The sequence below is a fragment of the Rufibacter sp. DG15C genome (assembly GCF_001577755.1).
Classification (GTDB): Bacteria; Bacteroidota; Bacteroidia; order Cytophagales; family Hymenobacteraceae; genus Nibribacter.
This window is the reverse complement of the sequence record NZ_CP010776.1, coordinates 3052445-3283130: the sequence shown is the minus strand read 5'-3', so window position 1 is coordinate 3283130 and position 230686 is coordinate 3052445. Positions and strand designations below refer to the sequence as shown.

The window sequence follows — 230686 nt, the reverse complement described above, 5'->3', positions numbered from 1 at the left end:
GGAGTACGCACTGCCCGTAGAAGCCCTGCAACAAGCCATCACGCCCAAGACCAGGCTTGTTATCCTCTCCAACCCCGGCAACCCGACGGGCAAAGTCTACTCTCCTGAGGAGCTGCGCGTGGTAGCAGACCTAATTGAAGCGCACCCAAACATTCATGTGCTGTCAGATGAGATTTACGACGGCCTGCAGTATGAAAGGGCGCCTTACAGTTTTCTGCGGTTTGAGCATTTGCGCGGCCGCGTGGCCGTAGTGAACGGGTTCTCTAAATCATTTGCCATGTCGGGCTGGCGCGTGGGGTATTTGATTGCTCCTTTTGAAATTTTAGAGAAAGCAGGTGATTTGCAGCTCAAGACCATTTCGGGCGTGTCTCCCTTGAACCAAGCCGCGACTACCCAAGCCATGACCCACCGCCAGGAAATTTGGAAATCATTTAAGGAAGAATTGAAGCCTAAAAAAGCACGCGTGCAGGAGGTCCTTGAAACTATAACTGGCCTTCAGTATTTTGTGCCAGAGGCGAGCTATTACTATACCCTGGATGTACACAATTACCTGCGCGCCGCCAACCCGGCCGCTTCTTACCAAACCGCCGAAGCCTGGGCTGCCGCCATGAAGGAGCAGGTTGGTCTGGAGGTTTTGCCGGGCACCAACATGGGCATGCCTACCGCCGTACGCATGTCCTTCGCCTTGCCGGATCACATCTTAGAAAGTGCCCTGCTTCGTCTTAAGGCCTTTCTGGAGCAATAAGTCGCCCTCGTTTTTGGCCTGCTTTCTGGGAATCTGGCCAAAAACGGCACTCACTCACTCACTCACTCACTCACTCACTCACTCACTCACTCACTCAAGATAATTGGCTGCGGTTGCTTCCTGAAATAGCTGTAGTTTTGCAGTCTATTCAGTTTACAGCCATCGTGATTTTTTCTCCTGTTTATAGGCAACATTACAAAGCCACATTTTTATTAGCGTTTCCGGTAGTTCTTAGCCAACTGGGCCACATCATGGTGACGGTGGTGGACAGCATCATGGCCGGCCGCATCGGCACGAAACAATTGGCCGCTGCCTCTTTGGGCAACAGCATTTTCACCATTGTGCTGGTGTTTGGCCTGGGTATCTCGTACAGCATCACGCCTTTGATTGCCCGCGCCAATGGGCGTAAAAATCATTTGCGAATTGCTTTAATCTTGTTGAACGGACTGGTGTTGAACACCTTGATTGGCGTGTTCCTGTTCCTCATCTTTTACGGCCTCTCCCCGCTCATCCATTACCTGCAGCAGCCTTTGGACGTGGTGCGCTTGACCATTCCGTACGTCAATATCCTGTTTCTGTCCATGGTGCCGTTGATGGTGTTTCAGGGGTTCAAGCAGTTTGCCGAAGGACTTTCGCTCACCCGGCAGTCCATGTACATCTCTATCTTCGCGAATGTGTTGAACGTGGTCCTAAACTACATTCTGATCTATGGAAAGCTGGGAATGCCAGTCTTGGGTTTGAACGGGGCGGCCTGGGCCACGCTTATCTCCAGGGTGGTGATGGCGGTGATGATGGGTGGCTACGTGATGCTTTTCCCTAGGTTTGAGATTTACCGGAAGTACTTGAAAAGACAGCACCTCTCTTGGGCGCACATGCTCACCATGCTCAAGATTGGATTTCCTATCTCTTTGCAGATGATTTTTGAAATGGGAGCATTTAGTTTCTCGGCGGTCATGATTGGCTGGGTAGGTGCCACGCAGTTGGCCGCGCATCAGATTGCCTTAAACGTGGCTTCGGTGACGTACATGATGGCCAGCGGCATCTCGGCGGCGGCTACCATCCGGGTGGGAAATCTGCGCGGGTACGGGGACGGGCATGGGGTGCACACGGCGGGCTACAGCAGCATGGTCATGGGCGCCTTGTTCATGGCGGGCACCGGTTTGTTGATCATCTTCGCCAAAGAATTGATTCCAGCTTTCTATGTGAAGGACGTGGCCGTGCAGGCCTTGGCCTCTAAGCTGTTGATTGTGGCGGCGCTGTTCCAGATTTCGGATGGGGTACAGGTGGTGGCCTTGGGCGCCTTGCGCGGGCTGGAGGATGTGAAAGTGCCTAGCATGATCTCTCTTTTCTCGTATTGGCTAATTGCCCTACCAGTAGGCTACACGTTAAGTTTTGTGTTTGAGATGGGGGCCATGGGCGTCTGGACCGGGTTGTTGACAGGTTTGTCTATTGCCGCGGTACTTTTGTTCTTTAGATTCCGTAAATTCAGTCCGGCGTAAGTTTCTTCTCCAAAATTGAAACTTGCGGCGGTACGGTTCTTGTTACGGTCTCATCTATGCCAATATCTATACTATCGCTGTGGTTAAGCGCCCTGTTTTTAGGTCCTTCCGCAGATACTAAACCCAAAGTAATTAAAACCGACTCAGACATTCCATGGGCGATGCAAAAGCGCCTTTCCTGGGATGATTTTGCCGGTGAACCCGCGCCCAACAACAGCCACCACGCCCTCACCTCTACCAACATGGAGATGAAGGTGAAGTGCGAGAACAACCAGCTTAAGTTTAAGGTAGACGCCGTTTTCAACCCGAAGGAGTCCTGGACCCGCAACCGCGAGTCGCATGCCCTGTTGGCCCATGAGCAGCTGCATTTTGACATCACCGAGCTGCACGCCCGCCAATTGCGCAAACGCCTGGCCTCTCTGCCCAACCCCTGCACCAGAGGCGCCGCCGACCTGAACAAGTACGCCAACCTGGCCTTTGAGGCCTGGCACAAGGAAGAAGACCAGTATGACAAGGAAAGCCGCCATGGTTTGGACAAAGCCCAACAACAGGCCTGGCAAGACTCTGTAGAAGAACGATTGAAGGCCCTGGAAGCCTACAAATAAAAAAAGCCTGCTACGTGTGTAGCAGGCTTTTTTTATCATATTTGATCAGCCTATGGCTTATCTAAGTCTCTCACGGCTGGTCCGGCAATCACTTTACCATGCGGGTCAAATCTGGAGCCGTGGCAAGGGCAGTCCCAGGACATTTCTGAATGGTTCCAATCCACAATACAGCCCAAGTGGGTGCAGACTGCTGAACATTCGGTGCGGTGACCGTTCTCGTCACAATACACGGCTACTTTGCTTACGCCGCGCTGCACCACTTTGCCGGTGCCTGGGGCAATCTCCTCCTCGTCTTTGGCGCCGGGCTTCACCCAGTCAACGTATTGGGCCGCCACGTTCAAGTTCTCCTTCAAGAACTCCTTGGCGGTTTCCATAGATAAGGTCACGCGGCTTGGGTCGTAGAGTTTCTCCCATGGGTTGGCCTTGCCCTGGATTAAGTCTGAAATGAGCATACCTGCAATGGTGCCGTGCGTCATGCCGTGGCCCGAGTCGCCGGTGGCAATATACACATTCTTGGTATCGCCGGGATTGCGGCCGATAAAGGCCATGAAGTCTACCGGTTCCATCACCTGGCCAGACCATCTGAACACCGTGTCCGTCACCATCGGGAATTTTTTGCGGGTCCAGTCTTCCAGGCAGGCAAAGCGTTCGTTTTCATCGGTGTTGGATTGTCCGGTTTTATGGTCTTCGCCGCCTACAATCAAGACGTCATGCGCTTCTTTTTCTTCGCCGGCCACAGAACCCAGGCGCACATAGTGGTAAGGGTCTGAATCGTCCCAGTATAGGGCCAGGGGCACGCTGTTTTTAGGTACGCGCATGCCCACTACGTAGGTACGGTATGGTGCCTGCTTGGTGTGCATGGTTACAAAGTCATTGACCGGGGTATTGGTGCAGACTACCAGGTGATTCGCCGCTACAGAATAACCTGCGTCTGTAGTGACTCTGGTGACGTTGCCGCTTTCAAACTGCTTGACGTGGCTGTGCGTGAAAATGAGGCCGTCATGGTCAATGATGAACTGCGCCAGCTTCCAGAGATATTTGATGGGGTGGAACTGCCCTTGGTTGGGGAACTCCAGACACGGGCCCTCGCTCACGCTTTGCACCGGGCAGCGCTTGAGCTTGACCACTTCTTTGATGCCCAATTGGTGACAGGCTTGCAGTTCCTCGTCCAGCTGGTCTTCGGTGTCTTTAGCGCCCAAAAACAGATAGCCAGGTAAGCGGGTGAAGTCGCAGTCTATTTTTTCGTCTTTGATGATCTGTTCAATCTTGTTGATGGCGTCGCGATGGCTTTCATAGGCCAGTTTGGCGTTGGCATCACCCAAAACGCTTTTGATTTTACTAAAGCGGTCGTCCAAGGCCCAGGACAAATGCGCCGTGGTACGGCTGGTCTCGCCGCCGCAGATGTCGCCAGCGTCCAGCACGATTACTTTTTTACCGGCCTTGGCCAGCAGGTAGGCAGTGGTGAGGCCAGCAATACCGGCTCCTACTACACAGACATCGGTGGTGAGGTTTTCAGAAAGGGATGAGGTGGCCGGCATGGTGACGCCCGGTTGCCAAACAGACAAAGTGGTACCCGTATTATTTTTCATAGTTGCAGGAATGGAGTGAATACGCTAAGGCCTTCTGGCAAAGCTTTTTTAACGTACGAAGTCCATACAAAGAGAGTTCTTACCCCTTTGCCTACTTGCCCAGAGCCCTTATCTTGCAAGAAAAAAATACAGCGATGGATCAACACATCACCTGGGATCAATTCATGGCCGTGGACCTGCGAGTGGGAACGATCATTCAGGCAGAGCCTTTCCCCGAAGCCCGCAAACCCGCTTACCGCCTTTGGGTAGACCTAGGCGACCTGGGCATCAAAAAATCAAGCGCGCAGATTACGCACCATTACTCATTAGAAGAGCTGGTAGGAAGACAGGTGTTGTGCGTGACCAATTTCCCGCCTAAGCAGATTGGCCCCTGGATGTCTGAGGTGCTGGTGACCGGTTTTGAAGATGCTAACAAGCACATAGTACTGGCCCAACCGCAGCAGCCGGTGCCCAACGGCAAGAGGTTGTTGTAACCGTTTTTAGCTTATTTTCCGGAAATCAGGCTAAAAACGGAGGAAAGCTATTCTACCTCTACGGGGGCAGGTTTTCCGCTATCTGCTGGTATTGGCACAACGGGAGGAGTTGCCTCTTTGACCACTTGGCCGGGTTTTGGGGTTAATTTGGCTTCGCGCAAGCTTAGGCTGTCCAGGATTTTCTCATAGATCTTGTCCAACAGTGCAGGGTTCTGCAGGTAATAATCATAGCTATGCCGGAAGGAGCTGTCTGTAAGCGAATGCTTTTTGAGGATGTCCTTTTGCACGTTCTTAAATACCATGCGCGAGGTGTCATATTGCATGATGGTTCTGCCAATGCGGGCCTCGGCTAGGTGAATGTCCAACAGTACGCTGGTCATCTTGTCTTCAGAAACCAAGTCTACAGGCGCGTTGGTTTTGGGTTCACAGGCCAGCATTCCCAGGCAGAGCATAAAGAGGTACAGACGTTTTTTCACGCGGTTGTCGGTAAGATTCGGTAAATTTAGGACGCTGCACAAACCTTCTTAGGCATGAAAGACTTGGTCAGGAAGCTACGAAAGTACGAGATACAGATAAGAAAGGCAATTGACGCTCAACTCCAGGGCGACTTCAAATCTGTGTTCAAAAGTTCTGGGCTCGAATTTGACGACGTGCGGGCCTACCAGTACGGCGATGACGTGCGCTCCATAGACTGGAACGTAAGCGCCAAGGGCCATGGTACGTTTGTGAAGACTTACCGCGAAGAAAAAGAGCAGAACGTGTTCATTCTCCTGGATGTGTCTGGGTCGCAATCGCTGGGCGTGCCCGGCCTGCAGAAAATGGACATCGGGAAGGAGATTAGCGGCATTTTGGCTCTGGCCGCCATCAAACAGGGAAGCCAGCTGGGCATGATCTGCTTTAGTGACACCAAGGAAAAATACCTGAAGCCCGGCAAAGGTACCGAGCACGCTTACTCCCTCATCAAGACCCTGGTGCAGCTGCAGCCCTCCTCCAAAAAGACCAACATAGGTGAAGGCATACGGCTGGCCTTGAACGTGGTCAAGCGCAAGAGCATCATCATCCTTATCTCAGATTTCATTGACCTGAGTTACGAGCGCGAGCTAATCATGCTGGCCAAAAAACATGACTTGGTGGTGTTGCAGCTCATGGACAAGCGCGAGACCGCCTTCCCCAGTTTGGGCATTGTCCCACTCCTGGACAAGGAGTCCGGTAAAACCATCTGGATCAACACTTCTTCCAAGGCCTTTAAGGAACGGTACCTACTCCCCTACGCCGAAAACCAAGAGAAACTCACCAAGATCTGCCGCAAGTACCAAGCCGATTTCCTGCCCATCTACGTGGACCAAGACTACGCACCCCAACTGGTCAACCTCTTCAGGGCCCGCAACAAAATCATGAAAAGAAGTTCTTAAGGTAACGGTGTGCTGGCTTCAGCTTAAATAAGAATAGCGAAATACTACACGCAAGCACTGGCCGTTTTTAGGCTGTTTTCTGGAAAGTAGGCCAAAAACGGTTAAAAAAGGCGGCGGTCTTGTATCTTGCGTTCTGTGTCTAAAAATCATCATGAGTAAAAAAGGCTGGTGGGTGTTGTTTTGGTTGCTTCCCTTCACGGGGTTAGCCCAGATTCCTACTGTCCAGCTCAAGGGTTATTTTCTTAAAGACACTGTTGAAGTAGGCCAAACCGTGCGGTATGTGCTGCTCTCTGTACATGCCCCAGAAGCCGAGCTGGTCTTCCCGGACAGCTCCTTTAAATTCGCGCCATTTGAGTTGGTCAGGAAGGAGTTCTACCCTACCCGCACTCAAGTCTCCAAAAGCGTGGACAGCACCATTTACCTGCTGCGCACCTTCAGCCTGAGCCCGGTACAGAAACTACAGGTGCACGCGCAGCTCTTCCTGCAAGGAGACACCCTACAGTTGAATACCCTGCCAGACTCGCTGTTTTTAAGACAGCTGGTCACTACCGTAGAGGACCCTCTGCCCTTGCGGTCTACCACCCAGCTGCAACCCGTGCCCGAGATGTTCAACTATTTGTACTGGGGTTTGGGGGGCATTGCCGGCTTGGTCTTGATTGGCGGCATCTGGGGGTTGTTTGGCAAGCGCATCATCAATAGGTACAAGCTGTATGTGCTTCAGAAATACCAAAACCAGTTCCAGAGTCGGTTTCAAAGCACGACGGAGCGCTTTAAACGCACCCGAACCCTGGAGCAGTTGGAGCGCGGCATTACCCTCTGGAAAAACTACCTTACAAAGCTGGAAGAGAAAGAGATTAGCTCCTTTACCACCAAGGAAATCACCAACTTTTATGAGGAGGATGAGCAGGTGGGCAACGCCTTGAAAGTATGCGACCGGGCCATTTACGGCAACATCATCTCTGATGACATCTCTGAAGTGACCGACGCCCTCACCCAGCTTTCCCAGTTTGCCGCGCTGCGGTTTGTAATCATTAGAGACTCTCTGCGCAATGTGGCAAACACCCTCTGATTATACCTGGCTCAACGTGCACTGGTTTAGCTGGCGCACCTGGCAGTCCTTTGACTGGGAGAACCCGGGCTTTCTGTACGCTTTGCTGGCGGTGCCGCTGCTGTTTCTGCTGCGCTGGCTCTTGCACCTCAGGTTCCGGAAGAAGCTGGACGTGGCCTTGTTTGAAGGCAAAGCCAAGTGGCATTGGACCAGCACCCTGCGCTACGTGCCAGACTTGGTGTTCGGGCTGTTTTTGATGCTGGTCTTGGTGGCATTGGCCCGTCCCCAGAAAACCGACGAGACCATTGAGCAATTTGCCGAAGGCATTGACATTGTGCTGGTCATGGACGTGTCTGGCTCCATGGAACTCACCGACTTTAAACCCAACCGTTTGGAGGCCGCTAAAAAAGTAGCCTTGCAGTTTGTGAACGGCCGCGTGCAGGACCGCATTGGCGTAGTAGTCTTTGCTGGTCAGGCTTTCTCTTTGGTCCCGCTCACCACTGACTATTCTTTGGTACGCGAAAGCATTGAAGGCATAGAGCTTAACATGATCCCTGAAGACGGAACGGCCATTGGCAGCGCCCTGGCCGTGGCCCTCAACCGCCTGCGGGAATCCACTGCCAAGTCTAAAGTATGCATTTTGATTAGTGACGGCGAGAATACTGCCGGTAGCCTGGACCCAGAGCTGGCGGCCCAATTGGCCCACGCCTTCCAGGTGAAGCTCTACACGGTGGGCATCGGGAAAGACGGCACGGTCCAACTTCCGGCAGACTCTACGGGTCAAGTAGTCACGGTGCAGACTGGCCTGGAAGAAAAGACTCTGCGGCAGCTGGCCTCTCTAGCTGAGGGCCAATTCTACCGCGCCCAGGATGCCAATACACTCATAAGCATCTTCAAGAAAATCAACGCCCTAGAGAAAACCGAGGTAAAAGAAACCCGCTACCGCGACACCAAAGACTACTACCAGGTATATTTGCGCTGGGCCATTCTTCTCTTTCTGTTCTGGCTCCTGCTCAAAAACACCTTTTTCACCAACGCGTTAGAAGATTAGAATAATAGACACAAGACGTAAGACATAAGATTCAAGACTCCTTCAGTCATATATAATTGGTGATTTAAAAAGAAATCTTGTGTCTTATATCTTGCGTCTTAAATCCCAAAGAAATGTCCATCCAAGAAAGCATACAGGAGTTTAACAAAAGGCTGCAAGGCTCCAACTGCCAGTTGATAGCGGTTTCTAAAACCCACCCCGTGGAGCTGATCAGGGAAGCCTATGCCGCCGGCCAACGGGCTTTCGGGGAGAATAAGGTACAGGAGATGATGGAGAAGCAACCTTCGCTCCCCGAGGATGTACAATGGCACATGATTGGCCACTTGCAGACCAACAAGGTAAAGTACATAGCGCCCTATGTGCATTTGATTCAGTCCGTGGATAGTTTAAAGCTGCTCCAGGAAATCAACAAACAGGCGCTTAAGTATGACCGCGTGATTGATGTTTTGCTGCAGTTTTACATTGCCGAGGAGGAAACCAAATACGGTCTGTCCCTGGAAGAAGCCCAACAGCTGCTTCGGTCTGAGGCGTTTAAAGAATTGCAGAATGTGCGCATTTGCGGCGTGATGGGCGTGGCCACCAACACCGAGTCTGACGAAGAACTGCAAAAGGAATTCAGGGCCCTCCGCGCTATCTTTGACACTCTAAAACAAGAGTTTTTCGCGGGTGCCGAATCCTTCAAGGAAATCTCCATGGGCATGAGCTCAGACTACCAATTAGCCATCGCCGAAGGCAGCACCATGATCCGGGTGGGCAGCGCCATCTTCGGGCATAGAAACTACAACCTTCCTTCAAACCAATAAACGCATGTCACCTAAAACGATTTTGATACTCGGCGCTTTGATCAGTGGCCTGGGCGTGATGATTGGCGCCTTCGGGGCACACGGCCTTAAAGACATCCTAGCGGTCACCAACCGCACTGAGACCTTTGAAACCGCCGTCAAATACCAGATGTACCATGCCCTAGGCCTTCTGCTAGTGGGCATTCTCATCACCCATTTCCCTGCTATTACGGGCATGAAAATTACGGGTATCTGCTTCTTGATCGGGATTCTGATTTTCTCGGGCAGCCTATACATTCTGAGCGTGACCGGCATTACCTGGCTGGGTGCCATCACGCCCATTGGCGGCCTGTTCCTGATTGCCGGATGGTTGAATTTGGTCTGGGTACTGGCAAAGAATCTGTAATAGATTGTTTATTGTCAATTGTTGGTTGTTGTGCTTAGAAAGAAATTCATTTTTGGCTTGTTTTCCAGAAAACAAGCCAAAAATGAATTTCTTTCTCCTAACGAATCTTATGTAACAATACCTTAACCCTAGATTCTCCTAAACTTTAAAAAGCTGGATATCATGGCGCAAGTCTCCGCTTGTGTTCTTACGCTTTTTATTCTGACATACATTGGGACGCTTGCTGCATAAAGAATGAATACACTAAATAGATTCAATTGACAATCAGCAACGCAAAAACGCCTCTCTAGCTTAAAAGCTAGAGAGGCGTTTTTGCGTTGCTTTCTGGAAAATAGGCCAAAAACAGATTATTGAGCAGCCACTATGGTAGTAGCAATCATTACCTGGGTGGTGCCTTGTAGGGCGTTGGAGTCTATGGTAATGACTTTGTTCTGCTTTCCTAGTTTGCCAGCGCTGTTAAAATGGGCCGTGATGTCCGCTGATTGTCCGGGCTGAATGGGCGTCTTCGGCCAGGTGGGCACGGTACAACCGCAGGTGGTGCGTACGTTGGAAATCACCAAAGGCTTAGACCCGTTGTTGGTGAATTTAAAGGTGTATTCCACCACTTCGCCCTGCTTGATGGTGCCAAAGTCATGCTTGGGCTCCTCAAACACAATGGACGGTCCGGCTGGTACTGGCGGAGCCACTACCGGTACCACGGCCGTTAACGTACTGTCTTGCGTGGTTTGGGCCATGGCCGCGGTGCTTCCCAAAAACAGGAACAGCCCCCAAAGTAAAATCTTCTTCATATTGTTAGGTTTCAAACTAGTAACTATCTTCTCAATACCTATATTATTCTTCTATCTCAATAGGCGCACCTTCCAGCAATTTAGAGTTAAAGTTGACCAGAAACAACTGCTCTGAGGCCCGCGTGGTGGCCGTGTATAGCCAACGTGCGAATTCCTGGTTCACCAAGTCCTCCTTCAGGTACCCATAGTCCACAAACACCGCCTGCCATTGGCCACCCTGCGCCTTGTGGCAGGTTAAGGCGTAGGCAAACTTCACTTGCAGGGCATTCAAGTACTTGTCTTGCTTCATCTCTAGGGTCCGTTGTCGCTTGCTTTTGAGGTGCTGGTAGTCTTGCAGGACCTCGGCGTAGAGTTGCTTGTTTTTGTCAGCGGGCAGGGCGGGCGTCTCTGAATGCAGCGTGTCCAGCATGATCTTGATTTCCAGCTCCTCTTCCTGTGGATAGTCCACAAACTTTATCTGCACATCCGCGAAGCGCATGTTATACATCTCCTCATAGCGGATGATTTTGGTGATTTCCACGAAGTCACCGTTGGCCATGAAGCCTATGCTGGAGTCTTTGGGCAGCCAACCGTAGTTGTTGCGCACAATCATGAGGTAATCGCCGGCGCTTATCTCGTCTTCATGGAAGAAAATCTGGCGCCTGATGTGCTGGTTGTAGAGGTTGGCGGTTTTGTTGGAACGGCAGATAACGGTGGTGTTGTCAATCCCGAACTTCTCATAGGCGTAGCGCAAGCCATCCTCCAGTTTCTCACCAGTCATGGCAAAAATATCGTGGTAGCCTTTGGTCCTAAAGCTGAGTTCGGGCTGTTCTTTGATGAGCTCGTTCCGCATGCGAGTGGCGTTCATCAAGATGCCGGATTCCTCGGCCTGGCGCATCACTTGCCGCATTTCCATCTGGTGCACGTGTACCTGGAAATTGTTCTGCAAGTACGCAGGGTCTAGTGACGGGCTGATGGTCTGGTTCACCGGTGGCAGCTGGGCGGTGTCTCCTATCAAGAGCAGCTTGTTGTTGGTGTGCTCAAAGATGTAGGCCATCAAGTCCTGCAGAAGACCGTTATCCCCAAAGGCTTTCTCATCTGAGATCATGGAGGCCTCATCCACTATGTAGAGCACATGCTCCTGCTTGTTGGGCTGGCGCGTGAAGGCCAACCCATCTGAGTAGGCGTTGGCCGTCTGCTTGTAGATTTTCTTATGAATGGTAGAGGCCTGCTTGCCCGTGTAGGTGGCCATCACTTTGGCGGCCCTACCGGTGGGCGCCAACAGCACGTACTTGTAGCCAAACTTGTTCAGGATTTTGACCAGGGCGCTTACCACCGTGGTTTTACCGGTACCCGCAAACCCTTTGAGCATGAACACTTCCTTTAGGCCGGTTTTGCGCAGAATGAACTGCTCCAGCTTCTGGAAAAGGGCCGCCTGGTCAGCGGTGGGTTCAAAAGGAAAGCTCTTGCGTAAGGCCTCTGCGGGGGTCATGCGGGGTTTTGTGGTTTGGTATCTTCGGGGTGCAAGGTAGCCATGGTGGCCGACGCTTTGGCAATTAAAACCTGCTGGCCCTGTTCCCCTTCTGAAAAGATTTCGGCCTCACAAAAGTTCAATTTACGACCTTGTTTAATCACCCATCCCTTGGCTATTAATTTGGTACCCAAACCCGGGTTTAAATAAGATACGCGCAGGTCAACGGTCACCACATGGTGGTCTGCGGGTACCAGTGTCACCGCAGCAAAACCCATGACAATATCTGCCAGCGTGGCCGTGACGCCGCCGTGGGCATAGCCCTTGTGCTGCTTGTGTTTCTCCTCCAGGGCCAGGGTGCCCTCTACTCTTCCTATTTCTATGGTATCTATTTCAAAACCCAACAAATGCATGTAAAATTGCCGCTGAAGTTTTTCTTTTACCGTATCTCTGTACTGAGGATTATACGTCTGCATCATTTGGCAAAAGTACGGCCTAAGGATCTGCCCTACAACCTATGGAGAATATTCATCCGCTTGCGGAACCATATAGCTTTAAAACTCGCGTGAGAGTCTGCGGACTATTAATACATAACAACACGTTACTGCTGGCCCGCCACAAGGCCGCCTTTACTGACGGCTCCTTCTGGATTCCGCCGGGCGGTGGCTTGGAGTACGGCGAAAAAGTAAAAGACTGCCTTAAACGGGAGTTCCAGGAAGAGACCGGCCTCACGGTGGAAGTGGGCAGGTTTCTGTACCTGCATGAATTCTTGCGCCCACCGCTTCACGCCATTGAGTTGTTCTTTGAAGTAAAGCTGGTGTCTGGCGAGTTGCAGATGGGCTCTGATCCTGAGCATAGCCTGGAGGCCCAGTTGCTGGAGGAGGTTCGTTTTTTAAGCGTCAAGGATATGTTTGCCCTGCACCGCGAAGAGCTGCACCCCGTCCTGCACGGCCTGGTGAACATGGATGATCTTTTCATCCCTCGGTTTGAATTTGCCAGTTAGCTTCACTTTTCAATTTCTTGCTGTTTTTCAACTGATTAGGGTTTTATAGCTATTGATAATTCTGCGGGCATGATCAGGGGAGCGTGCACGGTTGCGGTAAAATCTGTATAATTGTAGCTCTTGGGCAGCCAGTGGTTGTTGCCTTGCATGTATTACCTCTACACCCTTTCTTTTGGATAGCTTCACCGCAGCTTTTAAGCAATCGCAACGCGTGGTAGATGACGCCTTTGACGTGTCTGCCTCTGCCAACGCTCATCTTTATTTTTGCTTTGGCGCGCACAGACTGCGTTTAGGCGTCCTGGACACAGAGCGCAATAAGTTTGTGGCCATGGAAGACTATGAGTCCAACAGACCTGTGAGCGTAGACGGTGCCATATCCTATCTAGAGTCTTTGACCACCACCAGCCCCATCTTGCAGCAGAAGCGCTGGAAAACGGTGCGCATCGCCATTAAAAGCCAGCAGTTCACGCTCATTCCGGCCACTTTGTTTGATGTGAACGCCCGCGAAGAATACCTGCAGTTGAATGCAGAATTAGACGGTGCATCAGAACTGGTTCATGACTACGCGCATCCCCGCCTGGAACTCATCAACGTGTTCACCGTGCCCACCAAACTACAGGCCTGGGCCGAAGGGCATTTTGAGACCCCAGAACTGGAGTTTGTGCACCAGACCTCCAGCCTCATGGAAGGTTTCCTGCACGCTGCTGAGCGCAGTGCCCGTCCGCAGTTGTATGTGTACGTGGACAAGAACTACGTCACGCTGGTAGTGTTGCATGAAACCCGATTGGAGTTTTGCAATTCCTTCTACTTCTCCTCCCAAGAGGATTTCATCTACTTTATCTTGTTTGTGTTGCAGGAGAAGAAGATGAACCCAGACCAGGATCAGGTCCACGTGTGGGGTGAGCTGATGGTGCACTCAGAACTATTTGAAGTGTTGCGCAAGTACATTCGGAATGTACAGTTCGGGAAGAAACCAACAGGCGTGGGTTACAGCTACCGTTTTGACGCCCTCTTTGAGCATCGCAACTTTGACATGTACAGCCTGCATTTTTGTGAATAGGTTCACCCTCCGTTTTTAGCCTATTTTCTGGAAAATAAGCAAAAAATGGCTTTTATGTTTTTATTAAGCCGTTCTTAAATCGTCAATAGTACAACCAGCCATCCTCTATGAAACGCATTGCCCTCTTCCCTGGCTCATTTGACCCTTTCACCAACGGACATTATGATGTAGTGCAGCGGGGTTGTGAGTTGTTTGACAACATCATCATCTCCATTGGCAACAATAGCAGCAAGAGCCGCTATTTTCCGGTAGAAGACATGGTGCAGATCATTGAGGACGTCTTCAAAGACAACCCGAAGGTGTGGGTACAAGCCTACAAAGGTTTGACGGCAGATTTCGCCAAAGAGGTAGGTGCCAAATTCCTGCTAAGGGGACTAAGAAATACGACGGACTTTGAATATGAAAACACCATTGCGCAGGCCAACCGGCACGTAAACCCAGAACTGGAGACGGTGTTTTTAATCACCTCGCCTAGCCTGGCGGCCATCAATTCTTCTATCATTAGAGAGATTCACCGGTTTGGCGGCAACGTACAGGACTTTATTCCTTTCCAGCTTTCTTCATTGAAGCCAAATAATGCCTGATTACAAACTCTACAGAGGTATAAGCTTCTGGCAGTAAGGCCACCACTTCCTCTGGGCTCATAAAACGCACTTCTTCTATGGACTCCTCGGCTTGTGGGCGCATAAGCGTGTCGTCCAGGCACTGCATGGTAAACCAGCTGGTCTTCTTCAGGATTTTCTTGCCTTTGAAGGCATAGGAGTGCCAGGTGTTGGGCAATTCACCGGTGATGGCTACCTTGATGTTGCACTCCTCCTCCACTTCGCGCAGGGCGCCCAGCTGTACCTCTTCGCCTTTGTCCAGCTTGCCCTTTGGCAGATCCCACACGCCCAGGCGGTGGATCATGAGGATTTTGCCGTCCTTCACCACCAGGCCACCTGCGGCTTTGATGATTTTGAACTGATCCTTGAGGTGCTCAATCAGCTTCTTCTTTTTATCCGTCACTAGGGTGATGGAGTCCAGCTTCTTGAGCTTCTTTACCTCCATGAGGCGCACCAGGCGGTCAATGAGCACGGCGTCCACTTCTCTAAAGAGCACGTCACCCACCAGGTCCTTGGAGGTAAATTGATCGTCCTTATCTAACACCAAGTCATACTGGTGCTTAAAGATCTTTTCACTGGTCTTTTTAATAATCAGTGGGATGTCGTTGATAAAGACATTCATGTAAGTTCGCTTATAGACAGAGCGTGATAGCTCACAAAATAAGAAAGAAAATTTGCATTGTACAAGGCACATTCGCGCGGAAAAGCTGAAGCCTTTTGCTTATTTTCGCCCATGCCACAACATACCGACACCGCCGCCCAGATAGCTGCCTATCTCTTAGAAACCCAAGCCGTTCGCCTGCGCCCCGAGCAACCGTTCCAATGGAGCTCCGGGTGGAACTCGCCAATTTACTGCGACAATCGCGTCACGCTCTCCTTTCCGCATATACGCAGCTATATAAAAAATGCCTTGGCGCAAGCCATTCAGCAGCGTTTCCCAGAAGTACAGGCCATTGCCGGCGTTGCTACGGCAGGCATTGCGCAGGGCGCTCTGGTGGCAGACCTTCTGGAGTTGCCGTACTTATACGTACGCCCCGAGCCAAAAAGCCATGGCATGGGCAATCAAATTGAAGGAAAATTAGAGCCCGGCCAAAAAATAGTGCTCATTGAAGACTTGATTTCTACCGGCGGAAGCTCCCTGAAAGCCGCCAAAGCCGTTCAGGCCGCCGGTGGCGAGGTGATTGGCATGGCTGCCATCTTCACCTACGGTTTCCCGCAAGCCGAACAGAATTTTACACAAGCCAACATCCCTACCCTCTGCCTGAGCGACTATAATACCTTGGTGAAAATTGCCGCCGAGCATGACTACATCTCCTCAGATTCCATTGAAGCCCTCTCTAAATGGCGCCAGGCCCCAGAGGTTTGGGGGAAGTAAATGATGGATGGAGAGATAGACTGAATGAGAGAAAGATGAATATTAAAGTGGCGTTTTTGGGCTGTTTCTTAGAAATTGGCCCAAAAACGCCATTTTAATATTCATACTATTCGTACTGAGGTTTAATTTAAAATTCAATCATTCACTCAATCACTCATTCAATCAATGAAAATAGGCCTGCTTTCAGACACGCACAGTTACCTGGATGACCGCATCCTGGCCTTGCTGGACGGTTGTGATGAAATTTGGCACGCTGGCGATTTTGGAAGTGTCGAGGTTTCGGAGCGGTTGGCCCAGGTAGCGCCCTTGCGCGGCGTCTACGGGAACATTGATGATGCAAACATCAGGCACCTGCATCCCAAGAACTTACGCTTTGACTGTAATGGAATAGACGTGCTCATGACCCATATTGGCGGCTATCCGGGAAGGTACGCGCCAGAGGTCAGGGCCATGATCCAAACTGATCCGCCGGGATTGTTTATCTGCGGCCATTCGCACATTCTTAAAGTCATGCATGACCCCAAGCACGGCAACCTGTTGCATTTGAATCCTGGCGCGGCAGGCAAACATGGCTTTCATAAGATCAGGACCATGCTTCGGTTTGAGGTGGAAGGCAGCAAGGTGCAGAAGTTGCAGGCCATTGAGTTGGGCAAGCGGGCATAAAAAAAGTGTAACCGGGTAGGTTACACTTTATATCTCTTGAATAGAGAAATCGCGTTGTTTATGGTGTTTGCCGAAAGGCAGCAGGCGAACGAAAAAACGCGAAATTACTCAGCAGCAGCCGTTTGGGCTGGAGCGTTGGTAAAGCGAGACTTCAGCTCCTCAATATCAACATTCTTAATTACAGGGACCATCAACAACTGCTTGATCACGCGTTGCTTGTTGTTTTGTCTTGCCTTATTCTTACGGTCTTTTCTTTTTAATCTAGTAACTGCCATCGGTCAATATTTAAAATTGAATCGCAAAAGTAAGTCATTAATTTTACATTCTCAATACTTACTTGAATAAAAACACATGAACCCCATAGACCTAAGAAGCGACACGGTCACCAAGCCTTCTTCCGGCATGTTACAAGCCATGTTCAGCGCCCCCGTAGGCGATGACGTGTACAATGAAGACCCTACCGTCAACGAACTGCAGGACTACTGCGCCAGCCTGTTTGGCATGGAGGCGGGCCTCTTCTGCCCCACTGGTACCATGACCAACCAGATTGCCATCAAGATGCATACCCAGCCTTTGTCTGAGGTCATCTGCGAGAAAACCAGCCACATCTACCTCTATGAAGTGGGCGGCATTGCCTTTCACTCGGCAGCCTCGGTGCATCTGGTGGACGGCGTACGCGGCAAAATTACACCCCAGCAAATAGCAGCCGGCATTAACCCAGACAACGTGCACTATCCGGTCACTAGTCTGGTTTCTTTAGAGAATACCTGCAACAAAGGCGGCGGTTCTTATTATACACTGGCAGAGATTGCGGCCATTGCTGAGGTTTGTCAGCAAAACGGGATTCCCCTGCACCTAGACGGAGCCCGCGTATTCAATGCCCTTGCCGCTTCTGGTGACAGCGCCTTGGAGTACGGCAAGTACTTTGACTCCATCTCGGTTTGTCTGTCTAAGGGATTAGGCGCGCCAGTCGGGTCAGTGTTGTTGGGCAAAAGAAACTTTATTGAAAAGGCCAAACGCGTGCGAAAGGCTTTAGGTGGCGGCTGGCGCCAGGCGGGGTATGTGGCTGCCGCCGGATTGTATGCCCTACAGAACAACCTTGAGCGCTTACAGGAAGATCATGACCGCGCCAGACAGATAGCCCAGGAACTAGCCCTCTCTAGCTACGTGGCCGAAGTGATTCCCGTGGAGACCAACATCGTCATCTTCCGGCTGATTGATGAGGTAGACATGGACGGGTACCTAACTTACTTGAAAGACAATGGCGTGCTGGCCACCTCCTTTGGGCCGCAGTTGATTCGTTTTGTGACCCACTTGGACATCACCGAGGACATGATGCAGACGCTATTTGAGGTGTTAGACGGTTTTCAGGCCTAGAAACTAACTTTCCGTTTTCGGCCTCTTTTCCAGAAAAGACGCCGAAAATGGATAAGAACAGCCTGTTTATAGACCTAGTTATATTTCCTTTTGCCGTTACAGGCGCCTTCTAAAACTACTACATGACTTTTTTAAAAGTAACCGGCATAGGCAAACTGGATGCGCGGGGTACGGTGTTGCAGGACATCAGCTTTTCTCAACAGCCCAAGCAGAAGATAGCAATTGCCGGCGAGACGGGTGCGGGCAAGAGCACGCTGCTCAAAATCATAGCAGGGCTCATCCAACCAGACGCTGGCACGGTCCATTTTGAAGGGGACCGTGTGCTGGGCCCTCATGAGAAACTGGTGCCGGGGCATGAGGGTATTGCGTACCTGTCGCAGCAATATGAGTTACCAGCTTTTCTAAGGGTGGAACAAGTACTCAAGTATGCGAATGTGATTGGTGACGAGGAGGCCCGCACGCTGTATGAAATCTGCCAGATTGAGCATTTGCTTGCCCGCCGCACAGATGAGCTCTCGGGTGGGGAGCGTCAACGCATTGCCCTGGCCCGTTTGCTAACCTCCTCTCCTAGCCTGCTGTTACTGGATGAGCCCTTTTCTAACCTGGATAAAATCCACAAGCACACCCTCAAGACCGTCATTCAGGACATAAGCCAGGAACTGGACATTACCTGCATCTTGGTTTCGCATGACCCGCTGGACACGCTTTCTTGGGCTGAACAAATTCTAGTTTTGAAGGATGGTCAATTGGTGCAGACCGGGACGCCAGAGCAAATCTACCAGCAACCGGTAAATGAATACGTGGCTGGCTTATTCGGGGAGTATAACCTGTTGTCAGCCAATCAACTTTTGGAACTGAACCAGGGCAAAACTCAAGGTTCGTCGGACCTTCCATCTATTGTGAGGCCAGAGCAGTTAGTGCTTGCTGCCCCCTCCAAGCAAGGGTTAAACGGCACTGTAAAAGAGGTGGTGTATTACGGCAGCTTCTATGAAATCCTAGTGCATACTGAAGGTGGAACCCTCCTCGTTAAAAATCCAGAAGTGCCTTTTCTATCAGGCGATGCCGTCACCATCCTATCCCTTTGAAAAAAGAACTACTCCTCTTGTCAATGTTAGCTGCCGCTCAATTGGGATTTGCCCAGAAGAATGAAAAAGTACCTACGCTGGTGCAGGCAGAACGCGCGTTTGCGGCCTCAGCGGTGAACGGTACCAAGGCGGCCTTCTTAGCCGTGCTGGATGAAAAGAGCATCTTGTTCAGGCCCTTGCCCGTGCCCGGCATTGCCGCTACAGAAAAAGGTCCGGACGGGGGTTTGCTGTCTTGGCATCCAGAATATGCCTTAACCGCCACCTCAGGCGACATGGGTTTTACCACCGGGCCTTTTGAGTTTAGGAAGAACCCCGAAGACGCAAAGCCCATCTCTACCGGTCATTTTGTGTCTGTCTGGAAGAAGAACCCGCAAGGCACTTGGAAACTGATGCTGGATATAGGCACGCAACACGCACCTGTATCGCCGGCACCTTTGTTTGACTTCACCAGAGCAAAGGACTTACCTCCTTCCAAAACCAAAGCAATTCAACCAAACGCACTGGATTTGTTAGCCAGAGAGAAGGCCTTTGGGCAATTTGTACGTCAGCATTCCTTACAAAAGGCTTTGGAGGCATTTATGGCGCCCGAGGCTAGGTACTATCTGCCGGGAGTAGCTCCCATCCAAGGCAAGGATGCCATTCTTAAACATGTAAAGAAGTCTGAAGAGTTGGAGGTTTCCCCTATGGCTGCAGAGGTGGTCGCCAGCCAGGATTTCGGGTATACGTATGGCACGCAAAACCTCCAGGTAGAAGGCCAGCCGGTAAGAAAATTCAGCTATGCCCGCATTTGGCAAAAAGACAAAGCCGGCACCTGGCAAATCATCCTGGATATTACCAACGAAGTACCCAGCACCTAAAACTTTACCAGTCCTTCGTTTTTGGCCTGTTTTCCAGAAATAAGGCCAAAAACGAAGGACTGCTCCGTATTTCTACGGCCAATCTCAACATTTATCAGGTGGGTCTTAGAATTTCAAGTAACTTTGCAGTCCATAAGACAACCACTACTTATGGCTTCTGCGAAATACGTTTTTGTTACCGGGGGTGTCACCTCCTCTCTTGGAAAAGGCATCATCTCTGCTTCACTGGCTAAGCTCTTACAGGCCAGAGGATTTAGGGTAACAATCCAAAAATTTGACCCCTACATCAATATTGACCCCGGTACGCTCAACCCCTATGAGCACGGTGAATGCTTTGTCACCGAAGACGGCGCCGAAACCGACTTGGACCTGGGCCACTACGAGCGTTTCTTAGACACGCCCACCTCGCAAGCCAACAACGTTACCACGGGCCGCATCTACAACCACGTCATCACGCAAGAGCGCCAAGGTGCTTATTTAGGCAAGACGGTGCAAGTAGTACCCCATATCACAGATGAAATCAAGCGCCGCATGATGCTGTTAGGGCAGTCTGGGGAATTTGACGTGGTCATTACGGAGATTGGTGGTTGCGTAGGTGATATTGAGTCTTTGCCCTTCATTGAGGCCGTGCGCCAGTTGCGCTGGGACTTGAACCCGAATGACTCAGTTGTGATTCATTTGACTTTGTTGCCATATTTGAAAGCAGCTGGTGAGTTGAAGACAAAGCCTACCCAGCACTCAGTAAAGGCCCTTTCTGAGGCTGGCGTACAGCCAGACATCTTGGTGTGTCGCTCTGAGTACCCTATCCCGGCAGAGATGCGCAAGAAGATTGCCCTTTTCTGTAACGTGGCCACCAATTCAGTCATTGAGTCTCTAGATGCTGAAACCATCTATGATGTGCCTTTGCACATGAAAAAGGAGAAGCTGGATGAGCGCGTGATGAAGAAACTTCGTCTTTCTGGCGGTCATGAGCCCAACCTGGACTCTTGGAAAGAATTCCTGGGCCGACTTAAAAACCCTACTGAAGAAGTGACCATTGCCTTGGTTGGTAAATACGTGGAGTTGCCGGATGCTTACAAATCCATCATTGAGTCGTTCATCCATGCGGGTGCGTTCAATGAATGTAAGGTGCATTTGAAAACCATCCAGTCTGAATTTATCTCTTTTGAGAATGTAGACCATCATTTGCACGGCGTTGACGGCGTGTTGGTGGCCCCCGGCTTTGGCGAACGTGGTTTTGAAGGAAAGATTGAGGCTATTAGATACGTGCGGGAGAACAATATTCCTTTCTTCGGGATTTGTTTGGGCATGCAATGTGCGTCTGTAGAGTTTGCCCGCAACGTGCTTAACCTGCCAGGCGCCAACTCCACAGAAATGGACTTGGCCACGCCGCATCCCATCATTGACATGATGGAAGAGCAGAAAAAAATAACCCAGAAAGGCGGCACCATGCGCCTGGGTTCTTACGCCTGTGACCTCAAGAAAGGCTCTAAAGCGTTCCAAGCCTACGGCCGTGCGCACATTCAAGAGCGTCATAGACATCGTTATGAGTTCAATAATCAGTATCTTGCCGCGTTTGAAGAGGCGGGCATGTCTGCTTCGGGCATAAACCCAGATACAGGATTAGTGGAAGTCATTGAATTACAGAACCATCCGTGGTTTGTGGGTGCCCAGTACCACCCAGAACTGAAAAGCACGGTGCTTACCCCGCATCCTTTGTTTGTGCGCTTTATCAAAGCCGCTATCACCTACACAAAAAACAAAAACAAATAACCCACTTTTAAATTCTTATGGATAGAAATCAAGCAATAGGCTTGGGCCTGATTGCCGTGTTGATGCTGGTGTACAGTATCTTCTTCATGCAGGAGCCGAAGCCGGCCACCCCTGCCCCAAAAAAGACTGAAACATCGGCGGCAGCCGCTCCTTCTACTGCACCTCAAGTAAATGACTCTCTGGTGGCGGCGCAGCGCGTGGCACAGCTAGGCGAATTTAGCGCCTTGGCCACCGGTCAAAACCAAGCCATTACTTTAGAGAACCAGGTGCTACGCCTTACTTTGGGCAGCCAGGGTGGTACAGTGGAGCAGGTGGAGTTAAAAGACTACAAAACCTGGAATCAGAAAGCGTTGTTGCTGTTTGACAAAGAAAGCAGTGAGCAGGTATTTGCTTTCCAGACCGCTACGGGCCGCACCATTCGGTTGAACGACTTGTTCTTCCAGCCTTCTGCCGTTAAAACCACTACCGTCAACAATTTGCCCGCCAAGGTGATTACGTTTACGGCACAGGTAGCGCCGGGCCAGACCATTGAGCAAGTATATACCTTGGTGGACCAGTCATATGAAGTTGGTTACCAGTTGAACTTTAGAGGCATGGAGCAAATGGTGGCCCAAAAACCCATCATGCTCACCTGGACCGACAATCTAAAGCGCCTGGAGAAAGACGTAAAACAGAACCGCGCCCACTCTACTGTTAACTACTACACCACTGAGGGTGACTTTGACAAGATTTCTGCCAGCGCCACTGAGAATGAGACGGTAAAACTTGAGGAGCCTGTGAAATGGGTGGCCAACAAGCAGAACTTCTTCACGGCCGGTATCATTGCCCAGAATTCCTTTGAAAGCGCCGAGATGCGCGTAGAAGTGCTCCCAGAGACTGATACCGTGGGCATTAAGACCCTGCGTTCTACCTTGGGCATTCCAGTGCAAGATGCCTTGTCCAACAAAGCACACTTCACCTACTACTTCGGGCCGAATGACCATGACATCTTAGAGAACACCACTGAGGGCTTTGATGAGAACATTGAGCTAGGCTGGGGTATTTTCAAGTATGTCAACAAATTCCTGATTTTGCCGGCCTTTGACTTCTTAGAGGACTTTATTGGCAACTATGGTATCATCATCATCTTGCTGGTGTTGTACATCAAGCTGATCTTGAGCCCGCTTACTTACAAGTCCTACATCTCTATGGCCAAAATGAAGGTGTTAAAGCCTGAGGTGGACGCCATCAAAGAAAAGCACGAAGGTGATATGCAGAAGACGCAGGCTGAGACCATGCAGCTTTACTCTAAGATGGGTGTGAACCCTATGAGTGGTTGTATTCCCATGCTCTTGCAGATTCCTATCCTGTTTGCCATGTACAATTTCTTCCCTAACTCAATTGAGTTGCGCCAGGAGCCGTTTTTGTGGGCACATGATTTGAGTACGTATGACGTGTTCGCCAAACTACCGTTCACCATCCCGTTCTATGGCAACCACGTGAGTATGTTCACCTTGTTGATGACTGCTTCTACCATTTTGTATACGTGGTCCAACAACCAGGTAAGCTCAGTGCAAGGACCCATGAAGTTCTACTCTTACTTGATGCCAGTTATCTTCATGTTTGTGTTGAACAGCTTCCCAGCTGGTTTGAGCTTCTATTACTTCGTGTCTAACATTGTAACCTTCGGGCAGCAGGCCTTGATCAGACGCTTTGTAGATGATGCCAAGATCCGTCAAAACCTGGAAGATTACCAAGCCAAGAACAAAGGTAAAGAGCCGAAAGGCGGTTTCCAGAAGAAGATCCAAGACGCCATGAAAGCGGCCGCAGAGAAAGAAGCTCAGCGTAAAAAGACTAAATAAGCCATACGGCTTCCATTTTCGCTAAAAGAGCCCGGCCCCAATGGTTGGGCTCTTTTTTTGTTAAACATTAGGTCTATCATTTGATTTGCCATTTTTGGCCTGTTTTCTAGAAAAGAAGCCAAAAACCGAGGATTCTAAAAGCCCACCTTGCTACTTGAAGTGCAATTAGAAGGCGACGGTCATGTGCTAAAAACACTAATCCTCGCATAGAATCAGTTAGAGAATAGTACAAGAACAGCCCGTCTTTAACCCAGCCGTTACTCAAGGGATACTTTCACTGGCCATTCAAGGCAATTCCACTCTTTACCTTCTAACGGTCAATCCTTTACCAAATCCTATAAGAGGTTCAGCTTCAAGTGGACGCTTGTTGAAAATGGGGATAAATACCCGCTAAGTGTTAATAAGTTGCGGTAAAAAGTATCTTTTATTTCCCGTATCTTTGTGAAAGCTTGAAATGTTTAGTATAGCACGAGATTAGAATTCCATCGCTTATGAACATCACCTACTACGGCCAATCCTGTTTCTTGCTAGAGGTAGGCGGCACCAAAGTACTATTTGATCCCTTTATCTCGGGCAATCCGTTGGCTTCTGAGGTTAAGCTGGACCAGATTGAGTGTGATTACATTTTGCTGTCTCATGGGCACGCAGACCATGTGGCAGACGCCGAGTACCTGCTTAAGAAAACAGATGCCACCTTGGTGGCCATCTATGAGATAGTGAGCTGGTACCAGAACAAAGGCATTGAGAAGGTACACCCCATGAACATTGGCGGCAAGGTGCATTTACCGTTTGGCACGGTGAAAATGGTGAACGCCATTCACTCCAGCTCTTTGCCAGATGGGACCTACGCCGGTACCGCCGCAGGTTTTGTTGTAGAAGGCGCTGAGAAGACGTTCTACTTTGCCGGGGACACTGCGCTTACCTTAGACATGAAATTGATTGGCGAGCGCTATAAAGTAGATTTTGCCATGCTGCCAATTGGGGACAACTTCACCATGGACGTGGAAGACGCTCTGGTAGCTGCCAATTACGTGAACACTAAAAAAATAATAGGGATGCATTATGACACCTTCCCTTACATAGAAATTGATCATGTGGCTTCACTGGAACTAGCCAGACGCCAGCAGAAGGAGTTGATATTGATGGAGATTGGTCAAACCATAGAACTGTAATCTTTAGAATGGGAAAAATAATTGCCGTTGCCAACCAGAAAGGCGGAGTAGGAAAAACCACTTCGGCCATTAACCTGGCAGCAAGCTTAGCCGCTTTAGAATTTAAGACCTTGCTGGTAGATGCAGACCCGCAGGCAAATGCCACCTCAGGGATCGGTTTCGACCCGAAGGACATTGAGAACAGCATCTATGAGTGCATGGTAGATGGCATTGACGCCAGCAGCATCATCATGACCTCGCCAATAGATTTCTTGGATTTGATTCCATCACATATAGATCTAGTAGGCGCTGAGGTTGAGATGATTAACCTGCCTAACCGCGAGGAAAAGATGAAGGAAGTGCTGGTGCCGTTCAAGGACAAGTATGACTTCATCATCATTGACTGCTCCCCTTCTCTGGGTCTCATCACGGTGAACTCTTTGACGGCCGCAGATTCAGTGATTATTCCGGTGCAGTGCGAGTACTTCGCATTGGAAGGTCTTGGTAAATTGCTCAACACCATCAAGATCATCCAGTCGCGCCTGAACCCAGACTTGGAGATTGAAGGCTTGTTGTTGACCATGTATGACGTTCGTCTGCGTTTGTCTAACCAAGTGGTAGAAGAAGTAAAGATGCACTTCCAGCAGATGGTGTTTGACACCATCATCCCTAGAAACGTGAAATTGAGTGAATCCCCTTCTTTTGGGGTGCCAGCCATTTTGCATGACGCAGAAAGCAAAGGCGCCATCAGTTACCTGAACCTGGCCAAAGAGATTGTGGAGAAAAACGGCGTGGCCGTGGCCCAATAATTTTAGAAGAGAACTTACATGACTGATAATTCAGCCAAGAAAAAACCAGGAGGCCTTGGAAGAGGCCTAAATGCCCTAATATCGGGGAGTTATGACCGCAAGGAAAGTGCTCCCTCCACCCTTAACGCCGTCAATACCATCGCGGATATAGCTTTAACCCAGATTGAAACCAACCCGTTTCAGCCCCGCACGCATTTTGACCAAGCCGCGTTAGAGGAATTGGCAGAGTCTATTAGAGTACAAGGCATCATCCAGCCTATCACCGTCCGTCAGTTGAGCGCAGAGGCGTATCAGTTGATATCGGGGGAGCGTCGTTTTCAGGCTGCTAAACTGGCGGGTCTGGAGGCAATTCCGGCGTACATCAGAAAGGCAGATGACCAGCAGATGCTGGAGATGGCCCTGATTGAGAACATCCAACGTGAAAACCTCAACGCCATAGAAATTGCCCTCAGCTACCAACGCCTCTTGACGGAGTGTAGCTTAAAGCAAGAAGAGCTAGGCGACCGCGTAGGCAAGAAGCGCACCACGGTGACCAATTACCTGCGTTTGTTAAAGCTTCCGCCAGACATCCAGATTGGCATCAGGGACAACCTCATCTCCATGGGCCACGCCCGTGCCATCATCAACATGGAAGACGTGGAGATGCAATTGGAGGTGTACCGCAAGATTGTGAACGAGGAGCTTTCTGTCCGGAAGGTAGAAGAGCTGGTGCGCAAGATCAACCAGGAAAACAAAAAGCCAGATCCGCAGACCAAACTCAATTTGCATCCGTTAGAAAATGAAGTAAAGCGGGTAGAATCCAGATTGTCAACCTATTTTGGTACCCGCATTCAGGTAAAGTCAACGGCAGAAGGCAAAGGAGAGATCAAAATCCCGTTTGTGTCTGTAGATGATCTAAACCGCATTTTAGAAATCTTAAACTACGCCTAATATGCGGTCTAGTATAGCCGTATTCATCTTATTCTGTGCCTTTGCTTTTGGGAATCTACCAGAGGCAAAGGCACAAGTCATTACAGCAACCCCTGACTCTGTAGTGGTGCCCACCACCCCTGCTGTGGACACGACTGCGGCTAAGAAACGGTTCTTGGTAGACTGGAGCAAACCCGCCAAGGCCGCCTTCTATTCTGCCGTGCTACCTGGTTTGGGACAGGCGTACAACAAAAGCTACTGGAAGATTCCGTTGGTATATGCCACCGGCGCGGTGATCGGGTATTTTATTTACGACAACAACCGCAAGTACCAGGATTTTGCCACGGCCTACCGGATTCGGTTGGATAATGACCCAACCACAGAAGATGCGTATGTAAATGTATACAACTACAGCCCCACCCTCCCTAACAATCAAGGCACCAACAACTTACGCAGGTCCAGAGACTTTTTCAGGAAATATAGAGATTTAGATATTATCTTGGCAGTGGTAGCGTATGGTTTGAATGTAATGGAAGCCCACGTAGATGCCCATTTAAAAGGATTTGATGTAAGCGATGATTTGTCATTGCAGCTTACGCCGGGTCTGCAAAGAGTGGCCAACACGCAATATGCTCCCATGTTCACCTTACAACTCAATCTTAAAAAGTAACAAATGCGCATTCTGCTTATTGGCTACGGAAAAATGGGTCACACCATTGAACGCCTTGCCCTAGCCAAAGGACATCAAATTGTAGGCGCCCTGACGGTAGAGGATGCTCATAAACTCTCTTCTTACTCAACCCAAGAGGTAGATGTGGCTATTGAATTCACCAGCCCAGACGCGGCAGTAAATAACATCATTACCTGTTTTGAGAAAGGCATTCCGGTTATCTGTGGTACCACCGGCTGGTTACAACACCTGCCCCAGGTAGAGGTCAAATGCCAGGAATTGAACGGCGCTTTGCTATATGCTTCTAACTTTAGCGTGGGCGTGAACCTGTTCTTCCATTTTAATGAGTACGTGGCCAAAAAGATGCAGCAATACCCAGAGTACGCTGTGCAGGTAAAGGAAATCCACCACGTACACAAACTAGACCAGCCCAGCGGCACGGCCCTTTCCATTGCCGAAGGCATCCTAAACCAGTATCCAGGCAAGCAAGGATGGGTCAATGACAAAACCGCTTCACAAGACTTGCTAGGGATAGAGTCTGAGCGCGAAGGAGAAGTAGTGGGGACGCATATTGTGCAGTACACTTCTAGCAATGATACCCTAGAATTACACCATATTGCGCACAGCAGAGAAGGCTTTGCCTCTGGGGCTATTTTGGCCGCTGAATGGTTGCCAGGCAAGCAAGGCGTATTTGGCATGAATGATTTGTTGCAACTTTAAATAAGAATACATGAGCACCCGTTTCTGGACTAAGAAAGAATCAAAGCCAAAGCAACGCAAAGGATTTTTGCGCGAATGGGGAGATGCTATTCTCTTTGCCGTGGTTGCAGCCACCCTCATCAGATGGGCCACTTTTGAGGCCTACACCATCCCAACCCCTTCTATGGAGAAGTCTTTGCTGGTGGGGGATTACCTGTTTGTGAGCAAATTGCATTACGGTCCGCGTACCCCCATGACGCCCTTGCAAGTGCCGCTTACACACCAAACCATCTGGGGCACTGACATTCCCTCTTACTCCAGCGCCATCCAGTTGAATTCACACCGCTTGCCTGGCTTTACGTCTGTGAAGAACAATGATGTGGTGGTGTTTAACTATCCGCCAGAGGAGCAGCACCCAGCAGACTTGCGTACCAACTATATTAAGCGTTGTATAGCCATTGCCGGTGACAAGATTGAGATGCGCAACATGCAAGTGTACATCAACGGCAAATTGCAACCAGAACCGGCGCAAACGCAGTACTCCTACCTCTTGCTGAGCCAGAACCCCATCAACCCGAAGTTCTTCAAAGACCACAACATCACGGACATCTACCCTACCTACGGGGTGCAAGGGTATCAAATCAACACCTCGGCTGAGACGGCTAAGAAATTGGCCACCTATGATTTCATTCAGCGCATCCAGTTGCAGAGTGACACTGCCGGAATGGTAGACGCCAAGGTATTCCCCTTCAAGCCGTCCATGTACCCGTACAACAAAGACAACTTCGGACCTTTTGTAGTACCAAAGGAAGGCATGACGGTACAGATCAACGCCCAGACCATTCCATTGTATGAGATGATCATCAGAAGGTATGAAGGCAACAAGAACGTGATAGTTAATTCTGACAACATCCTGATTGACGGTAAAGACATCAAGACGTACACCTTCAAGCAGAACTACTACTGGATGATGGGCGACAACCGCCATGACTCCTTAGACTCGCGGTACTGGGGCTTTGTCCCGGAAGACCACGTGGTTGGAAAAGCGGTTCTGGTATGGATGTCAGCGGATCCCAACGAAGGGCTACTCAACAAGATACGCTGGAGCCGCATCTTCATGGGCATAGAATAAAACCCTTTCATTTTTGGCCTGATTTCCAGAATAAAGGCCAAAAACGAATTCATTTATAAAAGCGAAGGCCACCTTATCTTAAGGTGGCCTTCGCTTTTATATTCATTACCTGCATTACCAATCAATCTCAGGCAGACCGTGCGCTTTCAAATACGCGTTCGCCTTGCTGAAGTGGTGGGTGCCAAAGAAGCCTTTATCCGCAGCGAAGGGAGATGGGTGCGCGGCCTTTAAGACCAGGTGTTTTCGTTCGTCTATGATCATGCCTTTCTTCTGGGCATATGCTCCCCAGAGCATGAACACCACGTGTTCCTTTTCGTCAGAGACTTTTTTGATGACGGCATCCGTAAACTCTTCCCAGCCTTTCTTCTGATGAGAACCAGCCTCATGCGCTCTTACGGTCAGCGTGGCATTCAACAACAAAACCCCTTGCTCGGCCCAGCGCTCTAAGTTGCCAGAGTTTGGAATCGGTTTGCCTAAATCAGCCTGAATTTCTTTGAAGATGTTTTGCAGCGAGGGTGGTGTGCGCATGCCGTCTGCCACCGAGAAGGCTAATCCATTGGCTTGTCCTTTGCCATGATACGGGTCTTGCCCTAAAATCACCACGCGCACTTGGTCAAAGGGGCATTCTTCAAAGGCGTGGAAGATGAGTTTGCCCGGTGGGTATACCTCGGTGCGGGCGTATTCTTCCTTTACAAACTGCGTCACATTTTTGAAGTACGGCTTCGCAAACTCGTCCTGTAAAACTGCTTGCCAACTAGGTTCAATCTTTACCTGCATAGATTTCTATATCTTTAAAGGATTTTCACGTATTTTTAGGGTATGAATCCGGCTGGCTAAACTAATCCACCAGGATAGCTGTTTCTTTCTTACCAATCAACGGCACGCATGGATACGAAAACAAACCAAGGAGTAAACGTAGTAGTCACTACCAATTACCTGCCAGACTATTCTAGTCCGGCACAGCAGCATTTTGTTTTCGCGTACAAGATCACCATTGAGAACAACAGCGAATTTACGGTAAAGTTATTACGCCGCCACTGGCATATCTTTGATTCTAACAATGAAGTACGGGAAGTAGAGGGCGAAGGTGTGGTAGGCCAACAACCAGTCTTAGAGCCCGGCGAGACGCACCAGTATGTGTCTGGCTGCAACCTAAAGACGGGCATCGGCAAAATGGCAGGCACTTTCCTGATGGAGCGCCTGGTAGATGGAAGACAGTTCTACGCCACCATCCCAGAATTCACCTTGATTGTTCCGTATAAGCTCAACTAATCGCTCCTCTTTCTTGCAGCACGCTGGCATGGTTTTACGATACGCCGCTTTCTGGTGGCGTTCAGGGAATGCGCATGGATTGCACTCCCCGTTTGTATTCAATCTGTACTGTTTCATCATTCACCACACAGGCCACTACGCTGCGTATGACCAGGTAGAAAGCCTGCGTGATGACCTGTTGGCAAATGATACTGTTCTGAAGGTCACCGACTTTGGTGCTGGTTCGCATACCGGCAAAACCAACCAGAAACGAATCTCAGATATTGCCAGAACCGCTGCCAAACCCGCAAGGCTTGGGCAACTGTTGTTCAGGCTAGCCAACCATTTCAAACCAGATACCATTCTAGAACTAGGCACGTCTTTGGGTTTAACTACCTCCTATCTAGGGTTAGCCAGACAGTCTGCCAAATTGTATACCCTGGAAGGGTGTCCAGCCATTGCGGCGCAGGCCCGTAAAAACTTCAAGCAACTTGGTTTGCAGAATGTGCACTTGGTAGAAGGCAACATGGATATTACCCTTCCGAAGACGCTGGAAAAGATAGAAAGGCTGGACTTTGTCTTCTTTGATGGAAACCACCGCCTGGCTCCTACCCTAGCCTATTTTGAGCAGTGTCTGCAGAAAGCCCATGAAGACAGCGTCTTTATTTTTGACGACATTTATTGGTCCAGTGAAATGGCCCAAGCCTGGAAACAAATCAAAGCCCATCCGCAGGTCATGATCACGGTGGACCTCTTTTACATGGGCCTCGTCTTCTTTAGAAAAAACCAGCCCAAGCAGAATTTCACCTTACGCTTCTAATGATCAATGACCAGTGATTAATGACTAATGATTAGTCTTGGTCTTTAAAAGAGAAGTCCGTTTTTGGCCTGTTTTACATAAAACAGGCCAAAAACGGACTTCTCTTTTAAATTGGCAATTAACTTTTAAACCAATTTTGGTTTAAAAGTCATCAATCACTATTCATTGATCATTACCTCACCGCTTCTCTAATTCTCACCAGCTTCTCTAATAGCCCTTCTAGATTGGACAATTGAAGCATGTTAGCGCCGTCTGACTTTGCGGTGGCGGGTGTTGGGTGGGTTTCAATGAAGAGGCCGTCTGCGCCTACGGCAATGGCCGCCTTGGCAATGGTCTCTATTAAGGCAGGCTTGCCGCCAGTTACGCCAGAGGCTTGGTTAGGCTGTTGCAACGAGTGCGTCACGTCCATCACCACTGGCACTTGGTTGTCTTGCATGGCGGGTATGTTTCTGAAGTCCACTACCATGTCTGAGTACCCGAATGTATTGCCACGGTCCGTCAAGATGACGTTCGGGTTACCGGATTCTTTCACCTTGTCCACGGCAAAGCGCATGGACTCACCAGACAAGAATTGTCCTTTCTTGATGTTGACCACTTTCCCGGTTTGGGCAGCGGCCACCAATAAATCTGTTTGGCGGCAAAGGAACGCCGGAATCTGCAACACGTCTACGTAAGCAGCAGCCATGGCAGCCTCATGGCTTTCATGAATGTCCGTTACGGTTGGGATGCCAAAAGTCGCGCTCACCTTGGCCAGGATTTTAAGCGCTTTCTCATCACCAATCCCTGTGAAGGAGTCTAAACGAGAGCGGTTGGCTTTGCGGTAAGAGCCCTTGAAGATAAGCGGAATGCGTAAGCGGTTAGTGATGCGCACCAGCTCCTCGGCAATCTGCAGGGCCATTTCTTCGCCTTCAATGGCGCATGGACCAGCCATCAAAAAGAAGTTGTCAGAGTCTGTATGTTGTAATTTAGGAATGGAGATAGTCATGAGAAACAGTTATCAGTGAGCAGTACATCAGGAAAAAGCCACAGGTAGTCAATCTTGTAAATTTCGTCATTTTTGGCTTGTTTCCTCAAAAACAAGCCAAAAACGAAGCCTAGTCATCTAGCTGATCCAAAAGCCAAAAGTACATAATCTACGCGATAAACTGTGGTTTCTCTCTACGTTCCAGCACCATGAACCATTCTCTGCCGGCGCGTGGCGGGATGGAGTTATGACAAGGCTCAAACACCTTAAAGGTAAAATAAGGCTCAAAGTAGGCTTGGTACTCTAAGGGCGTGCCGCCAAACGGAGGGCCTTGGGACTCAAACTCTTCAGAGAATAAAACGCCCACCAGCTTACCCTTGGGTTTTAAAAGATCAAACATCTTTCTGGCGTAGGCAGGTCTTTGCTCTTTAAGAAGGGCACAGAAAAAGGTCTGTTCCAGCACTAAATCAAAGGTTTGGCCGGTTTCAGAAAAGAAGTCCTGTTGCAGCAAATGATCCTCAGGGAAATCTGGATTTCGCTTCTGGAACCGTTCCAGGGGTTCTGGCGCAAAATCCATGATGTAGACCTTTGGGAAGCCTTTCTGGTGCAGGTATTCTGCCTCGTGCCCATGGCCGCAGCCTGGTATCAATATGGAAATGTCTTTATTGGTAAGTTGGTTTATGTACGTCTCTAATGGCGTAGTGATAAACCCTGCATCCCAACCTGTCTCCTTTTGCTGGTACCGGTTAGACCAATAGTCGGCGTTCAATTCTGGTTCTGTTTGCATAGTTGTAAGGAAGTATTTTCTACCGAGATTTGCAAAGGATAGAGAGAACCGTATTTTTGTAAGGATACGACGCACCGTGCATTAGTTTTTACCAACCCATATACCCATCCTATGGCCACTGAGACCCCTGAAAAGGATAGCAACCGTAAACTGTTAGTAGTAGGCTTAATCATTGTACTCCTCAGCATCAACGGCATCTTGATTTACATGCAGCAGCAGAAGACGCAAGAGAACGAAGAGCAGAAAGAGATCATAGAGGTCAAAAGCACTGAGCTTGAAAATCAGATAAAGGTCTATGAAACCCTTAAAGCCGACTTTGAGCGCCAGAACAGCGAACTAAAAGCCATGGGCCTGACCAATGACTCACTAGAAACCCGTATTGCCGCGATCAACGCAGATTTGGCGCAGTTGCGCTCTTTTAGGAATGGCAGCTTTTCTTTGGCAGACCAGAAGCGTTTCAAAGACCGCGCGGCAGGACTAGAAACCGCACTTAAACGCAAAGACGAAGAAATTGCCAAACTGCAGGTAGCCAACGAAGAGCTGCACGTACAAAACACCGACCTTAGAACCACCCAGAATAAACTTTCTGACTCCATCACCACCCTGGCCACGGACAACCAAGCATTAGTGGATAAAGTGAACCTCGCCTCTAAACTAGAAGCCCAGAACGTACGCGTCACCATCTTAAATGACAAAGGCAAAGAGAAGGATGACGATGACATGGAGTTTAAGGCGCGCCAAGTAGACAAAATCAAAATCATGTTCAACTTGGGCAAGAACGAGGTAGCTCCTAAAGAAAGCAAAGAGATTCAGATGCGTTTGATTGAACCAGATGGTTCTCCGCTTTACAACTTGGCCATGGGATCAGGCACGTTTGAGCACGAAGGCAAAGAAGTTTTCTATACTTCTAAGAGGGACATCGTGTTTGACAATTCACAACAGCAGGTGACTTTTTTGTACTCTAAAGGAGCTGCCTACAAAACCGGCAAGCACACCATTGAATTATACTCTGGTGGCTACTTAATTGGCACGGCCAGCTTCACGTTAAAATAGGCTGCGTTTTTAGCCTGTTTCCATAAAAAGAGCCCCAAAACGATTATCGTTTTGGGGCTCTTTTTATGGATTAAACGTGAGGTATAATGCGGGGGAGGTGAACAGAAAATAGGCTGTGTGCTAGGTGATTCCAACGGCACCAGCGCTTACCTCCTTTCTGTTATGCTTCCCCTCCCTCCTGCATTAAGGTCTGCCTTTGCTAGTCTACCATCACCCTTCTATCTTGGATCGTTTTAAAGTTCTCTACCAACTTGATGGCCTCTGTTATATCTTCAGAGAAAATGGTTATGAACGAGTTGCGCTCTGCATGCTCTAGCGCGTACGCAATGGCCACCATCTCCTGCGGAATAACTTTAAACGACTTGTTAGGATCTGCTTCCAGAATCCCCTGAATGACCAATTTATTGATGTCTTCTGGGTTACGGCCTCTGGAGTCTTTGTCTTGGCGCACAATGACCTCGTCAAACATGTCGGCGGCCATTTTGCCTAATTCTACCATGTCCTCGTCACGCCTGTCTCCTACGCCGGCCAAAATACCCACGCGCTTACGGGCATCTGTGTTCTTTAAAAAGTCCGCGATGCCTTTCATTCCTGCGGGATTGTGGGCATAGTCTACCAGCACCTCAAAAGTAGGGAACTTGAACAGGTTCATGCGGCCCGGCGTCTTACTGGCAGATGGTACAAAGGTGCGCAAGGCTGTCTTTATTTCAGAGATGTCAAAGTGCGAGATATAGCCTGCCAAGGTGGCTGCCAACACGTTTTCAATGTTGAACCTCGCCCTTCCGCCAAACGTCAAGGGTATATCTGCCACACGGTCTACCCGTATTTTGTACGTGTTCTTGAAGATGGAAATGTAGCCGTTTTCAAACACCGCCGCTAACCCGCCTTGGGCCACATGCTTTAAGATTCTAGGGTTGTTCTCATCCATTGAGAAGAGCGCCACCTTGGACTCAACTTCTTGGGCCATGTTGTAGACGTGGTCATCATCTGCATTGAGGATTGAGTACCCATCTTTGCTGACGCTCTTAGGTACAACTGCTTTCACGCGGGCCATGTCCTCCAGGGTGTAGATGTCCCGTAAACCCATGTGGTCTTCGGCTACGTTGGTCACAATGCCTATGTCACACTGCTGAAAACCAAGCCCCGAACGCAGCATACCACCCCGCGCACACTCCAGCACCGCAAAGTTGATGGTAGGGTCCCGTAAAACAAACTCAGCGCTCTTAGAACCCGTCGTGTCGCCTTTCTCCAGCAGCTTGTCTTGGATGTAAATACCGTCTGTGGTGGTAAAGCCCACCTGGTAGCCAGTAGATTTCACCATGTGCGCAATCAAGCGCGTTGTGGTGGTTTTTCCGTTGGTACCGGTAATGGCAATGATAGGAATACGAGATGGACAATTGCCCGGGAACAACATCTCAATGACTGGGTCTGCCACGTTGCGCGGCAATCCGTCTGTTGGTGAGGTGTGCATTCTAAAGCCGGGGGCGGCGTTCACTTCAATCACGGCACCGCGGGCCTCTGGCAGGGGAATGGCAATGTCTGAGGTGACCACGTCAATCCCACAAATATCTAGGCCAATGGTTCCGGCTATCCGCTCGGCCATCAACACGTTATACGGGTCAATAAGGTCCGTAACGTCAGTAGCCGTTCCACCGGTAGAGAGGTTGGCCGTACTTTTCAACTGGAGCTCTTCGCCGTCAGCTATGACCGTCTCTAAAGTATAGCCTTTCTTGTGAAGGATTCCCTGGGTGTCTTTATCAATGGATATCTTGGTGAGCACTTTCTCATGGCCCACGCCGCGGCGTGGATCACTGTTCACCTGGTCAATGAGCTGTTGGATAGTGGACTGGCCATCTCCAATGACCATGGCGGGCGTACGTTTGGCGGCGGCCACAAACTTTCGGTTCACCACCAACAGCCTGAAGTCATAGCCTTCAATGAACTGCTCTACAATCACCGCCTCAGAGTACTGCTGGGCCGCTTCAAATCCACGGACGGCCTCGTCCCAGGTACGCAGGTTGATGCCCGCTCCCTTGCCGTGGTTACCGTCCAAGGGCTTGGTGACAATAGGATAGCCTACAAACTTGATGGCCTCTTTCAGTTGATTTAAATCATAGACAATCTCACCCTCAGGCACCGGCACACCTGCTTCACGCAGCATGTCTTTGGTGGCGTTTTTATCACCGGCAATCTCCACGGCAAAAGAGGCCGTGCGGCACGTCATGGTCGCCTGAATGCGCTTTTGATTAACGCCGTACCCTAATTGGATAAGAGAGTTCTTGTTTAACCTAATGTAGGGAATGCCTCTGGCTACGGCCTCTGAGACGATAGCATAGGTACTGGGCCCTATATGCTCATCTTCCCGGATCTCATGCAGTTCATGCACGTCTGGGCCAATGTCATATGACTCCTTTCTGGCCAAGGCGTTGACCACTCGTAGGGCGGCATGGGCTGCGTACTCCCCTGCTTTCTCCTCTTGGTAAGAAAAGACTACATACTCAAAGCCGGGTTGCGGGGCCGGATAGGTTCTACCAAAGCCCGAGTTCATACCGCCCATGGTTTGCAGCTCCAGGGCAACATGCTCTACAACATTGCTAAGCGGAACGCCCTCTTCATGCACTCTTCTCAGGTAGCCGCCTTCCTGGCCCTCAGTGCTACGGTGCTCTATCATGCCCGGGAACATCTGCTCTAGCCGTTGGGCAAAACCTTCAATGTGCGTAGTGAGAACTCCGTCCAAGTCCTCCATGTCCAACTTCAGTACTACAATCTTTGGGTGCTTAACAGACCAGAAATTTGGTCCACGCATAATGCGTATTTCTGCAATTTTCATTGAATCAGTCCTGTATGGATCTTATGTGTATAGGTGTTAGAAAATTTCTAAGGTGTAGGTATCACCTTTGCCCAATAAGTGAACCCTTAGGTCACGCATGGTCACTGGAGCTCCCTCTTCAATCTCATAAATATTGGTATAGGTGCTGGTGCGGCCGTCCACAATGGTGACCAAGCCGCTGCCTATCACTTCTAATTCCTGGCCCTTCTTGATGACCACGCCGGTATCTTCCTCTAAGCCAATGCCAATAAAGGTGGGATTGGTGGCAATCATCTGGACCATTCTTACAATACGGCCCCTGGCAATAAAGTGTGTGTCAATGGCGGCATCATTTAATAATTCTAACCCAGCGGTAAAGCTGGCGGCGCCTTTTATAAAACCATCACTAGGACCCTGGTAAATCATTTGCGTGGACATGGCCGCGGCCCCGGCGCTGGTTCCAGCTATCACCAATCCTTCTTTATAGTACCGGTATTTAATCAAACGCATGATCTCTGTGCCACCAAAAATGGCTGTTAGACGCAGTTGGTCACCACCGGTAAACATGATGCCCTTGGCTTTCTTAATTACCTCCAGATGATCTTCTAAACAAGATTCTTCTCTAGACGAGATGTTCAATACCTTGACATTGGTCACCTTCAGTTTCTTGAAGACGCGCACATAGACCTGGCCCGCTGCCTCTGGCATTTCTGAGGCAGTTGGAATCACTACCATCCATGGGTTGTCTCCTTTCAGTTCATCTACAAAGCGCTATAGAATCTCATACTTTACGTAGTTGTGGTTTTCTACCTCCGCGTGTTCATCTTCTGAGCCCTTGCTTTCAGCGCCGCCTATGGCTATCAAAACCCCATTGGGCACTTTATATTCTATCGGTGATTTTACCACTACCTTCCTGTCTACTGTTTTCACAGTCATAACCTTTCCTCTTTTAGCAGTTGATGACTCCGGTTTTCTTGTCTGGCAAAAACACTGAGCTTTGCGTGCATTTGTTGAGGCTTTCCCAAATACAGACGTTGGGCGTACGCAGAAAAAAACAAAAAGATTAAAGATTCTTAATATTTGCGGCTAAACACCAAAAATGCTTGCGGCAATTACTGAGACGCGTTTTTACTCCTTTAAAAAGCTTTTGTTTTTAGAAGTCTTGAGGAGAATACTTTGCCTAAAAGATAGGAAGAAGGCATCGGCAGGAAATGAGGGCTAACCTACCTAAAGGAATTGCCCTAAAAGCAAAAAACCCACCCAGAGTTGAATCTGAGCGGGTCTTTGTTTCCAGTTGAGGTAACGAGCGGATTCGAACCGCTGTACGAGCTTTTGCAGAGCTCTGCCTAGCCACTCGGCCACGTTACCGTGTTAGGGAGTGCAAATATACACCCATTTTAATATGAGGCCAATTTTATCTGCAAAAAATCATTACACGCATAAAAAAAGAGCCCCAACTGCTTGGGGCTCTTCTCAATACATTTGATATAAACTTTGAGATTACTCAGCAGACTCAGTTGCTTCAGTAGACTCAGGAGCGTCAGCTTCTGGAGCTTTTTCAGTGCGTGCTTTGGCAGCAGCAGCTAATTTCTTCTCACCAGCTTCTTTCTCAGTTGACATCATTTGGTCTTTCAAGGCAGAAAGTGCATCTAAGTCGCCCAAAGTAGCACGTACTTCTTCTTTCTTAGGAGCAGCAGGGGCAGCAGCTTTTGCTGTACCGGCGGCCGGAGCGTCTTTCTTCTCAAATTTCTTTCTCTTAGCATCTTCTGGCTGAGCCGTGTGGCTAGCAGTATGAGACAAGATGATCTTACGATCTTCTTTAGAGAACTCAGTCACTTTGAAATCCAATTGCTCACCAGCTTCAACGGCAGAACCGTCTTCTTTGGCCAAGCCTTTAGGGAACGCGAAACCTTCAATACCGTAAGGCAACTCTAGCGTAGCACCTCTGTCAGATTTCTCCAACACAGTGGCTTTGTGGCTAGAACCTACTGTAAATACAGTGGCGAACGTATCCCAAGGATTTTCTTCTAGTTGTTTGTGACCAAGGGCCAGACGTCTAGAAGTAGCGTCCAATTCAAGAACGATTACATCCAAGTTCTCACCAACTTTTACAAACTCAGAAGGGTGCTTGATTTTCTTAGTCCAAGAAAGGTCAGACACGTGTACTAGACCATCTACGCCTTCTTCTAGCTCAATGAACAAGCCGAAGTTAGTTAGGTTACGAACCACACCTGTGTGCTTAGTACCTACTGCGTATTTAGTCAATACATCTTGCTTAGTCCAAGGATCTTCAGACAATTGCTTAATGCCCAATGACATTTTGCGCTCATCTCTATCCAAGGTCAACACAACTGCTTCAATCTCATCATTTTGCTTGATGAAGTCTTGCGGGTTGCGCAGGTGCTGAGACCAAGACATTTCCGACACGTGGATCAAGCCTTCTACGCCTGGCATCAATTCTAAGAACGCACCGTAATCGGCTACGTTCACTATTCTGCCTTTCACGCGTGAGCCAACTTCTACTTCTGCCGGAAGAGCATCCCAAGGGTGAGCCGTCAATTGCTTCATGCCCAAAGAAATACGCTTCTTGTCGTCGTCGAAATCCAACACTACCACGTTTACCTTCTGGTCTAGCTCCAACACCTCTTGTGGGTGGTTGATGCGTCCCCATGAAATATCTGTGATGTGTAGTAGACCGTCTACACCACCCAAGTCGATGAACACACCGAAGTTGGTCATGTTTTTGATCACACCTTCCAGAACTTGGCCTTTTTCAAGGTTGTTCAAGATGGCGGCACGCTGCTGCTCAAGGTCTTTCTCGATCAACACTTTGTGCGATACCACTACGTTATCAAAAGCGGCGTTGATTTTCACCACTTTTACTTCCATCTTACGACCAACATAAATGTCGAAATCGCGGATTGGTTTCACGTCAATTTGTGAACCTGGCAAGAAGGCCTCTACACCGTAAAGGTCTGTGATCAAACCACCTTTGGTTCTGCGTTTCACTACACCTTCCAGTACAGTGTCGTTCTCCAAGGCGCCATAGATCATCTCCCACGCTTTCACAATTTTGGCTTTCTTACGAGACAGGATTAACTGACCGTTCGGGTCTTCCTGATCCTCAATGAATACCTCAACTTCGTCACCGATTTTCAAATCCGGCATGTCACGGAATTCAGAAACCGGAACCAGACCATCAGACTTAAAGCCGATGTTCAAGATTACGTCGCGATCTGTGATACCAACAACGGTACCTTTAATCACTTCCTCTTCCTGAACGGTGTTCAGGGTGTCGGCATACATTTGCTCCATTTCGGCTCTCTCAGATGCTGAGTAAGAACCGCCGAAGCCCTGAGAATCAAATTTTCCCCAGTCAAAATCTTCTAAATTTGCCATAGATAAGCATTGGCCCAGAATATAACGCCTGAACTATGAGCCACTTGCCCAAGCGTAGTTTCTAAAACAGACACAATCTTTACTCAAAGACTGCGGCATTCACCTTGAACGCGCCGCGAAGTTACAAAATTTCCAGAAAGAATTAGATAAGGCTCATTGATATTCTATTCTGAAGGGTTGATTTTCAAAGGGTAACCGGTTTTCTGTAAAGGTCTATAAAGCAGGACCCCGTTTTTGACCTGATTTATTAAAAACAGACTAAAAACGGGGTTCTTATGACTTTATTGAACAGCTATAGGTTTAGTCCTTTTTACTATTCAAATACATCTGCACGTCTGCTTCGCTCTCTTTCTTGATGGTAATAATGATGGCACCACCCTTAGCCTTGTCGCCATATGCCTCAAGGGCACTTTTGCCTTTTAAGACATCTACATTTTCAATCCAGGCTGGATTTAACTTGTCTGCATTTTCTTTTTCAATTGCAATAAGTCTGTCCTTTAGCTTAATCGCATAATATCGTCTCGCTTCTATGGGAACAGCCGCTTGCGACTTTTGAAGAGGATACACCAACGCATTAGTGCCATCTTGGGCTTGGGCCGTTATAGAAAGGAAAGCCAGTGCGGCACTCAAAAATAATCTCATCATTGTCATAAAGGCAATTAAGGATAGAAGGCCCAAGATACACTATTAATTTACGCCCGTACCCGCTCTCCCAGATACGGCAGCCACACATGGTCCATCTCTTGAATGCTGTCCCGCAGAAATGAAACGAGGGAAGGCTTATGAGGTTTGCTGGCGGGCTTCATGGACACTTCCTCCGGGGTTCTATCGCCTTTGTAGGAGTTGCAACGGGAGCAGGCGGTGATCAAGTTGTACCAAGAAGTCTCGCCGCCCCGGGAGCGCGGCACCAGGTGGTCAATGGTGAGGTTTCTGGTAGCGCCGCAGTACTGGCAGCAGTGCCGGTCGCGGCGCATCACGTTCTGCCGCGTAAGGGAGATGCCTTTGTACGGCACGCGCACATAGTTCTGCAACCTAATGACCTGGGGCAAGGGGTAAAACGTGCGCACGGTATGGTACCCGTTTAGCTGGTCTTGCGCAATCATTTCAGCCTTCTCCAGGCATAACAGCACAAAGGCTTTGGGGATACTGCACACGGCAATGGCTGAATAATCTTGATTCAGCAAGAGGACTTTTCCGTTCATAAGACATCCAGCTAAAAATTCTAACAGGAAGATACACAGAAACTTCCAGATTCTTAAAAACTGAATATACTTATTTAGAGTTACACATAACGGCCTGAACTTAGGAAAGAATTCGCTTGATGATGCGCAGTTTGTGGGTGTAGCGCTTGAGCTCGCGGTTATAAATGCCGTGGTGGTCTAGTTGGTCTATGCGCACCTCACCAGAGGCATGGATGATCTGCTGGTCTTCCAGCACAATGCCCACGTGCACAATGCGCCCTTCCTCGTTATCAAAGAATGCCACGTCGCCGGGGCGGGTTTGTGTGACAAAGTGCACCTCCTGGCCGTGTACCACTTGTTGGTAGGCATCGCGCAAAAGAGAATGCCCACAAAGGCCATACACCTGCTGTACAAAGCCGGAACAGTCCAGCCCGAACACCGATTTACCCCCCCAGACATAAGGTGCCTTTAAAAACAGCAGGGCCATCTTCTGCAGGAAGTTCTCGCGGTAGGGCAAAGACGGATTGGTAGCGCGGCCGTTGTAGACCATCTTCTCCTCGCCAATTCTAATATTGATGCCGTCAAAGAACGGAAGCCGGCTGCCCACCATGATAGGAATGACCACCTCGGCGCCGCTCACAGTCTGCACAATGTCCATGGACCGCGGATGCTCCACAGTGGCCCATTCCTGGTAATAGGCATCTGACACGGGCGCGTGCTGTTTAAAATCTATCCAGCCCTGGTAGTCGTCGGCCACGGTCCTAATCTGTAGCCACTTGTCCTGGGTCTGCAGCACTTCATAGCATTCCCCAAAGATAAGCTGCGTTAACTGCTCACTTCTATCGGCTGGCTCTCTTCTCACCGGCACCAAACTCAGCTTACAAATCCCGACGTTCACTTACGTTAATTAGAAATTCAAAATTAGAAATTAGAAATGGGGCTGTGCGCAGTAAGAGTTAGAACTATTAGATACATTTTCAATTTCTAATTTCTAATTCTTAATTTTTACTTGGCGCCTTTGGCGCTAAAAGCGCTCGCGGGCCATTTCGCGCTTGATGTCACGTTCTTTGATGTCATCCCGTTTGTCAAAGAGTTTCTTCCCTTTGGCCAAGGCAATCTCCACTTTGGCAAAGCCCCGCTCACTGATGAATAGGCGCAAGGGAATGATGGTAACGCCTTGCTCCTGCGCCTTCTCCTTGAGCTGTTTGATTTCGCGTTTGTTGAGGAGCAGTTTGCGGTCCCGGGTAGGCTCGTGGTTGTAATGCGTCCCTTCGGTGTATTTGGCAATGGTGACCTGGTGCAGGAAAAGCTCCGTGCCATGAAAGGTGCAGTAGCCGTCTGTCAGGTTCACGTTGCCCTCGCGTATGGATTTGATCTCAGTGCCCTTGAGCATGATGCCGGCGGTGTATTTGACTATGAAAGAATATTCATAGCTCGCCCTCCGGTTGACAATGTTCACCGTTTTCTGCAATCTGTCTTTCTCTTTTCCTTTCGCCATCTACTGGGGTTTGTTCGTCAAAAGTCGGTGTATCTTCTCTTTTTTCAAAATCTTCTGTCCTGTTTGACCGGTAGCCACTAGGCGTTCTCCTGCGTGTACGGAAATATCACAGAGCAGCGCGTTGCCGGTCAGGCTTTTATAAGTGGCCACTACGTGCAAGGTTTCGCCGGCAAAGGCCGGACCCAGATGGTCAATGTGCAGCATGGTGCCAATGCCTTCCTCGTCTGCGTCCTTCATCTCCAGCACAAACAGCCGGCTGGCCCATTCCATGGCTTGGCCCAAGGCAAACGTAGAGCAGACCGAATGCACCAAACCTGCCTCAAACTGGGCGAAATCTGCCGAAGTCACTGTTTTCTTATACGTCTTTTGGTCACCTGGCGTAAATAAGTCCTGCATGGGTCAAGGTGTTTACATCGCAAAGTACAAACAAGGCCCTTACCAAGCTACAACCGTTATAGCACGACAACTTATGGGCAGCCCCTAAAACCCAAACGCCCCGCCTGCAAAGAGCAAACGAGGCGTTTGAACAAGGGAAATCCTTCTTTAATGACCGCCGGCAGAACTACCGGAAGACTGGCCACCGTCCTCTACGCTTTTGGCACCTCTGCTGCCGCTGTCCTGGTTAGGAACGCCCGGCATGTCTTTGGTGTGCCGCTCGTCTGCAGAGGCATCTGGTGACACTACTCTATTTTTCATGGCGTCGCCCTTATTTTCTGAACTTGGGTTGCCTAGTTTATCCTTACGGTCATCGCGGTTCTTATTCAATTCATTCGCCATAATCCAATTGGTTTAAGTGAAACGATACCTGGTCATACGGAAAAGAAGGGACTTGGGTCCAGAAAACTGACTTGGCAATGAGACAAGCCAAGTATCCATGACAAAGTAAAAGCAGCTATGGATAGGATTCCGTTTTTGGCCTGTTTCCTGGAAAACGGGCCAAAAACGACGGTAGTGGACGGTTAAAACGACAGCGGCTCCCCTATCCCCAGAATGCGAAGTCTACCTTGCAAAGCACCCGCTTGTTCCATGGCTTTCAGTTTCTGGACGGGCTCACTGCTGGGCTCATCTGAGAGGTCAAAGGTGCCGTAGTGCATGGGAACTAGTTGTTTGGCGCCCAGGTCATGAAAGGCTTGTACGGCTTCCTCTGGGTTGGTGTGGCTGTCGCGCATCATAAAGTTGGGACTGTACGCGCCCACGCCCAAAATGGCGGTGTCAATGCCAGGGAACGGCTTCTGAACTTCTTTGAAATGCCGCTCATAGCCTGAATCCGCCCCGAAGTAGAGCGTATGTGAAGGCCCCTGCACCATAAAGCTTCCCCAGAGACAGGTATCCTCATCCAGCAGCCCGCGCTTGTGCCAATGAAAAGCCGACAGTAAAAATACCTTAGGCGCGACGGGTAAATCAAACTGCTGGTACCAGCCCGCTTCTTGAATCTTGGTGCCGGGCAGCCACTTCTGGACAACTTTACTCAGGTGCAAGGGGCACAACAACTCAAAGGCTGAGTGCTTCCTGAGCAGTTTCAGGCTTTTCTTATCACAGTGGTCATAGTGGCCATGGGAAAGCAGCACGTAATCTACCTTGGGCAGGGCTTCTATGGGTACGGGCAGTTCAGTTTTGCGCTTCATCATGGGTCCGCCATAGAAGACGGGGTCTGTCATGAACGTTACTCCATTCATCCTAATAAAGAACGTGGCGTGTCCCAGCCAAATTATTCCGTCTTGACTGCTTTGCAGAAAGCTTTTGGGGTCCTGCACGGCCGGCGTCCAGGTGTCCCGCTTTTTCTCTTGCTTCTGGGGGTTGGGCTGCAACATCCATTTGAACACCTTCTTCAAGGAATGGTCTCCGGGCCTGAACTCATTCAAGAACCGGCCCTTGTACAGCGCGTTGCCGGACCAATTCTCCCTAATCACTGGCAAAGAAGGGTTGAGTAGGTATTGGTCGGGGGTAGGGTTTTCTGGCTGCGCGGACATAAGATCGTTTTTGGCCTGTTTTGGCCAAATGAGGTTAAAAACAGAAATAAGCTATGTAAGGGGTGTAAATGTACTGCTTCCTTTTCTAAGTTGAATATGGTTTAAGATTGCTCTACCGTAGCGAAGTCAAGGCTCTGATAGTTAGAATGTACCCTCCATTTAATTTTCATTTTTCTTATTCGCTTTTTCTGTAGCAGAAGGTCAAATAATCCTTAAATTAAAGCCATCAACTATCTGCTTTCTGACCAATTTTATTTTCCCCTTAACCAAAAATTGCATGAAGAAAATCTACTTTTTGCTGGCTCTTCTCTGTACCCTGTTCAGAATGGAAGACTTGGCGGCACAAGACCAGAAAGTCAGCGGGCGGGTGCTCTCGGCTGCTGACGGCACCCCAGTCATTGGCGCCAGCGTGGTGGTGAAAGGCACTACCAACGGCACTAACACAGACGTAGAAGGCAACTACTCGCTGTCTATTCCCTCCCCTAACGCCACCTTGGTCATTTCCTTTATTGGTTTTACCACCCAAGAAGTGGCCGTGAATGGCAGAACCTCCATCAACGTGTCTTTGCAAGCCGATGTGCAGGCCCTGCAGGAAGTGGTGGTCACCGCCTTCGGACGGGAGCAGGAGAAACGGACTTTGGGGTACTCCGTGCAGGAGGTGGGCGCTGCCCAGATTGCCCAGACCCAGAACCCCAACGTGGTGAACTCTCTACAAGGCCGCGTGGCCGGGGTGCAGGTGTTAGGCTCAGGCGGTACGCCAGGGGCCGGTTCCAGAATCCAGATCAGGGGCATTAACTCCCTATCGCCGGGGGCCAATAACCAGCCTTTGTTCGTGATTGACGGGATTGCCATCTCCAATGAAACCATTGCCGGCAACCAACTGCCCAGCGCCGGTTCCAACGCCGTGAACAGCGCCGAGCAGTTTGCCTTCACCAACCGCGCCGCCGACATCAACCCCGAAGACGTGGAAAGCATGACCGTGCTGAAAGGAGCCGCCGCCACCGCTTTGTATGGCTTGCGCGCCGCCAACGGCGCCATCATCATCACCACCAAAAAAGGCAAAGCCGGGGCGACTACTGTGACTTTGTCTTCTAACTTTGGCATTGACAACATCAACCAAACGCCAGAGGTGCAGACCCGGTACCGCGAGGGCCTAAGCGGCAGGCTGCGCTTTACCTCTACGGGCGCGCCTAACCGTTTCCAGACCTTCGGGCCGCCCGTGGCCGGGGATGACAAGGTGTATGACAACTTCTATGACTTCTTCCAGACCGGCAAGCGTTTTGACAACAACATAAGCATATCTGGCGGCAATGAGAAAGCCACCTTCCACACGTCCCTTTCGCACTACAACCAAGAAGGCATCGCCCCTAATTCTGACTGGGCGCGTACCACGGTAAAGTTGGGCGGAAACGTTAATTTCTCAGAGAAGTTTGCCGTGAACGGAACCGTGAGCTACAGCCAGTCGGGCGGGAACAAAGCGGCCTCTGGTGACAAAGGCATCATGTCGGCACTCAACTACCACACCACCACCTTTGACGTGAACGACTACCTGAATCCAGACGGGACCATGAAGGTGTACTCGCCGGGCGTGATTGACAACCCGCGCTACCTAGCAGAGGTGAGCACCTTGAAAGACGACGTGAACCGCGTCATCGGGAATGTGGGCTTCAACTATGACTTCAAACCATGGTTGCGTTTCAACTATAAGATTGGCGCAGACGTGTACAGCGACAACCGCAACCGCCTGGTGCCGGGCCCTATCTTCCAAGGTGCGCCCACGCTGGACATTGCCGCGGGCACGGGTGGCTTCTTGGTGGAAGAACGCGTGAACTACCGCGAGCTGACCTCTAATGCTTTTTTGACCGCAGAGCATTCTTTCTCTGAGGACATTAACGCCTCCATCATGATTGGTAACTCTGTAGAAGGGCAGTTCTCAGACATCTTAAACACTCGCGGCGAGCGCTTCACGGTACCTTTGTTTTATCATTTGTCTAACACCGCTAATGTGTTCACTACTAACGCCATCAGTGACCGTCGTTTGATTGGTGCTTTCTTTGACGCCAAGGCAGACTATAAAAACTACTTGTTTTTGAACGTGACCGGCCGCAATGACTGGACCTCTACCCTGCCTAAAAAGAACCGTTCCTTCTTCTACCCATCTGTGAGCACCAGCTTTGTCTTCTCAGAGCCCCTGGCCCTAGAAAGTAACCGGTTCTTTAACTTCGGGAAGGTAAGGGCGTCCTGGGCCGAGGTAGGGAAAGACACCCAACCCTACCGCGTGGGCACGTACTTTGGCGCGGCCAGCGGTTTCCCGTTCGGGAATAGAAACGGGTTTGTAGTGAGCACCACCTTGGGAGACCCAGAATTGAAGCCAGAAACCACTACGTCCATTGAGTTTGGTTCTGAGCTGCATTTCCTGCAAAGCCGCTTGGTGGTTGACGCTACGTATTACCGCTCCAACTCCAAAGACCAGATCATCCCAGTGCCTTCCAGCGTGACATCAGGCATCACCAATTACACCACCAACGCCGGCGAGATCCAGAACACGGGCGTTGAATTATTGGTGACCGGCACGCCGGTGAAAACCGCAGACTTTAACTGGGAAGTGGTGGTAAACTGGTCTACCAACGAGAGCGAAGTAAAGTCCATTACTCCCGCCGTCCCAGAGATTATCTTCCAGGATGACCGCATCATGAATAAACTGGTGGTGGGTGGCTCAGCCGGTGACCTGTACGGCCGCGTCTTTCAGCGCGATAGCCAAGGCCGCTTAATCATTGGCGCCAACGGCTTCCCTACCTTGACGCCGGCCACGGCTCTGGTGAAAGTGGGCAACGCGCTGCCAGACTGGCAAGGCGGCATTACCAACACCATTTCTTACAAAGGCTTGAGCTTATCGGCTTTATTGGAGATTCGTCAAGGAGGTGATGTGTACGATGTGTCCATGCGGAACCGCATCAGAAACGGGATTGACATTAGAACCGAAAACCGCTATCAGCAGATTGTCTTCAATGGCGTGAATGCCGCAGGCGAGCCCAACAATATTCCCGTTATTTTGGAGGAAGGCTATTACCGCAACTCGGGTGGTTTCAATGACGCCGCAGACGTGTTGTTGCAAGACGCCTCCTGGGTGCGCCTGAGAAACGCACAACTGGCCTATACCCTGCCCAACAGCTTAATTGGTAGAACTCCGTTCAAGAGCGTGCGGTTTAGCTTAACGGGCAGCAACTTGTTCCTGATTACGCCTTTTGAAGGCTTTGACCCAGAGACGCCTACCTACGGCTCGGGCAGCAATGCCCTGGGGTACACCGGGTACGGCATTCCGGCGGTGCGCAGCTTCACATTTGGTTTGAATGTTACCCTCTAATTGTTTGACCATGCTACAGCTATCTAAGAAATATATACACCTTGGTTTGATGGCCCTGCTCCCGTTGGCGAGCTGTGACTCCTACCTGGACGTGAACGATGATCCTAACCGCGCCAAAACGGTAAGCTCAGACGCGTTGCTGTCCCCTATCATCGTCTCCACGGCCGAGGCCCATTACAGTCTGGCCATTTACACCTCTATGTTTGCCCAGCAGTTGGCGGCCTACACCTCGGGCTTTCAGCAGGCAGACCAGCACATTGACGTGCGTGCCAACATAGCCTTCAACACCATTTACCTGAACAGCCTAAACAACGCAGACGTATTGGTAAAGCAAGCCTCGGCCGAAGGTTCTTCGCATTACGTGGGCATCACCAAAGTCTTGCAGGCTTTGAACCTGGGCCTGATGACCGATACCTGGGGCGCCGTTCCTTTCTCGCAGGCGTTTCAAGGTCCTTTGGAACTGACCCCGGCTTATGATAGCCAGGAACAGATTTACACCACCATTCAGCGCTTGTTGGATGAGGCCATCGTGGAGTTGCAAAAGCCTACTTCAACCGTAAGACCTGGCGGCGATGATTTGATTTACGGAGGCAACATTTCCAGATGGATCAAGGCGGCCAATTCCTTGAAAGCCAGATACGCCATCCATTTGGTAGAAAAAGACGGCGTGGCTGCGGCCAACAATGCCCTGAACCTTCTAGCCAAGGGCATCTCTTCCAATGCCGATGACCTGCAGCTCATCTTCAACGATAAGAACCTGAACCCCTGGAACCGCAACATCGCCATTGGTACCACCACGGGCAACTTTATCACGGCCCCTTCGGCCACGCTCATTAACATGATGAACGGCGTGACCTACGCTGGTCTGGTTGATCCGCGCCTGCCGTTCATGGCAGACAAAGGAACCTCCACGGCCAACTACGCGGGCATTAGAAACGGCGCAGGCACCGGCGGAAACACCAACATCACCGCTAATACCTTTTATGCCAAACCCGCCTCACCGTTGTTGATGGTTACCTACAGTGAGATGAAGTTTATTGAAGCCGAAGCCCGTTTTATCGCCAATGGCGGCACTAGAACTTCTACCGGCAGCACCCCAGAAGCCTACGCCGCCTACCTGGCCGGCATAAATGCCCACATGGACAAGTTGGGAATTGCCACAGCCGATAAAAACGCATACCTCACCAATCCACAGGTAGCCGTGGGGCCCGAAAACCTAACGCTGTCCCTGATCATGAAGGAGAAGCTCATTGCCTTGTACTTAAACCCAGAGTCCTGGGTGGACGTGCGCCGCTATGACTATTCTTCGGCCATCTACCCGGGCATGGCCTTGCCGGCCAACCACAACCCGGCCTTGAACGGACAGTTCATCAGACGCGTGTTGTACCCAGAGTCTGAAGGCGCCAGAAACGCCGAGGAAGTGGCCAAAGTCACCAAAGGCCTAGCTGAGAAAATGTTCTGGGACTTATAATCTTAAACTAGAAGACATGAAACGAATCATAAACTACCTTTTCGTCCTGGTCTTGGGGAGCGCCTTGCTTACCTCTTGCTATGACGAGCCAGATTTCATAAAAGACAACACCACGCCCACCGGCAAGGGATCTGTTCCCGTAAGCGGCAATGACTTGATTGATTTGGCCAACGGCAGGATCGCCCTTTCTACTTCGGCCACTGCGCCCAACAGTTATGCCGCCGGCGAGAAAATCTCCTTTGAGCTAGGCTTCTTCTCAGACAGCCCCATCAAAGAGATTAACCTGTATGAGACCATCGGGACGGGCGCCAGGACCAAGGTGCAAACCTATCCGTACAAACCGGCCTTCTCGCAGACAGACCGCACCGATACGCTCATCGTCAACTACACCGTTCCGCAGGTGCCTAGCAAGTCGGTGATCAAGCTGGAAACGGAGATTTTGAACGAGAACGGCTTGAACCTGATCAGGACTTTCTATGTGCAGGTGGGAATGGCCCAGCCTACCATTTCGGTGAAAAGTATCTTGAACGTGCCGTTTAATGGGGTCACAGCCGAAGGTGATTCGGTGGTCTTTAACGTAGCCATCAATGAAAATACCGCCGAGTTGTACCGGCCCGTGGATTCCGTTAGGATTTACTACACTATTGAAGGCGAGGCCGAGCGCTTCCTGAGAAGAGAAGCGGTGACAGGCACCGGCGCGATTTCCAGAAACTTCGGGGTGAAGGTTCCGGCAGGTTCCGTAGGCAAGTCCATTACCTATCGCTTTGAAGTAGTTTCCAGACGACCTAAACTGACCGCCTCCGCCTCTGCTGCTCCCATCCAAGTGACTGCACCCTCAGCATTAACGGGTCCTGTCACCGGCATGGTGGAATTGAATGCAGCCAGCCCTGACATGGCCGCCTACGATTTATTGGCGCAGACCAACGTGGCCGCCACCGCCCCTGACGCTACCAAAGACCTAGTGGTTACTTCTGTCACGGCCAGCGCCTTCAGCCTTGCCAGCAAAAATGACACGCGCTTTGTTAAAACCACCGCCGGGGTGTTCAACGCTGCCACGCATAATTCTATCAGTTACCAATACCTGCGGGGTAGTGCCACGGCCAGCGCGACCATTTCCAACGCCGCCGTGGGTGACGTGTACATTGCCAAGCTAAGAGGCCAGAACCGCTTCGCTATTTTCACGGTGACCGGCATCACCAAAAATGCCGGAACCGGCGCCCCTGCAACTTTGACCTTCTCAGTGAAATATTTATAGAACCTACTTTCTTGGTAAAAACAGAAGAGGCTCCCAAATGGGAGCCTCTTCTGTTTTATTTCTAACCCGTTTTTGGCCTGATTCCTGGAAAACAGGCCAAAAACAACCTGTTAATGGAAGAACAAATAGGCCATCCAGATGGCAGCCACAATACCTACCAGGTCGGCAATCAAGCCGCATACTACCGCATAACGGGTTTTCTTAATACCCACAGATCCGAAGTACACCGCCAGGATATAGAACGTGGTCTCCGTTGATCCTTGGATCACTGCCGCCACGTTGCCCACAAATGAATCTACCCCGTAGGTTTTCATAGCATCCACCATCAGACCGCGGGCGCCGCTGCCGCTTAGAGGTTTCATGAGCGCTACCGGCAAAGCTGGTACAAAGTCTGTGTTGAAGCCTAACCAGCCAAATAGACTCCCGATGCCCTGCACCAAAATGTCCAAGGCGCCCGAGGCGCGGAACACGCCGATGGCCACGAGCATGGCCACCAGGTAAGGGATGATGGAAACGGCCACGCCGAACCCCTCTTTCGCGCCTTCAATAAAGGTCTCGTATACGTTCACTTTTCTAATCAAGGCCAGGGTGATAAAGGAGATGATCACGGAGAAAAGGACGATGTTGCTCACCACCGAAGAAATGGTGGCGATCTGCTCTTGAGAGATGGTGCTGAAGTAATAGATTAATCCGCCAATGGCCAATCCCATAGTGCCCAAATAAAGGGCTATCACTTTGTCAAACAGATTAATGCGCTGGTAAATAGCCACGGCTAGCAAACCGCCAAGCAAGGAGAAGAACGTGCCTAACAGAATGGGAATGAACACCGCCGAGGGATCCGTGGACCCCATCTGCGACCTGAATACCAGCACGCTAACCGGAATCAGGGTCAGACCCGCCGTGTTGAGCACCAGAAACATGATTTGGGCGTTAGAGGCCGTGTCCTCGCTGGGGTTCAGTTCCTGCAGTTCTTTCATGGCTTTTAATCCCAGAGGCGTGGCCGCGTTGTCCAGCCCCAGCATGTTAGCCGAGAAGTTCATCAAGATAGACCCAAAGACCGGGTGGTTTTTAGGCACTTCGGGAAAGAGGCGGTTAAAGAACGGTCCCACCACTTTGGCCAGGATGGCCACCACCCCGCCACGCTCCCCAATCTTCATGATGCCCAGCCAGAGCGTCATGACGCCGGTCAAGCCCAGAGACAATTCAAAGCCGGTCTTGGCGCTGTCAAAAGTACTGGTCACCAACAATTGAAAAACGGAGGTATCTTGGAAGAAGACAAGCTTGACCAGGGCAATGCAGAAAGCGATCAGAAAGAACGCCACCCACAGATAATTTAAAACCATGTAGAAAGGGTTATCAAAGAATGGAATGAAGCGGAAAGATACAAAGCTGGTACAAAAAAACCGCTAACCCCAAAAAGAAGGCTAGCGGTTTATAGGATTTCGGGGGTGGGTGTCTACCTTTTTAAGGCTTTGAAACCAGGAAGGGCATCCCATAACCTGAGTTTAAGAATAGCGTTGATTGTCGTTTTTAGCCTCTTTTCTGGAAAACAGGCCAAAAACGGAGGCTACAGCAACAAGCCATGAAACAACCTGGGGCGCTCGCCTTGCAAGTCATACACAAAGCCGTTCACTATGGCATAGCGCACGGTGCCGTCCTCCTGCTTCAGGACAAAATTCGCCATCCTGTCTAGGGCCAGTACATGGGACACTTTTCCGCTCACGTGCACCACGTTCAAAGGCAGCTGCTCTACCGGGTTAACGCTCTGGGGCAGCGTCTCCATCTTAACGGTGGTGTACCCCTCAGACAATAATTGGATGAGGCGCTCATGCGTCAGCTCTGACAAGTCCTGGATGGGGGTCTCCAGCACCTTGCCGGGCACCAGCGTTAGACCCGTGCCATCCACCTCTTGGTAGCCGTAAAAGACGCTCATGTCCCCTATCTCCTCCACGGTGCTCTTGTGGTAGAACTGCTGCGGGATGGAGGCGCTTATTTCGTCCTGGATCACCCCGAAGTCCACAATGCAGTTCTTGCCGTTTTCTTTGTAGCGCACATTGCGCACCACCACGTCATACAGGTTCTTCTGGTTCTCTGGAATCTTGTAATAGTCTACGCGGTCAAACTTGGTGTAACCGTTCTTGCCAATGAGGTGGAGCGCCGTGAGAATAGTGGCGAAGTTGAGCTGCCGGATGTACTGCTTCTCTGGATCGCCCTTCATGCCCCCCGACTCTATCAAAATAAGGCTGGTGCCCCACTTCTGGATGTTGTCACCGAAGGCGCGCGGCTCATGCTCATCTGAGTACTTAGCCACCTGCCCCGGAATAAACTGCTGCACGGCCTGGTTCAGGCCCACAATGGTGCGCATGGCACGCTCCCGCACCGAGTTGATGGTCTGCTGATGGTCAAAGGCGGGGGCCAGAAAAGAAATGGTGGCTGGTTTGGCCGTAGTGCCCACCGTGTACAACCTGCTCTGATCATGCAAGTTAAACCCGAATGCCGGCTTGATGCTGTCCCGCAGGGCCTTGAGTAAGCGAGCCTCGGGGCTTTGCAGGCGCAGGGCGTCGCGGTTCAGATCAATCTCCAGCGCATTGCGGCGCTTGTATACCTCTGCCCCGTCTGGGTTGAGCATAGGCATGATGTAGAGCGTATTCTCCTTCAGGATTTCCTCCCTGACAGGGTCCAGCTCATCTGAGGCCTGCAAAAAGTTGAAGATGTCCAGCAGCGCCATGGTGGCGGTGGGCTCGTCGCCGTGCATCTGGGACCAAAGCATAATTTTGTTCGGCCCGGTGCCTACTTTTACTAAATAGATATCCCGCTGCTCCACTGACTTGCCTACCACCTGCACTTGGAACAGAGGGTTCTGCTTTAGTTTTTCTAGAAGCGGGACAATGTCCTTGTGTTTAAAGCGGCGGTGCCGAATGGCGGCTTCCTGGTACCCGCTGTATTCTTCAAAAAGCGTTCTGGCAAGTTGCACATGATTGGTGGCAGTCTGACATTGAGCTTGAATAAGAGTCATGAACGTAAAGATGATGATGAGAACGTTTCGCATAACCACAGTCTTAGGTGGTGTGTCTGTTAAAGCTTATTAGGATTACATAAACGACAGACAATAAAGTAGGTTGAAAGTAGGAATGTTTAGGGTAGATTAAAAATTCAACCGCACGGTACTTTCCAAATAGCTGTTTTTGGCCTGATTTCTAAAAATCAGGCCAAAAACAGCTTTTCCTTTGAGGATATTAGACAGTTATTTTGAGTCTTGGGTCTGGGCTGGCATATTGCGAGGTAAAGTCGCCGGCTAGGTACTTGTAGTGCGCGGCCATGGCAATCATGGCGGCATTGTCTGTGCAGTACTCAAAGGCGGGCAGGTACACGTTCCAGCTGTAGCGCTTGGCATATTCCTGCAGCGTCTGCCGCAAGCCTGAGTTGGCAGACACGCCGCCCGCAATGGCAATCTCCTTCACGCCCAGGTCCTTGGCGGCCAACACCAGCTTCTTCATGAGCGTCAAGATGAGAGCCTTCTGGATGCTGGCACAGATGTCTGCCAAATTATTCTGTACGAAGTCTGGGTCTGCAGCCGCGTTCTTTTTGACAAAGTTGAGGATGGAGGTCTTGATGCCGCTAAAAGAGTAGTCATAGCCGTCCATGTTCACAATGGGGAACGTAAAACGATCAGGGTTGCCGGTGCTGGCCAGTTTGTCCAGCATAGGTCCGCCTGGGTAGGGCAAGCCCAAGAGCTTGGCAGATTTGTCAAAGGCCTCGCCCACGGCATCATCGGTGGTCTGGCCTAGCACTTCCATGTCCAGGTGGCTGCGCACCAATACAATCTGGGTGTGGCCACCGCTCACGGTCAAACACAGGAACGGGAAGTTGGGCTGAGGATCGTCTATGAAATGGGCCAGGATGTGCGCCTGCATGTGATTGACCTCAATTAAAGGCAGGTTCAAGCCCAATGCAAATGACTTGGCAAACGAGCAGCCCACCAATAAAGCACCTAAAAGACCGGGGCCGCGCGTAAAGGCCACCGCATGCAACTCAGATTTTTCTATATTTGCCTTTTGCAGTGCCTGGGCCACCACCGGGATGATGTTCTGTTGATGCGCCCTGGATGCCAACTCTGGAACCACCCCGCCGTATTGCTCATGGATTGCCTGAGTGGCCACAATGTTAGAGAGCACCTGGCCGTTCCGTATAACAGAAGCCGAGGTTTCATCACAAGACGATTCAATCGCTAATATCGTAGGGTTCATATTTCGTTGGAAACGCAAGACCAAGAGACGCAGAAGAGTAAAAACTACCCGCAAGTTATAGCAAAAGCCCTTCTTAAAATAATTCTGGGCCTGTTTATCTTAGTGGTGTTGCTGGTAGGCGGGCTCATGCTTGCCTTGCGTTTTCCGGCTGTCCAAACCAAAGTGGCCCAGAAAGCCGCCTCTATTCTCTCTGAAACCATCCACCACCAAGTTACCGTAGGCAGCGTAGACCTTGAATTCTTCAACAAGCTCATCCTTAAGGACGTGCGCGTCTTAGACCGGCAGAAGAAGACACTGTTCTACGTGGGCACCCTGGACGCGGACATCAGCATGTTCAGCATCCTCAATCCCCAGCGCCGCGAGATCAGGTTATGGCCCAGCCAGAAAAAGCTGGTGCTGTTCAAAGACGCCCAGCCCAACCGGCTGTACATCTCTTCGCTGACGCTCACCAACCCAGAGGCCAACCTCATTCAATACAAGGGCTCTGACTCCCTGAACATGAGTTCGTTTATCAGATCCTTGAGCAACCTCATCAAGACAGACACGGCCAAAAAGTCTGCCCCTTTTGATTTTAAGATTGACCAGATTGTCTTAAAAAACGGTCTGTTCACCTACCATGACTACAACCTGGACCGCACGGAGCATGGCTTGGACTACAAGCACATGGACCTGGAGGACATCAACGGCTCGTTTTCAGACATCCAGATCAAGGGAGACACCATCCATACCCTGGTCACCAGCCTCACCACCAAAGACCGGCGGTCGGGCACTTATCTGAAAGACCTGGACACTCGCATGACCTACGCCCCTACCTTTTGGGAATGGGACAAGCTCAATCTGCGGGTGAACGGCAGTCATTTGGCCAAGTACGTGCGGTTTGACTACCAGCGCTTCGGAAACTTCACTTCCTTCAATGACAGCGTGAAGGTAACGGCCAATTTTGACAGCACTTATGTAAACACCGATGACATAGGCTTGTTCGCGCCTGTTCTTAAAGACTGGAAAGAGGAAGTCTTGCTATCTGGCCAGGTGAAAGGCTACGTAAAGCAGTTCCAGGCCAAGAACGTGGACATCAAGTACGGCCAGAACACGCGCATTAGAGGAGACATCAGCGCAGACGGCCTACCCGACTTTAAAAATGCCTTCGTGGATTTGCACCTGGCTCCCAGCTCCATCAATGCCCGCGACTTACGCCGCTACATTCCTAAAAAGCCGTATGACATTGCTGCTAGGGCCGGGACTATTAAGCTGGCTGGAGAGATTACCGGGTTCTACAATGACTTTGTAGCCAACGGCACGTTCAATACCGCGCTGGGTAAGTTTGTCACGGACATTAACCTCAAGTTCAACAAAACCGATGCTGAGAATGCCTCCTACCGCGGGTATCTGCAGACGGGTGGTTTTGACGTGGGCGGTTTGATTGGCGACAGAAAGGTGATCAAGACCGTGGCCATGAACGGCCGCGTACAAGGCAGCGGCTTTACTCTGGAGACGGCCAAGCTGCAATTAGATGCCACCATCCGGTCCATCAACATCAACAATTACAACTACCAGAACATTGTAGTAGATGGAGCCTTGAGCAAGCAGTTGTTTAAAGGAGATTTTTCCATCAAAGACCCTAATTTGACTATTGCGGCCTCAGGCACCATTAATTTGCAGAACAACCAGCAGATTTTTGACCTGGACAGCCACATTGCCAGAATAGACTTGCGCGCGCTAGGTTTTACAAAACAAAATGTGGTCTTAACCACAGATGCAGACGTCAACTTTAACGGCCTTAAGCTAGATGAATTTAGTGGTTCTGCTGTGTTAAGAAATTCTGTGCTGCGCTACAGCGGCAAAGAAGTGAAGGTAGATTCTGTGGCTATTGTGTCCCATTTTCATGATGGCATACGGGAATTGCACATTGACTCTGAAGTCATGAAGCTGACGGCCGGCGGCAATTACAACTACACTACCCTGTTCAATGACCTAAAGACGCTTTACCGCGAGTACGAGCTCAACTTCCGGAACAACCCGGTAGAACTGGCCAACTATTACCGCCAGAAAAGAGCCGTTCCGCCCACTGCCTATGCCATTGACCTGAACGTGCAGCTCAGAAACATTAACCCGGTCTTGCATGCGTTTGCACCCAGCATTTCGCTTTCTGATTTTGCCAAGGTAGAAGGTACCTTCCGGAATGGGGCCACGGCCATCCTCTCACTAGTAGGCCAGGTAGATACGGTGCTGGTGGGTAAAAATGCTTTTTACCAGAATGACATAGAATTCACGTCTTCTAAACTCTGGAACAGTCCAGACGTGCTGGCCAATGCCGTAGTTACTTCTGAGCGCCAGAACCTGCAAGGCGCCGGAGACACAGACAACCTGTACGTAGAGGCCGTTTGGAACGAGCGCCGCATCAATTTCTCCAGCAACATTGCGCAGACCGGCACCACCAACCGCGCCAACATTAGTGGGGACGTGGCCTTTGAGCGGAACGACGTGAAGATGGTCTTTAACCGGTCTAACATCAACCTGCTCAACAAGGAATGGACCATCTCGCCGAACAACACCATTATCTTTAATAGAAACGGTATTCGGTTTGACAATGTGAATCTATCCTACGGTCCGCAAAGCGTGAACCTGTTCGGGATGATTTCCAGAAACCCGCAAGACCAACTCAACATTAAAATTGCCGAATTCAGGTTAGAGAACCTGAACCCCTTGCTCACCACTAAGATTGATGGTCGCTTGAACGGTGAATTCACCTTGCGGGACGTGTACAACCAGCCGGGCCTCTCCTCTATGGTCAAGGTGGACTCCTTCATGATGGATGACATCTACATTGGCAACATAGACGGGCTGGCCAACTGGGACAACGCCAAGAAGTATTTGGAGGTGGACGCCGGCATTAGCCGTGATGCCCAGAAAGTGCTCAACCTGACCGGTACTTACACCCCTAGTGCCGCGACCAACCAACTGGATCTTTTGGCGGTGATGGATGACGCACAACTGAAGTTGGTGGAGCCCTTGCTGAAAACCATCATGTCAGATTTGGGAGGTACCATGGACGGTAGGGTCAGGATCATGGGGAAACTGTCGGCGCCCATTCTCAAAGGTTCCGTGCTGGTCTCAGAGGGCTCGTTTGTGTTCAATTATCTTAAAACCAGGTACACCTTTGCAGACCGCGTCTTCTTCAGTGAGAACGACATCTCCTTCCGGAACATTAGGCTGCGCGATATTTACAACAACGTGGCCATCTTGAACGGCGGCATCTTCCACGATGGCTTTCAGAACATGGTCCTGGACTTGAAGGCGCGCTTTACCCGGTTCATGGTCTTGAACACTACCAAGAACGACAACCCCATGTACTATGGGACAGCCTTCGCCACGGGCACGGCCTCGGCGTTTGGCGCCCCCAGCAACCTCACCGTAGACATCACTGCCCGAAGCGAGGACAACACCAACATCTCCATCCCGCTGGACAACCAAGCCGCCCTGCAGAAACAGAATTTTATCACGTTTGTAAACCGCAACGTAACGGACAGCACGGCTACGCCCATCCCGCTGGTGCAGAAGAAAGTAGACTTGTCTGGCATACGCCTCAACTTTGACTTCGACATCACCGAGAACGCGTACTTGGAATTGATTTTTGACGAGCGTACCGGTGACATCATCCGGGGCCGCGGCCGGGGCAACATCAAAATGACCATTGACACCCGCGGCGAGTTTGCCATGTTTGGGTCCTATGAGATTGTGCAGGGCCGCTACAACTTTACCATGCTGGGCCTGGTGAACAAGGAATTTAACGTACGTCCGGGCGGTACCGTGACCTGGAACGGAGACCCGCTGGAAGGCATCCTGGATATCACCGCCACCTATACCCAACGCGTGTCCCTACAACCTATCCTGGGCCAGGAAGCCCAACAGACCGTCCGGTACCCGGTGACCGCGGTGATGGACCTGGACGGCCCGCTCACTACCCCGCAGGTCCGTCTGAACCTAGAGTTCAACAACCTGCCGGGAACACTGGAAACGCTGCTTTCGGGCTATCTAAGTGACATACGGAATGATGAGCAGGAACTCAACCGGCAGGTGTTCTCCCTGCTGGCCTTTAAGCGCCTCTCTGCCAAGGATGAATTCCAGATTGGCACCGCAGACATTGGCTCTTCTGTGGGCGAATTATTCTCTAACCAGCTAAGCTACTGGCTGTCCCAGATTGACACCAACCTGGAAGTAGACATTGGGGTGAGTGGCTCGCAGGACCAAGTGCTGGATGACGTGCAGCTGCGTTTGAGTTATACTTTGTTAGAAGGCCGTTTGAAGATTACGCGCGAAGGCAATTTCAATAATAACAACGCCAACCGCCCCGGCGGGACCCGCAGCACCGCTACTGGGGACTGGTCACTGGAATACTACCTGAGCAAAAACGGACAGCTGCGTCTGCGCGCTACTTATGAAACCACGCCACGAGATTTTGAGGCCGTTTCGGCTACCAGCCGCCAGACCGTCAGTGTATTGCACCAGGCCAACTTTGACCGCTTTGGAGAGTTGTTCCGGCGCAAACGCCTAAGCCGCCGTGCCCAACGGGCCCAAGAACGCGAAACGCCCGTCATCACAGATGATGATATCACGCCAAGACCGGTAGTGCCACCGCCCGTGAAGCAATAGGCCGTTTTTGGCCTATTTTCCAGAAAACGGTCCAAAAACGGACAGCGCTCCGGCTAAGTTTGAAATAATTGCTATTTTTGTCGGGATACTCCCTTATGGCTGCAAAACATCTTCAACATACCAAAAAGAAAAAACTGGGCGCTTACCCGCACGCCATGGTAGTCTTCAGCATCACGCTGGCGTTGTTTGTCATTGGCCTGTTTGGAGTTTTGCTCATTCACGCCAAAGAGATTTTCAACCTTGTAAAAGAGAACATGGAGGTGCAGGTGTATCTGGAGCGTGACCTTACCCCGCTTGAGATTGAAAAACTCAAAAACACCCTCAGCCGCAAAGAATTTATAGCCTTAGACAACGGTAAACCGCAGGTAACCTACATGTCTAAGGAAGATGGGGCCCGCGAATTCATTGACGAAAGCGGAGAGGATTTCCTAACCTTCCTAGGCGAAAATCCATTGAGAGATGCCTTTATCCTGCGGATCAACCCAGAATATGCCACCTCGGCTCAACTCAAGAAAATTCAAGAGGACTTGCAGAATACGGTTGGGGTGTATGAAGTGGGCTATGTAGAAAGCCTTATTAACTCCATCAATGAAAACCTACAGAAGGTGAGCATTGTCTTGCTTTCCTTTGCGGCCATTCTGGTGTTGGTGGTCATGATTTTAATTAACAATACCATCAAGTTGGCGCTCTTTTCGCAGCGTTTCCTGATAAGGAGTATGCAGTTGGTAGGCGCTACTTCCTTCTTCATTCAAAGACCTTATTTGAACCGAGCCACCATTCAAGGCTTGATTAGCGGTTTAATTGCCTCTGCCCTGCTAATGGGTTTGTTGCAATACGCCTATAGCCAAATTGCCGAGCTTTACCTACTTAGAAACGATGAGCAGATCCTCATTCTCATGGCTACCTTATTGGTGCTGGGCAGTGTGATTGGCTTTTTCAGTTCTTACCGCGCGGTGCGTAAGTACCTTCGCTCTTCCCTAGACGATCTTTATTAAAATATTCTTCCTCATGGAAAATAACACCAACAACACGTCCCCTTCTTCGGCCTTTGGGCGCCGCAATTTTATGCTCATGATCATTGGTTTAGTGATTATGTCGGTTGGTTTCATTTTGATGTCACTAGACTCAGAGCCGTATGGCTACGGTTTTCTAGGCTTGACCCTAGGCCCAATTGTGTTGGTGGCAGGCTTCCTGTTCCAGTTTTACGCTATCCTGGCCAAACCCCGCAAAGACGTCTAGATGGATATTTGGCAAGCAATCATTCTGGCCATTATTGAGGGATTAACCGAGTTTTTACCAGTGTCCTCTACCGGACACATGGTCATCGCCTCCAGCCTCATGGGCATCAGTGCCTTTGAGTTTACTAAGATGTTCACGGTAACTATACAATTTGGCGCCATCTTGTCTGTGGTGGTGTTGTATTGGAAGCGTTGGATCAACTCTTTTGACTTCTATAAAAAGCTGTTCGTGGCAGTGGTGCCCGCGCTCTTGATTGGCTTTGTCTTAAAGGACGTGGTAGACGCCATGCTGGAGCGCGTAGAGGTGGTGGCCATCAGTTTGGTGTTAGGCGGAATCATTCTGGTGTTCGTGGACAAATGGTTCAAAGACGTAGAAAATCCGGTTACTACACCAAGTTACAAGAATGCCTTTATCATAGGGTTTTTCCAGTGCATTGCCATGATTCCGGGCGTGTCAAGGTCGGCGGCTAGTATTATTGGCGGCTTGACACAGAACATGACCCGTAAAACCGCCGCTGAGTTCTCTTTTTTTATGGCAGTGCCCACCATGCTGGCGGCTGCAACCTACTCAGTTCTAACAGACTTCCTGAAGCTGGAACTCTCTGACATCGTCTCTTTTAACGTCCCTAAGTTTCAATTGGCCCTATCCGCCATCAATACCCAGGACTGGCAAGTTTTGATAATTGGCAATGTGGTTGCGTTTGTGGTGGCCATGGCGGCTATCAGGTTCTTCGTGGACTTCTTGACCAAGTACGGGTTTAAGTTGTTTGGTTATTACCGCATTTTAGTAGGCTTGATCATTTTGTTGCTCCTGGCCTTGGGCATTGACATACAGTTGGTATAATGCAAGAATCACCGTATGATTTTGAAGCGGGAGCCATCCTGCTTTTCAACAAACCGCTGACCTGGACTTCTTTTGACCTGGTCAAGAAAACCAAGTTCGCCCTCAAGATTAAAAAGATTGGCCACGCGGGAACCTTGGATCCATTGGCGACAGGCTTGCTCATCATGTGCACGGGCAAATTCACCAAGCGCATAGAAGAGATTCAGGCGCAGGAAAAGGAGTACACCGGCAAATTCATCCTAGGTCATACCACGCCTTCTTTTGACCTGGAGACCGAAGTAGACAGCACCTCTCCCATTGATCATTTAACAGAAGAAATGCTCCAAGAGGCAGCCGCCTCCTTCATGGGTGAGATTGACCAGACGCCGCCTATTTATTCGGCGGTGAAGGTGAATGGCGAGCGCGCGTACAACATTGCCCGTCGCGGCGGCGAGGCTGAAATCAAGTCCAAGCGCATCACCATTAAAGCCTTTGACTTAACTGCCATTGAGGGAAACCAAGTGTCATTTAGAGTGGTATGTTCAAAAGGCACGTACATCAGGAGCCTGGCCCGTGACTTTGGCGTAAAGCTTGGTTGCGGCGCGTATCTGTCTGAACTGGTGCGTACCCGTATTGGGGAATACCGCATAGAGGATGCCATGTCTTTAGACCAATTACAAGAACTCCGCGAGAAACAACTAGGGCCGGCATGATTGTCATTAGGGAGCTGAAAGATTTTCCAGAACTGCCGCAGGCAGTGGTGACGTCGGGTACCTTTGACGGGGTGCACGTGGGTCATCAGAAAATCTTGTCGCGTCTGACAGAAACTGCCCGCCAACACAACGGCCAAAGCGTGGTGCTCACCTACTGGCCGCACCCGCGCACGGTACTCAATCCAAATGACACTTCGCTTAGGTTACTTTCTACCATAGAGGAACGCATAGAGGCGCTGGAGAATTACGGCGTGGATTATCTCTTGATTCTGCCGTTCACCAAAGAGTTTGCGCAGCTTTCCTCAGAAGAATACATCCAGCAGATTCTGCTCAACACCCTGCACACCAAGAAACTGGTGATTGGGTATGACCACCATTTTGGTAGAAACCGCGAAGGCAACTTTGACTACCTCCAGCAAAACGCGGCGCGCTACGGCTTCGTGGTTGAGGAGATTCCTCGCCAGGACATTGAAGAAGTAGGCGTAAGCTCCAGCAAAATAAGAACCGCCCTTGAGAAAGGTGAGGTAGAAACCGCTCACAAGTACTTGGGCCGACCTTATACGATAACAGGCACCGTGGTAAAAGGCAAACAGCTAGGCCGCACTATCGGCTACCCGACTGCCAACCTGGAGGTAAAAGATGCGCTCAAGCTTATACCCGCGCAGGGCGTGTATGCCGTTTTAGTCAATACGCCGCAAGGCCAGTATAAGGGCATGCTCAACATTGGCGTGAACCCTACCGTGGATGACAGCGGTAAGCAGACCATTGAAGTGCATATCTTTGATTTCAATGGGGACTTGTACGGTCAGGACATTACGCTTCTGTTCATCGGCTACATTCGGCCAGAATTGAAGTTTGACGGATTGGAAGCGCTCACCCAGCAACTGCACCAAGACCAGGAATCTGCCTTACACCTGTTAGGATAAATCTGGCAAATCCGTAACTTCACCTCGGGCTTACACGATAAGGAAGAAGAGCAGGCAGCCCTCATTGCTGATTCACTGTCATTAAACTTCTTGGCTATGTTCAAAAGCATTTTTGCAGTCCTCACTGGAGTAGTGACCGGCTTCCTCACCATCTTTCTGGTTGAATTGGTGGCCCAACAAGTGTACCCAGTTCCTTCTGAAGTCAATCTACAAGACCCCGAGGCCATGGGAACCTACCTGGCCAGTGCGCCTATGGGCTCCCTGATGCTTGTCCTATTAGCATACGCGCTGGGTTCATTCTTAGGAGGCATGGTGGCGGCCCGCCTAGCAAAATCCAGAAAAATGATGCATGCGCTGCTCGTGGGTTTCTTGCTGCTGCTGGCCTGTGTTGCCAATTTTTATCTACTGCCTCACCCTATCTGGTTTATCATTTCGTCGGTCATCATCTATCCTTTGATGTCCTTCTTCGGCGGAGCCATGGGTTCCAGAGACATGCCGTAAGAATTCCGTTTTTGGCTTATTTTCCAGAAATCAAGCTAAAAACGACCTTGTTGCTCTATTGGCCACACGCTAACTAAAATCACGATTGCTCATCTTCATACTATATTTCTTTTTATGATTAATAAAGTAGTACAAGACGCCGCGGCCGCTTGCCAGGACATTCCAGACGGAGCCACTTTGATGCTGGGTGGTTTTGGCTTGTGCGGCATCCCAGAGAATTCGATTAAAGAGCTTCTAAACAAAGGCGTGAAAGACCTTACTTGCATCTCTAACAATGCGGGTGTAGACGACTTCGGAATTGGTCTATTATTGCAGAAACGCCAAGTCAAGAAAATGATTTCCAGCTACGTGGGTGAGAACGCCGAGTTTGAGCGTCAGCTGTTGTCTGGTGAGTTGGAAGTGGAATTGATTCCGCAGGGTACCTTGGCCGAGCGCATCAGAGCTGGAGGAGCCGGAATCCCTGCATTCTTCACCCCTGCCGGTTATGGTACTGAGGTGGGCGAAGGCAAAGAAAGTCGCGAGTTCCATGGCAAAATGTACCTGATGGAAGAATGGCTGAAGGCTGACTTTGCCATTGTGAAAGCCTGGAAAGGCGACACCGCCGGTAACCTCATCTACAAAGGCACGGCCCGCAACTTCAATCCCATGATGGCCACCGCTGGTAAAATCACCATTGCCGAGGTAGAGGAACTGTTGCCCGTAGGCGAACTGAACCCCAACATGATCCACACCCCCGGCATCTACGTGCAACGCATTTTCCAAGGCAAAGACTACGAGAAACGCATTGAGCAGAGGACGGTGCGGCAAGCGTAGCTTGCCTTCCTAATTTGAAGATGTGAAGATTTGGAAATTTGGAGATGCTGTGATTGATTAATGATTTTTCTATGGATCAGAAAGAGCCAAAGAATTTAATCTTGGAATTAACCTTAGATTTCGCGGTATCTGTCATCCTGTACACGGAAGAATTAGAGGCAAAACGAAAATTTGTGTTGGCTAATCAATTACTTAAAAGCGGAACGTCCATTGGCGCAAATGTGCGTGAAGCTCAGAATACTGAAAGCAAAGCTGACTTCATTCATAAATTTAAAATTGCCGCCAAGGAAGTGGAAGAGACCGAGTACTGGCTGTTGCTTTGCCAGAAAACTCCTTCTTATCCAGACCCAAGTCAACTCCAAAAATCACTTACTTCCATCAAAAAAATCATCTCAAAAATTATCATAAGTTCTAAATCAAAATCTAAATAAGGTGTGAACCAGAAGATCCATTTTCAAATCTCCAAATCTTCACATCTTCAAATTGACGAACAACATGAGTCTTGATAAACACGGCATAGCAAAAAGAATAGCGCAGGAAGTAGAAGACGGCTTCTACGTGAACCTGGGCATTGGCATACCCACCTTGGTAGCCAACTACATTCCAGCGGGAATGAACGTGGTCTTGCAGTCTGAGAACGGATTGCTGGGCATGGGCCCCTTCCCCACTGAGGCAGAGGTAGACCCAGACTTGATCAACGCGGGCAAGCAGACGGTGACGTATCTGCCTGGTTCTTCCCTTTTCAGTTCAGCCGAAAGCTTTGCCATGATCAGAGGCGAACATGTGCAGTTGACCATTCTGGGCGCCATGGAAGTTTCTGAGCGCGGCGACATTGCAAACTGGAAGATTCCAGGCAAGATGGTGAAAGGCATGGGCGGCGCCATGGACTTGGTGGCCTCGGCTAAAAATATCATCGTGGCTATGCAACACAATTCCCGGGACGGTCAGTCCAAGCTTTTAAAAAACTGCTCACTTCCTATCACTGGCCTGGCCTGCGTGAAGAAGATTGTAACGGACTTAGCGGTAATTGACGTAACGCCAGAGGGCTTCAGGCTATTGGAAAGGGCGCCGGGCGTGACCGTAGAAGAGATTCAGGCGGCCACCGAAGGAAAGCTGATTGTGGAAGGCGACATCCCCGAAATTAAAGTATAAAACGTTGCGTTATGCTTCAGGCGAAGGCTCTTCTATGTAAGGGCCTTTGTCGTTTTTGGCCTATTTGCCAGAAATCAGGCTAAAAACAGAAACTGAGCAAATTGCGTTACCTTTGGTAGGCCAAACGCACATTTGTCTTTTTGAGCAAAATTTACAGTTACTATGAGTGAAAATACCGAACATAAATTAATACTTCGTCCGCTTACCACCGCCGATTACAAGGAGGTGAAACAAATCATGGAGCTGGTCTACACCAACCTGGGCGGCTCCTGGACCCAGAAAGAATTCTCCTCGCTGCTAAAGCGCTTCCCAGACGGCCAGTTGTGTATTGAAGACAAGGGCCGCGTAGTGGCGGCCGCCCTGGGCCTGATTGTGCAGTATTCTGAGTTTGGAGACAAGCACAGCTACGAGCAGATTACCGGTGGCGGAAAGTTTGACACCCATGATCCCAACGGGGATACGCTGTACGGCGTGGACGTATTTGTGCACCCAGAGTACCGCAACCTACGCTTAGGCCGTCGTCTGTATGATGCCCGCAAGGAGCTATGCGAAAACCTGAACTTGCGTGGTATCATTTTGGGTGGCCGCATCCCCGGCTACAAAGAGCATTCTGATAAGATGACCCCGGGCAAGTACATTGAACAGGTCCGCAACAAGGAAATCTACGATCCTATCCTGACCTTCCAGCTGAGTAACGGTTTCCACGTAAGAAAAATCATCAAAGGCTACATGCCGCAGGACAAAGAATCCAAGGCGTATGCATCTCTACTAGAGTGGATTAACGTTTACTATGAAGAGAAGGAAAAGCTTGTGGGCGGTACCAAAAAGGTGGTGCGCATTGGCGTCATTCAGTGGCAGATGCGCCAGATGACCTCTTTGGAAGACTTTGAGCAACAGCTGGAGTTCTTCGTGGACACGGTGAGCTCGTACAAAGCCGACATGGTCATGTTCCCCGAGTTCTTCAACGCGCCGTTAATGGCCTTGACGGATGAGAAATCACCTTCGGCGGCCATCAGAAAACTAGCGGACTATACAGACGGCATCCGGGAGAAGCTGATTCACTTGGCCTTGTCTTATAACATCAACATCATTGCGGGCAGCATGCCTGAGTACATTGACAACAAGTTGCACAATGTAAGCTACTTATGCCGTCGCGATGGTACCTATGACAAGCAATACAAGCTGCACGTGACTCCAGACGAAGCCCATTATTGGGGGATGCGCGGTGGTAACAAGCTGAACGTCTTTGACACCGACTTCGGGAAGATTGGAATCCTGATCTGCTATGACGTGGAGTTCCCGGAGCTGGCGCGTATGTTGTCTGACCAAGAGATGAAAATCTTGTTCGTGCCGTACCAAACGGATACCAAGAACGCCTACCTGCGTGTGCGCCATTGCGCCCAAGCCCGCGCCATTGAGAACGAGTGCTACGTGGCCATTACAGGAAGCGTAGGTAACCTGCCCCGCGTAGAGAACATGGACATCCAATACTCCCAAAGTGCGGTATTCTCGCCTTCAGACGTCGCCTTCCCGCATGATGCCATCATCGCTGAGGCCACGCCTAACACAGAGATGACCTTGATTGCCGACCTGGACCTGGACTTGCTCAAGGACCTGAACACCACCGGCAGCGTGCGCAACCTAAGAGACCGCCGGAAGGATTTGTATAACCTAAGCTGGCTCCACCAGAAGGAAGACGATCTCACCGAGATTTAATATAGCAGCAGAGGCGCCCTAGTAGGCGCCTCTGCTGTTTAATGGGAATTCCGTTTTTGCCCTATTTACCAGAAAATAGGGCAAAAACGGATTTACTTCTGCTTTAAATCAAATCGAAGCTTCAAATACTTTTGTAAAGTATAATCATATGCATATTGCCCTAAGACCCAACCTACGGCGCCGTCCCTGAATCCTTGCTTGATCAGGTACCATTTCACCCAGGCGGCAAACGGGCTGAACAGGATTTTATTCCAACTGGCTTTTTTGCCCCTCGCGGCCATGTCTTGCGCGGCGATGGAGGTGTAGAGGTTCAGCTTTCTGTAGAGGTCTTCTACTTTGTTGAACGTGTAATGTAGCACGAATCCGTCTAAAGTAGCTTCCCGCTCGTGACCACTTGGGGTTTCATGCACCATGTTACTTCGGTCATTGAAGTTGACCACGTCTTTTCTGAACAACCTTAGCGGGAAGTCTGGGCTCTTGATAGGATAAAACGTCTGCACCTCCTGCCCCATCACCACCCATTTACGCTGAATTTTTAACGCCTGAATATTAGTAGTGCCTGCCGTTTCTTTAAAAATTCGCAAAGCATCCACTAAACTTTGGTCAGGAACCTCGTCAGAATCCAGACTCAAGACCCACGTATGCTGGCATTGCTCCAACCCGAAATTGCGCTGGTTCTTGAAGTTGTCCAACGGCCTGTACACGAACCGAGCTCCGTACTGTTCGGCTATGGCTTTGGTTCTATCGGTACTGCCCGAATCTATGAGCACCAGATCATCCACTACGTACTGCAGCGGAGCAATCACTTGCTCCAGATACTCCTGGCTGTTGTGGGTAAGAATGTAGCAAGAAAGCGAAACAGACGTCATGGCGATTCAAATTCAATTTTGGAACGTGAAGGTACTAAATCCGGCTCACTCGCAGGTAAAGCTACCCTTTCGCCTTTTTTAAAAGCAGCTTCGTTTTTGGCTTGTTTTCCGGAAAATAGGTCAAAAACGATTTCCTATTAGCTTCTCTCCTGCCCTTCCTGCCAACTCATTGGTTTTTGCTATCTTCGCGGACTTACCCATTTTACCCATGAGCAAAGACAAACCATCCATCCCCAAAGGCACCCGTGATTTCGGGCCGGCCACGGTGGTGAAACGTAATTATATCTTTTCTGTCATCAAGCGCACGTTTGAGAAATTCGGGTTCTTGCCGCTAGAGACGCCGGCCATGGAAAACCTGTCTGTCTTAACCGGCAAGTACGGCGACGAAGGCGACCAGCTTATTTTCAAGATCCTCAACTCTGGTGACTACACCAGCAAGATCACGGCGCAGGACCTGGAGAAAGGCTCCAAGCCGCTCACCCCAAAAATATCAGAGAAAGCCCTTCGCTATGACTTAACCGTGCCGTTTGCGCGCTACGTGGTCATGAACCGCAACGAGGTGGCCTTCCCGTTCAAGCGTTACCAGATCCAACCTGTTTGGCGCGCCGACCGTCCTCAGCGGGGCCGCTACCGCGAATTCTACCAGTGCGACGCAGACGTGGTAGGCACCAACTCCCTGCTCTGCGAGGCCGAAATCATCCTCATGATGGACGAGGTGTTGAGCACCCTGGGCTTGGATGACTTTACCATTAAATTCAACCACCGTGGCTTATTAGCGGGCATTGCCGAAGCCATTGGCGCCAACGGCCGCGAGGCAGATTTGTGCGTAGCTATTGACAAACTGGACAAGATTGGCCAGGAAGCGGTGAACCAGGAATTACTAGAAAAAGGATTCTCCCCAGATGCTGTCACCAAACTGCAACCTGTGTTAGGCTTGACTGGCGAGGTGGCTGATTTGCTTCCGCAGTTGGATACGCTTCTGCAGAACTCTGACGAAGGGAAACGCGGCTTGCAGGACATCAGAAGCATGTTAAGTTATTTGGAAAGCCTGGAAGTAAAACAGGCCAAATTACAGTTGGATGTGACCCTGGCGCGTGGCCTATCCTACTACACCGGCTGTATTTTTGAGGTGAAGGTTAACAACGTGCAGATGGGCTCCATCAGTGGCGGTGGCCGCTATGACAACCTCACGGGCATGTTCGGGTTGCCGGGCGTGTCAGGCGTGGGTTTCTCCTTTGGCGTGGACCGTATTTTTGACGTGCTAGAAGAATTAAACCTCTTCCCCGAAGGTAGCCAGACCATCACGCAGGTCCTTATCGCGAACTTTGACGAGGCCTCTATGCGCTACTCCTTACCCGTGTTGCAGGCACTTAGAACCATGGGTATTTCTACGGAGCTCTACCCAGATTCTACCAAGCTCAAAAAGCAAATGACGTACGCAGACCAGAAGCAGATTCCGTTTGTGCTCTTGATTGGTTCTGAGGAGATGGAAACCAGCCTGCTCAACCTGCGCAACATGCGTACCGGCGAACAGCACCGCTTAAGCCTCACTGAGATTATTGATCATCTACAAACCTACTTTTCTGCCTAATGCCTGAGCTACACCTGATTTCGGCGGCCCCGTTTTCCTTAGCACAAATAAGCCAGGTTTTGCGCGGCAACATGTCCTTGGCCCTGTCACAGGATGCGGAGCAACGCATCACGCACTGTTTTGAGTACTTGCAACAGCGGCTGGAGCGGTCGCAGGCGCCGGTGTACGGCATTAACACGGGCTTCGGGTCATTGTGCAACACCATCATTGGCCACGACAGCCTGGAAGAACTGCAGCGTAACCTCATGATGTCCCACGCCTGCGGTACCGGGGATGAGGTTCCCGCCGAGGTGGTGAAAATCATGCTCCTGCTCAAGGTACAGTCTTTGGCCTACGGGCACAGCGGCGTGCAACTGGCTACCGTGAACAGGTTGATTTCCTTTTACAATAGAGAAATTTTCCCCGTCGTCTACCAGCAGGGTTCTCTAGGCGCCAGCGGCGACTTGGCTCCTCTGGCGCATTTGTGTCTGCCTTTGCTGGGCTTGGGCGAAGTGCGGTTTCAGGACTTTAAACTGAAGGGCCATGAAATTCTGGACATCTTCAGCTGGGACCCCATTCAACTACAGGCGAAGGAAGGCTTGGCGCTGTTGAACGGCACCCAGTTCATGAATGCTTATGGCGTTTTACTGTGCCTACGCGCTCGCCAGATTGCCGCCGCCGCCGACGTTCTGGCCGCCCTGTCACTAGAGGCGTTTGACGGAAAAGCAGACCCGTTCCAACCGCATATCCATCAAGTGCGTCCGCACAATGGGCAACGACAGTCAGCGGCTACTATTCTCCACCTATTAGCCGGAAGCGAGTTGCAGCAGCAGCACAAACAGCACGTTCAGGATCCATATTCCTTTAGGTGCGTGCCGCAGGTGCACGGTGCCAGTTTAGATGCTTTGGCCTACGTGCAGCAGGTCATTACCACCGAGATGAACTCGGTGACGGACAACCCGAACATCTTCCCGGAGGATGATTTGATCTTGTCGGGTGGCAATTTCCATGGTCAGCCTTTGGCCTTGGCCTTAGACTTCTTCAGCATTGCCTTGGCAGAATGGGGAAGCATCTCGGAACGCCGCACGTACCAATTGATTTCTGGTCAGAGAGGATTACCGCATTTTCTGGTGTCCAACCCGGGCCTCAATTCGGGGTTGATGATTCCGCAATACACGGCGGCGTCCATCGTTAGTCAGACAAAGCAATTGTGCTCCCCGGCCAGCGTGGATTCCATTGTCTCCAGCAACGGACAAGAAGACCACGTGAGCATGGGCGCCAACGCCGCCACCAAAGCGTACAAAGTGCTGGAAAATGTGGAGCGCGTACTGGCCATTGAGCTGATGACGGCGGCGCAGGCCATGGAGTTCAGACGCCCGGCCCGCACCTCTCCCGCCTTAGAACGCGTCTTAGAAGCCTACAGGACGCAGGTGCCTGTGCTGGAGAAAGACCGCGTGTTGCATGATGATATTCAGCTGAGTGTGCAGTTTATTCGGAAGTTTCCGTTTCAAGAAATTATAGCGTGAGAAACCTTCTCCTGATTTTGTTCATGGTGTGTGGCTGGGCGTTCAACTCCCAGGCTCAGTGCTTTTTAGCCTACAATGAACAGAACCAGGTAGTAGAGACTTTTTGCGTAGGCCAGCGCATTACGTTTAAAGACAATACCACGGGCGGCACCGAGTACTACGATTTTGACAAGAGCAACGGCCTGGACTTCAATGCCCAGCAAACGTCTTTTACCTTCACTGCGCCCGGCATCTATACCGTCACCCAGCTCAAGAACGTCAGCAGCACGCTCTGTGAACGCACGTTTGTGGTCAAAGCTGCTGTGCCTTCTTCGCCTCCCATCGTTCAAAAGTTAACGCATCAGGCCAACGGCATTCAATTGCAAATCCAAGTCAGCGCCATTAATGATTTGATGGTTGAACAAGCCTCCTCTTCAACCGGAACCTTCTCTCCTGTTACTACTTTAGCCAATGTCCCTTTCGGGCAGAGCACCCATACTATGTCTCTACCATCTGTCTCTGGTTGTTTTAGGGTGCGTGTGATTAATGTGTGCACCGGGCAGGAGGACATTATCTCCAACATGGTCTGTGCGCAAGGATTGCAAGTCACTGCCGGAGACCGCCAAAATATAATCACCTGGTCGGCCAATCCTAGCCCTGGCAGCGTGGTTAACTACCAGTTACTGCGCGGGGGGCAACTCTATCAAAATCTTCTAGGCACTCAAACTACTTTCACAGACGCCCAGGTGGCCTGCGGAAGAACCTATACTTACCAATTGGTGGCCTTGCTGAATAATGGAAGCCAAAGCATCTCCCTGCCCGTGCAAATCGTGACAACCGGTACCACCCCACCGGCGGCGCCTTTCCTGCTGGTGAGCTTCAATCTGCAGAACCAGGTACAGGTAGAATCCTTTATCCCTGCCCAGGAAACGTTTAAGGAGCAAAGCATTTACCGAAACCTGAACAACGGTGTTTTTGGTCTACTTTCTGAAAAACAAGCCAAAAATGCGGTAGACGCCACTTTGCCAACCTTAACCGCCAGGCCCTGCTATCAAACCACCTACGCAGACTCTTGTAGCCTCACCTCTGCCAGAAGTAACACCGCATGCCCGGCCATCCTTACCGCCGAGCGGCAACAGAATGGTCAGGTAAAATTGAGTTGGTCGGCGTATGAAGGTTTTCCGGAGGGCGTTGATAGCCAGACCTTAGAACTGCTGGATGAGCAAGGCTCAGTTTACTGGAGCACGCTAGTCACCGGTCAGGGCTATGTAGATGTGCACCCCCAGGACCGTTTCCAGCGCCTTAATTACCGTATTCTTTCTAAGGCCAGAAACGCAACTTACCAAAGTTACTCTAACACGGCCAGCGTAGAACAGGCCTTTCAGTTCTACTTCCCAAATGCGTTTACGCCAAACCAGGACGGCCTCAATGACACGTTCAAGGCCATAGGCAAGTTTGCCAGTCAGTTTGAGTTGCAGGTGCTCAACCGATGGGGCCAGGTGGTCTTTGAGACCAAGGATTTTAGGCAGGGCTGGGACGGCACCTACCAAGGCAAACCAGCCCCGGCCGGCACCTACTTGTACCGGTTTGAGGCCGTAGACGTGAACGGTCAGCGGCTCAGCAAAAGCGGGCCCGTCACGCTGGTGCGTTAGTCGTTTTTGGGGTGTTTTCCGGAAATCAGGCCAAAAACGGAATTTCACTTTACGTTTGAAATTTTTGGCTTTGGCTGTACTTTTGGCAGTAGAGGCAGCGCAGGAAAATCCCTGGAAAGCTGTTTCGCGTTAATAAAATTCTAAGGTGGAGATCCTCTACCTATCCACTAAATAGAAAGGAGAAGCTATGTTTGATATGATGGGAATGATGGGCAAGGTGAAGGAGATGCAGGCCAAAATGAAAGAGGCCCAGGAAAACCTCAAGCACATCACGGTCTCAGCAGAGGCGGGCGGCGGACTGGTAAAGGCCACGGCCAGCGGCGAAAAGCGCATCTTGAAAATTGAGATTGACGAAACCCTCATGAAGCCAGAGGACCGCGAGATGCTGTCTGACCTGGTGGTGGCCGCCGTCAACAAGGCTCTGGCAGACGCTGGTGAGAAAGCGCAGGAGGAGTTGAAGAAACACACTTCGGGCATGCTGCCCAACATCCCTGGCTTAGATTTGAGCGGCTTTGGATTATAAGAAACCTACCGTGGCGGTGGTCATTCTCAATTGGAACGGCCGCCGCTGGTTAGAGCAGTTTTTGCCCATGGTCCTGGAACACAGCCAGGACGCCGAGGTCATCGTCGCGGACAATGATTCCTCAGACGACTCTGTGCCATATTTAACAGAGAACTTCCCGCAGGTACGCCAGATTCTTTTGCCAGAGAACTTCGGGTTCTGCGAGGGCTACAACCAGGCATTAAAGCAGGTGGAGGCCACTTATTATGTGCTGCTCAACTCAGATGTGGAGGTCACGCCCAATTGGTTGTCGCCGCTGGTTTCCTTGATGGAGTCCAACCCCAAGATTGCCGCCTGCCAACCCAAGATCAAGGCGTATTACCAACGCATGCACTTTGAGTACGCCGGCGCGGCCGGTGGCTTCTTAGATGCCTATGGCTATCCCTTCTGCCGCGGCCGCCTCTTTGACACGGTAGAAGAGGACCTGGGCCAATACGATGACACGCGTCCTATCTTCTGGGCCACAGGTGCCTGCATGGTGGTGCGCGCCAGCGCCTACTGGGAGGCCCAGGGATTGGAGAAAGCCTTTTTCGCGCACATGGAGGAGATTGACCTTTGCTGGCGCTTCCAGAATCTGGGCTACCAGATCTATTACCAGGGCGAGAGCCAGGTATACCACGTGGGCGGCGGCACGCTACCCAAGGCCAACCCCAGAAAGACCTTCCTCAACTTCAGGAATGGCGTGGCGCTGCTGTATAAAAATTTGGCAGACAGTGAGTTAACCCGGGTATTGTTGACCAGGTTGATATTAGACGGCGTGGCGGCGGTGCAGTTTTTGTTGAAGGGGCAGTTTAAGCAGGTGCAGGCCATCTGGGACGCGCACCAGGAGTTCTTCGCGCAGAAGAACCACTACTGGAAAGAGAAGCGAGCGGCCTTCCCCACTAAAAAAGAAACCACGCAGCTGACCGGTTGGTACGGCAAAAGCGTGGTTTGGCAATATTTTATAAAAGGCCGGAAAACGTTTACCGCCCTAGACGTCCCAGACAGTGCTGCGCTCCCGGCGTAAGTGCTTGCGCACGTTCAACCAGAAGGCCATGATCAAGTAGACGATTACCGGTGACCCGAACGTTAAAAAGGACAGGTAGATAAACGACAGCCGAATGCTGCTGGTGGCAAAGCCCAGCTTCTCCCCGAGTTTCGTACACACTCCGAAGGCCTGGCTTTCTAAGAAATACTGCACTTGTTTCATGGTAAGAGAATTAGGATGCCTAAGATACTTAATTTTAAAGCGAAACGTCAATAATCAAAACCGCAAATGGCGCTTTGGTGTATCTTTGACTGCCGCTGTAAGGCGTTTTATACGAATTTCCTTAACTTTAGATATGCCCCTTTCCGCGCTCCGCTCCTTTTCAACTGCCTTGGTACTGCTCTTATTGTGTTTGGCAAGCGCCTGTACCTTCCCAAGGTTGGTTAAAAAATTGGAGCGGCAACAGACCCTAACCGTAAAACCCAAGGTACTCATGACGCGCGGTCAAGAGGTGCCCGTAGAAGTGAAAGCCGAGGTGCCCCAGCTCCTGCTCAAGAAAGATTACCGGTACGGCATTCGGGTGTACTACAAAACCGACAAGGGCACGCAAGACCATGTGGGCTCCCTGCCCTTTGATTTTGGCGAGTATAATTTTGAGGCCGGCAAAGCCTTTCTGCAGCGCTCCTTCAGCTTTCCCTACACGCCTTCCAAGGCCCGTGGTCAGTTGATGGCCCAGGGCGTGCTCACTAACCCTAAAGGCAAGATGCGCTATACCAAGCCGGTCGCCTTGGCACCCGGTATCAGGACCACGCCCAACCTAGTCAAACACGCGTTTGGTGCAGCATACGTGCCCGGCGAGTACAAGAATGAAAGTAATGAACCGCTTACATTCACCATCTACTTTGATCAGGGCCTGGCTACGCTTAAACACGGTTTCGGAAACAACCTGCAACTGTTGGATGACTTCATCCTGTCCAATAAAAAAACCAAAGTAGTAGAGATTCTAGGCACGCATTCTCCAGACGCCGAAGAGACGACAGCCCGCAACTTGGCCTCGCGCAGGGCAGTAGCGCTGGAGCGGTACATCAAACAGAAATTTGACACAGAGTCCTATGTCAATGACACCAAAAATGTCAAGTTCAAGGTCCGGTCCCTGCAACAGAACTGGGACGCGTTTTTAGGGCGCGTGCAAACTTCTGCATTGCCCAAAGAGCAAGTCAACGAGATCCTGGAAATAGTCAACGGCGAAGGCAGTTTCTCAGAGAAAGAGGCCCTGCTTCAAAAGCTTCCCTCGTTTGAGTACCTAGAGATGTACGTGTACCCGGTGCTGCGCTACGCCGAGGTCTCCGTAGACTACATTCCCAACCCGCGCAAGGACTATGAAATCTACCTGACTGCCCGCAAGATTGTAGAAAACAAACTGGGAACGGACGCCCTCAGCCCCGAGGAAATGCAGTATGCTGCCACTCTCACCCCGCTCCTAGCCGAGAAGAAGAAAATGTATGAGGTGGCCGTGGCCACCCACATGCAGTGGCGCGCCTTGAACAACCTGGGCATGATTTACCTGGAGCAGGCCCAAAAGGAGTTGAAGCCGAAAGTCAAGAAAGGCCTGCTGGAGAACGCTATCCTCAACTTTAGGTACGCCGCGCACCGTCAGCCCACGGCCCAGCTGTTCTACAACCTGGCCATTGCCCACCACCAGCACGGCGACTACCTAGAGGCCCTGCACAGCTACAACTACAGCGTGAAGCTGGGCGGCCCGTTGCCCGTCTTGCAACAGGTTTTTACAGACAAGGCCGCCCTTGAACTAGAGGTGGGACAATATGACGATGCCGCCGGCAGCCTGGCCTACGCCGGAGACGGCTACGCCGCCCAATACAACCGCGCCCTACTCTACTTCCTGAAGGAGAATTATGAAGACGCGGCAAAGCTAGCCCAGAAAGTATTAGGCCTGCAGCCCAATGATGCCACCACCCATTATTTATTGGCGGTGATGGGAGCCAGAACTAAAAATGAGCAGCAGCTCACTGAGCACTTGAAGAAGGCGGTTCAGGCAGACGCAGAACTAGCAGGCAAAGCCATTGAGGACCTGGAGTTTATAGACTACCATAAAACACCGGCCTTCAACAGCGCTTTTCAAAAATAAAAAGGGCCGTTTTTGACTCAATTCCCAGAAAACAGGCCAAAAACAGAAGAACCTGAGATTTGAAGGCCCTAACCCGCCCCGGCGTTTTTTTATTTAGGCCGCAAGTCTTAATTTTACAACCTATACTGACGTAGAAACCACTTAACATGCGTACTATACAATTCAGAGAAGCATTGCGCGAAGCAATGTCAGAGGAAATGCGCCGCGACCCAAAGGTGTTCCTGATGGGCGAGGAAGTAGCCCAATACAACGGTGCCTATAAAGTAAGCCAAGGCATGCTGGACGAGTTCGGGCCGGAGCGCGTGATTGACACGCCTATCGCTGAGCTGGGTTTTGCCGGTATTGGCGTGGGTGCTTCTATGAATGGTCTTAGACCTATCGTGGAGTTCATGACCTTCAACTTCTCCTTGGTAGCCATTGACCAGGTGATCAACTCAGCGGCTAAGATGATGTCCATGTCGGGTGGTCAGTACTCTTGCCCTATGGTGTTCAGAGGTCCAACAGGTAGCGCGGGCATGCTGTCCAGCCAGCACTCTCAGAACTTTGAGAACTGGTACGCCAACACCCCCGGCTTGAAAGTGGTGGTTCCATCTAACCCGTATGACGCCAAAGGCCTTTTAAAGACCGCCATCCGTGACAACGACCCGGTGATCTTCATGGAGTCTGAGCAGATGTACGGTGATAAAGGCGAAGTTCCGGAAGAAGAATACCTAATTCCAATCGGCGTAGCAGATGTAAAGCGCAAAGGCAAGGACGTGACCATTGTTTCCTTCGGGAAGATGATGAAGATTGCCCTGGGAGCCGCTGAAGAGTTGGCCAAAGACGGCGTTGACGCTGAGGTGATTGACTTACGCTCCGTGCGTCCTATTGACTACAAGTGCATCATTGAGTCTGTAAAACGCACCAACCGTCTGGTGGTGGTAGAGGAAGCCTGGCCGTTGGCGTCTATCTCTTCTGAGATTGCCTTCAACATTCAGCACAATGCGTTTGACTATTTAGACGCTCCAGTAAAACGCGTAACCTGCCGCGACGTTCCGTTGCCGTATGCTCCTACGTTAATTGAAGCTTCTTTGCCAAACGTGCAGCGCGTGATTGAAGCCGTAAAATCGGTGACGTACGCCAAAGCCTAGGCAAAATCGTATACTAGTTCACAAGAGCCGGCCGTTTGTTTATGGGCGGCTCTTGTGCTTTCAGGCGTTTTTTACCTGATTCCTCCAAAAGAGGCCAAAAACGAAACCTATGAAAAGAAATCTTTTGGTATTTAGCTTGGCTCTGGGCTTGTTCGCCTTAAATGCTTGCACCGAAACTGCAGACTTGGTAGAGGTGATAAAACCGGTGCCGGCAGACAGCACTGCAAATTTTCCTACTGGACAAGTCAAAGTAGACACTACCTTATTTTTAAGGGTATATTACCAGCCAAGCAATGGCTGTGGTAGGTTTGCCATGAGAGATTCTAGCACGGTGCCGGAGCCTAACAAGCCTAACACCAACATCACCACTATCAAAATTTACGCGGCGTACCCGGAAGAAGGACAGGATGTAGTGTGCACGGCCCAAGCCCGCCGGAGCATTTACACCATCAACTTTAAGCCTACCACTGTAGGCAAACACGTCTTCAGGTTTTGGAAAAGCGATACTGAGGTTGTTGCAGATACCGTGGAAGTGATTGCTCGCAACTAAGCTTCTGTTTTCAGGATGCCGTAATTAAAGGCATAGGTTATCAAGGAGGCCGTGTTTTTAGTCTGCGTCTTCTCTAACAGGTTCTGGCGGTGGGTTTCAATGGTGCGTTTGCTGGTGAACAGCTTCTCTGCAATCGCACTGTTGGTGAGCCCGTCTGCTATGAGCTTCAGGACTTCCAGCTCCCGCTTGGAGAGTTCGTTGCCGGTTCCCAGACTTCTCGGCTCTTGAGACTTGGGAGCCTCTAAGCTGCAGTACTTATGCAGCAGGTTCAAGGCAATTTCGGTGCTGATATATGAGCCGCCATTGCCCACCATCTTAATAGCATGGGCCAGTTCCCGTTTTCCTACACTCTTTAGTAAATACCCATTGGCACCTGCTTTGAGCATTTGCATGATGTAGTGTTCATGGTCCATCATGGTCAAGGCCAAAACCTGCGTTTCAGGCATCAAGGATTTTACCTGTGAGGCCGTTTCAAATCCGTCCATGCCGGGCATCTTAATGTCTAAAACCACTACGTCTGCAGGAGTAGAAGGCAATAGAAATAATAACTCTTCGCCGCTGGAGGCCTCCCCTATTACCTGTATGTCCAAATCATCCTGCAGGAGGGCTTTTATGCCGTCCCTAATGATGGTATGATCATCGGTTAATATTACTTTATACTTAGTTTTCATTTAATATATTATAAAACTAAAGACCGCAATTGTAGGGGGCAACCGTGGTTTTAATATCTATTTAGCCCTATATTATGTATAATACTCACCATCCGCAAATAGTATATTTTAAAGAAATAGTTTTTGAAAGACTTTAACGAGAACGCTACTTTGTAGTTGTCTAATAATCAAGTCATTGCATCAAGCATACTATTAGGTAATCATATCCTACGTATTAATACTTAGCTAAAAATAAGTATTCCCTCAACTAAAATCATTCGTTTTGAGCGCTACCTTAGCCTTAAGAAAAGCCTAGCTTCTTTTAGCATCTTTGCTCTTAGATTTTGTATGATTTTAATCTTAGGCTTCTGACAGTTGACTTATGCTTGAGATTGCTTTTACGGATGAGAGGGAGGTGTACACTATTATTTTATCCGGCATCATTACTGCTAAGACGGCGCATCTCTTTGAAGAAGCATTGGAAAAAGGTGGTCTTTCCTGCAAAAAACAAGTGGTCCTTGACTGTGGGCAGCTGACTACACTATCCAGCAAAGGAATTGGTTTGCTAATGGCTTACCTGCCCTATTATGAAGACCACCGAATCTCTCTGACCCTACGCCAGCTTTGCCCTAAAATCAATGCAGTCTTGGTTATGCTAGGCATGGACCGCTACTTGAACCTACAAGTGCGTAGTACGTCCAGCCTATCTTAAAAGGGAAGGCCTATCTACCTTTAACTGGTAACAGAATTTGATTGTAGGTGCCTTTGCCAGGCTCTGACTGTACAGTCCAAGTGCCGCCCTGTGCATTTACGCGGTTCTGAATATTGACCAATCCTGCCCCTCTATTTTTTGATTTAGGCGGATGCGCATACCCTACGCCGTTGTCCTTCACGGAAACCTCCAGCAATTTGCCCGTTCTTTTTATGAGAACAAAGAGGTGTGAGGCTTGTGCGTGCTTAATGGCGTTGTTCATCAACTCTTGCACAATGCGGTACAGGCAAATTTCTAATCTGGCAATGGGCCGCTTCTCCCCTAGTTCCATCTTAATCTGTACTTGCAGGGAGGCAGGAGCAATTTTAGAAGCAAGCTCCTCTAAGGCAACAGCCAACCCAAAATCATCCAACAGCGAGGGCATTAACTCAAAGGAGATTTTCTTGGTATCTGAGATGGCCTCTGAAACCAAAGCTTCTATGCGTTGTAAAAACTCCTGATGTTTTTTGCTTAGTTTCTGGGTGGCCAAATACTGCTTCAATTGCATACCGGTCCCATAAAGCGTCTGGCCCAAGTTGTTATGGAGCAGCTCGGCCATACGCTTTTTCTCCTCTTCCTGGGTTTGCAGCACCGCGCGCATGATGGCCAATTGCTTTTCTTGGGCAGCCATCGCATTCTTTTTCTCCAGGTTAAACTGCGCCGTCACGTTCTGGATGTGCCCCACCCCTCCTTTTACGGTGCCATCTGTGGTGATCAGGGGTTTAAAATAGACGTTAAGAACGCGCTTGCCATCTTTGCTCACATGATTAAGCATTTGGAGGGTCTCCCCCAAAAATACCCTGGACAGTTGGGCAACAATGGGCGACGAGCGGTAATCTGGGTAGAACTCAAAGGCAGATTTGCCAATAATATCCTTGGCTGCAATGCCAGACAATTTTTCAATGGTAGGGTTCCAGGAAGTGATGACAAGTTCTGGGCCGGTAAAGGTAAAAATACCAACGGGACTGTTACTCAAAATAGTCTGGGCCATGGTCTGGGCCTCTTGTAATAGCTGTCCTTTGGCCTGCGCCTCTTGTTCTGCTTTGATTTGCTGGGTGACCTCATGGAGAATGCACATGGCCCCAATAATCTCCTGCGCGCTGTCTTTAATAGGGAAAAGGTAGCCGTCATGGAATTTGTCACGGTCATGGTGGGCCTGGCGGCCGGTCACCTTGAAATACTCGCCTGTGAGGGCTTCTTTAAAATAAGTGTACTCCTGTGTTTTCTCGAAATACGGGAAAACGTCTGCGACTTTCCGGCCAACCACCTGCTCCTTGGGCTTGCCGGTCAACCCTTCCATGTAGGGATTCCAGAGCGTATACCGTAGTTCCATATCAAAAGCAAACAAACCATCTATGCTATGCTTTAGAAAGGCTGAATGGTGTAGTAAGGCCTTTTGGGTTTCTTCTGACTGCATAAGCGCAGGAAAGACAGAATTCCTTTTTTGCGCTTTAACCTGGCTGTTGGCATTTTGTGACTGAAACGTCAACAAAAAGTAGAAAGGATTTTCTACAGGGTGCGCAATTATTTGAACGTCCAAGACTTGAGGGTAAGAACCCTCTGGAAGCGATATGGCAATCGTTACTTTTTCTTGGGCTGTTTGACCAGTTATGGCTGCCTGCAGTTTTTGGCTTTCTTCGGGGCTAAGAATTGCTTTCAGGGAATGCTCATGTATGGTTGCCTTATCCCATCCAAATGTATGCTGCGCAGCTTGATTGGCATACAGCATCTCCCCTGCCAGGTTCATCAAAACCGTAGGGTCTGGCAGGACTTCTAAAAATCCGGCCGGAATGGGAAAGGAAGCAGACAGCGCCATGGCAAATTCAACTCTAAAGGTGCGTTTAGAGAAGTAATACCATTAGCTTGAAAAAGGTAAGCGTTTTTGGCTTGTTTTTCTGAAAACAGGCCAAAAACGGCTATTGAAAGGTTAGCCTGGCCAAATAATGGTTGTCCTCTTCCTTCCTCACCAATTCAGCTGACAAACCAACTTCTTCTGCATACTGTTGCAACAAGCCGAAGTCCACAAAAAGCCAAGGGAAGGGTTTGGTCTGCTCTTCTTGGTACTGCATGACATAGGTGAGTTCACCGTAATAATCGCCGTTTAAATCAACAAGCACAGATCCATCCTCCTCTTCATAGAGGTAAAGGATATCAGATGACTCCAGAAGAATTTGTCCGTTGGGGGCCAACCATTTTTTACATGTTTCCAGAAAATGAGGCAGGTTGTCCAAGGTTCCTGCCAAGCCCACGCCATTCATCAATAGCAATAACGTATCAAAGGGCTTTGGCGCTAAACCGAAGAAATCGCCGCAGAGAACATGCTGAATGCCTCTGGCTTGCATTACCTCGCAGGCTTTCTCGGATAGTTCAAGAGCCGTGACAGACTCTCCTTTCTGCTGTAGCGCCAAGGCATGTGACCCCGCTCCCGCCCCTACGTCCAAAATGCGGCCTTTGCACATAGTCAAGGCCTCCTGCTCCCGCTCAGGCATCTCAGCTTTTGACCTGAACAAATAGGACACCGGTAGGACATCTGGGTCAGCCTGGTCTGAGAAAACCTGAACTTCGGCGGTCTTATTTCCCTGCCAGAAATCTAAAATGGCCGTGCCCAGCGGATCTGCGGAGTTTTGAGGAGTCATCTTGGTTCGTGAATATGTTCTGCAAAAGTACGCAATCTAAAGGCCCACTAATAAACTATTTGAAGGGATAGCTCCTTGCTGAGGCTGCCCTTTCCCTTCGGAAATCGTTTTTGGCCTAATTTCTGGAAAACAGCCTAAAAACGATCAAGCCAGCAAATAAATCAGGGCATGGATAAGAGCCTTTTTAGAAGGTATTAGGTCACTAATGAATCTCATGCCATCCTATGTCATACCCATTGTCATAAGATGAAGACTAGATTGCATAAAGGACTTTAAAGTTTGAACGTGCAAAACGCCTCATTCATCGAAATATCTTTTTTATCTTCTTGTAGAACCTTGAAATTTATATTTCCCTTATAGTGAGAAACTGCCAACAAAGCTTTCAATGCTGAAGTTATACTTTTCAGGTTTTAAGCATGTTGCACGGTGCAAGGGTTGAAGAAAATCAATCAGTTTATCTTGCGACCTACTATTTTTTTATAAAGGCTAAGTTGAGTTTCTCAAAAGCCTTCGCTGATGGGTACCCAGGTCTGATTTATTTGTTTTTTCTTTGTTTACTGAAAGACTGCTGGCACCGGTCCTATCCACAAGGCTGATTTTATATATTTGAAAAATTCCACCATACTCCACCTTCTGCGTTTTGGCAAATCGCGCATGAAACTAATCACCACCATCCACTTGGGCATCGGGTTTATCTTGCTTATGTTCTGCATAGTGACGCTGGGGTATGTGCAACAAACCAGACAGGTACGTGCAGACATTAATGAAGTGTTGTACGCCTCCAACACCATTAAGCAGTCTGAAACCGCCCAAAAGCAGTTGATTGATATGGAAACAGGCTTTAGAGGCTACCTTTTGACCGGCGAAGAAGCTTTTTTAGACCCTTATTATAGAGGCCAGAAGGATTTCTTCACGTCACTGGCCACACTAGATACCTTAACAGAAGCGCTTCCTACCCAGAACAAGATTGTTCATACCATTGGCGATGAGGCTAACGTTTGGATTACCACCTTCACTGAGCCTCTAAGAAAAGCGAGGGCTGTTTCAAGTACAAGCCCCGTTGCCAAAGCTTATTATGATTCACTGTTCAATGCCACGGCGCAGCGGGCAGTGGGTAAAAAGATTGTGGACGGCATACGAGCCAAGTTCACCATAATTGAAGAGGACGAGGAAATTGCCAAACAACTAAGGGTAAAGGAATTGAATGGTTCCTTTGCCAGAACCAATTACATTGCCATCGGGCTTACGTTGATTGCCATTCTGGCGGGCGTGTTAATCTCCTACATGATTGGCAAAAGTATTAGCCGGCGGTTTGTGAAAATGACGGCGCTGGCCAACAGCATTGCCAATGGAAACTACAACGTGGCCTTGGTGGATGACCGAAAGGATGAGATAAGCAGCCTGACCAAGTCTTTAAACAAGATGGCGGCCAAGTTGCAGGACAGTTTTGCCCACTTAACCAAAGTAAACAAGGAGCTGGACCAGTTTGCCTACGTGGTGTCTCATGACCTGAAAGCGCCTTTACGGGCCATTAATAACCTAGCTGAGTGGATATCTGAAGACCTCACAGAAAAAGATCCAGACATTCTCCAGAACCTGTCTATGATGCGGGGCCGCGTGCACCGCATGGAGAACCTCATCAACGGCATTCTGGATTACAGCCGTGTAGGTAGAAAAGAACTACCCAGCACACACTTTTCTGTGCAGGACCTTTTGAAGGAAACCATAGAGAACCTGTCCCCTCCTCCCGGGTTCAAGATTGTGGCTACTACCCCGCTTCCTACCTTGTTCACAGAGCGAACCTTATTTTATCAAGTGTTGGCGAATCTCTTAAGCAATGCCTTTAAGTACCACCACAAAACCGAGGGCCTCATCCAAGTACGCTGCGTGGAACTGTCAGACGTTTACCAGTTTGAAGTGGAAGATGACGGTCCGGGGATTCCGCAGGAGTATCACAAGAAGGTGTTTGGCATGTTCCAGACCATGGAAGCCCGCGACGTGAAAGAAAGCACGGGCGTGGGCCTGGCCATCGTGAAAAAGATTGTAGAGGAAAAGGACGGTGAAATCTGGATTGAATCAGTGAAAGGAAATGGCTCCATCTTTAAATTCACCTGGCCCAAAGAGAAAGTGGTAGATGCTTCCCAAGAGGAAGAAGAGCTTAACCAAGAAGTATAATGAACCAAGCCCCAGACACTACCTGCCAAGAGCAGCTTGCCCTCTTAAAACAAGAGTATGAAGAGTTTGCCTACATTGTCTCTCATGATTTGAAGGCTCCTTTGCGCGCCATTTGTAACCTGTCTGGCTGGATAAGTGAAGACCTAGGCGAAAACATTGACCCAGACATCGCTCATAACATCAAACTTTTGCAAAACCGGGCAGAACGCATGGAGCGCATGATCAATGCCGTGTTGTCCTTCTCGCGGGTAAACCGTCAGGAACTTGACATAGGAGAGGTAGATGTAAAAGAGTTGGTACTAGAAGTAGCGGCTCTTTTTCAGAAAAGCCATGGCCTACACTTAACGGTAGAGCCGTTGCCTACGTTTACTACTTATGCCAAGAAACTAGAGACCGTTTTTGCTAAGCTTCTAGAAAACGCCGTCACCTTTAATGAGTCAGGAAAACCAGAGGTACACATCTCTGCTGCAGAGCAGGAGTCGTTTTATACCTTTACTGTGACGGACAATGGCATAGGTATTAGTGAAGACGCCAAGGAAAAAGTATTCAAGCTGTTTTACACGGTGCAACCCAAAGACGAGGAAGAACACCTAGGCGCGGGCCTTACCATCGTGAAAAAGATAGTGCAGTTTGTAGGGGGCACCATTCAGGTGCAGCCTACCATGGACCAAGGTGCCACGTTTCAGTTTACCTGGCCTAAACATATTTTATAATAGTAATTACCTATTAGGTTATATATCATGGAAGAGAAAGTGGTAAACATATTGTTGGTGGAGGATGATGAAGTGGATATCATGAACGTGCAGCGCGCCTTCAAGAAAAACAACATCAACAACCCCTTGCATATAGCCCATAATGGCATTGAGGCTCTGGAGATGCTACGTTCTAATGCCATCCCCATGCCGCCCATCATTATCCTAGACATTAACATGCCCAAGATGAACGGCATTGAGTTCTTGCAGGAACTGCGGCAGGACCCTGTTCTCAACAGAATAAGCGTGTTTGTGATGACCACCTCTAATGAGGACAGTGACAAGATAAACGCTTACAATCTAAACGTGGCCGGCTATATCTTAAAACCTTTGTCATTTGAGAAATTCATCTCGGCGGTGGCTACTTTGGACCGGTACTGGAAGCTTTGTGAGCGTCCATAAGGAACAGCCATTTATTATCAATGTAAACTTTTGCCTTTAAAGCCACGCCATTGAATAGCAAGAACACGCCCATCCTGTTGGTAGAAGATGACCCACTGGATGTAGAAAACATACGCAGAGCTTTTAAGGCTCAGGGCATGGAGAACAAGGTATATGTGGCCAGCACCGGCACCATGGCCTTGGACATGCTTTTGGGCACCTCAGAAGAAGTCTTGTCTCCTGCACCCAAAATCATCCTGCTGGACCTAAACCTGCCAGGCATGGGCGGATTGGAAGTTTTGCAGGCTATTAGGGCTAACCACGCCTTGAGGTCTTGCAGCGTGTTTGTCATGACTTCCTCGCATGATGAGAAAGACGTACTCAATGCCTATGACCTCAATGTGGCTGGCTATATTGTAAAACCCATCCAGTACGGATCCTACACAGAGACCGTGGCTACGCTCAATTCTTTCTGGGAATTGATTGAACTGCCCAATTAATCTGCCTTACCAGCATGGAGCCCCAAGTCCGACTTTTAGTTGTAGATGACGATGAAGTAGACCGCATGATCATAAAGCGGTCTCTGCACACTGCCAACGTAGACGCCGTAGTGACCAACGCTGCCAAGGGCGAGGAAGCCTTGCAAGCCTTGGCCCAAAAGCAGTTTGACTTTATTTTCATTGACTTCATGCTCCCAGACATGAATGGGCTGGAGTTGTTACAGATCATCAGGGAACGGGGCATTACCACACCGGTACAGATTGTCACGTCCCAGGGAGATGAGCGCATAGCCGTAGAGGCCATGAAGACCGGGGCCTCAGACTACCTTCCTAAGACCCTTCTGACCCCTGAGGGCATTTCGCAAAGCATCAGAAACGCAATTAGGCTCCACCGCATTGAAGAAGAGCGCCTTAGAACGGAACAGGAGCTTCGTCATACTCAGGAACAATTAGAAACCGTTATTTCTGGGGCACCTATCATTCTTTGGGCCATTGACAATGCCGGCAGTTATACCATGTGCCGGGGAAACGGGCTATCCTTGATTGGCCTGCAGCAGGATGAATTGGTGGGCACCTCTGCGTTCGAAGTATTCAAGGAGTTTTCTAGTGTAATGGCCTGCATGCGCCGCGCCTTAAGTGGGCATTCCTGTAAGTGTACCATTCAAATGCAGGCCGTCTGGTTTGACTGTCTGTTTCTTCCCATCCGGGATAATAATGTGGTGACGGGCGTCATTGGCGTATGCTATGATATCACAGAGCGCATTGTCATTGAACAGGAACTCAAGAACGCCAAAGACGCGGCCTTGGGAGTGGCGCGCGTAAAAGAGCAGTTTCTGGCCAACATGAGTCATGAGATAAGGACGCCCATGAACGGTATTCTTGGCTTGACCGAAGTGCTCTGGAACACCAAATTGGACGACAACCAACGGGATTACCTGCAAGCCATCAATACCTCGGCCAATAACCTCATGGTCATCATCAATGACCTTCTTGACTTCTCTAAAATTGAAGCCGGTAAAATCACCTTGGAGTCCATTCCTTTTGACTTGCGGCTGCTCATCAAGCAACTGCTCGCCATCTTAGAGATTAAAGCCAAGGAACGTAACAACACCCTTAAATTCTTACTGGACAGTGACATCCCAGATTTTGTGCAGGGAGACCCGGTAAGGTTGAGCCAGATCTTGAACAACCTCATTGGCAATGCCCTAAAGTTCACAGAAAACGGTAGCATAAAACTAAGCATTGAAGTAGTAGCCCAAGAAGCTGAACGGGTGTTTCTGGAGTTTACCGTCACAGATACCGGCATTGGCATTCAAGAAGAAAAGCTGGCCAGCATCTTTGAGAAATTCACGCAGGGCAGCAGCGATACCACACGTCGGTTTGGAGGGACGGGATTAGGTCTTTCCATTGCCAAAGAATTGGTAGAAGTACAAGGTGGCAAGATTGCAGTAGAAAGCCAGATAGGCCGCGGAAGCACCTTTAGAGTAGTAATTCCTTTTTTTAAGTCAGATGCCATTCCAGAATCCGTAGGCACGCATGCACCGGAGGCTGAGGTCTCTCTTGAAGTATTACAGGGCGCCCACATCCTATTAGCAGAAGACAACCCCATTAACCAACTGCTGGTCAAAAAATTACTGGAAGACGGCCGCATGACCTACCAGATTGCCAACAACGGCAAAGAGGCAATGGATCTACTGGCCGAGTATGACTTTGACTTAGTCCTAATGGATATGCAGATGCCCGAAATGGATGGCTATGAAGCGATGCACCACATCAGGCATGATATGGGGTCAAAAAGCAGCATTCCTATTATTGCATTGACCGCACACGCCAGCCAAGGCGAGGCTACCAAATGCATCATGGCAGGCGCAAATTCTTTTGTGTCTAAACCATTCAAGGCGCAGGTTCTACTGCATGAAATGGCCACGTTCTTGAGTCACAGAGCAAGCATTCCTGCTGCTTCCCCATTTGCCTCCCAAACGAATCCAGTCGCTCCAGCCGCATCCATTGCTGACGGTTTGCCATCAAATGAAATGGAAAATTCTCAGGGAATCAACCTGTCCTACCTAGAGCAATTCGCGGATGGGAATACGCAGTTCATGCTGGAAATCATAGAAATTTTCATAAGCCAGACACCCGGCCAACTTGAAGAAATGCAGGAGGCTGCCAGTAAATCTGACTGGACAGAGGTGCGTGCCCTTGCGCACAAGATGAAGTCCTCACTGGCTTTAATTGGAGTAGAAGAAATACAGGAACTAAACAGCCAAATTGAGCATTCTGCCTTGCATCGTGTGCACACTAATGAGCTTGAAAGCCTTATTGCGGAGTTGGCTCATTTGACACACAATGTAATTCAACAGTTGCAGGTAGAAGTGCAACGCCTGAAACACAGCGCGTAACATGGCAAAAATTTTAGTCATTGAAGATGAGCAGATGATGCTCAAAGCATTGGAGTTTAGACTGAAGAAAGATGGTCACCAAGTAGAAGTAGCCAGAGACGGCAAATCTGCCTTGGAAGCCATTGAGGCCAATCAATTTGACCTCATCCTCACAGACATCATGTTACCCTTCGCCTCAGGTTTAGAGATCATCAACTACTCCAAAAACATCTTAAATCGCCCTTCGCCCATCATCATACTATCTGCAGTAGGTTTAGAGAAAACGGTTTTAGAAGCCTTTGAACTAGGCGCCGATGATTTCATTACCAAACCCTTCAGCCCAAATGAACTGTCAGTGAGAGTAAAGAAGATCTTGCTGCGGGCCAAATAGGAAAACCCTCCATTTTTGGCCTAATTCTTAGAAAACAGGCCAAAAACAACAAGTAAAATCCCTGATAGCAACACTGCAAAAGCGTATAAATGATTAAAACTTTACTGTCTAAAAAGCGATTCCTTCTCCCTTTTCTCTTGGTTCTTACCCAACCTACAAAAGGGCAGCCTGTGCTTTCTTTTCAGTCTATGGATTTCTCTGCCCAGATGGCTTCCTCAGCATTGATTTCTGAAGAAACCTTCTTGTTAGAGGTTGAGCCAACTGCTCCTGCTCCTACAGAGTCAATTGAAACTGAACTTAGTACTTTGGCACCAGAGGTAGGGATCGTATATGCTCAACCAAGCAGTGAGAGCATTTCTCCGGTTATTAAGCCGGCAGTCAAAGGGGTTGATCCTGTAAAATCCTCAACTGCGGAAGACTCACCGCGCTTCCAATTCCCAACCATAGCAGAAAAAAAGCAAAGACTGCTCTCAGGTATTGAAAAGATCAGCCCTGTAAACCCTTACCAACACTGGGAGGATATTCGCCTGAGGCACAAAATATTGATAATCTTAATCACGGTCTTTTTTGTGCTCACTGTGGCCATGCTGATTGCGGTTTTGGCCAGCCGTTTTTACAAGTTAGCAGTGCAGGCCAATGCCGAGCGTTTACGAAAGCGGTATGAGCTGTTATTGATGCACGTCCTCTTTTTTGACGAAGACAAGCCATCTTCTGATTGGGACCAGGATAAGATTGTGCAACATTTTAAAAAGCACTACCTCAAAAGCGGTTTTAAGAGAAAAATCCTCATCGATGAGATTCTGGATTTGAACAAAAACTTCACGGGGCAGTTCGCAGAGAACCTTCGTCTGCTCTTTATTTACTTGAATTTGCAGAAGGACTCCTTCGCCTTGCTTCATAACCCACGTTGGAACTTGAAAGCCCAGGGCATCTGTGAGCTGGCCCAAATGTTGGTGTTTGAGGCGGCCCCCTATATCAAAGCGCTCATTAACCACTCCAATGACCTGGTCAGGATGGAATCGCATATTGCCTTGGTGAAGTTAGAGAAGCAAAGAGGCTTGTCTTTCCTGCATCAATTGCATAGGACCTTTACAAAATGGCAGCAACTTAATTTGCAAAACGCCCTTTCTAAGCTTGACCGGGAAGATATTCCAGATTTTAGTGAGTTTCTCTTTTCTTCTAACATAGAGGTTGTGGAGTTCAGTGCCAAGATGATTGGCATTTATAATCAGGTAAACGCCTTACCGGCAATAGAGGCTTTGTTGGGACATCCGGTAGAAGCCATTAGGTTGACGGCCATTGAAACCATACGGCTGTTAGATGCTGCCCAAGCAGTACCTGTTTTGCTGGAAAGGTTTGCCACAGACACCAAAGGCAACCAAGTGGCCATTCTCTCGGCGGTGGCTAGTTTGGGCGGCGCTCCCAATGATTTTTTTGCCCAGCAGCTTTTATCTGGGCATCATGATTTACAATTGGTGGCAGCCAAGGCTTTGCATGACTTGCAGGAATTGGAAAGCTACCAAGTACTGGAACCACAAATCCAAAACGCGCAGCTTCAGCAAATCATTAAACACGCCTTAGACAGCAGAAACTAACATGGCTTTCGTTTTTGAGCTCTTTACTGATTTTTTCAGCTATGGCATTTTGGTATACGCCATCACCTTGGCCGTCTCTTACCTGTTTCTGGCGGCAGTGTCAGGTATGGAGATGGTCTATTACAAACGCAAAAACAGCTTTACAGAGTACCGCGCCATTTTAACTTCGCCGCTGGCCCCGTCTGTTAGCCTGATTGCCCCTGCCTACAATGAAGGCCTGACCATTGTAGACAACGTGCGCTCCCTCCTGTCTCTGCACTATGCCAACTTTGAGGTGATCATTGTCAATGACGGCAGCAAGGATGACACGCTCCAGAAAATGATTGACGTCTATGAACTGGAGAAGGTGGAGTTTGCCGTCAATGAACGACTGTCCACCAAACCCATCAAAGGCGTGTACAAATCAACCAACAATGCTTACAGCAAGCTGGTGGTGGTAGACAAAGTGAACGGCGGCAAAGCCGATGCCCTCAACGTAGGCATCAACGTGTCTACCCAGAAGCTTATTACTTGCATTGACGTGGACTGCGTGCTGGACCAGAACTCCATCCTTAAAATGGTGAAGCCTTTTATTGAGACAGAGCATCCTACCATTGCCACCGGCGGCGTTATTAGAATTGCCAACAGCTGTGAGATTGAGGACGGCCGTTTAGTAAAAGTACACGCCCCCGAAAGTTTCTTGGCCAGAATTCAGGTATTGGAATACACTAGGGCCTTTTTGCTGGGCCGCATGGGTTGGAGCCGCATTGACGGATTGCTGCTCATTTCTGGGGCCTTCGGGTTGTTTGACAAAGAGATAGCCATTGCCGCCGGTGGCTATAACCACAACACCGTAGGCGAGGACATGGAACTCATTGTGCGCATGCGCCGCTACATGAAGGAGCGTAGGCTAAAATACCACGTGCACTTCATCCCTGATCCCCTTTGCTGGACAGAAGCGCCGGCTTCTATTAAGATTCTGGGCCGCCAGCGCAACCGCTGGACCCGCGGCACCATTGAAACGCTTCTATACCACAAGAAAATGTTCTTCAACCCTAAATATGGCGTTCTGGGTTTGGTAAGTTACCCATATTGGTTCTTTTTTGAATGGCTGGCCCCTTTAATTGAAGCTGGCGGCTTAGTTTACCTGCTGTTGGCGGCTATCATGGGGTGGCTCAACTGGCCATTCTTTCTGTTGTTATTGGGCAGCGTGTATACGTTTGCGGTAATGGTATCCTTCATGGCCATTCTCTTTGACGAGCTTTCTTATTATCAATACTCAGACCGGAAGGACATTTTCAAGCTCATGGGCACGGCGTTGCTAGAGCCGTTTGTCTACCATCCATTGACGGTGCGCTGGGCCGTTCTGGGCAATAAAGACTTGATTACCGGTAAGAAAAGCTGGGGCGAAATGACCAGAGCCGGCTTTGCAGCCAAGAAGGCCGCCTAAGATTGAGAAGAATCCGTTTTTGGGTTGTTTTGCGGAAATCAGGCCAAAAACGTACCTTTTGCCAAATATTCAGGTACTCCTATGCAAACCGCACTTCAGGCCAAGTTTGACCGCCTAGAACAACAACGCCAAGCTTACACCTCCCAACTCAATTCCCTCACGCCAGCGCAGCAAGCAAAGAAACCCGCAGAAGACCAATGGTCGGCGGCGCAGTTGTATTACCACCTCTGGAAGGTAGAGCAGGTGGTCATCCAATCCATCAAAGATAACATGGCCTCTGACCGCAAACGCCGTCCTATTTCTTTTAACACCCGCTGGCGCTCTTTTCTCCTGAACATGTTTCTCATATTACCTACCAAGTTAAAGGTGCCCAAAGTCATTGGCGAAATGCCCGAGACGGTAAACCCTATGGAGGTGGAGAAAAATTGGCAGGACACCAGGAACACCTTGCAGCAGTTTTTAACTGATTTCCCGGCTGAGTTGCTGGACAAAGAAATATTCAAGCATCCACGCGCCGGCGTCATCTCGCTGGGTCAGACGCTGGATTTTTTGATTGAACACGCCAATCACCATAAAAGACAGATGAAGAGCCTACTGCCTTAATTTAAAGCCAGGGACATCACTGCGGCCTTTTCTTGCGTACGGTTTTGTATGAACCAGGAAGAGAACATGCCCGCAGCAGGCTTCATGCGCGAAGCCATTCAATTGTCTATTGAGAAAATGAAGGAAGGCAAAGGCGGTCCCTTTGGCGCCGTCATTGTCAAGGATGGAAAAGTCATTGCCCGAGGCTACAACAACGTCACCTCTAGCAATGACCCTACCGCCCACGCCGAGGTGGACGCCATTAGAAAAGCCTGTCAAGCCTTAGGAACCTTTCAGTTGACCGGTTGTGAACTCTACACCAGCTGCGAGCCTTGCCCCATGTGCTTGGGCGCCATCTACTGGGCCCGCCCCGACCGCGTTTTCTACGGCAACACCAAGGCAGACGCCGCCGCTATCGGGTTTGACGATGCCTTTATTTATGAGGAGCTAAAACTGCCTCTCCACCACCGTACCATTCCCATGCAACAATTCCTCCGCGAAGAAGCTCTGAAAGGCTTTCAGGAATGGGAGAAGCACGAAGGCCGAACGGATTATTGATTGTTAATTGTTGATTGTCAATTGCTTGTTTACTCAAACAGAAGATAGCAACCCGTAGCTTTCGCTCAGAATAAATCTTTTTACCAGGACCATTCCGTTTTTGGTCTTATTTCACCAAAAAAGGCCAAAAACGAAGAAGCCCGAACCTACAGGTCCGGGCTTCTTTTATATCAAGCAATTAGCAATTGGCAATCAGTAATTATCTGCGCCCCATCATGCTGCCCAGTTTGGCAAGACCGCCTTTGGTGCCGGCCATTTTGTTCATGGACTTCATCATTTTGCGCATGTCGTTGAACTGCTTCATCAGGTTGTTCACCTGCTGAATGTTGGTACCAGAACCTTTCGCGATGCGGTTACGGCGGCTACCCGAAATCATGTCTGGGTTCTGACGCTCTTCCTTGGTCATGGACTTGATGATGGCCTCAATCGGTTTGAAGGCGCTTTCGTCAATCTCCACGTCCTTCATCATCTTGCTCACGCCCGGTATCATGCCCACCAAGTCTTTGATATCACCCATCCGCTTGATTTGCTCCAACTGCGACAAGAAGTCATCAAAATTGAACTGGTTCTTGCGGATGTTCTTGTTGATACGCTTAGCTTCGTCCTCGTCAAAGGTCTGCTGGGCACGCTCTACTAAGGAGATAACGTCACCCATGCCCAAGATACGCTGGGCCATACGGTCAGGGTAGAACAGGTCAAGAGCCTCCATCTTCTCACCGGTAGAGATGAATTTAATAGGCTTCTCTACTACGGCTCTAATGGAAAGAGCCGCTCCACCGCGGGAGTCACCGTCCAACTTGGTCAAAACAACACCGTCAAAGTTGATGCGCTCGTTGAACGTCTTGGCGGTGTTCACCGCATCCTGACCGGTCATGGAGTCTACCACAAACAAGGTCTCGGTTGGCTTGATGGCCTCCTTGATGTCGTAGATTTCCTTCATCATGGCCTCATCCACGGCCAAACGCCCGGCGGTGTCAATGATGACTACTTTTTTGCCGGTTTTCTTGGCATGCTCCACGGCGTTGCGGGCAATGGAAACCGGGTCTTTGGACTCGCGCTCCGCGTAGAACTCCACGCCTACCTGCTCAGCCAAAACGCTCAACTGGTCAATAGCCGCCGGACGGTACACGTCACAGGCCGCAACCAGAACGCCTTTGCCTTGTTTTTTCAAGAAGTTAGAAAGCTTACCTGTGAAGGTAGTCTTACCAGAACCCTGAAGACCGGCGATTAATATGATAGCTGGTGAACCAGTGATGTTGATGTCCTTCTTCTCGCCGCCCATTAGTTCGGTGAGTTCTTCGTGCACAATCTTCACCATCAACTGGCCTGGTGACACAGCAATGAGAACGTCGCGGCCCATGGCCTCGTCCTTGATTTTGTCGGTCACGGTCTTGGCCACCTTGTAGTTCACGTCAGCGTCCACCAAGGCGCGACGAACTTCTTTGATGGTCTGGGCAACGTTGATTTCAGTGATGCTGCCTTGGCCCTTAAGGGTTTTAAAGGCGCGGTCTAGCTTGGTACTTAAATTCTCAAACATGTGGTTTATATGGCTGAGTTAGGTGATTATCTAGTGTCAGTAACTACAAAAATACGCAGAATTTCGGCAAGTTCACCATCTTTTCAATACAGACGCGTATATTCGGAGGTTTCTAAACGTGTAACAATAAGAAACCGTTTTTGGCCTTTTTCCCGGAAAACAATCCAAAAACGAAACCTGTTCTTCTACCAGACTAAAAGTTAAGACCATTGCCTTTGGAATCTGCTGACAAAACTGCCGCTCAAAACGTGTTGTTCATGACGTATTACTGGCCGCCCTCGGGTGGGGCTGGGGTACAGCGCTGTCTTAAGTTTGTAAAGCATTTACCAGAGTTTGGGATTACGCCTACGGTCATCACTGTAGATGAAAAACAGGCCTCCTACCCTATTTTAGACCATTCTCTGGAGGGCGAGATACCGGCCAGCGTGCAAGTGATTAAAACCGCCACGCGTGAGCCGTTTGAGTTCTATAAAAAGATTACCGGCAAAAAAGACATTCCGTTTGGCGGCTTCGCGAACACCGGCAGAGAGAACTGGAAGCAGAAGCTTTTCAAGTTCCTGCGCGGAAACTTGTTCATCCCCGACCCGCGCATTGGCTGGAACCGCTTTGCCCTAGACGCTGCCACCAAGGTCATGAAGCGCAAGGACATCAAAGCGGTGGTCACGTCCAGCCCGCCGCATTCCACCCAGTTGATTGGCCTTAAGCTCAAACAAAAGCACGGCCTGCGTTGGATTGCCGACATGCGCGACCCCTGGACCGACATTTACTATTACCAGGACCTGAACCACACCGCGCTGGCCCAAAAGCTGGACGCCAAATACGAGCGCGAGGTCTTAGAGAACGCGGATGAAGTTATTGTAGTGAGTGATGACATGAAGCGCCTGTTCCTCAAGAAATCCGCTGCGCTCAACCCCAACAAGATACACGTGATTCCCAACGGCTACGACGAGGCTGACTTTGTGCACCCTTCCACGCCTTCTTCTGAGGAGTTCATCATCACCTACACCGGCACGCTCACCGAAGCCTACAACGTGGAAGGTTTCTTCCAGGCGCTCTGCGATACCGTGACCCGCAACCCGTTCATTAGGTACAAACTGCGGTTTGTAGGCAAGGTCTCGGAGGGCATCAAAAAGCAGATTGAAGGCGCCAGCCTGCCGCTCATTACGGAGTACATTGACTTTGTGCCGCATGACGAGTCCATCAAATACCTCATGTCCAGCACCGTGCTACTAATGGCGATACCGGACGTGCCCAACAACTTTGGGATTCTGACGGGCAAGCTGTTTGAGTACCTGGCCGCCAACAAACCCATCATCTGCATCGGGCCTATCCACGGCGACGCTGATAGAATCATTGACGAATGCGGCGCGGGCCGGGTGTTCCATTACTCGGGCTATGAACTGATGACTGACCACCTCATGCAGATGAGCAAGACCTGGAAAATCAACCCGAACCTGGACCTGCCTTTCATTAATTACACCCAGTATTCGCGCCGGGCGCTCACAGAAAAATTATCCAGGCTGTTAGTGTCCTAAGCGCCGTTTTCGGGCTGTTTACCAGAAAGTAGCTCTAAAACGCATACCAATATCCAGAGGCGTATCGTTTTCTGACCGTGAATATCCTTTTTGAGTACGTCCTCTTTCATTTTAGGAAACTGTACCATCTGCCTGCTACCTTAGAGATAAGCTATGGGCATGACGGCCAGAGCCGCATCCAGATTACGCAGACCACCAGCACCTTTTTTGAGCGCCAGCAGGCCCAGCCTGTGCAAGTGGTTTGGAAGGAATGGCGCGGCACCAAACTCCCCCTTTTCTTCGACGAGGCCATTGACCAGCCTTGGTTCTTCCAGAATACGCAAGGCCAGGTGATTGTGCCGTATGACGTCATCGCCTCGGCGTTTTACCTCTTGAGCGGATGGCAGGAATACTACGGCAAGGACCGCGATCAGTTTGGAAGGTTCCCTTTCAAAGCCTCGCTCCAGGCCCGGCACCGGTTCATCACCAAGCCATTGGTTAACTATTACTTTGGCGTCCTTCGGGAAGCCTTAGAAGTAGCCTACGGCCAAAAGATAGAACCCAAGCTTTGGGACGGGAAACCGTTTGCCACCTGCCTCACGCATGACGTTGACTACTGCCAAACTGCCTGGAAGGTAGCCGGCAAACCCGCCTTGCAAAAAGGGAACATTAAGCTCTTCCTGCAACTCTACCTCAAGCATCTGAAAGGCCAAGACGCGTGGTTCAACCTGCCCCAGGTGGAAAAAGAGCTTCTGGCGCTCAACGCCAAAGGCACCTTCTTCTTCCTCCCAGAAAAATCACCTTACCAAGGCCACCCAAACGCTGATTATGACATTGCCTCTCCTAAAATTCAAAATGAAATAAAAAGACTGAAAAGCGCAGGTCATGAGATTGCCCTGCACGGTAGTCACGGAAGCAGCCATAAAGCCCGTCAACTGAAGCAAGAGCGGGAGAAAATTGGGCAATCTGTTCAAGGCAACCGGTTTCATTACCTACGCTTTGACCCTGTGAAGTCATTAGAGGTTCTAGAGGAAACTAATATACACTACGACAGCAGTCTGGGCTTTCCTGAACGGTTTGGGTTCAGGAACAGCTACTGCCATCCGTTTAGGCTGTTTGATTTTAAAAAACGGCAGATGAGCGGCGTGTGGGAACTGCCCCTCAACCTGATGGACATCACCTTAAACCATCCCAACTACTTGCAATTGAAACCAGAGGAAGTGATGCCTGCCCTTACGCCCATGCTGCAGGAGATTGAGAAGTTCCATGGGGTGTTTACCCTGCTCTGGCATAATGAGAATTTCACGCCCTACGCGCTGCCCCAAGGCTTGGAACTGTTCAGGGAAATCACGCAGTACGTGCAAAAAAGAGGCTCTCAGTTTCTCACTGCTCAGCAAGCGGTGACCCTCCACTCCTGAAATACTAGGTGTAAATCGTCTATTTTCACTGACATAGCAATTGCCCCGGCAGAAGCTGTTATTTTTGCCCCTTCTATCTGGGTCGTTTTTGGCCTAGTTTCAAGAAAATAGCCTAAAAACGATCTATTCGCCTCCATGGACACTATCCGTAAGCAGGGTTTCCTGAACTCCATCATCTCTTACGCAGGGATGATTATTGGATATGTGAACCTGGTAGTGCTTTTCCCGAACCTCATTCCAGATGACCATGAGCTGGGCCTGACGCGTTTCCTGCTATCGGTGGCGGCTATTTATGCCCAGTTTGCGGCACTGGGCTTCACCAACATCAGCGCCAAATACTTCCCCTACTTTAGAGACCGGGACAAAAAGCACAACGGCTTTCTGTTCCTGATGCTCTTAATCCCGATGGCGGGATTTGCGGTTGTGACGGTCTTGTTCTTGCTGATGAAGCCGGCAGTGGTAGACTATTTCGGAAAGAACTCGCCGCTGGCCGTTGATTATTATTATTACATCATTCCGCTCAGCTTCTTCACGCTCCTCTTCATCTTGCTGGATGCGTATTTGCGGTCTTTGTATAAGACGGTGGTACAGTCGTTTTTAAAAGATTTTTTAGAGCGGGTGTTGATGCTGGCTGCGGTGCTATGCTATGCCTGGGGCTGGGTAGATTTTCAGTGGTTTCTGGTGCTGTTCATCGGGGCGAACTCGGCAGTGACGTTTGTGAGCATTGTGTATTTGCTGTGGCTCCGGCAGTTTTTTGTACGGCCCAACCGCAATATGTTCCAAGTTGTACCCATGCGCGAAGTGGTGCAATACGGCCTCTTCTCGTTTTTAGGCAACGTCTCCTCCTCCATTATCAGCTTTATTGACACAGGCATGATAGCCCATTATCTGGGTTTGGACGGGGTAGCCTATTATACCACCGGCTACTTCATCACCTCGGCCATTATGGTGCCGTCCAGGAGCCTCAATAAGATTGTCTACCCCCAAGTAGCAGACTATTTTAAAGCTAGCAACATGACAGGGTTGAAAGGGCTTTACCGCCAGATGACCCGCGTGAACATGGTGATTGGCTTCCTGCTCTTTTTGGGCATTTGGTGCAACGTGGACAACATCTTCGCGATTATGCCCAAGGACTTCAGCCAAGGAAAGTACGTGATTCTGTTTATGGGCCTCAGCCGACTGTTTGATTTGGCTACGGGAATTAACGGTATGATTTTGCTCACAAGCAACAAGTACCGCTATGACCTGTATTTCAACATCCTCATGATGGTCTTGGTGGCCTATACCAATTACTTGTTAATCCCAGAGTATGGCATTAGTGGCGCGGCCTTCGCGTCTATGGTGGTGTTTGTAATATACAACCTTTTCCGGGTGGTGTTGGTGGCGCACTTCTTCAAGATGCAACCCTTTGGTTGGGATTCTCTGCTGATTGTGGTCATCTCCATTTTAGCCTTTGGCGCTTCCTGGTTGCTTCCACAATTGCCGATTGTGGTTTTGGATATTGCGGTGAGATCCGTATTGATTACCGCCGTATATGGAGGATTATTGGTGCTATTAAAAGTTTCGCCTGAGGTAAACAATGGCATCCGGAAAACACTAGTGCGTTTTGGATTCAGGGAATGGAAGTGGTTGTAATTCCACCTTTGCTACTAGAAATTTTGCGCTTATAACCTTTGTAACAATTGAAGTAATTCCTGCTCGCGTCTTGCTTCTGGGTATTGATTAGATATTTTTTCCCGGGCCATATTCCCTAAAGTAGAAGCATCAGAAGCCATTGCTTTCTGTAGTACTTTCACTAATAGATTGCTATCTCTTTTCTCCAGCACAAACCCAGCATCTCCCACAATTTCCGGCATAGAAGAAACATTGCTCACCACAGGCACGCAACCACAAAGCATGCTTTCGCTTAAGGCATTCGGGAAGCCTTCAGACATGGAAAGTTGCATGTAGAAGGTATGCGCACTGTACACCGCCTTTAAATCAGCCAGCGGCATTTTAGGCAATAGCTTTACGTTTGCAGGCTGGTCAGGAAAGGCAAATCCGGCTGGCGCACCCACAATGGTAAAACTGGCTTCAGGTAACTGCCGGGCCGCCTCCAAAATTAAGTCTACCCCTTTCAAGCGCTGAGTAAAGCGCATGTGCAAACCGGCGCAGACCGTCAGGAAAGAATTAGGTTGTCGCTGAACAGTAGCATCTGGTCTCCAGAAGCTGGCGTCATACCCATTGAATACTACCGTGTGCGGCGTCTTTAAACTGGGGCAATGGAACCGAAACCCTTGGTGCGGAAAATCATCAGGCTGATAGGTATAGTCCTGCCACACCAGCTTCTCATGCACCGGTGCAATGTGGCTGGCCAACTGGTACGACCACCGTGTGAATTTGCCTAAAATGGGTTTAGCGAAACAACCGTAGCCAATGCTGGGAAAGGAAACACAGTCAGTGCCGCCGGCCACTATCAAGATCGGCTTTTGGGCTATTTTCCCGAAAAGAGCCGGAAACCAGGAATGGTAACCGGCAAACATGCAGACCAGTTTCCCTGCTGTCCAGATATGCCGCAACAAAAAGAAAAACTGCCTCAAACAAACCAAAGGCGTCTGCCACTTTTTGGCCGGTAGAAATCCTATATGCCGCACCTCGTACGCCTTCTCCATGATCTGCAAGTCCTTCACCACAAACGAGGAAAGGCCAGGATAGAAATAGAGAAGAACCGGACGGCGGGCAGACATAGACAACTTAGGTGGTTACAGCCACTTTGAGGAAAGATCCTGCAACTTCAAGTCAACCTTCGACTTTGGTTCTACTTTGGCAGGTACCAAGCGTTGCTTTAACACAATCCACTGGTAATCTTCTATCTGCGAGAATAGGGAGTAGCTCTCCAGAGAATGTAAATAAAGACCAGCGGCATAGGTATTGCGCAACAACTCATCTGTGTGAATGGGCTGATCAATTACCTGTAACAACTCAGGCTGATTCTCGCGCACCCACGTCAAATACAAAGGATGGGGAATATTGATAGCTACCACAGAGCCTGCGTGTAAATGCTGAGTAATCACCTGAAACAGATGCGGATGCTGCTCCAAAGGGATATGCTCAATCACGTCTGGTAAGACCACAAAGTCAAACTTTTCGGGCCGGGCGAAGTCCGTCATGTCAGACACCACAAACTCTACGTGGTTGAATTCCTGGTTAAAGCGGCGGGCCATGTCAATGCTCTTAGGCGAGATGTCCACGGCCAGTACCTTGCCTTGCGGTGTGGCCTTAGCCAGCAAATGCGTCACGGTTCCAATCCCACAACCAATCTCTAGCACCTTGGAATTAGCCTTCAAGCCCGCCTTCTTTAGGTTATTTAAGATGGTCCGGTGCCGGATGTGGATGCCTTTCTTGAACTGTTGCTCTGTATAGTCGTCGTAGAAATTGGAAACGCTCATTATGATTAATTAGAAATTATGAATTAGAAATTAGAAATGGATGGCAATAAGTAGAAAGTGCCTCTGTAAAGATGAAAGGCATTTCTAATTTCTAATTTTTAATTGGTCTTGGCTTCGAAGGGCATAGATTCGTTCAATTATTTCTACCACTTTCAGGCCTTCCAGGGCGTTGGTGGTGGCGAAGGTCTTGCCTTTGAGCGTATCAATCACATTCTCAAAGATGAAATGGTGGTTGGCGGCGCTGCCTTTGTAATGACCGTAGTCGTTGGCGGGGCTGCTAGGTGGTAACTCAGGCATCACATAATCCTGCACGTGGCAATATTCTACCTCATTCATGTATTGGCCGCCCACTTTGATACTTCCTTTTTCGCCAATGATGGTCATGCTGCTTTCCAGGTTATTGTCCCAGACGGCCGTAGAGTAATTAAGCGTACCGGCTCCGCCGTTCATAAACTCAAATTGAATCAGGCCACTGTCTTCAAAGTCGGTGAGCTGGGCATGGTTGAAGTCCTTGAACCTTCCAGAGATGTTCTTGATGTCCCCGAACAGCCAATACATGATGTCAATGAAGTGGCTGAACTGCGTGAACAGCGTACCACCATCCAGTGCTTGGTCGCCCTTCCAGGTGCCGGGTTTGTAATAGCGGGCATCACGGTTCCAGTAGCAGTTAATCTGTACCATGAAGATTTCGCCCAGACGATTCTCCATGATCATCTCTTTCAGCCACAGGGACGGCGGGCTATACCGGTTCTGCATCACGCAGAATACCAGTTTGGATGTCTGCAAAGACTTGTAGATGATGCGTTCACAGTCGGCTTTGCTCAGGGCCATGGGTTTTTCGCAAACCACGTGGCTGCCGCTTTCCAGGGCCAGCATGGCTTGATCGGCGTGAAAACCGTTGGGTGTACAAATGCAGATGACATCGGCTTTGGGACCATGGGCCAAGAATTCTTCCATGCTCAGGAAGAAGGGCACGCCGTAGGGGTCCACCTCTGACTCGCGCGCGGGGTCCGTGTCAACCATGGCCACCAACTCGCCCTCGGGGTGGCGCTGTACCATGGTGGCATGGCGCTTGCCAATGTGCCCCGCTCCTATTACCGCAAATTTTATCTTCTCTGACATGTACTGTCGTGTTATTCGTTTTTAGCCTGCTTTCTGGAAAATAGCCCAAAACGGCATTTTAATGGATTACCTAAAGGCCCGTATTACTTATGGTACTCTACTGCTGAAAAAATCTGATTACTTTCTCTGCGATAAAAGCTTGTTGTAACTCTGTCAACTCTGTATGCATGGGCAAGGAGATCACGCACTTACAAAGAAGCTCAGACACCGGGAAGTCTCCGGCTTTGTACCCTAGATAAGCATAGGCTTCGTGCAAATGCAAGGGCACCGGATAGTACACCATGCTGGGGACACCCGCCTGTTGTAGGTAGTCTTTTAAAGCATCGCGTTTTTCTGGAACCACCTGCAAGGTATACTGATGGAATACATGCGAACTGTAAGGCGCCCGAGTTGGAATGGAGATGCCTTCTAAATCTGAGAAATAGGAATCATACGTGGCCGCAGCTTTTTGGCGGCGCAGGATAAAGTCATCTAAGTGCTGCAGTTTCACTTCCAATAAGGCGGCCTGTAGCGTATCTAACCTGGAATTGACGCCTACTCTGGAGTAATGGTATTTCTTCTGCTGCCCATGGTTGGCAATCTGCTTAATGACAGCTGCCAGTTCCTCATCTTGCGTGAAAATGGCCCCGCCGTCTCCCATGCAACCTAAGTTCTTAGACGGAAAGAAGGACGTGGTGCCTATATGGCCCATGGTGCCGGCAAAAGAAGTCCCGCCCTCGGCATCTATATACTGCGCGCCAATGGCCTGAGCGTTGTCCTCAATCACGTACAATTCCTGCGCAATTGCCAAGTCCATAAGCTCTTCCATGGGAGCACACTGGCCAAACAGATGCACGGGCATGATCGCTACGGTCTTGTCTGTAATAGCAGCACGTACCTTGGCAGGGTCAATGCACATGGTGTCTGGCAGCACGTCTACAAAGACAGGCTTTAAACCCAACAAAGCAATCACCTCGGCGGTGGCCACATAGTTAAACGCCGGCACAATCACCTCTCCGCCTACTGGCAAATCCAAGGCCATAAGAGCTATCTGTAAGGCATCTGTTCCATTAGCACAGGGTACCACATGTTGTGCGTGCAAATAATTACCTAATGATTTAGCAAAGGACTGCACCTGCGGACCGTTAATAAAAGCGGTACTGTCTACCACGGCTTGCATGGCGGCGTCTATCTCTGGTTTCAGGCGTTGGTACTGACCTTTCAGGTCTACCATCTGGAGTGGGTTCATGCTCTAAAAAATTGCAGACAAATATACAGATAGCTTTTCAGAAGCCTTGCGTCTCTATCTATCATTCTAAAAAAGATATCAGATACATAGAAGAGCGGCAATACATTTAAAGTACAAAAGCCCATTGTTCTTGAAATGGATTAGCCTTATTTGAAACAAACACGTACAAGGACCGTTCAAAGGCATGGAAGAAGATATTCTTCCGGAAACTAAACTAACCACAACTATGAAAAGCACTAATTTCTTCAAAAAACATACGCTGGTGTATGGCGCTTCTCTTCTATTGGTATCTACTCAGTTTGCCTGCAGCAAAACCGATACGAAAGAAACTGCCAGCACTACCACCACCACTACTACCAAAACCAGTGATGAAGCGTATGACGATTACAAAAACTACGTGACCCAGATGGAAACCGACGTTAATTCTGGCTGGGATTCTACCGCCACAGACTGGGATACCCGTATGGAAGCTGCCCGCACGGACTATGACACCCGCTACAATGCCGTTAACCAGTACGCTGGTGATTTTGACGACACCCGCCGCGCAGAGTATGAAGAACTACAATCACGTTGGAACACTGCCTGGACCACCCGCGAACAGCAGTACAACACTTGGAAGCAGACCAACCAAAGCGGTGGCAAAGCCATGACTAAAGTGGACATGTCTTCTATGGACGTGAAAAAAATACCTTCTTACACGGCTACCAACATTAGAACTGCTTATGAGGATTTTGTAGCCCACGTAGAGGCAAACAAAGCCAACTATACCAATGACGATTGGAAAGCAGTAGACATGTACTGGGCTCAGTTAGATGACCGTAAGAACGCCATTCAGAGCCAATTGTCTGACAAAGACAAATGGGAAATCACCAAAGCCAAAACCAAATACCAGACTATGAAAGCTGGTAGCAAAACTGGTAACGCCGCTAGCAGCGTTGGCTCAGAAGTGAAAGAAACTGGAAAAGACATTTCTAACAGCAAAGTAGGTGAAGCCACCAAAGACGCTGGTAAAGCCGTGGGTAACACTGCTAAGAAAGCCGGTCAGAAGATTGGTGATGTTGTGAAAGACAATGACTAATCCTTTGAAGCCATAAAATTCACAAGAAATATGTGAATGTGATTCCCCAGTAAGTTACCCTGTCAGGGACTTACTGGGGAATTTTGTTTTTGGACTGTTTTCTGGAAAATAGGCCAAAAACGCTTTATTTCCTTCGCATCAATTGATCCAGTAGCATTAACCGGTACACGTCAAAAAACTGCAAGGAGGGCTTTTTTGAAAATAGCTTTTCTTTTAGCAATGGCATCAACCAGCTAGAACTGGCCCTAAGCAACACCATTATTCCTATTTTTTGCAACCGTTGATGTACTTGCAGCAACTTACTTTCTTGCCCAAGCTTTCCTGCTTTTTGCAACTGCACTAGGTTTTGAAGAGCTGTCAATGTCTTCTCTAAAAACACCTCACCGGTCTCCAAGCCCAAATGCTCTACTGGGTTGTCTATGTGATGAACGGGAAGTTGATGTTGTCTTAACTGGCTGGCAAATAATGTATCTTCATGGCCATACGCAGTGACTGTGTCTCTCTGGAAATGCTTTAAAAATACTTCCTTCTCCACCACCAAATTACTCAAAAAGACACGATTATACGGCGCTTTTTGACGCTCCTGCGCGAGTGCCTGCTCCCTTGCTTTCCCATAGAGCCACCGTAAGTAAAAGGCTGATACTGGCGGTGTGTCTTGGTAGCAAACCCCTCCTACGGTAACCGCCCCTGTATGCTGGTTTATATAGCGAGCAAGGAAATCAGAAGAGACGAGGAGAACGTCATTGTCCAGAAAAAGCAGGGTCTTGTACCTGGCCTCCTGCGCCAATAAGTACCTAATCTGAGAACGTCCTATATTTGCCGGTAGCTCTTGGTAAATTACTTGAGGAATAGAAGCTAGCGAATGGTTGAGCCTTTTATACTCTAGCAGAGAGCCGTCATCATACACGCGTATCTCAACCGGAATAGAAATAGTGCTGGCTTGTTGGACCAAGTCCTGGACCAACTGAATTACAGAACGGTTATAAACCGGAATGAAAATAGATAACTCAGTTACCATCTACCAGCGAGAAATCTTCGCGGGAAGAGTCAAGCACGCGGCCCTGGTCACACTTAATGATGCGTCTTGGATAGCGTTGCAGGGTCTGGTGGTTGTGCGTGGCCATGAGAATAGCCGTGCCTGAATTGTTGATCTCCTCAAAGAGGCGCATGATGCCATCGGTCACGTCTGGGTCTAGGTTACCCGTTGGCTCATCTGCAAACAAAATCACTGGCTCGTTGAGCAAGGCACGGGCAATTACTACGCGCTGTTGCTCACCGCCAGAGAGTTGGTGCGGCATTTTGTTGGCGGCCGAGTCCAAACCCACACGCATGAGCACCTCAGAGATGCGGCCTTTGATCTTGGACTTGTCTTTCCAGCCGGTAGCTTTTAACACAAATCTAAGGTTCTCAGCTACGCTTCTGTCAAACAGCAACTGAAAGTCCTGGAAGACAATGCCAATCTTGCGGCGCAAGTAAGGGACTTGTTTCCAGGTGAGGGATTGGATGTTGAAACCGGCTACTTGGGCGCTTCCCATTTTTAGGGGAAGATCGGCATAGAGAGTCTTCAGCAAGGAGCTTTTTCCGCTTCCGGTACGGCCAACCAGGTAGACGAACTCGCCTTTGTCAATGGAAAAAGTCACATCACTCAAGATGGTGTTCACTTCTTGAAAAATTGAGACTTTCTGTAAGGTTACCACTGGGTTAGACGAAAATTCCATAGCCGTTTTTGTTAGATGCTAGACATTAAACGCTAGTATCAAGACTAGATAAAACTGATAGGTAAAGGGTAAAGCTAAGTGAAATTGACCGAGGGTCTAAATCTCCAGCTTTTGTAGTTTGCCAAACTCCAGGCTCTCAATAAGCGCGGCCAGCGGTTCTTCTTTTCCAGCCAGGCCGTAACGGTCCATGTTCTTCAACGGACGGTCTGCCCTGAAATACGCAATCAGCACGAAATTCTCATCGCGTAGCTGAATGTAATCCGGAATCTTGGCCTTGCCTTTTACCTTGATGATGTACACTTCTTTGTAATTAATAATGAATAATGACCAATGAATAATATTTGATGATTAATCATTGGTCATTATTCAATAGTCATTAAGAATTAGCTTTCTTGTGGTCTGCCAAGAATTTAGCCAGGCCGCTGTCTGTCAATGGGTGGTTCAACAAAGCAGTGATCACGTTCAATGGGCAGGTAACCACATCGGCGCCAATCTCTGCGCACTGCACCAGGTGCATGACGTGACGCACAGAGGCCGCTAGAATCTCAGTTGGGTAGCTGTAGTTGTCGTAAATCTGTCTGATTTGCTCAATCAAAGCCAAACCGTCAGTAGCGATGTCATCTAAACGACCCACAAACGGAGAAACGTACGTAGCACCGGCTTTGGCCGCCAATAAAGCCTGACCGGCAGTAAACACCAGCGTGCAGTTGGTTTTAATGCCTTTGTCTGAGAAGTATTTGATGGCTTTCACGCCGTCCTTGATCATAGGCACCTTCACTACAATGTTAGGGTGCAGCTGGGCTAGGTCCTCGCCTTCTTTGATCATGGTCTCATAATCCGTGGCAATCACCTCGGCAGAAATGTCACCGTCTACAATCTCGCAGATGGCTTTGTAGTGCTTCATGACGTTGTCAAAGCCTACAATGCCTTCTTTGGCCATTAAAGAGGGGTTGGTGGTTACGCCATCCAACACGCCCAAGTCATGGGCTTCGCGGATTTCATCAAGGTTAGCGGTGTCAATGAAAAATTTCATAGCAGAATGAGTTAGGAAACACAAATCTACTTGAATCTAAAAGAAAACCGAACCGGGTTGTGAAGTATTTTGCCTGAGGCGGCTAGTGGGAGAACGGAGAATCCGTTGGGGTATGGGCAAAAAAAGCGGCAAATCGAGTATCGCGCCGCTCAACCACTTACCCTTGCTCCCTTCCGGGCCTGGGGGAGTTCAGTAGGAGCTGGCCGTACCGATTTGCCGTTGCAAAGATACGAACACTTTCTAGCAGAACAAGTCGTTTTTCGTCTATTTTCTGGAAACCAAGCTAAAAACGAAGATTTACAAGTCAAGTAAAAAAGTAAGCCTCAGATTTATAACAAGATAAATCTGAGGCTTACAACATTGTTCTACCTATGGAATTCCTTATTTCTTTCTTTTGATGTTTTTGAACGTGACGTTGATGTTACGGCTACTGCCGCTAGACTTATAAATGTTGCCTACTTCCCAGTTGGGGAATGAATAGGTAGGCACATAATATTCTAGGCCATATTTTAATTTTGCGATGGACCCACTGATCACATCTGTGGCCTTGTCATAGTGCAGGGAGATAGTGCCGTCTAATATCACATCACAGCCTGGTGATAAGGCACGCGAACCATCAGCAAAGCTCTGGCCGTTTTCTACGCACACTATATTGGCGTCTTTGGCGGCAAAGGTGGCGGGCAATTGGTTGACGGTTCTGTTTTTCAAAGTGAGCGCAAACCAAGCCTGCTCTTTTACTTTAGAAGTATCTTCAAAAAGAATGATTACTTCATTGCCTTCCTCCACAAAAAACACTTCGGTTTTATTTTTTGAGGTAACCTTGTAGGTCTCGCCATCCATCTCATTATATAAGTTGGCATGCGAATCTTTGTAGCGCGCATCCACTTTGATGCTGTCCACCATGGAGAATTCGGTTTCGGTAGGACCAGCCACGGCTTTTGGTTCTTCGTTCTCTTTGTCCTCGTTGCAGGATACTAGCGTGAAAGAAAGCGCCAACACGCTAAAGATTTGTTTTACAGGGTTTAGTAGAGAGTTTTTCATACTATTTGTTGACTAAAAGGAGTATCTGTTTTATTGTATATTCCCCTAAGCTAATATCTTGCCAAAAATTCACCCGCGCTGGCATAAAAGCCCAATCGGTTGTTTTTCAATCAGATACAAGCTTTCATATTTTTAGAAGGAAATTCCCAGTGCAAATAGTGTTCACTAGTAAACCACAATTGACCGGGCACCTTCTTAGACCTAAAAGCATTACCCCTCCCCTACGCCGTAAACTGCTTCTCATGAAGTATTCAATTTATTCTTTCACTTTTTAACCAGCCCGTGTACCTTTGCACATGCCAGAAAAGATTCTCATCCTTGACTTTGGGTCTCAGTATACCCAACTCATCGCCCGCCGGGTTCGCGAACTGAATGTCTACTGCGAGATCCATCCCTACAACAAGATTCCTGCCTTAAGCCCAGACTTGAAAGGCGTTATCTTATCTGGAAGCCCCTGCTCTGTGCGGGAAAAAGACTATCCTAATCCAGACCTCACCCCTTTTTTAGGCAAACTACCTGTGCTAGGCGTTTGCTACGGTGCCCAGTTAATGGCCCAGGAAGGCGGCGGCGAAGTAATTGCCTCTACCATTAGAGAGTACGGCCGCGCCAAGCTCAACCACGTGGACCAGCACAACCGCCTGCTAAAGGAAATCACCATGGACTCTCAGGTTTGGATGAGCCATGGCGATACCATCAAGCAGATTCCAGACAACTTTGAAATCATTGCCAGCACCGAGTCCGTGCAAGTGGCCGCTTATAAAGTAAAAGACCAGGAAACCTACGGCATCCAGTTCCACCCAGAGGTAACGCACTCTACAGAAGGCAAGACGCTACTGCGCAACTTTGTGGTGCACATCTGCGAGTGTTCCCAAGACTGGACCCCAGATCAATTCATTGAAACCACAGTTGCTGATTTGAAAGAGCAGATTGGCACTGACAAGGTCATATTAGGCTTATCCGGAGGGGTAGACTCCAGCGTGGCAGCCATGCTCATTCACCAGGCCATTGGCAAGAACCTCTACTGTATCTTTGTAGACAACGGTCTGTTGCGCAAAGACGAGTTTGAGGGTGTGCTGCACTCTTACAAAGACATGGGCTTGAACGTGAAAGGCGTAGATGCCAAAGACATGTTCTACACCGCCCTAGCGGGTCTCTCTGACCCAGAGGAAAAGCGCAAAGCCATTGGCAAAGTTTTCATTGACGTGTTTGACCAGGAGTCGCATTTGGTAGAGGATGCCAAGTGGCTAGGCCAGGGCACCATCTACCCAGACGTGATTGAGTCGGTATCTGTGAAGGGTCCATCTGCTACTATTAAATCCCACCACAACGTAGGAGGTTTACCCGATTTCATGAAACTGAAAGTAGTGGAGCCGCTTAAGACCTTATTTAAAGACGAGGTCAGGTTGGTAGGCAAAACCTTAGGCATTGATCCGGCTATCTTAGGCCGTCATCCTTTCCCGGGCCCCGGCTTGGCCATCAGGATTCTAGGCGATGTAACCCCAGAGAAAGTAGCCATCTTGCAAGAGGTAGACCATATTTTTATCAAGTCGCTCAAAAATTCTGGCTTGTATGACCAGGTTTGGCAGGCCGGTGCCATGCTATTGCCGGTACAGAGCGTGGGCGTGATGGGCGATGAGCGCACCTATGAGCGCGTAGTGGCTTTGCGCGCCGTGACCAGCATTGACGGAATGACCGCCGACTGGTCGCATTTGCCGTATGAGTTCTTGGCTGATGTTTCTAATGAAATCATTAACAAGGTGCGCGGGGTCAACCGCGTGGTCTATGACATCAGCTCAAAACCACCCGCTACCATTGAGTGGGAATAGCGTTTTTGGCCTAATTTCCGGAAAACAATGAAAAAACGACTTGTCTTGGCGGCCATGTTTCTCACCTTCGGGTGGCAGGTGCAGGCCCAGAACAATGCAGAACAGTCTACGCGCTTTAACAACGGCCGCTTTCTTTTAGACCAGCAGAAGTACGCACTGGCCATGGAAGAACTGTTGCCGCTCACCTCCATTTCGGCGAGTAGCCAATACGCGCCAGATGCGGCATTCTTATATAGTGTAGCCGCGGCCAAGCAGAAGAAATGGAAAGAGGCAGAGCAGATGTTGACGCAATTGCAGATGCAGTTCCCTACCTGGGGCGGTTTGTCAGATGGGCAGTATTTGTTGGCGCAGGTGCAGTTTGAGAAGAAGGAGTATCAAAAAGCGTTGCAAACTCTCAATGCGCTGCAAAACTCTGGCTTACAGGAAGAGGCAAACGCCATGAAGCGTCATTACCTGTTGCAACTGCCAGACAAGTCCACGTTCCAGTATTTGGTGCGCCAGTATCCAGACGATGCTACTTTGGGTAAGGCCTATGTTGACCGGTTGGTCAGCGGATGGTACACGACTCAAGACAGAACCCAGTTAGAGGATTTGGTTCGTAAATTCAATCTGGATAGAAGCTACCTCACGCGCACTACCTCGCTTAAAAAGAACGAGTACAACCTGGCGGTGCTTCTGCCCTTTAACGTGACAGATTCTGGCGCGCGTTTAGAGAAGAAAAACCTGTTCATCACCGATTTCTATGCGGGTATGAAAGCTGCTCAGGACTCTTTGCAACGCCAAGGCATTAAAGTGAACCTGTTCCCATATGACTCGGGCACTGATTCAGCTCAGGTTCGGCAGGTGCTTCAGTTGCCTGAGCTTTCTAGCATGGACGCCGTGGTGGGACCCATTTTCAAAAGCACCAGCGTACAGGCGGCCAAACTGGCCCAGCAACGCGGCCTCAACATGGTCAATCCATTCTCTGATGACCTAGACATGACCAAAGGCAATCCATACTTGGTTTTACTAGAGGCTTCTACAGCTACCCAAGGACAACGCGCCGCGGTGCATGCGTACCAAAACTTCTCTAAGAAAACCGCCGCGGTGATTTATGACAGTGGCAAAGAGGACACCACGTTTGCGGGGAATTTCAGGAGAACGTACATGGCTCTAGGCGGCAAGGTACAGGTCTTCCAGAAGATAAACTCTAAGACCAGCGGTTCTGTAGGGGGCGTACTTGGTTCCATTAACCTGAGAGATATAGGGGTGCTGGTAATTCAGTCCTCGGCGGCCAACGTAGCGGCAAGCGCGGTGAGTAACCTAGAGCAGAAAGCTTCTAAGGTGCCTTTGCTGGTTCCGGCCAGTTGGTTGGAGTTTTCTCAAATCACGTTCTCTCAGCTTGACTTTCTGGAAGCCTACTTTCATTCGCCTAAGTTCGTGGATCTAGACGACCCGGCGGTGCAGGCATTTAGAAGAAACTACACGCGCAAGCACAATCTGCCCCCTTCGGCGTTTACCTATAGCGGCTTTGAGTTAGTGTATTACCTTGGCCATCAGTTGAGCACGAATGGCTATGCTTCTCCCCTTCGTTTAGGCGGCATGCTACCTAGCCTTTTTTACCAGGGCCTGAGCTACCAAAACCAAAACGGGCAACCTACACAAGACAATCAATACGTGCCTATTCTCAAAATTGACAACGGCCGCTTATTAATAGTGAATCCAGTCCTTTAATGTTAGACATAAGACACAAGATATAAGATTCAAGATAAAAATCTTGTGTCTTGTGTCTTGTGTCTTGCATCCATAAAATCATAATGTCCCTAACCCATACCACCAGCCAAGAGCTATTTGCCAGAGCCCAGGATTCTATTCCAGGCGGCGTAAACTCACCAGTCAGAGCCTTTAAAGCCGTAGGCGGACAGCCTCTTTTCATGAAAGCTGCCAAAGGCGCTTATCTATTTGACGAAGACGGAAACCAGTACCTGGACCTCATCAATTCCTGGGGTCCTATGATCCTGGGTCATGCCCACGAGGTGATTGAAAAAGCCGTACGCGATGCCTTGCCCGGTTCGCTTTCCTTCGGGGCCCCTACCCGCCGCGAAGTAGAGATGGCCGAGCTCATCATCAGCATGATTCCCAGCGTGGAGAAAGTGCGCATGGTAAATTCCGGCACCGAGGCTACCATGTCGGCCATCAGAGTGGCCCGCGGCTATACCGGAAGAGACAAGATCATCAAGTTTGAAGGCTGCTACCATGGCCACGGCGATTCTTTTCTAATTGCCGCCGGCAGCGGAGCCGTGACCTTGGGCGTACCGGACAGCCCGGGCGTGACGAAAGGCGTGGCCAATGATACCTTGACTGCTCCGTACAATGACCTGGCTGCTGTCCAGACTTTGATTGATGCGAACCCAGCCCAGATTGCGGCCATTATCCTGGAACCGGTGGTAGGAAACATGGGCTTGGTGGTGCCGGCCCAGGGCTTCTTGCAAGGCCTGCGTGACTTATGTACTAAAGAAGGCATCGTGTTGATTTTCGACGAGGTGATGACCGGTTTTAGGTTGGCTAAAGGAGGTGCGCAGGAATTATATGGTGTGATGCCTGATATGACCACGTTGGGTAAGATTATCGGCGGCGGCATGCCGGTGGGTGCTTACGGCGGAAAGCGCGAAATCATGAACTCGGTGGCCCCAGCGGGACCCGTTTATCAGGCTGGAACGCTTTCGGGGAATCCCATTGCAATGTCGGCTGGCATGGCGGCCTTGACGTATTTAAATGAACACCCAGATGTCTACACCCAACTGCAAACCATCACTGACAAACTGGTGAACGGCACCAAGCAAAACATGCAGCAGCTGGGCTTGAACTATACCATCAACCAGGTAGGCTCCATGTTCAGCTTGTTCTTTACGGAGCAGCCGGTGACAGACTTCGCCTCAGCCAAAACCTCAGACCTTGGTCGCTTTGGCAGGTATTTCCATGAGATGTTGCAGCGTGGCATTTACCTGGCTCCTTCCCAGTACGAGACCCTGTTTGTATCAGCAGCAATCACGGAGGACTTGGCAGATCAATATTTAAAAGCCAACTTGGAAGCTTTGCAAGCGACTCTGTAGTCGTTCAAAACATCATTGACTAGATAAGGCACTTGGCATCTTCAGGTGCCTTTTTCTTTTTAGGCCAGTACGCTCCGTTTTCGGCCTCTATCCCAGAAAATAGGCCAAAAATGAAGTGGTTATTTTAGGTTCTTACTATCTTTCTTTCTAGCATCAAGTTCGTTATGGCGCATTCACACCAAGACAAATTCAGTTTATCCATCAGCGTAAAGCCAGAAGATATTGACGAGCTAGGCCATGTGAACAACGTAGTGTATGTACGCTGGGTACAGGAGGTTTCTGCCGCGCATTGGGCCCACGTGGCACCGCAGGAGATCAAGGAAAAATACCTGTGGGTGATCTTACGCCATGAGATTGACTTCCTAAAGCCTGCCATGCCACATGATGAGATTACGGGCTATACGTGGGTAGGAGAACACCAAGGGGCTAAGTTTGAGCGCTTCGTGAGTTTGTACAGAGGCGGAACAGAAGAGCTGCTGGCATCGGCCAATACCACCTGGTGTTTACTGGATGCCCAGACCATGCGACCCAGACGCATTGAGCAGGAATTGATTGACTTGCTGTAACCGCACCCCTTTTTTGGTCTTATTTCTAGAAAACAGGCCAAAAACGGCACTTCGCACCTTGCCCGTGGCAAAACACACAATTTCACCGTACCTTGCGGGCTAATACAACCATCCTACCCGCATGATCCTCACCGACCGTCAAATACTGGAAGAAATAGAGAAAGGCACCATCAAGATTGAGCCCTATGACCGTTCTTGCCTGGGCACCAACTCCTATGATGTGCACTTGGGCAAGTACCTGGCCTCTTACCGCGATGAGGTGCTAGATGCCCGCAAGCACAACCAGATTGACGTCTTTGAAATCCCAGAGGAAGGATATGTTTTAGAACCAGGCAAACTCTATCTAGGGGTCACTGAGGAATACACTGAAACCCACGCGCACGTGCCCTTCCTGGAAGGAAAGTCCAGTGTAGGACGTTTGGGTATTGACATCCATGCAACAGCTGGTAAAGGCGATGTGGGCTTCTGCAACCACTGGACTTTGGAGATCTCTGTGAGCCAGAAAGTGCGCGTGTACCACAACATGCCCATTGGCCAGCTCATCTACTTTGTGGTGAACGGCGGCATTGAGAACTACTACAACCAGAAGGCCAACGCCAAGTACAATGACCGCACGCCCTACCCGGTAGAGTCTATGATGTGGAAAAATAGCTTCTAATTGATTTTCAGGGAATTATTAAGTTACCTCACTGCCCCCAAAAGGCCTGTGCAATAGGTTTCTTGACCCAGTCACATAACTCTTAGGCACTAGACTCGTTTAACTTTTTAATAGATATGACAACTTTTTTTCTGCCGCCTTTGTTCTGATAAAGATGGCACGGGATTTGTGTTATTATCACTAAAACTGATTAGCTATGAGAAATTTTGTGTTTGCCTTCGCAATTGTGCTTTTATCTGGTGTAGCTTCTTTTGCCCAGAATGTGGAAGCAGAGAAAAGGGCCACCAACTTGTCTGACAAGATGATCAAGGAACTACAGTTGAATAATTTCCAGGCAAGAAAGCTACGTGCGCTTAACCTAGCAAACGCTAATAAAATGATTGCCTTTGAGCAGAAGTTTGCCGAAAACCCTGCTGAATTGGATAGATGTATCAAAGGTGTTTGTAAGGAGCGTGATACGCAGTTAGAAAGCCTGCTAAGCACCTCGCAATACTCACGCTACTATAGCTCGCGTAAAGCCTTAGTGGCCCATGACCAACAATATGCCATGCAGTTGGAGAAACAAAATGGAAGAACCGCAAAAGGCATGGTTTCTCAGACATCACAGGAATCTCAAAGAACGTTTCCTAAGCCTGATGTAGCCGTTGTAAAAGCCAACTCTTCTGTGAACAAATAGTCTCCAGATATTTCATATAAACAGAAAAGCCGCTCTAGTTGAGCGGCTTTTCTGTTTATATGAGTTTCTTGTATTACTTGGTTGGATTGTTCTGAGCGTTCAGCCTCTGCTGGTCTTCTACGTGTTTCATCAACTCCTGGCAAAGGGAGCGCATCTTCTCGGCCATTACCTTGTCATTGGTAGCGCCCTCCAGGCTTTGGGCCATGGCACCCAGGGTGTCAATGTAGAAGTACTTCATCTCATCTACGGGCATGTCCTTGGTCCATAGGTCAATCTTCATAGTACCGCTGTCATTGCGGTCCCATAGGGCAATGTTGATGGCCTTGGCGAAGTGAATGTCATCACCTGCATCGGTGGCCCGCCAGCTAATGGCCTCTGGCACGCGCTGGTCATCCAAGGCGATGCTGAAGTGTATCTCTGATTTTTTCATCTGTTTCATGGTTCTTAGCCCCCTCAGGCGCTTTGGTTCACTCCTGCAAAGGTAATAGCTTTTTCCCAGTTCTACTGCCTCCTATCCTCTGGTAAACCCGCCAATCGTTTTTGGGCTGTTTTCCGGAAATCAGGCCAAAAACGAGGTACAAAAAGAAAACCTCCCCTGTTTCCAGAGAAGGCTTTTATAGTTATAAACTTAAGTTGCTTACACGTAATTATTCAACATCACCGGCATTACCAGCATCAAAATGTTCTCCTCGTCGTCATTGTTGGCTGGCATCAAAAGACCGGCGCGGTTTGGCGTGGAAAGCTCCAGGGTGATCTCATCAGAGTCCATGTTGCTCAGCATCTCTGTCAGGAACTTGGCATTGAAACCAATCTCCATGTCCTCGCCGTCATACTGACACGTCAGACGCTCGCTGGCCTCGTTGGAGAAATCTAAATCTTCAGCAGAGATTTGCAATTCACTGCCCGTAATGCGCAGACGAACCTGGTGCGTGGTTTTGTTAGAGTAAATGGAGATACGCTTCACAGAGCTCAGGAAGTCATACCGATCAATGCTCAACTTGTTAGGGTTTTGCGCCGGAATCACGTTCTCATAATCTGGATACCGCTCATCAATCAGACGGCAGATCATCTTTAAGTTGTCAAAGCTGAAATACGCGTTAGACGTATTGAACTCCATTCTTACCGCCGTAGCCTCACTAGGCAACGTAGACTTAAGCAGGTTAAAGGCTTTTTTAGGTATGATGATGGAAGCAGAGTTCTCACTGCTCACGTCCTTGCGGCGGTAGCGCAACAAGCGGTGTCCGTCTGTGGCTACAAACGTGATGTTGTCGCTGCCCAGCTGCACAAAAATACCGGTCATGGCAGGTCTCAACTCATCATTGCTTACCGCGAAGATGGTCTTGTTGATGGCACGGCTCAAAACATTAGAAGGAATCTCAATGGCGGTTCCGCCTCTTACTACCGGTACCTTCGGGAAGTCTGTGGCGTTCTCACCAGACAGCTTGTAGCGGCCGTTAGAAGAGCTAATCTCAATGGTATAAGTCTCCTCGTCAATGGTGAAGGTCACCGGCTGGTCTGGAAGGTTCTTAAGAGTGTCAATCAGGATCTTGGCCGGAGCGGCGATTCTGCCATTCTCGCGGGCCTCTACGTGTATCTCTGTGATCATGGATGTCTCCAAGTCACTGGCGGTGATGGTCAAAACACCATCGTTGATCTCGAACAGGAAGTTCTCCAGAATGGGAACAACCGGGTTGTTGGCCACTACCCCGTTGATGCTGGTAAGCTGCTTTAAAAGCGCCGTAGAAGATACAATGAATTTCATCCTATATGTCGGTTTGGAAAAGGTCAATAACAAAGCAAAGTTATACAAAAAAGCCTCTTTTCCTACGTCCGTAAACAGGTTTGTTCTGCATGCAAAGGCGTTTTTGGCCTATTTTCTGGAAACCAGGCCAAAAACGGAAAAATCCCTTGCTGCTTTGTGAATGATTAGCGCTGTTTGGTTCCTTTGAGCATGGTCTGGGTGGTCGCCTCGCCGGTACCGCTGGTCTTGGCCTGAAAAATAAAGTTAGGCTCAGCTGAAATCACAAAGGCCTGCTGGTTGAACAGGTTGCTCATGGCCAGGGCATCGCCTTGCGAGTTTTTATCTGCTGACATTAAATGCAATTCTTCTGAAAGCGAGAATACCAAACGGGTATTGGTACTGGCGGCCAGGGCTTCCAACTGGGCTTGCGTGCCGGTCTCAATGGATACCAGAAACTCATTGGGCAGGCCTATCCACGCAATTTCACTGTCTTGGGTATTAAACGCCGGGTTTGCAAACAATACGTCTGGGTGGCGCTGCAGTTGGGCTCGTAAATACTCCACGTCCGCGCAAGTGCTTCGCGCCTTTAGCTGTACCAAGGTGATGGGACCAGAATCCAAGGCCACCTCCCCTACTATCTCTTTGTACAAGGAGCTCTGGCGCACGATCTGCTGTTTTTCGCGTTCCGTGATGCCCTCTCTAAACCCCACTAGAATGATGTCTTTGTAGGCAGTTCCATACGAGGTCACGTCGCTGGTCTTGGAGATGTATTGGTAGGTTCTGCAGGCGCCATACGCCTCTTTGGTCTGTACGTTGGTAGCTCCTGCCGGGGCCACTAACTCATTCTCACAAGAAACCAAGAACGGCAATACACACAAGATATAGGAAATAAGTAATAGACGCTTCATACAGGAAGGTAATTTGGGGGTGGGTAATTATCTTTTACCGTGTTGTACGAAACTATATAAGGAAGGTGGTGCTAGCCTGCCTATTTATTTTCTGATAGTGGATTTCTATTGAAAACCGGTCCTTATAAAAAAACCAGAGCCTCTACATGAGAGGCTCTGGTTTTGGGTTAATTCCTGAAAACGAGGCTAAAAACGATGTAGGTTATTCTACATCGTATTCAAATTGAAAAACTCCGTCAGCCACAGATATCTTGTCCTGCGGGCTTTTAGAATGCACCATCTTAAAGGACAGGACGCCGGGCCCAGACTGGTTGGGTTTAAAGATATAGGTGAAAGTTTTATTGTCTTTTGAGGTCCCCTTGCCAATTGGCGTGAATGCACCCTGCTTATCCTCTTTCCCAATCACCATGGTTACTTTACACACGGGTGCTTCCACTAAATGAATAGTAAACAAATTGGCTATGCCTAATTTGAGGATATTATCATTGTCACCTAACACAGGAAACAGGATGCGCTCTTTTACATCTTCCAGTACGGTAAGCTTTTCCTGATACAGGATATGGCCTCCTTCTTCTGAGTAGTAGATTTTGTCTGTAATGATTCTGGTCTTGTCCTTTAATTCTTCTACCCCGGTTTTTTCACCATTGGCATACATGACCCAACTGCTGTTGCCCAAGGAGTCATACTTTTCGTTTGGTCCGTTGAGCTGCCCGTCTACAATCACTCCTTTCACCTTGAGGTTTCCGTTGGTGAAGTATTCAGAGTAATTCCCTTCTATCTGCCCTTGTTCCCAGTTAGCGGCCATGCGTAGAACTCCGTTTTTATAGAAATCCTCAAAGTAGCCCTGCCGGTGACCGTTGACCAGGGTGCCTTTGGTCCTTACCCAGCCATTCTGGTCCACGTCCTTCACTTCCTCCTTTTTAGGAGACATACAAGAAAACAGGCAGGTAGCCAGTACCAATGGTGTAAATAACCTTCTCATTTTTATATTTTATCTGGCGTATTTGCGTTTTCTTGCCCAGAATTTAAACACGCCAAACAGTAATAACAAGACCAATGGAATACCTAAGTTCAAGGTTTGCCATTTGGTGCGTTCATCGCGTAATTTAGCTTTGTCCAGCGGACGTAGTTTTATTTCCTTACCGCGCAATTCAATCAAGCCTTTCTCATCCAGCAGGTAATCCACGGTATTCTTCAGGAGCTCTTTGTTGGCGTAGCGCAGGCGCGTGAAACGGTCATAGCCCAGTTCCATGGGTCTCCCATTCTTAGGGTCTACCTCATTGGCACCCAAATCGCCGTCTGAGAAAACGACCAATTTGGTGGGCTTGCTGGTGCCTACAAAAGGAATAGTAGTACCAGCGGGTGGTTGGCGGTTGGTCCATAGAGATTTGAAACTTCCTTCCAACAGATAACCCATTGGAACCGCCTGCTCTTTGAACAGTTTTGGGTCACGGTCAATTCTAGGGTCATTCAAGGAAAGGGAAACCGGTGCCGGGCGCTTCCGCGAATACTGCGAAGACCATAGCAACGGCGTCTTTTTAATGCCAACCGCCTTCACGGTGTCAATAGAGCTCACAAACTTAGTCTGCACGGCATCCAGGTTGCGCGTAATGGGTGATTGACTGAAGTTGTTCACCAAGGGGTAGTACCGCCACGGCACCAGCTGGGTCTGCGGCTGATTCCCCATATAGCCTGTCACCATGGGCAAGAAGCTGGCATTCAGGTCCTGTACCAGGTCTGGGTTCACTCGTGCGCCATACTTAAACAACAGGTCTTGCAGGTTCACATCGTTGGGCAGGGCTAGCATGCCTTCATTGCGAATGCTATCCAATTCTGCGCGCACGCCGTCCAACAGGAATAGAATCTTGCCGCCGCGCATCACGAACTGGTCCAGCTTGTACTTGTCCTGCTCAGAATACGGCTGGGTGGGCTTCATCATCACCACCAGGTTAAACGAATGCAAATCCGGCACTTGTGACAATTCTACGCGGTTGACGGTGTAATACTCAGAAAGCGTGCCCAAGAAGTCGGCGGCTTTGGGTACCCACAACTCGCCGTGGCCCTGCAAGACGCCAATGCGTCCACTGCTGGCGGCGGCTACTTTGCGCACCGCCGAGGCAAGTTCGTATTCCAAGCCTTCAATGGATTGGTTCAGGCGCTCATCTGGCGGCGCGGCTTGGTTCCCTTTGAGCAGCGTGGCGGCGGTCTGCTTGCCGGCACCGGCTACAATGGCCCCCGGGAAGACAATCTTCTCCACTTTCTTATCGCCTTCCTGCGCGAACAGGTTGGTAGGCTGCAGCCCTTGCTGCACCAGTTGCATGTAGAACTGGTTGCGGGCCTCTTCATTGGTATTGGCGCTGGGGTCCACAAAGTTGTAATCCAGTTTTCCGTCACTGTACAGCCTGAACTCCTCCAGCATCTCACGGGTAGAGTTCTGCAACCGCCTGAAGCCCGCCGGGAATTCGCCCTCTAGGTACACGGTCACCTGCACCGGCTCTTTCAGGTTGCCTAGCAAACTTTTGGTCTGGTCAGAGATGGTGTAGCGCTGGTCCTCGGTGAGGTCAACCCTGAAGAAATAGCGGCTGGCCACAAAATTGAGCACCAGTAGCAAGCCTACGGCCACCAGAAAGAAGGTCCAGTCCTGGCGTCTTCGGCTTTCAGCTACGGTTGCGGTGGTTTGGGGAGTTGGGTTCGTTTGCTCTACCATTTTCTGCTCTCCAATACCAGTTTAGTCCCTAATAACATCACCGTAATCACGCTCAAGAAATACAGCACATCTCTGGAGTCAATCAACCCTTTTGAGATGGAACTGTAGTGATAGGAAATGCCCAGTTGCGCAATGTAATAAGAGGCTGTTCCCCACGCGTCAATAGAGCTCAGCAAATCAAACCCGGTATACACCAGGTAGCACAGAAACACCGCCAGAATGAAGGCTACGATTTGGTTCTCTGTAAGCGAAGATGCAAAGATGCCCATGGCCACGAACACCGCCGCCAAGAAGATCAAGCCCATATAAGAGCCCGCCACCGCCGCCGAGTCAATGTTCCCCACTGGGTCGCCCAGCAGGTAAACACTCACATAATACAGCAGCGTAGGCAGCAGCGCGAACAAGGCCAACAACAGACAGGCAAAGTATTTGCCCAACAGTAATTGCGTGTCAGACAAAGGTTTGGTCAGCAGTAATTCCATGGTACCGGCTTTGCGCTCCTCGGCGAAGGCCCGCATGGTAATGGCCGGAATCAAGAACAGAAACAGCCAGGGCGCCAACGAGAAAACGGACTGTAAATCGGCGTACCCGTAGTCCAGCACACTGCTGTCTGGGAAGACCCACATGAACAGGCCCGTAGCCACCAGAAACACCCCCATGACTATATAGCCGATGAGCGAGTTGAGGTAGGAGTTAAATTCTTTTGATAAGATTGCCAGCATAGTTGAGAGACACTAGATGTTAGACGCTAGTATCTAGACTTTGTGTTTTGATTATCCGTTTTTGGCCTACTTTCTGGAAAACAGGCCAAAATGTGGTTTTTACTTATTGTTCTGGGTTAAATCCTGGAAGAGTTTCTCCAGAGAGTTTTCTTCCTGCTGAAGGCCCACTAGAGGCCAGCCCTGTTCTCCTGCCAGCCTAAAAATAGCTGAGCGTAAATCTGAGCCCGAGGTGGCAATTATTCTGTACTTGTGCAAACCAGCCGGTTCTATGCGCTGAACTTGGGGCAAGGTGAGAATGGGCGATGTGTCTACTTCGGCTTCAAACTCAGCCAAGATGCGCGTTTCTTTTCGGCCCATGTTCTTGAGTTCGGCCACCGGACTGTCGGCGACTAGTTTGCCTTGGTTGATGATGAGCACGCGGTCACAGAGGGCGCTTACTTCTTGCATGATGTGCGTAGAAAACAAGACCGTTTTGGCCTGCCCTACTGTTTTGATCAATTGCCTGATTTCTACAATCTGGTTCGGGTCCAGGCCGGTGGTAGGCTCGTCTAGAATTAAAACCGCTGGGTCATGAATCATGGCTTGGGCCAAGCCCACGCGCTGACGATAGCCTTTGGACAAAGCGCCAATCTTCTTGTGCTTTTCTCGATCCAGGCCGCAAAGCTGGATCATCTCCTCGGTGCGGGCTTGAAGGGCGCTTCCGCCCAGGCCATGCAGCTTGCCTACAAAATGCAGGTACTCGCGCACGTACATGTCCAGGTAGAGTGGGTTGTGCTCGGGTAAATAGCCTACTTGTCGGCGCACCTGTTTAGGGTCTTCCACCACGTTGAAGCCATTCACCAATACCGTTCCGCTGGTGGGTGGCAGGTAGCAGGTGGCAATTTTCATGGTAGTGGATTTTCCGGCGCCGTTGGGACCTAAAAAGCCCACGATCTCACCTGTACCTACCGTAAATGAGATATGGTCCACAGCTGCCTGCGGACCATATACTTTGGTCAAATCTTTTATTTCAATTCCCATTATTCTGGGTTAGGCTTTCTTTTTCTCTGGTCTGCCCTTCGGCATTAACGGGCGCACCTCAATGTCTACGTGATGGTAGTTGGGCGGCGACTGAAGAACGTGCAGAATGGTGGAAGCGATATCCTCGGGTTGCATCATATTCTCAGGCGCGGTGCCGGTGCCTTCAAAGCCGTCAAAGAAGTGCGTGGCTGTAGAGCCCGGGTAAATGCAGGTCACTTTTATGCCATGCGGTCTCACTTCTTTGAACAAGGAATGAGAAATGCCCCGCACCGCGAACTTAGTAGCACAGTAGCCGCTCATGTTCTCAATACCCGTCAAGCCGGCAATAGAGGATATGTTGATGATGTGGCCTTCCAGCTGTTTCTTCATTTGAGGCAATACCAAGCGCGTGCAGTAGAAGATACCATTCACGTTGGTGTCCATCATGGTGTGCCAGTCCTTCGGGCTCATGGTGTCCAAGGCGCCTTCAATACCCAAGCCGGCATTGTTGATCAACACAGAAATATTCTGACGAAGACGCTCTACCGTTTGCTCATACGCTGACCAAACCGACTGCTCATGTCGAACATCGCATTCAAAATAGTAAAAGTCTGGGTGTGAGATTTTGGGTTTAGATCGGCTCCAGCTCACTACGGTGGCTCCCTGCTCTAATAACAACTTTGCCGCAGCCAAGCCAATGCCGCTGCTGGCACCCGTAATCACCACTACTTTTCCTTCTAATTCCATATCAAAGATTTTGCTCAAATTTAAGTAAATATGTTATTCGACCTTGGTGGTTGATGCTACGAATTTAAATGTATCTATACTTCCAGCACAATTTGAATGACTCGGTGCAAATGCATACTATTCCATTCTTGATTTTGGGCTGATTCTTGGAAACTAGCCCAAAAACGAAGTAGAATACAATCAAGGGCTAGCAACCAACCTATATGTCACCCAACTGCGGCCGAAGCAACAATTCCTCTACTACGGTTTGCTTGGACAGGCAGTTGGCACCCCAAATGGCGTTGGCCACGTCCTCGGGTTTCATGAAGCGGTCATGCGGCAGATCCACTCCCTCCCAACTGGCAGTCAAAGTAGCGCCCGGTATCACGGCAGTCACGCGTATGCCGTGGTCTTTCAGTTCTTCGCGAAGCACTCTGGTCATGCCGTACAACGCGTGTTTAGCAATGCAGTAAGAACCGCCGTTGGTATACGCCATGATGCTGGCCGTGGAACAGATAGTGAAAATATAGCCATCCTTGCGTTTGATCATATCCCCTACCAAGCCTTTGGTCAAATCATAGGCGCTGTATAGGTTGGTGTTAATCATCTCACGCAGCACGGTGTCACTTTCTTCATGAATGGTGCCCGGAATGAAGAAGCCGGCGTTGTTCACCAGCACGTCTACTTTTACTTTCAGGGAATGAATGTAGTCCAGAAAACGTTTCACCTCGCCGGTCATGCTCACATCCACGGCCTGGTAGAAAACCTTGGAGAACGTGTAGGCCTGTTCAATCTCTAACTTCAGTTTTTGCAGATCTTTCTCATTGCGCGCGCAGGTGATGATATGAAAACCTTCGGCGGCAAACTTATCTACAATGGCCCGCCCAATTCCCTTGGTCCCACCGGTCACCACTATATATTTTTGCATGGGATAGATGTTTTATCTTATTTCAACGTAATATAGGCATTTGAAAACAAGAAGTGCCTATTTCTGCTCTGGTTGGGGCAGTACACTCTACGGCCTACGCTCCCATTCATGAAAAACTTTGGTGCATACCTCCTCTTTTTAGGCTCGCTCTTCAGGCGCGGTGAATCTCCTAAAATTCTCTTTAAACGAACCATTGACGAAGCCATCTTGATTGGCATTGACTCTATCTTTATTGTGGCCGTGGTCTCCACGTTCATTGGCGCGGTTACCTGTGTGCAAATCTCCTATAACCTGACCAGCGCACTCATCCCTAAGTCTACCATTGGCTTTATGGTCCGGGAGATGACCATCCTGGAAATGGCACCTACCATCACGTCCATTGTGTTGGCGGGCAAGGTAGGTTCTAACATTGCGGGCGGCCTGGGCACCATGAAGATCACCGAGCAGGTAGATGCATTGGAAGTGATGGGCATCAACTCTACCTCTTACCTGGTGCTACCCAAGATTATTGCCTCTATTCTGGTGTTTCCTATGCTGGTGGTCATTGCCATGTTTCTTTCCATCTTGGGCGGATATGTGGCTGGTACTTTAACTAACACCCTAACAGGTCAGGAATACATCACAGGGCTTAGAACGGCCTTTATCCCGTACAACATCACCTTCGCGTTGATTAAGTCTGTAGTCTTTGCCTTTCTGATTGCCTCCATCTCCTCTTACAAAGGGTACTTTACCACTGGCGGGGCCTTAGAGGTAGGTGAATCCAGTACCAAAGCCGTGACCAACAGCGTGATTGCCTTATTAATTGCAGATTATGTCTGCGCTCAAGTGCTGCTTTAAAGCATAGACTAGAGGCCTCACTTCTTCAACTGAATCACATGATTGAAATACATAACATCCACAAGACCTTCAATGGCAAAAAAGTGCTGGAAGGCATTAGCGGTGTCTTTGAGTCTGGCAAGATGAACATGCTCTTAGGCGCCAGTGGTACCGGTAAAAGCGTGCTACTCAAATGCATTGTGGGCCTGGTGAAGCCAGACGTGGGCAGCATCACCTATGATGGACGCGTTTTTACCAACAACAAACTGGACATACGCCAAGAGATACGCCGTAAGATTGGGATGCTCTTTCAAGGAAGCGCCCTGTTTGACTCCATGAACGTGAACGAGAACGTGGAATTCCCGCTCAAGATGCTTACCGACATGGACCGTTCCGAACGCAGAGATCGCGTAGAATTCTGTCTTAAACGCGTTGGCCTGGAGAACGCTGGCAAATTAATGCCTTCTGAACTGAGCGGCGGTATGAAGAAACGCGTGGGTATTGCCCGTGCCATTGCCCCGCACTGTACCTACCTTTTCTGTGATGAGCCCAACTCCGGTCTTGACCCGCTAACCGCCATTAAAATTGATGAATTGATCAAGGAGATTACGGTAGAGTATGACATCACCACCATTGTAGTGACCCACGACATGAACTCCGTGCTGGAATATGGGGACAAGGTGATGTTTATGTACCAGGGCAAGAAACTCTGGGAAGGCCACAGTTCTGAGATCATGGACACCAAGGTACGCGAGCTCAACGACTTTATCTTCTCCAACCGCTTAATGCGCGATGCCAAAAAAGTGGAGCAGATTGAAGAGGACGAGCGCCAGGAAGAAGAACGCCAAAGCAACGAATAACCAATTGCCCACCTACTTTTAAATGCTTCGTTTTTGATCCCTTTTCTAGAAATAAGGCCAAAAACGAAGCTTTCTATTTTTAATCAATCCTTTTGAGTTGTATACAAAAAATGCCCAGAATCACTTCTGGGCATTTTTTGTATTTAATATTTTAAGCTTAATTCCGCTTGTTCAACTCATCGCGTATTTTGGCAGCCTTTTCATAGTCCTCCTTTTCCAGGGCCTCATTCAGCATCTTGTTCAGCTCATCCACAGACACCTCTGTGAGTTTAGCCTTGCTAGAAGAAGAACTAGCAGAAGCACTGCTTTCTTTAGAGGCCGAAGTTTGGATTTCGTCGGTTTCCTCGTCTTCGTCCTCCTCTTCGTCCAGATCACTCAAGATGATGCCGGCCTCAGAAAGTACAGATTCAACCGTGTAAATAGGCACTCCAAACCGCAGTCCAATGGCGATGGCATCTGAGGGACGGGCGTCCAGTTCAAACTCCTTTTCTCCGGCGTGGCAGACAATCTTGGAGAAAAACACCCCTTCCTTTAGGTCAGAGATCATGATCTCCTGCACAGACACGTCCATTTGCAGGGCGAAGGTCTTGAACAGATCATGCGTCAACGGACGGGTAGGATTGATCTTCTCTATCTGTATGGCAATGGACTGCGCCTCAAACATACCAATGATGATGGGCAACCGGCGGCTTCCGTCTTTCTCCCCCAGCACCAAGGCAAACGACCCTGATTGTGACTGGCTGGAGGACAAACCCAGAATCTCTAGCTCAATTTTCTTCACAATATCTCTTCTATTTGTCTAAAGCTTTGGCAGCTTCTATCAATTTTGGAACAATCTCAGTAGCGTCTCCAACAATACCGTAATCGGCGGCTTTGAAGAACGGAGCTTCTGGATCTTTATTGATAACGACAATTACTTTAGAAGAGTTAACCCCTGCCAAGTGTTGGATGGCGCCAGAGATGCCCACGGCAATGTATAAGTTGGGGCTCACGGTGATACCTGTCTGGCCAACGTGCTCATGGTGAGGTCTCCAGCCCACATCTGCCACTGGTTTAGAGCAGGCAGTAGCGGCACCTAAGGCTTTTGCTAAATCTTCAATTAAAAACCAGTTCTCAGGGCCTTTCAAGCCTCTACCACCAGAAACTACCAGATCTGCCTCGGTTAACAAGATGTCACCAGACTGTTTGATGGTTTCTTTTGGAGCAGCGGCAAAGTCAGCATCTGTTAAAGAAGCAGAGAAATTCTCAACCGTGGCAGTACCACCGGCCGTAGTTTCAATGTCTACTGCATTTTTCTTAACCAGGATGATCTTCTTGTCTGAGGTCAATTCTACGTCAGAGAACGCCTTGCCAGAGAATACCCCGCGGCGCACTTTAAAAGTAGAACCAGAAATCTCAGGGTAGTCTACCACGTTGGTGGCCAAAGAAGCTCCCAACTGCACGGCCAATCTTGAGCCAATGGCGGCGCCAATGTTGGAGTTAGACAAGATGATCACGCTGCTGTTTTCCTGGGCAGCGGCGGCAGAAATTACTTTTACATAGGCAGCACCCACAAAATTGGTCAAGCGGCTGTCATTGTCTAATAACACCTTGGTAATGCCTTGCTCCCCTAAAGAAGTCAATGCATTGGCCTGTACGTCACCAATGGCCACCGCCGTAGCGGTGGTGCCTAAGGTAGACGCTACTTTGCTCCCGTACGAAGCTGCTTCCAAAGAAGACTTCTTTACTTCGCCGTTCGCGCATTCTATCACTACTAAAACTGACATGCTTATAGAACTTTAGCTTCGTTACGTAATAATTTAATCAAGTCACCGGCATTCTCTGCGTCAATCATCTTCACGCCAGATTTGGCTGGTGGCAACTGGTAGCCTTGCACCTGCGTCTTGGTCTCTTGTCCCACCGCTTCTACCACCTGCAAAGGCTTGGTACGGGCGGTCATGATACCGCGCATGTTCGGGATTCTAGGCTCCGTCATGGGCTGCTGCGCGCTCACCACTATTGGAAGGTTAACTTCAATGATTTCCTTGCCACCTTCAATCTCACGCTCCACGGTAGCCGTGGTGCCGTTGATGTCCAGTTTAATAGCCGGGGCAATGGTGGGGATGCCCAACAGCTCGCCTACCATGCCGTGCACCTGAAAACCGTTGTAGTCAATAGACTCGCGGCCCATCAAGATAAGGTCATACCCGCCTTCTTTGGCGTAGTGGGCTATCTGAGTAGAAACAAGGAAAGCGTCGGTTGGTTTGATGTTTACTCTAATGGCGTCATCGGCGCCAATGGCCAGGGCCTTGCGGATATTTGGTTCGGCGTCAGCCTCGCCTACGTTTAAAACGGTAACGGTTCCACCCAGAGCTTCTTTCAGCTCAATGGCGCGGGTAAGCGCGTACTCATCATATGGGTTGATCACGAATTGAACACCGGCCGTGTTAAACTCCTTCCCGTCTGGCGTGAAAGTAATTTTGGTGGTGGTGTCTGGTACGTTACTAATGCAAACTAAGAATTTCATCTCACTTAAGGTTAGTGGATTTTACATTAAATTTGTGGGCAATTTAAAGGAATAATTCATCAAATGGAAACGTCTAACAGCAGATTGGCTCAACTCCTGGCCTTTTACCAGGATGACCCGCAGGATCCGTTCACGCTTTACGCCATCGCTACGGAATACCGCGCGTTTGACGTAGAGAAAGCCCGTTTTTTCTACGAGAAATTACTGGCCGAGCACCCAGACTATGTGGGCACGTATTACCATGTAGCCAGCCTCTACTTACAGTTAGACGAACCCAACCTGGCACAGCAGGCTTACCAGAAAGGTATGCAGGTAAGCCGCCAGCAAGGCCAGATGCACGCCTTCTCTGAGCTCCAAGGGGCGTACAACAAGATGATGGGTTTGGATTACGAAGATGACTAAAATTTAGTTGGCATGCATACTATTTTCGCGTTTTTTGCTTCTTTCCCAGAAATCAGGCTAAAAACGGAGGCCTCCCCTTCTTCTCTTAGCCTACGCTTTCATGTATAGACACCTGCACCGCAAACTGCTCATGCGGCTTTTCATGTTCACCTGTATCTCTACCTTGATGCTATTGCTGGTGGGGTACCACGTCTATACCCAGCACATTAGCTTTTTACTGGCCTCTGGTGGGCTTGTGTTAGGCGAAGCGATTGGTCTGCTGGTGGGCAACCTTTCTACTATTGAGTGGCAAGAGGAAAGCAGTAAAATCATTGCCCGGTTTGACCGAATCAGCGTCCTTACCTTGCTTTGCTACCTTGTGTTCACGTTTAGCAAGAAATGGGTCTTTGGCCACTGGATTCACGGCGATATGCTCTCGGCCTTTACCTATGCCATCCTTTTTGGGGTAATGACCGGACGGCTCTTTTACATGCGCAGAAAAGTTTTGAGGATTCTGAATGACCGGGGCTTATAAATAAGGAACTAGCCTACAGCGCAACTAACCACCACCTATATCTTAAAGCCATTTTTGGGCTAATTTCCAGAAAACAGCTCAAAAACGGCTTTAGGTTAGTTTTTCTTGCCTAGTTTCTGGTGCATGCGGTGCAGCTCAATGTTCTGCTTGATGAGCTCACGACGGGCATTCACCAGCTCATTGTTCACACGGCTTAGTTCATTTAGGAGGTCAGTTTGCTGCGTGTCTTGCTCCCAGACGTTGTTGGCTAGAGCGTTTTCTTCTTCACCTTCTTTGGATAAAGCGCCAGAAAGAGTGGGTGGCGCAGATATAACCGGTGATGAGGTGGTCCAAAACAGCCATATCTCAGACTTGACCTGTGTGAGACCTAGGGTAAAGACTTGCCCGGTTGGGTCATTGGCCAACCTTATGTTGGGCAGCAGGCTGGTTTGGGCAGGAAATTTCTGAAACCACGCGGTGGCTAAAGCCTTAGAAGTCTGGTTGAGCAGATCTAGGAAAGATTTACCCTCTGGTTTGTTAAGTACATCGGGGAAATCTGAGGAGACAATTTCTCTCACTCTTCCCTCTAAGGTGCACCGCCACACCATTCCGCCTCTTTTTTCCAACAACTCCTCCTTTACCTTCTATTTTTCCAGCAGCTCCTTGGCTAATACCAAGGCTTCTTGTGCGTCTTTGCTGTAGCCGTCAGCGCCCACCTGTTGCCAGAGTTCTTCTGCTGTATTAAACGGATAGCCGCCCACCATTATTTTGAGGTCTTTTAAATCTTGGGCAGCTCTCACCGCTTGGATGGCCGCCTCCACCGCCGGCACGTGGTACGTCATGGTAGCTGAAAGCAGTAATAAATCAGGCTTTTGGTCTCTGAGTGCACTCAGCAAACTAGGCACGGGAACATTTGAGCCCAAGTAATACGTGTCCCAGCCTTCCATTTCAAAGAAATCACTGACCATGCGCACGCCCAGTTCATGCAAATCACCAGTGGCGCAGGTAGACACTAGTTTAAGTCCGTTGCGCTCTGTCCCAAACACCTGCGGGTATAGCTGCGACATGGCCCACTGTGTGGCGGCCGTGCAAAAATGCTCTTGGGCCACGCTTATTTTATTTTTCTGCCACAAACGCCCAATCTGATGCTGCACCGGCTGAAAAACGCCTAGATAGATATCCTTGACCGGCACGCCACGCTCTACCTCTTGCATAATTAGCTCAATGGCTTGGTTGCGCTTGCCTTTTAAAAGGAAATCCAGGTATTTCTCGGCTACCTCATTCAAGGCTGACTCCGTTTCAGTGGGCAAGCCATGTTTGTCTTCTAAAACCTGCAAGGCGCTGTTGAGGTGATTGGCCACCAGCACATAGTGCTCAATGGGCAGATTTTGCGTTATCACATCTTTCAAGGCGACAAGATGAGCATGCAGGTCTTTGGCTGGCAGGTGGCGGGTCTCCAGAACTTGCTGGGCCCAGATGACATAGTCATTGAACAGGGCAGAGCTTCCTGAACCTACGGCTTCAATCAAATAAGAGAAATGGTAATGGGTGTCCTGTCTGCACTTCTCCTTCCCCTGTGGCCCGTAGCGGGCTTCCATGTCTGGGTTCTGGGCATAGACCAAGGCAATGGTTTGCTCCACCAACTCAGGCTCCAGTTTCTTAAGAAGGGCCGCAGACTTTCTTCTGTTCTCTGACATACCAGCTTCTTACTGACTATTCACAGATATGTTCAAAGAAGCGTACTTTGGCTGACCGGGGCACCAGTTTCAATCCTTTAGGAATGCCGCTGTGCGAGTCATGGTACATGTGGCTGTGGTGCCAGGTTTTGTAACTTTCCTCATCCTGCCAATGGGTGATGAGCCAAATCTCTTGGGGATTGTCTGTGGGTGAGATGACCTGTAACCGGATGAACCCTGGGGCTCCCTCTACCAAACCGGGTCTGTTCACGAAGGCCTCTTTCACGGCCGGAGCCATGTCATTGGCTATAGTAAAAGTACTGAGTGCTATAAACATTCTGAATGGGCTAAGACGAAAACGCCCGCCACAGGTCAAAACCACCAGAAAGACGCTTATTTTATTGTTTCACTGGCTTGGCGGGAGAATTAAGAATAGCAATTTACGGGCTGTGTTCCATTTAGGCAAGAAAAAATTGGGTAAATCATATTAGACTAACCTATTTATATTTTTAGACGTATCTAAATTTTTACGTTATTTGCGATATCAAATTACTAAATCATACAGGATGTCCAGAATTTTTACGACCGTATTTATAACTTTACTAGCGTATTCTCTTGCCTTTGGGCAAACCCAAGAGGCTGACTCCTTAACTGCCATTGAAACCGACCGCCCTGACCAGACCGAGGCCGCCAGCCTAGTACCCAAAGGTTTTTTACAGTTAGAGGCAGGGTACTTTAGACAGGTAGATAAACAGGAAGGCTATACGTTAGTCTCTAAACTATCCCCTACTGTCTTAGTCCGCTATGGTCTCTTGGAGGCTTTAGAATTGCGCTTGCTGGTGGAGCATTTACAGTTAAAGGAAACAACGGTGGGCTTGGGCAAAGTTTCGGGTTGGGGCCCAGTGGCCGTTGGCACCAAGATTAAGATAAGCGAGGAAAAGGGTTTGTTGCCGGCCATGGCGTTCATTGGCCATTTAACCTTGCGCACCGGCAAAAGCGAGTTCAAACCTAGTTATTTGGTGCCTGATTTTAGATTCTCCTTGGCACACACCTTGTCTGACTATTTCAGCCTAGGGTACAATGTAGGCTATGAATGGGCACCCGACGAAGCTTTAGGACAAACCATTTACACGGTGGCGTTGGGCGCGGCCCTTTCAGAAAAGCTGGGTGCTTTCATAGAGTTTTTCGGGCAGAAGCCGCAAGACCAAAAATGGCAACACCAACTTGACGGCGGCTTAACTTACAAGCTACTGTCCAATCTACAAATAGATGCCTCTGCCGGATTGGGCCTGAGCAAAGATGCCCCGGACTATTTTGTAAGTGGTGGCCTAAGTGTAAGGCTGCCTAGATAGAGTCGTTTTTGAGTTAATTCTCATAAAATAGGCTAAAAACAGAAAAGGCGAACCCCATCCAGGGCTCGCCTTTTCTGTTAAGAATTTTACAGACTGGCTACTTGGCCAAAAGTCGGACTTCTATTCCATGTTCTTGCGTGGATCCGTCTTTGGCTTCCTCAGATTTTACCTCTGTGAAAGCGTAGCCTTTGGACTGCAGGCGTTTAGCATTGATGCCATTCGCTACCAGATAGTCTAAAACGGCTTTAGCGCGGCTTTCAGAAAGAGGTTGGCTCGCCTCTTGAGTGGCGGTGAGTCCCGCCACTTCTGCCCGAAGGCTTTTCTTATCATTCAACAGGGCTACCAGTGCTTTCAACTCATAGGTAGCTTCTGGCAGTAGGCTTGCCTTCCCTTCCTCAAAGAAAATATTACGCAACGGTAAAACGCTACCGGCCTCTAGCGGCTGCAGTGTCACGGACCGGTCCTCTTTCCTAAAACCAGCGGTAGCTGGCAGATTGTAGTTCTCTGAGTGGAATGCATACTCATCCCGTTTGATGGCCAAGCCATAGTTCTTACCCGCCGGCAAAGAAACCAGATACTTGCCCGTTGCGCTGTTGGAGGTAAACGTGGTAATCACCTCTTTTCTAAGGTTGTCAATCACTTCTACCTTGGCTTCTACAGGCTTCTGGGTTTTAGCATCCAAAATAGTGCCCTGCACGATGATGTTCTGCGGCGTTTTCAAGTCAAGCACTGGCATGATGACCGGCAGCGGCACTTGCATGGAGGTACTGGCAATCAAGTCATCCTCTGTGTTCAACACCATGTGCTTTTCAGCACCCATAAAGGTGAGGCGGTAAATGTCGCTTTCGCCTTGGCTTCTGTCTAACCTGCTTGAGGCAAGGTACCCATACCGGCCGTTGGCCGTCAAGCTCAGGAATTTGTCATCTTCTGGAGTGTTCACCGGGTAGCCTAGGTTTTCGGGTTCAGACCATTGCCCGTTTTCCAGCACGCTTTTGAAGATGTCATATCCGCCCATGGAATTGTGCCCCTCAGAGCTAAAGTACAAGGTCTTGCCATCTGGCAGCAAGAACACGGCCCCTTCATCATAGGCCGTGTTGATTTTTGGCCCAGCGCTCATGGCCTTGCCCCAATTACCTTTAGCGTCCTGCACAGAAAAGTAAATATCTCCCTGGCCAATGCCGTTCTCGCGGTCACTTACAAAGTAGAGGGTCTTGCCGTCATAAGAGTACGTAGCCGATGTTTCCCGGGCGCTGGAGTTGATTTCTTTGGACAGTTCATCTGGCTTGCTCCATTCATTGCCTTTCAAGACGCATTCATAGAGGTTACCATCACCCTCATCTCCGGTAAACAAAAAGCGCTGACCGTCTGGCGAGATAGCCACAACCACTTCGTTTTTCTCTGTGTTAATGTTTTTGTCTAAAGCCTTGGCAACCGTCCACTGACCATTAACCTTAGTAGAGATGTAAATGTCATCATGGGCGAGTTTGTCTTTGTCGGGCTGAGCTTTTCCGTCTGGCAAAACAACCCGGCGCGAGGAGAACAGCATCACCATCTCATCTGCATTTACTACCGGCTGGGTATCTGTGAACCTAGAGTTGATGAGGTCGCCGGCGTTGTCAAAAAACACGCGCACCGGTTTCTTCTGCAGCTTCTCTCCAGACAGACTTTCCCTGATGTATTTGTTAACTACATCTGCCTTGGCCCTTCCCTTATCCGTGGACAAGGTGGCCAAATACTTTTTGTAGTCAGAGACCGCTTTCTGCCACTCCATGTTCATCTGGTAGGCTCTGGCTAAATAGAAACCCAGTTCTGGGTCAATGGCCGGATTCAGTTTTTTGGCTTTCTCCAGATAAGGCAAGGACTTGGCTTTCTGATCAGAGAACAAATAGGCCACCCCTAGGCGGTAGTTTAACAGAGCATTGTTGGGGTTAACCGCATAGGCATCCAGGTAGGGCGCTATGGCCTCTTTGTAAAATTTCTTACGGTAGGCGTCATCGGTTTTCTTAGAGGTGGCTGCAAAAATATCATTGCCTTCATCCAACCGTTTTTTGGCCTCTTTAAAGCCTTCTTTATTCTGCGCGAAATTCTCTTTAACAAACTCCACATTCTGGCCCATGGCTAGGCTCATGCTTAAAGAGCAACCCAGCACCAAGCCTAATTTTTTCATATCCATATTATATTCTTTAAGAGCTGGAAGTCTATTTTTCTTGACAATACAACAGATAGGCCTTAGCAGCCGGCACATTTAGGCTGACCGCCTTCTCCCAGTCCTGGCAGGCGCTGGCATCCCGCAGCATTTCTTTGGCATTGCCTCTGTTGAAATACGCATAGCCGTAGTCTGGATTTATTTGCAGCGCGAAGTTGCAGTCCTCCAGTGCTCCTTTAAAATCCTGCAGTTTGTATTTAGCGGCCGCCCGATTGTTGAAGGCAAAAGCATACTGCGGATTCAACTGCACTGCTTTGGTGAAATCTGCCAGGGCGCCTTCATAATCACCGGCTTCGTATTTTGCCCTGCCGCGGCTGTTGTAAGCCAGATAGTAGTCCTTGTTGCGTTCAATGGCTTTAGAGAACTCCTCTGCAGCGCCGGTGTAGTCTTTCTTACCCAGTTTATAATTCCCCAAACTGAAATAGGCCATGGCAATGTCTGGGTTTACCTCAATGGCTTTTCTATAGTCTGCCAAGGCACCCTCCATGTCATTTAATTGGCGTTTGGCAGTCCCGCGGTCATGGTAGGCGTACCCGTTTCTAGGACTTATTTTAATGACTGCTGAGTAATCCTCCATGGCAGTTTTGTAGTCTCCATTCTCAAAATGCAAACCGCCTCTTTGGTACAGGGCCTGGTAATAGTTTGGATCCGCTTCCAGGGTTTGGGTATAATCTGCGGCGGCGCCGGTTTTGTCTTTTAGCAGATACTTGGCTTTGCCACGATTGAACAAGGCCTGCGCATTCTTGCTGTTAAGCGCCGCTACTTTGCTGTAATCGTCAATGGCGCGCTGCACTTCTTTCAGCTCCAGGTACGCTGCGGCGCGGCCCATGTAGGCCTGCTCAAATTCTGGACGCAAGGCAATCACCGAGTCTAAATCAATGACGGCGGTGCGGTATTCTTTCTGGCTTAAATACTCAAGTCCGCTTTTGTAGAGTTTGTCTGCCACCAGTGCCAGCTCATTGGCTTTGGCCATTTCCAGGCTGTCTTTGGCAACGGGCGCCGTTGCCTGGGCTAATTGCGCGTTGCTGGTGAACCAGCCGGCACAGCCCAAAAAGAGGAAAAGTAGTCTTTTCATCATAGAATGCTTATTTAAGAAAGGAGAAACAAAGAAACAGAGGAGACAAACTGCCGCCCAACCCACATACAACCAACTTCACAAACTCAGAAACATAAGAAAGGCTCTGCTTGCTACAGAAAGGCAATCAAGAAGCAGAGGTATTAAAATTCTCTTCTTAGGGGTGCAGAAGAGGTAAAGGTATTGCAGCCGACGATCCTTTGATCAGCTTGACAAAATTACGACTTAATTGAATATAGACAATAGCCACTATTAGGCGCAAAGTACTGTATACTATTTATTTAAAATTGGGTTTAATTGATTTTAATAGTTGCATTGGCTTCTCATATAGCTTAAGGAAGCATAAAAAAAGGTAAAGACGCTAAGTGGCGGTCATTACCTTTTCAAGAGAGTAATATTTTGGCTGATGATACTTAGTTACCAATAAACTTATAACCCAAGCTGAAGATAATTTGCTTACCAGCCACATCAAACTTGTTGGCGGCATCATCTGCGTAAGTGCGCGTTAACCGTTCATACCGTACATCTAAGGTGAGTTTAGAGATATCAAGGCCTGCGCCTATTTGGTAACCCCAGTCAGCAGAATCAAAGTATTTGTCCACTTCTTCATCCCTAAAATCACTATTAATCATGATGGAGGCTACCAGGCCGGCGTATACTCTGGCCACTTTCATAAAGTTATAGCCAACCAACACCGGTACGTCTAAATGAGAAAAGCCCATCTCCTCTATCGTTTTATTGCCAGACACGGCTTCCTGTATTTCCACTTTTCCACCCGAAGCCGAGAACACTCCCTCTGGCTGCACAAAAAATCCTCCCAATTGCACTCGGGCGAAGGCCCCGGCATGGAAACCCGTGATGTTGTCCTCTTCTTTAAACTGCTCCGTGTTGCTGGACGCATTTTTAATGTCTATGGTAGAAGAACTTATACCAGCTTTCAAGCCCAAAGCAAACTGAGCCTGCGCTGAACTTAATGCCGCCAAAAAAACCACAAACAATAAGAAAGTCTTTTTCATAGGAATCATATTTGCTTGATCTATAAGACTTTTTACGCGCATGGGTCCCCTATGGACTAGGCAAAAACGGAAGATAAACCTTTGGTCAAACAGCGTTAATTCAAGCTTATCACCAAATCATCTGCCTGCACCAAGGTGCCGTCCGTTAAGTGGATGTCTGCCACCACCAAGTCATCTGGCGCCGTAATGGTGGTTTCCATCTTCATGGCCTCAATGATGAACAAAGGCGTATTGCGCTTGACCTGTTGGTCTTTCTGCACCAACACTTTGGACAGCATGCCTTGTAGCGGCGCACCCATCTGCTTGGCGTTGCCCTTCTCAATTTTGCGGTTTTCGCGGCTTTCTACTTTAATAGACTTGTCACGCACTTCAATGTTACGCGTCTGCCCGTTGAGCTTGAAGAACACGGTTCTATTGCCATTATCATCTGGGTCGGTCATGGACATGTATTGCACAATGATGGACTTGCCCTTGGCCATGTCAATGATATACTCCTCGCCTTGGCGCATGCCGTAGAAGAACACGCGGGTGGGCAGTTTGGACACATCGCCGTACTGCGCCTCATGCTGGCAGTAACCTTCCCACACTTTAGGGTAGAGTTGGTAAGACAGGTAATCTAAGAAGCTTCTGTCACGTCCGAATTTCTCCCTGAACGCCTCATAAGTGGCGTCAATATCCAGCGGCGGAATGTGGTCGTTTGGACGGCCGGTATAAGGTTGTTCATCCTTCAAGACCAGTTTCTGCAGTTTCTTCGGGAAGCCGCCTTCGGGTTGGCCAATGTCGCCTTTAAAGAAGGACTGCACGCTTTCTGGGAACGAAATCTGGTCGCCTTTCTCCAGCACGTCTACCGTAGTCAGGTTGTTGCTCACCAGGTACAAAGCCATATCCCCTACCACTTTAGAGCTAGGAGTCACTTTGATAACATCCCCGAAGAGCTGGTTCACCTCAGTGTAGGTTTCTTTAATTTCTTCCCACTTATCTCCTAAGCCCAGCGCCTGGGCCTGCGGACGCAAGTTGGAGTACTGACCACCCGGAATCTCATGCTGGTAAACCTCGGCGGTACCTGCCATCAAGCCGCTTTCAAACGGATAATAGTACTCCCGCACGGTTTCCCAATAGTTGGAGAACTCGTTTAAGCTTTTCATGTCGAAGTCGCGGTGGCGGTCCTGGAACTTCATCATCTCCACCACCGAGTTAAAGTTAGGCTGCGAGGTCAACCCCGACATGGAGCCCAAGCATACGTCAATCACGTCCACATCGGCTTCAATGGCTTTGAGGTAAGTAGCCGCCTGGATGGAGGCTGTGTCATGCGTATGTAAATGGACGGGCAACTTAACAGTATCACGCAAGGCAGTGACCAGTTCTTTGGCGGCGTAAGGCTTGAGCAGGCCTGCCATGTCTTTGATCGCGATGATGTGCGCACCAGCGTCCTCTAACTGTTTACCTAAGCGCAAGTAATAATCAAGCGTATACTTGGTCTTCTTCGGGTTGAGGATGTCGCCGGTGTAGCAGATGGAGCTCTCCGCTAGGCCCTGGGTACGCTTGCGCACAAAGTTGATACACGACTCCATGCCCGGCATCCAGTTTAGCGAGTCAAAAATGCGGAAGATGTCCACGCCCGTCTCCCAGCTTTTCTCCACAAAGGCCTCAATCAAATTGTCTGGATACGCCTTGTACCCCACCCCGTTTGAACCCCTGATGAGCATTTGCAGCAGGATGTTCGGGATGGCCTGGCGGAGTTGGCGCAATCTATCCCACGGGTCTTCCTGCAAAAAGCGCAGGCAGACGTCAAAGGTGGCACCGCCCCAAACTTCCATACTGAAGGTCTGCGGGTGCATTTTGGCGTAACCTTCGGCCACTTTCATCAAGTCAAACGTGCGCATACGCGTAGCCAATAGGCTTTGGTGCGCATCCCGGAATGTAGTGTCTGTGTAATGAATCTGCTTTTCGTTGCGGAGCCACTGCGAGAACTTCTCGGGGCCCATCTCGGTGAGCAGGTCTTTGGTGCCTTTGGGATACTCGCCGTATTTAGGGTAGGCCGGAATGTGCGGTTTCTCCAGGTTGCGGTAAGGCGGTTTGATTTTGATGTCTGGGTTGCCGTTCACGATAGTGTCTGCCACAAAGCTGAGCAAGCGTGTGGCCCGATCCTGGCTTTTCTGGAACTTGAACAGCTCTGGATGGTCCTTCACGAAGTCTACCGTCGCGTTGCCGCTCACAAACACCGGGTGGCTCACAATGTTGTGCAAGAAGGCCATGTTGTGCCGCACGCCGCGCAACCTGAACTCGTCCAGGGTCCGTTGCATCTTGACAGCCGCGCCCTGCAAAGTATTGTCATGCGCAGAAACCTTCACCAACAGTGAATCAAAGAATGGACTCACTTTGGCACCCTGGTACACGCTTCCTTGGTCTAGACGTATTCCAAAACCTCCGGCACTGCGATAGGCTATTATTGTACCATAGTCAGGTTTGAAGTCGTTTTCGGGATCTTCAGTGGTCACGCGGCACTGGATGGCAAAGCCGGTTGGGGCAATGATGCGGTCTGGGCCCAAATTGATTTCTGGGTCTGAGAGGTTGTAGCCGTCCGCTATGTAAATCTGGGTTTTAATCAAGTCCACACCCGTCACCATCTCCGTGACGGTATGCTCCACCTGAATGCGCGGATTCACCTCAATAAAGTAAATCTCTTCGTTTTCTGGGTTCACCAGAAACTCCACGGTTCCCACGTTGGTGTAATTGACCGCCTTACAGATGCGCAGCGAATAGTCATACAGCTCCTGCTTTACTCCATCTGACAAGCCCAAGGCGGGGGCCACCTCTACCACTTTCTGGAAGCGCCGCTGCACCGAGCAGTCGCGCTCAAAAAGGTGAGTAATGTTGCCATGGTTATCGGCTACTATCTGCACCTCAATGTGCTTGGGGCGCTCCACAAACTTCTCCAAGAACAAAGTATCATCCCCGAAGGCCTTTGCAGCCTCGTTCTTCGCCTCAAAAAAGCCTCTTTCCAACTGCTCATCATCCCTAATCACGCGCATCCCACGTCCCCCACCACCGGCGGCGGCTTTCAGCATGACCGGGTAGCCAATGCGGTGCGCTTCACACAGGGCAATGTCTTTGTCGGTGAGGTCTACTTCATTGCTTTGGATGAGCGGTACGCCCTGCCCCAAGGCTACTTTCTTGGCGGCAATCTTGTCCCCCAACGCGGCCATGGCCTGAGGCTTAGGCCCAATGAACTGGATGCCGTTGTCGGCGCAAGCCTGGGAGAAGTATTTGTTTTCTGAGAGGAAGCCATAGCCTGGGTGAATGGCGTCTACGCCGCTGTCTTTGGCTATTCTGATGATTTCTTCAATGTTGAGGTAGGGCTGAAGCGGCTGGTTTTCCTTGCCTATCTGGTAGGCTTCGTCTGCTTTGTAGCGGTGCAGCGAATACCGGTCTTCATAGGTATAGACAGCCACCGTCTGGATGCCCAGCTCATTACAGGCTCTTAGTACACGAATAGCGATTTCGCCGCGGTTGGCGACTAACAGTTTTTTAATCTTCATGGGGCGTTTGGTAGTGGAGAACTTGAACAGGCCAGCCCCGCTTGGCAACCTACGGGTAGCGCTTTAGGGAATGTCTGGCTAGATTCCTCCCGATACGTAAAAGTGGCCCCAAAGTATTCATTTTGGCAATAATCTTATTTTTCTATTGCACTTTTCATAACCAAAGGGGGTGTTTCAACCAATATTTTTCTGAATGTGCAAAACACAAGAATAGCTTTAGACTTGGGGTTCAATCGATTTCTCTAACCCAATTTTCACCTCTTTCCGGCAAAACAGGCTAAAAACGGCCCGATGAAAATACTTTTACCAACTTTAAATAGTGGGAGATATTTTGTTCAGATGAGTGCTTACCTACTGCTTCGGATGGCTATTAATATTAACTTTAAGCTATCTTTTAAATAACTTTCGGCATCTACTCTTGGCGCAGCATCCCATGAAAAAGACTTTATTTCTGGCACTCTTGACAACAAGCTTTATTGCTTCTGTCTCAACCACATTTGGACAAACCTACCAGGCTCAAGCTGCCAGAGTCATTGCCAACCAGAATATGCAGATGAATATGCAAATGAGTCATCAGATGCATATGCTACACATTATGTCTATGGGAAGTAGAAGTACCACCTTAAAAAACCCATTATCCAATTACATTGTCGTGATGGAGGACAGCACCGTTAGGCAAGTTCAAGGCAAGATTAAGTTTGATGTATTTAACAAGAGTTATCTAGAGACACTCGACCTGTCAAAAAAAATGAGTGACCCTGCGCGCAATCTAAAAATCTATCCAAAAAACACCCGCTCTATTACCAAGGTCTTTACTAACAAAAAGCAGTCAGTTCCTGGTTTAGCAGCAGACAGTTGTTGGTTGTTTAAGTCGGTGGAAGGTAAAATCAATGGGTACACCTATCTACCACTTCCACAAAACCCTTCAGCTGTCAATAGTGGTTATTTCAAATTCTTCCAGAAAGGTGATGGCAGACTGCAGATTCTTCAACAAGATTCTTTATTAATGATGATGCACGACAATGAAAAAGCGAAGAGCATCCTAAAAAAAGAAAGTCCCTACGAAGCGCTCTTAGAATACAATAGATCGAAACAAAACGATAAATAGCTCTTTCCGTTTTCGGGCTGTTTTCCAGAAAACAGCCCGAAAACGGTTACAATAAAGCCATGCCGCCTCTTCGGTCTACCTTGCCTGTAGCGGTTTCTGGTAGCCTGGGCAGGTACCCGAATTGCTTGGGAATCTCATACTTGCTTAAGGTCTCATTCAGCATTCCTTTCAAGTTTTTCTCTTCTTCTTCGGCAAGCGGTGAACCCTCCAAAACGGCGATTAAGCGTTCCCCCAAAGCCTCGTCTGGCAGAGCCGCGGCAAAAAACCGGCGGTTCATTCCTAAGTTAGACATAGCATCTCCCAAAGCCTGTTCTACTTTCTCTAGCTGCACTTTTACGCCGCCAGAATTGATGATATTATCCGCACGGCCCAGCCATTTAAAGGAATGGGCGTCGCGTAACTCTACCAGGTCATTGGTCACCAGTATCTCATGGTTGGTGACCTCTGCGGAGATGGTGAGGCAACCTCTTTCGTCTTGTCCCAAGATCACTTCCTGGGGAGCCACGTAATACTCGCTTCGGTCTTTGCCGTTCAACTGGCGCACTGCCACATGCGAGACGGTCTCGGTCATGCCATAGCTTTGGTAAACGGGCACTTGCAGGCTTTGGACTGCTTCTTCTAAATTTCTGTGAATGGCGGCCCCGCCTAAGAGCACCGCTTTCATTTGATTGAGTTGGTCTACCTTCTCAGGCGTCTGCTCTAAAAGCATCTGCAATTGCAAGGGTACCATGGCCACGAAGTCAAAAGAGGCGTCTGCGTCTACGTTGGCCAAGGGATTCCCGATTGGTTCTATTATGGTCATGTGTAGCTGCCCCACCAACCCACGCACCAGCATCATCATACCGGCAATGTATTCAGTGTTGAGGCAGACCAGCACTTTGTCCTCGGGCTGAAGATTAAAAATACGAAGCGTGCGTTGGGCGCTAGCCTCCATCTGCTCCCGCGTCAAGGTAATTACTTTGGGCGTACCAGTACTGCCCGAGGTCATCACTGGAAACTCCTGCACGCCCAGCAGCCAGTTCTTGCAGAACTCCAGCGTCTTGATCTCATAGCCGTCCAAGGGAATACTCTCCCGGTAAGAGTACTCTTGCACTTCATCCAGAAAAAACTTCTTTCCATTTAACAGCAGGTGGTCAGGCATAGATGTGGCGTTTGAGCATTTGACGTAAGACACGTGTTGGACGTAAGACACAAGACATAAGATTCAAGACTTTAAAATTTATGCGCGTTTATTGACCTTACTGGTCCAAAGATATGATAGAAAAAAAGAGGTAGCTTTTGTAAAAGCTACCTCTTTTGAAAAAGTCTTGTGTCTTAAATCCTGCGTCTTGTGTCTATAGCAAAATCATGGGAACTTAGGATACTTGGAGAAGTCTGGCTTGCGCTTTTCCAGAAAGGCGTTCTTGCCTTCTTTGGCTTCGTCTGAGAGGTAATACAACAAGGTAGCATCCCCAGCCAACTGCTGAATACCGGACTGTCCGTCCAACTCGGCGTTGAAAGAGGCTTTGAGCATGCGCAGGGCCAGCGGGCTTTTCTCCAGGATTTTTTCACACCAGGCTACGGTGGTTTCCTCTAGTTGCTCCAACGGCACAACCTTGTTCACCAGGCCCATGTCCAGCGCGTCTTGCGCGTTGTACTGGTCGCAGAGGTACCAGATTTCGCGGGCTTTCTTCTGACCTACCACGCGGGCCAGGTAAGAAGCGCCAAAACCACCGTCAAACGAACCAACCTTAGGTCCCGTCTGACCAAACTTAGCGTTGTGAGCCGCAATAGACAAATCACACACCACGTGCAAAACGTGTCCGCCGCCAATGGCCCAACCGGCCACCATGGCAATCACCGGTTTAGGAATGCGTCTAATCTGCATCTGCAGATCTAACACGTTCAACCGTGGCACGGTGTCCTCGCCAATGTAGCCGCCGTGGCCACGCACGCTCTGGTCGCCACCTGAGCAGAAAGCCTTGCCACCTTCGCCGGTCAGGATGATCACGCCAATGTCTGAGTTGTCACGGCAGATGTTCATGGCATCAATCATCTCAGCGACGGTGCGGGGCGTAAACGCGTTGTGCACCTGCGGACGGTTAATGCTGATTTTGGCGATGCCGTTATAAAATTGGAAAAGGATTTCTTTGTATTCTTTAAGGGTAGACCAGTTGTAGTTGCTGTTCATGAAATCTTACGTTAGTAAAACAATACAGCCGTAAAGGTAGAAAGTCCTGGCACGTGAATGCAAGGACTTTCTAAGTAAGCGGCGTAGGATGCCTTCAGGAAATAGGAATACGCTTTTTTTAGCGCGAAGTTTTACTGGTTGTTTTTGGCCTGTTTTCCAGAAACCAAGCCAAAAACGGACTTTTGATTAGCGTTTAAACCAAGTATTAATAACTGTGGGTGTCATGGTGCCACAAAGGATCTGTTCTAGTGGCGTGCTCGTCCATCTTACGGTCTAAGGAGTAATACCCAGAGCCGCCAATCAGGTAGACCACCAGTACCATCAAGACCACGATAGAAACCCACAGCTCGGTGTTTTCTGAATAAAAGCCGCGGTTAGGGTTCACAAACAACACCGCGCCCACCAGAATGGGAATCTGCACCGCCGCCGCAAACCTGGTTTTAAGGCCCAGGGCAATCATGGGACCGCCTACCAAGTGAGCGAATGCCACCATATGGGCCAATCCAAAGGCCACAAACTCAAACTGGCTTTTCTCCATGATCTGTGCCAGTGCCGACGTGTCTGAGATAAACATCAAGCCCTTGTACAAAAGGAACAAGCCCAAGGCAACCCTTCCTATGTCATACAACACAGGGTGATGTTTGGATTGCCAGGAATCAACTTCATTTGTCCATGCCATTTTAATTACGCTTTTACTGTAGCGCCCTACCTCCTTATACGTTGGTACTCAAAAAGATGCAATGACAAAAAGCGAATATTGCTATAGTTGAGAAGTTGAATTCTTCCCAAGCGAGATTTCCTGCTGCACCATTTCCCTGTAGGCCGCAAACACCTGGTAATTCTCAGGGCTGCTCGTCTCCACCTCTAATAACTGAGGCCCGGCAGAAAGGTCGAAGAATTTAGGCAATGCTTCTGCTAAGGCATTCCCATCGGTGACTTTTAAGTAGGTCAGGCCCATGTCTTCGGCGGTTTTCTGGGCGGTCTGGCGTTGGTCGGTTTCAAAGAAAGGACCAAGTTCTGGCTGGCTGCGCGGTCCTTCTATCATCCTGAAGATGCCACCGCCGTGGTTGTTCAAGACCATTATCCTTAAATTCTGCGGAAGGTAATTGTGCCAGAGCGCGTTGCGGTCATACAAGAAGGCCATGTCGCCGGTGAGCAGGGTTACCAGTTTGTCGGTGCTGAGGGCGGCACCCACGGCGGTACTGGTGCTTCCGTCAATGCCGCTGGTGCCTCGGTTGGCCATCACTTCTACATTTTCTAAGGCAGAAACCCCAATCAGGTTGGCGTAGCGTACGCTCATACTGTTGGCCAAATGCAAGATGCTGTTGGTTGGCAGACTTCTGAGCACTTGATGACACACCTTGAACTCCGAAAACGGGCTATTTTCCTGGAATCTCTCCAAAACTGATTTGCCTTGCGCGTTCAATTCAAACCAGGCATTAGCAAAGTTGGGAGCAACTTTTGCGTTCGTCTCATTTAAAGTGACTTGTTGGAAAAACACCTTCGGCTCTGCCCGGATGATGCGCGTCAAGGCCTGAAAGGTGTCTGCCACTTGGCCGGCGGGTTGCACGTGCCAGTGCTGCATGTTCTGCTGGCCGCGCAGGTACAGCTTCAGGTTTTTGGAGATGAGCGACTTATGGAAGGTGAGGAGCAAGTCGGGCTGAATGGCCGGTTCCGTTTTCGCAGATTTTGCCGCTAGGAACACATCATGGTAGCTGATGGTCTCGCCTTCTACCTGTTGGTTGCTGATGGTGTCCGTCACGAACACAGCGCCCGTGGACTGGCAAAAATGCCATACCGCCTCTTGCAAGGCTTGGTCTTTCCTTCCTTGGCCGGCCACTACCAAGATGCGTTTGAAGCCTTTTAACTCGTCTTGTAAGGTTGTGACAACGTCCTGTGACAGTTGCCCCGAGGAAGGGAACTCCTCAATGATTTTTACATATGCGCCGTAGGCAAACGTCTCCCCTTCCTCAGGGTAAAAAGGCTCACGCAAAGGAATATTGATATGCACAGGACCTTTTGGAAACGCCACGGTTTCATTGAGTGCCTCATTGATAAGCCGAGTGGCGTGCCATTGCGAGTCTGCATGACTGGTCTCCACCGGAAAATCCAGGCTTCGCTTCACGTGACCGCCGTAAATGTGCGATTGCTTGATGGTCTGTCCGTCCAGTTGGTCAACCCATTCCGGCGGACGGTCTGCGGTCAACACCAATAAGGGGATGTGCTGGTAAAATGCCTCGGCCACGGCAGGCGCGTAATTGTAGGCTGCCGTGCCCGAAGTGCATACCAACACCACCGGTTTCTGAGTCTGCTGGGCAATGCCTAAGCCAATGAATGCGGCGCTACGCTCATCTGACACGGTGCGCACGCGTAGCTGCGGATGACGCGCAAAGGCCAGCACCAAAGGCGCACACCGTGAGCCCGGCGACAAGACAATGTCTTGCACGCCTTTGCGGGCGCAGATTTCAGCTATGTCAATGACAGATTGTAAAATCATGAATCAAGGTCTTGGAAAAGACGCAGAACGGTCTGCATCTTCAGTTCGGTTTCCAGCCACTCTTTGGCCGGGTTTGAGTCAGGGGTCATGCCTGCCCCAGCGTAGGCGGTCACGGTGTCTTTGCCTAGCTCCACGCAGCGCAGATTCACAAACAGGTTGGTCTCCCCTTCTATCTGCACCGGGCCCAGATACCCGCTGTAGTACCGTCGTTGGTGCGGCTCCAGCTGGCTAATCATCTTCAAGGCTGCGGCCCTGGGCATGCCGCCTACTGCCGAAGTGGGGTGCAACAACTCCAACATCTGCGTTCCCAGCTTCGGGAAGCCTACTTCGTCCATGGCCGCGCTAAAGTCGGTGCGCAAATGCAAAAGGTTACCGGCCAAAATGGTACGCGGACCCATCTCCACGTATTCGCGCAGGCGTAAATGCCGGAAACAGCTCACAATGTAGCGTTGCACCAGGGCCTGTTCCTCAATCTCCTTCTGGCGCCAGATAGCATCGGCGGGCGTGAGTCCATCGGTCAACGGCTGTGTGCCGGCCAATGCCACCGTCCTGAACACCTTGTGCTTGTCTATCTGCACCAATAATTCTGGCGTTGCCCCCAGCCAAGTCCCTACCCCCGGAATGGCCACCAAAGAAATGAACGCCGTCGGGTACAATTGGGTCAGTTGGGTGAACTGTTGTAGGATGTCTATCTCCTTCGCTAAGGGCAAGGTTTTGGTGCGCGACAAGACCACTTTCTCTAAACAACCCGCTTGCATGGCGTTGACGGCGGTGGTAACCGTCTCCTCAAAGTCTTCTCTGTCTATTTGCGAGGTTTGTCCTTCAGGGTGAACCGGCCACTCTTTTAGTTGATGGTGTTGTCCTTTTTGGGCTATTTCCTGGAAAAGAGGCCAAAAACGGTCAGGGGTCCCTGTTGTATTTAATTGAATCTGTGTCGAGCCTTTGCCGCAATAGTAGATATCTGCGGGTAGAAACTGATTGGGCGCCGTTACAGAGGCTTCAAATGGGCAGAAGGCAAAACCAGGGACGGGTCCCTCTAAAGGCGGAAGCGAGGTTTGGCTGCCAGAGGTGGCTACCAACACCTGTACCTCGGTTTGATTGGGAAGGCGCCAAAGCACGGACGGTAATTGCGTCTCTACCCCCGCTAAGAAAAGCGAATGGGCAATGTCTAATGGCAAGGCTTCCGGCAAAGGGTAGACCGAAGTACTATCGTCTGGCATTCAATTATAATTAAGCTACTACAGCTAGTTCTTACTAATAATGAGGCGTAAAAATAGGTTCTACCCCTTATCCAAAACGGCCATGGTGATGCGACTGATGCACACCAAATCACCGGATTCTGTGGTGATACGGATTTCCCAGACTTGGGTCTTTCTTCCAATGTGCACCGCCGTGGCCCTGCCATACACATACCCGCTACGCGCACTCTTGATATGGTTGGCATTGATTTCCAATCCCACGCAGAACTGCTTTTCTAAATCCAGAAACATGGTGGCACCCACGCTTCCCAAGGTTTCGGCCAAAGCCACAGAGGCGCCGCCGTGCAACAGGCCCATGGGCTGATGGGTGCGATGGTCCACGGGCATTTTGCCAACCAGGTAATCGTCGCCAATCTCAGTGTATTCTATGCCAATGTGCTCGCCCATGGTGTTTTTGTTCCAGGCGTTTAACTGCTCTAAAGAAACGTCAGCGCGTCTTTTCATGGCTACTTTTCGTATTTATCCCCTACCTTTAGGGCCTGCAAATTAGCGTAAAATTGAGCCTCAAAAAAATCTACCTCATCCGGCACGGCCAAACCGACCTGAACCTGCAAGGCATTGTTCAGGGAAGCGGTGTGGACTCTCCTTTGAATGAGACCGGCAGGTGGCAGGCCGAGAAATTCTTTGACGCCTACCGGCACATCCAATTTGACAAGGTCTACACCTCCACCCTGCAACGCGCGCAACAATCCGTGCAAGGGTTTCTGGACCTGGGCCTGCCGCATGAGGCGCACGCCGGCCTGAATGAGATTTGCTGGGGCTGGCGCGAAGGCACTAAAATATCTCCCGAAGAGGACGCCTATTACTATGAGGTGCTGGGCCGTTGGCAGAAAGGCGAGATTGACCTACCCATTGAAGGCGGCGAAAGCCCTGTGCAGGTGGCCGAGCGTCAAAAGCCGGTCATTGATTTGATTCTGTCCCGGCCCGAGGAGGAAACCATTCTCATTTGCATGCACGGCCGGGCCATGCGCGTTTTCCTCTCGCAGTTGCTGCATTACCCCTTGAGCCAGATGGACCGGTTTATCCATTACAACCTGTGCCTGTACCAGCTCAACTTTACGGGAAGTATGCTGTGGGTAGAGAAGTTTGCAGACGTGTCCCACCTGTCCTAACAAATGCTTGGTTTTCCGTTTTTGGCCTGTTTTCCGGAAAGAAGCCCAAAAACGGATGGAGAATCAATTCCCCGCGTATTTGTATTACACCAATTTTGCCTCTATTTTTGAGGTTCTAAAACCGAGCAAAGAATATGGCTGAAATCATCCGAATGCCCAAGATGAGCGACACTATGACCGACGGCGTGATTGCCAGTTGGTTAAAGAAAGTTGGTGATTCTGTGAAATCTGGGGACGTTCTCGCCGAAGTGGAAACCGACAAGGCGACCATGGAACTAGAGTCTTACGAAGACGGAACCTTATTATATATTGGCCCCAAAAATGGTGAGTCAGTTCCGGTAGACGGCGTTCTGGCCATTATTGGAAAAGAAGGCGAAGATATTTCTGGCCTCATGGCCGAGGTGAACGGCGGCGGCGCAGCCCCTGCCCCAAAGGCAGAAGAGGCCCCCAAAGCCGAAGCGCCCAAGGAAGAGCCTAAGAAGGAAGAAGCCGCTCCCGCCCCGCAACCAGCCGCTGCTGCTCCTACCGCCAATGTGAACGCCGAGATTGTGCGCATGCCCAAGATGAGCGACACCATGACCGATGGCACCATTGTGGCCTGGCACAAAAAAGTGGGCGACAAAGTAAAATCTGGCGACCTGCTAGCCGAAGTAGAGACTGACAAAGCCACTATGGAGTTGGAGTCTTACGAAGACGGCACGCTATTATATATCGGTGTAGAAGCTGGGGCCTCAGTAGCCGTAGACGGTGTTCTTTGCATCATAGGTGAAGCCGGCGCTGACTACCAAGCCTTATTGAACGGCGGCGCGCAAAGTGGCGGAAACGCCAACCCGGCCACTGCCCCTACCCAAGAACAAGCCACCCGCTTAGAAGAACATAAAACCGAAGCCCAGTCGCAGTCTGGCGACGGCGTTGGCCAGGCCTCAAGCTTGCCTACTCCGGCCCCTGCGGCTTCTGGCGCTGCCCCAGCCACTGGCAACCAGGGACGTGTACTGGCATCGCCGTTGGCAAAGAAGGTAGCCCAGGAGAAAGGCATTAGCCTAACAGACGTAAAAGGCTCTGGCGAGAATGGCCGTATTGTATTGCGCGACGTGGAGAACTTTACCCCATCTGCCGCTGCACCTAGAACACAAGCACCAGTGGCTTCTGCCCCTGCTACGCCTGCCGCTCCGGTAGCTGCGCCAGGCGAAGCCTATTCAGAGGTGCTGGTGTCTCAGATGCGCAAAATCATTGCTAAACGTCTAGCCGAAAGCAAATTCTCTGCGCCGCACTTCTACCTGACCATGGAGATTGACATGGACAGAGCCATGGAAGCCCGCGTGAGTATCAATGAAGTGTCTCCGGTGAAAGTGTCGTTCAATGATCTGGTCATTAAAGCCGCCGCCGCCGCTTTGCGCAAGCACCCTGCCGTGAACTCATCGTGGTTAGGCGATAAGATCCGTTACAACAACGTCATCAACATTGGCGTGGCGGTAGCGGTAGAAGATGGTCTTTTAGTACCAGTGGTTCGCAACGCTGACCAAAAGACTCTTTCTGCTATCTCTGCGGAAGTGAAGGACCTGGGCGGAAAAGCCAAGAGCAAGAAACTTCAGCCGTCAGACTGGGAAGGCAACACCTTCACCATCTCTAACCTAGGCATGTTTGGCATTGAAGAGTTCACCGCCATCATCAACCCACCAGATGCGTGCATCCTGGCCGTGGGTGGCATCAAGCAGACGCCGGTGGTGAAGAACGGTCAGATTCAAATTGGCAACATTATGAAAGTGACCTTGTCCTGTGACCACCGAGTGGTGGACGGCGCCGTGGGCTCTGCCTTCCTGCAGACCTTGAAAGGCTTCCTGGAAGACCCGGTGAGAATGTTAGTGTAAGTACTTAGCATATCTTTATAAAAGAGAGTCGCCGGAGAAATCTGGCGGCTCTCTTCGTTTTTGGTCTATTTCTCAGAAAACGGGCCAAAAACGAAAACCAATTCCTGCGTATACCTAGCGTGCCCGCCGCGTCTACTGCCAAGAAATGCGCAGGCGTGGCATTATGGAAAGATTGTCGTAGTTTCGCGGCTGATTCCGTAAGGGAGAACAAATCGAATTAGAAAATATGGCTAAAATACGTTCTACCACGGTGCTGGGCATCTACCACAACGGCGAAGTAGCCTTGGGGGCAGATGGGCAGGCTACCATGGATAAATACATTGCCAAGAGCAACGTGCGCAAGGTGCGCGTGCTGCAGGACGGCAAGATTGTGACGGGCTTCGCCGGTTCCACCGCCGACGCCTTCACTCTGCTGGAGCGCTTTGAAGAGAAGCTCAACGCCTACGGCAACAACATGAAGCGCGCCGCCATTGAACTGGCCAAGGACTGGCGCAAAGACCAGTACCTGCGCAAGCTAGAGGCTATGATGGTGGTGGCTAATAAAGAAGAGCTCCTGATTATCTCGGGCACCGGCGACGTGCTGGAACCCGACCACCAGATTGCCGCCATCGGCTCAGGGAGCACCTACGCGCAGTCGGCGGCCCTGGCCTTAAAGAAGCACGCGCCGCATCTAACGGCAGAGGAAATGGTACGCGAGGCCTTGACCATTGCCGCAGATATTTGCATATACACTAACCACAATCTCATTATTGAAAAACCCATTTAACTGTACGGTTGAGTGGTTTGCTTTTCGGTTTGGCATCTTAGGTGTTGGGGCCTCGTAAAAGCAACATAAATTTTGTTTCACACGCTTTTTAAAGAACAGTAACGATATGAAGGTAACGCAGTTCCTGAAAGACCATTATAAGCATTTTAACGCGGCCGCCGTCATTGACGCCGCTGAAGGATACAAACTCCACCTAACCAACGGTGGTAAAATGATGATTACCCTGGCAGGTGCCATGAGTACCGCCGAGCTGGGTATCATCCTGGCAGAAATGATTCGTCAGGACAAGGTGCAGGCCATCACCTGTACCGGTGCCAACCTGGAAGAAGACATCTTCAACCTGGTGGCCCATGATTTCTACGAGCGCATCCCTAACTACCGCGACCTGACACCCCAGGACGAGCAAGACCTGTTGGACCGTCACTTGAACCGCGTAACCGATACCTGTATTCCAGAGGAAGAGGCAATGCGCCGTCTGGAGCACGTGGTCTTGAAATACTGGCAGAAAGCCGACCAAGCCGGTGAAGCCTATTTCCCGCACCAGTTCTTCTACCAGATTCTGTTGTCTGGCGAGTTGGAGCAGTATTACCAGATTGACCCGAAGAACAGCTGGATGCTAGAGGCCGCTAAGAAGAACCTGCCTATTTTTGTACCAGGCTGGGAAGACTCTACGCTGGGTAACATCTACACCGGCCACGTAATCTCTGGTGACATCAAGAACGTGCACACCATGCGCACGGGTATCCAGTACATGATGGAACTGGCCGAGTGGTACACCCAAACTGCCACGGACGAGTCAACCATTGGCTTCTTCCAGATTGGCGGCGGTATTGCCGGTGACTTCCCTATCTGCGTAGTGCCTATGCTACACCAAGACCTGCAGCGTACGGGCGTTCCATTGTGGGGCTACTTCGCTCAGATTTCTGACTCTACCACCAGCTATGGGTCTTACTCGGGCGCTGTGCCCAATGAGAAAATTACCTGGGGTAAACTGGGCGTAGACACACCTAAGTATGTGATTGAGTCAGATGCTACCATTGTGGCGCCTTTGATCTTCGCCATCGTGTTAGATTACTAAGAACATTAAGTAGCCGATTTTAGGCTATTTTCTGGAAAGGGAGCGGAAACCACCGCTCCCTTTTTTTGTGCCCCTTTTCATCAGAATCCATCTGTAAGCACTAGGTCTAAATTGTCAGTTAGAGCGCATTTCCTTTAGAAATCTGCTTAAACAAGAATTTTAACGATTCTTATAAACCCATAGAATCCTTGCGGGGCCGGACATCGTAAGTAAAAGAGTTATAGAGTTTTACTTAGAGCGCGAATGAAATGAAAAACAAATACGTTTTCACCCAATTGATGTTAGTGCCCTTGGCCTTGCTACTGAGTGGCTGTATGATCTTCAATAAGCAGAAATACGGTTCTGACTACAGTTACTCGGGCATGTTTAACAAGTACAAGACGTTTGGCTTCATCACCCACGCCTCCAATGAGGACAGCACCACCCTCAAAAGCTACGAAGTGCTCAAGAAATATATCAGGGAGCGCCTAGAGGTGCAAGGCTATACCTACACCGAAAAAAAACCAGACCTCCTGGTAAGCTATTTCATCTTCTTTGACGACCTTAACATGAAAGGCTATGAGCAAGAAGAATTTGACATTTGGCTAGCCGAAAACGCCGACAACGGTGAAGGCGTAAAGTCCAAAGACCCCTACAAACCCATCAAAATCTACATGAGCCAGGGCACGCTTATGGTCACCTTGCTAGACAACAAGCGCCAAAATGCGGTATGGCAGGGCTATACGTCTGGGGTCATGGCCGATAAAAACACCGAGACCACGGTGTACCTCAACAGAGCCGTACGCACCATCTTTGACCAGTACCGCGTGTTCAGGCAAGGCTACCTGCGCGAGTCGTATAACCATAACTAAAGTATTCGGGCCAATGTGTACCTTCGGGGATTGAAACCCGAGGAACATGGACGTACAGGCACTTGAACAGCGGCTCCAGGAACTGGAGCAACAGACCCTTCTCTTAGAACCAACCACACAAGACCGGCTACCAGTACAGCAGGCGGTGGAGCAGTATGCCCAAACGTTCCTGGAAGAACTTCCGCAACTACCTGTCTTTGTAGTCACGCCTGACAAAGGCGCCGGCCTGCTGGAAAGCCCCATTCAGGAGACGGGCATGCCTGTACAAGAGGCGCTTTCTCTGTTGCAAATGCACGTGGACACGCCCGGCATCAACCCGGCCTCTGGCGGACACATGGGCTATATTCCGGGGGGTGGCTTGTACTACTCAGGTTTAGGGGATTATCTGGCGGCGGTGACCAACCGGTACGCGGGCATTTTCTATTCCTCACCGGGGGCGGTGCGCATGGAGAACATGCTCATTAGGTGGATGGCCCAGGAGATTGGCTTCCCCGCAGACACGGCGGGCAACTTGACCTCCGGCGGAAGCATTGCCAGCCTCATTGCCTTGGTCACCGCCCGGGACGCCCAGAACATTACCTGCCGCATCATTCCAGACAGCGTTATCTACTGCACCTCGCACACGCACCACTGCCTGGACAAGGCCCTTCGCATTGCCGGCCTAGGCGAATGCCAATTGCGCCACGTGCCCATGGATGCCCAGTACAGAATGGACCCATTGGCTTTGGCCCAAGTAATACAACAAGATAAAACTGCTGGCCTTAAGCCCTGGCTCCTGATCGCTTCGGCTGGGACCACAGACGTGGGTGCGGTAGATCCTCTGTCAGAACTGGCTGCCATTGCCCAGCAGAACCAGCTTTGGTACCACGTAGACGCGGCCTACGGTGGTTTCTTTGCTTTGTGCTCAGTCGGTAAAGAAAAATTGAAAGGGATTGAACAGGCAGATTCGGTGGTGATGGACCCGCACAAGGGGCTGTTCATTCCCTATGGTTCTGGCGCGGTGCTTATCAAAAACCAGAAGCAACTGGCAGAGAGTCATCATTACCAAGCCAGCTACATGCAGGACACGCTTTCAGTGACTGGCGAGGCCTCTCCAGCAGATTTGTCGCCGGAGTTGAGCAAGCACTTTAGGGGACTGCGGATTTGGCTGCCTTTAAAGTTGCACGGCGTGGCCACCTTTAGAAGTGCCCTGGAAGAAAAGCTCCTGTTGGCCCAATACACGTATCAAAAGCTGAGTACCTTGCCTGGGTTTGAGGTACCGGTAGTGCCAGATCTGTCCGTGGTCATCTTCAGGTATGTGCCCAAGGATGGCGTAGATGCGAATGCCTTCAACCAAAAGCTTATTCATGCGGTGCAGCTAGACGGTCGGGTGTTTCTGTCCTCCACCCTCTTGGAGGGCAAGTTCATGATCCGGTTTGCCATCCTCTCCTTCAGGACGCACAAAGCCACCCTGGACCTGGCCTTGGAGATCCTGCAAGAAAAAGCCCAAGCGCTGGAAGCGGCCTGGGCGTAGGTTAATTTTTATCGAAGATTTTAACCGGCTTTCCTTTTTTAGAGTCTTCCAGCATAAAATAACTCTCTCGTAAGAACTTATCATCCACTTTGGTGAGCAGTGACAAGTTGTCCAGTTTAATTTCCCAGTTAAAATTGAGGGAGTTGAGGAACTGGACAGCCTGCGCTACCAGCGCCGGGGTGGTGTCTGACAAGGCCAGCGTTAAATGCGGCAGCCAGAAGTCTGGCTGGTAGTTGGGTCCTATCTCCTGGCTAATGTCCCTGATGGCTTCAAACAGATGCCCCTGGAACTGATTAATGGCGGGGGTCCTGATGACCGGTATGTACAAAACTGGCTTCTCACCGGGGAAAATCCCCAGCCCAGTTGTTTTCACTCGCAAGCTACAGCAAAGACCTGCCGCCTTGTTTAAGGCTTTTTTCAGGTGCGTCAAACTGGCATCACTGGCGGTTAACCAGGTAAGATGGGGGTCTGGCGTTGTCTGCACTCCTTTTAAGCCGAATTCCTGCTCTAAAAGGAAAATTAGATGGTTCATACGGGCGGTATGCATTTCATCTAACAAAGAAACAATAGCTACCATAGTTACCTTTAATTCGTTTTTAGCCTGTTTTGGCCAAGTTAGCCAAAAACAAAAACCTTGCCTCTTACTAACGAAGCATTCTTGAATGTGATGTAAAATTAGGTCGTATCTTTTCAGCCTAGGCCCATTGCTTCATTTTTGGGCTGATTCCTGGAAAAGAGCCCGAAAACGGAGAAAAGGTAAGGGTTCTTCTTCACCCTACCAGCGCAAGCGCAGATTAAATTTTCCAGCTTAAATTCTGGCGCACTCTGTTCCTAGAGGCTCTTGTTGAAAGGCCTCTCTTTGCCCGTTAGAATTTGCGTATCTTTGCGGCTTATTCGCCTTGCTTCATGATTTCCATTAATAACCTTGACTTCCACTTCGGGAGCCGCACCCTGTACGAAGACGCCAACCTGCACATCAAGCCGAAGGACCAGATTGGTTTGGTGGGATTGAATGGAACCGGAAAATCCACGCTGCTGCGTCTATTGGTGGGCGAGTACAAGCCTGACCGCGGCAGCATCCAGATGAGCCGCGACACCACCCTGGGCTTCCTGAACCAAGATTTGCTGTCCTATGACACCCACGAGAGCATCTTGAAGGTGGCCATGCAGGCGTTTGAGGAGGCCATACAGGTGCAGCACAAGATTGACGAGGTGCTGCATGCCATGGAAACTGACTACCAGGACGAGCACATTGACAAGTTGGCCAAACTCCAGGAGCAGTTTGAGGCCTTGGATGGCTATAACATACAAGTAAAAGCCGAGGAGATTCTGGAAGGCCTGGGCTTCACTACCGAGGAATTGCAGCAACCCTTGCGCACCTTCTCAGGAGGCTGGCGCATGCGCGTGATGCTGGCCAAAATCCTCTTGCAGAAACCTTCCCTTCTACTTTTGGATGAGCCTACCAACCACTTGGACTTACCGTCCATCAAGTGGCTGGAGACGTACCTAAGTGCCTATGAGGGAGCCGTAGTGATTGTATCCCATGATAGGGAGTTCTTAGACAAGACCACCAACATGACGGTAGAAGTATCTGGCCAGAAGTTGAACGTCTATGCCGGTAACTATAGCTTCTATCTGGAGGAAAAAGAGCTCAGAAACGAAATCCAGAAAGGTGCTTACGAGAACCAGCAGCAGCAAATAAAGCAAGCCGAGCAGTTCATTGCCCGCTTTAAGGCCAAGGCTACCAAGGCCAAGCAGGCCCAAAGCCGCATGAAAGCCTTGGACAAAATGGAGCGTATTGAAGACGTAGCCGGCGATGCGCCGGTGGTCAACTTCAAGTTCCAGTTCACGGTACAGCCAGGTAGAAACATCCTACGCTTGGAGAATGTGAGCAAAAGCTACGGCGACAAGCTCATCTTCAAGAACACCAACGTCAACATTGAGCGCGGCGACAAGATTGCCCTCATTGGCGCCAACGGTAAAGGTAAGTCTACGCTCATGCGCATCATTTCCGGGGACGAGCCCATCCAGGGCGACCGTCAGTTGGGTCATAACGTCATCATGGCCTTCTATGCTCAGCACCAGTTGGAGAGTCTGACGGTGGAAAACGAAATTCTGCAGGAAATGGTCCAGGCCGGCAGCCGCCGCACCGAGATGGAGTTGCGCGGCGTCTTAGGCTCTTTCCTGTTCACCGGAGACACCGTGTTCAAGAAAATCAAGGTCTTGTCTGGAGGTGAGAAAAGCCGCGTGGCCCTGGCCAAAACGCTGATCTCAGAAGCCAACTTCCTACTCCTGGATGAGCCAACCAACCACTTGGACATGCAATCGGTGAATATCCTCATCCAAGCCCTAGAGCAGTACGAAGGTACGTTTGTGGTGATTTCCCACGATAGATATTTCGTGGAAAATGTGGCCAACAAAATCTGGTACATTGAGGACCACGTCCTGAAGGAATACCCGGGCACCTACCATGAGTACGAGTACTGGCAGGAACAGCGCGATCGTGACGTCAAGCGCACCGTGCAGACGCAGGCCTCAGCGCCAAAGGTCGCGCCCAAAGTACAGGCCACGGCCAGCGAACGCCAAAACCTGGAACAGGAGCTCAAGAAAGCCAACCAGAAGCTGAAGCAAGTAGAAGGTCTGGTCTTGGACTTAGAGGGCAAACTCAAGAACTGCGAAAATAAATTGGCCCTGCCCAGCACCTACTCTGACCCCAACGCCTTGCATGAGGCCACCCAGCAGTTTGAGAAAATCAAAGGCCAGTTGGACAAGGAACAGGCCATCTGGGAACAGCTCATGGAACAGGTAGAAACCATCGAAAATAAATTGAGCTAGTCTCTGCAAAACCTCACCATCCTAAAAGAGTGGTGAGGTTTTTCCGTTTTTGGGCTACTTTTAGGAAATCAGGCCAAAAACGGTTTGAGTTAGTAGAGACTCAGATAGGGTCATCTTAAGACACAAAGACATGATGTTAGATACGCTTCAAGTGAAACTCACTTCTTCCTGGAAATCAACCCTGCTTATCTCCCTTTTTAGCGCCACCTTTCTGACAAATTGCGTGCCCGTAGAATCATCCGGTTCTGGGGCTGCTGCGGTTTCAGGGAGTTCAGACACCGCTATTTTGCGGTATGAAGACGCGGTGTATGCCCCAGATGTAAAGTCGGTGCAGTTGTACACGCAGAGCTATAACGCCGCCGATGTGCTGGCCCCGGCGGTGGTTTCTCTAGCCCAGGCCTCACCGCTGATTCTTGAGTTTGACCGGCTCAACGCTACCGGAAGCCGCGTGGTGGTCAAAATCCATCACTGTGACGTGAACTGGCAACCCTCTCAGCTGGCCTCTTTGCAATATCTGCAGGATTTCAATGAGTTCTTTATCCGGGACATGAACGCGTCTACGGCCACCAAAGTCCCCTACTGGCATTACCGCTTTCAAGTGCCGCCGGTAAAAATTAGCGGTAATTACTTGCTTGAAGTGTCTCAGGAAGGCGGCGGTTTGTTGTTGAGCAGGCGCTTTGTGGTGTATGAAGAATTGGTTAACGTGGGGCTTCGGCCTACTGCCACGCCTGGCGCCGGTGACCGCCTGGAGCGCCAACAACTGGACTTCAACATCTTTTATGCGCAGTACCCTTTGGTGAACCCCAGCCAGGAGGTGAAGGTGGTCATGCGCCAGAATCACCGCTGGGACAACGCCAAACAGTTCAACCGTCCTACCTTCATTCAGGAAGCCCAGCGCCGCTTGGAGTACCAACTGTTTGACGTGGACCAGGCCTTTCTAGGCTTGAGCGAGTTCAGGGCTCTGGACACCAGAAGCGAGCAGTTTAGTGGCGTAGGCGTAGAGCGCAGGGACATTTCCTCCTCCCCGGACAAAGTATACGCCCAAACCGGAAAATCACGCGCCCGGGAAGCCTACAGCACGCAGCCAGACGCCAACGGCAAGTTCCTCTACGGAAGCCGCGAGTACGGCAACGCGCCTCTCAATGCTGATTATCAGCAGGTCATTTTCCAATTGCATGCCCCAGAGCCGGCACCCGGCCCGGTGTATGTGTTTGGCGGATTAAGTGACTGGGCTTTACAGGAGCCCTTCAAACTGACCTATGATGCCGCCAAGCAATTGTATACCGGTGCGGCGCTCTTGAAACAGGGCTATTACAACTACTACTTCGCGGTGAAGGGCGCCAATGGGCAGCCAGATGCCAAGTTTTTTGAAGGCAGCCACTTCGCTACAGAAAACGTGTATGACGTGCTGGTCTATTACCGCCCGCCTGGAACCCGTGCTGATTTGATCATTGGGTACGCTACTGTTCAGGTCAATCCTCAGCGGTAAACATACAACCAGAAGCGCCTCCCTTTTAGAATGGGAGGCGCTTCTGGTTGTATGGCAGGTCCTTTTTTGCCCTGTTTCCTAGAAACCAGGCCAAAAACGGCTATTTGCTTAACGCGTGTAGGTAGGCGGTCAGTTTCTGGACCAAGACCTCATTGATGCGTTGGTAGGATTCATGCGTCCAGCCGGCAATGTGCGGCGTAAGCACCACCCGCGGGTGGTCATACAGAAACTGAAGCCGCTTTTGTTGGTCCAGTGACAGAGTGGAGAGCTTTTCGTTCTCTAGTACGTCTAATGCGGCACCTAGTATCTTGCCGTGCTTCAGCCCTTTTACCAGCGCGGCGTGGTCCACCACCTCTCCCCTGGCGGTGTTGAGCAGCCAGAACGGATTCTGAAACCTATCAATGAAGGCCTCACTTACCAGATGGCGGTTGTTCTTAGTAAAGGGAATATGCAAACTCAGTACGTCTGCTCGTTCCTGGATTTCCTCCAGTACACACAGCTTAACATAAGAAAAGGGTTTAGTGACAGCCTGTACATCATAAGCCAAAACCTCGCAGTCAAACCCCGCTAACCGCTTGGCGAAGGCTTTGCCCATGTTTCCATAGCCAATGATGCCAACGGTCTTGCCGCCGATCTCCTCGCCCCTGTTTTCCTCGCGTAGCCACAAGCCTTTTCTTACTTCAGCATCTCCTGAATTTATCTTCCGGAACAAAGTCAGCAGCAGACCCAGGGTATGCTCGCCCACGGCGTCTCGGTTTCCTTCCGGGGCATTGAGTAGCGTGATGTTGTGTCTCTCTAGTACGCCGTCGTCAATGTTGTCTACCCCGGCACCTGCTCTGGCCACCACCTTCAGGCGTGGGGCGGCGGCTACCAATTCTTCGGTGACTCTTAGTTTGCTGCGCACCATGAGCATGTCATAGAACGGCAACAACTCTGCTACCTGGTCCTTCTTGATGTGGGGTACGTAGGTTACTTCCACGGCCATGTTCTCCAGCATGGGCAAGAGGCTCTCATGCATGAGGTCAACAATGAGACAACGAAACTTAGCGGAAGAAGAAGTAAGCATAAAAACTAAAGGTTATACAGCATGTGCGCCACCATAAAGTATACGGCTAAGCCCAGCAAGTCATTGGCAGTGGTGATGAAAGGCCCGGCGGCCACAGCAGGGTTCACCCCAAACCGGTCCAGGATCATGGGCGTGACGGTGCCCATAAAAGAGGACAGTAATACCACGCTAAACAGCGCCACGGATACCACAATGGACAGCGTAAAATCAACATTGAACAACAAGTTGAATCCCATTACCAGACCAGACATCACCAATCCATTAATAATTGCTACCAGCAGCACTTTCACAATCCGTTGCGCGAAGTTGTCAAACACCACCGTCTTGCTGGCCAGCGTTTGAATGATGATGGATGAGGATTGAATACCCACGTTTCCGCCGGTAGCAGTGATGAGGGGTGTGAACATGGCCAAGGCCGGGATGATGGCAATGTCGCCTTCAAACAACCCGATGAACTTGGCACCCAGCAAACCACCTACCATGCCCACCATCAGCCAAGGCAAACGCGCCCGGGACAACCTGAGCACGCTGTCATCCTCCTCAATGCTTTCGGTGATACCGGTCATCAACTGACGGCTCAACTCGGCCTGCTCCTGAATCACGTCAATGACGTCGTCAATGGTGATACGGCCTAATAAGCGGCCTTGTATGTTTACCACCGGAATGGCGTCCAGGTCATATTTCTGCATGACGGTGGCCACTTCTTGCTCATCTTTATACGACTCAATGGAGATGACATCTGCGTCATAAATCTGGGAGATGGGCGTATTGTCATTGGTGAGGATGAGGGTTTTCATACCAAGTCGGCCCACCAACTTGTCACGGTCGTCTACCACGTAAATGGCATAGACCTTCTCCACTTCCTCGGCCTGGCGTCTTATCTCCTCAATGCACTGCCCTACCCGCCAGTTGATGTTGACCTTAATTAACTCCTTGGCCATGAGACCGCCGGCACAGTCTTCGTCATAGTGCAAGAGGTCCACAATGTCGGCTACCTGCTCCTGGTCCTCCAGCAAGGCGATGATTTCCTCTTTGCGCTGCACGGGCTGCTCGTTGAGCAAATCCACGGCATCATCAGAGTCCATCTGGCCCAGGTAGCGGGCAATCTCCTCGGTGGTGAAGTTTTTCAGGAAGCTGGTGCGCACGTCAGAGTCCAGGTCAGAGAGAATCTCGGCGCCCACGTCTGAGGGCAGGATGTCAATGACGTACTTGCTCTGCTCGGTGTTGAGTTCATAAAGGACCGTGGTGATGTCGGCGGCGTACATCTCCTCCATGTTGGAGAGGATGAAGTCCGCGTCGCGGCGCTCTATGGCGTCCTCAATCTGGTCAATGAACTCGCGGGTAATCTCAGACTGCATGGTGCTGGATCTGATGGGTGAGTTGAATGAAATCCTGCACAGACAACTGCTCGGCGCGCTTGTCAAACAAAGGCTGCTTGGTCATATCCTCTGGCAGATTAAACGGCTTCAGGCAGTTTCTGAGCGTCTTGCGACGAGTGGCAAAGCTGGCCTTTACTACCTTTACAAACAACTTCTCGTCCACGGGCAAGGTTTCTACCTTGTTACGCGTCAACCTAATCACCGCCGACTTTACCTTGGGCGGCGGGTTGAATACGTTCTCATGCACCGTGAACAGGTACTCAATGTCATAGAAGGCCTGCAGAAGAACGCTCATGATGCCGTAGGTCTTGGACCCGTGCGGGGCCGCAATACGCTCGGCCACTTCTTTCTGCAGCATGCCCACCACTTCGGGCACCTGGTTTCTGTGGTCCAGTACCTTGAAAAGAATCTGGGTAGAGATATTATAAGGGAAGTTACCAATCACGGAGAAAGGTCCGTCAAAAAGCGTTTTTAGGTCGGTTTTCAGGAAATCGGCTAAAAGTACGCGGCCCTCCAACTGCGGAAAATGCTCATTGAGCCAGGCAATGGACTCGCGGTCAATGTCCACGATGGTGGTCTGGTATTCTGGGTGCTGAATGAGAAACTGCGTGAGCACGCCCATGCCGGGTCCTACCTCCAGCACCTGTTTGACGCCATTGGGCAAGCGCAGGGCCTCCACAATATCTTGTGCTATCTTGAGGTCGGTGAGAAAATGCTGACCTAGGTGTTTCTTGGGCTGGACGGGCTTCACTGGCTTTCGGTTTCCGTTTGTTAAGGCTATATTGCAGCCAAAGATACACATCTTATGCGCACAGAACTGACATACTCCGCAACATTAGCCGAGCCCACCAGCAAGGCTTTATTGGTTTCAGGCCGTGACCAACTCCCCCAAGAGCAATTTTCTGCAGATGAACTCACCTTCATCCAGCGGCAATTGGAGCTCAAAAACAACGTGGTGACCATCAACAGATACACGCACCAGCTGTATTTGGTCAACACCGAGGCTAAAAACAAGCAAACCGACACCAACGAGGCCTGGCGCAAAGCGGGCCATGCCCTGCAGCAGCGCCTGCAAGCAGATAAAGTAGAGCACATTGCCCTCATAGATACAACCAACGCTGACGCCGCCATTTTTGCAGCCGAAGGCTTGGTGTTGAGCAATTACTCTTTTTTGAAATATAAAACCGAGAAAGCCACGCCGCCCACCTTGCAGAAGGTGACCGTGACCGGTGAGAGCTACTCCCAGGCCCAAATCCAAGAGACCGCCAACCTGCTGCACGCCGTGTACCAGACCCGCGACCTCATCAACACCCCGCACAACCAGCAGACGGCCACCTTGCTCACAGAGCAGATTCAGGAGATGCTGGACGGCACGGGCGTGAAGGTGGAGATTCTGGACGAGGTACAAATCCAGTCCCTGAAAATGGGTGGATTGCTCAGCGTCAGCCAGGCCAGTGATGAATCCCCTACCTTCTCCATTTTGGAGTGGAAACCCGAGAAAGCCACCAACGAGCAACCGGTAGTATTGGTGGGCAAAGGCGTGGTGTATGACACCGGCGGGTTGAGCCTGAAGCCTACGCCTAACTCCATGGACTACATGAAGTCAGACATGTCAGGTGCCGCAGCCGTGGCAGGAACCATCACCGCACTGGCCAAAAACAAAGTGCCCTTGCACGTGATAGGCTTGATTCCGGCCACCGACAACTTAATCAGTGGCAAAGGCTTCGCGCCGGGTGACGTAATTACCATGCACAGCGGCCATACCGTAGAGGTGTTGAACACCGACGCCGAGGGTCGCTTGATTCTGGCAGATGCCTTGCACTTCGCTAAGAAATACAACCCGTCACTGGTGATTGACATTGCCACCCTAACCGGTGCCGCCGCCAGAGCCATTGGCCGCGAAGGCATTGTCATGATGGGTACGGCAGACCATGTAATAAAAACAGATTTGAAACTGGCCGGTGAGCTGGCGCACGAGCGTCTGGTGGAATTCCCGCTGTGGGAGGAGTACCAGGACCACTTGAAATCTGATATTGCGGACCTGAAGAACATTGGCGGCGCCGAGGCCGGTGCCATCTCGGCGGGCAAGTTTCTGGAGTTCTTCACCAATTACCCATGGGTGCACCTGGACATTGCGGGTACCGCTTATTTGCTAAGCCCAGACAGTTACCGCGGCAAGAACGCCACCGGTACCAGCGTGCGCTTGTTGTATCATTTCCTAACGTCTCTGGCTACGGCCTAATCTATGGAGCAAAAGAACAAAGTAAGGATAGGCATTACCATTGGTGATGTAAGCGGCATTGGCCCCGAGGTGATTTTGAAAACCTTGGCAGACAACCGCGTCTTGCATTACTGTACGCCCGTCATCTACGGCACGGCCGGGGCGGTCAACTTTTACCGCAAACAACTGGCGCTGGAGAACTTCAGCTTTCAGGTGATTTCTTCTGCAGACCAGGCCCAACCACGCAAGGTCAACGTGCTCAACTGCCAAGAAGAGGAACTAGAATTCACCCCAGGCAAGCCAAGCGCAGCCACGGGCACGCTGGCCAGACTGGCCCTGTTCAAAGCCGCCGAAGATTTGAAGGCCGGCTTGATACAGGCCATCGTCACCGCGCCCATTGACAAGGACAACATCCAAGGCGAGGGCTTCCAGTTCCCGGGCCACACCGAGTTCTTCACGCACTACTTTGATGCCCCAGAGAGCCTTATGTTCTTAGTGGCAGACAAGTTGCGGGTGGCCACGGCAACCGGGCATATGCCCCTTAAAGAGGTAGCTTCGCGGATCACGCCAGAACTACTCATCAGAAAGTTGACCATTCTGGACAGCTCGCTCCGCAAGGACTTTGGCATTCAGAAACCTAAGATTGCCGTGCTAGGGCTAAACCCACATGCCGGTGAGAATGGATTGTTGGGAACGGAAGAAGCAGAAATCATTGCACCGGTCATAGAGCAACTCAAAACTAAAGGCAACCTGGTGTTTGGGCCTTTTCCGGCAGACGGTTTCTTTGGCACGCGCAGTTATGAGAAGTTTGATGCCACGCTGGCCTTGTACCATGACCAAGGCCTGATTCCATTCAAAACCCTGGCCTTTGAGCGCGGCGTGAACTTTACCGCCGGTTTGCCCGTGGTGCGCACCTCACCAGACCATGGCACGGCTTACAACATTGCCGGGCAGAACAAAGCAGATGAGACTTCATTTAGAGAAGCCTTGTTTGCGGCTTTGGACATCTTGAAGGCGCGTACGCCGTTAGCGTAGAATGAACTAGTACCGTTTTTGGTCTGTTTCCAGCAAAACACCCCAAAAACGACAATAACTAATCATCGCAAAAAAGGCATCTGTATTTTATTATACGAATATTCTTGCTAATTTTGCGACTTGCAAAAAAAGTCTGCAACGTGAAGGAGATAAAGAAGTACGATATCCATTTGACCAAACTCAGCAACAAGACGCATGAGTATGAGTTTGAATTGGGTAACCCGTTCTTTGAGATGTTCAGCCAGGAATTGATTCACGGCGGCAACTTGAAGGCGCGCGTAGTGCTGAAGAAGTCGGAGCTTTTACTGCATTTCACTTTCTACATCACCGGTGAGGTACGTGTTACTTGTGACCGCAGCCTGGAGGAGTTCAACCTTCCTCTAGACATAGAAAGAGTCCTGTTGGTGCGCTTTGGTCCAGAAGATTTAGAAATGGACGAGAACGTATTACAGATAGTGCCAGAGACTCAGTTCATAAATATTGCCCAGCACCTCTATGATTTCATAGGCTTGGCAGTACCCATGAAGAAACTGCACCCTCGCTTTATTGAGGAGACAGATGAGGACGAAGAGGATGAGTCAGAAGGACTCTTAATCTACACCACTGGCACAGCAGATGAAGAAGAGGACGACGATGACGTAGATGGTCCGGTGGACCCTCGTTTTGAAGCCCTGCGAAAGATTAAGTAAATAAGTTTTTAAACCAATTTTGTAATAATTACCTGAGATGGCACATCCTAAGCGAAAAATCTCCAAAACCAGAAGAGATAAGAGAAGAACGCACGACAAGCTTACTGAAAAGGCTATTGCTACCTGCCCTACCACGGGTGAGGTTCACCAATACCACAGAGCCTATGTAGTGGACGGTGACTTATACCACAACGGTAAAGTGGCTATTAAAAATTACGCCTCTGTTGCTTAATAAAGCTTGTCTTTTCAGGCTTTATTTTAGTTACTTGTAGGATAGTTACGCAAATACCCTTTACATGAAAATAGCTCTGGATGCGATGGGCGGCGACTTTGCCCCCGAAGCTGTTGTAGAAGGCGCCATTTTAGCCGCTGAGACACTGAATGACGAGGTACAGATTATCCTTATAGGAAAAGAAGACCTTATTCACCCTCTCCTGCAAAAGCACGGGTATACCGGCTCCAGAATTAAGGTAGTACACGCGTCTCAAGTAATTGAGATGGGTGAGCACCCTACCAAAGCGTTGACACAAAAACCGGATTCGAGCATTGCCGTGGGGTATGGCATGCTCGCCTCCAAAAAAGCAGACGCCTTCTGCAGCGCCGGTAACACCGGGGCTATGCTGGTGGGCGCTGTGTTTAGCGTAAAGCAAGTGGAAGGGATATTACGCCCTGCCCTTGCCAGCTTTATCCCAAAAATGTCTGGCGGCTACGGCATCATGCTAGACGTGGGCGCCATTGCAGACTGCAAGCCAGAGATTCTGGACCAGTTTGGATTGATTGGCTCCCTGTATGCAGAGTATGTCTTCAACATAGACAAACCACGCGTAGGCCTAATGAACCTAGGGGAAGAAGAAGGGAAAGGCACCATGCTTACCCAACCTACCTACAAACTCCTCAAAGAAAACAAATCCATCAACTTTATCGGGAACATTGAAGGGCGCGACCTGTTCAATGACAAAGCAGACGTGATTGTCTGTGACGGCTTTACTGGTAACGTTATCCTCAAAATGGCGGAGTCTATCTATGACATCATCCATGAGAAGAAAATCTCTGACCCATTCTTTGACCGTTTCAACTATGAGGCGGTGGGCGGCAGTCCTATCCTGGGCGTGAATGGCAATGCCATCATTGGCCACGGCGTCTCCACCCCTACCGCTATCTGCAACATGGTACACCTAGCTAACAGAATGGCCGAAGCCAAAATAGCAGAGAGACTCAAAAAAAGTTTTAGCGCCCAATAAGCGCACTCCCATTTCAAGCCTCAGAAGATTATGAGTAAGATAACCGCTGCAATTACGGGCGTAAGCGGCTATGCCCCTGATTATATCCTGACCAACCAGGAGTTGGAGACCATGGTAGACACCAATGATGAATGGATTGTCAGCAGGACCGGTATCAGCGAGCGACGCATTCTGAAAGGTGAGAATAAAGGCACCTCTGCCATTGCCATACCAGCCGTACTGGACCTTCTCAAAAAAACCAACACCAAGCCAGAGGAAGTAGAACTGCTTATCTGTGCCACCACCACCCCAGACATGGTGTTCCCGGCCACGGCCAACATCATTACCGCAGAGACCGGTTTGGTGAATGCATTTGGCTATGACATCCAGGCGGCCTGCTCTGGATTTTTGTTCGCTTTGGCCACCGGCGCCCAGTTCATTGAAACGGGTAAATACAAGAAAATAATCATAGTGGGCGCAGATAAGATGTCCGCTATTGTAGACTATACAGACCGTGCCACCTGCATCATCTTCGGGGATGGCGGCGGCGCGGTGATGCTGGAGCCTAACACAGAAGGCCTGGGCATTCAGGACAGCATCTTGAAGTCTGATGGCTCTGGTGCTCAATTCCTGCACATGAAAGCCGGTGGTAGCCGCAAACCTGCTACGGCAGAAACAGTGGCCGCCCGTGAGCACTACGCATACCAAGAAGGCCAGCAAGTATTCAAGTTTGCCGTAAAGGGCATGGCTGACGTATCTGCCGAAGTAATGGAGCGTAACAACCTAACCGCCGATGACGTGGCCTGGTTGGTGCCGCATCAAGCTAACAAACGCATCATTGACGCTACGGCCAACCGCATGGGCGTAGGTTCTGAAAAGGTGATGCTTAACATTCAAAAGTACGGCAATACCACCAGCGGCACCATTCCTTTATGTCTTTGGGAGTATGAGCCGCAGTTAAAGAAAGGCGACAACCTTATTCTAGCAGCTTTTGGCGGCGGCTTTACCTGGGGCGCTATCTATTTGAAGTGGGCATATGATCCTAAGTAACAACTCACTGTTTTTATTGGGTTTTCCTATATAAATCAAGAAATTCGGCTATCTTTGGCCGAATTTTTTTTGTGTAAATACGAAGCTATTGGGCTTCCCATTTTTTGAAAATAACCCATTACTATGGCAACTACCGCTGATTTTCGCAACGGGCTATGCATTGAGTTCAACGGCGATTTGTGGCTCATCTCTGAGTTTCAACACGTGAAACCAGGCAAGGGCCCAGCTTTCGTTCGCACTAAATTAAAGAACATCAAAACCGGCAAAGTGGTGGACAACACCTTCACCGCCGGTATTAAAGTGACCACTGCCCGCGTAGAGCAACGCCCTCACCAATTCATCTTCAAAGATGACTATGGCTACAACTTCATGGACATGAACACCTTTGAGCAGGTGACCTTGAATGAAAAGTTGGTGCCTTTTGCAGATTTAATGAAAGAAGGCCAGGAAGTGACTATCTTGTTCCACGCAGAGACAGAAACACCCTTGACGGCAGAGCTTCCTACGTATGTTGAACTGATGGTTACGTATACAGAGCCTGGTATCAAAGGAGACACCGCCACCAACGCTTCTAAACCTGCCATTGTAGAAACAGGAGCCAGCATTACCGTTCCTTTGTTTATTGGAATGGATGAAAAAATAAAGGTAGACACGCGTACCTATTCATACGCCGAACGAGTAAAATAACCCTATGAAAGCTAAGGAACTACAAGAACTCATTGATTTCATCGCGAAATCTGGTCTGAACAAAGTAGACATTGAAACAGAAGAATTCAAAATCGCTATTCAGCGTGAGCCCAACCAAAAGGTAACCTACGTAACCGGTAACGCTCCAGCCCAACAGGCAGCCCCAGCTCCTGCACAGGCCGCTCCGCAAATCTCTGCCCCTGCTCCCGCAGCCCCGGCAGCGCCTGCGGCTCCGGTAGATGACAGCAGCCGTTACGTAACCATCAAGGCTCCTATGATTGGCACCTTGTACCGCTCAGCCAACCCAGAGTCCCCGGCGTTTGTGAACGTAGGCGATGAAATCAAAAAAGGACAAGTGATCTGTATCATTGAGGCCATGAAGCTGTTCAATGAGATTGAGTCTGAGGTATCTGGTAAAATCGTGAAAGTCTTGACAGACAACGCAACGCCTGTTGAGTACGACCAGCCTCTGTTCTTGGTAGATCCTAGTTAATCAAATTTGAAAATTTGAAAATGAGATGATTTGAAAATGGAGATGCCAACCGCGTCTCCTTTTTCTTCATTGCATCTTCACATCTCCAAATCTTCAAATCTCCAAATTAGACAACAATGTTCAAAAAAATACTAATCGCTAACCGGGGCGAGATTGCGTTGCGGATTATCCGTACCTGCAAAGAGATGGGCATTAAGACGGTGGCCGTTTACTCTACCGCTGACAAGGAAAGCCTGCACGTGCGCTTCGCAGATGAGGCCGTATGCATTGGACCGGCTCCCAGCCCCCTTTCTTACCTAAACATGCCAAGCTTGATTGCCGCTGCTGAGATTACCAACGCAGATGCCATTCACCCAGGCTACGGCTTCCTTTCTGAAAACGCGGAGTTCTCCAGAATCTGTGCCGAAAACGGCATCAAGTTCATTGGCGCCGCCCCAGAGATGATCAACTCCATGGGCGACAAATCATCGGCTAAGGAGTACATGAAAAGAGCTGGTGTGCCTACCATTCCTGGTTCTGATGGTCTGTTGGATTCTGCCGAGCAAGGCAAAAAGCTGGCCGCTAAAATTAAATACCCGGTCATCATCAAAGCCACGGCTGGTGGTGGTGGACGCGGTATGCGCATTATCAAGGCAGAGGAAGACTTTGACAAAGCCTGGAACGATGCCCGCCAGGAAGCCAAAGCGGCTTTCGGGAACGACGGCATGTACCTGGAGAAATTTGTGGAGGAGCCCCGCCACATTGAGATCCAGATTGTAGGCGACCAGTTTGGCAAGGTTTGTCACTTGTCTGAGCGTGATTGCTCTATCCAGCGCCGTCACCAGAAATTGATTGAGGAGACGCCTTCGCCATTCATTGATGATGAATTGCGCGAGCGTATGGGCCAGGCCGCCATTGCCGGTGCCGCCGCCATCAATTATGAAGGTGTGGGTACCATTGAGTTCCTGGTAGACAAGCACAAGGATTTCTACTTCATGGAGATGAACACCCGTATTCAGGTGGAGCATCCTATCACTGAAGAAGTAGTGAACTATGACTTGATTAAAGAACAGATCAAGGTAGCCGCTGGTATTCCAATCTCTGGCAAGAACTACTACCCACAGATGCACGCCATTGAGTGCCGAATCAACGCCGAGGACCCCAAGGCAGGCTTCCGTCCTAGCCCGGGCAAGATCACTACGTTGCACATACCAGGTGGTCACGGGGTACGCGTAGACACGCACGTGTATGCAGGTTACACTATTCCGGCCAACTATGACTCCATGATTGCCAAGCTGATTGTTAGCGCCCAAACGCGCGAAGAGGCTTTGGTGAAAATGAAGCGTGCTTTAAGTGAGTTTGTGATTGAAGGCGTGAAAACCACCATTCCTTTCCATTTGGCCATGATGGACGATGAAGGATTCAAATCTGGTGAGTTCACGACTAGCTACCTAGACAACTACGATTTCACGAAATTGTAATCTTAAGAATTGACCAAAAGAAAAGGCCCACAACTTAGTTTGTGGGCCTTTTCTTTTGGTCAATTCTTTTTGCAGTCTGCTAATAATGAGAAAGCCGCTTTTGGCCTGTTTTCCTGAAAACAGGCCAAAAACGGATTTCTCTATAACTTCTAACAAACTATTTAGCTAGCGCCTCACTCGCCACCATGGCATCCAATTCATTGAACCACTCCTCTCCGTATCTTCTGATCAAAGGTTCGCGCAAGAACTTATAGACCGGCACGCCCAACTCAGCCCCGAAGGAACAGGCAGGATTGCAGATTTCCCAGCGGTCATAGTTCAAAGCCTCAAAACCATCGTACTTGGTGATTCTGATGGGATACAAATGGCACGAGATGGGTTTCTTCCAGGATATTTTTCCGTCCAGGTAGGCGGCCTCAATCGCACATTTCAAGGTAAGGTTCTCATCATAGATGGCGTAGGCGCACTCACGGTTGCCAATAGTGGTGGTGCTAAAGTCTCCGTCAAATTCCTCAACGTACAAGCCCTGCTCCTCAATGGCCTTCACGCCTTCCGCAGACATGTAAGGCTTTACGTGCTCATACACCTCGGATAGAACAGAAAGCTCCTCCTTCTCCAGCGGAGCACCCAGGTCACCTTCCACGCAGCAGGCGCCTTTGCATTTGTCCAGGTTGCAGACAAAGAACTTATCTTTCAGGTCGTCAGAGAGGACGGTATTTTGCAGTACTATCATTACAAGTCAATTTCAGGAGAAGGACAAAAGTACCGGTAATTAAGTTCGACAACAAATCCAGAGCATTGACCGCCTAATCACCAATAAGAAAAGCAGCCGTTTTTGGGCTGCTTTTCAGAAAATAGGCGAAAAACGATTAGACTTCCAGCACCCATGCCTCGGCGTCTGGTACCGTATGAAAATACTTGGTATCAAAAGGAATCATCCCGGCGGCTTTAATGAACATGTTTTCCACCGCCATTTTATTGAAAAGATCCTCTGCCACCACCACGGCCATCTTGCGCAACTGCCCGGTCTTGGCAAATTGGGGTGCCCATTCCTTGGCCGTCCATTCCTGGTCAGCCGGCCGAATGGCTTTGGCCTTGGTGTTGTTGCCAATCCAGAACCTCACGGGCTGCTCCTGCACCAATTGCAAGTAAATGTTTAAGACGCTTCGGTATTCTTCGCTGTTGGCAAAATCATGCCACTCAGTGTACACCAGTTGACGCGCCTCCTCATACTGGATGGTGATGATATTGTTCTTGAAATAAATCATGGTTGTTCCCCCGAACTGGCTTCTAAGCCTTTTAATTTATTCACGGTAAGCGCAAAAATACGCATCAGTGTACAAACATGAAATCCAAAGGTATGTTTTTGAGTCCTTTCTCAGCTTATCCAGCTATTTTATTTACATCCATGATACGACAAACCATTAAAGCCACCTCTCATAATGAGGCTTTACCAGGAATTTATCCATTCTAAGCAAATAAAGCCTTTATGGCCGCGACCATCTATTTCTGGCTAAAGACCTTAGCCAATGTCCAAAGAAGTGTGATCTTTTATCTGTATTTTTGTGTTCTCCCAGATAGAAAGATTAATTGTGAGCATGGATTATCTCAAACTCCTGAATGAGTCACAGCGCGCCGCTGTTTTAAATACCGAAGGCCCTTGTATGATCATTGCCGGGGCGGGCTCGGGCAAGACCCGGGTGCTAACCTACCGCATTGCGCATTTGCTGGAAAAGGGCGTGGACCCGTTCAACATCCTGTCTTTAACCTTTACCAACCGGGCGGCTAAAGAGATGCGCGGCCGTATTGAGAAAGTGGTGGGCCCCGAGGCCAAGAACCTATGGATGGGTACCTTTCACTCCGTTTTCTCCCGTATTCTGCGTGCCGAGGCCACCAAAATAGGTTACCCTAGCCACTTCACCATCTATGATTCTGACGACTCTAAAACGCTCATCAGGAACATTGTAAAGGAAATGAACCTGGACGACAAGCTTTACAAACCCAACGTAGTACTGGGCAGAATTTCTGGCGCGAAGAACAAACTCATCTCAGTGGCCCAGTACCTGCGCGATGCATCTATTCAGGCAGACGACGAGGCGGCCTTAAGACCTAAGATTGGGCAGATTTTTAAAACCTACCAGGAGCGTTGCTTTAAGGCGGGCGCCATGGACTTTGACGATTTGCTCTTCAATACCAACGTACTCTTTAGAGACCACGTGGATGTCTTGAACAAGTACCAGAACATCTTCAAGTACGTGATGGTGGATGAGTACCAGGATACCAACTACAGCCAATACCTGATTACCAGAAAACTTGCCGCCAAAGACCGCAACATCTGCGTGGTGGGTGATGATGCCCAGAGTATCTATGCGTTCAGGGGTGCTGATATCACCAACATCCTCAATTTTGAACGTGATTACCCAGAATTGGCGGTGTTCAAGCTGGAGCAGAACTACCGCTCTACCCAGCATATTGTAAAGGCGGCCAACAGCGTCATCAAGAACAACAAGGCCCAGTTGCGCAAGGACGTTTTCTCTGAGAACGAAGAAGGCAATCTAGTTGACGTGATTAAAGCCAGCTCTGACAACGAGGAAGGCAAGCTGGTGGCACACGCCATTTTTGAGGAGAAGATGAACCAGCACCTCTCCTATGAGGACTTCGCCATCTTGTACCGCACCAATGCGCAGTCAAGAGCCATGGAAGAGGCCTTGCGCAAGATGAACATCAAGTACCGCATTGTAGGGGGCTTGTCGTTCTACCAGCGTAAAGAGATTAAGGACCTTATTTCTTATCTGCGTCTGTCCATCAACCACAATGATGAGCAGGCCTTGCGCCGCATCATCAACTACCCTAAGCGCGGGATTGGCGATACCACGGTAGAGAAACTGATTGTGACGGCCAATGACACCAACCACAGCATTTGGGAAGTAGTAAGCCACGCCTCTCAGTTAGGCATGGGCCGCGCCGGCGTGGCTATTGACGAGTTCGCGACTAAAATCAAAAGCTTTGCCATTGTAGCTGAGCAGAAAGACGCCTTTGAGGCCGCTACCTACATTGCCAAGCACTCGGGTTTGGTAGACGACTTGTACTCAGACAAGACCGTGGAGGGTCTGGCCCGCTATGAGAACATTCAGGAGCTCTTAAACGCCATCAAGGAGTTTGTAGACGACCCCGAGAAAGAAGACAAAAGCCTGCCTGCATTTCTTCAAGACATTGCGTTGTTAACAGACGCAGACACCAAGAAGGAAGAGGAAGGCGAATACGTGACCATGATGACCATTCACTCGGCTAAGGGTTTGGAGTTTAGGAACGTGTTCATTGTGGGTATGGAGGAGAACCTATTCCCCAGCCAGATGATGCTGTCGTCGCGCGCTGATTTGGAGGAGGAACGCCGTCTGTTCTACGTGGCCATCACCCGCGCCGAAAAGAAGCTGACCCTCTCCTATGCCACCAGTCGCTACCAATGGGGAAACCTGCGTGCCGCAGAGAAAAGCCGTTTCATTGACGAGATTGACCCAAGCTACCTGAACTTCAAGTTTGGCGATGAGCGCGGACCGTTTGAGAAAGTGCTGCAGCGCAAAACACCGGTGAGCCAGCTCATCACACCCGCCAAAAAACCTGCCGCTGCGCCTAATTATACCCCGTCACCAGACTTTACGCCTAGTGACACGTCTAACCTACAGGCGGGTATGCGCGTAGAGCATCCTAAATTCGGGTTTGGCACCGTTACTAAAATGGACACCCAGGGCAACTCTACTAAAGCCATCATTGAGTTTGAAGGCGTAGGTGAAAAAACCCTGCTTCTGAGTTTTGCCAAGCTTAAGGTGCACGCTTAAAATAGATTTAAGACGCTAGATTTAAGACATAAGACTTTCTTTTTGTATCCGTTTTTGTGCTGTTTTCATGAAAACAGCACAAAAACGGATAGATTATTGTGCATAGGCATATTATCTTGTGTCTTATGTCCTGTGTCTTGCGACTTACCTCAGTATAAATTCCTAATTTTGACCAAGCAATTCATCCCATCAACATGGTAGCCAGTTCTACATTTAAACAAGAGCTTTTATTGAGAGAGTACGGCCGCAACGTCCAGAACATTGTGCAGTACATCTTGACCGTAGAAGACCGTACCAAGCGCACCCAGTTGGCCCAGCTGCTGGTGAACCTCATGGGCAGGCTTAACCCCAACGTGAAGGACATCCAAGACGCGCAGCAGACTCTCTGGAACCACTTGTACGTGATGGCCGATGGCAAGCTGGATGTAGACGCGCCGTTCACCTTGAGCGCCATGGACTACCTCAATGACAAGCCGCAGCGCGTAGACTATCCTAAGAACACGCCCAAGTATATGCATTACGGCTCTAACCTGGAAAGTCTCATTGAAAAGGCCACCCAGATTCAGGACCCGGTAGAGAAAGAGGCGGCCATCATTTCGGTGGGCAAGCTCATGAAAGTGTTGTACCGCACTTACAACAAGGATAGCGTGTCTGACCAGGTCATCTTAGAGAACCTGAGAGACTTGTCTAAAGGACAGCTGGATTTGGACGCCGCACTACTAGAGAAAGGTGGATTGTTTGACAGCACCATCAAAACGTCACAGGGACCTGGCAACAACTATAGCAATAGTAGCAACCAGAAGAACAACAAGGGCGGACAGCAGAATAAGTATCAGAATAATCGTAAGAATAAATAAGTACGCATGGCTTCTTTTGAAGTATTGGGTGGCCGCCCATTAAACGGCGAGATTATCCCGCAAGGGGCGAAGAACGAGGCCTTACAGATTCTTTGCGCAGTGCTCTTGACACCTGAGCCTGTGACTATTACCAATATTCCTAACATTAGGGACGTCAACAAACTCATTGAGCTGTTGCGTGACATGGGGGTGCAAGTGGAGCAGAATGCGCCAGACACCTACACGTTCAAAGCCGTTGATGTAAATTTGGATTACCTGACTACGCCGCAGTTTGTGGACCAGGCCAGAGCCATTAGAGGATCTGTGATGATCATGGGTCCTTTGTTGGCACGCTTTGGCATGGCCAAACTACCTAAGCCCGGCGGAGACAAGATTGGTCGTAGAAGGCTGGACACCCACTTCATCGGGTTTGAGAAACTGGGCGCCACCTTCCAATATGACGCCCAGGACAGCTTTTACCATTTAGAGGGCAAAAACCTGAAGGGCACCTACATGCTCTTAGATGAGGCTTCGGTGACGGGTACGGCCAACATTGCCATGGCAGCGGTTCTAGCCGAGGGCATCACCACCATCTACAACGCCGCCTGTGAGCCGTATTTGCAGCAGCTGTGCAAGATGTTGAACCGCATGGGTGCCAAGATCTCCGGCATCGGGTCTAACATGCTCATCATTGAAGGCGTGGAAAAATTGGGTGGCACCGAACACCGCATGTTGCCAGATATGATTGAGATTGGCTCTTTCATTGGATTGGCAGGCATGACCGGTTCTGAAATCACCATCAAAAACGCGCAGATCCATGAGCTGGGCTTAATCCCTGACACGTTCCGGAGATTGGGCATCAACATGGAGTTTAGAGGCGATGACATCTTTATTCCGGCGCAGGACAGCTACGAGATTGACACGTACATTGACGGCTCTATCCTGACCGTTTCTGACCATACTTGGCCGGGCTTCACTCCTGACTTGCTGAGCGTAGCCTTAGTGGTAGCTACCCAAGCCAAAGGAACAGTGTTGATTCACCAGAAGATGTTTGAAAGCCGCCTGTTTTTTGTAGACAAACTCATTGACATGGGCGCGCAAATTATCTTATGTGACCCGCATCGCGCCACCGTGATCGGCCAGAACAAGCAGGTGCCATTGCGTGGTATTGACATGACGTCTCCAGACATCAGAGCGGGTGTTGCCTTACTACTGGCTGCCCTTTCTGCCGAAGGCCGCAGCGTCATCCATAACATTGAACAAATTGACCGTGGTTACCAGAACATTGACGGCCGTTTGAACGCCATTGGTGCATCTATCACGCGCATCTAAGCAGTATCTACATAATATTTTTTATAAAGAGGAAGCTTTTAGGGCTTCCTCTTTTTTTGTTACCTCTTAGTTAAAGAGCAACCTGCACTTTTAGCCTATTTTCTAGAAAAGAACCCAAAAACGGCCAAAGCGTAGCATATCTGTTAAAAGTCGTTTTTGGCAATTTCATCACAAAATCAACTCAACTTATTTATATTCGGTTTTACAAGAAAGACTACACCACTACCTAGCAGGAACCAAGTAAGGCATGGTTGTTGTCTTATAGATATACCGGTTACTTTCCAATTTCAGTCCTACTGCTAACCTTACAATTATGAACTTACTATTTGTATTCCTGAGTGCGTGGTCCTTGTCGGCAAACCCAACTTGGCTGAAAGACATGGAGCAGGCCAAGAAAGTCTCCCATGAAACCCACAAGTACATCTTGGTCAACTTCTCTGGCTCAGACTGGTGCGGCCCTTGTATTAAGCTGGAAAAGCAGATTTTTGAGAACCCGCAGTTTCAGGAGTTCGCCTCTGAGAACCTGGTGCTGGTGAATGCTGACTTCCCTAGATTGAAGAAGAACCAGCTGGACAAGGCACAAATGGGCCTTAATGAAAAACTAGCCGAACAGTATAACAAAAGCGGTATTTTTCCTTTAACATTGCTTTTAGACGAAAACGGCAAAGTGGTGAAGAAGTGGGAAGGCATTCCTGCTAAAGACGCCCCGGCCTTTATAGCGCAACTGAAAACGACAAAATAAGTGAACCACTCAGATTCCCTACCAGCCAACGTGCCGCAGTTGTTTAGACGGGTACAGAAGCTGATGGGGAATCGGTTTGAATTGACGGTGGCCAGCCCTACCCAACAGGAGGCAGATACCGTAATGGACGCGGCCATTGCAGAAATTCAGCGCATTGAAAAACTGCTCACTACGTTCTCAGACACCAGTGAGACTTATCAGATAAATGCCAACGCGGGTATTGCCCCGTTTACCCCTTCTCCCGAGGTCTATGACCTCATCCAGCGGTCTATCCGCATCTCAAACCTGACCCAGGGCGCCTTTGACATCACCTACGGCGGGGTAGACAAGAGCCTTTGGAACTTTGACCCCACCATGACGGCGCTACCCTCCAAAGAAGTAGCCCAGGCCTCTGTGCGATTGGTTAATTATCAAAACATCCTGCTCAATCCCAAAGACAAAAGCGTGTTCTTAAAGCACCAGGGCATGCGTATTGGCTTTGGCGGCATTGGCAAAGGCTATGCCGCTGAGCGGGCAAAACACGTTTTGCAGCAACTGGGCGTGCAGAGCGGCATAGTGAATGCCGCCGGAGATTTAAGCGCCTGGGGCTTACAACCCAATGGCCAGCCTTGGACCATTGGCATTGCAGACCCCAATTCCAAGCACCAGCCTTTCTCTCAGCTCAACATCTCAAATATGGCGGTGGCTACTTCGGGCAACTATGAGAAGTTTGCCATCATTGACGGTAAAAAATACAGCCATACCATTAATCCAAAAACAGGATTGCCCGTTACAGGTATTAAGAGCGTTACCATCCTTTGCCCCAATGCGGAGTTGGCAGACGCCATGGCTACGCCCGTGATGGTCATGGGCGTACAAGTGGGCTTGGAACTCATCAACCAGATGAGGGACATTGCCTGCCTAATAGTAGATGATGTTAACCGCGTACACAGTTCCAAAAACATACGCCTAAAGGAATGAATGCTACATCCAGAAACTGCGCAAGGCTCTTATTGCTGTTCATGGCAGGGAGCCTTTTTTCTTGCCAGACGGTGCAGGAATACAACAAGATGTATTTGAATGACGCCGAAATGGTCTTGAACGCCCGCAAGGTGCAGAAGACCGAACTGAATTTCTTGCTGTACCGCGAAGGAGCCTCGGGGGCCAACGGCGGCAAGACCGGAGGTGGCTGCGGCTGTAACTAAAAAGCTAAAAAGATGCAGAAAATCTACTTGCACGCCTCCCTTTTCTTCCTGACCATTCTCAGTTCCTTTGGCCAGACCACCAAACCAGACAGCACCGTTTTCAAAAGCCGGAAGCTCAAGACCCAGGAGATCAATTTCGTATCTAGCTATTACACCCAGGACGGGAATAACTCTGCCGTGACGGGTGGCATTGGCACCGAGGAGCTTACGGACGTGGCCACCACCTTTGACATTACCATGGCCAAAGGAGACGCCAGAAACCGGCTGCATTCCTTCAGGTTGGAGGTGGGTTTTGACCATTATTCCTCGGCGTCCTCAGACCTGATTGACCCTACCACCATCTCTTCTGCGAGCGCGGCAGACAACCGCATTTATCCTTCGCTTTCCTGGGCCATGCAGGATGATGAAAAAGGATACTCCATGGGCGCCGATGTTTCTGTCTCTACAGAGTATGACTACTTCTCCAAAGGCGTGAACGTGAACTTCGCAAAGTTCTCCAAAGATAGAAACCGTGAGGTGGGCTTGTCTTTGAGCGCCTTCCTGGACTCCTGGAGCATGATCTATCCCATTGAGCTGAGAACACTGGAGACACCTTCTGGCCCGGTAGACAACCCAGACGCGGGCGGCACCAATCCTCGCAATTCCTATAACGCGTCTGTTTCTCTGGCGCAGGTGATCAACAAGCGCTTGCAAGCCTCTGCCATGCTAGATTTAGCCTACCAGACGGGGCAGTTGGCCACGCCCTACCAGCGCGTTTATTTTACAGACAACTCGGTACATGTAGAAAAACTACCCGACTCGCGCGTGAAAATCCCGGTGGGCCTGCGCCTGAACTACTTTGCCACCGACCGCATCCTGGTGAAGACCTTCTACCGGTTCTACTCAGATGACTGGGGCATCACCGCGCATACCTTAGAGGTAGAGCTGCCCTACAAACTGACGCCGTTCCTTTCGGTGTCGCCATTCTACCGGTTCTACACCCAGTCGGCGGCAGATTATTTTGCGCCATATAGGGAGCACACCCCTCAGAAGGACTTCTATACCAGCGACTATGACCTGTCAGAGTTTGCCAGCCACTTGTTCGGGTTGAATGTAAGATACAATTCAGCCGACGGCATCTTGGGTATCAGTAAACTGAACACCCTGGAGGTACGCTATGACCATTACAACCGTGACACGGGCTTGGTGGCGGATGCCGTGGCGTTGGCGGTGACTTTAAAATAATTTGGCTTTGTTTGAAGCCTGCATTTTGACACATCCATGGCATTGATAGGCAAACCATGAAACTGGCCGTTAGTAGAATAACCTTTCTGTTGCTTTGGGCTGTCAACATCTCTACCCAGGCCCAAACAACCCAGATAGGACCGCCCAGTTTAGCATTAAGAGATACTTTATCCACTTCGGTTTCCCTAGCAGACTCTACGCGGACAGAGTCTCCAAAGCCCAGGTTGTCACCCGCCGTTAAAGTGATGGGAGCGGTTTTGGCCGGGGCTGCGGTTTGGACGGCTACCTATGCTTGGGTAGACGAACCGCTTCAAAAATACATGCAATCCCACAGAACCAAACCACTAGATGAGCTAGCGAAAGTAGTGGAGCCGATGGGGCGGCAGAGGCTGTTCCTGCCCGCCACGGGTACCTTGGCGGTGATAGGATTTGCCCTGGGTGATCCCAACCTAAGAAAAGCAGGAACAGTATCATTTGGCAGCCTTCTCATTAGTGGTGGCGTCACTGGCTTTATCAAAAACCAGGTACACCGCTACCGGCCCAGCGGCACCAATGAGAACCATTTTTATGACTGGGGCATGGACGTGTCAGAGAATACCTCTTTCCCCTCCTCGCATACCACGGTGGCCTTCGCCGTGGCTACCTCTGTATCCTCTGTGTATGGAAAAGAATATAGAATCGTTTCACCCTTGGCATATGGTATGGCCACACTTGTGGGTCTTTCACGCATCAATGACAATGCGCATTGGGCCACGGACGTCATGGCGGGCGTCGCTTTGGGGTATTTGTCTGCTAAAGGCTCTTTGCTCTTTTACAATCTGGCCGAAAGTAAATTAAGCAATCGTAAGAGGCGTTTTACGCTGGCTCCGCAGGTGGGATTTTCGTCTGCCTCCTTCACAGCTTCGGTAACGTTTTAAATATTAACCATTGGCAAATCGTTTTTAGGCTGTTTTCATTAAAAGAGGCTAAAAACGACGAACTATGCTTTTTATTGTTTTCATTTTTCGGGTTACCTTCTTGAGGCAGAAGGGATTAAGGACAAACCCTAACGCCTATGAAAACGCCAACAAACCCTATCCTATTACTAGTTTGCTGCTGTCTCGCTTTCCTTTTGCACAGCTGTGAATCATCACAAAATTCGGCCGTTTCTTCTAAACCAGAGGTAGCCGCTACAGATGCCGCCGCTCCTACCAAAGATGATGAAAGCACTTCCAATTCTGAGAAAACACCTTCGCAACTGGTAATCAAGGAGGCTGATGTCCGGTTTCAAGTGAAGGACATGGTGGCGAGTACACAGCGCATTGAGGCGGCCGTTAAGCAGGCCAACGCCTTGGTGTCTAATACCTCTCAAAACAGCCAAGAAGACGAACTCTCCACTGACTTTGTCATTAGAGTACAGCCAAATCAGTTTCAACCCCTGCTAGACCAATTGCAAAAAGAAAGCGTGAAGTTGGACTTTAAGAATCTGGGTTCTGACAACGTAGCCATGGAGTACGTGGATGTGCAGGCCAGAATCAAGGCCAAGCGCTCATAGAGGCTAGGTATATGGCCTTGTTGACGCAGGCGAATACCATCAAGGAGATTCTGGAGGTGGAGCAATACCTCGATAGCATTCGGGAAGAAATTGAAAGCGCCGAGGCCCGCCTCCGTTTCCTGAAAGACCAGACTGCTTACAGCACCATTCGGTTGAGCATTTACCAGGTTGTACCCATGAGCTTCTCTGAGCGCATTGGCTTGGGTACCCGTTTCTACAATGCCTTCGGGACGGGCTGGCAGTTATTCCTGTCTTTGTTGGTGGGGCTTTGCTACATCTGGCCGCTTTGGCTGGTCCTGGCTGGCATTTTATTCCTTAGAAGAAAAGGCTTGGTGTAAATCATTTTTGACCAGTTTTCACCAAAAGAACCCAAAAACGAAAGTCTTTGGGCTCTTTTGGTTTTACGATATAGTTAAGTAATTATACAACCGGTTCTCTCCTACTGCCACGGTACAACTCATATTTGAAAAGGCGGCATTCAATAGGCCCATTATACAATACAATCCTACGCGAAGGCTTTAAGCCGATGTGCTTGGCGGCCTCCAAATTGCCAGTAAAGATGAAAGCGTCCCAGTCCTGGAAATTACTTTTAAGCGTGTCCCCTATCATCTTGTAGAGGTCATTCATTTCACGGTCGTCCCCAATGCGCTCGCCGTAGGGCGGGTTTACTACAATGGTGCCTTTATCTGCGGGTTTGGTAGCCTCCGCGAAGTTGAGTTCTTTGATGCGCACGTATTCGTCCAGCTCGGCGTACTCCAGGTTTTGGAACGCGGCCTCCACAAAGTCCGGGTCAATGTCAGAGCCAAAAATTTCCACTTCAACCTCTTTGTCTTCCTGCGCCAAAGCGGCTTGATAGACTTCCTTGTAAAGCTCGGCGTTGTAGTCGGGCCAGCGCATGAAGCCATAGTCCCGGCGGTACACGCCGGGGGCAATGTTATGGGCCATCATGGCGGCCTCGGCGAGGATGGTACCGGAGCCGCACATGGGGTCATACAACGGCGACTTTCTATCCCAACCTGAGAGCATCAAAATACCGGCGGCTAGTACCTCGTTCAAAGGCGCCACATTGGTCTGCTGACGGTACCCGCGGCGGTGCAGAGAATCACCAGAGGCATCTAGGGCTAACGTGACGATGTTCTCATGCATGTGCAGGTTGATACGCACATCTGGCGTGGCCACGTCTACGCTGGGGCGCTTGCCGGTATTATCCCTGAACTGGTCTACAATGGCATCTTTAGTCAATTGCGAGACGAACAGCGAGTGCTCAAAGGTGGAGCGGGCCACTACGGCATTTATGGCAAAGGTGCTGTCTACGGTTAGGTACCTGGTCCAGTCCTGTTCCCGCACTTTCAGGTACAGTTCCTTCTCGTCCCGGGCCTTGAACTGCGCGAAGGGCTTGAGAATGCGGATGGCGGTGCGGCACCAAAGATTGGCGCTGTACAGCAGTCGTTGGTCACCAGAGAAGGTCACGGCACGTACGCCCACTTTCACAAACTTCGCCCCTAAATCCGTCAACTCCTGGGCCAGCACTTCTTCCAACCCGGCCAAAGTGGTGGCGGTCATGTTAAAGGTTTCGGGTTTGGTAGCTTTGGCCATAGACAAATTGGTTGGGTGGATGATGAAAGCGCAGGTGCGTTTTATAGGCGCAAGTTCAGAAAAAAAGCCCACGTCTGTTGCATTCTCCCGCAAAGACCGGCTGGTTCTCAAAAGATTCTCGCAGGTTTGACCTGCAGGCCTTACCAATCCCAATACGTTTCCGTAATTTTACCTCGCACCAGATTAGCACCTTTGCCCATGCAAATCAAGAAAGAGGTCTCTCTTAAGCCCTACAACACGTTTGGAATAGATGCCAAGGCCAGCTTATTGGCCGAGTTTTCCACTACCCAGGAACTTCAGGACATCTTGCAGCATTCCGCCATCAAACCCCTGCCTAAACTGATTCTCGGCGGCGGAAGCAACGTGCTCTTCACCCAGGACGTGGAGGCGGCCGTGCTGTTGAACCGCATCAAAGGCATCACCCAGGAAGACCAACCCGACGGCGAGCATGTACTGGTGACATCTGGTAGCGGCGAGACGTGGCATGACCTGGTGCTGTATTCCATCGAGCATCACCTGGGCGGCATCGAGAATCTGTCTTTAATACCGGGCACGGTGGGCGCGGCGCCTTTGCAGAACATTGGGGCCTACGGGGTAGAATTGAAAGACACGTTCTACTCTTTAGAGGCTGTGGAGATGGAGACGGGCAAGCTTATCACCTTCACCAAAGACCAGTGCAACTTTGGCTATCGCGAAAGCATTTTCAAGAAAGACGCCAAAGGCAAATACATCGTCACCTCAGTTACTCTGCAACTTACCCGCAAACCCACCTTCAACACCTCTTATGGGGCGATAAGTCAGACGCTGGAAGAGATGCAGGTGAAAGAGTTGAGCTTGAAGGCCATCAGTGACGCAGTGATTCATATTAGAAGAAGCAAGCTTCCAGACCCGGCCAAGATTGGCAACGCCGGTTCCTTCTTCAAAAACCCCGAGATTCCTATCGCCCAGTTTGAGCTGTTGAAAGCGCAATACCCCAACATGCCCGGCTATCCGGTGAGCGAGTTCACCGTGAAAGTACCTGCCGGCTGGATGATTGAGCAATGCGGTTGGAAGGGCAAAGTCCTGGGCCAACACGGTGTGCACAAAGACCAAGCCTTGGTGCTAGTGAACTACGGCGGCGCCACCGGCAATGAGGTCAAAGAACTGGCCTATGAAATCATCCACTCGGTGCAGGAGAAGTTCGGTATCACGCTCACACCCGAGGTGAATATCATTTAGAGATATAATTGCCACTTACTAAGGCACAAGAATGCCAGCTTATAAATAAAAAAGACCAGCTCAAAAGGCTGGTCTTTTTCTTAAGGTTCGTTTTTGGTCTGTTTTCTCAGAAATAGCCCAAAAACGGTATTATTTCAGAACAATAACAGAAGCTCCATCGCCGCCGCGTTCTATGTGCTCATTGCCCACGCTGGCTACTTCTTTCAAGGTACGCACGTAATCCCGTACCACTTGCTTCAAGACGCCGTTGCCGCGGCCGTGGATGATTTTCACCTCGGGGATGCCCAACATGATGGCGTCATCCATGAAGTTCATGACGGTAGTCAGGGCGTCCTCTGCGTACCTGCCGCGCACATCTAAGGTGTGCTGGAAGTCGGCCATGCGCTGGGTCACGTCCATGCCTTTGGTCTGGCCCGAAGGAGCTGCTGGCTCCTTCGCTTTCTTCTCCTTCATCCAGGCGGCGTTGTGGTCAGGGCGTTCCAGTTTGTCCAGCTTCACAATGGTCTTCAAACCCCCGAAGCTCACCTCGGCGGTTTTACCTTTGACAGCCAACAACTCACCTACAGAATCCTGTCCCTGCAACACCACGCGCTCACCAACCTGCAACGGACCGCTTTTGGCGTTTCCGTTTCTGATGATGGGCTTAGGCTCTGGCAATAGCTTTTCTTTGAACGTCTCCAGTTCCTGGCGGGCCACTTTGGTTTGCTCCTTTTCGGCCTGACTTTTTCTAATCTGCTCAATGGTGTTCTCAATCTGCTGATTGGCGTCCTTGAGCAAGAGCTTGGCCTGGGCCTTGGCGTTCCGGATAACGTCTGTTTTGCTTTCTTCCAGGTGTTGCTTGAGGGCAGTGTATTCCTGCACCGCTTTCTGCAGTTTGCGTTCCTGCTTGGCTACGCTGGCATTGCGCACCTCAAAGTCGGTTTTTTCCTGCTCTAATTGCTCCAGCAGTTTGTCATAGCGAATTTTTTCCTTGCCCACCAAGTTACCGGCCTTGTCAAGGATATTCTTAGGCAGGCCAATCTTGCGGGCAATCTCCAGGGCAAACGAACTACCCGGCTTGCCAATCTCCAGCTGGTACAGCGGTTGCAATTCGGCGGGATTATAGCGCATGGCCCCGTTCACAATACCCGGCGTCTTTTCTGCGAAGTTCTTCAGGTTGGTATAGTGGGTAGTGATGACCCCGTACACGTTGGCTTGATGCAGTTGACCAAGCACCGCCTCAGCTATGGCACCACCCAGTACAGGCTCTGTACCGGTACCAAACTCATCTATCAAGACCAATGACTTCTTACCCGCAAAGAGCACAAATTGCTTCATGTTCTGCAAGTGCGAGCTGTAGGTACTCAGGTCGTTTTCAATGGATTGCTCATCGCCCATGTCCAGGAAGACGTCATCAAACATGCCTGCCTCAGAACCCTCGCCTACCGGAATGAGCAGTCCGCACTGCAGCATATACTGCAACAGCCCTACCGTCTTCATGGCCACCGATTTACCACCGGCGTTCGGGCCCGAAATCAACAGGATGCGCTGCTCTGGGTTTAACTCCAAAGACAGCGGAACCGCCTTTTTGCCGTGGGCCAGCATGGTCAAATGCAGGATGGGGTGGCGCGCGTCCTTCCACTTAATGATTTGCTGTTTCTGCAGCTTAGGCATGACCCCACCAATGCGGTTGGCCAAAACTGCCTTGGCTCTGATGAAATCCAGCAAAGACAAGAACTGATACGCTTTCTTAAGGTTAGGCAGATGATGACGTACCTGGTTGGTGATAGCCGTCAACAGTCTAATCAGCTCGCGGTGGTAGGCGTTCTCCAGGTCTTTGATGTCATTGTTGAGCTCAAAGACGCTTTCGGGCTCCAGGTAAATGGTCTGGCCGGTGGTTGACTCATCATGGATGAGACCTTTGATGCGGCGCTTGTACTCGGCGATGATAGGAATTACCAAACGACCGCCCCTGATGGTAGGCTCAGCATCACCGGGCGTCCAGCCTTCGTTCTTGGCGTGGCGTAGAATGCTGCTGATGGTTTTACGCAATTGCGTTTGCTGGCCAATGAGTTCGCGCTTTACGCGCTGCAACTCAGGTGAGGCGTCCTCGCGCACATTGCCAGAATCATCCACCAGCTTGTCCATGGCGGCCACCAGGGCACGGTCCACTTCCACGCCTTGGGTCAGGGCTTTCAGGGCCGGGAACGCGGCTTCATCCGACTCATAGAAAAAGCCCAGCGCCTGCCGGATGGCCCGCAGAGACATTTTGATTTCAAAGACGCCGCGCACCTCCATGAACGCACCTTCCAAGGCGGCACGGTTCAGGTGCTCAGTTACGTCAAAATAGTATTGAGAAGGAAAATCCTCGCCAGAGTTTAGAATTTGCGAAAACTCATCAGCTTGGTGTAAAAGGCGCTCTACCAGGTCAAAGCGGTTCAGGAACTGAACGCGGTCTACAAAGCGGCGGCCCAAGGGACTTAGACAAGCATCTGACAGCATTTCTTTAATCTGCCCGAAACCTATCTTCTGTTCAAAATTTGATGGATATATCAAGTTCTCTTTTTGTGTAGTTCGTTGTTTTAATTCGTTCTGCGGCCTGTTTTCACAAAAGTAGGTTAAAAACAGCATTGCCAAGCATTGGATAACAGATTGAGGTAATGGGATGTTCCTTGGTGGGAGGAATTATTTGAGGGAAAGTTTACAAGGTATGGGTTTGAAGCTTGAATCCGTTTTTGGGTAGTTTAAAGAAAACAACCCGAAAACGAATGCACTTTTAGCCACCGCCTAACTAATTCGGCCTCAAGGTCCTTTCAGGATGACAAAAGAGAGGCATAGATTCTGAAGATTGAAAATTTGAGCATGGCGACTAGCCGAGGAAATTCTACTTCTCTAAAACTTCTCCTCTATCCCCAGCCCAAACAATGCGAAGTCATATTTGACCGGATCTAATGGGTCATAGGCGCGAAGGTGGGCGATGAGCTCCTCGGCCATGGCCCAGTCTGACTGGGAGCGCTCAATGAGGTTGAGTTTGCGGGCCACGCGCTGCACGTGCACATCACAAGGACAAATCAAATCGGCGGGCGACATGCGGTTCCAAATCCCGAAATCCACGCCAGACTCGTCCTTTCTCACCATCCAGCGCAGGTACATGTTGACGCGCTTGCAGGCAGATTTCTTGGCCGGCGTGGAGATGTGCTTTCTGGTTCTGTGCGGGGCCTCGGGCAAGGAAAACACCAAGTTATAGAAATACTCCAGCCTTGCTTTTTGAGTGGTCAAGGGTGAATGGCCCGTGCCTATAAATGCTTCTTCTAACGTGTCATGCTGCTCATAAAACCGCCTGAAGAAATGGACCAGGTACAGCAAGTCTGTGTCGTTAAAGGTGCGGTGCTTGAAGCCCAATAGGTTCTTGAGGTCTTCGTCCTGATGGTGCAGAATGAATTGGTACGGGGCGTTGTCCAGGCGCGTCATCAGCTCGGTACACTTGTTGATAATGGTCTTGCGCTGGCCCCACGCCAAAATAGACGCGAAAAACCCGGCTAGCTCAATGTCCTGCTTGTGCGCAAATCTGTGCGGAATACAGATAGGGTCATTGTCAATGAACTCCAGCGTGTTGTACCGACGGTATCGGTCTTCTAGCAAGGCTTTAATCTGTGCGGACAACTTTTTTAATGATTAATGAATAGTGAGTGATGATTAATAAAGAAGGATCAATCTAGAATGAGTCATACGAAAAATGAAGCGCTACAAGGGAAAGCCACCATTATTAATTGGTCATTAATCACCTTTCATTAAAAAGTCATTAAGACAAAAGAGGCGAAAAGCGGAGTCCTTGGGGGATTTCCGTTTTTCGCCTCTTTTGGTGAAAACAGGGCAAAACGCCTTATGGCATGTAAGACAACTCTACTCTGAAGCGAGCATCATTGGCGCCAATCTGCTGGCAGGCCTTTTTGGAAAGCCTGATAACTACTTTCTCATTCTCGCCGGTCTCAGGCAGTTTACCAATTACACGCACGTACACGGTTTGGCTGTTCATGGGGTTTTTTACCGCCATGATGGTGCCTACCGGAGCTGTTTTGTGCAAGGCTAAGAATTTGTTGTTGTCCACTTTCTGGTCAATGGCTTCGGCCATGCCGCTCTCAGAAACGCGGGCACTGTATTCAGTGGTAACTGTTTCGTTTTCTTTAGAGTCACTTTTAGTAGATGCTGGCTTGGCAGCAGAAGCAGCCGGTGTCTCAGATTTAGGCGCTTCGGTTTTAGCGGCAACTGGTTTGGCGATGGTAGTTGGGATGGCTGGCTTGGCTGTTACCGGCTTCACGCCTGTTTTAGATTTAGAAACTGCTGGCGTGGCTGGCTTCTCTGTCTTTTCAGTCTTATCCGTCTTTTCTGGGGTGGCTGCTACAGTGGCCGCTGGTGTGCTACCGGCTTGTTTTGGCAGGGTCACGTCTTCGTCCTTCTCAGGCACATAGATTGGCTTTTTAGCGGCCGCTTGCGCGTTTGGCTTGTCGCCGGTGCCCACAATCAGTTCCTGGCCAATCTCTACCGTGTTTTCGGTGAGCTTGTTCCACTTCTTAAGGTTGTCCAATGATACTTGGTGCAGCCTGGAGATGGCGTAAAGCGTCTGCTTTGGCAACACCGTATGGATTCTGTTTCCTTTGGCATCTACCACATACGTTCTGCTAGCGGCTGGAACCGCGGCAGTAGAAGCAGGCGTTGCAGCCGGAGAAGCTGGTTTTGCAGCGGGCGTTGCTGGTTTGGTAACGGCAGAAACTGTTTTCACTGGCACAGTGGCCGTGGCGCTACCAGTTTTAGAAGGCACAAGGACTATTTGCCCAACATGGATGGCTTTCTCAATATTTTTGTTGGCAGCCACAATCTGACCCACCGGCACACCGTACTTTCTGGAGAGAGCGTACAGGGTTTCGCTGGGTTCCACTTTGTGGGTAATGAAAATTTTACCGTTTACGGCCTTAGTTCCCACAGAATCACGCACCACCATAGTGCCCGCATGAGCCGCCCCAACACTAACCAGGGCGCATCCTAGAACAAACACAAATTTCTTCAACATTGGACTCTATTTCTTAATCAAAATTCACATTCACAGGGATTGACGCAGACAAGAGGATATTTTTACCCTGTACCAGAAAAAGGCGACCGGCCTGAACAAAAAAAGGAGGCCCTCCTATTCTTTCTGCATCTTTCAATGGGCAGCACTCGTATAATGCTTCGCCATTTAGGCTGTAAGTTACCAAAAATTTCACAAACAACCCGTTCTCTTGCACTACATAGTAGCTGAGAATAAAGCAACTATCTAACTCCAGGTACTCAATATAGCCTGTGGCCGAATGCCCCCGGTGCCTAAGCAAAAAGGTGGCCAAATCCTCAAAGTAATCACTCCCCTCTTCATACAACTCTGGATAGTTCACAGGATACTGCGTACCACTCTTTGTATTTTCCTGAAAAATAGCGGGTTCTGAATTGGGTTGGGCCTTCAGGACTTTTCCTGAGAATGCGTCAACTTCTGTAATTACCTTAGGCTGGGCTCCAATCTCTGATAAGAGAATACTACCTGAGCGCTGCCCTACCCATTGGGCATTGGGCTCCTCAAACAACACTTTCTGAGTGGCAATTTCTATGGCCGTGATTCCTTTGGGTTGGCCTAAATGTCCCGTCCGCTCAAATCCATGTAGGTACAGCACCTTGTCATTGAAGCCTGCTAAACCCGTCCACCAAAGTTCTGCTACCTGAAAGTGGTCTAACACCATCTCTGGCGTATTGGGCGAAAGAATACAAAAGTACACCTGCAAAGAGGCCGTGTCTCTTACTTCAATCCCTATCAGGCCCGTGGCTTCGTCTGGCAGCAGACGCCAGATGTCTCCCTTAAAACTGTAGCTAACGGAAGCAGGAATGGAAGGCATGCGTTTTTGGGCTGTTTTGGTAAAAGTAAGCCAAAAACGGAAATGATGCCGGAGATCCTTTCTCTCCCTCTTTCATGAAGAATACTATCTTTGGCCTGTAAACTTGAAACGCCATGACCACTTTAGGAATAATCCCTGCCCGCTACGCCTCCACCCGTTTCCCGGGAAAGCCCTTGGTGGACCTAGCCGGAAAAACCATGATACAACGGGTGTATGAACAAGCCCTGAAATCTGATTTAACCTCAGTGGTAGTGGCTACGGATGATGAACGTATTCTGACGCATGTGCTTGATTTTGGCGGAAAGGCAGTGATGACGGGTGAGCACCACCAAAGCGGCTCCGATCGTTGCTACGAAGCGTACACGCAAGTTGGACAGGAATTTGACGTGGTGGTGAACATCCAGGGTGATGAGCCTTTCATCCAGCCCGAGCAGATTAACAAGGCAATTTTCTGCTTTCAGCAACCCGAAGCGCAGATTGCCACGTTGATAAAACCGATCCAAAGCCAGGAAGAGCTCTTCAACCCGAACAGCCCCAAGGTGGTGATTGGCGCCCAGCATCAGGCCTTGTATTTTAGTCGGCATCCTATCCCCTATTTGCGCGGAGCAGAGCAAGACCAGTGGCTAGAGAAACACGCGTATTACAAGCACATCGGGATTTACGGATACCGTTCCGAGGTTCTAGCTGAACTAACGCAATTGGCTCCCTCTGCCTTGGAGAAGGCCGAGTCCCTTGAGCAGTTGCGCTGGCTGGAGCACGGCTACCGCATCGTCACCGCCGTTACTGATTTAGAGACTATTGGCATTGACACCCCTGAGGATGTAGAGAAGGCATTTGCTTATTTAAAGAAATAAGAAAAGCTCGTATTTGACCTGATTTCCAGAAAACAGGGTAAAAATGACATTAAAATTTTCCAGACTCATGACTCGCGGCACAAGACTCAGGACTAAAACCTAACCTCCCGCCTTTTTGGCTTTGTAGCCCAGGTCCAACAATACCTGCATGACCTTGTCCCGGAAGTCGCCTTGGATCATGATTTCATTGTCTTTGGCGCTCCCGCCCACGCCGCATTTGTTTTTGAGGGTTTTGCCCAAGGTCTGCAGGTCCTCGTCCTGCCCCACGAAACCCGTAATCAACGTTACTTTTTTACCGCCGCGCGCTTTCTTGTCTAGTTGCACGCGTAGGTCTTGCTGTTGGGGGGGCAGAGTGGCAATGGTTTCGTCCTGCTGGTAATCGTATTCAAAGTCTGGGTTGGTGGAGAAGACCACGCCGTCCCGGTTTTTTTTGTTTTTACTCATCTTCTTTTCTTTAAGCTAAAGCGGCTACTACTTCCAGTGATTTAGGGAATAGCTTCACTTCAAATTCTGTGGCCTGGCCAATATACTCTCCATCTGCATGAAAATGCTGGGGCTCTTTGCTTTGCACCTGCACAGTGGCACACGTATGGAACTCGGCTAGGGACGAGGTGGCAATAGTTTTGGTCATGAGTCCATATCCCAGTTGTAAAGCTTGTATTAACCCAACGTGCCTGATTAAGCAAACATCCAAAAGTCCATCCTGAATATCGGCCATAGGTGCAATAAACGCGTCATTCCCGTACTGGGCGGCGTTGGCAAAGGCAATCACGAAGAATTCCGAACTGAGTTCCCGGTCGTTCACGCGAACCGTGGCCTCTTGGGCAAAATATGCCCTAAATTCTTTGATCACCAACTGCACATAGCTGGTCAAGCCGCGCTTCACGCTCTTAGCAAACGCGGAGCTCACTAAGCCGTCAAATCCAATGCCCGAGGTGCAGAAAAACGGATGCCCGTTGATGGCGCATGAGTCAATGTGGTGAAAAGTGGCCTTGTTAATCAACTCCAGCGCCTGCGGCAACTTAAGAGGAATTTTCAAATGTCGCGCCAAACCGTTGCCTGATCCCTTGGGCAGAATACCTAAGGCGGTGCTGGTGTTGAGCAGCCCTCTGGCCACTTCATTCACGGTGCCGTCTCCGCCTACTGCTACTACTAACCTAGTGCCTTCTTCAGCGGCTTGTCTAGCCAGTATTGTAGCATGGCCAGCGTACTCTGTTAAAAGCAGACAGGGCTCCCAGCGCTCCATGTCCAAGCCTTGCTCAATCAGGGCGGGCACGTCCACGCCGCTCTTGGTCCCCGACTTGGGATTCAAGATAAAACACACTTTCTGACGAGTTTGGCTCTGGCTCATGCGTTGGTTAGTACGTCGTTTTTGGCCTGTTTTGGTAAAAATAGACAAAAAAAGTGGTGCCGCTCTACAGCAACACCACTTCTTAAGAGTATAAAAGCTTTATGCTAACTATCCAATGCGAGCGATCAAATCTGCGGCACGGTTAGAGTAGCCAGACTCGTTGTCATACCAGCCTACCACTTTCACTAAGGTACCGTTGGCAGAAGTAAGGTCGGCGTCAAAAATACAAGAGTGCGGGTTGCCCACGATGTCAATAGAAACGATTGGATCCTCGGTGTACTCCAAGATGCCCTTCATTGGTCCATCAGCGGCTTTCTTCATGGCGGCGTTGATCTCGGCTACGGTTACTTCGCGCTTCAAGACAACGGTTAAGTCTGTCAAAGAACCATCTGGAATTGGCACGCGCATGGCCACACCGTCCAATTTACCGTTCAAGTGAGGCAATACCAAGCCAACGGCTTTGGCAGCACCTGTTGAAGTTGGGATGATAGAATACGCGGCGGCACGGGCTCTGCGCAAGTCAGAGTGAGGCGCATCCTGCAGGTTTTGGTCAGCAGTGTAGGCGTGTACCGTGGTGATGTAACCTTTCTCAATTCCGAAGGCATCATCCAACACCTTCGCCATTGGGGCAAGGCAGTTGGTAGTACATGACGCGTTAGACATGATGGTCTCAGAACCAGTCAAGGTGTCTTCGTTCACGCCTAATACTACGGTTGGGATGTTTCCTTTGGCTGGGGCAGAGATTACTACTTTCTTGGCACCGGCTTCTAAGTGTCCACCTGCTCCTTTTTCGTCCACGAAACGACCAGTAGACTCCAATACTACGTCTACGTTCAGTTTACCCCAAGGCAAGTTCTTAGGCTCACGCTCAGCGTGTACTTCAATGCGGTTTCCGTTTACGGTGATGCTGTTTTCATCTGCAGTCACGGTGCCATTGAAACGACCGTGTACCGAGTCATATTTTAATAGGTGCGCTAGCGTGGCGTTGTCGGTTAGGTCGTTGATACCTACTACCTCTACGTTCTCGCGCTCCAACAGGGCTCTAAAGGTAAGACGGCCTATGCGACCGAAGCCGTTGATGGCTACTCTTATTTTCTTAGACATGGATAAATAAGGTTTGGTTATGGTTGTACTAACTACCGGCGAAGTTACGCCTCTTGGATAGCAAAACAAACTAAAATTTTGGGTCTCATTTTGAGCGCCTTACCAAATTAGGCACTTTTTTTTGTGGCCACCTTTTGCAAATCAAAATCACCCCGCTATATTTGCACCATCAAAACCGACAGATGGTCCGTTCGTCTAGGGGTTAGGACACCAGATTTTCATTCTGGTAACAGGGGTTCGATTCCCCTACGGACTACCAAAAAGCCGCTTCATGTAAATGGAGCGGCTTTTTTCGTTTATGTACATTTAGCTCAAGGAAATAAATCCAGCATTTTACTCCATGATTCGGTCGTTAAATTTTAAGGCTAAACAAATGCACAAAGGTAAAATTCGTAATATTACTCTTCGGCTTAGACGGCTAAATGCAGTTTGGTTCGTTTAAGCAAAACTGTTAGCACTCCTTTGCTGACGGTATCAAGTTTTAAATGAAAGTTTAGTTTATGGCTTCAGGTCTTCTTGCTTTATTAGATGATGTAGCGGCGCTTGTGAAAGTTAGTGCCGCCAGTTTAGATGATGTTCCGGCACAAGTGGCCAAAACCACTGGTAAGGTATCTGGTATCGTGATTGACGATACTGCAGTGACACCTAAATATGTAGTGGGCCTGGATCCTTCCCGTGAGCTTAGCATCATCTACCAGATTGCCAAGAAGTCACTAATCAACAAGATTCTGATTCTTAGTCCAGCCGCATTGTTGTTAGGCTTTTTCGCGCCGTGGGCCATAACGCCTATACTAATGCTGGGGGGCTCCTTTTTATGCTTTGAGGGCTATGAAAAGGTACATTCCATGTTCAGCAAACACCATGAGGGAGGGCACGGGGAAGAGGATCAAATGCAGGTGATTACCCCAGAAGAATTAGAGAAGGAAAGAATTGGCGGCGCCGTAAGAACAGACTTGATTCTTTCTTCTGAGATTGTGGCCATTACCTACTCTACTGTAGCCAATACGCCTCTAACCAACCAAATCATTGTGATGCTTGCCGTGGGTGTCTTTATTACAGTGGCTGTGTATGGCTTTGTAGGTTTAATTGTAAAAGCAGACGACATAGGCGTGCACATGGCTAAAGATAAATTCCATCCTGCGTTACAAAAATTTGGTAGAGGATTGGTTAAAGGCATGCCAGCTTTCTTAAAGATTTTGGCGTACGTGGGTACGGCCGCTATGCTTTGGGTGGGTGCCGAAATTGTAATCCATGGCATTCCTTTCTTGCATCATACTTTGGAAAACATCATTCACTCTTTACCTGATGTTCCTGCTCTTCAGTGGTTTGCAAAGGCTCTTATTTGTGCATTGGCAGGCATTGTGTTAGGTTTCCTTATTGAAAAAGTAGTGACGCTGGTGCGCAAGCTGTTTAAGTCTAAAAAAGCAGAAGCTGTTTGACAGGTGAAAATTTAACGAGACTTATTTAATAAGGTGTGATAGTTCTAGAATCAAAGGAGGACAAATAACGAATTGGCAATTAACAGGTTACCTAAATACATTTTCTAATAACCTTGCCCCATCAAGTCTAAACAGCAATAATTCTTCAATTTTTCTTTACTGCCCTTTTGCAAATCAAAATCACCCCGCTATATTTGCACCATCAAAACCGACAGATGGTCCGTTCGTCTAGGGGTTAGGACACCAGATTTTCATTCTGGTAACAGGGGTTCGATTCCCCTACGGACTACCAAAAAGCCCTTCAGAAAAAACTGAAGGGCTTTTTTATTTCTACAAGGACGCTGGCAATTATAACTGTTAAGCTAGCACAGCTAACACCTTATCGTTGCTCTTATTCAAAGCCATCCATTCTACCAGTAGCATCTGATACCCTACAACACAGTTGCGTTAAAAGTATCTCCCTGAGACACATCTCCTGTCTCAAAGCCTTTCTTAAACCACCTAACCCGCTGGGCTGAGGTGCCGTGTGTGAAGGAGTCAGGAATTACGCGTCCGGTGGACTGTTGCTGGAGACGGTCATCCCCAATGGCACTTGCCGCATTCAGGGCTTCCTCTAGGTCGCCAGGTTCCATGAATCCTGTGGAGCGTTGCGTATGGTGCGCCCATACGCCGGCGTAAAAGTCTGCCTGCAATTCAACCCTTACCATAAGTTTGTTGAATTCTGTTTCAGAAAGCTTGCCCCGCATTGCGTTAACTTGGTCCATGGCTCCTGTAAGCTTCTGCACATGGTGTCCTACTTCATGGCCTATCACATAGGCTTGCGCAAAATCCCCCTCGGCACCAAGCTTGTTATCCATCTCTTCAAAAAAGCTCAAATCTATGTACAGCTTTTCATCACCTGGGCAATAGAAAGGGCCTGAGGCAGAAGATGCAGTACCACAAGCTGAATTCACCTGATCTGAAAACATCACCAGTGTTGGCTCTCTGTATCCTTGTATGAGCTTGTTCCAGACATCTTCAGTATCTGCCAGTACAATTGCCGTCTGGTCAGCCAGCGCCTGCTCTTCTGGGCTCTGCTGGGTGGCAGAAGTTTGCGCATACTGAGGGTCCCCTCCCACAAACTGTTGTAAAAGCGTCAAAGGATTGGTTCCTGTTAAAAAGAAGACCAGGGCCAGTATGGCAACAATAACCAATCCAGCCTTAGAGAAAAGAAGCCGAATCAAGGGCAAGATCAGCATAGGACTGATGCCCCTGCCACCGCCACCTAAACCGCCTGCTGATTGGCCTCTCAGGTCTTCAATATTGCTACTTTTTCTTCTGCCTAGCCATTTCATAGTAATTCATTTTAAGAAAGAGTCTAATGGCAATGAGGTTGCCTTGCCATTTATTATTCCCAGTTTAACGGTGGACGCCCTCAATGGATGCACGTTTTTTTAACAGAACCTCTATAAGCGTATAGAGAAGGATTTAATTGCAGAGATTATTACGTAGACTAAAAGCTCATGTGGAAAGAAACCGGCATACAGAAACAGAGTGATGCTTGGATCCATCTTTCCATTTTAGTCTTTGTCACTACTTACTACTTATATGTTTTTCGGATGCAGTAAGAGCAGTAAAGGCGGATTGCCAAGGTACGTCAACCCACGATTTTGAATAATGTAAAAGGAGGCTTCTGTTCTTTAAAGAAACATTATTTGGGATGGGCTTATTCTAGAATGCTCCTTCTTATCGTAAATAATCAGCCAAGGATCAATACACTGGAAGTTTGGCTAGATATTTCAATCAAATAATCCAAAAAAGCTGCTTAATGAGAATAGATTAGCTTTTCCATTTTAGGGAATAAATTAATTTACGTGCTCTTTACCCTGTAATTCTCAAGATTGTCTGCTATAAAAACTTAACCGTGATGTAGCTGTTGGTGTTGCGGCCTTGGTCATCGGTGCAGGAGATTTTGTACTTACCGGCTTTGTCTGGTTCAAAGAACACTCGCTCATCAGAGGCAGCAGCTTGCAGGAGCTTGTCGTTTACGTACCAATAGACCTTTTTCACTTCGTTGAGGGTATTGCAATGCAACATGAGCTTTTGACGCTCCTCGCGCTCCAGCAGAAATTCCATGTTGGCTGTGGGCGAAGTGATAACAGGCGCGAATTCCTGAAAAATACGGTTGCAGTTGGGGTTGTGCGGAGGGAGTTTCTGGAACGGGAGGTTTTCCTGAGCGTAAAAACTGAGCAGCTCAGGCGGCAGGTTGGGGTACCATTTCTGGGTGAATCCGCTCTCTGGTTGGCAACTGGTGCAATAGGCAAATTTACCGTCTTCAGAGACATTCACTTTCTTTAAGTGCGCGCACTTGTTCACAGACGACGTTCCCGGAATGTAGGTGTCAACCAGTTGGTCTTGACAGAAACTGTTCACGGGCAAGCCACTCTGGGGGCAAACGCTTCTAAAACCAAGGCCTTTGGGGGCTAGGTACCAACTACCAGTGCTATTGTAATCTATGGTGTTGAAGAGCGAAAAAAGCAAAGGAGTGGCCGTGTCGGTGCCGTTCAATTCGGGTACGCCTTCCCCTGAGAAATTGCCCACCCATACGCCAATGGTGTAGTGCTGGTTGTAGCCAATGCTCCAAGCGTCTTTGCGACCGTAGGAGGTCCCGGTTTTCCAGGCGATTTTTGGCAAGTAAGAGCTGTTTTGGGCATTATGCGGTAGGTCGGGGCGTTGTAGTTGGGTAAGAATCTGGTTCACCATGAACGCCGAGGCCTCCGATATTAACTGCTTTTCCTGCCTTAAGGTATTATGCTGCAACCACCTGAGCGGCGCTTGCTTCCCCCCATTCGCGAAGGCTGAGTACAACGAGGTCAATTCCTCTAACGTGGCGCCGCACCCTCCTAGAATCATGGATAAGCCCATGTGCTTGCCGCGGCCCTTCATCTCAGAAAACTCAGCCTGCTGCAGTTTCTGCACGAAGGCCTCCACGCCCATCTGGTCCAGCACTTTTACCGCCGGAATATTCAATGACGTTGCCAAGGCTCGTTCAATGGTCACGCTGCCGTTGTAGGTGCCATAGTAGTTTTCGGGGCGATATCCAGAATAGTCTATGGGCACATCAGTGATAATGGTCTTGGGCGTAATCAGGCCTTTGTCAAAGGCGGCGGCGTACAGAAAGGGTTTCAGGGTACTGCCCGGCGACCGCAGCGCGCGTACGCCGTCCACCTGCCCGGCGTGCATGTCATCTGTAAAATCAGCGGAGCCCAAGTAAGCTTCCACGGCCTGGGTTTGGTTATTGAGCACCAACACAGCCGCGTTGTGAATGTTCAAGGCTTTGAGACGTTGCAGATAATTAAAAGCCAGCTGTTGTACCTTCTCCTGCACTGCGGGTTTGAGCGTGGTTTTGATGATAGCCTTGCCCGGGTATTTTTTGAGCATGCGGTAGGCAAAGTGCGGCGCCAACTTGGGAGCCTGCACTCTAAAGGCGTCCAGCGGTTCATGCAAGGCGTCTTCAATGGCCTCCTTCGGGAAGGCGTGTAGTTGCTGGTACTCCTGCAACCACTTGTTCCGGAAGGCCACAATGCGCTCATTTTGCACGCCAATCCTCAGAGACGAAGGCTTATTGGGAATGACCGTAAGCGCCACGGCTTGTGCCAAACTCAAAGCCCGCGGAGACTGCTGAAAATAAAGCACCGAGGCCGCTTTCACGCCTTCAATGTTTCCGCCGTAGGGTACCAAGTTGAGGTAAAGCTGCAGAATTTCGTCTTTGCTATACACCCATTCCAATTGCAGCGCCCTGAATACCTCCACCAGTTTGTTGGCGTAGGTTCGGTCTTTAGGGTACAGCAAACGCGCCACCTGCATGGTAATGGTAGAGGCACCTGAGGTTTTTCGGCCTTTGGTCAAATTGTTTACCACTGCTCGCGCCACGGCAAACGGATTTACGCCTGGGTGAGCATAGAAGTATTGGTCCTCCTTGAGTATCACGGCTTTCTTAAGCACCGGATTGATTTCATCTGGCTCTAGTTGCATGCGCCACTTGTCATCTCGGCTTAAAAAGGCATGCACCACGCTCCCATCTGCCGCCGTAATGACGGGCGAGTACGATACTTTCACCTGCAACGGAAATGCCCAGTTCAACAGTAGAAACACCACAACTGGAATGACCACTGCCGCCAACACGCGCAACACCCATTTCTTTCTAAAAAAGAGGGTTAGTTTAGCAGGTGAATTTTGGTGAAGCGGCATTTTGGTTAAGCAAGTACTCAGGTAAAGCTACTCCTTCTTTTTTAGCCTAGTTTCTGGGAAATAGGCTAAAAACGAGGGAATAGAAATCTCTTTCTATAGTTAGGACGATTTCACTGGTAACCGTTTTTGGCCTGATTTCTGGAAATCAGGCCAAAAACGAAATGTCTACCTCACCCGCACCACCCCGGCTCCGTTGTAGGAATGGTACTCGGCGTTGTACATGGCGTCGGCGCCAATGGGTCCCATCTGGAAGGTACCCTTACTTACCGCCCGCACCTGGTAGAAGAAGTATTGGGGTTTTGGCCTGGCAGTGGCATACAGGTTGATGCGGTCATCCCGGATGTCCATGTGGTCTGGCGTGCCGGGATTCATCTTTTGGAGCCACTGAAACTCACGGGCCGTCATCAGGCGGGGGTTCTCAATCTCAAAACCTGCCGGCAGCATATCGGTGATGGCTACATTTGGTATAGACCTTGTATCCAATGTCTGTAACTCCACCCGTACAATCACCAAATCATTCTGCTTGAAAGTATTGTTGGTGAGGGCTTTCCCGTTGCGGTCAAAGAAGGTTTTGCGCACTTTCAGGTAACTGTCTTCCTGCTTGTACGCACCACTCTGACTAATGCCTTCCAGTTCCCAATAGTAATACAGAATGCCTTTTCCTTTGCTCTGAAGGCTCACGGGCACGGTGCTCAGTTTATTGGATAAGGTCAGGTCTTTGCCCGAGTAGGTTCCAAGGGCTTTCCCGTTTTGTATCAACTGCGCCGTCTGGTTTCCCTTGCTTCGGCTGGCCAGTTTGCCCAAGGCTAATAATGCGAAAGCCCGCTCCTGAGTATTGTACCACCGCTTGGACTTGAGTTCTTGTGACAAATGCCGAGACAAGGTGCCCACCTGCGGATGTTCTGGGTTAGCCTCTACCAAACTGTTCAGAGAGATGGCCATGTCCCGCACCGGCGAATAGAAGCTTCCATCCAAGGCTCGCACTGAGGTTTCGCCTGCAAATGACTTTGGTAGAATCTGACTGAAGCTCTGGTAGCTTCCATTGAGCGCGTACGTGCTGGCTAACAAGTACCGAGAATCCATCGCCAACAAGTCTGGCTTGGACTTGTAGTAGTTCATGGTAGGCCAATCTGGTTTGCCTGCCAGACTGAGCACGTACAAGGAGTAAGACGCTTCATGGGCGGCAATCAGTTTGCTTTCTACTTTCCGTTGAACGTTGTAGAATTTGTATACCTCGGTGGCTTTGGTTTTGACCTTGTTTTGAAGGTAGGCAACTGCCTTTTTCAATACTTCCTGGCTTACCGGGTAGCCTGCTTTCTTGGCCTCCAGCAAGAAATGGGTACCGTAAGCGCTGCTCCACCAATCGGTTTGGGTGGCACCGGGCCAATAGGTAAAGCCACCGTCATATTGCTGCATGAGCTCCACCTTGGTGATGCCTTCCTGTACCAGGTGGTTCGGGTTGAAGGCGCGGCCTTTCTGGCCTTGGTTAAGGGCGCGGGCCAAGTCTGCGTAATACAGCAGCGGAAACGCGGTAGAAACCGTCTGCTCTAAGCAGCCATGCGGATACTGCAACAAATAGGTAATATCATCAGTGAACTGTGCCAGAGGCGAACTGCTCACTACTATTTTAGACGCTACTGAGGTGGAGATGAAGTCATGCGCCGGAGTGATAGTAGCAGTGGCCGCATCTTTCAGTGAACCTGCTCCAGTAATTTTAGTTAAAGGCGCAGCCGGCCGAACGGTAAGATCCGTGCTGCTACTAAACTGTTCACCTAGCGCATTAACTTTTACAACCACAGAGGCCGGCCCCGTGGCCGAAGCCGCCACCACTTGGTAGACCACCTGCGTCTCAGTATTGGCATTTACTCTGGCGGTTTTGGAGGTTGCACCCACTACGCGCAACGGTCCGGTCACGGTAATACTACTTTTCAAGTCCGTAGCCTTGCCAGTGGTATTGCTTACCATGACGGGCACTTGTAGAGTATCTTTAGGACTGGCAAATCGCGGCAAGGCGGTGCTCAGCACAATCGGGTCGGCTACCCGGAGCAACTTCTCTGCAGAACCGAAGGAGTTGCCTTTGTAAGCCACTGCCATCACCCGCAAGGTACCTGAGAATTCCGGTACTTTCACGTTGACAGAAGCCTCGCCGTTGCTATTGGTTTTGAGGTGGCCGCTCCAGATAGAGACCAGTTTCACGCGCTTAGAGGTCAAAGGATTCACACGCTTCTCCAGGTCATAGCCGTCGCCGCCCACGCTGGAACGACGGTTGCCAATCTCAGGAAACAGGTATGGGTACAAATCAAAAGCATTCACTTCCAGGGCGCGCTTCTGGTAGAAAAACCCGTGCGGGTCTGGCGTCTTGAAGTCTTTGAGCTGTAGAATACCTTCGTCTACTACCGCTAAAGTTACCTGCGCATTAGGAACGGTTTTCACTTTCACCAACTGCGTTCTTTTGGAGCGGGTGAGTTCTGGCGCTATTACGGCTACGTCCAGCTTAGTCGCCTTCTTGGTGACGGCCACGGCCTTGAACCCGCGGGCAATGGTCATGGGCAGGCTGTTGTCCTTGATTTCACGGAGGGCAATGGCCGAGATGTAAACCGTGGGCAGGAATTCGTCTTGAATGGGCAAAGTAAAAGAGGCCGCTTTTTTATCGGTGTCCAGGTAATGGTAGCTCAGGACCTTATTCTGCTCCACGGTTACCAGAATCTTGCCTGCAAACGGAGACTTAAATAGGACTTGAGCTTTTTCACCTACCTCATAGGTTTCCTTGTCCAAAGAAATGCCCACCTCGCCTTCTTTGCTTACTTCAAAGGAGGTATTCTGGGTATTTCCATACCCGTAGGCATAGAACCGCTGCACCACGTAATTATAGGCATTGGGACGCATGATGCGCAGTTCATACTCACCGGACGCGGAAGGCGTAAACGAGAAGACCTTGCCAGCGGCCGGAATATCCATGGCTTCATCTACCAACACAATCTCTTTGCGCTGCGAGTTATAGCCGTAGCTTTGGTCCATGCGCTCAATCACCGATTCATATAAGTACCGCACTACCTGCACGCGTGCCCGGGCAAATGTAGGTCTGCCGGCGCTATTCAAGGCAATAAGCGGCACTTGCATGGCCGTTTGAGTATTCACGTAGGTGTCAAACTTCTTAATCCCGAAGAAGCTTTCTTGGGTACTCACGGTAAAGCGGTTGAGGCGGTTCACGGGCCGGCCGGTTTCATCAAACACGGTGGTAAACACGGAGCCGTCCAGCATGCCAATATCTTTATGGCCCATCAACTCAAACTGCTCCTGTCCGTTCCCCTGCGCATCTGTCTGGCCTTGCCGTACGCTGGTCTGAATCTCTACCTCGTTAGACGTATTAATCTCAAAGTTGTAGTCAGGATAATTCTTCGGTTCAAAATCTTTCTTCTTTAAGCTCAACTGCACTTCATAATCACGTCCGGCGGCGGGCGGCCCGAAGAGGTTCAATGCATTCAGACTTACCTGCACCTGCTCTCCTGTTTTGAAATTGGTTTTATTGAGTTTGGTAGTGACTTTGAGGCGGTCAGGCATGAACTCCTCCACGCCAATCTTCTGAGAATTCAAAAGCACGTCATTTCCAGAATACACCTCTAGCGTGTAGGTACCGGTCACCGCCGAGGCTGGCAGGTAGAAATCTGTCGTGCGGGCTCCCTCTTGGTTCAAGGTGCCCTTCTGGCTGCGGTACTCTTTTCCATTGGGCAATAGGAGCTTGATTTTAATGGGCAGGCTGGCCACGGTTTTCCATTCTGGGGTACGTACCAGCGTATTCACGTGCACGGTGTCGCCGGGCCGGTACAAGTCGCGGTCTCCGTATATGAATGCGTCATAGATTACGCCTTCCAAGCGCTTGCCGCCCACGTCAAAGCGCGAGGTGTTGACGGTGGTCTGGCTGTAGGGCAGGTAGTTAAAGTCCTGTCCTTGGCGCGCCGTGATGAGGCTAATTTTAAAGTCAGGCGCGTTCTTGGCCATATCTGGCAGACGGGCTACTCCATCGTCATCTGTCGTGGCTTTGTATACCACCTGGTTGTTGGTGCTAATGAACCTTACCTCTACTCCAGACAGGGCCTCGGCGGTATGGATGGAATTGGCAAACAGCATTACCTCATTCTGGCCTTGCTTGGCAATCAAGCCTATATCCGAGACCGAGATGATTTTGGAATCCTGCATCCAGATTTTATCAGCGCTGGCCACGGTCAAGACATACAGGCCTTTGAACTGGCTGTCAAAATCCAGGTCGGCTAGATCAAGATTTAGCAAGGATTGGCTTCCACTTTTAGGCAGGCTCCCAGCTTCGTACTCCCGTTCATAAATAACTTTACCGTTCTGCTCGCTTACCTGATAAGTTTCATAATCATGATACTCCTCCGTTTCCTCATTATAATAGCCGTCATAAGACTTGCCCTCTTGCAGGAAACGAAGAATGTTGTTTTCATACACCTTGCTGATGGTCACTTTGATGCGGGGTACCTGGGCTAGATTTAAAGCAAGGTTTCGGGAACCCTGACTGCTGAGGTACACGGCTTTTTGGTCCACAAATGAAAGCGTGGGTGTAGTGTTCCCAAAGTCAACCCTATGTTGGGAAGTCTGCCCCAATGGTTGCCCAACGATGCCGCTTAGTTCCCCAGAAACAGAAACTGTATAGGCAGAGCTTCCGGTAAAACTGCCTCTGAGCACCAACCCATTGTCCAGTCGTTCAACTGTAAAGGTTCGGTAGGGACTTACGGTCACTAAGCTCTGCACATCTGGATTGGTAACGGGTTGTGAAGTGTACACATAAATGCTTTCCTGTCCTTCTTCTTGTGTGCCATATACTTCCCGAACTTGCATCTGCGCCTTGGTGGGAAGGGAAATTTCTTTGTCTATGGTTTGGGGAGTAGCGTAAGAACTGCCGGCAGTAGTGAGGCCTTTGGCAATGATAAGACGTAGGGCAATGGGACCACTTGAGCTTTGGTTGACTTGCTTTACTTTAAGCGTCAGCTGATCTCGGTTGCTGCTTACTAATTCAAATGGCAAAGCGGTCTGTTCTTGATACACTTTCAAAAGATCTATCAGCTTGGCATAAGTCACCGGATAGTTAAAGTTCAACTGAATGCTGGCTTCTAGTTCATTGGGGTTGTTTTGGTTCTGTACCCAAAACGTTCTGGTTTTTTCTAGTACCAGAAAGGGTGTATGAAACTGAACCTCTTGCCCTGCCGGAATCTTGAATTTATTCTCTGCGTGCTTGAGCAGATTAGGTGTCAACTCTGCCTTATAATTGGTAGACGGAGCAAAAGGTTTGGTGGGTGAAAACACCAATTCATCGGGGCTGGCCCATTTGAACTTGCCTTCAACCGCCGGGGTGAACTTAATATAGGGTACCGTGTCCCATTGGTTCAGCAGGGAATCTGACACCAACTTTTTATCAAAGGTGAAGACTAGGTTCTGCTCCTGTTCAATCTCCTCTTGAAAGTTCTGGCGGTCCAACCTAAGCTCATCACTTTTGCCGCGGCAACTGACCGTACAAATTAGAATTAGAAGACTCAATCCCTGCAAAGCACGGATGAAAAAGGAGGTGGCAGAAAACTTCATGTAGGTGTAGAGGGAAGAGTTTCGTTCTTTAAACTTACAAATAGTCTGGTTTATTTGATGGCATCTATATAGAATTATTCTTTTGAAAAAGTGGAATTGAGTTACTTTTTCAAAAGAACTTCAACAATATTTCATTCACAGCGACAGCCTCTTGAAATCAACCTATTTGTATGGGTTCTTTCTAGCAACCAAGTAGAAACAGATAAGAGTGTTGTATGAATCCTGCTTGGCAAGTTTCATACAATCCACTTTTAAGATTAACTCTTTGGTAGCCCCCGCGTATAGACCAAGCGAAAACTATCCAACAGAACCTATACCATTATGGCTAAATTAAAAACCTTAGAAGACCTGTTTGAACACCAGTTAAAAGACCTGTACAGTGCTGAAAAGCAACTGATAGAGGCACTTCCTAAAATGGCGAAAGCCACCGAAGACGTTAAGCTTAGAAAAGCTTTTGAGACCCACTTAGAAGAAACAAAAGAGCAGAAAGCCCGTCTTGAAAAAGTTTGTGAGCTTATTGGCATTAGCCCAGGTCGCATTAAGTGTAAAGCCATGGAAGGCTTGGTTGAAGAAGGTGAAGAGACCATAGAAGAAGACGCTAGCCCAGAAGTGAAAGATGCGGGCCTAATTGCTTCTGCACAACGCATTGAGCATTATGAGATTGCTGGATATGGTACAGCAGCACACTACGCAGAGCGCTTGGGCCACCCAGAAGCCGCACAACTATTGAGACAAACTCTTGAGGAGGAACAGAAAACGGACACCCTCTTGAACAAGCTTGCCAAAGGATATATCAACCAGAAAGCAGAATAGTTTAGACAAGGACTAAAGCAAAAAGCCCAACCTTAAAAGGTTGGGCTTTTTGCTTTATACTATTTTTTGGACTGCCACTCTTCCAGTTCATCCATGACCAAGGATGCTAACTCTTCTAATAATTCCTCTTGCTCCGCTGTAAAATGCCTAGGTTTCCGGTCTGCCACGGCCACTACCCCAATGTTAAAACCATCTGGAGTCCGGATAGGAGCGCCAGCGTAAAATTGCATGCCAAAGTCCCCGTGCACAATTGGATTAGAAAAGAAAAGTGGATCCAGTTTGGCATTCTTGATCACGGTCACTTTTTCCTGCTGGATGGCCAGGGAGCATAACCCTATTTCTCTGGAAATACTTTCTACCCCATCAGCTCCAATACTAGCCTTAATCAGCACATTCTCTTTATCTACAAAATTCACGAACGCAAGTGGTACATCAAAGATGCGCGCTGCCAAACTGGCTACATGTTTGAAAGTGCCTGAAAGCTCATAATCATCAATGGCGCTGTAGCCATAAAGCTTTTCTAGCCTGGTCTGTTCTTCAACAGTATTATAAGGATCATTGGGTCTCTTACACATATATCTACCCTTAATTCTCACCCTAGGATGAATTTCCAAGGCTTAGGTTATACGATTGCGCAAGAAATTGGGTGTAAGCTATGTCACTATGGAAGGTGTATTAAGAACCTTGTACCCTTGCCAGGTTGACTACTCACTTCAACATGCCCCCCCAAAGCATCTAGATGAGATTTTACTAAAAAGAGCCCCATACCTCTCCCCTCAATGTTATGATGAAATCGTTTATAGAGTTTAAATACGTCTCCTCCTGCCTTGTCAAGGTCAAACCCTCTTCCGTTGTCAGAAAAGGATATGACAGTACCATCTTGCAGCGTTCCGAAGCATTTGATCTTAATCTCAAGCCGCCTATCCTGGGCTTTGTATTTTACTGCATTTGAGAAGAGGTTGTAAAATATGCTGTATAGGTAAGCCTTGTTTGTACGCACAGTAAAGTTTTCAGGAATATTCAAGCTCACCATATCTCCCGCCTTTTCAACCACCTCTTTAAAGGGAGACAAGGCCTGAGTCACTAAATCTACCAATAGAAACTCTTCTCTTTCAAGATTGCCTTTGCTATCTCTAATGCTAAGTATGGTGTTCATGTCGCGCATGACGTTGTCCAATTCATAAGCACTCAAACGAAGGTAGTTAAGTGATTTATCAAACTTTTCAGATCCTTTGTCTAAACTTAAAAGCAGGTCTGACAGGGCCATAACATTGGCCACGGGCGCCCGCAAGTTGTGTGACACTATGTACGTAAATTGCTGCAGGTCACTATTTTGCACATAAAGATCTTTGGCTAAATGTGAAAGTTCAAGCTCTGACCTTTTAAGGGCGGTAATGTCTGTCTGTATCCCTATAAACCGCTTTATCTGACCATCCTCATCCAAAATGGGACTTATGTCAATATTCAGCCATAGGTCTTCTCCTGATTTTTTTGCTATCTGCAGTTCATAGAACACGGCCTCTCCTGCAAGTAATTTATCTTTTACCTGTTCAAAGGAGTTTTGATCTGTGTTGGAGGTATGCAAAAATTCACTTGGCTTTTTACCGATTGCTTCTTCCGGGCTGAAACCTGTGAGCCGGGTAAACCCTTTGTTAACCCACTCAATCTCCCACTCCCTATTGGCAATCATTACTCCGTTGGTAGTATTACTAGCCACCAAGGATAGCTTTTCCAGTTCATGCTGGCTAAGCACTTGCTGCGTTATATCATCAAAGTAAATGGAGAGGCCGTCTTCATACGGATAGGCTTTGACCCTAAACCATTTACCATACTCCTTAAGATGGGTGATAAAATTGGCAGTTTGTCCAGTTGCTACCGCATTTTGATAGTGGGTGTAGGATTCCCCACCCACCTCCTCAGGAAATATGTCCCAAATGCTGACCCCAATATCTTTTTCTCTGTTAAAAGGGAGAACAGATTCTGCTTCGTTGTTGAGGTAAGTGATTCGCCAATTTTTGTCCACCGTCAAGAAAGCATCTGTGATGCTCTCTAACGTTACATTAAGTTTATGGGCCTGATTTTGGATAGTTTCATACGCCCGCACCTTGGTTGTTATATCAACGGCAATCGTCTGTACACCAACGATTTTATGACCTATTTTAATGGGAATCCTTTCAACTTCAAAAGTCAGGACTTCTCCTGTTTTGGTTAACCAATCCTGTATGAAATTAACAGTCTTATCGGTTAAGGCTTCCTGAAAACTAGAGGATTCAAGCGAAGCGATGTCTGGAGGCAAAAAATCTACCATCTTCTTCCCAAGCACTTGCTCTTTGTCAATTTCTAAAATCTCACAGAATTTAATATTCACATCTGTAAGTTCTCCTTGCGTGTTTTCAAGAAATATGATGTCTGGATTGTTCTCAAACAGGGCTTTAAATTTCTGTTCACTTTCCTGTAGTTTCAACCTGCTTTCCTTGAGCTCGGTGTTGTTGCGTCCTACCGCGTAAAATACCTCCTCCTCCTCAGACCAAGTTGTAGACCATAGCAAGTGTACTATCTGCCCATTTTTATGAACATACCTGTTTTCATAGCTTATATTCCGGGAGGTCTTAAATTGATGTAAGCGTGTTTGCTCTGATAAGAGTAAGTCTTCAGGGAAAAGGAATTCTGAATACAAGTGGCCTACCATCTCTTCTTTGGTATATCCCAAGATTTGATGGCAGGCCCCGTTTAAATGGAGAAATTTCCCCTCTTTGTCTGTGACACAAAGTAGATCTTGGGAATAATACGCCAACTTGCCCCATGCAGCTGTATTCAGATAACTCTTCAAAGTAGTTTAATCAGGTAGTAAAAAAACTAGGACCAACAGCGTTATGACGCATCGTAATATAGTGCATTTTGCAAATAAAAGTTTTACCCGCAATAGGTAGAAAGCATAGCAGCTAATAACTAGGAAGGGCTTATTTTTGCTTAACAACTAAACCAATCCTTGATAATACTTAGTGATGAAAAAATCTTTAATATCAGATCCTTCTACCACTTGGCAATGGATTGACTTGGAAAGCCCCTCTGAAAAAGAATTGTTAGAAGTAGCTGAATTCTATAAGCTACCTAAAACCTCAGTGATTGACTCCCTTCAGCCAGAACACCTCCCTAAGTTTGAAAGTATTGGAGACATAAACTTCTTGATTTTGCGGGTATATGACGCTCAAGCCCACCGAGAAGCAGACACCATTCAAGAAATCACTAACAAAGTGGCTATTTTTCAATCAGGAGCATTTCTGATTACTATTCACCGCAACTCCTCCCAAATGATTGAGTCTGTGCGGGAAAAGTATGTGATGACTTCTATCGTAAAATCTCCCGCAGATTTAGTACCTAAATTAGTAAAAGCCTCTCTGCGGAGTTATGAGACACCCTCTTATCGGCTGGCTGAGGAGTTAGACTATTATGAGGCCAAGACTTTTCTCAACGAAAAGATGCCTCCCTTAATAAAAGGCCTTTACCATCTTAAGCGCAAAGGAGCGGTATGCCGCCGTGTACTTAGGTTAACAGAATCAGTGTTAGGAGGCATGCGGCAAGGTGCTTTTCAACCAACTTCCTTACAAGACACAGAAGACCTACATGTTCATCTAGAGACTCAATTTGAAGAGGTAAATGAAGGAACTAACAACCTCATCAACACCTACTTATCCCTTTCTTCACAAAAAACAAATGAGGTGATGCGCGTGCTTACCTTATTTTCAGCATTCTTCTTACCACTTACCTTCATTGCCGGTATATACGGCATGAATTTCGAGTTTATGCCTGAACTTAAGCAGCGGTTAGGTTACCCTGCGGTCATTGGCATAATGGGAGCTGTGTCATTAGTAATATTTCTTTGGTTTAAGCGGAAGCGTTGGTTATAACCCTATTCATTACTTATTCTAAGAATCAGCTAATTGAGCTTTGGAAGAAATTTTTCAATATAAAATTTAAAAAGCCCGTCAGAATAGACTGACGGGCTTTTTTACCTCAATGTTATTAAATTATGGATTATCCTTCAGTGATAATTATTCTAAAACCGGATTCTAAATTTTTACAAAAACTCCCTGAAGTAAGGTGAAAGCAATTACTAATCTGCAGGTTACAATTTGCTTACTTCTTGGTGACTAACACATCAATGCGTCTGTTTCGGGCACGACCTTCTTCTGTGGTATTGTCTGCTACTGGGTGCTGTTCACCATATCCTTCGGCTTCTAACCGTGAAGCATCAATCCCAAGTTTTTGGATAGCATCTTTCACCGCAATTGCTCTGTTCTGAGAGAGCGTAAGATTAGAAGCCGGCTGCCCTACATTATCTGTATAGCCACCTATCTTAATTGAAACATTTGGGTAGGCTTTGAGAATTTGCGCTATGTTATCAATCTGTTCTTGTGACTGAGGCTGAATACGAGCGCTGCCAGTTTCAAAATTCAAACGATCAAAACTAAACCAGCTGGTTTTATCTGGAGATTTACTACCGTCTTCAATAAAGGCAATCAATTTACTTTCTATCCCATTTGGCGATATGTTAAGCCTTACTCCTCCTGGTATCTCTCTTTCAGTAAGACCAGAAGCATTGTCAATGGGCTCTGCGGTTTCCGTTTCTGTAGTTACTGTCTCAGTGGTTACAGTCTCGGTTTCAGGTTCATCATTGCAGCTTCGTAAACCAAAGAACAACAACAGGATGGCAGCAAGCCCCAAGATTAATGGCCAAAGCCAATTAGTTTTTTTCTCTGGAACAGGCGTGGTGGCATGAATTCTTTCACTCGCAGTAGCGTGCGTTGGTCGGTCAAAATGAGAAGCAGCCGTAGCAGCCGCACCGCCCAATCCACCAATACCCAACAGACTACCAATGCCTGCAGGCAGAGCGTTCATAATACTTGATTTCTGGCTATTTAAGTAACTGCTAAAACCTGCTTCATCTAGCCTATCCTCTTGGGTTTTTTTACCCAAAAAGCCTAAAACCAAAGGAGCAATATAGCTAAGGATGGCAGTTACCGAAGTAGATTTAATACCCGCATAAGAACTTAGCGCATTGCTTATTCCGCTCTGGTTGTTGCCAAAAATAGAGGATAAGAATTGATTACCGGCAGGTAAAGTACCATCTGGAGCACCAGGTACGGTATTAGTAAGATTATTTAAGGCGCTGTCACCGCTCTGCCTGATGAGGTTAAAGATAGAACCTATTCCACCCGGTTCAGAAGCGCGGTGCACCAATCCACCTAATACGGTTGGGAGGACACCATTAAATGCCTTTTCAGTTGCAGGTTCACTTTCACCTAATTGGCTGCTAGTTCTTGAAATGAGGTCTGGGGTAATATATCCTCGTAAGGTATCTAGTAAATCTGCCATAACATTTAACTTATTTATATTGTAACAATACCATTTATATCTTAAACCTAAATGATACAATTTGGTTACGAAATGTTACAAATTTCAATTATTCAACTTCCTAACAACCAGCATTTTACCATTGTAGTCTAATTTCCTTTAAGCTTATACAATTCACTTTAACTAACTACATTAAGACAGGAAGGCGTCAGCAAATATTTATTTCGCTGACGCCTTCCTGTTTAGTTAATATACTTGGTTAGTTCTTTTTAAGTAGCTTGACAGAGCTCACCCCTGACTTACTAATTTTGCGAGCCAGGTATACTCCCTCTTGTATGCCTCTTCCATCAACTTCTACCTTGACGACTTCATTCGCTTTGGCTTTGCCAGATTTCAGTTGTTTTACCATAGTGCCGCTCATATCATAAAGGTTGATCACGTATTCTTCACCCTTCTTAGACTTAAACTCCACTGTTGTTCTATCACTGAACGGAATAGGGTAAGCGACCATCATCTCCTCTTTAAGGGGACCTGAGGAATTGGGTGCTTTTATAGAAGTTGGAACCACCCTGTCTGTTGATTGGTAGTTATCACAATCTGTTGCAGGAGATACGCAACCACTGCTCTTACTCCTTACTGTAATACTGAACCCGGCGCCGGCATTCACATGGAAAGTGACGCTGTCTTGCCAGTCATTTCCCCCATCATTGCTATACTCATAATCTGCACCCAGCGGGGAGGTTACTGTCACCGTGCCGTATGGGACAAGTGCGCAAATAGATGGTTCCACCACGGTGACAGCAGGCCTCAAGACTTCATCTGGCTGAGTGATTGTTTCAGAACTAGTTGCCTGGCATCCGCTTCCATCTGTCACAGTACATACATATGTACCAGGCACAAGATCCGTCAGGTCTTGGTTATCCTCTTGTCCTGTTGGGATAACACCACCATTAGAAGCTACCCAGGCGTAAGTATAAGGAGCTGAACCACCAGATATTGATAAGTCAATTGCTCCATTGCCATCGCCAGAGCACGTTACATTGGTGGGTACAGAAGAGGCTGTTAAACCGGTAGATACTGCAATGGCAGGCAAGGTTCCACATTTAGGGGCAATGAGATTAGATTTCAAAGTACTACAAGTACTTTTTGGGGAGGCGTCCGTCCAGGCCAGGAACAAGTTGGTGAGGTCTATGGTAGAGCCACACTCATAAGAAATCTGCGTACCACTTATCCCAGAACCAGAGTTAGTCGAATCAATTTTTACTTCAATGACAATTACTTCAAAGGGCAGTGTAGTAGTGTCAGTTTTAATGATAGGGCCCTTACAGCCTGTTATCTGGGCTTGATAGACCACATTTCCGTAACTGCTTTTGATGACAATATCTCCCCAAAAGGCGAAGCTAGTTCGGGTAGATCCTGTCTTGTTGGCAATGGAAAGTTTCAATGGGGCGGTTATTAAATCACCTGGATCACAGGACTGGCAGGCAGGCACGTCCAGAAAAGCGTCAACCAGCTCAAGATCTTTAGAGGTACATCTGCTTTCAGGAGGTAGTACCACTTGGGCAGAAGAGGTGAATGCAACTAGTAAAAGACCTATAAAGGCCAATGCTGTTTTCCAAAACGTGACAGTCTTTACTTGGGACTCTTTACAATTACCGCTGTATCCGGCAGAGCAAAGAGTTAGATATGATAAGGAAAGATTTTCCATAATGTTGAGTATTAATTCATTTCATTATTATGACATAAAAGCAAATAACTCACATAACCCAATAGCAACAAATATATTTTTTAGCAAAAGAATAACTAGGATAGTTTTAAAAAAACCACCAATTGATTATTACCATGAAATCAATTGAGAAACTGCCTACTGGCTATGACCTTAGGGTAGCAATTAAAATAAAATAGGATTTAAATAGAAAAGCAAGATAGAGCAGGATAAGGCCTGCGATAGAGGGCATAACAAAAAAAATATTCTAAGTAATTAGAATTACGTCCTAAGTATTAAAACCACTAGACAGTTAATTTTTCTGTACAGGATGCCAAATAAAATGCATGAATTTTTTTAGACAAAGTCTCGCAAGCTTGGAAATTGATTAGTAGCAGCTACAAACAGCTTTAACCGCTCAATGGCTTGTATAAAACCGACAACTAGTATGGCTCGGTTCCTTTCTTCCTCATCGGGGGGATTGATAGAGGGGTCCTCGTAAAGTAAGTATTTATACCAACTCTACAGGTTTATACTTATTTCACTAAGGAAAGTTTGGTCACAAATAACAAATATTTTGCAGCAAAATACTAATCTTCATATTTGTTATAAATAACACACAACAGCATCACTGTATTCAATATTTTCCTATCAAACAAACTGAAGAAGAAGTGTATTTAAATAAATTAAGACCTGGATTTGTAACACCTGCAACACCTACACCAAAAGAAGAGGCTAGTTAAATAATCACTTAAACTAATTTATTATTAATAATTTAAATATATCTATTATCAACTACTTTATAAATTAAGTATTTCATTACTAATATATAAATAAACCCGCAACACCTTTCACTAACCAAGCCATAACTATCAAAAATTTCGTACTATAATTAAGAATACTACTTCCTTTCAATTGCCTCCCCCAAGGTTAATTAGTACACCTTGACTTCAACGTGATAATAAACTAAAGCAAGAAGGTAAAATGAACAAGTATGTCATCAGCAAGATTGACGGTTCTACCACTGAGCTTTCCGAAGAAGAAATCTCCAGCTTCTCAGAAAGCCTGCATGGTGAACTCGTTACTCCTTCCTCAACTCAGTATGATGAGGTTAGGGCAATTTGGAATGGTATGATTAATCGCCGACCCGGGTTAATTGTCCGATGCCACGGCGCAGCAGATGTGGTGCAGGCAGTCAACTTTGCAAAAAAGCATGAGATGCGAATATCTGTACGTGGCTGTGGTCATAATATTGCTGGGAGCGCTGTATGTGAAGGAGGCCTGATGATAGATCTAAAGCCAATGGACTCGGTGCATATTGATCCTATGAGACGCACTGCACGGGTAGAACCAGGTTGCACGCTAGCAGACTTTGACCATGAGGCCCAAGCCTTCGGGTTGGCCACCCCAACCGGCATCAACTCCACTACCGGCATTTCTGGCCTTACCCTTGGTGGCGGATTTGGCTGGCTCAGCCGGAAGTATGGCATGACCATAGACAACTTACTTTCAGCTGATGTTGTCACAGCAGATGGGCAACTAGTCCAAGCAAGCAAGGAGTCAAATCAAGACTTATTTTGGGCTATTCGGGGTGGTGGCGGTAATTTTGGGGTTGTGACGTCCTTTGAGTTTCAGCTCCATCCAGTAGGGCCAGAAATACTCTCTGGGCTTATTGTGCATCCATTTGATAATGCAAAGCAAGTTCTACAGTTTTACCGCGCGTTTGTGGCAGATTTGCCTGACGAAACCGCAGTCTGGACCGTGATGCGGCTCGCTCCACCCCTCCCTTTTATACCTACAGAATTCCATGGCAAACCAGTAGTGGTGCTTGCTGCTTTCCATAATGGAGATATTGGCGAAGGGGAACGGATTCTACAACCATTACGCAACTTCGGAAGCCCTATTGCTGACGTGATAGGCCCCCATACTTATGCCGCTTGGCAGAAAACGTTTGATCCATTATTAACGGCAGGTGCCCGTAACTATTGGAAGTCACACAATTTCCAAACCCTTAGTGATGGATTGCTAGACAAAGTAATTGAATACGTGAACAAGCTGCCATCTCCTCATACAGAAATTTTTATTGGCCTGGTAGGAGGACAGATGAACAGAATTGGCGAAGAAGAAACGGCCTACCCTCACCGTGATTCCAATTTCATTATGAACGTACACGGTCGCTGGGAAACACCTGCAGAAGACGAAGCCTGCATTACCTGGTCTCGCAATTTCTTCCGGGAGACAGCTGAGTATGCAACGGGCGGGGTTTATGTCAACTTTCTCACAGAAGAAGAAACAGACCGAATAAAGGCTGCCTACGGCGCCAACTATAAACGCCTGGTAGAAGTGAAAACCAAATATGACCCTGACAACCTCTTTAGATCCAACCAGAACATTGCCCCTAGGAAAGTAGCCATGAGTTAGTCTTTATTGGTGAAGTATAATATGTTTCGCAATTAGCTTATTGATACTACCATAAGAAGCATAATCGCATGTATGCTTTACCTTCATTGATTCAATTAAGTACATAGGCAAAGGACCTATGTCCATTAGTTATCACGTCAATAAATAAATCAGTATTTATACCATCACCTTTTCCAAAATCACAACATTTAATAGCAGTACATTTGATTTACACTAATGGAGGCAACACCGCAGCCATAATCTACAGGTAAATTAAATGCCATATTCTGAGAAGAGTGTATATGCTTTGCGCACCATCCTTGGCGATATGGAAGTGCTGAACGAGGGTAAATCTGGCTTCATGCAAGAGAACCTTCTTTGTATTGACCGTTCCCTTAAGGTATTTGAGGATTTGACTGCCCACAAACCCACCGAGAACCATTATGACCACGTTGTCAACTATTGCAGAATAAAAATGCAGTTTGCAAAGCAACAGATTGAACGCGGCACAGTAGAAGAAGGCGTTGGATTTGCCAAGGCGGTCATCTGGTATTATTTAAGGGAAAGTAATCTTTAACAATAATTAAAAACCCCGGATGAACCGGGGTTTTAGGTAATAATGGCTTGCGCAGAATAGAATGCTTTTATTGCTTACTCTTTTTAAGGAAATATGCATTTGGTGATGTATCTAGGATCATGTTAAGGTACCTACCCTTCTACATCCTCCATCTCAATCCCAAGGCCTGTAATGATTCTGGTTTTGATGGTCAAAGCACCTATAAGTCTAATCTCTGGCAAAGGTGATTTTCTAATCAATGTAGGAATGGCCATGATTCCCTCCTCCTCAGCTTTCTCCGGATCAACTAAGATGTCAATCACTTCTATATCACAGTCTCCCTTAAGGTGATCTGTGCAGATACTGTCCATCATCCCCTTGGCCTTGATGGTGGTCTGCGTCTCGCCGCTTATATAAAGCTGTATTCTATATTTAGCCATTGTTGCTGTTTTGTTTCGCTGCCAAAAATTTATCCGGCAGCTGCCGTAATGGCGTTTCTCTATTCATTCTGGCTGATAACGACTGGGTTACCACTCAATATTCCACTAAGTATTTCCAGAGGCTCCCCTATTCTTATGCCGGCGCCGTCTATAGAATACCTTCTAATGGAAGAATCATGGTTAGTCCCGCGCATTTTCAGGACAGAGAGGCAACGGAGCATATTTCCGGGCTTCTCCACGTAACGCAGTAAAATGATGGTGTCTGTGATGGTGGCAATGCTGCCTTCCGTGACCGAGGTGCCTCCAGTGAGCATAGGAGTGGTGGCAGTGAACAGGCAAGTGATTTCCTCGTGTTTCAAGAAGGCCGTTAGCGCGGTTATAAACTCCTGAAACCCGCTATCAGACGGATTTCGGGTAAGTGCAGATATACTGTCTATCGCAATGCGTGAAGGCTTCAATTCCTTGACCAGTTCCTGGATGTGGACTAGGTGTTCTTCTAATGAAGCAACCTCTGGATAAATGCATACTACTTTGAGCCGGCCATCCTTTTCTAGCTTTTCCAAATCCTGTCCCCAGGCCTTTGAGTTACGGAACAACTGCTCCCGGCTTTCTTCAAAAGCCATGATAAGACCGGTTTCCTTCTCATCTTCCATGCCGTTTATAAAACTGGAAACCATAAGCGTCTTACCCGCCCCTGTAGCGCCAGAGATTAGAATGAGTGAATCCCTAAAAAAGCCACCCCCGCACATTTCGTCTAGCGCCGGTACACCTGAAGGTATCCTTTTGTTAGAAGATTTATGATCAAGGCGCATGGCAGAAAGGGGCACAATCACCACTGCCCGTTCTGGGGTCAAGGTGAAAGGGCTCTCTCCTTTCACATGATTGCTTCCTCTAAACTTTAGGATTTCAATGGTGCGGCGGCGTTTTTCATTGCTGAGCACATTCCTTAGAATGATGACGTTGTCTGTCAAGAACTCCTCCACCCCGTACCTTGAAATCTTCCCGTACTCCTCGGTACGCTCTGCCGTAATGATGGAAGTTACTTGCAACCGCCTCAACGCCATCACAATCTTGGAGAGCTCCCTCCTGATGGTGAATGTCTCTTCCGGAAATTGTAAGAAAACGCTGCCTATAGAATCAATTACTACCCGCTTCGCCTTGGTTTTGGCAATGGCATGTTCTAACCGTACACGAAACGCGTTCAAGTTGAACTCACCCACGGCTATTGTATCCTCTTCTTTGGGCGAAGCGTCTACAAACACCCATTTCCCTGCCTTTTCCCAAGCATCTATGTCCCAGTTGAAGCTTCTCAAGTTGCTTCGTATGTCATCTGGGTGCTCTTCAAACGTCACGAAAACGCCAGGTTGGTCAAACTCCATGATACCCATGGCTAGGAACTGAGCACCAAAAAGAGTTTTAGCGCTGCCCGTGCTGCCGGTGACAAGCGTGGTTCTGCCTAATGGCAGGCCACCCTCTGAGATATGGTCAAATGCGGCAATGCCGGTAATTAGTTTCTTGAGAATCATACTGAAATTAGAGCTGAGTGGAATTTGGACAAAGGCGGCCTTGGCCTGAAGGAAGACCTTAGGGAAAGGAGAAGAGCTTAATTTTGCTCTCTTAACATTGAACTGTAGCTGGATACACCGCTTATATATGTGCTTATACGTGAAAGGTAGATTTAAACCGGAAGAGAGATGATATTACTTACGGTTCAACCTTATTCTCCCTATGCTCAGCTACTTGGATATAATGCCACCAAGAAAAGAAGAGCCGTTTATGTAGATATCCTCACCTCAGAATTTATACCTATCTGCTTTATCTTCGCTTCGGCAGTATTATTTCCCTAATAAATTACTAACCTCGATTTTGGACTACTTTCCAGAAAACAAGCCAAAATCGGCACCTCTTGGTAATTAAACCTCTCTTATTCCTTTTCTTTCGTCACACTCACCTCTCCATTTACTGGAGACATTGCATCGGAAAATTATAGAAATAGCATTTCTTGCTAACGCTCAATTATTTTCCAGTAAAAGCCAATCAATCAAGGACATACTTCGTTCTATAAAACAAAGGGGTGTGTTGTGAGAGAGAAAAGTAGAGATATTGTGCAGATGGGAAATAGCACCATCAATTGGCCGAAATTTGCGCAGGTCTGCCTGGACATGGTATGCACTTTAAACTACAATGGTGTTTACACTTTTATAAACGATGCCAGCCTAGACATCATTGGATACCGCCCTGAAGAAGTAATTAACAAGCATTTCACAGAGTTCATCTATCCAGCAGACATTGCCAAAACCATTGCGGTGGTAGAGGAGCTCATGTCAGGCACCAAACGAAAGGACTTTCAAAACCGACTCGTGCACAAAGACGGACATGTATTGACGGTGCAATGGTCTTCTGTTTGGTCAGAGGAAGACGCCACAATGTACTCCATGGCCCGTGACATCTCTTCTATTGTGGAGGCGTCCTATACCATAGAAAGGCAGAATCAGAAGCTGAATGCTCTTTTTGAAAGTATCACAGACGCTTTGCTGATAGTGGATAACAATTGGCGGATTACGTTTTTCAATAAAGAAGCAGAGCGTTTGTTGCCCATAGACCGTCACCTGCACAATGGAGAGTTTTTGTGGAAGGTTTTCCCAGAAGCCATTGGAGGAGTTTCGTATACCCATCTATACAAGGCGATGAACACAGGGAACACGGCTACCTTTACTACCTACCACAGAGGCTTAGGGAAATGGTTTAAAATCAAAGCATACTCCTCTCAAGAAGGCCTATCCATCTACTTTGATAATATCTCTGAGTTTGTAGAAACCAAAGAAGAACTAGAGAAACTGGCATTGGTGGCTAGCCAGATTACCCAAGGGGTGGTCATCACAGATGCCAATGGCATTACGGAGTGGGTTAACAAAGGCTTTACCCATTTAATGGGCTTTACCTTAGAAGACATGGTAGGCAAAAAGCCGGGGGTACTCATGCAAGGCCCTAAAACAGACCAAGCCACGGTAGGTTACATCCGTGACATGCTTCACAAGCAAGAACCGTTTAATGCCACGCTCACCAATTACACCAAAGATGGCAAGGAGATATTCATTGCCATGGGCATTACCCCAATCTTTTCAGAAGCAGGGAAATTGGTGCGCTTTATTGGCATCCTGCAAGATGTCACGGACCAGGTACACAACGAACAAGAACTGGAAAGGCTAGCACTTGTTGCCAGCAAAACCAAAAACGGGGTGCTCATTTGTGACAGTGAATGGCGCATTCAGTGGGTGAATGTAGGTTTTACCAGACTCATGGGCTACACCATGGCTGAAGCCCTTGGCCAACAACCCAAACACCTTTTAAAAAGCCATAATACTCAAAACACAGACGCTTCTCCGCCGTGGGAAAATTTATACAAAGGCGAGTTGGTCTCCTTTAAAGCCCCCAATGGCCGAAAAGACGGCACAGACGTGTGGCTCTCCGTGGACATCTCTCCCATCTTCAATGACAAAGGAGAACTGACTTCATATGTGGTGGTACAGACAGACATCACAGACCTTAAGAACTCAGAGATGGAGTTATCCAAGCTGGCAGATGACTTGTACCGCCAGAACAGCGACCTGCAGAAGTTTACCTACATTGTCTCCCATAACCTACGGTCGCCAGTTTCTAATGCGCTGGGAATCACCAAGCTCATGAGCCAGGCAGACAAAAACTCCAAGGCCTTTGACATTTCCCTGGACTACCTTAGCCAGAGCATCCAGCAATTGGATACGGTGCTGCGGGACATGAACACTATTCTAACCGTACGAGACAGCGCTGGGAACCTATGGCTGGAGAAGGTAGACGTGCGCGATGTACTGGACCAAGCCCTGGCATCTTTCAAGGAGCAGTTAGACCAGTCCAACGCCGAGGTAACCATTAAGACCAGTGAGCGCCTGTTTGCGAGGGCTAACAAAGCCTACCTTTACAGCATCTTCCATAACCTCATCAGCAATTCGCTCAAGTACAAGGCGGAGGACAGACCGCTCAAAATCTCCATCAAATGCTTCGGGAACCAAGAGAAAGCCACGGCCATCTCTTTTTCAGACAACGGTTCTGGGTTTGACACAGAAAAAGCCAGGGGCCACATCTTTAAACTCTACAAGCGGTTCCATAAAGAACAGGACGGGCGCGGCATGGGATTGTACCTGGTTAAAAGCCACTTAGATGCCATGGGCGGGCACATTGAAGTCACCAGCCAGATTGGCGTGGGCACCAGGTTCCTGATCTATCTTCCGCCGTTGTAGGATCTACGCCGAAAACCATTTTTCCCTTCTCCAGTAGAATCAGTACTTTAAAGGTTCGTTTCAGTTAGTTTTTGCCCCGCGCCCATGAAAGAAATCACGGACATTGTACACGCTTTTGCCATGCACCAGAAAGCGGGAAAGCAAACGGCCCTGGCCACCGTGGTTCAGTTAGAAGGATCATCCTACAGAAGACCCGGCGCCCGCATGCTGGTATCTGAAGACGGGCAGCTCACCGGGGCAATCAGTGGCGGGTGCCTGGAGGGCGATGCACTCCGGAAGGCGCGCTTAGCCATGGCCCAAGGCAAACCCTCCTTGGTGAAATATGACACCATGGACGAGGATGACGCGCAACTGGGGGTAGGTCTGGGGTGTAACGGCATCATCCATATCTTAATTGAGCCTATCAATCCAGCAATTACCAATCACCCCATTGCGCTTTTGCAGCAAGTCCTTGCCAAAAGGCAGACTGCGGTCCTAGTCACGCTTTTTTCCTTGCAAGACCGCAAAGCGGATCAACCAGGGACTTGCCTGGCGCAACTGCCTTCTGGCATTTCTTTGGCTTCTGAGACTGTTCCAGAGGCTTTGTCCCACCAATTGGAGCAAGATGCCCAGACTGCCTTGAATCAAGAAAAATCCATTAACAATATCTACGCTTTAGCAGAACAGTCGCTTACCGCTTTTATAGAAGTAATCCATCCAGCGCCAGCCCTGGTGATTTGTGGGGCCGGAAACGACGCCATGCCTTTGGTGAACATGGCCCAACTCTTAGGTTGGCACACAGCCGTGGTAGACGGCAGGGCCAATTATGCCACTGCAGAAAGATTTCCTTGGGCGCAGCAGATTTTAGTTTCTAAACCAGAAGCGCTTTTGACCCATTTGACACTAGACAAGTACACCGCAGTTGTCTTGTTGACGCACAACTACAACTATGATTTGGCCGCCTTAAAAGTGCTGCTACCCCATTCCCTGCCTTATATAGGCGTGTTGGGTCCCAAAAAGAAATTCAACCTGCTCCTGCAAGATTTGCAGGATGCCGGTTTAAAACTAACAGATAAGTTGCTTATGAACTTGTATGGACCCATTGGGTTAGACCTGGGCGCCGAAACTCCAGAGGAGATAGCCTTATCCATTCTCTCTGAGATAAAAGCAGTTTTCGCGCAACGGCAAGGAGGTTTTCTACGGGACAAGAAACAAAGCATCCATGCCCCAGAAGGGGAAGTTGTGCTAGAAAACCCCATAGGCTAACGCATGGCCCCGACAAGCATCATCATCTTGGCCGCAGGTGCCTCCTCAAGGCTCGGGCACGCCAAACAGCAACTCTACTACCAAGGAAAAACGCTGCTGCAACACGCCATTGAAACGGCTCTTGGTACTAAGGCAGAGCAGGTGCTAGTAGTATTGGGCGCCAATGCCGACAGCCTAACTGCTCAGATTTCTCACTATAACATCTCCCTTCTGCAAAATGAGGAGTGGGAATCTGGGATGGCCTCGTCCATTAAAGTGGGCCTGAAAGCAGTAAAAGATTTTCAATCCGCTCCAACCCATGTTTTGTTCATGCTCTGCGACCAGCCGCTCATTACCACAGAATTATTGAATGCCATGATGCAGGCAAAAGAGCAGACGCATAAAGAGATTGTAGGCTCTTCTTATGCTGGCACCATAGGAGCACCCATGCTTTTTGACGCTTCTTTATTGAATGAATTGATGCAGCTGTCCGGACAGGAAGGCGCTAAAAAACTGCTTTCAAAGTATCCAGAGAAGATAGTGGCTATACCTTTCCCTGATGCGGCCTTAGACATTGACACTCAGCAAGACTACCAAGCACTTCAGGATTTAGAGGCATCCTAACTGCTCATTTTTAGCCGATTTTCCTGAAAACAAGGCAAAAATGAACGTTATATCCGCGTTCCCTTCCTAAAAAACCTGCCACAATATTACATGGCTCAAGCTAGAGTAAATGAAGCTTTTGATACCAAGCACGTGGGTCGTGCGTTTTGAATTTAACACTGCCAAAGGGCAAAGGATTACTAAAATTTGATTACCGCGTCAAACCGAAGTAAATTTAACTATTGATCTCCTCCCTGTTTTATGGCGGATGATGATCAGATTACATTAAGAACATGGAAATACTATTGTTTGGGATTACCCGTGAGATAGTGGGCCAGAACTCCCTCACAATACACCCAGAAGAAAACATACAGACCGTGGGCCAGTTAAAAGCCTGGTTGGCAGACCACTTCCCGGGCATGAAAAAACTAAGTTCCCTGGCGGTGGCGGTAGACAGTACCTACGCAGATGACGCCCAAGAACTGCTTCCTAACCAAGAAATTGCACTCATTCCACCTGTTAGCGGCGGTTAAGAAAAATGCCATGCTGATTAAGATTGTAGACGAAGTAGAGGTCCAAGAGGCCTATCAGTATTTGCAAGACCCGGGAGCGGGCGGCATTGATTTGTTTGTGGGCACCGTCCGGAACCATGCCCAAGGCAAGGAGGTAGTGAAGCTGGTGTTTGAGGCCTATGCGCCCATGGCCCTTAAAGAAATGCAAAAGCTGGCTCAACAAGCTCAACAGCAATGGCCCATCACCAAACTGGTGATGCTGCATGCGGTGGGCGAGAAAATGGTAGGTGAACCGGTGGTGATCATTGGCGTAGCCTCGGCACACCGAGAGGCGGCCTTTACCGCCTGCCGGTTTCTGATTGATGAGCTCAAGAAGACGGTACCCATCTGGAAGAAAGAATATTACCAAGACAACAGCATCTGGGTAAATGCCCATCCCTAACCTTCAACCATGCACAATCCCCAATTGATTGATAAATACGGCAGACAACTCACCTATCTGCGCCTGTCTGTGACGGACCGGTGCAACTTTAGGTGCTACTATTGCATGCCCGAGGAAGGAATGGACTTTGCCGCGCGCCAAGAACTGCTGTCGTTTGAAGAGCTGTATGACCTGTCTGCCCTGTTCTGTAGCCTAGGCATTACCAAAATCAGGATTACCGGCGGTGAGCCCTTTGTGCGGGCCGGCATCATGCCCTTTCTGCGCAAGCTAAGCCAGCTGCCTGGCCTGGAGGAAATTACCGTCACCAGCAACGGCACGCTCAATGCCAAGCAGATCAAAATCCTGCAAGAGATTGGCATCCGAAAAATCAACATCAGCCTGGATTCGCTGGACCGGGAACGCTTCTTCCAGATCACCCGCCGCGACAGCTTTGACGCCGTCTACGCGTCAATCCTCAACTTGCTGAACACCGGGTTCGAAGTGAAATTGAATTGCGTGGTCGCTGAGAACAAGAACATCCAAGACATTTTGCCATTTATAGAACTCACGAAAGATTATCCTTTGGCGGTGCGTTTTCTGGAGGAGATGCCTTTTAACGGAAGTGACTCTTTCCAAGCGCCGCAGTGGAGCCACCACGAAATCTACCAGCACATTGCCTCAACGCACCCTAACCTGGAAAAACTAGAGAGCGAACCGTCCTCTACCTCCGTCAATTACCAGGTGCCTGGCTATGCCGGCTCCTTTGGCATCATCCCCTCCTTTAGTAGAACGTTTTGTGGTACCTGCAACCGCATTAGACTAGGCGCCACCGGCGAGCTAAGAACCTGCCTATATGGCCCGCCGGCTACTAACCTAAGAGACTTATTAAGAGCAGGACTTGGTTCTGAGCAACTTGAGCAAGCAATAGTTGAGGCAGTGGCCAACCGCGAGAAAGACGGTTTCGCCGCCGAGGCCAGCCACAGCGCTGCGGCTCATGAATCCATGTCAGTGTTGGGCGGGTAGAAACCTGCCGGCAAGCAGAACAATAACTAAGCAAGACCGAATCCCTTAGAAAACCGTTTTTGGCCTCTTTTCCAGAAATCAGGCCAAAAACGACAACCAACATAATACATGAGCACACTTTCCCATATAGATGACCAGGGCCTGCCCAGCATGGTGGATGTTTCTTCCAAAGAAGTGACTCAGAGAACTGCGGTGGCAGAAGCAACCGTTAGCTTTCCTGAGGCTGTTTTCAACCAGCTAGCTGAACAGAACTTCCTAACCAAAAAGGGCGCCGTGTGGCAGACGGCTATCATTGCGGGCGTCATGGCTGCCAAGAAAACCTCAGACATCATTCCCTTGTGTCATCCTTTGGCGTTGTCCACGTGCAAAATAGACATTATTGTAGCTGAGAACTTTTCCCTGAAAGTTAAGTGTCTGGTGCGCTGCGAAGGCAAAACCGGGGTGGAGATGGAGGCCTTGACGGGAGCTTCGGCAGCGGCGCTGTGCATCTATGACATGTGCAAGGCCCTCACCCACAACATCACTATTTCTAATATTCATCTGCTGGAGAAAACCGGCGGAAAAAATGATGTACATGCAGGAAACTAAGCCTCTTTATGGCCTGGTGCTGAGCGGTGGACAGAGCTCCAGAATGGGACAGGATAAAAGCCTGATCTCCTACCACGGCCAGCCGCAACGCTCCCATTTGTACCAATTGCTTCAAGGTGTTTGCATCCAAGTATTTCTGAGCGTACGTGCAGGTCAGGAACAGGAAATTCCCAGTGAGTTGGCAGTGATTAAAGATGAATTAGAGGTACGCGGGCCACTCAACGGGATTCTCAGCGCCATGCAACAGCATCCAGTGGCGGCTTGGTTGGTCATTGCCTGTGACATGCCTTTGGTGGCATTTGAAACTTTGCAAACACTGGTAGCGGCACGAGATGACAGGAGAACTGCCACAGCCTATGCTCTACAAGGCTCAGATTTGCCAGAGCCGCTTTTGGCCATTTGGGAACCTAGTTCTTATGCCCCGGCTTTGGCATTTGTACAAACGGACAAAACCTGCCCGCGTAAATTCCTTCTCAATGCAGATACCAAGCTCATTCACCCCGCCCAAGACGAAGAACTGTACAACGCCAACCATCCACATGAATACGCATACATCCTTCAAAAGCTGAGCCATGGAACCACGGTACAGTAGGCAAATCCAGCTACCGGGTTTCGGGCCGGCGGCCCAGCAGAAACTACAGGCCGCCAAAGTTTTGGTGGTGGGCGCCGGTGGGTTGGGGGTGCCTGTCTTGCAGTACCTTACCGGCATGGGCATGGGCACCATTGGCCTGGTAGACGGTGACACTATTAGCCTAAGCAACCTGCACCGCCAAGTATTGTATAGCACTCCTGAGGTTGGTGAATACAAAGTAACTGTAGCGGTCCGTAAATTATCCCTGCTCAATCCAGAGGTAAACCTTGTCCCCTACCCGTATCACCTTTCCCCAGAAAACGCGCTTGATATTATCCAAGGCTATGACTTAGTCATTGACGCGACGGATAATTTTGAGGCTCGGTATCTCATCAATGATGCTTGTGTGTTGTTACAGAAACCGTTTGTATATGGTGCCCTGCATCATTTTGAAGGACAGGTAAGCATCTTCAATCTCAATGGCGGCCCTACTTATCGTTGCCTCTATCCTACTCCGCCCTCGGCCCAAGAAATCCCGGACTGCAACACGGCGGGTGTACTGGGCGTGGTACCGGGGTTGGTAGGCATGCACCAGGCCCTAGAGACAGTGAAGGTAATCACAGGCATTGGCACCTCCTGTGGGGGATACCTCTTGTTATTTGACTTCCTGCACCAGACGCAATATAGAGTGAAGCTGAAAGCCAACCCAGAAAACCAGGCCATTACCGCGTTGCAGGAATCATATGTGAGTAAACCTTGCGCTACCGTTCCAGAAGTAACACCGCAGGAGGTGCATGATTGGTTTAGCGGAGGGAAGAAATTCCTGCTCTTAGACGTGCGGGAGCAAGATGAATACAACCAAAGTCATTTACAGAGAGCCTTGCTTACGCCTTTGGGCATTTTGCCTTCCCAGTTGAAGCAAATCCCTTTACATTTGCCTATTGTGACCCTCTGCCAAAAAGGAGGGAGAAGCAGGAAAGCCGCTCAATTGCTGTTAGAGCATGACGCCTCCCTGGAAGTATACAGCATGATCGGAGGCATGGACCAATGGCTAGCCGAGTTGCCCAATACCTTAGTGGTTAAATGATGGAGACCTCGTTCCTTTGGTTAGTCCTTTGCTTTTTTGCCATAGCCGCTTTGTACTCTTCGGTTGGGTTTGGGGGTGGTTCCAGTTATTTGGCTTTGCTGGCCTTGTTTCTGCCTAATTTTCTGGAGATTAAAACCACGGCGCTGCTCTGTAATTTGGTGGTGGTGTCGGGCGGCACCTACCTGTTTTTCAAGCAAGGGCTTTTTGACCTAAAGAAGTTTGCGCCTTTGGTGATTTCCAGTGTTCCGGCCGCTTTTATAGGAGCCACCATCAGCTTGTCGCAAGCAGTCTTCTTCATTTGCCTGGGAACGGTTTTGGCTTTGTCTGGGGCATTGTTGATTGTACAGTTCTTTCTTCAGCCCCAAGTTCAACCAGCTACTACTTCCAAGCCACAGGCCTTCAATATATTCTTAGGAACAAGTGCTGGTTTGGTGTCTGGCTTGGTAGGCATTGGCGGGGGCATCCTGGTCTCTCCGGTCTTACATCTTCTTAAATGGGCCCAACCTAAAACCATTGCTGCGCTCGCCTCTTTCTTTATTCTGGTGAACTCCTTTGCCGGGCTTTTGGGGCAGGCCGTGAGTGGAAATTTTAAAGCAGATTACATGGTGCTATTCCCTTTGCTGTTAGCCGTTTTTCTTGGCGGCCAGCTGGGCACTAGAGTAAGCCTAAAAATGATCCAACCCAGAGCTGTCAAAGGGTTGACGGGCGTTTTTGTCTTGTTCATCGGGTTGAAATTAGTTCTCAGTTACAGCTAATCCCTTTTCCTTATCAGCGTTATGATCTCAGTAGAGCAAGCCTTGCAGTTAGTGTTGCAGCAAACCCTTTCCCTGCCGGTGGAAGTAGTGCCTTTGTTGCAGTCATTAAACCGCGTATTGGCGCAGGAGGTGAAGGCAGACCGCGACTTTCCGCCGTTTGACCGCGTGACCATGGATGGGATTGCCATTGATCTGGGGGAGTTTGAGCAAGGCACCAGGACCTTTCCCATCTCACAGATACAAGCCGCCGGTGAGCCGCCAACCACTTTGTCCAATCCCAAGAACTGTGTGGAAGTAATGACTGGCGCCATGCTTCCCTTAAATACCAATGCAGTAATACCTTATGAAAGCTGCCAGCTAGAAGACAACCAAGCCACTGTTCTTACAGACCAAATTCTATTGGGGCAGAACATTCACCGGCAAGGTGCAGATTGCCCAAAAGGCACGGTCTTGCTTCACCGGGGCCAACGCATCACGCCTGCCATGATTGGCACCTTGGCTACGGTTGGGTATTCCACAGTGCCGGTCTACCGTCTGCCCAAAGTGGCCATCTGTTCCACCGGGAATGAATTAGTGGACGTAGACCAGTCGCCCCTGCCTCATCAAATCAGGAAGTCAAACGTGTTCATGCTGGCAGCCGAGTTGCAACGAGAGCATATCAATGTCCAATTGATTCACCTGCCAGATGATCCCGAGGTGATGCGTGAACAATTGGCTTCCATTTTAGAGGAGCATGATGCGATATTACTTTCAGGAGCCGTGTCTAAGGGCAAGTTTGATTACCTGCCGCAGGTATTGGAGCAACTCCGTTTTTTGCCTGTTTTCCATAAAATAGCCCAAAAACCAGGCAAACCCATGCTGTTTGGCCGCATGCCTGGTGGGCAGGTGGTCTTCGGGTTTCCCGGCAACCCGGTGTCTACATTCGTTTGCTACCATTTGTATTTCAAGCCTTGGTTGAGACATTGCCTGGGCTTACAGAAGAAACAAGACTGGGCGCAACTAAAGCATGATGTAACATTCAAGCCATCCCTCACCTATCACCTGGCAGTTAGCCTAAACAATCAAGATGGAATGTTAAAGGCCACGGCCGTGCCAACCACGGGTTCCGGTGATTTGACTAGTATCTTGATAGCCGATGGCCTACTGATGCTTCCGGCAGACAGAGACCATTTTTTGGCGGGCGAATCTTTCCCTTTGACCTTGTTTTAAAGCATGACCTCCTGATGCTTAATCACCCTTGATCCCTTAATTTTCTGTAAATTGCGGCCTTACTTAAGACTGATTCTGTGCTGGAGATCATCTATGAAGATGCGCAGTATGTGGCCATCAATAAACCCAATGGGTTGCTGGTACACAGGACACGCATAGCCGAAGAGAAAAAAGAGTTCGCGTTACAGCTGTTGCGCGACCAACTGGGCTACCGCCTGCATGCCGTTCACCGTCTGGACAGAGGAACCTCTGGCGTGTTGCTGTTTGCCAAAAGCCCCGAGGCCACAGCTCCTTTGGTGAAAGCCTTCACGGAGCGCCAGCCAGACAAAACCTATTTTGCCATTGTGCGCGGGTACGCCCCAGAAGAAGGAACCATTGACAGCCCCATTCGGCCAGATAAGGATCACCAGCACAAAGAAGCACAGGACGCCGTCACGCATTTCAAGTGCCTGGCCACGGTAGAGCTGCCCATTGCGGTAGGTCCCTACCAGACGGCACGCTATAGCTTGGTTAAGATTAAACCTGAAACGGGCAGAATGCACCAGATACGCAAGCATTTCGCGCATGCCCGGCACTACATTGTTGGAGACAAAAAACACGGAGACTGGCGTCATAACCGCATGTTTCTGGAGGAATTAAACAGCCCTACCCTTTTACTGCACGCCGCCTCGCTAAAGTTCGAGCACCCAGTTACAGGAGAAACCATTACCATTAAAGCATCCCTACCCGACAACTTCCGGCGTCTATGCCAGGAGTTTAACTGGGCTCCAGTGGTGGCGACCCAAGAAGAACTTCCGGAGCCATTACCTTCTCTAAGTTAGTCTAATGTTGGCGCAACGGTAAGCTGTTGGATGGTATCCAACCCATAGATATCATCTCTAAACTGGAGCACGCCTTGACCATCTACCCAACACGTAAAATACCGTATCTGAACCGCCACTGGCTTAGGCAAAAAGACGGTTCCATTGATTCCTTTTTGGGCTTGCAATGAAAAGGAAGAAGGTTTGCCCCAGTCTGGATTCATAAGATAGGCCGCCAACTTCTCTGGCTGTTCTACACGCACGCACCCATGGCTGTAGGCTCTTACCGGGTGGTCAAAAAGAGACTTGACGGGCGTGTCATGCAGGTAAATATGAAATGGGTTGTGGAAGATGAATTTCACCTTACCCAGCGCGTTCCAGGATCCGGGACTTTGGATGACGGTGAGGTCTTCAGGATTGACGGTTTTCCAGTGGATGCTGCTCACGCTCACCTGCACTTGCCTGCGTTTACCGTCTTTGTACAAGGCCATGTGGTTTTTTGCCAGATAGTTACGGTCTCTTCTTACCGCAGGTATTATCTCATTCTTGATGATGCTCTTGGGCACGTTCCAAGTGGGCCTTACCACCAGGTAACTGATCCTGCTGTTCACTTGCCGGGTTTGTAAGGCCTTTGTCCGCTGCCCCACTATCACCCTGGTCTGCCAAATGGTTTGTGCCTGGTTATTGAGAAGGTGCAAGCGGTAGTCAGGGATATTGACCAGCACCAAAGGATACGTGGTGACGGCATAGGCAGAGTCTTGCCAGCGGGCCAAGTTGACCATGATCTGCTGCACGCGCTGAGCGGGTGACACATTTAAGGCGGTCAAGGTTCTGCACCCAATGATGCCGTCTGCGGGTAAACCATGCCGCTTCTGAAAGCGCTTGACGGCGGCTACCAAATGCTCATCAAAAAAGCTGCTGTCCTGGGTGGCACACTGCGTCAAATCCTGGGTAAGGCACAACAGATTCCTGACCTTTGGCACAAACTTGTCTTGTGCACCCGGCTGTACACAGAGGTCCTCCGGAAACGCCAGCCAAGTACCCGTATTGATGATGGATTGATACTGTAGAAGTGCCTTTTGCAACGCCTGTTGTTGCGAAGCCGGCGTCATTGTCACTGCCTGCGCAAACAAAACACCATTAGCCAAAAGCATGATCAACACTACTAGAAAAATATGCCGGCGGTTCATGTTTTGGTGCTCTAAAGCAGTGATTTGCTTGTGATTGGCAGTTGTTTAGGCTGATATTTCTTAACAGGTAATTCCTATTACTTCTCTGCCTTAAATTGAGCTATAAGGACTATGGGTAGAGGTGCTTTCCCAACTCTTTTGATAAGGATTTTCTGGCAGGGTCAGCAAGGGAGATGTAGTATGGTAGATTAATTTTTTGGAAATACTGGAGTGGAAAAGCTCATCAAAGAACCCCCGTTTATGAATGGACACCGCCAGAACATCTGCCTGAGATTCTTCTACAAACGCGTGCAGACCCTCCAATACATCATGAATGCGCATCTGCGCGATGCTGTACACAACCTCAGGAAACTGCGAGGTGATGTCCTCCACCACCTGCGTGTCTGAGAGAATGTTCAGTTCCTTGTCATCTATCACATTGATGATGGACACCTTGGCCTGGAACAATTGGGCAATGGAAAATAGCTGTCTGAGAAAGACGCCTTCTTCGCTCTCAAAATCTGAGGCATAGGCAATGTGTTTTATCTGCTTAAACTGGGCAACGGCCGGAATAATCAACACCGGGCAAACAGCAGATTTACTAAACTCAGAAGAGTTGGTGCCAATCAGTTTGTCTAAGAAATTAGTAGCGCCGTGGGTACCCATTACCACCAGATCCACCTGATGAGTTTTCACCAGGTCATTCAAATCACCGGTCAGGTAACCATACTGGCATATGGTCTCTATGGCGAATTGATTGTTGTATTCTTGGCGAAGGTTGTTGGCCAGGGTGCCTAGTTCCAAAGAGAAGTCTTCTTCCAAGTGCATGTCTGGCGTGATTACCATGCCGCTTTCCAAAGGAGCGACCGGCAAATGGATGATATGAGCAATGATTATTTTGGCCTCTACCTGACTGGCCAAGCCCGCCGCATACCGCATGGCATTGTGGGCGTTTTTTGAGAAGTCTGTGGGAACTAGGATGGTTTTCATAGCGGTAGTATTGGCGTGAATAAACAGGTAAGGCTAACAGGATTATGGGTTCCTCTTCTACAAATCTCATTAAGAATGTTCGCCCAAATCATGACAATTGCCTTGAGCCAAGGTGACACTTATCATATACGTAATTCAAGCGCAGAGGCAGCAAGAAATACATGGAAATTCACCTATATACTAATACTAGAAACTAGAAACTAGAAGGGCGCTACCTTCATGCTTAAACCATCCGTTCATCCAAATCTACGCATAACCTTCAAGTAGTCAACGCGTTTCATTAACAGGGCAAATCTTGGTTCGCATGCCTACTCCACCATCCAATTCAAGGTTCTTATTAGAGCAATCACATACGCCAGAGCAAATAAATCATAGGTTGCTGCATGTGACAAAACACAGCTACCTAAAGGATTTTGTGTATGGAGCGGTAGACGGGGCCGTCACTACGTTTGCAGTGGTTTCTGGGGTGGCGGGCGCCCACCTCTCCCCTAAAATTGTCATCATTTTAGGCATGGCGAATCTGTTAGCGGATGGGTTTAGCATGGCAGTCAGTAATTACTTGGGCACCCAGACAGA

Annotated in this window: 213 protein-coding genes, 3 tRNA genes and 1 other RNA gene (2 of these 217 cut by a window edge); 126 read left to right on the top strand and 91 right to left on the bottom strand. The window is 49.3% G+C overall.

Going from position 1 to position 230686, the window contains the following annotated elements:
* From TH61_RS14070 to TH61_RS14060, 3 genes are all read left to right on the top strand, one after another.
* A protein-coding gene (locus tag TH61_RS14070; protein ID WP_066510666.1) for a pyridoxal phosphate-dependent aminotransferase crosses the window boundary here: on the top strand, positions 1-745 show its 3' portion. 353 nt of this gene lie to the left of the window's left edge; the window shows 745 of its 1098 coding nt (coding positions 354-1098); the start codon falls outside the window, past its left edge; its stop codon occupies positions 743-745.
* A gap of 137 nt (positions 746-882) precedes the next feature.
* Positions 883-2244, top strand: coding sequence for an MATE family efflux transporter (locus TH61_RS14065; RefSeq protein WP_231862230.1), 1362 nt, complete (start codon positions 883-885; stop codon positions 2242-2244).
* Between the two features lie 56 nt (positions 2245-2300).
* Positions 2301-2849, top strand: coding sequence for a DUF922 domain-containing protein (locus tag TH61_RS14060; protein WP_071887849.1), 549 nt, complete (start codon positions 2301-2303; stop codon positions 2847-2849).
* A gap of 50 nt (positions 2850-2899) precedes the next feature.
* On the opposite strand, the gene TH61_RS14055 is transcribed toward TH61_RS14060, so the two are convergent.
* Positions 2900-4438 (bottom strand): FAD-dependent oxidoreductase, encoded by a 1539-nt coding sequence (locus tag TH61_RS14055; protein ID WP_066510663.1) that lies wholly within the window; start codon positions 4436-4438, stop codon positions 2900-2902.
* Positions 4439-4572: 134 nt separating this feature from the next.
* Here TH61_RS14055 and TH61_RS14050 point away from each other — a divergent pair, with 134 nt between their 5' ends.
* On the top strand, positions 4573-4911 hold the full coding sequence (locus TH61_RS14050; protein ID WP_066512885.1) for a tRNA-binding protein: 339 nt from the start codon (positions 4573-4575) through the stop codon (positions 4909-4911).
* Between the two features lie 47 nt (positions 4912-4958).
* On the opposite strand, the gene TH61_RS14045 is transcribed toward TH61_RS14050, so the two are convergent.
* Complete coding sequence (locus tag TH61_RS14045; RefSeq protein WP_157600724.1) at positions 4959-5387, bottom strand: DUF4296 domain-containing protein; 429 nt, start codon at positions 5385-5387, stop codon at positions 4959-4961.
* A gap of 54 nt (positions 5388-5441) precedes the next feature.
* Here TH61_RS14045 and TH61_RS14040 point away from each other — a divergent pair, with 54 nt between their 5' ends.
* The 5 genes from TH61_RS14040 to TH61_RS14020 all read left to right on the top strand — a co-directional run bounded on the left by TH61_RS14040 (position 5442) and on the right by TH61_RS14020 (position 9610).
* Positions 5442-6323 carry a DUF58 domain-containing protein gene (locus tag TH61_RS14040; protein WP_066510660.1) on the top strand — a complete coding sequence of 294 codons (882 nt, stop codon included), beginning with the start codon at positions 5442-5444 and terminating at the stop codon, positions 6321-6323.
* A gap of 151 nt (positions 6324-6474) precedes the next feature.
* A complete protein-coding gene (locus TH61_RS14035) occupies positions 6475-7392 on the top strand; it encodes a hypothetical protein (RefSeq protein ID WP_066510659.1) in 918 nt (305 codons plus the stop codon).
* Positions 7373-8422 carry a VWA domain-containing protein gene (locus TH61_RS14030; protein WP_066510655.1) on the top strand — a complete coding sequence of 350 codons (1050 nt, stop codon included), beginning with the start codon at positions 7373-7375 and terminating at the stop codon, positions 8420-8422. The genes TH61_RS14035 and TH61_RS14030 overlap by 20 nt, the downstream gene beginning before the upstream one ends.
* Positions 8423-8535: 113 nt before the next feature.
* A complete protein-coding gene (locus tag TH61_RS14025; RefSeq protein ID WP_066510647.1) occupies positions 8536-9225 on the top strand; it encodes a YggS family pyridoxal phosphate-dependent enzyme in 690 nt (229 codons plus the stop codon).
* Between the two features lie 4 nt (positions 9226-9229).
* On the top strand, positions 9230-9610 hold the full coding sequence (locus TH61_RS14020; RefSeq protein ID WP_066510645.1) for a DUF423 domain-containing protein: 381 nt from the start codon (positions 9230-9232) through the stop codon (positions 9608-9610).
* Positions 9611-9957: 347 nt separating this feature from the next.
* On the opposite strand, the gene TH61_RS14015 is transcribed toward TH61_RS14020, so the two are convergent.
* Genes TH61_RS14015 through TH61_RS14005 form a run of 3 tightly spaced genes read right to left on the bottom strand, consistent with a single transcriptional unit; the run spans position 9958 to position 12327 of the window.
* Positions 9958-10398, bottom strand: a complete 441-nt coding sequence (locus TH61_RS14015) for a DUF1573 domain-containing protein (protein WP_066510643.1) — start codon at positions 10396-10398, stop codon at positions 9958-9960.
* A gap of 43 nt (positions 10399-10441) precedes the next feature.
* On the bottom strand, positions 10442-11869 hold the full coding sequence (locus tag TH61_RS14010; RefSeq protein ID WP_066510641.1) for an ATP-dependent RecD-like DNA helicase: 1428 nt from the start codon (positions 11867-11869) through the stop codon (positions 10442-10444).
* Positions 11866-12327 (bottom strand): PaaI family thioesterase, encoded by a 462-nt coding sequence (locus TH61_RS14005; protein WP_066510638.1) that lies wholly within the window; start codon positions 12325-12327, stop codon positions 11866-11868. The genes TH61_RS14010 and TH61_RS14005 overlap by 4 nt, the downstream gene beginning before the upstream one ends.
* A 38-nt stretch (positions 12328-12365) precedes the next feature.
* Here TH61_RS14005 and TH61_RS14000 point away from each other — a divergent pair, with 38 nt between their 5' ends.
* From TH61_RS14000 to coaD, 3 genes are all read left to right on the top strand, one after another.
* Positions 12366-12851 carry an NUDIX domain-containing protein gene (locus tag TH61_RS14000; RefSeq protein ID WP_066510633.1) on the top strand — a complete coding sequence of 162 codons (486 nt, stop codon included), beginning with the start codon at positions 12366-12368 and terminating at the stop codon, positions 12849-12851.
* A 172-nt stretch (positions 12852-13023) separates the two neighbouring features.
* Positions 13024-13911, top strand: a complete 888-nt coding sequence (locus TH61_RS13995; protein WP_066510631.1) for a DUF3822 family protein — start codon at positions 13024-13026, stop codon at positions 13909-13911.
* Positions 13912-14018: 107 nt separating this feature from the next.
* Positions 14019-14495 (top strand): pantetheine-phosphate adenylyltransferase, encoded by a 477-nt coding sequence (gene coaD, locus TH61_RS13990; RefSeq protein WP_066510625.1) that lies wholly within the window; start codon positions 14019-14021, stop codon positions 14493-14495.
* Here coaD and TH61_RS13985 read toward each other — a convergent pair.
* Positions 14452-15135: an NUDIX hydrolase gene (locus TH61_RS13985; protein ID WP_066510623.1), complete on the bottom strand. Its 684-nt coding sequence runs from the start codon at positions 15133-15135 to the stop codon at positions 14452-14454. The genes coaD and TH61_RS13985 overlap by 44 nt on opposite strands.
* A gap of 111 nt (positions 15136-15246) precedes the next feature.
* Here TH61_RS13985 and pyrE point away from each other — a divergent pair, with 111 nt between their 5' ends.
* A complete protein-coding gene (pyrE, locus tag TH61_RS13980) occupies positions 15247-15888 on the top strand; it encodes an orotate phosphoribosyltransferase (RefSeq protein ID WP_066510621.1) in 642 nt (213 codons plus the stop codon).
* A gap of 165 nt (positions 15889-16053) precedes the next feature.
* Entirely contained in the window at positions 16054-16551 is a 498-nt protein-coding gene (locus TH61_RS13975) for a metallophosphoesterase (protein WP_066510618.1), read from the top strand.
* Between the two features lie 104 nt (positions 16552-16655).
* On the opposite strand, the gene TH61_RS18250 is transcribed toward TH61_RS13975, so the two are convergent.
* A complete protein-coding gene (locus TH61_RS18250; protein WP_197464041.1) occupies positions 16656-16826 on the bottom strand; it encodes a hypothetical protein in 171 nt (56 codons plus the stop codon).
* Positions 16827-16902: 76 nt separating this feature from the next.
* On the opposite strand from TH61_RS18250, the gene TH61_RS13970 reads away from it, so the two are divergent.
* The 11 genes from TH61_RS13970 to lepB all read left to right on the top strand — a co-directional run bounded on the left by TH61_RS13970 (position 16903) and on the right by lepB (position 28854).
* Complete coding sequence (locus TH61_RS13970) at positions 16903-17928, top strand: low specificity L-threonine aldolase (RefSeq protein WP_066510615.1); 1026 nt, start codon at positions 16903-16905, stop codon at positions 17926-17928.
* 122 nt (positions 17929-18050) lie between these two features.
* Positions 18051-19013, top strand: a complete 963-nt coding sequence (locus TH61_RS13965; RefSeq protein WP_066510608.1) for an ABC transporter ATP-binding protein — start codon at positions 18051-18053, stop codon at positions 19011-19013.
* On the top strand, positions 19010-19870 hold the full coding sequence (locus tag TH61_RS13960; RefSeq protein WP_157600723.1) for a DUF4440 domain-containing protein: 861 nt from the start codon (positions 19010-19012) through the stop codon (positions 19868-19870). Before TH61_RS13965 ends, TH61_RS13960 begins: the two co-directional genes overlap by 4 nt.
* A gap of 150 nt (positions 19871-20020) precedes the next feature.
* A complete protein-coding gene (locus tag TH61_RS13955) occupies positions 20021-21643 on the top strand; it encodes a CTP synthase (RefSeq protein ID WP_066510603.1) in 1623 nt (540 codons plus the stop codon).
* 17 nt (positions 21644-21660) lie between these two features.
* Positions 21661-23484 (top strand): membrane protein insertase YidC, encoded by a 1824-nt coding sequence (gene yidC, locus TH61_RS13950; RefSeq protein WP_066510595.1) that lies wholly within the window; start codon positions 21661-21663, stop codon positions 23482-23484.
* Between the two features lie 491 nt (positions 23485-23975).
* Positions 23976-24656 carry a metal-dependent hydrolase gene (locus TH61_RS13945; protein WP_066510593.1) on the top strand — a complete coding sequence of 227 codons (681 nt, stop codon included), beginning with the start codon at positions 23976-23978 and terminating at the stop codon, positions 24654-24656.
* Between the two features lie 8 nt (positions 24657-24664).
* A complete protein-coding gene (locus TH61_RS13940; RefSeq protein ID WP_066510591.1) occupies positions 24665-25444 on the top strand; it encodes a ParA family protein in 780 nt (259 codons plus the stop codon).
* An 18-nt stretch (positions 25445-25462) separates the two neighbouring features.
* Positions 25463-26374 carry a ParB/RepB/Spo0J family partition protein gene (locus TH61_RS13935; protein WP_066510588.1) on the top strand — a complete coding sequence of 304 codons (912 nt, stop codon included), beginning with the start codon at positions 25463-25465 and terminating at the stop codon, positions 26372-26374.
* Between the two features lies 1 nt (position 26375).
* Positions 26376-27023, top strand: a complete 648-nt coding sequence (locus TH61_RS13930; protein ID WP_066510586.1) for a DUF5683 domain-containing protein — start codon at positions 26376-26378, stop codon at positions 27021-27023.
* Positions 27024-27026: 3 nt separating this feature from the next.
* Complete coding sequence (gene dapB / locus TH61_RS13925) at positions 27027-27743, top strand: 4-hydroxy-tetrahydrodipicolinate reductase (protein WP_066510584.1); 717 nt, start codon at positions 27027-27029, stop codon at positions 27741-27743.
* 10 nt (positions 27744-27753) lie between these two features.
* The gene (lepB, locus tag TH61_RS13920) at positions 27754-28854 is read left to right on the top strand and encodes a signal peptidase I (RefSeq protein WP_066510582.1); all 1101 of its coding nucleotides are present in this window, start codon (positions 27754-27756) and stop codon (positions 28852-28854) included.
* Between the two features lie 114 nt (positions 28855-28968).
* Here the strand turns inward: lepB and ung are convergent, their stop codons facing one another.
* Positions 28969-29631 (bottom strand): uracil-DNA glycosylase, encoded by a 663-nt coding sequence (gene ung, locus TH61_RS13915; RefSeq protein WP_066510579.1) that lies wholly within the window; start codon positions 29629-29631, stop codon positions 28969-28971.
* Positions 29632-29739: 108 nt separating this feature from the next.
* Here ung and apaG point away from each other — a divergent pair, with 108 nt between their 5' ends.
* Both apaG and TH61_RS13905 read left to right on the top strand, forming a co-directional pair.
* Positions 29740-30126 (top strand): Co2+/Mg2+ efflux protein ApaG, encoded by a 387-nt coding sequence (gene apaG / locus TH61_RS13910; protein WP_066510576.1) that lies wholly within the window; start codon positions 29740-29742, stop codon positions 30124-30126.
* A gap of 28 nt (positions 30127-30154) precedes the next feature.
* Positions 30155-30925, top strand: coding sequence for an O-methyltransferase (locus tag TH61_RS13905; protein ID WP_066510574.1), 771 nt, complete (start codon positions 30155-30157; stop codon positions 30923-30925).
* Between the two features lie 172 nt (positions 30926-31097).
* On the opposite strand, the gene kdsA is transcribed toward TH61_RS13905, so the two are convergent.
* Entirely contained in the window at positions 31098-31910 is an 813-nt protein-coding gene (gene kdsA / locus TH61_RS13900) for a 3-deoxy-8-phosphooctulonate synthase (RefSeq protein ID WP_066510572.1), read from the bottom strand.
* Between the two features lie 148 nt (positions 31911-32058).
* Positions 32059-32676 carry a methyltransferase domain-containing protein gene (locus TH61_RS13895; protein WP_066510570.1) on the bottom strand — a complete coding sequence of 206 codons (618 nt, stop codon included), beginning with the start codon at positions 32674-32676 and terminating at the stop codon, positions 32059-32061.
* 111 nt (positions 32677-32787) lie between these two features.
* Between TH61_RS13895 and TH61_RS13890 the strand changes: the two genes are divergently transcribed.
* On the top strand, positions 32788-33729 hold the full coding sequence (locus TH61_RS13890) for a hypothetical protein (RefSeq protein WP_066510566.1): 942 nt from the start codon (positions 32788-32790) through the stop codon (positions 33727-33729).
* 199 nt (positions 33730-33928) lie between these two features.
* Here the strand turns inward: TH61_RS13890 and cphA are convergent, their stop codons facing one another.
* From cphA to TH61_RS13835, 12 genes are all read right to left on the bottom strand, one after another.
* Positions 33929-36535 (bottom strand): cyanophycin synthetase, encoded by a 2607-nt coding sequence (gene cphA, locus TH61_RS13885; RefSeq protein ID WP_231862229.1) that lies wholly within the window; start codon positions 36533-36535, stop codon positions 33929-33931.
* 60 nt (positions 36536-36595) lie between these two features.
* Entirely contained in the window at positions 36596-37273 is a 678-nt protein-coding gene (locus TH61_RS13880) for a cyanophycinase (protein ID WP_231862228.1), read from the bottom strand.
* A 36-nt stretch (positions 37274-37309) separates the two neighbouring features.
* Complete coding sequence (locus TH61_RS18375) at positions 37310-37474, bottom strand: hypothetical protein (RefSeq protein ID WP_231862227.1); 165 nt, start codon at positions 37472-37474, stop codon at positions 37310-37312.
* 361 nt (positions 37475-37835) lie between these two features.
* Positions 37836-37906, bottom strand: a tRNA-Cys gene (locus tag TH61_RS13875).
* A gap of 132 nt (positions 37907-38038) precedes the next feature.
* Positions 38039-39937, bottom strand: coding sequence for a 30S ribosomal protein S1 (gene rpsA / locus TH61_RS13870; protein WP_066510561.1), 1899 nt, complete (start codon positions 39935-39937; stop codon positions 38039-38041).
* Between the two features lie 300 nt (positions 39938-40237).
* Complete coding sequence (locus TH61_RS13865) at positions 40238-40582, bottom strand: hypothetical protein (RefSeq protein WP_157600722.1); 345 nt, start codon at positions 40580-40582, stop codon at positions 40238-40240.
* A gap of 47 nt (positions 40583-40629) precedes the next feature.
* Complete coding sequence (locus TH61_RS13860) at positions 40630-41139, bottom strand: HNH endonuclease (RefSeq protein ID WP_066510558.1); 510 nt, start codon at positions 41137-41139, stop codon at positions 40630-40632.
* Positions 41140-41239: 100 nt separating this feature from the next.
* Positions 41240-42016 carry a C40 family peptidase gene (locus TH61_RS13855; RefSeq protein ID WP_071887848.1) on the bottom strand — a complete coding sequence of 259 codons (777 nt, stop codon included), beginning with the start codon at positions 42014-42016 and terminating at the stop codon, positions 41240-41242.
* A 126-nt stretch (positions 42017-42142) separates the two neighbouring features.
* Entirely contained in the window at positions 42143-42616 is a 474-nt protein-coding gene (gene smpB, locus TH61_RS13850) for an SsrA-binding protein SmpB (RefSeq protein ID WP_066510552.1), read from the bottom strand.
* Positions 42617-43012: a thioesterase family protein gene (locus TH61_RS13845; protein WP_066510549.1), complete on the bottom strand. Its 396-nt coding sequence runs from the start codon at positions 43010-43012 to the stop codon at positions 42617-42619.
* Positions 43013-43159: 147 nt separating this feature from the next.
* Positions 43160-43393, bottom strand: a complete 234-nt coding sequence (locus TH61_RS13840; RefSeq protein ID WP_066510547.1) for a hypothetical protein — start codon at positions 43391-43393, stop codon at positions 43160-43162.
* Between the two features lie 182 nt (positions 43394-43575).
* Positions 43576-44586, bottom strand: coding sequence for an MBL fold metallo-hydrolase (locus tag TH61_RS13835; protein ID WP_066510544.1), 1011 nt, complete (start codon positions 44584-44586; stop codon positions 43576-43578).
* A gap of 277 nt (positions 44587-44863) precedes the next feature.
* Between TH61_RS13835 and TH61_RS13830 the strand changes: the two genes are divergently transcribed.
* From TH61_RS13830 to TH61_RS13820, 3 genes are read left to right on the top strand one after another with little or no spacing between them, the layout of a single operon-like run.
* Positions 44864-47950 carry a SusC/RagA family TonB-linked outer membrane protein gene (locus TH61_RS13830; RefSeq protein ID WP_066510537.1) on the top strand — a complete coding sequence of 1029 codons (3087 nt, stop codon included), beginning with the start codon at positions 44864-44866 and terminating at the stop codon, positions 47948-47950.
* A 10-nt stretch (positions 47951-47960) separates the two neighbouring features.
* Positions 47961-49421, top strand: a complete 1461-nt coding sequence (locus TH61_RS13825; RefSeq protein ID WP_071887973.1) for a SusD/RagB family nutrient-binding outer membrane lipoprotein — start codon at positions 47961-47963, stop codon at positions 49419-49421.
* A gap of 16 nt (positions 49422-49437) precedes the next feature.
* Complete coding sequence (locus TH61_RS13820) at positions 49438-50676, top strand: hypothetical protein (RefSeq protein ID WP_066510530.1); 1239 nt, start codon at positions 49438-49440, stop codon at positions 50674-50676.
* Positions 50677-50786: 110 nt separating this feature from the next.
* On the opposite strand, the gene TH61_RS13815 is transcribed toward TH61_RS13820, so the two are convergent.
* The 3 genes from TH61_RS13815 to tsaD form a co-directional block, all read right to left on the bottom strand.
* Complete coding sequence (locus tag TH61_RS13815) at positions 50787-52019, bottom strand: nucleoside recognition domain-containing protein (RefSeq protein ID WP_066510528.1); 1233 nt, start codon at positions 52017-52019, stop codon at positions 50787-50789.
* Between the two features lie 224 nt (positions 52020-52243).
* Entirely contained in the window at positions 52244-53725 is a 1482-nt protein-coding gene (locus tag TH61_RS13810) for a M14 metallopeptidase family protein (RefSeq protein ID WP_231862226.1), read from the bottom strand.
* A gap of 187 nt (positions 53726-53912) precedes the next feature.
* Positions 53913-54923 (bottom strand): tRNA (adenosine(37)-N6)-threonylcarbamoyltransferase complex transferase subunit TsaD, encoded by a 1011-nt coding sequence (tsaD, locus tag TH61_RS13805; protein WP_066510527.1) that lies wholly within the window; start codon positions 54921-54923, stop codon positions 53913-53915.
* Between the two features lie 6 nt (positions 54924-54929).
* Between tsaD and TH61_RS13800 the strand changes: the two genes are divergently transcribed.
* The 11 genes from TH61_RS13800 to TH61_RS13750 all read left to right on the top strand — a co-directional run bounded on the left by TH61_RS13800 (position 54930) and on the right by TH61_RS13750 (position 67455).
* Positions 54930-59573: a translocation/assembly module TamB domain-containing protein gene (locus TH61_RS13800; RefSeq protein WP_066510526.1), complete on the top strand. Its 4644-nt coding sequence runs from the start codon at positions 54930-54932 to the stop codon at positions 59571-59573.
* Positions 59574-59668: 95 nt separating this feature from the next.
* Positions 59669-60568: an ABC transporter permease gene (locus tag TH61_RS13795; protein WP_066510525.1), complete on the top strand. Its 900-nt coding sequence runs from the start codon at positions 59669-59671 to the stop codon at positions 60566-60568.
* Between the two features lie 13 nt (positions 60569-60581).
* Entirely contained in the window at positions 60582-60812 is a 231-nt protein-coding gene (locus TH61_RS13790) for a DUF3098 domain-containing protein (protein ID WP_066510521.1), read from the top strand.
* Positions 60813-61655 (top strand): undecaprenyl-diphosphate phosphatase, encoded by an 843-nt coding sequence (locus TH61_RS13785; RefSeq protein ID WP_066510516.1) that lies wholly within the window; start codon positions 60813-60815, stop codon positions 61653-61655.
* Positions 61655-62347, top strand: a complete 693-nt coding sequence (gene truB, locus TH61_RS13780) for a tRNA pseudouridine(55) synthase TruB (protein ID WP_066510507.1) — start codon at positions 61655-61657, stop codon at positions 62345-62347. The genes TH61_RS13785 and truB overlap by 1 nt, the downstream gene beginning before the upstream one ends.
* Positions 62344-63273 carry a bifunctional riboflavin kinase/FAD synthetase gene (locus TH61_RS13775; protein WP_066510504.1) on the top strand — a complete coding sequence of 310 codons (930 nt, stop codon included), beginning with the start codon at positions 62344-62346 and terminating at the stop codon, positions 63271-63273. Before truB ends, TH61_RS13775 begins: the two co-directional genes overlap by 4 nt.
* A gap of 96 nt (positions 63274-63369) precedes the next feature.
* Positions 63370-63774, top strand: coding sequence for a hypothetical protein (locus TH61_RS13770; RefSeq protein ID WP_066510494.1), 405 nt, complete (start codon positions 63370-63372; stop codon positions 63772-63774).
* 114 nt (positions 63775-63888) lie between these two features.
* A complete protein-coding gene (locus TH61_RS13765; RefSeq protein ID WP_066510491.1) occupies positions 63889-64587 on the top strand; it encodes a CoA transferase subunit A in 699 nt (232 codons plus the stop codon).
* Between the two features lie 71 nt (positions 64588-64658).
* Entirely contained in the window at positions 64659-65018 is a 360-nt protein-coding gene (locus TH61_RS13760) for a four helix bundle protein (RefSeq protein ID WP_066510488.1), read from the top strand.
* A gap of 64 nt (positions 65019-65082) precedes the next feature.
* A complete protein-coding gene (locus tag TH61_RS13755) occupies positions 65083-65739 on the top strand; it encodes a 3-oxoacid CoA-transferase subunit B (RefSeq protein ID WP_066510482.1) in 657 nt (218 codons plus the stop codon).
* Between the two features lie 162 nt (positions 65740-65901).
* On the top strand, positions 65902-67455 hold the full coding sequence (locus TH61_RS13750) for a bifunctional GNAT family N-acetyltransferase/carbon-nitrogen hydrolase family protein (RefSeq protein WP_066510479.1): 1554 nt from the start codon (positions 65902-65904) through the stop codon (positions 67453-67455).
* A 92-nt stretch (positions 67456-67547) separates the two neighbouring features.
* Here TH61_RS13750 and TH61_RS13745 read toward each other — a convergent pair whose 3' ends face one another.
* On the bottom strand, positions 67548-68324 hold the full coding sequence (locus TH61_RS13745; protein WP_066510477.1) for a glycosyltransferase family 2 protein: 777 nt from the start codon (positions 68322-68324) through the stop codon (positions 67548-67550).
* 208 nt (positions 68325-68532) lie between these two features.
* Here TH61_RS13745 and hisS point away from each other — a divergent pair, with 208 nt between their 5' ends.
* The 5 genes from hisS to TH61_RS13720 all read left to right on the top strand — a co-directional run bounded on the left by hisS (position 68533) and on the right by TH61_RS13720 (position 74619).
* Positions 68533-69915, top strand: a complete 1383-nt coding sequence (gene hisS, locus TH61_RS13740) for a histidine--tRNA ligase (RefSeq protein WP_066510475.1) — start codon at positions 68533-68535, stop codon at positions 69913-69915.
* Positions 69915-71420, top strand: a complete 1506-nt coding sequence (hutH, locus tag TH61_RS13735; RefSeq protein ID WP_066510472.1) for a histidine ammonia-lyase — start codon at positions 69915-69917, stop codon at positions 71418-71420. Before hisS ends, hutH begins: the two co-directional genes overlap by 1 nt.
* The gene (locus TH61_RS13730; RefSeq protein WP_066510470.1) at positions 71417-73051 is read left to right on the top strand and encodes a gliding motility-associated C-terminal domain-containing protein; all 1635 of its coding nucleotides are present in this window, start codon (positions 71417-71419) and stop codon (positions 73049-73051) included. Before hutH ends, TH61_RS13730 begins: the two co-directional genes overlap by 4 nt.
* A gap of 187 nt (positions 73052-73238) precedes the next feature.
* Entirely contained in the window at positions 73239-73574 is a 336-nt protein-coding gene (locus TH61_RS13725) for a YbaB/EbfC family nucleoid-associated protein (RefSeq protein ID WP_066510468.1), read from the top strand.
* Positions 73564-74619 carry a glycosyltransferase family 2 protein gene (locus TH61_RS13720; RefSeq protein WP_231862225.1) on the top strand — a complete coding sequence of 352 codons (1056 nt, stop codon included), beginning with the start codon at positions 73564-73566 and terminating at the stop codon, positions 74617-74619. Before TH61_RS13725 ends, TH61_RS13720 begins: the two co-directional genes overlap by 11 nt.
* On the opposite strand, the gene TH61_RS13715 is transcribed toward TH61_RS13720, so the two are convergent.
* Positions 74584-74802 carry a PspC domain-containing protein gene (locus TH61_RS13715; RefSeq protein WP_066510462.1) on the bottom strand — a complete coding sequence of 73 codons (219 nt, stop codon included), beginning with the start codon at positions 74800-74802 and terminating at the stop codon, positions 74584-74586. The two genes, TH61_RS13720 and TH61_RS13715, sit on opposite strands and share 36 nt — an antisense overlap.
* Before the next feature lie 271 nt (positions 74803-75073).
* On the opposite strand from TH61_RS13715, the gene TH61_RS13710 reads away from it, so the two are divergent.
* From TH61_RS13710 to TH61_RS13700, 3 genes are all read left to right on the top strand, one after another.
* Positions 75074-76726 (top strand): tetratricopeptide repeat protein, encoded by a 1653-nt coding sequence (locus TH61_RS13710; protein ID WP_157600721.1) that lies wholly within the window; start codon positions 75074-75076, stop codon positions 76724-76726.
* Positions 76727-76872: 146 nt separating this feature from the next.
* On the top strand, positions 76873-77856 hold the full coding sequence (locus TH61_RS13705; RefSeq protein ID WP_066510458.1) for a pyruvate dehydrogenase complex E1 component subunit beta: 984 nt from the start codon (positions 76873-76875) through the stop codon (positions 77854-77856).
* A 109-nt stretch (positions 77857-77965) separates the two neighbouring features.
* Positions 77966-78406 carry a hypothetical protein gene (locus TH61_RS13700; protein WP_066510457.1) on the top strand — a complete coding sequence of 147 codons (441 nt, stop codon included), beginning with the start codon at positions 77966-77968 and terminating at the stop codon, positions 78404-78406.
* Here the strand turns inward: TH61_RS13700 and TH61_RS13695 are convergent.
* A complete protein-coding gene (locus TH61_RS13695; RefSeq protein ID WP_066510452.1) occupies positions 78403-79077 on the bottom strand; it encodes a response regulator transcription factor in 675 nt (224 codons plus the stop codon). The genes TH61_RS13700 and TH61_RS13695 overlap by 4 nt on opposite strands.
* A 361-nt stretch (positions 79078-79438) precedes the next feature.
* Here TH61_RS13695 and TH61_RS13690 point away from each other — a divergent pair, with 361 nt between their 5' ends.
* Positions 79439-79768 (top strand): STAS domain-containing protein, encoded by a 330-nt coding sequence (locus TH61_RS13690; RefSeq protein ID WP_066510449.1) that lies wholly within the window; start codon positions 79439-79441, stop codon positions 79766-79768.
* Between the two features lie 10 nt (positions 79769-79778).
* Here TH61_RS13690 and TH61_RS13685 read toward each other — a convergent pair whose 3' ends face one another.
* Both TH61_RS13685 and TH61_RS13680 read right to left on the bottom strand, forming a co-directional pair.
* Positions 79779-81623 (bottom strand): PAS domain-containing protein, encoded by a 1845-nt coding sequence (locus TH61_RS13685; protein WP_066510446.1) that lies wholly within the window; start codon positions 81621-81623, stop codon positions 79779-79781.
* A 100-nt stretch (positions 81624-81723) separates the two neighbouring features.
* A complete protein-coding gene (locus TH61_RS13680) occupies positions 81724-82443 on the bottom strand; it encodes a bifunctional 2-polyprenyl-6-hydroxyphenol methylase/3-demethylubiquinol 3-O-methyltransferase UbiG (RefSeq protein WP_066510440.1) in 720 nt (239 codons plus the stop codon).
* A 654-nt stretch (positions 82444-83097) separates the two neighbouring features.
* Here TH61_RS13680 and TH61_RS13675 point away from each other — a divergent pair.
* The 10 genes from TH61_RS13675 to TH61_RS13630 all read left to right on the top strand — a co-directional run bounded on the left by TH61_RS13675 (position 83098) and on the right by TH61_RS13630 (position 93184).
* Positions 83098-84618 carry an ATP-binding protein gene (locus tag TH61_RS13675; protein ID WP_071887972.1) on the top strand — a complete coding sequence of 507 codons (1521 nt, stop codon included), beginning with the start codon at positions 83098-83100 and terminating at the stop codon, positions 84616-84618.
* Positions 84618-85331 carry an ATP-binding protein gene (locus TH61_RS13670; RefSeq protein ID WP_066510434.1) on the top strand — a complete coding sequence of 238 codons (714 nt, stop codon included), beginning with the start codon at positions 84618-84620 and terminating at the stop codon, positions 85329-85331. Before TH61_RS13675 ends, TH61_RS13670 begins: the two co-directional genes overlap by 1 nt.
* 27 nt (positions 85332-85358) lie before the next feature.
* Entirely contained in the window at positions 85359-85772 is a 414-nt protein-coding gene (locus tag TH61_RS13665) for a response regulator (RefSeq protein ID WP_066510433.1), read from the top strand.
* Between the two features lie 50 nt (positions 85773-85822).
* Entirely contained in the window at positions 85823-86251 is a 429-nt protein-coding gene (locus tag TH61_RS13660) for a response regulator (RefSeq protein WP_066510431.1), read from the top strand.
* A 14-nt stretch (positions 86252-86265) separates the two neighbouring features.
* Complete coding sequence (locus TH61_RS13655) at positions 86266-88650, top strand: response regulator (protein WP_066510429.1); 2385 nt, start codon at positions 86266-86268, stop codon at positions 88648-88650.
* A gap of 1 nt (position 88651) precedes the next feature.
* Positions 88652-89020 (top strand): response regulator transcription factor, encoded by a 369-nt coding sequence (locus tag TH61_RS13650; RefSeq protein WP_066510426.1) that lies wholly within the window; start codon positions 88652-88654, stop codon positions 89018-89020.
* Positions 89021-89562: 542 nt separating this feature from the next.
* Positions 89563-90615, top strand: a complete 1053-nt coding sequence (locus tag TH61_RS13645; protein WP_157600720.1) for a HEAT repeat domain-containing protein — start codon at positions 89563-89565, stop codon at positions 90613-90615.
* Position 90616: 1 nt separating this feature from the next.
* The gene (locus TH61_RS13640; RefSeq protein WP_066510422.1) at positions 90617-92044 is read left to right on the top strand and encodes a glycosyltransferase; all 1428 of its coding nucleotides are present in this window, start codon (positions 90617-90619) and stop codon (positions 92042-92044) included.
* An 81-nt stretch (positions 92045-92125) separates the two neighbouring features.
* Positions 92126-92647, top strand: coding sequence for a DinB family protein (locus TH61_RS13635; protein WP_157600719.1), 522 nt, complete (start codon positions 92126-92128; stop codon positions 92645-92647).
* Between the two features lie 48 nt (positions 92648-92695).
* Complete coding sequence (locus tag TH61_RS13630) at positions 92696-93184, top strand: nucleoside deaminase (protein ID WP_304440549.1); 489 nt, start codon at positions 92696-92698, stop codon at positions 93182-93184.
* A 199-nt stretch (positions 93185-93383) separates the two neighbouring features.
* On the opposite strand, the gene ffh is transcribed toward TH61_RS13630, so the two are convergent.
* Positions 93384-94721, bottom strand: coding sequence for a signal recognition particle protein (ffh, locus tag TH61_RS13625; protein WP_066510417.1), 1338 nt, complete (start codon positions 94719-94721; stop codon positions 93384-93386).
* 215 nt (positions 94722-94936) lie between these two features.
* Between ffh and TH61_RS13620 the strand changes: the two genes are divergently transcribed.
* The 3 genes from TH61_RS13620 to TH61_RS13610 all read left to right on the top strand — a co-directional run bounded on the left by TH61_RS13620 (position 94937) and on the right by TH61_RS13610 (position 99288).
* Positions 94937-96256, top strand: a complete 1320-nt coding sequence (locus TH61_RS13620) for a glycosyltransferase family 4 protein (protein ID WP_231862224.1) — start codon at positions 94937-94939, stop codon at positions 96254-96256.
* 77 nt (positions 96257-96333) lie between these two features.
* Entirely contained in the window at positions 96334-97653 is a 1320-nt protein-coding gene (locus TH61_RS13615; RefSeq protein WP_066510414.1) for a polysaccharide deacetylase family protein, read from the top strand.
* Positions 97654-97788: 135 nt separating this feature from the next.
* Positions 97789-99288 (top strand): lipopolysaccharide biosynthesis protein, encoded by a 1500-nt coding sequence (locus TH61_RS13610; RefSeq protein WP_066510409.1) that lies wholly within the window; start codon positions 97789-97791, stop codon positions 99286-99288.
* Between the two features lie 29 nt (positions 99289-99317).
* On the opposite strand, the gene TH61_RS13605 is transcribed toward TH61_RS13610, so the two are convergent.
* The 4 genes from TH61_RS13605 to TH61_RS13590 form a co-directional block, all read right to left on the bottom strand.
* Positions 99318-100379 carry a glycosyltransferase family 4 protein gene (locus TH61_RS13605; RefSeq protein WP_066510407.1) on the bottom strand — a complete coding sequence of 354 codons (1062 nt, stop codon included), beginning with the start codon at positions 100377-100379 and terminating at the stop codon, positions 99318-99320.
* Positions 100380-100394: 15 nt separating this feature from the next.
* Complete coding sequence (locus TH61_RS13600; RefSeq protein WP_066510399.1) at positions 100395-101081, bottom strand: trans-aconitate 2-methyltransferase; 687 nt, start codon at positions 101079-101081, stop codon at positions 100395-100397.
* 84 nt (positions 101082-101165) lie between these two features.
* On the bottom strand, positions 101166-102203 hold the full coding sequence (locus tag TH61_RS13595) for a Gfo/Idh/MocA family protein (protein WP_066510394.1): 1038 nt from the start codon (positions 102201-102203) through the stop codon (positions 101166-101168).
* Between the two features lie 97 nt (positions 102204-102300).
* Positions 102301-103431, bottom strand: coding sequence for a DegT/DnrJ/EryC1/StrS aminotransferase family protein (locus TH61_RS13590; RefSeq protein ID WP_066510393.1), 1131 nt, complete (start codon positions 103429-103431; stop codon positions 102301-102303).
* 226 nt (positions 103432-103657) lie between these two features.
* Between TH61_RS13590 and TH61_RS13585 the strand changes: the two genes are divergently transcribed.
* On the top strand, positions 103658-104509 hold the full coding sequence (locus TH61_RS13585) for a DUF6565 domain-containing protein (RefSeq protein WP_157600718.1): 852 nt from the start codon (positions 103658-103660) through the stop codon (positions 104507-104509).
* A 124-nt stretch (positions 104510-104633) separates the two neighbouring features.
* Here the strand turns inward: TH61_RS13585 and TH61_RS13580 are convergent, their stop codons facing one another.
* From TH61_RS13580 to TH61_RS13555, 6 genes are all read right to left on the bottom strand, one after another.
* On the bottom strand, positions 104634-105527 hold the full coding sequence (locus TH61_RS13580; protein WP_066510388.1) for a glycosyltransferase family 2 protein: 894 nt from the start codon (positions 105525-105527) through the stop codon (positions 104634-104636).
* Complete coding sequence (locus TH61_RS13575) at positions 105517-106227, bottom strand: cell division ATP-binding protein FtsE (protein WP_066510386.1); 711 nt, start codon at positions 106225-106227, stop codon at positions 105517-105519. Before TH61_RS13575 ends, TH61_RS13580 begins: the two co-directional genes overlap by 11 nt.
* A 96-nt stretch (positions 106228-106323) precedes the next feature.
* Positions 106324-106527 (bottom strand): fructose-6-phosphate aldolase, encoded by a 204-nt coding sequence (locus tag TH61_RS13570; RefSeq protein ID WP_066510384.1) that lies wholly within the window; start codon positions 106525-106527, stop codon positions 106324-106326.
* A 76-nt stretch (positions 106528-106603) separates the two neighbouring features.
* Positions 106604-107260: a fructose-6-phosphate aldolase gene (gene fsa / locus TH61_RS13565; RefSeq protein ID WP_066510381.1), complete on the bottom strand. Its 657-nt coding sequence runs from the start codon at positions 107258-107260 to the stop codon at positions 106604-106606.
* A 121-nt stretch (positions 107261-107381) separates the two neighbouring features.
* Positions 107382-107481, bottom strand: an RNA gene (gene ffs, locus TH61_RS13560) — signal recognition particle sRNA small type.
* A 160-nt stretch (positions 107482-107641) separates the two neighbouring features.
* Positions 107642-108301 (bottom strand): hypothetical protein, encoded by a 660-nt coding sequence (locus TH61_RS13555; RefSeq protein ID WP_066510378.1) that lies wholly within the window; start codon positions 108299-108301, stop codon positions 107642-107644.
* A 296-nt stretch (positions 108302-108597) separates the two neighbouring features.
* Here TH61_RS13555 and guaA point away from each other — a divergent pair, with 296 nt between their 5' ends.
* From guaA to TH61_RS13525, 6 genes are all read left to right on the top strand, one after another.
* Positions 108598-110127: a glutamine-hydrolyzing GMP synthase gene (guaA, locus tag TH61_RS13550; protein WP_066510375.1), complete on the top strand. Its 1530-nt coding sequence runs from the start codon at positions 108598-108600 to the stop codon at positions 110125-110127.
* Positions 110128-110154: 27 nt separating this feature from the next.
* On the top strand, positions 110155-111840 hold the full coding sequence (locus TH61_RS13545; protein WP_071887847.1) for an ABC transporter substrate-binding protein: 1686 nt from the start codon (positions 110155-110157) through the stop codon (positions 111838-111840).
* 83 nt (positions 111841-111923) lie between these two features.
* Complete coding sequence (hemL, locus tag TH61_RS13540) at positions 111924-113219, top strand: glutamate-1-semialdehyde 2,1-aminomutase (RefSeq protein WP_066510373.1); 1296 nt, start codon at positions 111924-111926, stop codon at positions 113217-113219.
* A gap of 164 nt (positions 113220-113383) precedes the next feature.
* Positions 113384-113785, top strand: coding sequence for a thioesterase family protein (locus TH61_RS13535; protein WP_066510367.1), 402 nt, complete (start codon positions 113384-113386; stop codon positions 113783-113785).
* A gap of 121 nt (positions 113786-113906) precedes the next feature.
* Positions 113907-114443, top strand: a complete 537-nt coding sequence (gene dcd / locus TH61_RS13530) for a dCTP deaminase (protein WP_066510364.1) — start codon at positions 113907-113909, stop codon at positions 114441-114443.
* A 196-nt stretch (positions 114444-114639) separates the two neighbouring features.
* Positions 114640-115119, top strand: a complete 480-nt coding sequence (locus tag TH61_RS13525) for a hypothetical protein (protein ID WP_066510361.1) — start codon at positions 114640-114642, stop codon at positions 115117-115119.
* A 73-nt stretch (positions 115120-115192) separates the two neighbouring features.
* Here the strand turns inward: TH61_RS13525 and gldC are convergent, their stop codons facing one another.
* The 9 genes from gldC to TH61_RS13480 all read right to left on the bottom strand — a co-directional run bounded on the left by gldC (position 115193) and on the right by TH61_RS13480 (position 123850).
* A complete protein-coding gene (gldC, locus tag TH61_RS13520; RefSeq protein WP_369796891.1) occupies positions 115193-115558 on the bottom strand; it encodes a gliding motility protein GldC in 366 nt (121 codons plus the stop codon).
* Positions 115559-115756: 198 nt separating this feature from the next.
* The gene (gene dnaN, locus TH61_RS13515; protein ID WP_066510356.1) at positions 115757-116881 is read right to left on the bottom strand and encodes a DNA polymerase III subunit beta; all 1125 of its coding nucleotides are present in this window, start codon (positions 116879-116881) and stop codon (positions 115757-115759) included.
* Positions 116882-117045: 164 nt separating this feature from the next.
* A complete protein-coding gene (locus TH61_RS13510; protein ID WP_157600717.1) occupies positions 117046-117768 on the bottom strand; it encodes a hypothetical protein in 723 nt (240 codons plus the stop codon).
* Between the two features lie 202 nt (positions 117769-117970).
* Positions 117971-118699 carry a toxin-antitoxin system YwqK family antitoxin gene (locus tag TH61_RS13505; protein WP_157600716.1) on the bottom strand — a complete coding sequence of 243 codons (729 nt, stop codon included), beginning with the start codon at positions 118697-118699 and terminating at the stop codon, positions 117971-117973.
* A gap of 60 nt (positions 118700-118759) precedes the next feature.
* On the bottom strand, positions 118760-120475 hold the full coding sequence (gene gldG, locus TH61_RS13500) for a gliding motility-associated ABC transporter substrate-binding protein GldG (RefSeq protein WP_066510352.1): 1716 nt from the start codon (positions 120473-120475) through the stop codon (positions 118760-118762).
* Positions 120469-121197, bottom strand: a complete 729-nt coding sequence (gene gldF / locus TH61_RS13495; RefSeq protein WP_066510351.1) for a gliding motility-associated ABC transporter permease subunit GldF — start codon at positions 121195-121197, stop codon at positions 120469-120471. Before gldF ends, gldG begins: the two co-directional genes overlap by 7 nt.
* Before the next feature lie 99 nt (positions 121198-121296).
* On the bottom strand, positions 121297-122217 hold the full coding sequence (gene gldA / locus TH61_RS13490) for a gliding motility-associated ABC transporter ATP-binding subunit GldA (protein WP_066510349.1): 921 nt from the start codon (positions 122215-122217) through the stop codon (positions 121297-121299).
* Positions 122218-122226: 9 nt separating this feature from the next.
* Positions 122227-122943, bottom strand: a complete 717-nt coding sequence (locus tag TH61_RS13485) for an SDR family oxidoreductase (protein WP_066510347.1) — start codon at positions 122941-122943, stop codon at positions 122227-122229.
* Between the two features lie 199 nt (positions 122944-123142).
* Entirely contained in the window at positions 123143-123850 is a 708-nt protein-coding gene (locus tag TH61_RS13480) for an SDR family oxidoreductase (protein ID WP_066510344.1), read from the bottom strand.
* Between the two features lie 108 nt (positions 123851-123958).
* Here TH61_RS13480 and TH61_RS13475 point away from each other — a divergent pair, with 108 nt between their 5' ends.
* Positions 123959-124687, top strand: a complete 729-nt coding sequence (locus TH61_RS13475) for an ABC transporter permease (protein WP_066510343.1) — start codon at positions 123959-123961, stop codon at positions 124685-124687.
* A 38-nt stretch (positions 124688-124725) separates the two neighbouring features.
* Complete coding sequence (locus tag TH61_RS13470) at positions 124726-125526, top strand: ABC transporter ATP-binding protein (RefSeq protein WP_066510339.1); 801 nt, start codon at positions 124726-124728, stop codon at positions 125524-125526.
* A 157-nt stretch (positions 125527-125683) separates the two neighbouring features.
* Here TH61_RS13470 and TH61_RS13465 read toward each other — a convergent pair whose 3' ends face one another.
* Genes TH61_RS13465 through TH61_RS13455 form a run of 3 tightly spaced genes read right to left on the bottom strand, consistent with a single transcriptional unit; the run spans position 125684 to position 128032 of the window.
* On the bottom strand, positions 125684-126307 hold the full coding sequence (locus tag TH61_RS13465) for a bifunctional nuclease family protein (RefSeq protein WP_066510330.1): 624 nt from the start codon (positions 126305-126307) through the stop codon (positions 125684-125686).
* Between the two features lie 10 nt (positions 126308-126317).
* Positions 126318-127292, bottom strand: a complete 975-nt coding sequence (locus tag TH61_RS13460; RefSeq protein ID WP_066510318.1) for an electron transfer flavoprotein subunit alpha/FixB family protein — start codon at positions 127290-127292, stop codon at positions 126318-126320.
* Between the two features lie 2 nt (positions 127293-127294).
* Complete coding sequence (locus tag TH61_RS13455; protein ID WP_066510315.1) at positions 127295-128032, bottom strand: electron transfer flavoprotein subunit beta/FixA family protein; 738 nt, start codon at positions 128030-128032, stop codon at positions 127295-127297.
* Between the two features lie 63 nt (positions 128033-128095).
* Between TH61_RS13455 and TH61_RS13450 the strand changes: the two genes are divergently transcribed.
* On the top strand, positions 128096-128434 hold the full coding sequence (locus TH61_RS13450; RefSeq protein WP_066510313.1) for a hypothetical protein: 339 nt from the start codon (positions 128096-128098) through the stop codon (positions 128432-128434).
* A gap of 100 nt (positions 128435-128534) precedes the next feature.
* The gene (locus tag TH61_RS13445) at positions 128535-128948 is read left to right on the top strand and encodes a hypothetical protein (protein WP_066510308.1); all 414 of its coding nucleotides are present in this window, start codon (positions 128535-128537) and stop codon (positions 128946-128948) included.
* A 95-nt stretch (positions 128949-129043) separates the two neighbouring features.
* On the opposite strand, the gene TH61_RS13440 is transcribed toward TH61_RS13445, so the two are convergent.
* From TH61_RS13440 to TH61_RS13430, 3 genes are all read right to left on the bottom strand, one after another.
* The gene (locus TH61_RS13440) at positions 129044-129505 is read right to left on the bottom strand and encodes a hypothetical protein (protein WP_231862223.1); all 462 of its coding nucleotides are present in this window, start codon (positions 129503-129505) and stop codon (positions 129044-129046) included.
* A gap of 66 nt (positions 129506-129571) precedes the next feature.
* A complete protein-coding gene (locus TH61_RS13435; RefSeq protein WP_066510298.1) occupies positions 129572-130624 on the bottom strand; it encodes a B12-binding domain-containing protein in 1053 nt (350 codons plus the stop codon).
* 16 nt (positions 130625-130640) lie between these two features.
* A complete protein-coding gene (locus tag TH61_RS13430) occupies positions 130641-130940 on the bottom strand; it encodes an antibiotic biosynthesis monooxygenase (protein ID WP_066510296.1) in 300 nt (99 codons plus the stop codon).
* 229 nt (positions 130941-131169) lie between these two features.
* Between TH61_RS13430 and TH61_RS13425 the strand changes: the two genes are divergently transcribed.
* Positions 131170-131955, top strand: a complete 786-nt coding sequence (locus TH61_RS13425; protein WP_066510293.1) for a transporter — start codon at positions 131170-131172, stop codon at positions 131953-131955.
* Between the two features lie 97 nt (positions 131956-132052).
* Here TH61_RS13425 and TH61_RS13420 read toward each other — a convergent pair whose 3' ends face one another.
* From TH61_RS13420 to TH61_RS13405, 4 genes are all read right to left on the bottom strand, one after another.
* Entirely contained in the window at positions 132053-134122 is a 2070-nt protein-coding gene (locus tag TH61_RS13420) for an OmpA family protein (protein WP_197464040.1), read from the bottom strand.
* A gap of 31 nt (positions 134123-134153) precedes the next feature.
* Positions 134154-135239: a tetratricopeptide repeat protein gene (locus tag TH61_RS13415; protein ID WP_066510280.1), complete on the bottom strand. Its 1086-nt coding sequence runs from the start codon at positions 135237-135239 to the stop codon at positions 134154-134156.
* Between the two features lie 410 nt (positions 135240-135649).
* Complete coding sequence (locus TH61_RS13410; protein ID WP_197464038.1) at positions 135650-136252, bottom strand: porin family protein; 603 nt, start codon at positions 136250-136252, stop codon at positions 135650-135652.
* A gap of 95 nt (positions 136253-136347) precedes the next feature.
* Complete coding sequence (locus TH61_RS13405; protein WP_066512864.1) at positions 136348-139791, bottom strand: pyruvate carboxylase; 3444 nt, start codon at positions 139789-139791, stop codon at positions 136348-136350.
* Positions 139792-140224: 433 nt separating this feature from the next.
* Here TH61_RS13405 and TH61_RS13400 point away from each other — a divergent pair, with 433 nt between their 5' ends.
* Positions 140225-140899, top strand: a complete 675-nt coding sequence (locus tag TH61_RS13400) for a hypothetical protein (protein ID WP_066510269.1) — start codon at positions 140225-140227, stop codon at positions 140897-140899.
* Between the two features lie 46 nt (positions 140900-140945).
* Here TH61_RS13400 and TH61_RS13395 read toward each other — a convergent pair whose 3' ends face one another.
* From TH61_RS13395 to TH61_RS13370, 6 genes are all read right to left on the bottom strand, one after another.
* The gene (locus TH61_RS13395) at positions 140946-142040 is read right to left on the bottom strand and encodes an AMP-binding protein (RefSeq protein WP_066510267.1); all 1095 of its coding nucleotides are present in this window, start codon (positions 142038-142040) and stop codon (positions 140946-140948) included.
* A gap of 204 nt (positions 142041-142244) precedes the next feature.
* Positions 142245-143069, bottom strand: a complete 825-nt coding sequence (gene menB, locus TH61_RS13390; protein WP_066510265.1) for a 1,4-dihydroxy-2-naphthoyl-CoA synthase — start codon at positions 143067-143069, stop codon at positions 142245-142247.
* Between the two features lie 205 nt (positions 143070-143274).
* A complete protein-coding gene (locus TH61_RS13385) occupies positions 143275-143748 on the bottom strand; it encodes a DoxX family protein (protein ID WP_066510262.1) in 474 nt (157 codons plus the stop codon).
* Positions 143749-143829: 81 nt separating this feature from the next.
* Positions 143830-145566 (bottom strand): 2-succinyl-5-enolpyruvyl-6-hydroxy-3-cyclohexene-1-carboxylic-acid synthase, encoded by a 1737-nt coding sequence (gene menD, locus TH61_RS13380; protein ID WP_066510259.1) that lies wholly within the window; start codon positions 145564-145566, stop codon positions 143830-143832.
* Positions 145563-146786 (bottom strand): chorismate-binding protein, encoded by a 1224-nt coding sequence (locus TH61_RS13375; protein ID WP_066510256.1) that lies wholly within the window; start codon positions 146784-146786, stop codon positions 145563-145565. Before TH61_RS13375 ends, menD begins: the two co-directional genes overlap by 4 nt.
* Positions 146787-146846: 60 nt before the next feature.
* The gene (locus TH61_RS13370) at positions 146847-147269 is read right to left on the bottom strand and encodes a hotdog fold thioesterase (RefSeq protein ID WP_066510254.1); all 423 of its coding nucleotides are present in this window, start codon (positions 147267-147269) and stop codon (positions 146847-146849) included.
* A 53-nt stretch (positions 147270-147322) separates the two neighbouring features.
* On the opposite strand from TH61_RS13370, the gene TH61_RS13365 reads away from it, so the two are divergent.
* The 6 genes from TH61_RS13365 (at position 147323) to TH61_RS13340 (ending at position 154013) form a co-directional block, all read left to right on the top strand.
* Positions 147323-147937 carry a histidine phosphatase family protein gene (locus tag TH61_RS13365; protein ID WP_066510247.1) on the top strand — a complete coding sequence of 205 codons (615 nt, stop codon included), beginning with the start codon at positions 147323-147325 and terminating at the stop codon, positions 147935-147937.
* A 134-nt stretch (positions 147938-148071) separates the two neighbouring features.
* Complete coding sequence (locus tag TH61_RS13360; protein WP_066510244.1) at positions 148072-149805, top strand: pyruvate dehydrogenase complex dihydrolipoamide acetyltransferase; 1734 nt, start codon at positions 148072-148074, stop codon at positions 149803-149805.
* A gap of 226 nt (positions 149806-150031) precedes the next feature.
* Entirely contained in the window at positions 150032-150571 is a 540-nt protein-coding gene (hslV, locus tag TH61_RS13355) for an ATP-dependent protease subunit HslV (protein WP_066510243.1), read from the top strand.
* 106 nt (positions 150572-150677) lie between these two features.
* On the top strand, positions 150678-151649 hold the full coding sequence (locus tag TH61_RS13350; protein ID WP_066510238.1) for a deoxyhypusine synthase family protein: 972 nt from the start codon (positions 150678-150680) through the stop codon (positions 151647-151649).
* Between the two features lie 248 nt (positions 151650-151897).
* Entirely contained in the window at positions 151898-152500 is a 603-nt protein-coding gene (locus tag TH61_RS13345) for a DUF4136 domain-containing protein (protein ID WP_066510235.1), read from the top strand.
* Between the two features lie 46 nt (positions 152501-152546).
* The gene (locus TH61_RS13340) at positions 152547-154013 is read left to right on the top strand and encodes an aminotransferase class V-fold PLP-dependent enzyme (protein WP_066510233.1); all 1467 of its coding nucleotides are present in this window, start codon (positions 152547-152549) and stop codon (positions 154011-154013) included.
* Position 154014: 1 nt separating this feature from the next.
* On the opposite strand, the gene TH61_RS13335 is transcribed toward TH61_RS13340, so the two are convergent.
* Complete coding sequence (locus TH61_RS13335) at positions 154015-154545, bottom strand: 2'-5' RNA ligase family protein (RefSeq protein WP_197464037.1); 531 nt, start codon at positions 154543-154545, stop codon at positions 154015-154017.
* Between the two features lie 374 nt (positions 154546-154919).
* Here TH61_RS13335 and abc-f point away from each other — a divergent pair, with 374 nt between their 5' ends.
* A complete protein-coding gene (abc-f, locus tag TH61_RS13330; protein WP_066510225.1) occupies positions 154920-156848 on the top strand; it encodes a ribosomal protection-like ABC-F family protein in 1929 nt (642 codons plus the stop codon).
* 130 nt (positions 156849-156978) lie between these two features.
* Positions 156979-158337: a DUF5103 domain-containing protein gene (locus TH61_RS13325; protein WP_231862222.1), complete on the top strand. Its 1359-nt coding sequence runs from the start codon at positions 156979-156981 to the stop codon at positions 158335-158337.
* A 100-nt stretch (positions 158338-158437) separates the two neighbouring features.
* Here TH61_RS13325 and TH61_RS13320 read toward each other — a convergent pair whose 3' ends face one another.
* The 3 genes from TH61_RS13320 to rsmA are packed head-to-tail and all read right to left on the bottom strand — an operon-like array spanning position 158438 to position 161533.
* Positions 158438-159355, bottom strand: a complete 918-nt coding sequence (locus TH61_RS13320) for an NAD(P)-dependent oxidoreductase (protein WP_231862221.1) — start codon at positions 159353-159355, stop codon at positions 158438-158440.
* A gap of 53 nt (positions 159356-159408) precedes the next feature.
* Positions 159409-160761: a magnesium transporter gene (gene mgtE, locus TH61_RS13315; RefSeq protein WP_066510221.1), complete on the bottom strand. Its 1353-nt coding sequence runs from the start codon at positions 160759-160761 to the stop codon at positions 159409-159411.
* Positions 160751-161533, bottom strand: coding sequence for a 16S rRNA (adenine(1518)-N(6)/adenine(1519)-N(6))-dimethyltransferase RsmA (gene rsmA / locus TH61_RS13310; protein ID WP_066510220.1), 783 nt, complete (start codon positions 161531-161533; stop codon positions 160751-160753). The genes mgtE and rsmA overlap by 11 nt, the downstream gene beginning before the upstream one ends.
* A gap of 54 nt (positions 161534-161587) precedes the next feature.
* Here rsmA and TH61_RS13305 point away from each other — a divergent pair, with 54 nt between their 5' ends.
* From TH61_RS13305 to accC, 9 genes are all read left to right on the top strand, one after another.
* Positions 161588-163024, top strand: coding sequence for a M17 family metallopeptidase (locus TH61_RS13305; protein WP_066510218.1), 1437 nt, complete (start codon positions 161588-161590; stop codon positions 163022-163024).
* Positions 163025-163027: 3 nt separating this feature from the next.
* A complete protein-coding gene (gene pdxA / locus TH61_RS13300; RefSeq protein WP_066510216.1) occupies positions 163028-164038 on the top strand; it encodes a 4-hydroxythreonine-4-phosphate dehydrogenase PdxA in 1011 nt (336 codons plus the stop codon).
* A gap of 140 nt (positions 164039-164178) precedes the next feature.
* Complete coding sequence (locus TH61_RS13295) at positions 164179-164727, top strand: DUF177 domain-containing protein (RefSeq protein ID WP_066510211.1); 549 nt, start codon at positions 164179-164181, stop codon at positions 164725-164727.
* 37 nt (positions 164728-164764) lie between these two features.
* Complete coding sequence (gene rpmF / locus TH61_RS13290; protein WP_066510210.1) at positions 164765-164959, top strand: 50S ribosomal protein L32; 195 nt, start codon at positions 164765-164767, stop codon at positions 164957-164959.
* A gap of 64 nt (positions 164960-165023) precedes the next feature.
* Entirely contained in the window at positions 165024-165968 is a 945-nt protein-coding gene (gene plsX / locus TH61_RS13285; RefSeq protein WP_066510208.1) for a phosphate acyltransferase PlsX, read from the top strand.
* 30 nt (positions 165969-165998) lie between these two features.
* The gene (locus tag TH61_RS13280) at positions 165999-166997 is read left to right on the top strand and encodes a beta-ketoacyl-ACP synthase III (RefSeq protein ID WP_066510206.1); all 999 of its coding nucleotides are present in this window, start codon (positions 165999-166001) and stop codon (positions 166995-166997) included.
* Positions 166998-167120: 123 nt separating this feature from the next.
* On the top strand, positions 167121-167684 hold the full coding sequence (gene efp / locus TH61_RS13275) for an elongation factor P (RefSeq protein WP_066510204.1): 564 nt from the start codon (positions 167121-167123) through the stop codon (positions 167682-167684).
* Positions 167685-167688: 4 nt separating this feature from the next.
* Positions 167689-168177, top strand: coding sequence for an acetyl-CoA carboxylase biotin carboxyl carrier protein (gene accB / locus TH61_RS13270; RefSeq protein ID WP_066510202.1), 489 nt, complete (start codon positions 167689-167691; stop codon positions 168175-168177).
* Positions 168178-168293: 116 nt separating this feature from the next.
* A complete protein-coding gene (accC, locus tag TH61_RS13265) occupies positions 168294-169637 on the top strand; it encodes an acetyl-CoA carboxylase biotin carboxylase subunit (RefSeq protein ID WP_066510199.1) in 1344 nt (447 codons plus the stop codon).
* A gap of 157 nt (positions 169638-169794) precedes the next feature.
* Here the strand turns inward: accC and TH61_RS13260 are convergent, their stop codons facing one another.
* Positions 169795-170370, bottom strand: a complete 576-nt coding sequence (locus TH61_RS13260; protein WP_066510197.1) for a DUF3109 family protein — start codon at positions 170368-170370, stop codon at positions 169795-169797.
* 136 nt (positions 170371-170506) lie between these two features.
* Complete coding sequence (locus TH61_RS13255) at positions 170507-170905, bottom strand: STAS/SEC14 domain-containing protein (RefSeq protein WP_066510194.1); 399 nt, start codon at positions 170903-170905, stop codon at positions 170507-170509.
* Positions 170906-171235: 330 nt separating this feature from the next.
* On the opposite strand from TH61_RS13255, the gene TH61_RS13250 reads away from it, so the two are divergent.
* The 10 genes from TH61_RS13250 to TH61_RS18425 all read left to right on the top strand — a co-directional run bounded on the left by TH61_RS13250 (position 171236) and on the right by TH61_RS18425 (position 180663).
* Positions 171236-173473 carry an ATP-dependent helicase gene (locus TH61_RS13250; RefSeq protein WP_066510192.1) on the top strand — a complete coding sequence of 746 codons (2238 nt, stop codon included), beginning with the start codon at positions 171236-171238 and terminating at the stop codon, positions 173471-173473.
* A gap of 194 nt (positions 173474-173667) precedes the next feature.
* Positions 173668-174330, top strand: a complete 663-nt coding sequence (locus TH61_RS13245; RefSeq protein ID WP_066510185.1) for a DUF4290 domain-containing protein — start codon at positions 173668-173670, stop codon at positions 174328-174330.
* 6 nt (positions 174331-174336) lie between these two features.
* On the top strand, positions 174337-175641 hold the full coding sequence (murA, locus tag TH61_RS13240; protein ID WP_066510184.1) for a UDP-N-acetylglucosamine 1-carboxyvinyltransferase: 1305 nt from the start codon (positions 174337-174339) through the stop codon (positions 175639-175641).
* A gap of 313 nt (positions 175642-175954) precedes the next feature.
* The gene (locus TH61_RS13235; RefSeq protein WP_066510183.1) at positions 175955-176383 is read left to right on the top strand and encodes a thioredoxin family protein; all 429 of its coding nucleotides are present in this window, start codon (positions 175955-175957) and stop codon (positions 176381-176383) included.
* A gap of 63 nt (positions 176384-176446) precedes the next feature.
* Positions 176447-177343 (top strand): FAD:protein FMN transferase, encoded by an 897-nt coding sequence (locus tag TH61_RS13230; protein ID WP_066512860.1) that lies wholly within the window; start codon positions 176447-176449, stop codon positions 177341-177343.
* Positions 177340-177567, top strand: a complete 228-nt coding sequence (locus TH61_RS13225; RefSeq protein WP_082780378.1) for a DUF4266 domain-containing protein — start codon at positions 177340-177342, stop codon at positions 177565-177567. Before TH61_RS13230 ends, TH61_RS13225 begins: the two co-directional genes overlap by 4 nt.
* Positions 177568-177579: 12 nt before the next feature.
* Complete coding sequence (locus TH61_RS13220) at positions 177580-178791, top strand: DUF3570 domain-containing protein (protein WP_066510182.1); 1212 nt, start codon at positions 177580-177582, stop codon at positions 178789-178791.
* A gap of 56 nt (positions 178792-178847) precedes the next feature.
* Entirely contained in the window at positions 178848-179708 is an 861-nt protein-coding gene (locus TH61_RS13215) for a phosphatase PAP2 family protein (protein ID WP_082780377.1), read from the top strand.
* 137 nt (positions 179709-179845) lie between these two features.
* A complete protein-coding gene (locus TH61_RS18430) occupies positions 179846-180325 on the top strand; it encodes a DUF4349 domain-containing protein (protein WP_082780376.1) in 480 nt (159 codons plus the stop codon).
* A gap of 11 nt (positions 180326-180336) precedes the next feature.
* Complete coding sequence (locus tag TH61_RS18425; protein ID WP_066510175.1) at positions 180337-180663, top strand: DUF4349 domain-containing protein; 327 nt, start codon at positions 180337-180339, stop codon at positions 180661-180663.
* An 82-nt stretch (positions 180664-180745) separates the two neighbouring features.
* On the opposite strand, the gene TH61_RS13200 is transcribed toward TH61_RS18425, so the two are convergent.
* Entirely contained in the window at positions 180746-182014 is a 1269-nt protein-coding gene (locus tag TH61_RS13200; RefSeq protein ID WP_231862220.1) for a class I SAM-dependent RNA methyltransferase, read from the bottom strand.
* Between the two features lie 105 nt (positions 182015-182119).
* Here TH61_RS13200 and murB point away from each other — a divergent pair, with 105 nt between their 5' ends.
* Complete coding sequence (gene murB, locus TH61_RS13195; protein WP_066510173.1) at positions 182120-183139, top strand: UDP-N-acetylmuramate dehydrogenase; 1020 nt, start codon at positions 182120-182122, stop codon at positions 183137-183139.
* 129 nt (positions 183140-183268) lie between these two features.
* On the opposite strand, the gene TH61_RS13190 is transcribed toward murB, so the two are convergent.
* From TH61_RS13190 to TH61_RS13175, 4 genes are all read right to left on the bottom strand, one after another.
* Entirely contained in the window at positions 183269-185674 is a 2406-nt protein-coding gene (locus TH61_RS13190) for an endonuclease MutS2 (RefSeq protein ID WP_066510170.1), read from the bottom strand.
* 336 nt (positions 185675-186010) lie between these two features.
* Positions 186011-186781 carry a TIGR02757 family protein gene (locus TH61_RS13185; protein ID WP_066510167.1) on the bottom strand — a complete coding sequence of 257 codons (771 nt, stop codon included), beginning with the start codon at positions 186779-186781 and terminating at the stop codon, positions 186011-186013.
* A 220-nt stretch (positions 186782-187001) separates the two neighbouring features.
* Positions 187002-188186 (bottom strand): LysM peptidoglycan-binding domain-containing protein, encoded by a 1185-nt coding sequence (locus TH61_RS13180; protein WP_066510165.1) that lies wholly within the window; start codon positions 188184-188186, stop codon positions 187002-187004.
* A gap of 13 nt (positions 188187-188199) precedes the next feature.
* Positions 188200-189036, bottom strand: a complete 837-nt coding sequence (locus tag TH61_RS13175) for a DUF4905 domain-containing protein (protein WP_066510164.1) — start codon at positions 189034-189036, stop codon at positions 188200-188202.
* 113 nt (positions 189037-189149) lie between these two features.
* On the opposite strand from TH61_RS13175, the gene kdsB reads away from it, so the two are divergent.
* Positions 189150-189890, top strand: a complete 741-nt coding sequence (gene kdsB, locus TH61_RS13170) for a 3-deoxy-manno-octulosonate cytidylyltransferase (protein WP_066510156.1) — start codon at positions 189150-189152, stop codon at positions 189888-189890.
* A 99-nt stretch (positions 189891-189989) separates the two neighbouring features.
* On the opposite strand, the gene TH61_RS13165 is transcribed toward kdsB, so the two are convergent.
* From TH61_RS13165 to gap, 3 genes are all read right to left on the bottom strand, one after another.
* Positions 189990-190334, bottom strand: coding sequence for a translation initiation factor (locus TH61_RS13165; protein WP_066510154.1), 345 nt, complete (start codon positions 190332-190334; stop codon positions 189990-189992).
* 10 nt (positions 190335-190344) lie between these two features.
* Positions 190345-191241, bottom strand: coding sequence for a diacylglycerol kinase family protein (locus TH61_RS13160; RefSeq protein ID WP_066510152.1), 897 nt, complete (start codon positions 191239-191241; stop codon positions 190345-190347).
* 108 nt (positions 191242-191349) lie between these two features.
* Positions 191350-192345, bottom strand: a complete 996-nt coding sequence (gene gap / locus TH61_RS13155; RefSeq protein WP_066510150.1) for a type I glyceraldehyde-3-phosphate dehydrogenase — start codon at positions 192343-192345, stop codon at positions 191350-191352.
* Positions 192346-192529: 184 nt separating this feature from the next.
* On the opposite strand from gap, the gene TH61_RS13150 reads away from it, so the two are divergent.
* The 3 genes from TH61_RS13150 to TH61_RS13140 all read left to right on the top strand — a co-directional run bounded on the left by TH61_RS13150 (position 192530) and on the right by TH61_RS13140 (position 194076).
* Positions 192530-192604 (top strand) — tRNA-Glu (locus TH61_RS13150).
* 241 nt (positions 192605-192845) lie between these two features.
* Positions 192846-193784, top strand: a complete 939-nt coding sequence (locus TH61_RS13145) for a DUF808 domain-containing protein (protein WP_066510149.1) — start codon at positions 192846-192848, stop codon at positions 193782-193784.
* Positions 193785-194001: 217 nt separating this feature from the next.
* Positions 194002-194076 (top strand) — tRNA-Glu (locus TH61_RS13140).
* A gap of 139 nt (positions 194077-194215) precedes the next feature.
* Here the strand turns inward: TH61_RS13140 and TH61_RS13135 are convergent.
* From TH61_RS13135 to TH61_RS13125, 3 genes are all read right to left on the bottom strand, one after another.
* Positions 194216-195118: a neutral zinc metallopeptidase gene (locus TH61_RS13135; RefSeq protein ID WP_066510148.1), complete on the bottom strand. Its 903-nt coding sequence runs from the start codon at positions 195116-195118 to the stop codon at positions 194216-194218.
* Between the two features lie 553 nt (positions 195119-195671).
* Positions 195672-198014, bottom strand: coding sequence for a penicillin-binding protein 1C (gene pbpC, locus TH61_RS13130; protein WP_066510146.1), 2343 nt, complete (start codon positions 198012-198014; stop codon positions 195672-195674).
* 165 nt (positions 198015-198179) lie between these two features.
* Positions 198180-203612 (bottom strand): alpha-2-macroglobulin, encoded by a 5433-nt coding sequence (locus TH61_RS13125; protein WP_066510144.1) that lies wholly within the window; start codon positions 203610-203612, stop codon positions 198180-198182.
* Positions 203613-203933: 321 nt separating this feature from the next.
* Here TH61_RS13125 and TH61_RS13120 point away from each other — a divergent pair, with 321 nt between their 5' ends.
* Positions 203934-204425, top strand: a complete 492-nt coding sequence (locus TH61_RS13120; protein ID WP_066510142.1) for a ferritin-like domain-containing protein — start codon at positions 203934-203936, stop codon at positions 204423-204425.
* Between the two features lie 59 nt (positions 204426-204484).
* Here TH61_RS13120 and TH61_RS13115 read toward each other — a convergent pair whose 3' ends face one another.
* Positions 204485-205000, bottom strand: a complete 516-nt coding sequence (locus TH61_RS13115) for a GAF domain-containing protein (protein WP_066510139.1) — start codon at positions 204998-205000, stop codon at positions 204485-204487.
* Between the two features lie 86 nt (positions 205001-205086).
* A complete protein-coding gene (locus TH61_RS13110; RefSeq protein ID WP_066510136.1) occupies positions 205087-207255 on the bottom strand; it encodes a PAS domain-containing sensor histidine kinase in 2169 nt (722 codons plus the stop codon).
* 175 nt (positions 207256-207430) lie between these two features.
* Here TH61_RS13110 and TH61_RS13105 point away from each other — a divergent pair, with 175 nt between their 5' ends.
* Positions 207431-208333, top strand: coding sequence for a CorA family divalent cation transporter (locus TH61_RS13105; protein WP_066510134.1), 903 nt, complete (start codon positions 207431-207433; stop codon positions 208331-208333).
* A 229-nt stretch (positions 208334-208562) separates the two neighbouring features.
* Here TH61_RS13105 and TH61_RS13100 read toward each other — a convergent pair whose 3' ends face one another.
* Both TH61_RS13100 and TH61_RS18030 read right to left on the bottom strand, forming a co-directional pair.
* On the bottom strand, positions 208563-209801 hold the full coding sequence (locus tag TH61_RS13100; protein WP_066510133.1) for an OmpA family protein: 1239 nt from the start codon (positions 209799-209801) through the stop codon (positions 208563-208565).
* A 238-nt stretch (positions 209802-210039) separates the two neighbouring features.
* Positions 210040-211488, bottom strand: a complete 1449-nt coding sequence (locus TH61_RS18030) for a T9SS type A sorting domain-containing protein (protein WP_082780375.1) — start codon at positions 211486-211488, stop codon at positions 210040-210042.
* A 981-nt stretch (positions 211489-212469) separates the two neighbouring features.
* Between TH61_RS18030 and TH61_RS13090 the strand changes: the two genes are divergently transcribed.
* Both TH61_RS13090 and TH61_RS13085 read left to right on the top strand, forming a co-directional pair.
* Complete coding sequence (locus TH61_RS13090) at positions 212470-213906, top strand: FAD-binding oxidoreductase (RefSeq protein WP_066510130.1); 1437 nt, start codon at positions 212470-212472, stop codon at positions 213904-213906.
* A 256-nt stretch (positions 213907-214162) separates the two neighbouring features.
* Positions 214163-214462 (top strand): hypothetical protein, encoded by a 300-nt coding sequence (locus TH61_RS13085; RefSeq protein WP_066510128.1) that lies wholly within the window; start codon positions 214163-214165, stop codon positions 214460-214462.
* Positions 214463-214593: 131 nt separating this feature from the next.
* Here the strand turns inward: TH61_RS13085 and TH61_RS13080 are convergent, their stop codons facing one another.
* Complete coding sequence (locus tag TH61_RS13080; RefSeq protein WP_066510126.1) at positions 214594-214881, bottom strand: circadian clock KaiB family protein; 288 nt, start codon at positions 214879-214881, stop codon at positions 214594-214596.
* A 59-nt stretch (positions 214882-214940) separates the two neighbouring features.
* Entirely contained in the window at positions 214941-216407 is a 1467-nt protein-coding gene (gene kaiC, locus TH61_RS13075) for a circadian clock protein KaiC (RefSeq protein WP_066510124.1), read from the bottom strand.
* 555 nt (positions 216408-216962) lie between these two features.
* Between kaiC and TH61_RS13070 the strand changes: the two genes are divergently transcribed.
* From TH61_RS13070 to TH61_RS13015, 12 genes are all read left to right on the top strand, one after another.
* Complete coding sequence (locus TH61_RS13070) at positions 216963-219158, top strand: PAS domain-containing sensor histidine kinase (protein WP_066510122.1); 2196 nt, start codon at positions 216963-216965, stop codon at positions 219156-219158.
* A gap of 84 nt (positions 219159-219242) precedes the next feature.
* Positions 219243-220403: an XdhC family protein gene (locus TH61_RS13065; protein WP_066510119.1), complete on the top strand. Its 1161-nt coding sequence runs from the start codon at positions 219243-219245 to the stop codon at positions 220401-220403.
* Positions 220404-220406: 3 nt separating this feature from the next.
* The gene (locus TH61_RS13060) at positions 220407-221006 is read left to right on the top strand and encodes an NTP transferase domain-containing protein (protein WP_066510116.1); all 600 of its coding nucleotides are present in this window, start codon (positions 220407-220409) and stop codon (positions 221004-221006) included.
* A gap of 272 nt (positions 221007-221278) precedes the next feature.
* Entirely contained in the window at positions 221279-221518 is a 240-nt protein-coding gene (moaD, locus tag TH61_RS13055; RefSeq protein ID WP_066510108.1) for a molybdopterin converting factor subunit 1, read from the top strand.
* A 10-nt stretch (positions 221519-221528) separates the two neighbouring features.
* Positions 221529-221939 (top strand): molybdenum cofactor biosynthesis protein MoaE, encoded by a 411-nt coding sequence (locus TH61_RS13050; RefSeq protein ID WP_066510106.1) that lies wholly within the window; start codon positions 221529-221531, stop codon positions 221937-221939.
* Positions 221940-221948: 9 nt separating this feature from the next.
* Complete coding sequence (moaA, locus tag TH61_RS13045) at positions 221949-222941, top strand: GTP 3',8-cyclase MoaA (protein ID WP_066510103.1); 993 nt, start codon at positions 221949-221951, stop codon at positions 222939-222941.
* 108 nt (positions 222942-223049) lie between these two features.
* The gene (gene moaC, locus TH61_RS13040) at positions 223050-223529 is read left to right on the top strand and encodes a cyclic pyranopterin monophosphate synthase MoaC (RefSeq protein ID WP_066510100.1); all 480 of its coding nucleotides are present in this window, start codon (positions 223050-223052) and stop codon (positions 223527-223529) included.
* Entirely contained in the window at positions 223516-224121 is a 606-nt protein-coding gene (locus tag TH61_RS13035; RefSeq protein ID WP_066512855.1) for an NTP transferase domain-containing protein, read from the top strand. The genes moaC and TH61_RS13035 overlap by 14 nt, the downstream gene beginning before the upstream one ends.
* Positions 224102-225187: a HesA/MoeB/ThiF family protein gene (locus tag TH61_RS13030; RefSeq protein ID WP_066510098.1), complete on the top strand. Its 1086-nt coding sequence runs from the start codon at positions 224102-224104 to the stop codon at positions 225185-225187. The genes TH61_RS13035 and TH61_RS13030 overlap by 20 nt, the downstream gene beginning before the upstream one ends.
* The gene (locus TH61_RS13025; RefSeq protein WP_066510096.1) at positions 225184-225942 is read left to right on the top strand and encodes a sulfite exporter TauE/SafE family protein; all 759 of its coding nucleotides are present in this window, start codon (positions 225184-225186) and stop codon (positions 225940-225942) included. The genes TH61_RS13030 and TH61_RS13025 overlap by 4 nt, the downstream gene beginning before the upstream one ends.
* Positions 225943-225963: 21 nt before the next feature.
* Complete coding sequence (locus TH61_RS13020; protein WP_066510094.1) at positions 225964-227151, top strand: molybdopterin molybdotransferase MoeA; 1188 nt, start codon at positions 225964-225966, stop codon at positions 227149-227151.
* Between the two features lie 77 nt (positions 227152-227228).
* Complete coding sequence (locus TH61_RS13015; RefSeq protein WP_066510092.1) at positions 227229-227972, top strand: pseudouridine synthase; 744 nt, start codon at positions 227229-227231, stop codon at positions 227970-227972.
* Here TH61_RS13015 and TH61_RS13010 read toward each other — a convergent pair.
* Together TH61_RS13010 and TH61_RS13005 are read right to left on the bottom strand one after the other, a co-directional pair.
* Positions 227969-229141 carry a murein L,D-transpeptidase gene (locus TH61_RS13010; RefSeq protein ID WP_066510090.1) on the bottom strand — a complete coding sequence of 391 codons (1173 nt, stop codon included), beginning with the start codon at positions 229139-229141 and terminating at the stop codon, positions 227969-227971. The two genes, TH61_RS13015 and TH61_RS13010, sit on opposite strands and share 4 nt — an antisense overlap.
* 90 nt (positions 229142-229231) lie before the next feature.
* The gene (locus TH61_RS13005; RefSeq protein ID WP_066510087.1) at positions 229232-230110 is read right to left on the bottom strand and encodes a universal stress protein; all 879 of its coding nucleotides are present in this window, start codon (positions 230108-230110) and stop codon (positions 229232-229234) included.
* 304 nt (positions 230111-230414) lie between these two features.
* Here TH61_RS13005 and TH61_RS13000 point away from each other — a divergent pair, with 304 nt between their 5' ends.
* On the top strand, positions 230415-230686 hold the start of the coding sequence (locus tag TH61_RS13000; RefSeq protein WP_071887846.1) for a VIT1/CCC1 transporter family protein. The gene runs 490 nt beyond the window's last position; the window shows 272 of its 762 coding nt (coding positions 1-272); its start codon is at positions 230415-230417; the stop codon falls past the right edge of the window.

What these genes read in the sequence shown, in the direction of transcription:
- TH61_RS14060 (WP_071887849.1), top strand. Translation starts at nt 2,301, where the DNA reads ATGCCAATATCTATACTATCGCTGTGGTTAAGCGCCCTGTTTTTAGGT.
- TH61_RS14055 (WP_066510663.1), bottom strand. Translation starts at nt 4,438, where the DNA reads ATGAAAAATAATACGGGTACCACTTTGTCTGTTTGGCAACCGGGCGTC.
- TH61_RS14050 (WP_066512885.1), top strand. Translation starts at nt 4,573, where the DNA reads ATGGATCAACACATCACCTGGGATCAATTCATGGCCGTGGACCTGCGA.
- TH61_RS14040 (WP_066510660.1), top strand. Translation starts at nt 5,442, where the DNA reads ATGAAAGACTTGGTCAGGAAGCTACGAAAGTACGAGATACAGATAAGA.
- TH61_RS14035 (WP_066510659.1), top strand. Translation starts at nt 6,475, where the DNA reads ATGAGTAAAAAAGGCTGGTGGGTGTTGTTTTGGTTGCTTCCCTTCACG.
- TH61_RS14030 (WP_066510655.1), top strand. Translation starts at nt 7,373, where the DNA reads ATGTGGCAAACACCCTCTGATTATACCTGGCTCAACGTGCACTGGTTT.
- TH61_RS14025 (WP_066510647.1), top strand. Translation starts at nt 8,536, where the DNA reads ATGTCCATCCAAGAAAGCATACAGGAGTTTAACAAAAGGCTGCAAGGC.
- TH61_RS14020 (WP_066510645.1), top strand. Translation starts at nt 9,230, where the DNA reads ATGTCACCTAAAACGATTTTGATACTCGGCGCTTTGATCAGTGGCCTG.
- TH61_RS14015 (WP_066510643.1), bottom strand. Translation starts at nt 10,398, where the DNA reads ATGAAGAAGATTTTACTTTGGGGGCTGTTCCTGTTTTTGGGAAGCACC.
- TH61_RS14010 (WP_066510641.1), bottom strand. Translation starts at nt 11,869, where the DNA reads ATGACCCCCGCAGAGGCCTTACGCAAGAGCTTTCCTTTTGAACCCACC.
- TH61_RS14005 (WP_066510638.1), bottom strand. Translation starts at nt 12,327, where the DNA reads ATGATGCAGACGTATAATCCTCAGTACAGAGATACGGTAAAAGAAAAA.
- TH61_RS14000 (WP_066510633.1), top strand. Translation starts at nt 12,366, where the DNA reads ATGGAGAATATTCATCCGCTTGCGGAACCATATAGCTTTAAAACTCGC.
- coaD (WP_066510625.1), top strand. Translation starts at nt 14,019, where the DNA reads ATGAAACGCATTGCCCTCTTCCCTGGCTCATTTGACCCTTTCACCAAC.
- TH61_RS13985 (WP_066510623.1), bottom strand. Translation starts at nt 15,135, where the DNA reads ATGAATGTCTTTATCAACGACATCCCACTGATTATTAAAAAGACCAGT.
- pyrE (WP_066510621.1), top strand. Translation starts at nt 15,247, where the DNA reads ATGCCACAACATACCGACACCGCCGCCCAGATAGCTGCCTATCTCTTA.
- TH61_RS13975 (WP_066510618.1), top strand. Translation starts at nt 16,054, where the DNA reads ATGAAAATAGGCCTGCTTTCAGACACGCACAGTTACCTGGATGACCGC.
- TH61_RS18250 (WP_197464041.1), bottom strand. Translation starts at nt 16,826, where the DNA reads ATGGCAGTTACTAGATTAAAAAGAAAAGACCGTAAGAATAAGGCAAGA.
- TH61_RS13970 (WP_066510615.1), top strand. Translation starts at nt 16,903, where the DNA reads ATGAACCCCATAGACCTAAGAAGCGACACGGTCACCAAGCCTTCTTCC.
- TH61_RS13965 (WP_066510608.1), top strand. Translation starts at nt 18,051, where the DNA reads ATGACTTTTTTAAAAGTAACCGGCATAGGCAAACTGGATGCGCGGGGT.
- TH61_RS13955 (WP_066510603.1), top strand. Translation starts at nt 20,021, where the DNA reads ATGGCTTCTGCGAAATACGTTTTTGTTACCGGGGGTGTCACCTCCTCT.
- yidC (WP_066510595.1), top strand. Translation starts at nt 21,661, where the DNA reads ATGGATAGAAATCAAGCAATAGGCTTGGGCCTGATTGCCGTGTTGATG.
- TH61_RS13945 (WP_066510593.1), top strand. Translation starts at nt 23,976, where the DNA reads ATGAACATCACCTACTACGGCCAATCCTGTTTCTTGCTAGAGGTAGGC.
- TH61_RS13940 (WP_066510591.1), top strand. Translation starts at nt 24,665, where the DNA reads ATGGGAAAAATAATTGCCGTTGCCAACCAGAAAGGCGGAGTAGGAAAA.
- TH61_RS13935 (WP_066510588.1), top strand. Translation starts at nt 25,463, where the DNA reads ATGACTGATAATTCAGCCAAGAAAAAACCAGGAGGCCTTGGAAGAGGC.
- TH61_RS13930 (WP_066510586.1), top strand. Translation starts at nt 26,376, where the DNA reads ATGCGGTCTAGTATAGCCGTATTCATCTTATTCTGTGCCTTTGCTTTT.
- dapB (WP_066510584.1), top strand. Translation starts at nt 27,027, where the DNA reads ATGCGCATTCTGCTTATTGGCTACGGAAAAATGGGTCACACCATTGAA.
- lepB (WP_066510582.1), top strand. Translation starts at nt 27,754, where the DNA reads ATGAGCACCCGTTTCTGGACTAAGAAAGAATCAAAGCCAAAGCAACGC.
- ung (WP_066510579.1), bottom strand. Translation starts at nt 29,631, where the DNA reads ATGCAGGTAAAGATTGAACCTAGTTGGCAAGCAGTTTTACAGGACGAG.
- apaG (WP_066510576.1), top strand. Translation starts at nt 29,740, where the DNA reads ATGGATACGAAAACAAACCAAGGAGTAAACGTAGTAGTCACTACCAAT.
- TH61_RS13905 (WP_066510574.1), top strand. Translation starts at nt 30,155, where the DNA reads ATGGTTTTACGATACGCCGCTTTCTGGTGGCGTTCAGGGAATGCGCAT.
- kdsA (WP_066510572.1), bottom strand. Translation starts at nt 31,910, where the DNA reads ATGACTATCTCCATTCCTAAATTACAACATACAGACTCTGACAACTTC.
- TH61_RS13895 (WP_066510570.1), bottom strand. Translation starts at nt 32,676, where the DNA reads ATGCAAACAGAACCAGAATTGAACGCCGACTATTGGTCTAACCGGTAC.
- TH61_RS13890 (WP_066510566.1), top strand. Translation starts at nt 32,788, where the DNA reads ATGGCCACTGAGACCCCTGAAAAGGATAGCAACCGTAAACTGTTAGTA.
- cphA (WP_231862229.1), bottom strand. Translation starts at nt 36,535, where the DNA reads ATGCGTGGACCAAATTTCTGGTCTGTTAAGCACCCAAAGATTGTAGTA.
- TH61_RS13880 (WP_231862228.1), bottom strand. Translation starts at nt 37,273, where the DNA reads ATGGTAGTGATTCCAACTGCCTCAGAAATGCCAGAGGCAGCGGGCCAG.
- TH61_RS18375 (WP_231862227.1), bottom strand. Translation starts at nt 37,474, where the DNA reads ATGACTGTGAAAACAGTAGACAGGAAGGTAGTGGTAAAATCACCGATA.
- rpsA (WP_066510561.1), bottom strand. Translation starts at nt 39,937, where the DNA reads ATGGCAAATTTAGAAGATTTTGACTGGGGAAAATTTGATTCTCAGGGC.
- TH61_RS13865 (WP_157600722.1), bottom strand. Translation starts at nt 40,582, where the DNA reads ATGATGAGATTATTTTTGAGTGCCGCACTGGCTTTCCTTTCTATAACG.
- TH61_RS13860 (WP_066510558.1), bottom strand. Translation starts at nt 41,139, where the DNA reads ATGAACGGAAAAGTCCTCTTGCTGAATCAAGATTATTCAGCCATTGCC.
- smpB (WP_066510552.1), bottom strand. Translation starts at nt 42,616, where the DNA reads ATGGCGAAAGGAAAAGAGAAAGACAGATTGCAGAAAACGGTGAACATT.
- TH61_RS13845 (WP_066510549.1), bottom strand. Translation starts at nt 43,012, where the DNA reads ATGCAGGACTTATTTACGCCAGGTGACCAAAAGACGTATAAGAAAACA.
- TH61_RS13840 (WP_066510547.1), bottom strand. Translation starts at nt 43,393, where the DNA reads ATGGCGAATGAATTGAATAAGAACCGCGATGACCGTAAGGATAAACTA.
- TH61_RS13835 (WP_066510544.1), bottom strand. Translation starts at nt 44,586, where the DNA reads ATGTCCGCGCAGCCAGAAAACCCTACCCCCGACCAATACCTACTCAAC.
- TH61_RS13830 (WP_066510537.1), top strand. Translation starts at nt 44,864, where the DNA reads ATGAAGAAAATCTACTTTTTGCTGGCTCTTCTCTGTACCCTGTTCAGA.
- TH61_RS13825 (WP_071887973.1), top strand. Translation starts at nt 47,961, where the DNA reads ATGCTACAGCTATCTAAGAAATATATACACCTTGGTTTGATGGCCCTG.
- TH61_RS13820 (WP_066510530.1), top strand. Translation starts at nt 49,438, where the DNA reads ATGAAACGAATCATAAACTACCTTTTCGTCCTGGTCTTGGGGAGCGCC.
- TH61_RS13815 (WP_066510528.1), bottom strand. Translation starts at nt 52,019, where the DNA reads ATGGTTTTAAATTATCTGTGGGTGGCGTTCTTTCTGATCGCTTTCTGC.
- TH61_RS13810 (WP_231862226.1), bottom strand. Translation starts at nt 53,725, where the DNA reads ATGCGAAACGTTCTCATCATCATCTTTACGTTCATGACTCTTATTCAA.
- tsaD (WP_066510527.1), bottom strand. Translation starts at nt 54,923, where the DNA reads ATGAACCCTACGATATTAGCGATTGAATCGTCTTGTGATGAAACCTCG.
- TH61_RS13795 (WP_066510525.1), top strand. Translation starts at nt 59,669, where the DNA reads ATGGCTGCAAAACATCTTCAACATACCAAAAAGAAAAAACTGGGCGCT.
- TH61_RS13790 (WP_066510521.1), top strand. Translation starts at nt 60,582, where the DNA reads ATGGAAAATAACACCAACAACACGTCCCCTTCTTCGGCCTTTGGGCGC.
- TH61_RS13785 (WP_066510516.1), top strand. Translation starts at nt 60,813, where the DNA reads ATGGATATTTGGCAAGCAATCATTCTGGCCATTATTGAGGGATTAACC.
- truB (WP_066510507.1), top strand. Translation starts at nt 61,655, where the DNA reads ATGCAAGAATCACCGTATGATTTTGAAGCGGGAGCCATCCTGCTTTTC.
- TH61_RS13775 (WP_066510504.1), top strand. Translation starts at nt 62,344, where the DNA reads ATGATTGTCATTAGGGAGCTGAAAGATTTTCCAGAACTGCCGCAGGCA.
- TH61_RS13770 (WP_066510494.1), top strand. Translation starts at nt 63,370, where the DNA reads ATGTTCAAAAGCATTTTTGCAGTCCTCACTGGAGTAGTGACCGGCTTC.
- TH61_RS13765 (WP_066510491.1), top strand. Translation starts at nt 63,889, where the DNA reads ATGATTAATAAAGTAGTACAAGACGCCGCGGCCGCTTGCCAGGACATT.
- TH61_RS13760 (WP_066510488.1), top strand. Translation starts at nt 64,659, where the DNA reads ATGGATCAGAAAGAGCCAAAGAATTTAATCTTGGAATTAACCTTAGAT.
- TH61_RS13755 (WP_066510482.1), top strand. Translation starts at nt 65,083, where the DNA reads ATGAGTCTTGATAAACACGGCATAGCAAAAAGAATAGCGCAGGAAGTA.
- TH61_RS13750 (WP_066510479.1), top strand. Translation starts at nt 65,902, where the DNA reads ATGAGTGAAAATACCGAACATAAATTAATACTTCGTCCGCTTACCACC.
- TH61_RS13745 (WP_066510477.1), bottom strand. Translation starts at nt 68,324, where the DNA reads ATGACGTCTGTTTCGCTTTCTTGCTACATTCTTACCCACAACAGCCAG.
- hisS (WP_066510475.1), top strand. Translation starts at nt 68,533, where the DNA reads ATGAGCAAAGACAAACCATCCATCCCCAAAGGCACCCGTGATTTCGGG.
- hutH (WP_066510472.1), top strand. Translation starts at nt 69,915, where the DNA reads ATGCCTGAGCTACACCTGATTTCGGCGGCCCCGTTTTCCTTAGCACAA.
- TH61_RS13725 (WP_066510468.1), top strand. Translation starts at nt 73,239, where the DNA reads ATGTTTGATATGATGGGAATGATGGGCAAGGTGAAGGAGATGCAGGCC.
- TH61_RS13715 (WP_066510462.1), bottom strand. Translation starts at nt 74,802, where the DNA reads ATGAAACAAGTGCAGTATTTCTTAGAAAGCCAGGCCTTCGGAGTGTGT.
- TH61_RS13710 (WP_157600721.1), top strand. Translation starts at nt 75,074, where the DNA reads ATGACGCGCGGTCAAGAGGTGCCCGTAGAAGTGAAAGCCGAGGTGCCC.
- TH61_RS13705 (WP_066510458.1), top strand. Translation starts at nt 76,873, where the DNA reads ATGCGTACTATACAATTCAGAGAAGCATTGCGCGAAGCAATGTCAGAG.
- TH61_RS13700 (WP_066510457.1), top strand. Translation starts at nt 77,966, where the DNA reads ATGAAAAGAAATCTTTTGGTATTTAGCTTGGCTCTGGGCTTGTTCGCC.
- TH61_RS13695 (WP_066510452.1), bottom strand. Translation starts at nt 79,077, where the DNA reads ATGAAAACTAAGTATAAAGTAATATTAACCGATGATCATACCATCATT.
- TH61_RS13690 (WP_066510449.1), top strand. Translation starts at nt 79,439, where the DNA reads ATGCTTGAGATTGCTTTTACGGATGAGAGGGAGGTGTACACTATTATT.
- TH61_RS13685 (WP_066510446.1), bottom strand. Translation starts at nt 81,623, where the DNA reads ATGGCGCTGTCTGCTTCCTTTCCCATTCCGGCCGGATTTTTAGAAGTC.
- TH61_RS13680 (WP_066510440.1), bottom strand. Translation starts at nt 82,443, where the DNA reads ATGACTCCTCAAAACTCCGCAGATCCGCTGGGCACGGCCATTTTAGAT.
- TH61_RS13675 (WP_071887972.1), top strand. Translation starts at nt 83,098, where the DNA reads ATGAAACTAATCACCACCATCCACTTGGGCATCGGGTTTATCTTGCTT.
- TH61_RS13670 (WP_066510434.1), top strand. Translation starts at nt 84,618, where the DNA reads ATGAACCAAGCCCCAGACACTACCTGCCAAGAGCAGCTTGCCCTCTTA.
- TH61_RS13665 (WP_066510433.1), top strand. Translation starts at nt 85,359, where the DNA reads ATGGAAGAGAAAGTGGTAAACATATTGTTGGTGGAGGATGATGAAGTG.
- TH61_RS13655 (WP_066510429.1), top strand. Translation starts at nt 86,266, where the DNA reads ATGGAGCCCCAAGTCCGACTTTTAGTTGTAGATGACGATGAAGTAGAC.
- TH61_RS13650 (WP_066510426.1), top strand. Translation starts at nt 88,652, where the DNA reads ATGGCAAAAATTTTAGTCATTGAAGATGAGCAGATGATGCTCAAAGCA.
- TH61_RS13640 (WP_066510422.1), top strand. Translation starts at nt 90,617, where the DNA reads ATGGCTTTCGTTTTTGAGCTCTTTACTGATTTTTTCAGCTATGGCATT.
- TH61_RS13635 (WP_157600719.1), top strand. Translation starts at nt 92,126, where the DNA reads ATGCAAACCGCACTTCAGGCCAAGTTTGACCGCCTAGAACAACAACGC.
- TH61_RS13630 (WP_304440549.1), top strand. Translation starts at nt 92,696, where the DNA reads ATGAACCAGGAAGAGAACATGCCCGCAGCAGGCTTCATGCGCGAAGCC.
- ffh (WP_066510417.1), bottom strand. Translation starts at nt 94,721, where the DNA reads ATGTTTGAGAATTTAAGTACCAAGCTAGACCGCGCCTTTAAAACCCTT.
- TH61_RS13610 (WP_066510409.1), top strand. Translation starts at nt 97,789, where the DNA reads ATGGACACTATCCGTAAGCAGGGTTTCCTGAACTCCATCATCTCTTAC.
- TH61_RS13605 (WP_066510407.1), bottom strand. Translation starts at nt 100,379, where the DNA reads ATGTCTGCCCGCCGTCCGGTTCTTCTCTATTTCTATCCTGGCCTTTCC.
- TH61_RS13600 (WP_066510399.1), bottom strand. Translation starts at nt 101,081, where the DNA reads ATGAGCGTTTCCAATTTCTACGACGACTATACAGAGCAACAGTTCAAG.
- TH61_RS13595 (WP_066510394.1), bottom strand. Translation starts at nt 102,203, where the DNA reads ATGTCAGAGAAGATAAAATTTGCGGTAATAGGAGCGGGGCACATTGGC.
- TH61_RS13590 (WP_066510393.1), bottom strand. Translation starts at nt 103,431, where the DNA reads ATGAACCCACTCCAGATGGTAGACCTGAAAGGTCAGTACCAACGCCTG.
- TH61_RS13585 (WP_157600718.1), top strand. Translation starts at nt 103,658, where the DNA reads ATGAAAAGCACTAATTTCTTCAAAAAACATACGCTGGTGTATGGCGCT.
- TH61_RS13580 (WP_066510388.1), bottom strand. Translation starts at nt 105,527, where the DNA reads ATGGTAACTGAGTTATCTATTTTCATTCCGGTTTATAACCGTTCTGTA.
- TH61_RS13575 (WP_066510386.1), bottom strand. Translation starts at nt 106,227, where the DNA reads ATGGAATTTTCGTCTAACCCAGTGGTAACCTTACAGAAAGTCTCAATT.
- fsa (WP_066510381.1), bottom strand. Translation starts at nt 107,260, where the DNA reads ATGAAATTTTTCATTGACACCGCTAACCTTGATGAAATCCGCGAAGCC.
- TH61_RS13555 (WP_066510378.1), bottom strand. Translation starts at nt 108,301, where the DNA reads ATGAAAAACTCTCTACTAAACCCTGTAAAACAAATCTTTAGCGTGTTG.
- guaA (WP_066510375.1), top strand. Translation starts at nt 108,598, where the DNA reads ATGCCAGAAAAGATTCTCATCCTTGACTTTGGGTCTCAGTATACCCAA.
- TH61_RS13545 (WP_071887847.1), top strand. Translation starts at nt 110,155, where the DNA reads ATGAAAAAACGACTTGTCTTGGCGGCCATGTTTCTCACCTTCGGGTGG.
- hemL (WP_066510373.1), top strand. Translation starts at nt 111,924, where the DNA reads ATGTCCCTAACCCATACCACCAGCCAAGAGCTATTTGCCAGAGCCCAG.
- TH61_RS13535 (WP_066510367.1), top strand. Translation starts at nt 113,384, where the DNA reads ATGGCGCATTCACACCAAGACAAATTCAGTTTATCCATCAGCGTAAAG.
- dcd (WP_066510364.1), top strand. Translation starts at nt 113,907, where the DNA reads ATGATCCTCACCGACCGTCAAATACTGGAAGAAATAGAGAAAGGCACC.
- TH61_RS13525 (WP_066510361.1), top strand. Translation starts at nt 114,640, where the DNA reads ATGAGAAATTTTGTGTTTGCCTTCGCAATTGTGCTTTTATCTGGTGTA.
- gldC (WP_369796891.1), bottom strand. Translation starts at nt 115,558, where the DNA reads ATGAAACAGATGAAAAAATCAGAGATACACTTCAGCATCGCCTTGGAT.
- dnaN (WP_066510356.1), bottom strand. Translation starts at nt 116,881, where the DNA reads ATGAAATTCATTGTATCTTCTACGGCGCTTTTAAAGCAGCTTACCAGC.
- TH61_RS13510 (WP_157600717.1), bottom strand. Translation starts at nt 117,768, where the DNA reads ATGAAGCGTCTATTACTTATTTCCTATATCTTGTGTGTATTGCCGTTC.
- TH61_RS13505 (WP_157600716.1), bottom strand. Translation starts at nt 118,699, where the DNA reads ATGTCTCCTAAAAAGGAGGAAGTGAAGGACGTGGACCAGAATGGCTGG.
- gldG (WP_066510352.1), bottom strand. Translation starts at nt 120,475, where the DNA reads ATGGTAGAGCAAACGAACCCAACTCCCCAAACCACCGCAACCGTAGCT.
- gldF (WP_066510351.1), bottom strand. Translation starts at nt 121,197, where the DNA reads ATGCTGGCAATCTTATCAAAAGAATTTAACTCCTACCTCAACTCGCTC.
- gldA (WP_066510349.1), bottom strand. Translation starts at nt 122,217, where the DNA reads ATGGGAATTGAAATAAAAGATTTGACCAAAGTATATGGTCCGCAGGCA.
- TH61_RS13485 (WP_066510347.1), bottom strand. Translation starts at nt 122,943, where the DNA reads ATGGAATTAGAAGGAAAAGTAGTGGTGATTACGGGTGCCAGCAGCGGC.
- TH61_RS13480 (WP_066510344.1), bottom strand. Translation starts at nt 123,850, where the DNA reads ATGCAAAAATATATAGTGGTGACCGGTGGGACCAAGGGAATTGGGCGG.
- TH61_RS13475 (WP_066510343.1), top strand. Translation starts at nt 123,959, where the DNA reads ATGAAAAACTTTGGTGCATACCTCCTCTTTTTAGGCTCGCTCTTCAGG.
- TH61_RS13470 (WP_066510339.1), top strand. Translation starts at nt 124,726, where the DNA reads ATGATTGAAATACATAACATCCACAAGACCTTCAATGGCAAAAAAGTG.
- TH61_RS13460 (WP_066510318.1), bottom strand. Translation starts at nt 127,292, where the DNA reads ATGTCAGTTTTAGTAGTGATAGAATGCGCGAACGGCGAAGTAAAGAAG.
- TH61_RS13455 (WP_066510315.1), bottom strand. Translation starts at nt 128,032, where the DNA reads ATGAAATTCTTAGTTTGCATTAGTAACGTACCAGACACCACCACCAAA.
- TH61_RS13450 (WP_066510313.1), top strand. Translation starts at nt 128,096, where the DNA reads ATGGAAACGTCTAACAGCAGATTGGCTCAACTCCTGGCCTTTTACCAG.
- TH61_RS13445 (WP_066510308.1), top strand. Translation starts at nt 128,535, where the DNA reads ATGTATAGACACCTGCACCGCAAACTGCTCATGCGGCTTTTCATGTTC.
- TH61_RS13435 (WP_066510298.1), bottom strand. Translation starts at nt 130,624, where the DNA reads ATGTCAGAGAACAGAAGAAAGTCTGCGGCCCTTCTTAAGAAACTGGAG.
- TH61_RS13430 (WP_066510296.1), bottom strand. Translation starts at nt 130,940, where the DNA reads ATGTTTATAGCACTCAGTACTTTTACTATAGCCAATGACATGGCTCCG.
- TH61_RS13425 (WP_066510293.1), top strand. Translation starts at nt 131,170, where the DNA reads ATGTCCAGAATTTTTACGACCGTATTTATAACTTTACTAGCGTATTCT.
- TH61_RS13420 (WP_197464040.1), bottom strand. Translation starts at nt 134,122, where the DNA reads ATGAAAAAATTAGGCTTGGTGCTGGGTTGCTCTTTAAGCATGAGCCTA.
- TH61_RS13415 (WP_066510280.1), bottom strand. Translation starts at nt 135,239, where the DNA reads ATGATGAAAAGACTACTTTTCCTCTTTTTGGGCTGTGCCGGCTGGTTC.
- TH61_RS13410 (WP_197464038.1), bottom strand. Translation starts at nt 136,252, where the DNA reads ATGAAAAAGACTTTCTTATTGTTTGTGGTTTTTTTGGCGGCATTAAGT.
- TH61_RS13405 (WP_066512864.1), bottom strand. Translation starts at nt 139,791, where the DNA reads ATGAAGATTAAAAAACTGTTAGTCGCCAACCGCGGCGAAATCGCTATT.
- TH61_RS13400 (WP_066510269.1), top strand. Translation starts at nt 140,225, where the DNA reads ATGAAAAAGACTTTATTTCTGGCACTCTTGACAACAAGCTTTATTGCT.
- TH61_RS13395 (WP_066510267.1), bottom strand. Translation starts at nt 142,040, where the DNA reads ATGCCTGACCACCTGCTGTTAAATGGAAAGAAGTTTTTTCTGGATGAA.
- menB (WP_066510265.1), bottom strand. Translation starts at nt 143,069, where the DNA reads ATGAACAGCAACTACAACTGGTCTACCCTTAAAGAATACAAAGAAATC.
- TH61_RS13385 (WP_066510262.1), bottom strand. Translation starts at nt 143,748, where the DNA reads ATGGCATGGACAAATGAAGTTGATTCCTGGCAATCCAAACATCACCCT.
- menD (WP_066510259.1), bottom strand. Translation starts at nt 145,566, where the DNA reads ATGATTTTACAATCTGTCATTGACATAGCTGAAATCTGCGCCCGCAAA.
- TH61_RS13375 (WP_066510256.1), bottom strand. Translation starts at nt 146,786, where the DNA reads ATGCCAGACGATAGTACTTCGGTCTACCCTTTGCCGGAAGCCTTGCCA.
- TH61_RS13370 (WP_066510254.1), bottom strand. Translation starts at nt 147,269, where the DNA reads ATGAAAAGACGCGCTGACGTTTCTTTAGAGCAGTTAAACGCCTGGAAC.
- TH61_RS13360 (WP_066510244.1), top strand. Translation starts at nt 148,072, where the DNA reads ATGGCTGAAATCATCCGAATGCCCAAGATGAGCGACACTATGACCGAC.
- hslV (WP_066510243.1), top strand. Translation starts at nt 150,032, where the DNA reads ATGGCTAAAATACGTTCTACCACGGTGCTGGGCATCTACCACAACGGC.
- TH61_RS13350 (WP_066510238.1), top strand. Translation starts at nt 150,678, where the DNA reads ATGAAGGTAACGCAGTTCCTGAAAGACCATTATAAGCATTTTAACGCG.
- TH61_RS13345 (WP_066510235.1), top strand. Translation starts at nt 151,898, where the DNA reads ATGAAAAACAAATACGTTTTCACCCAATTGATGTTAGTGCCCTTGGCC.
- TH61_RS13340 (WP_066510233.1), top strand. Translation starts at nt 152,547, where the DNA reads ATGGACGTACAGGCACTTGAACAGCGGCTCCAGGAACTGGAGCAACAG.
- TH61_RS13335 (WP_197464037.1), bottom strand. Translation starts at nt 154,545, where the DNA reads ATGAACCATCTAATTTTCCTTTTAGAGCAGGAATTCGGCTTAAAAGGA.
- abc-f (WP_066510225.1), top strand. Translation starts at nt 154,920, where the DNA reads ATGATTTCCATTAATAACCTTGACTTCCACTTCGGGAGCCGCACCCTG.
- TH61_RS13325 (WP_231862222.1), top strand. Translation starts at nt 156,979, where the DNA reads ATGATGTTAGATACGCTTCAAGTGAAACTCACTTCTTCCTGGAAATCA.
- TH61_RS13320 (WP_231862221.1), bottom strand. Translation starts at nt 159,355, where the DNA reads ATGCATGAGAGCCTCTTGCCCATGCTGGAGAACATGGCCGTGGAAGTA.
- mgtE (WP_066510221.1), bottom strand. Translation starts at nt 160,761, where the DNA reads ATGCAGTCTGAGATTACCCGCGAGTTCATTGACCAGATTGAGGACGCC.
- TH61_RS13305 (WP_066510218.1), top strand. Translation starts at nt 161,588, where the DNA reads ATGCGCACAGAACTGACATACTCCGCAACATTAGCCGAGCCCACCAGC.
- pdxA (WP_066510216.1), top strand. Translation starts at nt 163,028, where the DNA reads ATGGAGCAAAAGAACAAAGTAAGGATAGGCATTACCATTGGTGATGTA.
- rpmF (WP_066510210.1), top strand. Translation starts at nt 164,765, where the DNA reads ATGGCACATCCTAAGCGAAAAATCTCCAAAACCAGAAGAGATAAGAGA.
- plsX (WP_066510208.1), top strand. Translation starts at nt 165,024, where the DNA reads ATGAAAATAGCTCTGGATGCGATGGGCGGCGACTTTGCCCCCGAAGCT.
- TH61_RS13280 (WP_066510206.1), top strand. Translation starts at nt 165,999, where the DNA reads ATGAGTAAGATAACCGCTGCAATTACGGGCGTAAGCGGCTATGCCCCT.
- efp (WP_066510204.1), top strand. Translation starts at nt 167,121, where the DNA reads ATGGCAACTACCGCTGATTTTCGCAACGGGCTATGCATTGAGTTCAAC.
- accB (WP_066510202.1), top strand. Translation starts at nt 167,689, where the DNA reads ATGAAAGCTAAGGAACTACAAGAACTCATTGATTTCATCGCGAAATCT.
- accC (WP_066510199.1), top strand. Translation starts at nt 168,294, where the DNA reads ATGTTCAAAAAAATACTAATCGCTAACCGGGGCGAGATTGCGTTGCGG.
- TH61_RS13260 (WP_066510197.1), bottom strand. Translation starts at nt 170,370, where the DNA reads ATGATAGTACTGCAAAATACCGTCCTCTCTGACGACCTGAAAGATAAG.
- TH61_RS13255 (WP_066510194.1), bottom strand. Translation starts at nt 170,905, where the DNA reads ATGATTTATTTCAAGAACAATATCATCACCATCCAGTATGAGGAGGCG.
- TH61_RS13250 (WP_066510192.1), top strand. Translation starts at nt 171,236, where the DNA reads ATGGATTATCTCAAACTCCTGAATGAGTCACAGCGCGCCGCTGTTTTA.
- TH61_RS13245 (WP_066510185.1), top strand. Translation starts at nt 173,668, where the DNA reads ATGGTAGCCAGTTCTACATTTAAACAAGAGCTTTTATTGAGAGAGTAC.
- murA (WP_066510184.1), top strand. Translation starts at nt 174,337, where the DNA reads ATGGCTTCTTTTGAAGTATTGGGTGGCCGCCCATTAAACGGCGAGATT.
- TH61_RS13235 (WP_066510183.1), top strand. Translation starts at nt 175,955, where the DNA reads ATGAACTTACTATTTGTATTCCTGAGTGCGTGGTCCTTGTCGGCAAAC.
- TH61_RS13230 (WP_066512860.1), top strand. Translation starts at nt 176,447, where the DNA reads ATGGGGAATCGGTTTGAATTGACGGTGGCCAGCCCTACCCAACAGGAG.
- TH61_RS13225 (WP_082780378.1), top strand. Translation starts at nt 177,340, where the DNA reads ATGAATGCTACATCCAGAAACTGCGCAAGGCTCTTATTGCTGTTCATG.
- TH61_RS13220 (WP_066510182.1), top strand. Translation starts at nt 177,580, where the DNA reads ATGCAGAAAATCTACTTGCACGCCTCCCTTTTCTTCCTGACCATTCTC.
- TH61_RS13215 (WP_082780377.1), top strand. Translation starts at nt 178,848, where the DNA reads ATGAAACTGGCCGTTAGTAGAATAACCTTTCTGTTGCTTTGGGCTGTC.
- TH61_RS18430 (WP_082780376.1), top strand. Translation starts at nt 179,846, where the DNA reads ATGAAAACGCCAACAAACCCTATCCTATTACTAGTTTGCTGCTGTCTC.
- TH61_RS18425 (WP_066510175.1), top strand. Translation starts at nt 180,337, where the DNA reads ATGGCCTTGTTGACGCAGGCGAATACCATCAAGGAGATTCTGGAGGTG.
- murB (WP_066510173.1), top strand. Translation starts at nt 182,120, where the DNA reads ATGCAAATCAAGAAAGAGGTCTCTCTTAAGCCCTACAACACGTTTGGA.
- TH61_RS13180 (WP_066510165.1), bottom strand. Translation starts at nt 188,186, where the DNA reads ATGTTGAAGAAATTTGTGTTTGTTCTAGGATGCGCCCTGGTTAGTGTT.
- TH61_RS13175 (WP_066510164.1), bottom strand. Translation starts at nt 189,036, where the DNA reads ATGCCTTCCATTCCTGCTTCCGTTAGCTACAGTTTTAAGGGAGACATC.
- kdsB (WP_066510156.1), top strand. Translation starts at nt 189,150, where the DNA reads ATGACCACTTTAGGAATAATCCCTGCCCGCTACGCCTCCACCCGTTTC.
- TH61_RS13165 (WP_066510154.1), bottom strand. Translation starts at nt 190,334, where the DNA reads ATGAGTAAAAACAAAAAAAACCGGGACGGCGTGGTCTTCTCCACCAAC.
- TH61_RS13160 (WP_066510152.1), bottom strand. Translation starts at nt 191,241, where the DNA reads ATGAGCCAGAGCCAAACTCGTCAGAAAGTGTGTTTTATCTTGAATCCC.
- gap (WP_066510150.1), bottom strand. Translation starts at nt 192,345, where the DNA reads ATGTCTAAGAAAATAAGAGTAGCCATCAACGGCTTCGGTCGCATAGGC.
- TH61_RS13145 (WP_066510149.1), top strand. Translation starts at nt 192,846, where the DNA reads ATGGCTTCAGGTCTTCTTGCTTTATTAGATGATGTAGCGGCGCTTGTG.
- TH61_RS13135 (WP_066510148.1), bottom strand. Translation starts at nt 195,118, where the DNA reads ATGAAATGGCTAGGCAGAAGAAAAAGTAGCAATATTGAAGACCTGAGA.
- pbpC (WP_066510146.1), bottom strand. Translation starts at nt 198,014, where the DNA reads ATGCCGCTTCACCAAAATTCACCTGCTAAACTAACCCTCTTTTTTAGA.
- TH61_RS13125 (WP_066510144.1), bottom strand. Translation starts at nt 203,612, where the DNA reads ATGAAGTTTTCTGCCACCTCCTTTTTCATCCGTGCTTTGCAGGGATTG.
- TH61_RS13120 (WP_066510142.1), top strand. Translation starts at nt 203,934, where the DNA reads ATGGCTAAATTAAAAACCTTAGAAGACCTGTTTGAACACCAGTTAAAA.
- TH61_RS13115 (WP_066510139.1), bottom strand. Translation starts at nt 205,000, where the DNA reads ATGTGTAAGAGACCCAATGATCCTTATAATACTGTTGAAGAACAGACC.
- TH61_RS13105 (WP_066510134.1), top strand. Translation starts at nt 207,431, where the DNA reads ATGAAAAAATCTTTAATATCAGATCCTTCTACCACTTGGCAATGGATT.
- TH61_RS13100 (WP_066510133.1), bottom strand. Translation starts at nt 209,801, where the DNA reads ATGGCAGATTTACTAGATACCTTACGAGGATATATTACCCCAGACCTC.
- TH61_RS18030 (WP_082780375.1), bottom strand. Translation starts at nt 211,488, where the DNA reads ATGGAAAATCTTTCCTTATCATATCTAACTCTTTGCTCTGCCGGATAC.
- TH61_RS13090 (WP_066510130.1), top strand. Translation starts at nt 212,470, where the DNA reads ATGAACAAGTATGTCATCAGCAAGATTGACGGTTCTACCACTGAGCTT.
- TH61_RS13085 (WP_066510128.1), top strand. Translation starts at nt 214,163, where the DNA reads ATGCCATATTCTGAGAAGAGTGTATATGCTTTGCGCACCATCCTTGGC.
- TH61_RS13080 (WP_066510126.1), bottom strand. Translation starts at nt 214,881, where the DNA reads ATGGCTAAATATAGAATACAGCTTTATATAAGCGGCGAGACGCAGACC.
- kaiC (WP_066510124.1), bottom strand. Translation starts at nt 216,407, where the DNA reads ATGATTCTCAAGAAACTAATTACCGGCATTGCCGCATTTGACCATATC.
- TH61_RS13065 (WP_066510119.1), top strand. Translation starts at nt 219,243, where the DNA reads ATGAAAGAAATCACGGACATTGTACACGCTTTTGCCATGCACCAGAAA.
- TH61_RS13060 (WP_066510116.1), top strand. Translation starts at nt 220,407, where the DNA reads ATGGCCCCGACAAGCATCATCATCTTGGCCGCAGGTGCCTCCTCAAGG.
- moaD (WP_066510108.1), top strand. Translation starts at nt 221,279, where the DNA reads ATGGAAATACTATTGTTTGGGATTACCCGTGAGATAGTGGGCCAGAAC.
- TH61_RS13050 (WP_066510106.1), top strand. Translation starts at nt 221,529, where the DNA reads ATGCTGATTAAGATTGTAGACGAAGTAGAGGTCCAAGAGGCCTATCAG.
- moaA (WP_066510103.1), top strand. Translation starts at nt 221,949, where the DNA reads ATGCACAATCCCCAATTGATTGATAAATACGGCAGACAACTCACCTAT.
- moaC (WP_066510100.1), top strand. Translation starts at nt 223,050, where the DNA reads ATGAGCACACTTTCCCATATAGATGACCAGGGCCTGCCCAGCATGGTG.
- TH61_RS13035 (WP_066512855.1), top strand. Translation starts at nt 223,516, where the DNA reads ATGCAGGAAACTAAGCCTCTTTATGGCCTGGTGCTGAGCGGTGGACAG.
- TH61_RS13030 (WP_066510098.1), top strand. Translation starts at nt 224,102, where the DNA reads ATGGAACCACGGTACAGTAGGCAAATCCAGCTACCGGGTTTCGGGCCG.
- TH61_RS13025 (WP_066510096.1), top strand. Translation starts at nt 225,184, where the DNA reads ATGATGGAGACCTCGTTCCTTTGGTTAGTCCTTTGCTTTTTTGCCATA.
- TH61_RS13020 (WP_066510094.1), top strand. Translation starts at nt 225,964, where the DNA reads ATGATCTCAGTAGAGCAAGCCTTGCAGTTAGTGTTGCAGCAAACCCTT.
- TH61_RS13010 (WP_066510090.1), bottom strand. Translation starts at nt 229,141, where the DNA reads ATGAACCGCCGGCATATTTTTCTAGTAGTGTTGATCATGCTTTTGGCT.
- TH61_RS13005 (WP_066510087.1), bottom strand. Translation starts at nt 230,110, where the DNA reads ATGAAAACCATCCTAGTTCCCACAGACTTCTCAAAAAACGCCCACAAT.